The following is a 229,121-nucleotide window of genomic DNA, read 5'->3' as shown; positions in this document are numbered from 1 at the left end:
GCCACCTGCGGACCCGGATGGAGACCGAGCTGAGGGCCTTCGGCGAGCGGTTGCAGCAGGACGAGGCGCTCAGGGGCCGGCTGGAGGAGTGGACGGCCGACACGGTCGTCTCGCTGGTGGCCAGGTACGGCCCTGAGATCACGTCGGTCATCTCCGGCACGATCCGCCGCTGGGACGCGGCCGAGGCCTCGGACAAGATCGAGCTGCACGTGGGACGGGACCTGCAGTTCATCCGGTTGAACGGCACCGTGGTGGGCGCCCTCGTCGGACTGCTGATCCACACGGTCTCGCAGCTGCTCTGACCGGCACCCCGGGGCGCTGTGGAAAACCCGGAGGGCGGTCCGGCGTTTCCGGGCAGGCTCGACCGCATGAGCTTCCACGACCTGCCCCAGGACTGGCCCACCCGATCCCTCGCCGACCCCGACCTGGCGGTCGACGTCCTCGACCTCGTGGTCACCGACCGTGACCGGATGCCCGGAGGCCTGAGCTTCTTGCTGTGCCGCGGCGACGGCCGGCTCAGTCAGCCGGTGTTCGTCGGCAGCATCCCCCACGCGGCGGCCATGCGCGAGACCGTCAGCAGCACCGTGCTGACCGCCGTGACCCTCCCCGGCGTCGGCGGCCTCGTGGTCGGCATCGTCAAACCGTGGGGCGGGGTCGACGACTCCGACCGCGCGCTCCACGAGCACATCCTCCAGATGTGCCGTCAGGCCGACCTCCCGCTCCTGGGGACCTGTGTGGTGACCGGCACCGGCATCTACCACCTGCCGGTCGCGGTCGACCTACCCGCGGCTCCTGGCCGCGGTCAGGACGAGGGCGGACGGACCGGGCGCGACCGGGCCCAGGGGGCGGCGTGACTGCTCCGCCCGGAGGCCCACCTGCTCGGCCATCGAACGCCACGCGTCGGTGCTCCGCACCCAGCGGGCGCTCTCCCACGGTCCGACCACCTGGTGGAGCACGTGCAGCGTGGTCCCCGCAGCCGTCTCCTCGAGCTCCACCTCGAGCATCCCCGTGACGCCGGAGGGGAGGCCCATCCGTCCTCTGACCTCGAGGTAGCCCGAGCCGCACCATCCCGTGACGGTGCCCCAGGGCCGAAGGGTCTCCTCCTCGAGCACCCGGCCGCCGACGAACGGCTCCAGCAGGGCCGACACCGCACCGCGGCGGCTGATCGTCGACCACCACGCGGAGACGTCCTCGGTGAGGGTGCGCCAGACCTGCTGCGGCGAGGCGTGCACCAGGACCTCGTGGCCGGTGCGGAAGGTCGCTGCTGTCATGGTGCCTCCTGGGCCGGGCGGGAGAGCGGGTCATGGTCGACGCTAGGCGGCGCGTGTTGCGCTCCCGTCTCCGTCATGTTTCCGGCGTGAAAATCTCTCGCGACGGGTGCGTCGGCCCGAGAGTGGTCCTCCGTCCGGTCAGGGCCGTCGACGGCGGTCACCCGGTGTGGGTCACCCGGGTCGTAGGGTGACGAGGCGGAACCCGGTTGCTGCCGCTCGTAGAGTGGAGGGCGTGCCCGAACCCACCCCATCGTCGCCCCGGCCTGGTCGCGACGGGACGGACGGGGGCACGGACGCGCCGGGCGGACGTCGGTCGAGAGGTCGGGGGAGGGCGCGCTCCCGTCGTCCCGAGCGCGCCGGACACGATCCGCGCCCCGAGCGCGACGGACGCACCCCTCGCCCCGAGCGCGACGGACGCGCCCCTCGCCCCGAGCAGGACGGACGCAGCCCCCGCCCCGAGCGCGACGGACGCACCCCGCGCCCCGAGCGCGACGGACGCAGGACTCAGCCGGACCGCCGCGGTGCGGAACGGCATACCCGACGGCAGGAGGCGGTGGCCGCCCGCCGGGCCGCGCTGCCCGCACCCGAGGCGCTGCACTATCCGCCGGAACTGCCGGTCAGCGAACGTCGCGACGAGATCCGCGCCCTGATCCGCGACCACCAGGTCGTCATCGTGGCCGGCGAGACCGGGTCCGGCAAGACCACCCAGCTGCCCAAGATCTGCCTCGAGCTCGGCCGCGGCGTCGAGGGGATGATCGGGCACACCCAGCCCCGACGGATCGCCGCCCGTTCGGTCGCCGAGCGGGTCAGCGAGGAGCTGGGCACCGAGCTGGGGACGCTCGTCGGCTACCAGGTGCGCTTCACCGACACCTCGCGGCAGGACACGTTGCTCAAGGTCATGACCGACGGCATCCTGCTCGCCGAGCTGCAGCGCGACCGGATGCTCAGCCGCTACGACACCCTCATCATCGACGAGGCGCACGAGCGCACCCTCAACATCGACTTCATCCTGGGCTACCTGCGCCAGCTGCTGGTCCGGCGTCCCGACCTGAAGGTCGTCATCACCTCCGCGACCATCGACGTCCACCGCTTCGCCGCGCACTTCGCGGACGCCGACGGGCGGCCGGCGCCGGTCATCGAGGTCTCCGGGCGCACCTACCCGGTCGAGGTGCGCTACCGCCCGCTCCTGCGCGAGGGTCCCCCCACCAAGCAGGGTGAGGCGACCTGGGTCGAGGTCGACCAGGTCACCGGCATCTGCGAGGCGGTCGAGGAGCTGTGGACCGAGGGGTCCGGCCGCGACGGTGCGGGGGAGGACATCCTCGTCTTCTGCTCCGGCGAGCGCGAGATCCGCGACGCCACCGACGCGCTGGAGGGTATGCAGCTTCCCGGCACCGAGGTGCTGCCCCTGTACGGGCGGCTCTCGGCGGCCGAGCAGCACCGGGTCTTCGCCCGGCACCAGGGCCGTCGGATCGTGGTCTCCACCAACGTCGCCGAGACGTCGCTGACCGTTCCCGGGATCAGGTACGTCATCGACACCGGGACCGCCCGGATCAGCCGCTACTCCCAGCGACTGAAGGTGCAGCGGTTGCCGATCGAACCGATCAGCCAGGCCAGCGCCAACCAGCGGGCGGGACGCTGCGGGCGGCTCGCGGACGGGATCGCCATCCGGCTCTACAGCCAGGTGGACTTCGAGTCGCGGCCGGAGTTCACCGACCCCGAGATCCTGCGGACGAACCTGGCCAGCGTCATCCTCGCGATGACCAACCTGGGGCTGGGGGAGATCGAGCGGTTCCCCTTCATCGAACCGCCGGACTCGCGTCAGGTCGCCGACGGCGTGCGGCTGCTCACCGAGCTGCAGGCGATCGACCCGGACGCGCCCGCCCACCTTCCGCGCAAGCGGATCACCCCCTACGGCCGGGCCATCGTCGCGCTGCCGGTCGACCCGCGGCTGGCCCGGATGCTCGTCGAGGCGGAGAAGAACGGGGCGCTCAAGGAGGCCCTGGTCATCGTGGCGGCCCTGTCGATCCAGGACGTCCGCGAACGCCCCGTGGACCAGCAGGAACGCGCCGACCAGCTGCACGCCCGGTTCCGCAAGGCCGGCGGCGTGCCGCGCGACGAGGCGAGCAGAGGCTCCGACGCAGCTGCCTCGAGCCACGGCCCCGGGGGTGCCGGGGGTGCCGGGGGTGCCGGGGGTGCCGGTGGCGCCGGTGGTGCCGGGGGGAAGCGCCCCGTGCGGGTCCAGGGAGCCGACGGCCGCGGACCGAAGGGTGGTTCGGGGGGCGGCCGGGGGGCGGATCCCTCCGACCGTGTCGACTCCGACTTCCTCGTGCTCCTCAACCTGTGGCGATACCTCCAGCGCCAGCAGAAGGACCTCTCCGGCAGCGCCTTCCGGCGGCTCTGCAAGGCCGAGTTCCTGCACTACCTGAGGGTGCGCGAGTGGCAGGACCTGCACACCCAGCTGCGCCAGGCCACCAAGAGCCTGGGCCTGCAGCTCAACGACCACCCGGCGGACGCCGACCGGATCCACCAGTCGCTCCTGGCCGGCCTCCTCTCCCACGTCGGCCTCTACGACAAGGAGAAGCGCGACTACCAGGGCGCGCGCAACGCCCGGTTCGTCCTGCAGCCCGGTTCGGTCCTGCACCGCCGCAACCCCGAGTGGGTGATGACCGCAGAGCTCGTGGAGACGACCCGGCTGTGGGCCCGCACCAACGCCGCGATCGACCCGGCCTGGGTCGAGGCGTCCGCCCAGCACCTGGTCAAGCGGAGCTACAGCGAGCCCCGCTGGTCGCGCTCGGCGGCCGCCGCGGTGGCCGACGAACGGGTGACGCTGTACGGCATACCCCTCGTCGCTGACCGTGCCGTCCCCCTGGGGCGCACCGACCCCGAGACCGCGCGCGACCTCTTCATCCGCACCGCGCTGGTCGAGGGCGACTGGGACACCCGGCACGACTTCTTCCACGCCAACCGGCGTCTCGTCGCCGAGCTCGGCCAGCTGGAGGCGCGGGCGCGTCGGCGCGACATCCTCGTCGACGACGAGACCCTCGTGGAGTTCTACGACCAGCGCATCCCCGCCGACGTCGTCTCCGGCGCGCACTTCGACACCTGGTGGAAGCAGGCGCGACGCACCCAGCCGCACCTGCTGACCTTCACCGAGCAGCTCCTCGTCCACGAGGAGCACGCCGACGCCGTCCGGGGGGACGACTTCCCGACGAGCTGGACCCAGGGGGAGCTGACCTTCCCGCTCACCTACCAGTTCGAGCCGGGCGCGGACGCCGACGGCGTGACGGTGCACCTTCCCGTCGAGGTGCTCAACCAGGTGCAGGACGACGGATTCGACTGGCTCGTCCCGGGCATGTACGAGGAGCTGGTCACCGCCCTCGTGAAGGCGCTGCCCAAGGACGTGCGCCGCAACTTCGTGCCCGCCCCGGACCACGCGCGCGCCGCGCTGAGGGGTATGCGGGAGGCGGGCACCGTCGGGACCGTGCCCGTCGACGAGGCGCTGGCGCAGGAGCTCACCCGCCGGGGACTGGTGCGGGTGCGCGCCTCCGACATCGAGTGGGAGCGGGTGCCCGACCACCTGCGGATGACCTTCCGGGTGGAGCGCGCGGTGCGCCCGGACGGCCCGGACCAGCAGAGGCAGAACAGGTCCGGACACGGTGGCTCCGGTGGCGGCAGGGGACGCGGACGGCAGAGGGGACGGGTGGAGGTGCTGGGCGAGGGCAAGGACCTCGCCGCGCTGCAGGAGCAGCTGGCCGGCCAGGTCCGCACGACCATGGCGGCGGCCGCGTCCGGTGTCGAGCGCGCCGGGCTGACGAGCTGGCCGGCCGACCTGGACCCGCTGCCCGAGGCGTTCTCCCGCCAGGTGGGACCCCGTGTGGTGCAGGGTTTCCCGGCCCTCGTCGACACCGGTGCCGCCGTGGACGTGCGGGTGCTGGCGACCCGTTCGGAGGCCGACCGGGAGACCACCCGCGGCATCCGACGGCTCCTCCTGCTCAACACCACCCCGCCGTGGAAGCGGCTGCTCGCGCTGCTGTCCAACGAGCAGAAGCTCGCGCTCGGTCACAACCCGCACGGCTCTGTCCCCGCCCTGCTCGAGGACGCGCTCGCCGCGGCCGTGGACTCCGTGGTCGCCGACCTGGGAGGGGCCTCGGGGGTGCGCACGCCGGCGCAGTTCGAGACGGCGCTCGTGGCGGTGCGGCAGCAGTCGGTGCCGCGGGTGCTGGAGATCGTCGAGGCCCTCGTGCCGATCCTCGACACCGCACGCCAGGTGTCCCTGCGGCTGCAGCGGCTCACCACGCCGGCGGCCGCCGACATGGCGACCGACCTGCGACGTCAGCTGGACCGGCTGGTGCGGGCGGGGTTCGCCGCCGAGGTCGGGTACGCCCGCCTTCCCCGCATGGTCGTCTGGCTGCGCGGGATGGCCGAACGGCTCGACAAGGGCGTGCAGGACCTGCCCCGGGACCGGCAGCGGATGGACGACGTCCATGCCGTGGAGGAGGAGCTGACGGCGTTCCTGGACAAGCTGCCCCCGCACCGCAGGCAGGACCCCGACGTCCTCGACATCGTGTGGTCGGTGCAGGAGCTGCGGGTCTCCCTCTTCGCCCAGCGTCTGGGCACCGCCGGGCCCATCTCGCCCAAGCGGATCTTCGCGGCGATGGACGCTGCCGAGGACGCGACCCTCTGACGGCCCGACGTCCGAGGGACCCCTGTGCCAGGGTGGGCGGCATGACGGAACCGACGCCGCAGACGACCCCGCAGACGACGGCGCACCCCACGGACGCCGAGCTCTCGGCCGACCCCGAGCTGACCCACTGGCGCGTCCTCCTGGGACGGCTGGTCGCCCGGTGGCGGACCAGCAGCTTCGCCCAGGGGGCCGACTTCCTGGCCAGGGTCGCCGCCGTGGCCGACGAGCTCGACCACCACCCCGACGTCGACCTGCGCTACCGCCACGTGACGGTCACCACCGTCAGCCACGACGTCGGCCGGCTCACCCGCCGCGACCGGCGCCTGGCCGTCGCCGTCAGCGCGGTGGCGGAGGAGCTGGGGCTCGTGCCCGAGCCGCACGGGCTCAGCGTGCTGGAGGTCGGCCTCGACGTCATGGTGCCGGCCGACGTCGCACCGTTCTGGCGGGCGGTGCTGGGGTACGAGCCCGAGACGGAGGGCGGTGAGAACGACGCCCTGGTCGACCCCGCCGGCCGGCACGCCGGGCTGTGGTTCCAGCAGATGGAGCAGCCCCGCACCCAGCGCAACCGCTTCCACCTCGACCTCACCGTGCCCCACGACGTCGTCGAGGAGCGTCTGGCCAGGGCCCTCGAGGCCGGGGGACGACTGGTCACCGACGAGTTCGCGCCCGCCTGGTGGGTGCTGGCCGACGCCGAGGGCAACGAGGTCTGCCTGTGCACGTGGCAGGGCCGCGGACAGGACCGATGACCGCCCTCGCCCCCCGTTCCTGGCTGCCGGAGGTCTCCGGAACCCGGATCGCCGAGCTCGCCGCGGCCGCCGCCTCCCGGAGCGCGGACGACCAGCTGGCCGAGCTCGACCGGCTCGTCGCGGAGAACGACCGCATCCACACCCGCGAGTGCCTCAACCTCGACCCGGCCGCCAACGTCATGAACCCCCGCGCAGAGGCGATGATGGCGGCGCACCTGGGGTCGCGCCCCTCGCTCGGCAGCCCCGGCGGGAAGTACGAGACCGGCCTGGAGGCCATCGAGCAGATCGAGGTCCTCGCCACCGAGCTGGTCGCGGAGGTCTTCGGCGCCCGGCACGCCGAGGTCCGCGTCCCCTCGGGTGCGATCGCCAACCTCTACGCGTTCATGGCCACCTGCGAGCCCGGTGACACCATCGTCGCGCCACCTCCCTCGATCGGTGGGCACGTCACCCACCACGCGGGTGGCTCGGCGGGGATGTACCGCCTGCGCACCGTCCCCGCACCCGTCGACCCCCGCCGCTGCTCGGTCGACGTCGATGCCCTCCGCACGCTCGCCCACGAGGTCGGGCCCCGGCTCATCACGCTCGGCGGCAGTCTCAACCTCCTGCCGCACCCGGTCGCGCAGGTCCGCGAGATCGCCGACGAGGTCGGGGCCACCGTCCTCTTCGACGCCGCGCACCTGTGCGGGATGGTCGCCGGTGGCACGTGGGCCAACCCGTTGCACGAGGGCGCCCACCTGATGACGTTCAGCACCTACAAGAGCCTCGGCGGACCACCGGGCGGGGTCGTGGTCACCGACGACGACGAGCTCGCCCGGCGCATCGACGCCATCGCCTTCCCCGGCCTCACCGCCAACTTCGACGCCGGCAAGACGGCCGCCCTCGCCGTCACCATGGTCGACTGGCAGGAGCACGGATCGGGGTATGCCGCGGCGATGGCCGCCACCGCCCGTCGCCTCGCGGAGGAGCTGGCTGCGCTCGGCGCGCCGGTCTTCCAGACCGTCGACGGCCCGACCCGGTCCCACCAGCTGGCGCTGCGGGCGGCGCGGTGGGGCGGTGGTCAGGCCGCCGCGCGCATCCTGCGCCGGGCCAACCTGCTGGCCTGCGGCATCGGCCTGCCCCTCGACCCGGTCGAGGGGGACATGAACGGACTGCGGCTGGGGACCCCCGAGATCGTGCGCATCGGCCTGGTCGAGGACGACATGCCGCGCCTGGCCTCCCTGATCGTCCGTGGTCTCGACGGGGACGAGGGCGTCGCGGCCGAGGTGGCCGCCTGGCGGTCCGGGCTCACCGGGGTGCACTTCGTCCACCGGGGCTGACGATCGCGGGCGGACCGGACCGTCCACGAGGTCTCCCCCCGGTCGCAACCTCGACCTCGGGGCCCTGAGCGGCCGGTCGGCCCGGACCCAGCCGGTCGGGCAGGATGGGGTCCATGCCGGCTCGCCAGCCCCGACGCACCGGGCGCGCGGGCATCGGCCTCCTGATCCTCCTGACCCTGCTGGTGGTGGTGCTCGTGGCCCTGTCGAGCCTGCAGCGCTCGCTCATCTACGTCCCCGACACCTCCCCGGTGCCGGCCGCCGCGCAGGTGTTCGCCCGAGGGCAGGACGTGGTCCTGCACACCGAGGACGGGCTGGAGCTGGCCGCCTGGCTGGTCCCCGCCGACGAGGGAACGGACCGTGACCTAACCGTGCTGTACGCACCGGGCAACGGCGGCAACCGAGCGGCGCGCGCCGGGCTGGCCCAGGAGCTCAGCGCGCGTGGCTTCACGGTGCTCCTGCTCGACTACCGCGGGTACGCAGGAAACCCCGGCACGCCCACCGAGGAAGGCCTGGCTGCTGACACCGTGGCCGCCGCCCGGATGCTCGAGGCCGAGGGACATCCGGCGGAGCGCACGATCTACCTGGGGGAGTCGCTCGGGACCGGCGTGGTGGCGGCGCTGGCCTCCCGCCGTCCGCCGGCGGGCCTGGTGCTGCGCTCGCCGTTCACCGAGCTCGCCGCCGTGGGGGCGCACCACTACCCCTGGGCACCGGTGCGGCTGCTGCTGCGTGACCGCTACCCGGTGGTCGAGCACGTGCGGGACAGCCCGGTGCCGGTGACCGTGATCCGCGCGGCGCGCGACTCCGTGGTGCCGTCCCGGTTGAGCCACGAGGTCGCCCGGGCGGCCGGCACGCTGGTCGAGGAGGTCGTGCTGGAGGAGGTCGACCACAACGACCCCGCCATGTTCGGCCCGCCGGTGGCCGACGCGGTGGCCCGGCTGGCGGACGCACTCGACCGCTGAGGGGCGGGGTCAGCCTCCGCGACCGACCCCCTCGTCCTCCTCGGCGTCGTCCGCCGGACGGCGGTCGTCGGCAGGCACGGCCGAGGACGCCTGCGAACGCCCGTCGACGGCGCGGCGCAGCCTGACCAGGTCGGCGGGAGGGAAGAGCTCCGCGGGCCAGGCGCTGGCGACCGGCGATCCGACCTGCTGCAGGAACACCCAGTCGCCGCTCCTGCGGACGGAGGCGATCCCGTCGAAGGACAGCCTCGTCTCCGCCCACGGCCCGCGGAGCCGGAGCGCGTGCTCCTCGAAGGCGGACTCGAGCACCCTGCCCCCGTGCAGGCGACGACCGAACGCCCGACGGTTGATGAGGAACGCGAGACCCAGACCGAGGGATGCGACGGCCAGCGTGGGGGCCAGCGCGTACACGGTGCCCCACAGCACCCGCGTGCCCGTGCCGTAGCGCGCGTCGAAGGTGAGGCCCAGCAGCAGGGCGAAGGCCAGCTCGACCACGAGCACGAACAGCCACCACCGTGGAGAGCGCAGCGTGAGCCTGAGGAGGGCGCCCGCCGCCTCCCCTGCTGAGCGGCGGGTGGCGACCCACCGACCGGTCCAGGGAGGCGTCGTCACCCGGAGATTGTGCCCGACGACGCGGTCACGGGTCGGTCCCCGCGGGCGCGTCGGGGAGCCGGGGGTCGACCGAGCGCCCCCACGGCGACGTCCACGTGGTCCACGAAGATCCCGTCCACGCCGGCCTCGACGAAGGCCCGGACCTGGCCGGCCAGGTCGCCGTGCGCCGCAGGGTCGTCCCCCGAGCGGAACGGCGGCAGCAGGAAGGCGTTCTCGGCCCGGAAGGTCCACGGATGCACGACCAGGCCGGCCGCGTGCGCACGACCCACCAGCCCGGTGTCGACCAGGCCACCCCCGTCGCCCGGTGCGAGCACCATGGTCAGGTGCGGGCCCAGGCCGTCGATGCCGGCCCGGGCGAGCGTCTCCACCAGGGCCTCGGCCGCCGCACCGGAATCCTCGGTCCCGCCCTCGGGGGAGGGGTGCGGCGCGGAGGTGGGTGTCACGGCATACCCCTGCGGCTCGGTGATCAGGAAGACGGTCCTGGCCCGCAGCCCGAGCCCGGTGCGCATCCGCACGAGGCTGCCCAGCTCGAAGGACTGCACGAAGACCGGGGCGTCGGTGCGGTTGAGCCCGTACCGGGTCAGCAGGTCGACCAGCGGCTCCTCCAGCGGCAGGCCGAGACCGGCGAAGTGGCTGGGGTGCTTGGTCTCCGGATAGACCCCGATGTCGCGGTCGAGCTCCGCGCAGAGCCGCTCTCGCAGCTGCAACACCTCCTCGAGCGTGGGGACCTGCTCCTGCCGGTCGTGAGCGGCGCTGCCCGGGCGCAGGTGGGGCAGCCGCTCCACGGCCCGGAGGGTCCTCAGCTCGGCCAGGGTGAGGTCCTCGACGAACCAACCGGTCCGCTCCACGCCGTCGATCACTTTGCTCGTGCGCCGGTGGGACAGCTCCCGGTGGCGGGCGACGTCGGTGGTGAAGGTGATGTCGCTCTCGTGCCGGGCGACGAGGACACCGTCCCGGGTGACGACCAGGTCGGGCTCGAGGTGGTCCGCGCCCATCCGGGCCGCCAGCTCGTAGGAGCCCAGCGTGTGCTCGGGCCGGTAGCCGCTGGCGCCGCGGTGCCCGATCACCACGGGCCGGTCGGGTCTCACGCGTCCGACGGTAGAGGGTGCGGGTGAACGACAGGTGGCGCCGCTCCGGGGAGATGCCGGGGGGTCGGCGGGCGCCGTGCGGGCCCGGGAAGCGCGCCCGCTCCGAGCCTGTCGTGACTACCCTGCTTCATGCCCTCCGACCAGCCCTCCGACCAGCCCTCCGACCGGCCCGTCGACCAGTCCTTCGACCAGTCCACCGACCAGTCCTCCGGCCGGCCTTCCGACCGGTCCTCCGACCAGTCCTGGGGTCAACCCGCCGACGCCGCTCGGCGCCGACTGCTCGTGGTCCACCACACCCCCTCGCCCGGGATGCAGGCCATGCTCGAAGCGGCCCTGTCCGGCGCCCGGGACGAGGACATCGAGGGCGTCGACGTCGTCGTGCGGCCCGCCCTGACCGCCGGTGTGGTCGACGTGCTGGAGGCCGACGCCTACCTGCTCGGCACGCCCGCCAACATCGGCTACCTGTCGGGGGCGCTCAAGCACTTCTTCGACCAGATCTACTACCCCTGCCTGGAGGCCACGTCGGGGCGACCGTTCGCGGCCTACGTCCACGGCAACGAGGGGCTGGAGGGGGCGGTGCGGGCGCTCGGGGGCATCACGAAGGCGCTCGGGTGGGAGCCGGTCGCGCCGGTCCTGGAGCTCACCGGGCAGCCGGACGCCCAGGCTCTGGAGGGGTGCCGGGAGCTCGGGGCGGTGCTGGCGGCGACGGTGATGCCCGAGGGGTGACCGGCCGCGCGACCGCCCGCGCGACCGCCTCCAGCAGCTCCGGCCGCCCCATGATCCGGAAGTGCCCCCGCACGGGCAGCTCGACGTTCGTGGCCCCCTCGAGATGGGAGCCACGGGGGATGTGGGGGTCGAACTCGGCCCAGATCGAGGTGATCCGGTCGTTCACCCGCGGTTCCTCGCCCAGCAGGCGCAGCACCCGGTTGGAGGGGGAGAAGGCGCGCACGGCCGGCACCAGGAAGAACCGGGCGTAGACCGACCCCCGGAACGGCGTGGAGATCGCCACCATCTGCTCGATCCGGTCCTCGGGGTCCTGGTGCGTCATCACGTACTTGCCGATCAGCCCGCCCTTGCTGTGCGCGACCACGACCACCCCACGCAGGTCGTGCTCCTGCAGGTATGCCGTCACGAGCTCGGCGCTCGCGTCCACCGGGGCGATGTTCCACCGCAGGCGGGTCACGACGTGGACGGGATGGCCCAGGTCGTGGAGCAGCGCGGCGACCGGGCGCATGAACTGCCACCGCTCGTAGACGCCGGGGAGGAGGACGACCGGTGGGCGGGGTGCCGCCTCGTCCCGGTAGGTGGTGGGGTCGACCGGTCGGAGCAGACCGTGCGCCTGCCGCGAGACGACGTAGACGTAGTCGAGGAACCAGGCGTACCCGTGGCCGGCCAGCCGCCGGAGCCGTCCTCCGATCACCCGCCCATGCCTTTCCGCCCGTCCGTCGGCCGGGTCAGCCGTCGACCGGTTCCGGGGTCCGTCCGTCGCTGGCGTCCCTGCCCAGGGCGTGGGTCACGATCTCCTCGGCCACCGCGTCCGGGCTGGTGAACATCACCACGTGCGCCCCGGGGATCTCGACGAGCCGGCCGACCGGTGCCAGCCGGGCCAGCTGGTCGGCCTCGTCGTGCCGGGCGACCGGGTCGCGGTCTCCCCGGATGACGAGCAGGGGTGACTGCAGCTGCAGCACCGCCTCCTCGGTCGGGTAGTCGAGCATGGTCGGCACGGTCTCCAGGAAGCGACGAGGACCGGTGCGGACGTAGTCGCGGAAGACCGCCAGGTTGGCCGCGGGCGTCTCCAGGGCGAAGTCGGCGAGCAGCCGCAGCCCCTGGCGCAGCGGCGACCGGTCGCCGTGATCGACGACCCCGCCGATCGAGACGACCGGGCCGGCGAGGTGGGGGGCCTGCAGGGCGGCCTCGATGACGACCTGGGCGCCCATCGAGTGGCCGACGAGGACGGGCCGGTCCAGACCGGTCTCGCGGACGTAGGCCACGACCACGGCGGCGAGCTCCTCGATGGTCAGCGGCTCGGGGGGTGTGGGCGTCCCGCCGAAGCCGGGCAGCTCCAGCACGTGCACCCCGCCCGACCCCTCGATCCGTGCCGGACCCTCGGGCTCCGTCCCCTCGGTCCGTGCCGGACCCTCGGGCTCCGTCCCCCCGGTCCGTCCCTGTCCTGCGAGCGCCTCGGCCAGCGGGATGAGGTAGTGGTGCCCGACCCCGATGCCGTGCACCAGCACGTACTGCAGGTCGGAGTCGGTCTGCAGGCCGGCGTCGGTTCCGAGGCGTCGGACGTCGGTGAGGGTGTTGTCGTGCTCGAACTGGACCACCGGACGCCACTGCATGATGCACCAGCCTACGGGTGCGGACGCGCGGCCACGACGACGCGATCTTTCGGGAACAACCACGCACGCCACCGGGTTGACCCCACCCCAGCACCACGACCGGGAGGACCCTCGTGCCCGACCTCGCCGACACGACCAGCGCTCCCGCCGTCCCCGCCCTGCCCGGCCTCGCCGAGCAGGCCGAGCGGCTGATCACCCTGGGCGTTCCTGCGCTCGCCGGGCTCCCCGACGGCGAGGTCCGCGCCGGAGCCTCCCGGTTCGAGGAGGCCTCCGGCCCCGACGGACCCGCCTCCTGCGCCGGCCTGCTCGTCGTCTCGCCGCGTCTCGTCCCACCCTCGGCGCTGGCTCCCCTTATGCGGCTTCCGGCGCGCGGCGGGGAGCAGGCCGGGTTCGTCGTCGAGGACATGACCGACGTCGACGACTTCGCCCCGGTCGAGGAGGTGCAGGTGCCGGAGTCTGCCCTGTACGTCGTCACCGGTCCCGACCGCGGCGACGACCTGGGCAACTGGTCGCCCGACGAGGCGCTGCCCGAGCTGACCCGGCGCGGTCGCACGCCCCTCCTGACCGCCGAGGGGATCCAGTGGGCCCTGCAGACGCCCGGCGTCGTGGCCGACGGCCACTGCTTCATGACGATCGGGTCCCGGCTGCGCCGGGCGGACGGCCGGCTCGACAGCCGCACCCCCGCCGTCTGGATCTCCCGAGGGACCGGACGGGACGGCCGGGACCGCCGGGGCGCCCCCAAGGTCGGCTGGTGCTGGGCCGGAAACCGGCACACCTGGCTCGGGTTCGCCTCGACCACCGGGCGTCGGGGCTGAACCACCGCGCTCCGGGGATGAACCACCGGGCGTGGGGGCGGAGCCGCACCGCGCCCACCGGCGGGACCCACCGCATACCCTGACCCCATGCTGTGGGTCGGACTGTCCGGTGGGATCGGGTCGGGCAAGTCGACCGTCTCGGCGCGCCTCGCCGAGCACGGGGCGGTGGTCGTGGACGCGGACCGGGTGGCGCGCGAGGTGGTGGCGCCGGGTATGCCGGCGCTCACCGAGATCGTCGACCGCTTCGGTCCGCAGGTGCTCGGCCCGGGCGGCGCCCTCGACCGGGGGGCTCTGGGCCAGGTGGTCTTCGCCGACGACGGGGCACGGCGCGACCTGGAGGCCATCACCCATCCGCGCATCGCGGCGCGGACGCGCGAGCTGGTCGGCGCCGCCCCCGACGACGCCGTCGTCGTGCACGACATCCCGCTGCTGGTCGAGCTGGACCGGGCGGCGGGGTACGCGCTGACCGTCATCGTCGACGTGCCCGCCGAGGAGCGGCTCAGGCGGCTGGTCCAGCTGCGCGGGATGGACCCCGAGCAGGCCTGGGCCAGGATCGGGGCGCAGGTCACCGACGGGGAGCGCGCAGTGGCGGCAGACGTCCTGCTCGACAACAGCGGCACGATCGAGCAGCTGCACGCCGCCGTCGACCGTTTGTGGGACCGGCGCCTGGTGCCCTTCGAGGAGAACCTGCGGCGCGGGTGGTCCTCCTGGGAGGGGTCGACGGAGGCCGGGGAGCCCGTCGAGCCCGTCGAGAACGGTCGGTGCCGGACCCGGGCCGAACGGTCCCTGCGCCGGATCGCCGAGGCCCTGCAGCCCGAGGACGGGAGCGGCGAGGAAGGCAGCGGCGAGGACGGCAGCGGCGAGGACGTCCCCGGTGAGGTCACCGCGCTGCGGTGCGACGTCTCCGGCGGCGGACGCTGCGAGCTGCGGCTGTCCGTCCCCGGTCCCGCGGTCCTGGAGGACGCCGCGGTCCTGCGACGGCTGGGCCGGGTCGGCTTCGTCGTGGACCACGGCATCGTCCTCGGCGCGGACCCGCAGTGGCAGGTTAGGTGCCGCGTCGTGGAGGACCGTCAGACCCTGGCGCGCAGCTCCTACGGAGAGTAGTCTGCGAATCGCGACCTGACCACGGTGCTGTGGGGACCGTGGCGGCTGCTCCCCTGCTCCTCTGCCCGACCGAGGTGGTCCCGATGCACCAGTTCTCCCGCCGTTCCTTCCTCACCTGCACCGCGCTCGGCACCGTTGCCCTGGTCGTCAGCGACCCGGTCACCGGGGCCCGACGGGTGGTCGCCCAGGAGGAGGTGGCAGGGCTGCTGGATCCGACGACGCTGCCCGCGTTCGTCACTCCGTTGCTCGTCCCGCCCACCATGCCGCGCACCCGGCGCCGAGGGACCAGAGGGGGACCCGTCGACCACTACGACGTCTCCGTGCGCCAGTTCTCCCAGCAGATGCTGCCCGAGGGGCACCCGGCCACGACCGTGTGGGGCTACGGCCCGGCCGAGGGCGGCGTCGGGCGACGGCTGCACCACGCGCCGTCGATGACCATCGAGGCCGAGCACGGTGTGCCCGTGCGGATCCGGTGGATCAACGACCTCGTCGACGACCACGGCCGCTACCTGCCCCACCTGCTGCCCGTCGACCCCACCCTGCACTGGGCCAACCCCGACCTGCGTCCTGGCCCCGGTGGCGAGGCCCGCACGGACGTCCGGCCGGACTTCTCGGGGCTGACCTACGTGCCGCCGGGCGGGGTGTCGGACCCGGACACCCAGTACACGACCTACCAGGGACCGGTCCCGGCCGTCGTCCACCTGCACGGGGCGATGGGCATGGGCGACGAGTCCGACGGCTACCCCGAGGCGTGGTTCCTGCCGGCGGCGTGGGACCTGGGCGAGCACGCCCCGCACGGCACCTGGTACGAGTTCTTCGCGCGGAAGTCGCTGAAGCGCTACGGCGAGGAGTGGCAGCCGGGGGAGCAGGTCGCCCACTACCCCAACGACAACCGGGACTCCACCCTCTGGTTCCACGACCACACCCTGGGCATCACCCGTCTGAACGTGTATGCCGGACCCGCGGGCTTCTACCTGCTGCGCGGAGGCCCGCAGGGCGAGGACCAGGTCAGGGACGCCCGGACGGGTCGTCGGGCCGTGCTGCCGGCGAACGCGCCGGCCAGCTCGCAGGGTCGCGGACAGGTGCCGACCTACGAGCTGCCGCTGGCGATCCAGGACCGCACGTTCACCACCGACGGGCAGCTGTTCTACCCGGACACGCGCGCCTTCTTCGACGGGTACGAGGGGCCCTACGTCCCGGAGAGCCCGATCGCGCCGGTGTGGAACCCGGAGTTCTTCGGGAACACGCTCATCGTCAACGGCCGGACGTGGCCCTTCCACGAGGTCGAGCAGCGGCGCTACCGGCTGCGGCTGCTCAACGGCTGCGGCTCGCGGTTCCTCATCCTCGACCTCGACGGCATCCCCGGGGTCAGGGCCCACCAGATCGGCAACGACGGCGGCTTCCTGCCCGCGCCGCACGACCTGGCGCAGGACGACCTGCGGATCCTGCTCGCCCCGGCCGAGCGGGCGGACGTCATCCTCGACCTCACCGACGTGCCCGTCGGCGAGCACGTCATCACCAACCTGGGACCGGACGAGCCCTACGGCGGCGGGGAGCCAATCGTGGACGGCGTGGGCGACTTCGACCCCGCCGACCCGGCCACCACCGGCCGGGTCATGGCCCTGCGGGTCGTGGCTTCCCGGGACCGCGACCGGACGACCCCGGCGGAGCACCTCGTGCTGCCCGGCCTGCCGGAGGAGAAGGCACCGGCGCGGGTGCGCAAGCTGGCGCTGCTGGAGCACATGCACGACATTCACGACCACGAGGTCGAGGAGGGCGAGGCCCCGGCGGCCGCGCTGCTCGGGGTCATGGATGCATACCCGCAGCTGGGGGACGATGCGCTGAAGGCCCGCCCGTTGACCTGGGCCGACCCGGTGACCGAGAACCCCGACGTCGGCGACACCGAGGAGTGGGAGATCTACAACCTCACCGCCGACGCCCACCCGGTGCACGTCCACGAGACCCCGTTCCAGGTCCTGGAGCGGCGCGAGATCACGGTGGAGGAGGCCGAGTACGTCACCGACGTCGGCGGCCCGCTGCCGGTCCCGCCCGGCGACCGCGGCCGCAAGGACACGGTCATCTCCTACCCGGGCACGGTGACGAGGATCCGGATGACGTTCACCAACGCCGGGCAGTTCGTCTGGCACTGCCACGTGCTCGAGCACGAGGACAACGAGATGATGCGGCCCTACCGGGTCGGCCCGGTGCAGCCGGACCAGCCGGCCGACGGGTCGCACCACCAGCACTGAGCGCGGCCCGGCCGGTCGGCGTCTACTCCTTCGCGTCGCCGGTCGGCGTCTACTCCTTCAAGTCCTTCTTCGACGGAGCCGTCAGGCCCAGCACCTCGGGCAGGGCGGGCGGCTCCTGGCCCAGGACGTGCTCGGCGAGGAAGGCGCCGACCACCTGGTACCAGACCTTGGCGTGCTGGGGGGCCAGGATCCAGTGGTTCTCCTGCGGGAAGTACAGGAACCGGTGGTCGGTCGACCCGTCGGCGGCGGCGGGGCGGCCGGACCGGGAGAGGAGCTCGTACCACAGGCGCAGGCCCTCCCCGATCGGCACGCGGTAGTCCTTGTCGCCGTGGATGACGAGCACCGGGCTGACGATGTCCTGCACGAAGCGGTGCGGGCTGTGCTTCTCGCTCATCTCAGCGGTCATCTCGCGCTGCCAGTAGTAGGAGGCGTCCGTCGTCGGGCCGAAGCCGTCGAGGGCCCACAGCGAGGCGTGCGTGACGATCGCCCGGAACCGGTCGGTGTGCCCGGCGACCCAGTTGGCCATGTAGCCGCCGAACGACCCGCCCATCGCCGCGGTTCGGGAGGCGTCGACGTCCTCCCGTGCCTCGACGGCGTCGGTGATCGCCATGAGGTCGGTGTAGGGGGCGTCGCCCCAGGCCCCCCAGCCGCGCTGGACGAAGTCCTGCCCGTAGCCGGTGGACAGCGCCGGGTCCGGCAGGAGCACGGCATACCCCTGCGCGACCATGAGCCAAGGGTTCCAGCGCCAGGTCCAGGCGTTCCACGAGCTGAGCGGGCCGCCGTGGATCCACAGCAGGAGCGGGTGGCCGCCGGCGACGTCGTCCTGGGGCATCGCGAGCCACCCCCGGACCCGGGTGCCGTCCTCGGTGGTGGTCTCCACCTCCTCGAGCCGCCCCGGGATGCGCGGACGCTCCACCGGTCCCCTCAGTGGGGTGACCTCCCCGGTGGCCAGGTCGAGCCGGACGACCTCCGGCGGGTAGAGGTAGGAGCTGCGCACGCCGTAGGCCACCCTGCCGTCGGGGGCGACGACGAGGTCGGACCAGGCGGCGTCGTCGGTGGTCACCTGGGTGACCTCGCCGGAGGCCACGTCGATCCGGAAGACCGGGCAGCGTCCGTCGCTGTCGGCCAGGACGAGGACGGTGCGGCCGTCGGGCGTCCACGCGACGGGGGTGGCCCAGCGGTCCCAGTCGTGCGCCAGCGGGGTCGTCCCGCCGGTGGTCGTGTCGAGCAGGAACAGCTGCGGGCGCGGTGGGTCGGTGGGGGTGGTGACCCGGTCGACCACGACGACGGCGCGGGTGCCGTCGGGACTGACGGGTCCGGCCTCCACCTCGGTGCCGTCCCGGTCCAGGAGGGTGCGGCGCCGCCCGCTCGAGAGGTCGATGCGCACCAGCGCCGAGCGCAGGTCCGCCCCGGCCTGCGGGACGGGCACCGACAGGAGCGCGAAGGTGCCGTCGGGGGACAGGACGGGGGAGGGCTCGTGCAGGGGCGCCGGCAGGTCGCCCGTCAGCAGCCGCAGCCGCAGCTCGGGGGACCGGTCGACGGTCCCCGGCAGGGGGGCGGGAGCCTCCTCCTGGCTCTCGTGCGGGTGACCACCCTCGACCTCGCCGTCCGCGGCGACCGACCCGGCCGTCGGGCCGCTGCCCTGCTCGACCGCGAAGACGTGCGGCCGGGCCGGGCCCAGGTCGTGGTCCCAGAAGCGCACGGGGTAGCCGCTGTGCAGGATCGCGTCGACCCCGGCCTCCTTGCGGGCCTTGGCCAGGGCGGCGTGCTGCTCCTCGTCCGCGGCCCCGGGGAGCAGGTCGGCCGTGACGACCGTCCGGTCCGCCTCGCGGGCGCAGCGCACCCCGCCGACGCCGCCCGGCCGGCTGAGCACCACGCGGGCCTCCCCGCCGCGGGCCGGGATCAGCCACAGCGCCGGGGTGGGGGTGTCGTCGTCGTCGCCGTCGGGGTCGGGCCGCGCGGAGGTGAAGAACAGGTCGCCGTTGGCCGAGAACGCCGCGCCCGACTCGCCCTTGCTGCTGCGCGTGAGCCGGTGGGGCTCCTGCCGCCCGGTGGGGTCGACCTCCCACAGCGCCGAGGCGTACCCGGTGCCCTTGCGGTTGAGGGTGGCCACCGTGGTGACCAGGCGGGAGCCGTCGGGGGACAGGGCCAGGCCCGAGAGGCGGGGGACCGCCACGTAGTGGTCGAGGTCGTGGAAGACGGACGCGGGGGTCCGGGACTGGGACGCGGGTGCGGTCATGTCCTCTGTGATACCACCCTGCACCGACGATGTCGCACCGTCCGAGGCTGTCGGCGGCACGGCATACCCTCTGGAATGCCCCGACGCACCCGGGACGTTGCACCTGCCAGACGAGAGGAGAGGACTTCCCGTGACGACGAGCTCACCCCTGTTCCGCCTGGAGACCGACGCCGCCCGGCAGCCCCAGCCCGCCCCGCTCATGGTGGTGGCGCTGGAGGGCTTCCTGGACGCCGGACAGGTGCGTTCCACCCTGGCCGAGCACCTCCTGGAGCACCTCGAGCACGAGGTGGTGGCGAGCTTCGCGGCCGACGAGCTGGTCGACTACCGCTCGCGCCGCCCGCTGATGACCTTCGACTCCGACCACTACGCCGACTACGACGACCCCTCCCTCGTGCTCTACCGGGTGCAGGACGCCGCCGGGGAGCCGTTCCTGCTGCTGCACGGCTTCGAGCCGGACTTCCGCTGGGAGGGCTTCATCGACGCCGTGCGTCAGCTGGGTCTGTACTTCGGGGTGCGGCGGGTCGTCAGCGCGCACGGGATCCCGATGGCGGTCCCGCACACCCGTCCCGTGGGAATGACCCGCTTCGCCAGCGACCGGGAGCTGCTGGGCGACCACACGCCGGTCTTCGGTCAGGTCAAGGTGCCCAGCAGCGCCGAGAGCCTGCTGCACCTGCGGCTGGCCGAGGCCGGGCTGACCACGATGGGCGTGGCCGTCCACGTGCCGCACTACCTGGCCGAGGCGCAGTTCGGGGACGCGATCGTGGCCGCCGCCGACGCCGTCATGGACCTGACCGGGCTGGTGCTGCCCACCGCCGAGCTCGTCGCCATGGCCGGGCTGACCCGCGCCCAGATCGAGAGCGAGCTGGACCAGAACCACGAGGCGCGCGAGGTCGTCGAGACGCTCGAGCAGCGCTACGACCACTTCATCGAGGGGCAGAAGCGGCGCAGCCTGCTCGCGGCCGAGGCGGCCAAGCTGCCCAACGCCGACGAGATCGGGGCCGAGCTGGAGAAGTTCCTGCAGGACCCCGGCGTCGCCGGACCGGCCCCGCAGGAGGGCACGGTGGTCGAGGACCGCGCCGTGGAGCCCACCGAGACCGACGAGGACCCCGACCCCCAGGGCTGACCGGGAGGGGTCCCGCAGCCGGGTTCTGCCGACCATGCACGCCCCCTGGTCCGCGCCGCCGCGACAGGCGGGTCCGCCCGCACCGTGGGACGATGTGGGCCGTTCATCCACCACACCTCAGGAGGACATCCGTGGGTCTCTTCGACCGCAAGGACGACAACCAGCCCGAAACCGCCGAGCCGGACGGCCCGCTGGAGTCGATGGCCAACGCCTTCGTCGGGCGCATCGTGGACGCGGGCATCAAGGGGCCGGGGCCGATGGCCTCCGCGCACAAGGTCGCCGCCGAGGCGCTGAAGAAGGCCGACGGCGACGTGCGCAAGGCCGTCGACGAGGTCGTCTCCGACCACGTGAAGCTGGCCAGCGCCGGCGGGTTCGTCACCGGCGTCGGGGGTCTGGTGACCATGCCGGTCTCGCTGCCCGCCAACGTGCTGGGCTTCTACGTGCTGGCCACGCGCATGGTCGCGGCCATCGCCGAGCTGCGCGGGTATGACGTGGACGCTCCGGGCGCGCGCGCGGCCATCAGCCTCTCCCTCGTCGGTGCCGACGCCGAGGACATCCTGCAGAAGACGGGGCTGTCCGTGGCCGCGGGGATGACCGGGTCCGGCCGCCTGGCCCGGATGGCGATGGACCGGATGCCCAAGGCCGCCGGGATGATGGTCAACAAGGCCGTGGGCTTCCGGCTGCTGACCACCGTCGGCGGGCGGGTCCTGGGCAAGCTGATCCGGTTCGTGCCGATCGCCGGCGGTGTCGTGGGTGCCGGTCTGGACGGGGTGCTCATGAAGCGCCTGGCCGACCACGCGCGACGCGAGTTCGTCCAGACCTCGCCGGGCGGGACCGCGATCAGCGAGTAGCGGCATACCCGGGTCCCCGTCCTGACGACGGTCGCGAGGTTATCCACAGATCCCGAGACGGGCCCGGCACGACCGGGCCCGTCTTCGGCACTGTGGGGCCATGGACGAGACGACAGGACCGACGACCCCCACCACCTCCGGCTCCACCCCCACCCCCGGCTCCGCCGGGGCTCTCCCGCCCGTGCGGGGAGCAGCTCACCTGATGACCGCGATCCCGCACCTCATCGGCTACCGGCCCGGCCGCTCGCTGGTGGTCGTCGCCACGGTCGCGCAGGCCGCCGGTCCCCGGCGGCCGACAGGTCGGGGGACGATGCGTGGGCGAATGGTGATGACGGTGCGTGCCGACCTGGCCGCTCCCGGTGACGTGCAGCCGGCCCTGACCCGGCTGGCCCCGCCGGTCGCCCGGCTCCGCGCGCAGCACGGGGAGGATCTGGTGCTGCACTGCTACCTGTGGGACGCGGACGAGGAGCTCGGGCTGCTGGCGGCGCGGACGCTGCTGGAGTTCGCCGAGGATCACCGGGTGCGGGTCAACGACGTGGCGGTCGTGGGCATCGACGCCTACCTGCCGCTCGTCGAGGCCGGTGGCCCGGTCGTCCCCGGGGTGGTCGCGGACGGGAAGGGGACGGCGGGACACGCGCCGCATGCGTGGCTGCCGATGCCGGCCCCGGCTGACGTCCCGCTCGTAGCCGACCTGGTCCTGCAGGGGCGGGCCGTGGCGCCCGGCCGGGACGCGGCCGTGGCGCGGATGCGCCGACGGGACGAGGCGGCCAGCCGGGCGACCGAGCAGGCCCTGCTGGAGCTGGCTCCGGGCCAGCTCGACGGGAGCGCCTCCCTGGCGGCGTTGGGACGGTGGGTGTGCGGCGGCTCGTTCGTCCAGCCACCGACGGCGCAGGACCGTGCTGCCGTGGCGCTCGTCCTGCAGGACCGCACGCTGCGTGATCTCGTGCTGGCCAGGTGGCTCCCGCGGCTGTTCAGCCTCGAGGACCTCCTCGAGCCTGAGGCCGTCGAGAGGATGTGCGAGCTGCTGCCGCCGTGGCCGGTGGACCACGGGACGGCGCTGGACCGGCTGATCACCCTCGCCGGACAGGTCCCGGTCGACCTGTCGGTGCCGTTCGTCACGCTCGCCGGTCTGCTGGCCTGGGGAACGGGCGAGGGCACCCTGGCGAACGAGGCCGCCGACCTGGCGCTGGAGCTGGACCCGGACTACCGGATGGCCCGCCTCCTGCGCCAGGCGCTCGAGCACGGGATGCCGCCGGAGATCCCTCGGAACGCCGAGCGGACGCCGGCGCACGGGGAGGACGCCGCCGCCGGGGAGGACGGGAGCGACGGGGACGACGAGGACGACGATGCCGCCGGGGGTGACGGGAGCGACGGGAACAGGAACGACGCGACCGACGGGAGCAGCACCACGCGGGGGCGCGGCCGGGCGGCCTGACCCGGCGGTGTAGCCTCCGAGCAGGATCCCCCAAGGAGGAAGGTGCCCATGTCGGTCATCGTCGGTTACATCCCCACCCGCGAGGGTCGCGCCGCCCTCCGCGCGGCCAGCGCCGAGGCCATGCTCCGCACGACCAAGCTGGTCGTGGTCAACTCCCACCGCGGTGGACGCGACTTCGACGCCGATGAGGCGCAGCGTTTCGAGGACGAGCTGAACAAGGTGCAGCGCGTGCTGGACGAGGCGGGCATCGAGCACGAGGTCCGTGCCCTGGTGCGCGGCAACGAGCCTGCCGAGGACCTCGTCGAGGTCGCCGACGAGAGCGGGGGCGAGCTCATCGTCATCGGCCTGCGGCGGCGGACCCCGATCGGCAAGCTGATCCTGGGCAGCAACGCCCAGCGGATCCTGCTGGAGGCCTCCTGCCCCGTCCTGGCCGTCAAGGCGGGCGACAGCGACTGACCCGGGCCGACTGAGCCGGGCCGACGGACCCGGGCCGACCGAGTCGGACCGACCGAGTCGGACCGACCGAGTCGGACCCTCGGGCGCCCGTGCGGTGCCCGACGGTCCGTCTGGTTGGCGGCCCGCCTGGCCCCTGGCCGATCAGGTCCGGGTCGACCGAGCGTGGAGGGCCCCTGACCAGCACGGAAGAGGCGGTCGGGGCCTGCGTTCCGACCCCTCGGCATACTTTCGGCGGCCTCGACGTTTTATAATGGCGAGTGTCACCTGCTGCGCACGGCAGATCATGCACTCCGCCGCCCGGATCACGCCGCCGATCCCTCCTGCCCGGCCGCCCGCCCCACGCCCGAAAAGAGTTGGTTCTTCCCGTGACAGCCAAGACCACCCGCCCCGCCGTCCCGACCGACCTGCCGCCCGCCTTCGAGCACGAGGCGCTGCGCACGCTGCTGGCCCAGGGAGCGCAGGACGGGCACGTGGCGATGGCTCAGGTCCGGGAGGCTCTGCAGGTCGCCGAGGTCGGGACCGCCGCCGCCCAGAAGAAGGTGCTGCGCGTCTTCAGCGACGCCGCCATCGAGGTCCGGGACGACGGCACCGCCCAGACGACCACAAAGCGTCCGCGTGCCAAGACGCCCGCCGCGACGGGCCGGACCACGGCGAAGTCGGCCGCGGCGAAGAAGGCTGCCGGCGCGCCCGCCGACCCGGACGCCGACCCGGACGGTGACCCCAGCGCGTCGGACACTCCGGCCGAGGCACCCTCGACCGAGAAGAAGGCCCCCGCCCGGAAGACGGCGGCCAAGACGGCCGCGACGAAGTCCACCGCGGCCAAGACCACCGCAGCGAAGACGACCGCCAAGAAGACCACCGCCAAGAAGGCCGCCGGCACGTCGGCGACGACCGGGGGTGCGGCCGACGCCGCCGTCGGTGAGAGCGCGCCCGCCGGCAGCGCCCGCAAGACCGCTGCCGCGAAGACCGCGGCGACCCGGAAGGCAGTGGCAGCCAGGAAGGCCGCGGCAGCCCCGGTCGAGGACTCCGACTCGGACTCCGCGGCCGTGGAGGCCGACGCCGACCTGGTGGTCGAGGAGGGTGGGGCGTCCAACGAGGACACCACCGTGGCCACCCCGGTGGCCGAGGGGGTCAAGGCGGCCGGTACCAAGAGCGAGGACGACAGCTTCGTCCTCACCAGCGCCGACGACGACGACGCGCCCGCCCAGCAGGTCGTGACCGCCGGTGCAACGGCCGACCCGGTCAAGGACTACCTCAAGCAGATCGGCAAGGTGGCCCTCCTCAACGCCGAGCAGGAGGTCGAGCTCGCCAAGCGGATCGAGGCCGGTCTGTTCGCCGAGGAGAAGCTGAACTCCGGGGAGAAGGTCGACGCCAAGCTCAAGCGCGAGCTGTGGTGGATCTCCCAGGACGGCAAGAACGCCAAGAACCACCTTCTCGAGGCGAACCTGCGTCTCGTCGTCTCCCTGGCCAAGCGCTACACCGGCCGCGGCATGCTCTTCCTGGACCTCATCCAGGAGGGCAACCTCGGTCTGATCCGCGCGGTGGAGAAGTTCGATTACACCAAGGGCTACAAGTTCTCCACCTACGCGACCTGGTGGATCCGCCAGGCGATCACCCGCGCGATGGCCGACCAGGCCCGCACCATCCGCATCCCGGTGCACATGGTCGAGGTCATCAACAAGCTGGCCCGCGTGCAGCGTCAGATGCTCCAGGACCTGGGCCGCGAGCCCACCCCGGAGGAGCTGGCCAAGGAGCTGGACATGACGCCCGAGAAGGTCGTCGAGGTCCAGAAGTACGGCCGCGAGCCGATCTCCCTGCACACGCCCCTGGGTGAGGACGGCGACAGCGAGTTCGGTGACCTCATCGAGGACTCCGAGGCGGTCGTGCCGGCGGACGCGGTGTCCTTCACGCTGCTGCAGGAGCAGCTGCACTCGGTGCTGGACACCCTCTCCGAGCGCGAGGCCGGTGTGGTCTCGATGCGCTTCGGCCTCTCCGACGGTCAGCCCAAGACCTTGGACGAGATCGGAAAGGTCTACGGCGTCACGCGCGAACGGATCCGTCAGATCGAGTCCAAGACCATGTCCAAGCTGCGCCACCCGAGCCGGTCGCAGGTCCTGCGGGACTACCTGGACTGACCGGGCGACCCGGGGTGGGTCGACGTCGACGGGTGCTATGAGAACAGCATCCCGAGGTAGACGGCGAGGAAGACCCCGATCACGAAGGTGGTCACGATCGCCCCGGACAAGCACATGCAGAACGCGAGATCCTGCCAGTCCTGACGTCTCATGGTCGCTCCCGCGGTGGTGAAACGCGTGCGACGGATCAGTCACCGTCGCCAGCCCCAGGTCGAGACGAGGCTGGTCGTGCGCCTCGTGAGGGATCTCAAGGGCTCAAAAAAGATTAGCGCGATGTGCTCCACGTCACAACGTGACGACCGGCCCGCCACGCAGCGCATCCGCCGTCACGTCAAGACCCCGGTCGAACGACGGACAGGGCCGGGAGCGACCGGCTGACGGACAGACCTGGCAGCCCTGATCTGCTGCCTGCGTGCTAGGAGTAGTTCTCATGGAACGGTCCGCTGGTGGCGCATCGGTGCCCGGTCTGCACGTGGCACGGCTGACCCCCGACGACTGGCGCGACTACCGGGAGCTGCGCCTGGGCATGCTGCGAGACGCGCCGGACGCGTTCTGGACCGTGCTCGCCGACGTGGAGCACCTCGCCGAGGCCGAGTGGCGCAAGCGGTCCCACGACCGCACCCTGCATGTGCGCGACGCCGGGGGCACACCGCTCGGGACCACGACCGTGCTGACGCGGGAGACCAACCAGGCCCTGGGTCTGCAGGCCGGCTCCGGGGACGCGCTCGTCCTGGCGGTGTATGTCGTGCCCGCCGGGCGGGGGAGGGGGGTCGTGGACCTGCTCCTGGAGTCCGCCCGGGACCTGGCCCGCGGGCTGGGGTGCACCCGGATGGTGCTGCAGGTGGGAGAGTCCAACACGGCTGCGCGCCGGGCGTACGAGCGGCACGGGTACCGGCTGACGGGTGCCTCCCTGCCCCATCCGCGGCTGGAGGGTCAGCGTGACCTGGAGATGTCCCGGCCGGTCTGAGGCCGGGTGCCGGGATGTCGCAGGTGGTGGGCCACCGCCTCGGCCCGGCCGCGGACCGCGAGCTTGCGGTAGATGTGGCTGGTGTGGTGCATCACCGTCTTGGGGCTGATCCCCAGCAGTCGGGAGATCTCCCGGTTCGTGGCCCCGGACGCCAGAGCCTCCAGCACCTGACGCTCACGGGCGGTGAGCTCGGTGTCGCCGGAGCCGGAGCCGGGACCGGTGTCGTCGGAGGTGCGGAGGTCGTCGGACGTGCGGGTGGATCCCGTCTCCCTCACCGACCGGGTCGGGGACGCCTCCACGCCCGTCGGTGTCGTTCCGCCCCTCTGCCCGACCGCGATCGACGGGAGGGTCGCCGGCCCGACGTCGGTGTGCCCCGCACTGCTGTGCCCCGTATCGGGGCGGCCAGCGGCCGTCCGCCCCGCGTCGGGGCGGCCAGCGGCCGTCAGCCCCGCGTCGGCGTGCCCCGCGGCCGTCGGCCCGGCGGAGGCCGGGCCCACCGACGTCCGCTCCGAGACGGACCGGTCCAGGCCCCGGGCGAGCGCGAGGGCGGCGTCGAGGGCCTCGTCGTGGCTCAGGTGTGCACCCCAGGCGACCTCACGGACACCCTCCGGCCCGGTGGCCGCGTGGTAGGCCTCCTCGGCCTGGTCGAAGACGGCCGCGACTGCGGGTGGCAGGGCCGGGCGCAGCACGTCGAGGTGCCGCGCGACCATGCCGAGCAGTCGTCCGGCGCAGGGCAGGTCCTGCACCTGGAGGGCCACCAGGAACAAGCACATGAGAGGAGGGCCCGCCCGGGGTCGGGCACCACTGGCGCCGGTTCGGCGGAGGGTGGCCATGCTGTGGCGGACGGCGGTCGACAGGTCGCCGGCCCCCAGGGCACCGAACGCGGCCATCGGCTCCAACCAGTCCAGGGTGCGCAGGTCGCCGTGCTGGCGGGCCAGGTCGACCAGCCGGGTACGGTCCGGCAGCTCGATGCCGTCGGGCGGGGGGCCGGGGAGGCTGAGCAGCAGACCGGTGGGCGACAGGGCGAGCCCGGGATCGTCGAGGCGGTGGGCGCGGGAGACGGCCGAGCGGGCCCACTTCGCGGCTTCGACGGGATCTCCTCGCTGGTGCGCCAGCATGCCGAGCCAGGTCTCGATCCGCACCAGCCGCGCCTCGTCAGCCAGCCGGCGGGCCAACGAGTGTCCCTCCCGGGCCCAGGCCTCGGCGGCCTCGCGGTCGACCATGGAGCGCGCGGCCTGCACGGCCACGAAGGTGACGCCGAGCAGCGCCCGGTCACCCCTGAGCCGGGCCTGCTCCCGGATCCGGGTCAGCTCCGGCACGACCGCCGAGACGTCGGCGGCCGAGCTCGCCGTCTCCGCCCGCAGCAGTTGGACCCAGGCGGCCAGCACCAGGCTGCGGGTCTCGGCCGCGACGTCCGACGTGTCCTCCCCGAGGGTGGAGAGGACCGAGGCGACACGGTCGGCGGTGCCCGGGACGGCACCGCGGGCGAACCAGACGGGCAGCAGCGCCAGCGCCAGGTCGGTGGCGGCCGGGGCGTCCCCGTCGGCCAGGGCGGCGTCCAGCGCCCCGGTGAGGTCGGGTTCGACAGCCGCTGCACGACGGCGCGCCTCGGACAGGCTTCCCGACTCGTCGAGCTGGAGGCAGTCGTTGGCCACCCGACGCGCCCAGGACCGGTGGCGCCGGCGCAGCTCGTCCGAGGGCGTGCCCATGGTGCGCAGGTGGTCGCGCACCACGGGCGCGACGGTGAACCGGCTGACGCGTCCCTCGTGGTCGGCCTCCACCAGGTGGACGTCGACGAGGGCGGCGAGGTCGTCGACGACGTCGTCCCGACCAGTGACCTGCTCCACGTCGTCCACCGTCACCGACGACCCGAGGACCAGCAGGTCGAACAACAGCTGGCGGGCGGACTCGTCGAGGAGGGCGACGCTCCAGGCCAGGGCGGTGGCCAGGTCGTGATCGGCGACCCCGTCGGACGGGTGCGACCTTCGGCCCGGTGGGCGGAGGAGCTGGCCCGGAGCCCGACGGAGGAGGTGCAGCAGGGTGCTGGGGGAGTAGGTGGCGGCCCGCGCGGCGACGAGCTCCACGGCCAGCGGCAGCCCGCCCACGTGCCGGCAGATCCGGGCCACGTCGGCCAGGTCCGCGCCGTCGACGTCCACGGGTGCCCCGGCCCGGGCGGCCCGGTCCAGGAAGAGGTGTACGGCGGGCTCTGCGCGCAGTCGTTCCGGCGCGTCGAGCGGGTCCGGCAGCGGGAGCGGAGGCACCCGCACCACCACCTCGCCGGGCAGCCCCACGGGCGTGCGGGCGGTGAGCAGCAGACTCAGGCCAGGCCGTGAGCGCCGCAGGTCCTCCACCACCGCGGGCCCGTCGACGGCGTGGTGGACGTCCTCGACGAGGATCAGTCCGACGTCGGTGGAGGAACACCTTTCCAGGGCGGCCTCCAGGGCGCCGGCGCTGCGGCATACCCTCCCCTCCACGGTGCACGACGTGCAGGGGCGGTCGGACTCGCATCCGGGGGTGTCAGGGTCGCAGGAAGGGGCGGTGAGGCTCAGTGCCGCCCGAGCCACCGTCGAGGTGCCTGAGCCGGGAAGCCCGGTCAGCGTCAGCAGGACACCGGGGGCCTCGAGCTCCTCGAGGATGCGGCGCAGCACGTCGTCCCGCCCGTACGGGGTGCTGGGGTCCATGGTCGATTATGGCGTGGGCCAGGGGGGCCTGTATAGGGCATTCGCCCTATGCGGCAGCAGATCCGGGCAGGTGGTGGGGCATTCGCCCGATGTGCGCTCCTCGACCCGGCTGATATTCATGAGGCGTGGTCCCGTGACGGGGCCGTGCACTCGGGGACACGAAGATCCCGCGGCCGGCGCCCTCCTAGAGCCGTCCGCGACGATCGGTCGCACGACCCCCACGGGCCTACAACGAGGGCCGCGGGGGGCCGGAGGGTGGGTCCGGCGGCCGGGGGGCGGGGGCCCGTACCCCTGCGCCGGTCGTTCCTCAGGAAACCGAGATGCGACGCATCCTCACCGTCGCCGTCATCGCGACGGCACTCACCCTCACGGCCGCCGGGACGGCGACCGCCTACGACCTGGATGCCGGGGTGTACGGCTTCGTCGGGAAGGGCTAGGTGCAGTCGGTCCTCGGCTGGAACAACAACGAGGGGCTCCAGACGAACGCGGGGTCGGTCGGCTTCAACCGTATCGACGGCGCGGTCACCGGGGCAGGCATGGAAGTGCAGCAACGCTAGGAGGCGGTGGAGGTGCCGGCGGTCGAGGTCATGACGAGGGTGGCGGCCAGGACGACGATGGCCACGACGTGGGTACCACCGCTGACGGCCACGACGACGGCGGCGGACACGTGCGCGAGGTGAACAAGTGCCCCGGCGGCACGCCGTGAAGCCTGACCAAGGCAGCGGGTGACCCGGTCCTGCTGCAGAGCACGAGCGGCCTCTACGTCACGGTGGGTGACGACAGGCGGCTGCTCCCGGTCTGGGAGGGTCGGTCTGCGGACGGTCCCTTCTAAGCATTCTCTTCCTGGCGTGCGATCCCGTGTTGCCAGTGCGCTGCTGCACACCGTCGGGCTGCCAGGATCGAACCCGTGCTGGTGGTTTCCGCGGGTCCCCAAACTGAACGGCGCCGATCGTCCCCAGGTTGTTGTCGATCGTTCGCATGCAGATCTCATGGTTGCGAGTAGCCCGCACCGCAAGGTGGCCCGCAGCGTTTACCTGATTGAACGGTGCGCTTAGGCCGATGAACGCGCAAACGGTTTCTATGGCACTGCCACGCCTTCACGTTTTCGTGAAGCGCCGCAGGTTTGATGCCGCCCCCTGTACGGGTCCCGGAGAATGAGCACGTGTCGAAAAAGATCGATCCTGAGCTGCGAGCCTGGGAAGTCAGGTTGGGGTTGGAGCACCGGCAGGACTACCCCTCAGTGACGGAGCGATGACTGCGGTCGCCAAGGAGCTGGGAGTCTCCCGGGAGTCGGTGCGACCGGGCCATGGCCGGCCGGATCTGTCCGGGTGTGGCGGGACAAGGGCGTGCGAACCACTGGGTTCGTCTACGTCGCCTTCATCGTGGAAACCAACGGGTCGTCGCAACGGGACGCAGACCGGGCGGTCCGGCCCAGGTTGCGCTCCCCGGTGCGTCCAGCACCCGCCCGTGCGGTGGAAGGTGCGTTCTGGTTATAGGTCGCCAGCGGCATGACCAACGAGGACGCGGCGGTGATGTTGGCGTGTCAGCACCGGTGGGGGCCTGGTCGTTTCGTCACGGTGGCGGCATGCCGCCTCTGAGTCCGTCCGGAGCCCCGTGAGCAGCCGCGGCCAGATGGCCGGCATGCGGTTTCGCGGAACCAGGTCGAACAGGATCCCGCCGTTCTTCGACATGACGCTTTGCCCGTTTCGTGGGCGGAGCGCTTAAGGGTTTGAACGCGCGTTTACCCCCTTGAACGCTCACGTGTCTATCGTCCGCAGTCCCGCGCACCTACGCTCCTCGTGAGGGCAAGCTCATTCGGGGTACGCCAGGTGGCCAGGAAGGCTCAAACATGACCAGAACAAAGAAGTGGGCAGGGCGGGCATCAACTCTGACGGCCATGACGGCGGCTGGAGCACTTGCCTTTACCGGTCTCGCGTTCGCCGACGATGTCGACATGGGCAACAACTCGATGACTGTTCCCGAGGGCGGCAGCGACACGTTCACGGTGCAGCTGCTCGCGAGCTCCGGCGGCAGTGACGTTGCGGGTTGCAACGCGACGTCCGACCACCCCGTGACCATCACCTTCACCGCTGACGACGCGTGGGCAACGGTCGACAAGACCAGCGTTCAGGTCACCGACTGCACCACGACGCACCAAGTCACCGTGTCGGTGGCCGGAAGCGGCGTCACCGCGACCGCGGGGGCGAAGACGACGCTCACAGGAACCGCAACCGGGGGCCGGAGCGAAACGGTCACTGAGGTCGTGAAGGTGAAGGGCCAGGACACGTTCGTCGACAGAACCGTGTTGCCCGCCTACAAGACCGACTTCATCAACGTCCAGGTGCCGCTGCTGGCCACAGGCCCAGTCGTCACCCCGCCGCCGGCACCGGATGCCGACGGTGACGGGGTGTCGGACTCCTCCGACAACTGTGTGAACGTGGCCAACCCCGAACAGGCCGACGCCGACAACGACGGTCTGGGTGACGCGTGCGACCTCAACTCTCATGCTCCGGTGGCCAGCAGTGTGGCCGCAACTGGCGCCTCTGGTACGGAGGGTGACACCCTCGTGGCCAGTGGCGTGTTCACCGACGCCGACGGCAACGACAGCCTCACTCTCACGGCCGACAACAGCGCCGGCACTTTCACCGACAACGGGGACGGCAGATGGAACTGGAGCTTGGTCACCAATGACGACGTTGCTCCCGGCACCATCACGGTGACAGCGTCCGACGGTGAGCACGTCAACGCCACCCAGCAGTTCACCTACAACGCTCTTAACGCGAACCCTGTGATCACCGGAGTCACCCAGACCCGGCAGGGCGCGTGCGCGGTCACATTGGACCCGACCTTCACCGACGCGGGCAGCGCCGACACGCACACGGAGTCGGTGCTCTGGGACAACGGCAGCACGGACATGTCGCGGACCTTCACCGCTGCGGGCACCTACTCCGCCACGGTCACGGTGACCGATGACGACCTCGGTTCTGACAGTGAGAGCGTCCCCGGGGTCCGGGCCTACAACACCCCGAGCGTCATCCAGGCACCGATCAACACCACCGGCACCCGCAGCACCTTCAAGATCGGCAGCACCGTCCCGGTCAAGATCACGGTGACCGGCTGCGACGGCCTCCCCGTGAGCAACCTCACCCCGGCGGTCAACCTCGTGCAGGGTGACACCATCGTTGACGGCGCGGTCAACGAGCCGGTCATCACCGAGGTCGCGACCAACGGCAAGCTGATGCGCTGGGCCGACACCCAGTACGTCTACAACCTGTCCACCAAGAACAGCCAGCTCAACGGCGGCCTCGCACTGGGCAACGGCACCTACACCGTGACGGTCATGGACCCGAGCTTTGCAGTCCCGGTGAAGGCAGTGTTCGACCTCCGCAAGTAGCACACGGCACGACCAGCAACGACGGGCAGCCCCGCGCACCAACACCAGGTGCGCGGGGCTCCCTGTCCCTCTCGCCTTCCATGGCCGAGCTCAGAGAAGGGCAACAGCGGTGCTCCGACCAATCACCTTCCCCACATGCGGGACGCTATTCAGGCCGGACGTCGTCGTTACCACCCGGTCGTCCTCGAGACCGGACAATCCATTTCTGTAAAGGACCTTCTGCTCCGCATAACCAACAGGGCGGTGGCCGCCCTGTCCGCCGTCCTGCTCGTAGGTGTTGGGGGTGCTGTCGCCCACGCCGACAACGCTGTCGGTGTCCCAGGGGATGAGGTGGTGATCCTCGACAATGTCCCGGAGCTGCGCTGCACGGACGTTGCCCGCGACGAGGAGGGGACCAAGACCGCGTCCGCGACGGTGGAGCGGCTAGGCGGCGCCACAAGTACGCAAGTTCGCACCTGACGGGCCTGACGAACGAGCAGGGCCATCTGGTCGTGAAGCTCGAGGACGGCACCACCAGGAGCATCCCTTTCGAGTTGAAGAGGTGAGGCCTGATGTGCTCTAAGCCCGCAGCGGATGTCGGGACCTTGACACATGCCGGGGTCCCCACGTCCGTCTCGAAACCGACCGACGGACCGTAGGGAGAAGTGTGGGCACCGATACCGTCGAACACTGCCCCCCGTGGTGCGTCACCGCCCACGACCCTGCCCGCGGCGAGGACGACTGGCTGCACCAGGGTGAGCCGGTCGCCCTGGCGGACGGGGTGAGCGCCGTGCTGTGCATGTCCGTCGACCCGACGACGGGGGAGCGGGACGGTCCCTACGTGCTGATCGGCGACACGCAGCACACGCCGCAGGAGGCCGAGCGGCTGGGCATGGTGCTCAGCGCTCTGGCGCAGGCTCTTCCGGATCCTGCCTGAGCAGCTTGAAGGCGCTCTCGCGGTCCTTCACGCGCAGCTTGCGCAGCACCGAGGACACATGCACCCGCACGGTGGTGGGCGCGAGGAACAGCCGCTTGGACACGTCCTCGGTGGTCAGTCCCTGGGCGAGCAGCTCCATGACCTCCCACTCGCGGGAGCTGAGCCGCCCCGCTGCGACCGACTTGCGCACGAACGGCCGGCGTCGCGGCGCGCGGAACTCCTGCATGATCCGCGTGACCAGGCGCCGCGACATCGCCGCCTCCCCGTCGAGCACGCCCCTCAGCGCGTCGGGCAGCGTGGCGGGGTCGTCCCCCTTGAGCAGGTAGCCCGACGCTCCGGCCCGCAGCGAGTCGAAGAGGTCCTCGTCGTCACCGGAGCGGGTCAGCATGACCACGGCCGTCTGCGGCAGTCGGCGGGTGATCTCGGCGGCGGCGGAGATGCCGCTGCCGGGCATGTGGATGTCCAGCAGCACCACGTCGGGAGCGTGTTGCACCGCCAGGTCGACAGCCTCCTGAGCCGTCGCACCCTCACCGCACACCTCGCACCCGCCGTCCTCCAGCGCCCGGCGCACCTGGTCGCGCACCCGTGCATGGTCGTCGGCCAGGACGACGCGCATCGGTCCCTCCTCCCCGGGCCTGTTCCTCGCCCCCGGCTCGGGGGCATCCGCAGACCCGTCCGCCGAGGCATGCGCCCGCCCGCCGTCCGCCGTCACCACCGCACACTCACCTCACTCCCGACACCGACCTCGCTGGCGATGTCCAGTGTGCCCGGCAACGCCCTCGCCCGCTCGCCGATGCTGACCAGCCCGTACCCGGTCCGCTGCTGCACCGCTCCGTCCACGTCGAACCCGACGCCGTCGTCGCACACCCGCAGGAGCCGTGCACCCCCGTCACCGCGGAGCTCGACCCTGACGACCTCCGCCCGTCCGTGGCGAGCGGCGTTGGTCACCGCCTCGCGCACGATCCGCAGCAAGGTGTGCACCTGGTCGGCCTCCACCGCCAGCAAGGGGTCGGCGTCCACGACCACGTCCATCCGGTGCCGTCGTCCCAGCTCGTGGGCGGCGCGGTGCAGCAGCTCGGCGAACGGCTCGCCCTCCACCTGGCCCAGGGCGTGGATCGCGGCCCGTGCCTCGTCCAGGCCACGGTCGGTCGCCCCCAGGATGCGCTCCCGCAGGCCGGGGTCGTCCTGGATCGCGTGGCTCTCGCCCCGGATGTAGCTCAGCTCCTGCACCACGCCGTCGTGCAGCTCACGGGCCAGCCTGCGCCGGTCGGCCAGCACGGCGTCCTCGGTGCGGGCGGTCCAGTACCGCGAGAGCTCACGGGCGGCCCCGACCAGCAGCAGCAGGTAGAACCCGGTCCGCAGCAGGTCACCGGTGTAGAGCCAGTCGGTGTACAGCGACGGCGCCAGCGCGTAGTTCACCCGGGCGAACCCGCCCAGGGCGCTCGCGGGCCCCAACCACCGCAGCAGCGTGTCGCCCGTCCGGATCCCCTGACGGGTGAACGCCACCGAGGCGACCAGGAACGCCACGGCCGAGAGCAGCTGGGCACCGACGAGCACGGGGTGCGCCGTCAGCAGCGCGGGGCGCAGGTCCGCCTCGAGGTATGCCGTGTCCACGGCCACCGGAAGACCCGCGCCGACGAGGGAGGCCAGGACGAAGGCGGCCACGCCGACGAGCGTGGGTCCCCCCACGGTCGGGACCCACGCCGGCGCGCCGGCCCGGGAAGGGCGGCCCCCCGGGGCGACACGTCCTCCGGCGACGCCGGCCCGCCGGAGCCGGACACCCACCACCCGCACCGGTCCGACGAGCGACGCCGCGAGGAGCAACAGCGCGCCCACGGTCCGGAGGCCGAGCAGCATCCAGACGTCGGTGGCGCCGGGGGAGCCGGGGAGCACGCCGGCGAGCATCCCGGAGACGGCTCCGGAGACCGCGAGCACGAGCAGGCTCTGGGCGAGGAGGAGGTCCTGCCACCGCCCGGCGCGCACGAACCGGCCGTGGGCCAGGAAGGCTCCCAGCAGGGCGACGCAGGCGTCCGCCGTGTCGAGGACGAGATGGGCCTCCCGGCCGGGATAGGCGAAGAACAGGAAGGGGCCCCACAGGATCCAGGCCGTGATGCCACCACCGACGAACCAGCCGAGGGCGGTGGCCCACCATGCGCGACCCCTCACCCCCGCCGTCCCGGCCGTCCTCGCCGTCCCAGCATCGACCTGATCCCGTCCATCCCGCTGCGCGGCAGCAGGGCCGCGTTGGCCCGCACGTTCCAGGGCGTGCCCTCGCGCACCTGCTCCACGATCCGGCGCACGTCGTCGCCGAGCGGTTCCACCTGCCCGGCCTGCACGGTCCCGGGCCGGCCGTAGCGGGCCCGCTCGAGCACCGCGCTGAGCCGGTCCAGGGACGCCTCGCCGGACCGGTTCAGCGTGGTGACGCTGCGGTAGTGCCGACCCATCGCGCGGGGGCTGCGCTCCGGGGGGTCGGGCACGGACAGGTCCCGCAGGCTGCGCGTCAGCCAGGTCCAGTGCGCCTCGACCTGCTCCGCGGGCGTGCTCGCCTCGGCGAGCGCCCCCTCCCGGTGACGCCGGCCGGCCAGCGGCACGAGCGCGAGCAGCAGGGCGAGCAGCAGCAGCCCCAGCAGGACCCTCCCGATGAGGGGGAGCAGGTCGGCCAGCCGGTCCTGCCAGGTCTCGTCGGGCTGGGGCGCCGGCGCGGGCGCCTGCTCCTCGGTCGGTGTCGGCGTCTGGGTGACCGTCGTCGTGGTCGGCGCGGTGTCGCCGCCCTCCTGGGCCCGGGCGTAGGCCGGCGGGGCCTCGCTGCGCACGCCGGGGGTGGGCTCGAACCGGGTCCACCCCATCCCCTCGATCCACAGCTCGGGCCAGGTGTGCGCGTCCGAGGCCACGACCGCGCGCGTGCCGTCGGGCTGCGGGTCTCCGGGCAGGAAGCCCACGGCCATCCGTGAGGGGATCCCCTCGCTGCGGGCCATCATCACCATCGCCGTGGCGAACTGCACGCAGTACCCCTGCCGCGTCGCCAGGAACCCGCCGATCGGGTCGCTCGCGTCGTCCTGGGCCTCCGGAGCCAGGGTCAGGGAGTAGGTGTAGGCGCTGGAGCGCAGGTGGTCCTGGATGAGGACGGCCGTCTCCAGCGTGTTGGTCTCCCCGCCCACGACCTCGGCCGTGAGCTGCTCGACCGCCGGCAGGGACACCGGGTCCAGCTCGAGCACCTCCGGGTCGAACTGCGCCGGGTCGGCCGGGGCCGCGCCCACGCCGTCGGGCAGCGAGCCTGTGCCCCCGCCCACCGCGAGGTAGGTGGTCTCGTAGGACTCGACCGGCGTCTGCAGGACGACCGTGCGGTCCTCGGGGTCGAAGCGGTATGCCGCACCCTCGGGCAGGTCGAGCGTCACCAGGGGGGTGGAGGTCGCCAGGTGGGGCGGCTCCAGGGAGTTGCCGGTCACGCTGAGCTGCTGGGGCTGGACCGGGACGTCCTCACCCAGACCCGGCGGCGGCGGGACCGGTTCGCCCACCTGGGTCAGTCCGCCCTGGGTGCGCTGCGGGGCGACCCACCGGCCGTCCTCCCACCGCTCGGTCGCGGTGACGCGCAGCGGCTCCAGCCGGGTGGCCGAGGTGCGGTAGGTCAGCACCGGCGTGCGCGACTGGTTGCGCAGGTCCTGCGCGGGGTCCATCGTCTCGGTGAACGTCACGTCGCCCCCGCCCCCCGCGGTGCGTGCGTCGGGGTTGCGGGCCAGGCCGTCGCCGAAGAAGGTGGGCGGCAGGTGCGGCAGCGCGGCGGCGCCGAGCACCGCGGCGACCAGCGCCAGCGCCCCGAGCGCCTGCCCCAGGCCGCGGTAGGTGGGCACCTTGACGCCGATGTCGTCCCCGCGCGCCTCCCGCCGGTCGGCCGAGGACCATCCGGCCAGCACCCGGTGCCCCTGCTGGGCCAGCATGACCAGCCACAGGACGGCGACCGCGGCGAAGTACCACGGCTCCATCGCCTGGCCGGTGTTGGACACCGACACCAGGAAGCCGGCCGCCAGCGGGATCCCGGCGCTGGCCGGAGCCCGCCCGGTGACACCCATCGAGTCGACGGAGACCGCCGTGAGGGTGAGCACGGCGACGAGGAGGAAGGAGACCCCGTCGGTGACGGGGGCGGGCGCGGCGTACGTCTGCAGGACCGTGCCGGCCTCGCGCAGGAGCACGCCCATCTGGTCCAGGGTCTCCCCGGTCGGCAGCAGGCCGCGCCACAGCGTCTCGCGCAGGTAGGTCAGCATCAGCCCGGCCAGCCCGAGGAGCAGCTGCAGCAGCGCGACGACGCTGGGCGGCACGTCCAGGGTGCGCAGGACCGCCCCGGAGAGGGCCACCACCCCCACCATGAGCACGGCCGGCCACAACCAGCTGTTGTCGCGCAGCAGCTCGGTCAGCGGCCAGGCCACCGCCAGCGTGGCGAGCGCGGCGACGAGGCCCTCGGGCCACATCCCCCGCGCGAACGCCTCCTCGTCCAGCCTCATCGGCGAGCCCCCACGAGCCCGCCCGCCGCGGTGAGGGAGGCCCAGGCCTGCGGGATCTCGGTATGCGGTCCCACCACCACGCTCTGCCACCCCGCGTCGGCGAGCACGGCGGTGGGGGCGAGCTCGCGGTGCTGGGCGGTCTCGGCGCCGACCGCCCCGGCCCCGCCGATCCCGTCGTCGCCGGCGGTCCGCCCCCGCCGTCGGCGGTCGACCTCGCGGGTCGCCTCCCGGTCGGCCCGCCGGGTGCGCTCGCCGCCGCCGAAGCGGGTGGGGTCCAGGACGAAGGCCATCGCGCGCGAGCCCGGCTGGCGGATGGCGGCCAGGGTGCGCAGCGACTCCTCGTCGTCGCCGACGACGGCGGCGATGACGAGGACGCCACCGGTGGTGAAGGGGGCGGCGGCCGCCGCCAGCCGGTCCAGCCGGCCCTCGGGGTCCGGCTGCACCCGCGCCAGGGCGGTCAGCGCGACGTCGAGGTCGACCGGGTGGTCGGTGGTCCCCTCCCGCAGGGTGGTGTCGGTGAGCAGGTGGACGACGAACCCGTCGGCCACCAGGTGTCGGGCGACCGAGGCCAGCGCGGAGACGGCCCACTCGTAGGAGGTGCGCACCCCCGAGCCGGGGTGGGCGCCGTCGCGGGAGTCCAGCAGCAGCAGGGCCCGCCGGCGGGCCGGCCGGTCCTCCTGCCGGACCATGAGCTCGCCGCGGTGTGCGGTCGCGGGCCAGTGCACCCGGCGCAGCTCGTCGCCCTGGCGCCAGTTGCGGATGGAGACGTCGTCCTCGCCGTGCAGGGCGACCATCTGGGGCATCTCGCCCTCGCTGCCGCGGGAGGTGCCACGCACCCGCCCGTCGCCGAGGGGGTGGACGCGGGGCAGCACGAGCACCTCGGCGGTGGAGGACAGCTGCAGCGTGAGGAAGGTCAGGCCGAAGGGGTCCCGCTGGCGCAGCAGGACCGGCCCGAGGTGGTAGGCGCCGCGGTGGCGGCTGCGCACGGCATACCGCAGGCGCTTCTCCTCGCCGGGGACCAGGCGCGGGAGCACGAACCGGGGCCGCTCGCCGAGCTGGGGGTCAAGGCGCTCCTCGGCCAGGTAGACCGGGGTGCGGCGGCGGCCGACGTTGGTGAACCGTGCGGTGACCGTGCCGCGCTCCTCGGGGCTGAGGCGGACCGGCTCGACCTCGCGCAGGACCCTGATACGGGGCGTGCGGCGGGGTACGAGCAGCAGGGCCAGCAGGGGCAGGGCCAGGAGCACCAGACCGATGCGGGTGACGTCCTCGTAACCGAGGAGCACGCCCGCGACCACGACCACCACCCCCAGGACGGTGAACGCCCTGCCCCGGGCGGTGAGCACCTTCCAGGGGGACCTCATCGCTCCCCTCAGCGCCCCGCGGGGACGGCGGTGCGCTCGACGACGTCCCGGACGATGTCGGAGGTGCTGTGCCGCGTCAGCGAGGCCTCGCCGGTGGCCAGCACGCGGTGGGACAGCACCGGGACCGCGATCGCCTGCACGTCCTCGGGCACGACGTGGTCGCGGCCGGCGAGCGCGGCGTGCGCCCGGGCGGCCCGGAGCAGCTGCAGGCCGGCGCGCGGCGAGGCGCCCAGGCGCAGCATCCGGTGGTGGCGGGAGGCGGCCATCAGCTCCACGACGTAGCGGCGCAGCGCGTCGGAGACGTGCAGCTCGCGGATCGCCTCGATCTGGGCCTGCACCTCCTCCGAGGTCGTCACGGGGGTCAGCGCCTCCAGCGGGGAGACGCCGCCGTGGGAGGCGAGCATGGCCATCTCGGAGAGAGCCGAGGGGTAGCCCATCGACAGGCGCGCCATGAAGCGGTCCCGCTGGGCCTCCGGGAGCGGGTAGGTGCCCTCCATCTCGATCGGGTTCTGCGTGGCCATGACAAGGAAGGGCCGGGGGAGGGGGTAGGTGTGCCCGTCGACGGTGACCTGGCGCTCCTCCATCGACTCCAGCAGCGCGGACTGCGTCTTGGGCGAGGCCCGGTTGATCTCGTCGCCGACGACGACGTTGGCGAAGATCGCCCCGCGCCGGAACTCGAACTGGCGGCTGTCCTGGTTGAACACGCTCACGCCGGTGATGTCGCTGGGCAGCAGGTCGGGGGTGAACTGCACGCGGGAGACCTGGCAGTCGATGGCCCGGGCCAGCGACTTGGCCAGCATCGTCTTGCCGACCCCGGGCACGTCCTCCACGAGCAGGTGGCCCTCGGCGAGCAGGACGGTCACGGCGGTGGTGACGACCTCGTCCTTGCCCTCGATCACCGTGGTGATCGCCCGGTGGATCCCCCCGGCGACCCGGCGCACCGTGTCGAGGTCCACGGCACCGGGGTCGGCCGGACCGGGACCGGGACCGGGATCGGCAGAGGCGGGCTCGGTCGGGGGCGATGTCGGAGTGGACATGGGTCGATCTTGCCACCAAGTGGGACGCAAGGTTCGCGCAAGGCGGGAGGCGGACCGTGGTGATCACCGACCGGGAGAGCTTCCCGCCGACATCCGTGACACACCCCCGGCCGGACCTGACGGGAAGCGTGCAGCAGAAGGGGACACTTCGGTGGACATCACACGACGGAACCTGCTGGCGGCCTCGGGCCTGGGCGCGCTGGGGATGATGGGGTACGCAGGCCTGACCCAGCCTCTGGGCAACACCGTGCTGACGAAGTCGGCGAGCGGGCTGGCGGACCGGGACATGCCCCGGCCCTACCGGGCGGCCTTCCGCCCCCTGCCCCGGCTGGCGCCCTACCAGGTGCTGACCGACGCCGACGGTGTGCGCGTGGAGCGCTACAGCGTCACGGCCCGGGCGGGCACGGCCTCGATCCTGCCGAAGTACACCACCCCGGTCATCGGCTACAACGGGATGGTCCCGGGGCCGACGATCTCGGTCGAGCGGGGCACCCAGGTGCGCCTGCGGGTGCGCAACGGCCTGACCGGCGTGCGGCACGCGAGCCACGCCGACCACGAGTCCATCTCACTGTCGACCCACCTGCACGGGCACGCCTCCGCCCCGGAGTTCGACGGCTACGCCGGCGACCTCACCGGGCCGGGCTACTACAAGGAGTACGTGTACGAGAACGACCAGGCGGCCCGGTCGATCTGGTACCACGACCACGCCTCGCACCAGACCACGATGAACGTCTACTCGGGCCTGGCCGCCCAGTACCTCATCCACGACGAGGTCGAGCGGGCGTTGCTGCCCCAGGGCGACTTCGACGTCCCGCTCACCCTGTGCGACATGATGTTCGAGGCCGACGGGAGGGTACGTTTCGACGACGACGAGCACTCCGGCGTCTGGGGTGACGTCGTCCTCGTCAACGGACAGCCGTGGCCGGTCATGCAGGTCCAGCGGCGGGTCTACCGCTTCCGCCTCCTCAACGCCTCCATGTCACGGTCCTACCGGCCCTACCTGAGCACCGGGGAGCCCGTGCACATGGTCGCCACCGACGGTGGCCTGATGCCGGTGAGCCGGCCGGTGACGCGCTGGCGGCACTCCCCGGCCGAGCGCTACGAGTTCCTCGTCGACTTCAGCCGCTACGCCCCCGGGACCACGGTCCGGCTGCGCAACGCCTCCAACCCCAAGAACGTCGACTTCGACCACACGGACGAGATCATGGCGTTCACGGTGACCGACGCCCCGGTGGACACCAGCGACCCGACCTGGAGGGCCATCCCCCAGACGCTGGCCTCCAGCGAGGTTATGAGCCTGGACCCGGCCACGAGCCGTCGCCGGCGTCGCCTGCACCTCAAGCGCAACGACCAGACCAACATCTGGAACATCAACGAGGAGACGTGGAGCGACGTCGTCGCCAGCGGCTACACCCGGGTGCTGGCGAACCCGGGCCTCGGCGACGTCGAGACGTGGGACCTGGAGACGAGCTCGGGCGGGTGGTTCCACCCGCTGCACGTGCACCTGGTCGACTTCAAGATCCTCAGCCGCAACGGGCGGCCGCCGTTCGACTACGAGCGCGGTCCCAAGGACGTGGCCTACGTCGGTCCGGACGAGCTGGTGCGGGTGCTCATGCGCTTCGACCGCCGAGGCAAGTACATGGTCCACTGCCACAACCTGCCCCACGAGGACCACGACATGATGCACCAGTTCGCCGTGGGCCTGACCCCGGGGCAGCCGGACGCGCACGACCCGATCACCACGGCGCCCGCGCTGCTCGACACCTTCCCGCCGGACGCGTGATCGCCGTGGCGACCACCACGACCCTCGGCGCCGCCGCCGCGCTCACCCTGCTGGGCGTGGCGGTGGCCCGAGCCTTCGTCCTCACCCCCTTCGAGGTGGCCTCCGACTCGATGGCTCCCACCCTGGAGCCGGGGTCGACGATCCTCGTCGACCGCCTCTCCCTGCACTGGGACGACGTGGACCACCAGGACCTCGTCCTCTTCGACGGCGCCGACGGTGCCGTCGTCAAGCGGGTCGTCGGTCTGCCGGGGGAGCGCATCGAGATCCTCGACGCCGTGCTGCACGTCGACGGCCAACCGGTCGAGGAGCCCTACGTCGACGACGTCACCCTCGACGGCGTGTTCTTCGGGCCCGTCCAGGTGCCCGACGACCACGTCTTCGTCCTGGGCGACAACCGCTTCGACTCCATCGACTCCCGTCGGCTGGGTCCGGTGCCCCTCGACGCCATCACCGGCCGGGTGATCCATCCGTGAACCGCCCGGGCCCGCGCCCTTCCCGCACCCGCCCCCGCCCCATACCTGTCTCCACCCATCCCCACCACCACCCGAGGAGCTCGACATGACCACCATCCACGACCCGGCCGGGCGACGCCTGCCCGGGTCCCTCCTGAGGCGCCGGACGGTCGCCGTGCTCGCCACGGCGGGCGTGGTCGCCACCGGCGCGACCGTGGCGCTGGCCGAGGTCACGGTGCCCAACCCCACCAGCCTGTCCGCCGTGGGCCCCGTCAGCGGGGAGCACGGGTACCCCACGTGGTACCGGGACAGCGAGGGCCTGCGCCTGGAGCAGTGCCTCGACCTGGAGGACCCCTACTGCGACCCGGCGTTCCTGCGCGGTGAGATGCCCGACCCCGAGTCCCCGATCAGCTTCCCGGACAACTGGCCGCTTGAGTCCTTCTACTTCCTGGCGGGGGCCGAGCTCGACATGCCGACCGGCGGCAAGGGGGTGCTCGTCTACGGGCTGGAGGCCACGATGGCCAACGAGGCCACGGTCGACGGTGACCAGGTGGTCTTCGGCCGCGTGCGCTTCGACCTCGACCTCCCGTCCGGCGGGACCTACGAGGTGGTCCACCCCTACGGCGTGGACACGTTCACCGTCACCGACGCGGAGGCGGACGGCTTCCGCTACGTCGAGGACATCACCCCGGCGCCGGGCAACTTCGGGCTCGCGCTGCGGTCCCGGATCAATCCCTTCCTCGTCGGGGTGGACGGTCTCATCGAGACGCCGGACGGCAACCGCTACGTGGGCGACCCGGCCGTGCCCACCCGCGTCACGGGCAGCCCGCACGGGACCAACGAGTTCCGGGTCGACCAGCTGCTCGACGACGGCACCCGCGCGACGGTGGCGGCGACCGACCAGTTCTCGCTCATGGGCAAGGTGTCGACCAACTCGGGCATCGACCCGCAGGGAGCGTTCTACGCAGAGGGTCCGTCCGGTCGCTGGCTCGACGTGCACGCCGTCACCGACGTGAACGAGTCGGTCTCGGTCGAGGGCGAGGGGGTCGTCAGGACGACCCTGGACGCGGACGGGGGACGCTACTTCGGGCGCCTGCCGCTGCCCCAGACCGTGCCGGGCACCGTGACCTTCACCAACGACAGCGACCGCCCGGTCGCCACCCGCACCCTGCCGGTGACCGACCGGGTCACCGTCACCACGGCGACCTACGACACCGCCACCGACGAGCTCACGGTCACGGCCACCTCCAGCGACGAGGTCGACCCGCCGGTGCTGACCGTCGACGGCCTCACCGACGCCGCCGGGTCGCCCGTCGTGCTGACGGGCGGCACCGTGACCACCACGACGACGGCACCGCCGGCGTCGGTGACGGTGACCTCGGCCGCCGGCGGCAGCGCGACCACGCCCGTCACCGTGACGGGTCCCCAGGCCGCCCAGGCCATGCCGACCGTGGCGATGATCTCGGGGCCGACGGAGGTGCTCGTGGGCCAGCCCGTCACCCTGACCAGCGCCTCCCACAACGCCGACAGCCTGCTGTGGGACCAGGTCGCCGGGCCCGACGTCGGGATCGCGGGGCAGACCGGGCAGGAGGTCACCTTCACCGCCCCGGCCGAGGAGACCTCGCTCGCCTTCACCCTCACCGCGGTGGGCAGCGGCGGGACCCACACCAGCGCCTCCTACGCGGTCGCGGTCGTCACGGAGGCCACCCCGCCCCCGCCGCCCGCCGGCCCGGTCGCCACGGCCACCGCCTCGCCGGCCGAGGCTCCCCTCGGACGTCAGGTCACCGTCTCCGCCGCGGACAGCACCGGTGCCACCGGGTACGCGTGGACGCAGACGGCCGGGACCTCCGTTCCTCTCGCGGACCCCACGGCCGCCAGCTTCACGTTCCCGATGCCGGCGAGCGCAGAGCCGCTCGTGTTCGAGGTGACGGTGACGGGGGCCGACGGGCAGACCGCCTCGTCCACCGTGACGGTCACCCAGGTCGTGGACCAGCTCACCGTGGGGCAGGCGCAGTACCGCGCCGACAAGTCCGAGTGGCGCGTGTCGGGCACCGCCAGCGTCACCTGGAACAACACGGTGAAGGTGTGGGTCCGCAACGCCGACGGCACCAAGGGCGCCCTGGTCGGTGAGGGACTCGTCTCCGCCCCGGTGGCCCCGGCGACCACCGGTGACTGGGGCATTCGTGTCCGCGGCGGGGTCAACCCCGGTGCGAGCACGCAGCTCGTCGTCGAGTCCGTGCGCGGAGGAACCCTCCAGGGGGTGACCTTCCAGCGCCGTTGACGACGGGGTGGGCGGCCGCGCCCGGCGCGCGGCCGCCCACCGCCCGGCCCCACCCCTGGCCGGGCGGGAGGGTCGTCGGTCCGATCGGACCGGCGGCCCTCCGTCGTGCCGGCCGGGGGTGCGCGGCGGACGACGCGGGGCCGGGTCGAGGAGGGCCGGACGGGGGCGCAGGAAGGTGCGGGTCCCAGGTGGGGGGCGGGCGAAGGACCGGGGTCAGGCGCAGGGGCGCGCGAGGTCGGGGCGCACGGGGCGGCCGCCGCGGGCGGCCTCGAGGACCGCGTCGACGACCGTGCCGGGGGAGGCGTCCTTGAGGACGTACCCGACCGCGCCGGCGCCGACCGCCTCGTCGACGAGCACGTGGTCGGCGAAGGCGGTGAGGACGACCACGCGGGCCTGGGGCCACCCCGCCAGGATGGTGCGGGTGGCCTCTACTCCGCCGAATCCCGGCATCGCCAGGTCCATCAGCGTGACGTCGGGACGCTCGTCGAGCACGGCGCGGACACCGCCCGGACCGTCCTGCGCCTCGACGCAGACCTGCAGGCCGGGGGTGGCGTCCAGCACCATCCGCAGGGCCGCCCGCACGAGCGGGTGGTCGTCGACGAGGGCGATCCGCACCCCGTCGGAGAACGGTCGCGGCATCTCGGGAGTGCCGGCAGGGACGTTGTTGTCCACCCCGACAGGTTAGCCGGACCGACCTTGCGTCGACCTTGGGCCGTCGACGGGCCGGGCGTCCGAGCGGCCGCCCACCCTGTGCCAACGCCGGCGGACCGGCCCCGGGTCCATGGTGACGAGGAGCTGGGCCCCGCCCGAGGGGTGGCGCCGCAGGATCAGGCCGCCGCCGTGCTCCTTCGCGGTCTGGCGCAGCAGCGAGAGGCCGACGTGCTCCCCGAGGGTCTGGCCACCCTCCTCACCGTCCCCTTCCTCCCCGCGGGCGGTGCGGGGCACCGCGTCGGTGAGGAACTCCGGGACGTCCACCACGTCGGTGGGCGGGCCCGCCCCGTCGTCGACCACCGACACCCGCACCTGGGCGCGGTCGATCGTCACGGTGACCGTCACCCGCTCGGCCCCGGAGTGGCGTACGGCGTTGCGCAGCCCCTCCCGGACGACCCGGTAGACGAGGGACCGGGCCGGGTCCTGCAGGTCGTCCACGCTCTCGCTCAGCGCCAGGTCCACGGCCAGTCCGTGGGTGCGGCCCCGGGCGGCGAGGGACTCCAGGGCCGCGGACAGGCGTCCCCCTTCCAGGGCCGGCATCCGGGCGTCGGCGATCATGGCGCGCAGGTCGGCCACGTCACGGGTCACCGCGTCGGCCGCCTGGTCCAGGAGGGGTCGCACGGCGGAACCGGGCGGCAGCTGGCCGCGCACGGTGGGGATGAGGTAGCCCAGCCCGGAGAGGTCCTGGACCACGCCGTCGTGCAGGTCCTGCCCGATCCGCCGGCGCTCCAGCTGCTGGACGGCCAGCGCGTGCCGGGACAACCGGGCCCGCTCGGCGTCCACGCGGCGCGCGGTCGAGAGGGTGAGCGGCAGGACGAGCAGCTGGAAGAGCAGGAGCGACCCGACGGTCAGCGGAAGCAACCGCTGCAGGACGTGCGTGCGGGTGCCGGCCAGCTGCGAGGTGGGCCAGTACCACTCCAGCAGGAAGGGTGTCCCGTCAGTGCCGGCCGCCGAGGCGTAGACCTCCAGCACCTGCTCCTCGCCCCCGCTGCTGCCACCCGCGTGGATCGAGGACACGTAGTGGGACACGGCCCCGGTCGTGCCGAGCAGGTCGACCAGGTCGGGGTCGAGCGGTTCGACCGTGCCGACGGCGGAGGGGTCGTCGGCCCACAGCACCCGCCCGTCCCCGCCCCACAGGACGGCGTGCACGATCGACTCGTCGCGCAGCCGCTGGTCCATCGCCGCGGCCAGGGAGCTGTCGACCGGGGCGGCCCCCACGTCGGCGTCGACCAGGGGAGCGGCCACGAAGCGGGCGAACGCCAGGGTGCGCTCCTCGGCCTCCCGCTGCGCCGACGACCGGGCGATCCAGCTCGCGACCGGGACGGACAGCAGCGTGAGCACGAGCAGCCCGGAGAGGCTCAGTGCGGTGAACCGGACCATGGCGGCCCGCACGACGCTGGTCCTGCTCAGGGCACGACCGCCCGCGCGCTCGAGGTCCCGGTCAGCCACGGCCGATCCTCACCAGGCCCTGCCCGACCGCCTCGGCCACCACGTCGGCGGCGCCCCGCACGCCGAGGACGTCGGCGATGCGGTCCACGTGGGCGCGGGCCCGCTGCGGGGACACGTCGAGCTCGCGGGCGAGCCCCTCGGTGTCCATCCCGGCGGCGAGCAGGCGCAGGAGGGCACCGTCCTCCGGGGTGAGACCCAGCGCGGCGAGCCGGTCCTCCACGCTGGGCGCCGGGGCGTCCAGCCCGGGGCCCACCTCGAAGGCCCCCCGACGGGCCGACCGCAGCACCGCGAGCAGCCCCGGGAGGTCGCCGTCCTTGGCGAGCACCGCGCTGGCGCCCGCCCGGGCCGCGCGCTCCACCAGTCCGGCGTCGGCGAACGCGGTGAGGACCACGACGACGGCGGCGGACAGCTCGTCCACCAGCCGACGGGCCAGGGCGACGCCGTCGCCGTCGGCCAGCCGGGCGTCGGTGACGACCAGGTCGGGCCGGTGTAGCGCGGCCAGCTCCAGCGCGGTGCGCGCCTCGTGCGCGGTGGCGACCGTCCGCAGGTCGGGCTCGGCGTCCAGCGAGGCGGCCAGCATCTGGGCGAAGATCCGGTGGTCGTCGACGACCAGCACCGTCCGGACGGCCGCGGGCGTGGTCATCGGACCGCCCTGGCCGTCCCGGTCATCGGACCGGGGCCGGGCCTGGACGTCGCTCACCGGTGAGCGCCGCGGCGGCCGCGAGGGAGAGCTCGGCGTCCAGCTCGGGGGGCCTCGTCCCCGGGGTGCGGTCCAGGGTCTCGCGCAGCAGCCGCAGGGCCAGCTGAATCTGCGTGGTCGGGTCGGCGGCCGCCCGGGGGCCCCCCTCGTCGCGCAGGATGGTGAGGAACAGCTGCTCGGTGGCCGGGCCGGGCTCCTCGCCCAGGTCGTCGAGCATCCGCCGGCGCAGGCAGCTGTAGGCGTGCACCGCCTCGGCCCGCCGCCCGTCCCACCACAGGGCGCGCATCAGCTGGGCGACGGCGGTCTCCGAGACGGGGTCGTGCGTCACGGCCTCCGTGGCGTGCCGGACTCCGCGGTCGGGGTCGCCGACCGCCAGGGCCGCACGGGAGGCGCACACGTGCAGCCGGGTGGCGCACACGGACCACCCGACCCGGGCCTGCTCGGCCCAGGCTGCGTAGGGCTCGTCCTCGAGGAGCCGGCCGCGGTCGGACAGGGCCAGGGCTGCGTCGGCGTCGGCGAGCGCGAGCGCGGCCCGCTCCCGGCAGGCCCGTCCGACGTGCGCCCGGGCCTCGGTCAGGTCGACGCCCACCCGGTCGGCGTCCAGGACGTACCCGGAGGGGGTGGTGGCCAGGGCCGAGGTCCGGCCAGGGCCCAGCTCGGCCTTGCGGCGCAGGACGCACACGTCGCTGTCCAGGGCCTGGCGGTAGGACGGCGGCGGGCGCCCGTCCCACACGAGCTCGGCCAGCCGGTCCTTGGGCACGGGGTGGCCCAGCTCGAGGGCCAGCAGGGCCAGGATGCGCCCGTGCTTGCCGACGAGGTGGACGGCGCGCTCCGGCGACCCGGCACCGACCACGCTCGTCGGCCCGAAAAGACGCACCCGCGTCGTCCGTCCTGCCATCGTGACCCCCTAGGTCCGACAGGTTCGATGAGAACTCTCTCATCGTAGGGCTGCGCCGTCGTTGCCGTACAGAGGTTTTCGACCGAGTTCATCCTTCCGGACGAGCCGCTCGCCACCACCGTCCCCCGCTCCGCCACACCCCCGTCCCCCGCTCCGCCACCCCCGTCCACCGCTCCGCCCCACCTCCGTCCCCCACTCCGCCCCACCCCCGTCCCCCACTTCACCCCACCCGGGGGCACGGAGGGGTCCCCCCGCCGACGGCGACCCCGTCCCACCTGGGACGACGTCCGCCGCCGGTTGCTGCGGGCCCCGCCTGGCCGCGCGCCGGCAGCAGATCTCCCTCCACCCGCCCCCATGTGCCCTGACCTGGGCAGAAACGGCATACTGGGGTGAAAAGGGCGCGGTATCCCCTTGTGGGGGGAGCAAAGTGGAGTATGGTGGGGCGCACTGGAGCAGGTACGGCCCGTCGAGCGAGAAGGGGGTGGTCCGAGTGCTCTTCCTCGGGACCTACACGCCCAAGCTCGACGACAAGGGCCGGCTCATCCTTCCGGCGAAGTTCCGCAAGAAGCTTGAGGACGGGCTGGTCATCACCCGCGGGCAGGACCGCTGCCTCGTCGTCTACGCCCAGGAGGAGTTCGAGCGGATCGCGCTGCAGTGGCAGAGCACCCCGACCTCCTCGCGGGCCGTCCGCGACTACCAGCGCGTCTTCCTCTCCGGCGCCTCCGACGAGGTGCCCGACAAGCAGGGCCGGGTCACCATCCCGCCGATCCTGCGGGAGTACGCCGGCCTGAGCGCCGACTGCACCGTCATCGGCGCCGGCAACCGCGTCGAGGTCTGGGACAGCACCGCCTGGGAGACCTACCTGGCCAGCACCGAGGACGCCTTCGCCCAGCAGTCGGAGGAGGTGGTGCCCGGACTCATGTGACCCGGTGGCTCCCGCCGCCTGGATCCTGGTCTCTCCCCGTCCGCCCGTTCCGACGCCACTTCCCCGGCGCCGGAGCCCCGGGAACCGGACGCCGGCACGACTTCCCCCGTGCCGGACCCGACCGCCGCACCCGACACCCCTTCCCCGGTGCCGGGAGGGCACCCGGGAGGACGGTGGGGGACCAGGACGCAGGAAACGGGGGCCCCGGGCTCCACCTGGACGCCGGGCCGACCCCCATGACGCACACCAACGACGAGGCCCCCGACGCAGCCGCTTCGGGCGCGCGCACCCCCGGGGCGGGCGCCCCCACCGGAGACGCCCCCACCGGAGACGTCCCCGCCGAGGCCGTCCCCACCGAGGACCGGCACGTCCCCGTCATGCTCGACCGCTGCGTCGAGCTGCTGGCCCCCGCGCTCCAGCACGAGGGGGCGCTCTTCGTGGACGGCACCCTGGGCATGGGCGGGCACACCGAGGCGGTCCTGCGGGCCTGCCCGCGCGCGACCGCCGTCGGCATCGACCGCGACCCGCAGGCGCTGGCCCTGGCGAGCACCCGGCTGGCCGCCTTCGGCGACCGCTTCGTCCCCGTCCACGCCGTCAGCGACGACCTCCCGGGCGTGCTCGCCTCGCTGACCCCGCCCCGCGGCCGCGTCGACGCCGTCCTCTTCGACCTAGGCGTCTCCTCTCTGCAGCTGGACGAGGTCGACCGGGGCTTCGCCTACCGCACCGACGCGCCGCTGGACATGCGGATGGACCAGTCGACGGGGCCGACGGCGGCCGACGTGCTCAACACCTACGACGCGCGCGACCTCGCGCACGTGCTGCGGACCTTCGGCGAGGAGAAGTTCGCCCGGCAGATCGCCCGCGCGGTCGTGCGGCGGCGCGAGACCGAGCCGTTCACCACCTCCGGCCCGCTCGTGGAGCTGCTCCACGACGTGGTCCCGGCGGCCTCCCAGCGCTCCGGGGGCCATCCGGCCAAGCGCACCTTCCAGGCGCTGCGGATCGAGGTCAACGCCGAGCTGTCCGTCTGGAGCCAGGCGCTGACCGCGGCGCTGTCCTCGCTGGCGGTCGGCGGCCGGATCGTCGTGCTGTCCTACCACTCGCTCGAGGACCGGATCACCAAGCGCGGCCTGGCGGCGGGGGCCACGAGCACCGCCCCGCCGGGCTTCCCCGTCGAGCTGCCCGAGCACGCGCCCTGGCTCCGGCTCCTCGTCCGCGGCGCCGAGCAGGCCGACGAGGTCGAGACCGCCCGCAACCCCCGCTCCGCCTCGGTGCGCCTGCGCGCCGCCGAGCGGATCCGTCCCACGCCCGACCAGCCCCCGACGACGAGCAGCGACCCCCGCGACAACCCCGAGGTGCAGCGATGACCCAGATGACCGTCGGCGCCCGGCTCGGCCGCGCCGCAGCCCCCGCCTTCCCCGGACGCCTGCCGGGCCTGGACCGGGTGACCGCCCCGCGCGGCCGCTCCGGCGGCGCCACCGCGGCGATCGCCCTGCCCGGCGTGCGCACCTCGCGCACCCGGGTGGTGGACGCCGCCCCCGCGAGCGGGCACACCGCATACCGGCTCCTGTGCCTGTTCGTCATCATGGCCGCGGTGAGCGTGGTCCTGGTCCTCAACACCCACCGGGCGGAGGGCTCCTACGTGCTCGGTCGGCTGGCCGCCGAGCAGACCGCGCTGCACGACCAGAAGGTGACGCTGCAGGCCGAGCTCGACCGGCTCGAGTCGCCCGAGACGCTGGCCGAGAGCGCGCGCCGGCTGGGCATGGTGCCGGCCCCCTCGACCGCGACGCTGCGGCTGTCCGACGGGTCCATCACCGGCGTGGCCTCCATGAGCGACGGCGGTCGCACGATTACGGTTGACCTGCCCGCGACGGGCGTGGCGGACCCGGCCGGGACGGCCGCCTCCGACTGACCGACCGACCTCCCGACCGACTCCCGAGGTGATCCAGTGGCAGCAGCACGCGGCGGGAGCCGGTCCCTCGGGGCCGTGCACCCCGGGGTGGGCCATCCGCGCACCCGCACGCGGATCCTGCTCCTGGCGGTCCTGCTCGTGCTCAGCCTCTTCGCGGCCCAGCTCGTGCGCCTGCAGGGCCTGGACGCCGCGAGCGTCTCGGCCGCGGCGCTGGACGGGCGCCTGAGCGTCACCGCCATCCCCGCCCCGCGCGGATCGATCACCGACGTCGACGGTGCCCAGCTCGCCGTGAGCGTCGAGCGCCGCAAGATCATCGCCGACCCGACCCTGGCCGAGGACTACGTGCTGCGCGACGACGAGGGGGAGGTTCTCGCCGAGGGGTTCGCGGCGGTCGCCCAGGTCGTCGCCGAGGTGACGGGGGAGAAGGAGGCCGACGTGCTGCGCCGGCTAGAGGAGCCGCTGGGCGAGCAGTACGCCGTCGTCGCCCCCGACGAGTCGCCCGCGACCTGGCAGGAGCTGCGCTCGCGCAGCGTCCGCGGGCTGTCGGCCGAGAACGTCATGCGCCGCGACTACCCCCTCGGCGAGGCGGCCGCGCCGCTCGTCGGCTGGATCGGGGCCGGGGAGATGCCCGCCGGCGGCCTGGAGCTCGTCCACGACGAGAAGCTCACCGGCACGCCCGGCGAGGCGGTCTTCGAGGTCGGCCGCGAGGGGGAGCGGATCACCACCGGCCTCTACCGCGAGGAGGAGGCCCGGCCCGGCCAGGACGTGCGGCTGACCCTGGACGCTGACCTGCAGTGGTACGCCTACGACGCCGTGCGCGAGCGGGTCGAGGAGGCCGGGGCCCTGTCGGGGTATGCCGTGATCCTGGACGCGCGCACCTCCCGCGTGCTGGCCCTGGCCAGCTACCCCACCTTCGACCCGGCCGACGACACCCAGGAGTCGGAGGAGATGCGCAACGCCGCGGTCGAGGACGTCTACGAGCCGGGCTCGACCGCCAAGGTCATCACCGCCGCCGCGGCCCTGGAGAAGGGCCTGGTCGAGATGGAGACCCCGATCGAGGTGCCCGTGCGGCTGCAGCGCGGCGGCACCTCGTTCAAGGACGCCGAGGAGCACCCGCTGCGGCACCTGACCTTCGCCGGCGTGCTGGCCCGCTCCTCCAACATGGGCACGATCCTCTACGGCGAGGACCTGGAGGACCAGGAGCTCTACGACTGGATGCGCCGGTTCGGCGTGGGCACCACCCAGGGCCTCGGGCTGCCCGGCGAGTCGGTCGGCCTGCTGCCCGAGCCGGGCACCTGGAGCGCGACCAGCCGCTACACCATGATGTTCGGCCAGGGCGTCTCCTCCACCCTGCTGCAGCAGGTCAACGTCTTCCAGACGATCGCCAACGACGGGGTGCGCGTGCCCCCCTCGATCGTGGCCGGCACGACGGACGCCGAGGGCCGCTACAGCGAGACGACGGTGCCCGAGGGTGAGCGGGTGGTCAGCGAGGAGACCGCCGAGACGCTGACGACGATCATGCAGCAGGTCGCCAGCACCGGGGGGACCGCCCCGGCCGCCGCGATCGAGGGCTACCACGTCGCCGGCAAGACGAGCACCGCCGACCGCTACGACCCGGAGAAGGGTCGGTACGAGGGCGTGACCAGCTCGTTCATGGGCTTCGCCCCGGCCGACGACCCGCGGTTCGTCGTCGCCGTCGCGGTCCAGCGGCCGACCCGGATCCACACCTTCGGCGGCGTCATCGCCGGTCCGGTGTTCAGCAAGATCATGCGCTACGCCCTCGTCAAGGAGGGGGTCGAGCCCGCGACCACGCCCCCGCCCACCGTGCCCCTGGAGTTCTCCCCGGGAGAGCCCGCCCCCGACGGTTCCGGTGCGACACTGGGTCAGATCGCGATCCGAGACGAAGGGACCGACTGAGTGATCCCCCTGACGCTCCACGACGTGGCGCGGGTGACCGGTGGGCGGATCGTCCCCTCCACCGACGAGACGGCGCTGGTGACCATCACCGGCGCCGTCGTCACCGACTCCCGGGAGGCCGGACCGGGAGGCCTGTACGTCGCCCGGCGGGGCGAGAGCGCCGACGGGCACGACTATGTCGAGGCGGCCGCCCGGCAGGGTGCCGCCGCCGCGCTGACCAACCGCCCGGTGGACGCGCTGCCGTGCGTCGTCGTCGAGGAGGACCCCGCCCGGCTGTCCGAGCGGCCCGACCGGCCGCCCTACGACGCCGTGACCCGCGCGTTCGCCGCGCTGGGCCGCGAGGTCGTGGACCGGTGCACCGCCGCGGGCGGCCTGCGCACCGTCGGGATCACCGGCTCCTCGGGCAAGACCTCCACCAAGGACCTCATGGCCCAGGTCCTGCAGCGCCTGGGTCGGACCCTGGCCCCGGAGGCGTCCTACAACTCCGAGGTCGGGGTGCCGCTGACCGTGTGCCGGCTCACCGAGGAGACCGACTTCCTCGTCGCGGAGATGGGAGCCTCCGGCCGGGGGCACATCGCCCACCTCACCGCGGTCGCCCCGCCCCAGGTCGCGGTCGTGCTCAACGTCGGCAGCGCCCACCTCGGCGAGTTCGGCTCCCGCGAGGCGATCGGCGAGGCCAAGTCCGAGCTGGTCCAGGGGCTGTCGCCGGGCGGTCTGGCCGTGCTCAACGCCGACGACACGGTCGTGTCGGAGATGCGCCGGCACGCCGACGCGGCCGGGGCGCGGACGGTGCTCGTCGGGCTGTCCCCGGACGCCGACGTCCGCGCGACCGACGTCGCGCTGGACCGGCAGGGGCGGGCCTCCTTCCGGCTGCACGCCCGCCCGGTCGAGGGCGGTCCTGAGGCCACCGGCCCCGAGGGGCTGCCCGTGAGCCTGCAGGTCGTGGGGGAGCACCAGGTCGGCAACGCCCTCGCCGTCGCGGCCGTCGCGGCCGAGTGGGGTATGCCGTGGGCCGACGTCGCCGACGCGCTCGGGGCGGCGCAGCCCCGGTCGCGCGGCCGCATGGAGGTGACCCGGCGCCCCGACGGGGTCACCGTCGTCAACGACGCCTACAACGCCAACCCGGAGTCGATGCGCGCCGCCCTGCGGACCCTGGCGTCGATGCGCCGCCCGGAGGGCCGGACCGTCGCCGTCGTGGGCGGGATGCTCGAGCTCGGGCCGGACAGCGACGCGGAGCACGCCCGGGTGGGAGCCCTGGCCGCCGAGCTCGGCACCGACCACCTGGTCACGGTGGGCGACCTCGCGCGGCCCGCGGGCGCGGCATACACCTCCGGCGGCGGAGCCGCCACCACCCACGTCGAGGACCGGCACGTCGCGGCGCTGCTGCTCGGGCAGCTGCTGGGACCCGGGGACGTGGTGCTGCTGAAGTCCAGCCGCGACTCGGGGCTGCGCCTGCTCGGGGACGAGCTCGCCGCGGTGGGTGGCCACGCCGCCTCCGCCCGCGAGGAGAACGCCTGATGGTCAACGTGCTGCTGGCCGGGGCGGTCGCGATGTTCCTCGCGCTCTTCGGGACCCCGCTGTTCATCCGCTTCCTCGTGCGGCGCGGCTACGGCCAGTTCATCCGCGACGACGGCCCGACCAGCCACCACACCAAGCGTGGCACGCCGACGATGGGTGGCGCGGTGATCATCGGCGCGACGGTGTTCGGCTACGGGATCTCCCACCTGCTGCTCATCCTGCTCGACCTGTCCGGCGTCGTGGAGGTCACCCACAGCCGGTTCACGATCAGCGCGCTGCTCGTGCTCTTCCTCATCACCGGGCTGGGCTTCATCGGCTTCCTGGACGACTACACCAAGATCGCCAAGCAGCGCAGCCTGGGGCTGACCTCGCTGGAGAAGCTCGCCGGGCAGACGCTCGTGGCGGTGATCTTCGCGATCCTGGCCCTGCAGAAGCCCGGGGACTCCACCCGCAGCCCGGCCTCGACGGCGATCTCGTTCGTGCGCGACACCTCCTTCGACCTGGCCGTGGCCGGTCCGGTCATGGGCACGATCCTGTTCATCGTCTGGGCCAACATCCTCATCGCCGGCGCGTCCAACGGGGTCAACCTCACCGACGGGCTCGACGGCCTGGCGACCGGCGCCTCGGTCATGGTCTTCGGGGCCTACTCGATCATGGGGATCTGGCAGTACAACCAGAACTGCCAGCTGGCCCCCGGCCCCAACTGCTACGACGTCTCCGACGCGCTCGACGTGGCGGTCGTGGCGGCCTCGGTGGCCGGGGCGAGCTTCGGCTTCCTGTGGTGGAACGCCTCCCCGGCCAAGATCTTCATGGGCGACACCGGCTCGCTGGCCCTGGGCGGCGGGCTCGCCGGGCTGGCGATCACCACGCACACCGAGCTGCTGCTGGCCGTCCTCGGCGGGCTGTTCGTCATCATCACCCTCTCGGTCATCATCCAGGTCGCCTCGTTCAAGATGACCGGGAAACGGGTCTTCCGGATGGCGCCGCTGCAGCACCACTTCGAGCTGCTCGGCTGGGCCGAGGTGACGATCGTCATCCGGTTCTGGATCATCGCCGGCATCTGCGTGGCCATCGGGCTGGGGCTGTTCTACGGCGAGTGGGTGGCGAACCTGTGAGCGACCCCCTCTCCGAGCTCACCCACCGCGACGCAGCCTGGGCTGACCTGCGCGTGCTCGTCACCGGCCTCGGCGTCACCGGCTTCGCCGCCGCCGACGCGCTGATCCAGCACGGGGCCCAGGTCACGGTCGTCGACGCCGGGTCGCCGGGGGAGAAGCAGGAGACCCAGGCCGGGATCCTCGGCATCCTCGGTGCGGACGTGCGGCGGGGCCCGGACCAGGTGGCGGGGTGGCCGACCGACCTGCAGGTCGACCTCGTCGTCACCTCGCCCGGCTGGCGCCCCGACCACCCCGTCCTGACCGGTGCCGCCGACCGCGGGGTCCCCGTCTGGTCCGAGGTCGAGCTCGCCTGGCGCCTGCGCCCCCGCGTCGGCGCGGCGCCCTGGCTGGTCGTCACCGGCACCAACGGCAAGACCACGACCGTCCAGCTCCTCGCCTCGATCCTGCAGGCCGCCGGCCTGCGCGCGACGGCCGTCGGCAACGTCGGCACGCCGGTCCTGGACGCCGTGCAGCACCCCGAGCCCTACGACGTGCTCGCCGTCGAGCTGTCCAGCTTCCAGCTGCACTTCACGCACACGATGAGCCCGCTGGCCTCCACGGTGCTCAACCTGGCCCCCGACCACCTCGACTGGCACGGGGGGCTGGAGGCCTACGCCGCCGACAAGGCCCGCATCTACGACCGCACCCAGGTCGCCTGCGTCTACAACGTGCAGGACCCGCGCACCGAGGCCATGGTCGAGCAGGCCGAGGTCGTCGAGGGCTGCCGGGCCGTCGGCTTCACCCTCGGCGTGCCCGGTCTGTCGATGGTCGGCGTCGTCGAGGACGTGCTCGCCGACCGGGCCTTCGTCGAGGAGCGTGCCACCTCCGCCGCCGAGCTGGGCACCCTCGCGGACCTGGCCCAGGCCTCCGGCGGCGACGGGTCCACCCCCGCCCCGCCGCACCTGGTCGCCGACGCCCTGGCCGCCGCCGCGCTGGCCCGCGCCGCCGGCATCGCCCCGGTCGCCGTCCGCGACGGCCTGCGCGCCTTCCGCACCGACGCCCACCGCACCACGATCGTCGCCGACGTCGACGGCATCACCTGGATCGACGACTCCAAGGCGACCAACCCGCACGCCGCCCAGGCCGCCCTGGCCGCGCACGAGCGCATCGTCTGGGTCGCCGGCGGTCAGCTCAAGGGCGCCGACGTCGACGAGCTGGTGCGCCGGGTCGCCGACCGGCTCAGCGGTGCCGTGCTGCTCGGGGCCGACCGTGCCCTCGTCGCGCAGGCGCTCGCCCGACACGCGCCGGATGTCCCCGTCCACGACGCCGGGGTCGCCGACCATGGGGACATGGACGGCCTGCACGCGCTCATGGACCGGGTGGTCGCCCGGTGCGCGGCGCTGGCCTCCCCGGGCGACGTCGTGCTGCTCTCGCCGGCCGCCGCCTCCCTGGACATGTTCCCCAGCTACGGCTCCCGCGGCGACGTCTTCGCCGCCGCCGTGCGCCGGCACCTGGGCCTGGGCGGGCAGGAGGGGGTATGACGACCACGACCCGTCCCCGGTCGGCCGGCGGCCCGTCCGCGTCCTCCTCCGCCCGGGGCGGGGGCACCTCGCCCGGGGGCGCGACGGCATACCCCGGTGGTGCCCGCGAGGGCTGGACGATGCAGTCCGTGGGCGCCTGGCTGCGCTCGCCCGTGGCGCCCTACTACCTCGTGCTCGTCTCCGCGGGGTTGCTGACCGGGCTGGGCCTGGTCATGGTGCTCTCGGCGAGCAGCGTGCGCTCCTACGTCGAGAGCGGCAACAGCTACACCGTCTTCCTCGAGCAGGTCGCCTTCGCCGGGGTCGGGATCGTGCTGGCCGCCGTCGGGGCGCGGATGCCGGTGTCGCTGTGGAAGCGCATGGCCTGGCCGGCGATCATCCTCGCTCTGGGCATGCAGGCAGCGGTGTTCACCAGCATGGGCGTGGAGTTTCAGGGCAACCGCAACTGGATCGAGATCGCCGGGCGCAGCGTGCAGCCCTCGGAGTTCGGCAAGCTCGCCCTCGTCGTCTTCGGCGCCGCCATGCTGGCGGCCAAGCGCAAGGTCGTCCACCGGGTCTTCCAGGCCACGGTGCCGCTCGTTTTCCCCGTCGGGCTCGTGCTCGTCGGGCTGGTGCTGCAGGGCAAGGACCTGGGCACCGGCATGATCATGCTGGCGATCCTCGTCGGTCTGCTGTGGGCCGCCGGGCTGCCGGCGCGGTGGTTCATCGGGGTCGGCGCGGTCGCCGGCGTCGGCGTGGCCTACCTCGCCGCGGGCAGCGCCAACCGCATGCAGCGCATCCAGGTCTGGCTCGGCGACGTCTGCGAGAGCCCGCAGGTCGACGGCTGCTTCCAGAAGGTGCACGCGGAGTACGCCCTCGCCGACGGCGGCTGGTGGGGCCTGGGCCTGGGGGAGTCCCGCGAGAAGTGGGGCCTGCTGCCCGAGCCGCACAACGACTTCATCCTGGCGATCATCGGCGAGGAGCTGGGCCTGCCCGGGTCGATGGGCGTGCTCGTCCTCTTCGCCGTGCTGGCCTACGCCTGCTTCCGGATCGTCTCGCAGGCCGACGACATGTTCACCCGGCTGGCGACCGCGGGCCTGATGATCTGGCTGCTCGGCCAGGCGCTGCTCAACATCGGGTCGGTCATCGGGATGCTGCCGATCATCGGCGTGCCGCTGCCGCTGGTCTCCTCCGGCGGGTCGGCGCTGGTCGCCGCGCTGCTGGGGATCGGCCTGCTGCTCTCGCTCGCCCGCTCCCTGCCGGGGGCGCGCGAGGCGCTGGCCCAGCGCTCCTCGAGCCTGGACCGCACGTATGCCGCCGTCACCAGCGGGCGCGCCGGTGCGGGTTCGCGGGGGGCCGCCGGGGCGGGCCGCACCTCGACGGGAACGCGGTCGACCGGGCGCACCGCGCCGCGGGTCTCCACCCACGGCACGCCGCGGGCGCCCCGGCCGGCGCCGCCGACCACGCGCAGCGCCCCGACGGCCGCCCGGCGCGGCCCGAAGGGTCGTCGATGAGCCCGTTGTCCGTCGTCCTCGCCGGCGGCGGGTCCGCCGGCCACGTCAACCCCCTGCTCGCCACCGCGGACGCGCTGCGCCGCCGGGTGCCCGACGCCACGATCAGCGTGCTCGGCACCGCCGAGGGCCTGGAGGCCCGGCTCGTGCCCGAGCGGGGCTACGAGCTGACCACCGTGCCCAAGGTGCCCTTCCCGCGCCGGCCGGGCATGGCGGCGGTGCGCTTCCCCAGCTCGCTGCAGCGGGCCGTCGGCACGGCGCTGGCGGTGCTGCGCGACAAGGAGGCCGACGTCGTCGTGGGCTTCGGCGGCTACGTGGCCACGCCCGCCTACCTGGCGGCCCGCCGCGCCGGCGTGCCGATCGTCATCCACGAGCAGAACGCCCGCGCGGGCCTGGCCAACCGGCTCGGCGCCCGGTTCACCTCGGCGGTGGCCACCACGTTCGCCATGACCGCCCTGCCGAACGCCCGGCTGGTCGGGCTGCCGCTGCGCGCCGAGATCCGCGACCTGGACCGGGGGTCGGCCCGGGCGGAGGGGCTGGCGCACTTCGGCCTGGACGAGGGGCGTCCGACCCTGCTCGTCTTCGGCGGGTCGCTGGGAGCCCAGCGGATCAACGAGGCGGTCGCGGGGGCCGCGGCCGACCTGCTCGCCGCCGGGGTGCAGGTGCTGCACCTCACGGGCGCGGGCAAGGACGTCGAGGTGCCGGAGGCCGACGCGACGACCGGGGCGCGCTACGTCGCGCTGCCCTACACCGACCGGATGGAGCTGGCCTACGCCGTCGCCGACCTGGCCCTGGGCCGGTCCGGGGCCGGGACGGTCAGCGAGCTGGCCGCGCTGGGGCTGCCGGCGGTCTACGTCCCCCTGCCGATCGGCAACGGCGAGCAGCGGCTCAACGCCGCCGAGGTCGTCGAGGCCGGCGGCGGGATCCTCGTCGACGACGCCGAGCTGGACCCCGACCGGGTCCGCTCGACCGTGCTGCCGCTGGTGACGGATCCCGACCGGCTGGCTGCGATGGGTGCCGCCGCGGCCGGGCACGGCGAGCGGCACGCCGACGACGCCCTCGTCGACCTGGTCCTGGCCACGGCGGGCGTCCGGTGAGCGGGCGCACCACCTTCCGCTTCGACCTGTCCGCGGACGTCCCGCCGGCGGCCGAGCTGGGCCGGGTGCACCTGGTCGCGATCGGCGGGTCCGGCATGTCCGGGGTCGCCCGGATGCTCCTGGCCGCGGGGGTGCCGGTGTCCGGCAGTGACCGCACCGACTCGCCGACGCTGCGGGCGCTGGAGGCCGAGGGCGCACGGGTGTTCGTCGGCCACGACGCCGCCCACCTCGAGGGGGTCAGCACCGTCGTCGTGTCGTCGGCCATCCCCGAGGACAACCCCGAGCTGGCCGCCGCCCGGGAGCTGGGCCTGCGGGTGCTGCACCGCGCCCAGGGCATCGCCGCGCTCCTGCACGGCCGCCCGGCCGTGGCGGTGGCCGGGGCGAACGGCAAGACCACGACGAGCGCGATGACGACGGTGGCCCTGCAGGCGGCCGGCCTGGAGCCGGGGTACGTCATCGGGGCGCCGCTGTCAGTGGCGTCACCGCAGACAGGCGCCGCCTCTGCGGCCGTGACCGTTCCCCCGGACGGCACCCCGGCGGACGCCACCACCATCCCCACCAACGCCGCGCCCGGGGCGCCCGGAGCGCCGGTGGTCGTGGAGGCCGACGAGAGCGACGGCACCTTCGTCGTCTACCGGCCGCAGGTGGCGGTCGTGACCAACGTCCAGGCCGACCACCTCGACTTCTACGGGACCGTCGAGGAGGTCGAGCGCGCCTACGCCGAGTTCGTCGACACGGTGCAGCCCGGCGGCCTCCTCGTCACCAACGCCGACGACCCCGGCGCCGCGCGCCTGGCCGCACACGCACGGCATACCCGTCCGGACCTGCAGGTGCTCACCTGGGGGACCGGCACGGGCGTGACCGGGGGAGACGACGAGGGTGCCGGGGCGGATCCCGACGTGCTGATGCGCGACGTGACCTCGCGGGGGATGACGGCGCGGGCCACGCTGTGGATGCGGTCGACGGTCGGACCGTTCGGCGAGGGGCAGGAGCTCGAGGTCGTCGTGCCGGTGCCGGGGGAGCACAACGCGCACAACGCGACCGCCGCGCTGCTCGCGGCGACCGTCGGCCTGGGCGCCGACCCGGAACGGGTGCTGGCGGGGCTGGCGGCGTTCCCGGGGGCGCACCGACGGTTCGAGCGGGTCGGTGCCGCCGGCGGGGTGGAGGTCGTGGACGACTACGCGCACAACGCTCCGAAGGTCGCCGCCGTGGTGGCCGCGGCGCGGTCGGCGGCGGACGGGCGGCGGGTCGTCGTGGCGTTCCAGCCGCACCTGTTCTCCCGGACTCAGGACTTCGCCGACGGGTTCGCCGCCGGGCTGGCCGGGGCCGACGTGCTCGTGCTCGTGCCGATCTACGGGGCGAGGGAGAAGCAGGAGCAGTACCCGCAGGTCACGGCCCAGCTGCTCGCCGACCGGGTGGAGGCGCTCGGAGGTCCGGAGCGGGTGGTGACGGCCGGGAGCTTGGAGGCGACGCCGGGGGTGCTCGCCGAGATCGTGCGTACCGGTGACCTGGTAGTGACGGTGGGCGCCGGTGACGTGACGACGGTGGGCCCGCTGCTGCTGGAGCTGCTGGGCGACCGGGTCGGGAGCGTAGGTGCCGGGGTTGACGCAGGTGAGGCTGCCGCTGACGGGGGCGGGGTGAGCCGGACGTGAGGTGGGTGCCGGACACCGTCGCCGACCGTCTGCCGGGACGACGGAGGACGCAGGGCGACCGGCTCGAGCGTCCGCCCCGACCGGGAGCGGTGCGCCGGGCGCTGCTGCTGTGGGGCATGCTCGTGGCGCTGTTCGCGGGCGGACTGGTGTTCCTGTTCTTCTACTCGGCGGCGTTCGTCGTCGAGGAGATCAGCGTCGAGGGCGCCGACGGCGAGCTGGCCGACAGCGTCGTCCACCACGCCGACATCCCCGTGGGCCGTCCGCTGGCGCGGGTGTCCGAGCACAACCTCGCCGAGCGGGTGGTCGAGGGGGAGCGGCGGGTGCGGTCGGTGAGCCTGGACCGCGACTACCCCTCCTCGATCACCTACACCGTGGAGCTGCGCGAGCCCGCGCTGGCGCTGCGGCGGGGGAAGACCACGTGGCTGGCCGACGAGGGCGGCGTCGTCTATGAGGAGGTCGAGGAGGCCTCCAACAAGCTGCCCGCCGTGGCGGTGTCGGAGGAGCCGGCCGACCTGGACCAGGAGACCGTGCGCGGACTGGTCGAGCTGTGGCGCACCCGGCCCGACCCCTCCGAGCTCGAGGGGGAGCTGGACACGCCGGAGATGGACCGGAACGGGGCCGTGAGCCTGACGATCGACCAGGTGACGGTCCTGTGGGGCGAGCCAACGGACATCGAGAAGAAGTGGCAGGTCGTGCAGGCCCTCGTCGAGCAGGACAGCATCGACCCCCAGGGCGGGATCGCGCAGACGATCGACGTGCGGGTGCCGGACGCACCGTCCGTGCAGGGCATCCCGGCGGCGCCGCCGCCCGCCCAAGGTTGAACCTGAGGTCGAGGTTCACGGTGTCGCCCCCGGGCGGGGGTGCGCACCTATGATCGCGGGACACGCACAACGCACCCCCAGCACCTGAACGAAGCACCCGAAAGGTCCACTTGTGTCCGCTGCGCAGAACTACCTGGCCGTCATCAAGGTCGTCGGCATCGGAGGTGGTGGCGTCAATGCCATCAACCGGATGATCGAGGTCGGCCTGAAGGGTGTCGAGTTCATCGCCGTCAACACCGACGCCCAGGCGCTGCTGATGAGCGACGCCGACGTCAAGCTCGACATCGGCCGCGAACTGACGCGTGGCCTGGGGGCCGGCGCCGACCCCGAGGTGGGCCGCCGCGCCGCCGAGGACCACACCGAGGAAATCGAGGAAGCCCTGCGCGGAGCCGACATGGTCTTCGTCACCGCGGGAGAGGGTGGTGGCACCGGCACCGGTGGCGCACCGGTCGTCGCCAAGATCGCCAAGTCGCTGGGCGCGCTGACCATCGGTGTCGTCACCCGTCCGTTCACGTTCGAGGGCCGGCGGCGCGCGAACCAGGCCGAGACCGGTATCGCCTCGCTGCGCGAGGAGGTCGACACCCTCATCGTCATCCCCAACGACCGGCTGCTGTCGATCTCTGACCGCACGGTCAGCATGCTCGACGCCTTCCGCTCGGCCGACCAGGTGCTGCTCTCGGGTGTCCAGGGGATCACCGACCTCATCACCACGCCGGGCCTGATCAACCTGGACTTCGCCGACGTGAAGTCAGTCATGCAGGGGGCCGGCTCGGCGCTCATGGGGATCGGATCTGCGCGCGGGGAGGACCGGGCCGTGCAGGCGGCCGAGCTGGCGATCAGCTCACCCCTGCTGGAGGCGAGCATCGAGGGCGCGCACGGCGTCCTGCTGTCGGTGCAGGGTGGTTCGGACCTGGGCCTCTTCGAGATCAACGAGGCCGCCCGCCTCGTGCAGGAGGCCGCCCACCCGGAGGCCAACATCATCTTCGGTGCGGTCATCGACGACTCCCTCGGCGACGAGGTGCGCGTGACCGTCATCGCCGCCGGCTTCGACGGCGGCTCGCCCCAGACCCGCAGCGACGAGCGCGCGCTGGGTCAGGTGCAGCCGGGTCGTCAGCCGCAGCAGCAGCGGTCGGCGCAGCAGCCCGCGGCCCAGCAGGCGCAGCAGCGCCCGGTCGGCGCACCTGGGGTGCAGCAGGGCGGCCACCAGGGGCAGGGTGCCCCTCAGGCCGCCCCGCAGCAGGGTGGGCAGTTCGGGGGGCCGAGCCAGCAGGACCAGTCCGGTGCCGGCGACGGGCAGGGAGGCCGGGGGCAGGAGGGCGGTCAGCCGCAGCAAGCACAACCCGCACAGGCCTCTCAGCAGGACCAGCGACCGGTGCAGCAGCCGCCGCGGCAGGTGACCTTTGAGGACGAGGGCGACGACCTGGACGTGCCTGACTTCTTGAAGTGACTGACAGCACATCGAGCCCCGCCTGAGACCCTCCGGCGGGGCTTGATGCATACGGTGTCAACCTCCCACCTGCGACGTTCAGGGTTCGTCCAGACTGAGTAAAGCCTGCTTAAAGTCATCTGGCTCAGGATTTGGAGGAGGGCGCGTAGCCTTCTGAGCGCTTGAACGTCAAACCGGCCCTTGTCACGGGGGCCCCTATGGTGCATGATCGGTGGTGACCGCGAGGGGTCCCCACCGCGGTTGACCATTTCACCATCAGCAGGACGTCCCCTGGGGGGTAGGCCTGCGTCACCCTAGGAGTCCTCCCATGGCTGCTTTCTTCTACACCCTCGCCACGCTCAAGGCCCGAATCGTCGAGTCCGGCAAGGAGCGCGGTGCGACGGCCGTCGAGTACGGCATCATGGTCGCGGCCATTGCGGCCGTCATCGTGGCCATCGTGTTCAGCATCGGCGGGCGGCTGCAGAATGCCTTCCAGACGGTCCTCACCGCCCTCGGTGGCTGAGAGACCCAGCTCGACGGACCCGGTCAACCGTAGCGGTTGGCCGGGTCCCGGGTCCTCAGGGCCGAAAGCAAGGTGGGTTTAAGGTGGTCAAGGGGAGTTCAAGTGATCGTGGCGCCTCAGCCGTTGAGTTCGCATTGGTCGCAATCCTCCTGGTCACGTTACTCATGGGTATTCTTGAGTTTGGAAGGCTGTGGGCTATCCAAGGCAGCTTGGCTCAGGCATCGCGGGACGCAGCGCGAACGGCAGCGATCACGGACAGTGCCAGTGCAGGGGAGAGCAAGTTCACCGAAGTTTTCTGGGCTTTGGCTCCGTCACTCTCGGACACCTTGTCAGGTTCAACGCCGGTGCGTAATGGCACCGTGGGAGACGAAGCCTGCCGTTGGACCGTGACCGCCACGTACACCACCCGGTCTATGACTGGTTTCTGGCCCGGTGACATACCAATACGCGCTCAGGGGGCCATGAGATGCAACGGTTAACGGCACGCCTGCTTTCGGAGCCAGAGCGGGGAGCTACGGCCATCATCGTTGCGCTCGTGATGTTGGTGCTCATCGGGTTCGCGGGCTTTGGTGTCGATGTCACTTCGGCTTATGCCAAGTCGCAGGAAATACAAAACGGTGCGGACGCGGCCGCACTCGGAACCGCCCAGCACTGCGCACAGTCGGCTGTGCCCTGTTCGGATGGTTCCGAGGCGGCGCGCGCTACGGGCCTGGCGCGGGAAAATGTTCGACTCCAGTCGGACACGGTTCTCGCAAAGGATACGTACCCGGCGGGTTACCCCAACTGGGTCACGGTGGAAGTGACCGGTGAGCATCAGAACTATTTCGCTGGAGCATTAGGGTTCAACTCCTTCACCGTGGTGCGTGAAGCCACCGCCGCCTGGGGCTCGCCGACCCAGATGACGACCCTTCTCCCCTTGACGATCGGCGAGTGTGAATTCAACGCTTTTGTCGCATCGACCGAGGCAGTCACCGTCATCAACCTCACCAAGACCTCGCAGGAAGAGTGCGGAACTCCGACGAGTGGCAACGTGCTGCCAGGAGGTTTTGGGTACATAGGTACGGGGGACTGCCAGGACAATCTGGTCGACCTAAATGCGAACGATGGATGGTACCCGATGGACCCTGGCGGTGAGCCGCCGGGATGCGACCACGGGCAACTGCAGGGGATGGTAGATTCTCGGTCGCCCATTGTTGTGCCAGTATTTGACGAGTGTCGCATGCGACCCAATCCCCAGCCAGACGACAATCGATGCAGCGTGGCGGATATAGGCGCAAGTCCCCTGAACGGGTATCACATCAAAGGCTTTGCCGCCATCGAGCTACACGGCATAAAGTTTGGTGGCGGAGGCCACGGCCTCACTTACCCGCAGAGCGGCCCAGACAACATCAATACTTACTGCCCGGGCAATGATCGATGCATCCGAGGCCGTTTTGTTGACTGGGTCGACCTTTCCGACGCCGTGGAGTGGGGACCGGCTCCGGACTATGGCGTTCAGTCCGTGCGCCTGATTGATCCGGACCACGAGGCTGCTACTCCTTAACTAACAGACCATTCTTCTAATAAGGAAACTCCATATGATTCGTCGTGTCGTCGCTGCCGTGCTCGCTCTGTCCCTCGCGGTGGTCGGCATCCTCCTCGTCATCAGTTACGCCAACCGGGCTGACGAGCGTGCACTAGGCGATCAGGAGACTGTGGACGTCCTGATGGCGACAGAGGCCATCCCCCAGGGGACACCGGCGGACGAGATGGGGGAGACGGTGGAAGTGCGCCAGATCCCTCGTGCCTACGTGGTCGAAGACGCCGTCGCTGCGGTAGAGGATCTTGAGGACCGGGTGGCGCAGAGGGAGATTCGGTTAGATGAGCAGATCAGTAACGGCCTGTTTGTGCCTGCTGACGAGCTACGACGGCAGGGTGTATTCGTCCTCCCGGAGGAGGCAGAGTCCTTGCACCAACTGACCATCAATATCCCCAACCCAAGGGCCCTGGGAGGGAGCATCGCGGCCGGTGATCTGGTCGGGGTCTTCAGCACCTTCGAGGTGGAACCACCCAGTGGTTGGACCGTTGATGAGAGTGGGGCGCTCATCTGGGACGACGATCAGGCGAGCAACCCGAACGATACGAACACTGACGGTGATGAGACGCAGCAGGGATCGACGACGTCCGACGACACCATCACCTACACCGACTTGCTGCTGGACAAGGTGCTCGTCGTGCGTGTCGAAGGCGGCTTCGTCGCGGCGCAAGAAGAGGACCAGGACGCCGGTGCCGCGGACTCCGTGCACGTGACGCTGGCCGTGCAACCACAAGAGGCCGCCAGAATCATCTTCGCCATGGAGACCGGGAGCCTCTGGCTCACTTTCGCGCCGGAGGACGCTGACGGTGCAGAGGTGGACGCCGTGGTCCCGGCGCTACCCACCCAGGTGATTGGAGTCATCGAATGAGCACCATCATCCTCGCCACAGACTCCCGGAGTTTGTCCCGTTCTATTCGCCTTGCCGGGTCCGATGACGAACTTATGGTCATCGCCCGCGACCAAATCCCCGCTGGCGCAGCGCAGCTGCTGGCGCTGGCCAACGCTCCAGAGGAAGTGCGCACAGTCATCCTGGACGGTGGTGGCGATCCAGAGACGGAGGCGCGTGTGCTGCAGCTGTCTTCCCGGATGCAGCAGTCCCACCCTCAGGTGAGCATCGTCTTGGTGACTCCTCGGGGAGAGGAGATCGCCCTCCGGGCCCTCCGCAGCGGTGTGCGTGATGTGCTCCCCACCGAGGCTCCCGTCGAAGACGTCCGCTGGGTTCTCCGTCGAGCCGCGGAGTCAGCCCAGGCCTTTGCCACGGGCCACGCCCTCGGCGACACCTTCACTGGCCGGGTCATCGCCGTGGCTTCGCCCAAGGGCGGTGTGGGCAAGACAACAATCGCCACCCACCTGGCCGCCGTCCTGGCCCAGCACTCGCCGACCGGGACGGTGCTGGTGGATCTCGACGTGCAGTTCGGTGATGTCGCTGCCGCTCTCGACCTCGAGCCGACCTACACCCTGGGAGACGTGCTCTCTGGTCCGGTCTCCACGGACGCCATCGCCCTGAAAAGCCTCTTGACTCAGCACGCGTCCGGTCTCTACGTTCTGCCGGGCGTCCGCAACCCGGCGGAGGCGGACAACATCGGCACCGGCAACATCTCCCGCTTGCTGGGCACGCTCAAGCGCGAGTTCCGCTACGTCGTCCTCGACACGGCCCCTGGACTGCACGAGCAGACGCTCGCAGCGCTCGACCAGGCCACCGACGTCGTCCTCGTCTGCGGTCTGGACGTGCCCAGCCTGCGGGGTATGCGCAAAGAGCTGGAAGTGCTGGAAGAGCTGGATCTTGAACCGCTTAACATCCATGTCGTCGTGAACATGGCCGACAAGACCGGAGGGCTCAGCGTGGCCGACGTTGCTGCGACCCTGGGGCGCAAGGTCGATGTGGTGCTGCCGCGCAGTGGCAAGTTGCTCCGGGCGACGAATGCCGGCGAGCCACTGGTCCTCAGCAACCCGCGTGACCCAGTCTCGAAGGATCTCAGCGCCTTGGCGGGTCGCTTTGCCCCCCTCGGCGTGGGACGTGCCGGCCGGCAGCAGCGAGGACGTCGAAGCCGATGAACCTCAGTGAGCGGCTGCGTCAAGCCCAGGCGACAGGTACAGCGACGAACCATCCGCCGCCGACCAATGCCCCATCACCTCGCCCCGACAGGCCATCCGCACCACCGCAGGGGGCGGCGGTTGAGTCCGAAGCCAAGAGCCCCGTGGGTCCGAAGGAGCCCGAGGCTCTCCCCCGGCAGTCGGACGCCCTGGCAGGGTTGAAGGCAGAAGCCCGGGACCAATTGTTTGCCCGGTTGGGAAACCGACTTACGGACACCTCCATGGACGAGAAGGCCCTACGCGCCCTGGTCATGCGCGAGGTGACGGGTCTGGTCAACAGCAGCAGCGTGCCCTTGAGGATCGAGGAGCGACGTCGCCTGGTCGCGGAGATCGCGGACGATGTCCTCGGCTACGGGCCGCTGCAGAAACTCCTCGACGATGATTCTGTCACCGAGATCATGGTCAATGGTCATGAGAGCGTCTATGTGGAACAGGACGGTCTCCTACAGCAGGTCGACGTGCAATTCTCCTCTGACGAACACCTGCGGCGCGTGATCGAGCGAATCGTTGGTCGGGTCGGGCGCCGGATCGACGAGTCGTCCCCCATGGTGGACGCACGACTGGAGGACGGCTCCCGGGTCAACGCGGTCATCGCGCCGCTCGCTGTCTCCGGGGCGACCCTCACGATCCGCAAGTTCGGGCAGGTTCCGCTGCGGGCTGAGGACCTTGTCGCCAGAGGCAGTATGTCTTCCCAGATGGTCCAACTCCTTCGGGGCTGCGTGGAGGCGAAGCTCAACGTCCTTGTTTCCGGTGGCACTGGCACCGGTAAGACCACCATGCTCAACGTACTGTCGTCTTTCATCCCTACCAGCGAGCGCATCGTAACCATCGAGGACGCGGTCGAGCTCCAACTGCAGCAGGAACACGTGGTCCGACTCGAGAGCAGGCCCTCCAACATCGAGGGCCAGGGTGAGGTCACCATCCGCGACCTTGTCCGCAACTCACTTCGAATGCGCCCCGACCGCATCATCGTCGGTGAGGTGCGCGGCGGCGAGAGCCTTGACATGCTCCAGGCCATGAACACCGGGCACGAGGGGTCCCTGTCCACGTTGCACGCGAACACCCCTCGGGACGCCGTCGCCCGGCTCGAGACGATGGTGCTGATGGCCGGCATGGATCTGCCGCTGCGCGCTATCCGCGAGCAGATCGCCTCGGCTGTCGACGTTATCGTCCACCTTAACCGGCTACGGGACGGCACCAGACGAGTAACCGCTATTACCGAGGTGCAGGGCATGGAGGGTGACATCGTTACTCTCCAAGACGCGTTCACCTTCGACTACGCAGCAGGCGTGGATGCCAACGGTCGCTTCTTGGGCCACGCGATCCCGACCGGTGTGCGTCCCCTCTTTACTGATCGGTTCGCCGAGCAGGGAGTTCAATTGCCACCGGGCATCTTCGAGGACACCTTCATCGCTCGAGGCCGACGGTGAGGAGACAAGGATGGGCCTGACCCCGCTGACGGTCGGGGTGGCGCTCCTGGGTCTGGCCGGCGGTACTACCGCTCTCCTGGTGGCCCTGCCCAACCGGAGGCTGTCGCAGGAACGCCGTCGACACGGGGTGGAAGACACCTCCACGGTGACGCGTGTAACGGTTGCCGCCACTGGGTGGATCGGGAGGCGACTAGACCGCAGCGGAAGGGGCCGCCGATGGGCTGACGCCCTCAATCTGGCCGGCATCCGCATGGACGTCGCCGACTTCGTTCTGGTGGTTGGGGCCGCCCTACTAGTCGCTTTCGCCCTCGGTCTGGCGTTGCAGGGGCTGATCGTGGCTGTACTGCTCGCCGTGGTTACCCTCATCGGCATCCTGTTCTGGGTGTCAATCCGGGCCGATCAGCGCCGGACCCGTTTCGCGGACCAGATCGACGACGTCGTCACGCTTCTCGCTAGCAACATGCGGGCGGGTCACTCACTAGTCCAAGGCCTGCACTATGTTTCCCGGGAAGTCGAGGACCCGGCCGCTGGGGAGCTGGCCCGCATCGTCAACGAGGCCAGGGTCGGGCGAGACCTCAACAACTCACTGGCGGAAACCGCCGAGCGCATGGACAGCGACGACTTTCGCTGGATCGGGCAGGCGATCACGATCCACAGACAGGTGGGTGGCAACCTCGCCGAGGTCCTCGACACCGTGGGTGAGACCGTGAGAGAGCGGGGGCAGATCCGTAGGCAGGTCCGGGCGCTGGCTGCCGAGGGAAAACTTTCTGCGATCATCCTTATGGCGCTGCCCTTCGTCATGACGGGACTGCTTGTCCTGGTCAACCCCACGTATATTGGCGTCCTCACCCAGTCCCCTTTGGGTTGGGCGATGATTCTCGCTGGGATCATCATGCTCACCCTGGGTGGACTTTGGCTGCGCAAGGTCATCGAGGTGAAGTTCTGATGGAGCCGCGCATGATCCTGTTGTTGGGGGCGGGTCTCGTCGGACTGGCGCTGTTGCTTCTGGTCTATGCCTTCTCCACGAGCGAGGATGCGGTCCGCCGACGAGCCCTAGCTAACCTTCTGCGTGACGTCCATGCCGCGCGGGAGGAAGACCCGTACGCGGCACCCTCGGGCCCTCTCTACCGTATGGCGTACGGCCTGACCCCGGCCGGGACCGTGAGGCTGATCGACCGACTGCTGGCAGGTGCCGGTCGTCCTGCTCGTTGGCCCCTTCACCGCGTGATCGTGACCAAGCTTGTGGCGACCTCGGCAACGGTCGGTTTGTTCGCTCTCCTCCTCTCCGGAGAATTCAGCACCCGAATGATCGTTCTCGCCTTACTGACCACCGCCTTCGTCTGGTTCCTGCCGGAAATCTTTCTTTACAACACCGGGTTGAAGAGGCGTCAGGCCGTGCAGGAAGCCTTGCCCGACACGCTCGACCAGTTGACCATCGCCGTCGAGGCCGGTCTGGGATTCGAGTCGGCCATCGCTCACGTCGCCAGAGGGAGCAGTGGCCCGCTCGCTGACGAGTTCGTCCGCACCCTCCAGGAGATCCAGGTTGGTGTCCCACGCCGGGTGGCCTACAAGGGTTTGACCGATCGAGTACTGGTGGAGGACCTCCGCCGGTTCGTACGTGCGATCATGCAGGGTGAGGAGCATGGCATCTCCATTGCCAAAGTGCTGTCCACCCAGGCTTCCGAGATGCGGATTAAGCGTCGGCAGCGCGCCGAGGAGAAGGCCATGCAGATCCCGGTTAAGGTCGTCTTTCCCTTGATCCTGTTTATCCTCCCTGCCCTCTTCATCGTTGTGATGGGACCGGGTGCCATCAACATCATCGAGGCCTTCTCGGGCCTCTGACCGGAAAGAACACCATGCTGCTGAGCCCCGAGGACGTCGTCCGCAAGACCTTCAACACGGTGGTGCTTCGCCGCGGCTATGACGCAGACGAGGTCGACGCCTTTCTGGAAGAAGTCGTCCAGGAGCTGCGTCGACTTCACGGACGGGTTGACGAGCTGGAGGCCGAGGCTATCCGCCGCCATCACACGGACGAGACCGGTCACGAGTCCGAACGTCTCCGCATGGAGAAGCAGCAGCTTGAGCTCGTCCGTCGAGAGCGGGCCGAGCTCGTCGAGGAATTGCGCAGTCTCCAGGCGCAGGTTGAGGCCGGGCCGCAGGGCGCGCCCGGGGGCGAAAGCCTCGAGCCGCAGCGGGACGACCTGCAGCGGCAGGTTGCCGAGCTGCGCGCCGAGCTGGACCGGCTCCATCAGCACCACCACGAATTCAGCGAGCACCTGATCGAGTCCGTGCGCGAGCACCTGCACCTGCTCGAGGCCGGGCACGACCAGCTGCCACCCCACGGGACGGTGCTGAACCCGCCGGTACGCTGACCGCGTGTTCTTCTGGCGCGAGCGGATCGACCCGGCCGGTACCGACTTCGGCGTCGAGTGGGCCCTTACCGACCGCCACGAGGGCTCCAGCCAGGGGCCGTACGGTGAGCTCAACCTGGCGAACCACGTCGGTGACCACGACGACGCCGTCGAGACCAACCGGCACCGGGTGGCCCACGAGCTCGGGCTGAGGGCGTCCGACCTGCGCTTCATGGACCAGCGTCACGGGTGCGACGTGGCGGTCACCCTCGGCACCCGCGACGACGTCGTGCCCGAGGTGGGTAACCCCGACGCCCCGGCTCCAGCGGTCGACGGACTGGTCTCCGGACGCACCGACGAGGCGCTTGTCGTCCTGGTCGCCGACTGCACGCCGGTGCTCCTGTTCGACCGTCACGAGGGTCTGGTCGCTGCGGTCCACGTCGGGCGGCCCGGGATGATGTCCGGTGTCGTCCCCGCCACCATCGCGTGGATGTGCACGCTCGGAGCGAGAAGTATCGAGGCGGTCATCGGGCCGTCGGTCTGCCCCCGCTGCTACGAGGTGCCTGAGCGTATGCGCGACGAGGCTGCCCAGGTGAGCCCCGTTGCGGCTTCGGTGTCCTGGACCGGCACCCCGGCCATCGACGTCGCCGGTGCCGTCGTCGACCAGCTCGTACGCGACGGCGTCAGCGTGCGATGGCTGCCCGGCTGCACCCGCGAGGACCCGGACCTCTACTCGTACCGACGCGACGGCACCACCGGCCGGTTCGCCGGGATCGTCCGGCTGCTGCCCCCGGAGGAGGTCGCTTGATGGCCGACCGCGGAGCCGAGCTGCAGGCCAACCTCGCGGCCGTCCACGAACGCATCGCCACCGCCTGCGGCGACGCCGTCCGTGACCCGGCGGAGATCACCCTGGTCGCGATCACCAAGTTTTTTCCCGCCTCGGACATCGTCCACCTCGTCGACCTCGGCGTGCGCCACGTGGGGGAGAACAAGGACCAGGAGGCCGGCGCCAAGGTCGCCGAGCTCCCGGCTGAGGTCCGGGAGCTGCTCACCGTCCACTTCGTCGGTCAGCTGCAGAGCAACAAGGCCGCCCACGTGGCCCGCTACGCCGACGTCGTCCAGTCCGTGGACCGGACCAAGATCGTCAAGGCCCTTGACCGCGGGACGGGCACCGCCCTGGGCGAGGGCGGGCGGCATACCCCCCTCGAGGTGACGATCCAGGTCGACCTGGGGGAGGGGGCCGACGCCGGACGGGGCGGAGCTGCACCCGCCGACGTCCCCGCCCTCGCGGACGCGGTCGCCGCCACCGAGCACCTGCGGCTCCGAGGGGTCATGGCGGTGGCCCCCCTCGGAGTCGACGAGGACGGCACCGCCGCCGCGTTCCAGCGGTTCGCCGACCTCTCCGCCCGCCTGCGCGCCGACCACCCCGACGCCACGTGGATCTCCGCGGGCATGAGCGGGGACCTGGAAACTGCTGTGACGCACGGTGCGACACACCTGCGTGTCGGGACCGGAATCCTGGGAACTCGGCGGTAGCGTCGGCAGCGACCGATCCACCACGGGTAGCAACGCCCGTACGCACCAAGGAGCTCGCGACATGGCCGGGGCGCTGCGCAAGACGATGGAGTACCTCGGACTCGCCGAGTCCGACGAGCGGTACGACGACTACGACGCCTACCCCGAGGAGGAGCCCCGCCACGAGGGTCCCCGCGGCGGTGCCGTGCGGGCCGTCCGCGACGAGGACGACGAGCGTCCCGAGCAGGACGCCGAGGTCACCACCCTGCCGCGCCGCACGCCGGTCGCCCAGGTCGTCCGGGAGCCGAAGATGAGCGATCTGAACCGCATCACCACGATCCACCCGCGCACCTACAACGAGGCCAAGGACATCGGGGAGTCCTTCCGCAGCGGCATCCCGGTGATCATCAACCTCACCGACATGGACGACGCCGACGCCAAGCGCCTCGTCGACTTCTCCGCCGGCCTGGCCTTCGGCCTGCGCGGGTCGATCGAGCGGGTCACCAGCAAGGTCTTCCTGCTCTCGCCCGAGCACATCGAGGTCGAGGGCGGCACCGCCGAGCGGCAGCGACAGGGCTCCGGGCCGTTCAACCAGAGCTGAGCCAGCAACGTAGTCTGTCCCCATGGTCGGACAGATCCTCTACGCAGTCCTGAGCCTCTACCTGTTCGTCCTCATCGGCCGGCTGGTCTTCGACTGGATCATGGTCTTCTCGCGCGATTTCCGGCCCAAGGGCCCGGTCCTCGTGCTGGCCAACGGGATCTACGCTCTCACGGACCCGCCCCTGAAGGCCCTGCGCAAGGTCATCCCTCCGCTGCGGCTGGGCGGCATCGCCCTGGACCTGGGATTCCTCGTCCTGATCCTCGCGGTGAGCCTGGGCCGCGGGCTGGTCCTGGGCCTGCCGTTCTGAGGCGTCCCTGTGCGTTAGAGTGACCCCTGCACGTGCAGACCGCGCGTCATCGACCATGCCCTGACGACCCGTGCGCCGGGCCTGGCGGTGACTCCCCGACACGAGGTGAAACATGGCGCTGACCCCCGAGGACGTCATCAAGAAGAGCTTCAGTGCGACCCACCTGCGTCGCGGCTACGACGAGACCCAGGTGGACGACTTCCTCGACGAGGTGGTCGTCGAGCTGAGGCGTCTTCTTGCGGAGAACGACTCCCTGCGCACCGACCTCGAGGACTGCCGTGCCAGCCGGGGGATGGGCGGCGACGACACCGAGCGCTTCGCGCCCGCCGCTGCCGTGCCGGGTATGGCGTCGGGCGAGTCCGATGACCGCTCCGCCGAGCTCGTCGCCGAGCTGGAGCAGGCCCGTCGCGAGCTGCAGGAGTGCCAGCAGGCCCGCGCCCAGGCCGAGGAGCGCGCCCAGGCCGCCGAGGGCTCGCGGGTGGAGGGTGCCGAGGGCGCCTCCGCCGAGCTGGAGGACCTGCGTGGCCGGGTGGCCGCCTCCGACCAGCGGGTGCGGGAGCTCGAGGGTCAGCTGTCCGAGGCCCAGGACCGGGCCCGGTCCGCCGAGGAGCAGGCCCAGCAGGCCACGACCGAGGCCGAGCAGGCCCGCCAGGCCCAGCAGGAGGCCGAGCGCGCCGCCGCCGAGGCCGCCGAGCAGGGACAGGCCGCGCCCGTCGCCGCCGCTGCCGCGATGCCGTCCGCGGCGGAGGACCCCTCGAAGATCATCTCGCTGGCCCAGCGCCTGCACGACCAGCACGTGGCCGAGGGCCAGACGACCAAGCAGCAGCTCATCGAGGAGGCCGAGGGCTACCGCGACCGCACCGTCGCCGAGGCCGACCAGCGTCGGGACGAGCTGGTGACCACCGGGCAGCAGACGCATGACCGTCTGGTCAACGAGGGTCAGACCCGGCACGACGAGCTGGTCAGCACCGGACAGGAGACGCACGACCGCCTGGTCCAGGAGGGCAAGACCAAGCACGACGAGCTGGTGACCACCGGTCAGGAGACGCACGACCGTCTCATCACCGAGGGCCAGCAGCAGCGCGAGCAGCTGATCGGCGAGGGCCAGTCCCGCCACGACGAGCTCGTCAGCACCGGTCAGCAGACGCACGACCGGCTCGTGGGCGAGGGCCAGTCCTCGCGCGACCAGATGGTCGGGGAGGCCGAGCAGAAGCGCAGCTCCATCCTGGAGGACCTGAACAGCAGGCAGACCAGCCTGACAGGGCGGATCGGCGAGCTGCAGACCCAGGAGCACGACCTGCGCGACCGGCTGCGGACCTTCCTGTCCGAGCAGCTCTCCAGGGTCGAGGGCAACGAGCAGGGCTGACCCGACCGGTGGGTCGTGCCGACCCGCCACCGCACGCCGACGCAGGGCGCCCCGGAACCTCCGGGGCGCCCTGCGCGCGTGCGTCATACCTCCACCCGTGCGGGTGTTGTGCGGCTGGGACCGGCGTGGCGGTTGGGAACGGCGTTGTCCCAGGGGGCTGCGTGGCATATCCTCTGCCCACCGTTGCCCACGACCGGCCGCCGGCCGACGTGGGTTCTTGCACACAGGAGGGCACCTCGTGGCCAGAACTGCGAAGAAGGGTGGGGACACCGCCCACGAGTCCCTGAGCGTCCGGCACGACGAGGACGCCTGGACCGCCGAGGAGCTGGCCGAGGTGCGCACCGAGCTGGAGTCGGACGCCACCCGGCTCGGCACCGAGGTGCACGAGGCCGAGCAGGACCTGGTCGAGCTGATGCGCAGCTACAGCGACGGGGCGGGGGACGACCAGGCCGACGCGGGCGCGGCGACCTGGGAGCGCGAGCACGAGCTGTCGCTGGCCAACAACGCGCGCGACCTGCTCATGCAGACGCTGCGGGCGCTGGAGCGGATCAACCAGGGCTCCTACGGCGACTGCGAGGCGTGCGGCAACCCCGTCGGCAAGATGCGGCTGCAGGCGTTCCCGCGTGCGACCCTATGCATGACATGCAAGCAGAAGCAGGAACGCCGCTGACCGACGCCCGCGCCCCCCTCGAGGTCCGCCCGCGCCGGCGGACCCTCGTCGTGCTGGGCCTGGCCGCGGGGTGGGTCGTCCTGGACCAGGTCACCAAGGTGTGGGCCGAGCAGACCCTTGTGCAGGGGGAACCCGTCCAGGTGGTGGGCGACCTGCTGCGCTGGCACCTGATCTACAACTCGGGTGCCGCGTTCTCGATGGGGACCTCGATCACGCCGGTGCTGACGGCCCTGGCGACGGCCATCTCGGTGGTCATCGTCTGGCAGGCGTTCAGGGTGCGCAGCCTGCCGTGGGCCTTGGCGCTGGGGCTGCTGCTCGGCGGGGCGGTGGGCAACCTGATCGACCGGTACTTCCGCGACCCGGGGCCCGCTTTCGGTCACGTCGTGGACTTCATCCGGCTGCCCAACTTCGCGATCTTCAACGTCGCCGACGTCGGGGTGACCAGCGCGGCCGTGCTCATCGCCGTGCTCGCGCTGCGTGGCCACCGGCTCGACGGCACCCGCGAGGGGGACGAGAAGTGAGCGGTTCGAGGGCGTTCTCCGTCCCGGAGGGGCTGGAGGGGGAACGGGTCGACGCGGCCCTGGCGAGGCTGCTCGGGCTGTCCCGGTCCAAGGCTGCCGACCTGGCCGCCGCCGGGCACGTGACGATGGACGGCAGGGTGGCCGGCAAGTCGGACCGGGTGATGGCCGGGGCGTGGCTGGACGTGACGCTGCCGCCGGTGGGGCCACCCCCCGGGCTGGAGGTCGTCGCCGAGCCGGTCGAGGGGATGCGGATCGTGCACGACGACACCGAGATGGTCGTCGTCGACAAGCCGGCGTTCGTCGCGGCCCACCCCAGCGTCGGCTGGTCCGGACCGACCGTCGTCGGGGGCCTGGCAGCGGCCGGCTACCGGATCTCCACCTCCGGCGCTCCGGAGCGGCAGGGGATCGTGCAGCGGCTCGACGTGGGCACGTCCGGGCTGATGGTCGTCGCCAAGTCCGAGCGGGCCTACACGGTGCTCAAGCAGGCCTTCCGCGACCGGGTCGTCGACAAGACCTACCACGCGCTCGTCCAGGGCCTGCCCGACCCGCACGAGGGCACCATCGACGCCCCCATCGGGCGGCACCCCGGGCACGACTACCGGTTCGCCGTCCGCCGCGAGGGTCGGCCGAGCATCACCCACTACGAGCTGCTCGAGGCGCACCGGATGGCCAGCCTGCTGGAGGTGCACCTGGAGACCGGTCGCACCCACCAGATCCGGGTGCACTTCTCCGCGATGCACCACCCGTGCGCGGGGGACCTGACCTACGGCGCCGACCCGACGCTGTCCAAGCGCCTCGGTCTGCAGCGGCAGTGGCTGCACGCGGTGAAGCTGGGCTTCGACCACCCCGGCAGCGGCGAGCCGGTGGAGTTCGAGTCGCCCTACCCCGACGACCTGCAGCACGCGCTGGGCGTCATCCGGGGCTGAGAGCGTCAGCGCGACGGGTGCCGGAGCAGGACGTAGCCCTCGTCCTCTCCAACCTCGACCCAGGAGAGCTGTTGCGTCAGAGCGTAGGCAAGGGGGGACTCCTCCTGGAGGAGCGCGTACCGAGCACCCGTTTCGTCGACGTACTCGTCCCAGCCTGGTCCAGCGCCCACCGCGGAGATGTACTCCTCAATGGCTTCGACGGTGTAACCGTCGGTGAATCCGTCGATCACCGTGTCGAGGTCGGGGTGTCGCCAGTGGAGCCAGCCCCCGAGCGCGTAGTCGTTGAGGAGCGCACTACCCTGCGGCAGGGACGCGAGCTCATTGTTCAAGTCGTTGGGCACGCTGCCGGCAACCGCAGACGTACGGGGGACGAGCAGGGCCAGCGTGGCCACCGCGAGCGCGGAAGCGGCCCAGAGAGATTGCGTCTCCTGTGGGACGAGGCGGTGAGGGGGCCGGTCGTAGAGCACCTGCTGGAGGGTCATGGCCAGCAGGGGGATCAGGATGGCGGCGCCAGCAGCGACCGTCCGACCGGACATCAGCACCATGGCGGTCGCGAGCAGCAGGAGCAGAAGGTGGTGCCAGGACAACCTCGTGCCTCGTCGCGCCCAGATCAAGGCCACGAGCGCCACCATCAACATGGAAGCCGCAGGCGTCAGACTGAGGAAGTTGGGTGGTGCCCACTCGGTGACGAATTCCCACTTGTCACCCGTCTGGACGACGGCCAGGAGAAGGGTCGGGCCGGGCGGGGTCACAGCCGCCGCCACGAGACTGAGCGCGGGCACGAGGAAGAGACGGCCGACCCTGCGAATGGCCAGGCGACGGTCCAGGACGATGCCGATCACCGAGAGAATCCCGATCGCCACGCCGAGATACCACATTCCGTGTGAACTGGCCCACACCCAGGTCATCGGAATCAGCCACCATCGCGGCCGTAGGTCCTGAGCACTTTGGAGCCACGCACCGACGAAGACGAGCAGAAGAACGAAACTGACGATCTGGGGACGGGGGGACAGACTGCCTGCCGCGCCGAGAAAGCCAAGGCCTGTCACCAGAGCTGCTGGGAGGGGATCTGCCTGGCGTCGCGCGACCAGGTACGCGGTGACGATGAAGGCCACAAGCCCGACGCCGAAGAGCCAGGCCACCCCGGGCAGTCCGAAGGAGCGTTCCAGGGCGCTGGCCACCAATTGAGGGATCCAGTCCCGAGGGGTCCACGGCTCGGTCGCGAAGGAGGACAATGGCCCGGTGCGTCGTAAGGTGATCTCCCCGCTCCACAACAGCTCGCCCACGCGCAGGTGCCACCAGGAGTCCGGATCGCTAATCGGCTTGGCGGCCATGCGTAGGGTGCCCACGATGAGGGCGACGAGCACCAGCAGCGGGATCCACAGACGGACCAGAGGGGCCAAGGCTCCGTCGCCCCAGGGGGACGCTGATGAAACTGTGGGCTCGGTGTGCAACGTTGACCCCGTCATATGTTTCTGATGATCCTTCGTGGTGGGCCGTCAGGCATTCGGGCCGAGTGTAATCGGACCGGAAGCGACTTCTCGGGTGATCCCGACCGGCCCGTAGGCATCACCGATGCGTAGAGGGCCCAAGACCTGCGCGGCGGTGGCAGGTGCTGTCGTGTTGCTGCCTGCCTGCGCGGTGGAGCAGCCCGTCGAGTCGCAGCGCTCTGCAGCGGGTCGGACGGTCGTCGCCGATCCGTCGGAAGGGGCTACCTCAACGGCGGAGATGCCGGACACACCAGCAACTGTCCGTCCAACGGACCCGGAGCCCCCTGGCGTCGCGCATGCACGCGCCCTGGCCCAGAATCTCAGCCTCGAGGAGAAGGCGGGTCAGGTCATCGTGGCGTCCCACCTGGGACCGACCGCGCCGGTCGGTCTGGTGGTCGACCACCACCTCGGCGGCATCATCGTCATGGACCCGGACCTGTCGACCGACCAGCTGGTCGCCCTCAACGACGCGGTCGCCGACGCTGCCGACGAGGCGGGTCGGGAATGGCCCGTGTTCATCGGCGTCGACCAGGAGGGTGGCCTGGTGGAGCGCGCGAAGGGCGACCTGACCCGGTTCCCCACCTTCATGAGCCTGGGAGCGGCCGACGACCCGGACCTGACCCGGAGGGCCGCCGCCGGCTCGGGAGCCGAGCTCCGCGGGGCTGGGTTCACCGCCGTCTTCGCCCCGACGGCCGACGTCACCATGGGGCCGACGGACCCGACCATCGGGTCGAGGTCGCCGGGCAGCGCCCCGGAGCTGGTGGCCGAGCACGCCACGGCGGCAGGTCTCGGTTACCTCGACGCGGGGATCCTCCCGGTAGTGAAGCACTTCCCGGGGCACGGCTCGGTGCCGGCCGACAGCCACGTCGAGCTGCCCGTCCAGGACCGGACCCTCGACGACCTGGGCGAGAGCGACCTCGTGCCCTTCGTCTCCGCCGTGGAGGCCGGGCTCCCGGCCGTCATGGTGGGCCACCTGCAGCTGACCGCGCTGGACTCCCAGCTGCCCTCCTCGCTCGAGCCAGAGGTGGTCGAGGGGATGCTGCGGGACGACCTCGGCTTCGACGGGCTCGTCGTCACCGACGCGCTCAACATGGCCGCGGTGGCCGACCGCTACGGCCCGGGCCAGGCGTCCGTCGAGGCCCTGCGCGCCGGTGCCGACGTCGTGCTGATGCCCGCCGACCCGCTGGCGGCCCGAAACGCGATCGTCGCCGCGGTCGGTGACGGCACGCTCGACGAGGACCGGCTGAACGAAGCCGTGGCCCGGCAGATCGCCGCCCTGCTCGAGGTCGCGGACGAGGGGTCGGTCGACCCGATGGAGCCCGGTGGCGCGGCGGACGTCGCGCGCGAGGTGTCCGCCGCCGCGGTCACCGTGGTCCAGGGTCCGTGCGACGGTCCCCTCGTCGACGGAGGCGTCGTGCCCATGGGGGACCGCCTCGCCGTGCAGCGGTTCGAGCGGGCCGCGGAGCGGGCCGGTCTGCCCCTGGGCGCCGGCACCACCGTCGAGCTCCTCCGACCGGGCCAGGGCCCCCACGGGGCACAGGTCTCGGTGGCCCTCGAGACGCCATACCTCCTGGCCTCCACCGGCGCGGCCACGAAGGTGGCGCTGTACGGCGATACCCCCGGTGCGATGGACGCGCTCGTCGCCGTCCTCACTGGGGAGGCGGAGGCACCCGGGCGGTTGCCCGTGGAGGTCGAGGGGCTGGAACGGCAGGGCTGCTGAACGCCCGCTGCCGACCGGCGCACCCCTTGTCCGTGACGGTGGGCGGTGCTTGACTGAGGTGGCATGAGAGTCACGGGGCGGGCGACGACGGTGTCCTGGATCCCCACGGAGTCGGTGCGCAACTGGCTGCGGGGCGGGTTCGACCTGAGGGTGGCGCACTACGACGATCCTCCACGGGACGTCGTGTCCGGCACCGAGGAGCTGCGGGCCCTGTGGCTGGACGACCGCTTCCGGTTCGCCAACTTGCTGACCGGCTGGGCGGACTTCGACGGCGACGAGGTGACGGCCGGCTACGGCGAGGACTCCGGCGCCTTCCAGGGCAACACCCGGCTGCGGCTGGGGGCGGGCACGGCCACCTTCCTCGGCTTCTCGATGCCCGACCTGCGCGCCGAGCCGGAGATCGGGCAGGAGCGGGTCGTGCTGCGGCAGACCGTCGGCGGGCGCACGGGCGTGCCCCTGCCCCGTCCGGTGAAGCACCCGCCCTACGTCGTGTGGCACGCACCCATCGTCTGGACGACGCTGCAGCTCACGCTCACCCGTGACGGCGGGCGGCAGGTCGAGCTGGTCGGCGCCTCGGCCTTCCCGAGGCACTGGGTCTACGACAGCGACGGGCACCTGATGGCCAAGTCCGGTGTGACCCGGATCCAGGACTGGATGGACCACAGCTTCGGCGACCGGACCCCCTGGGGGGACCAGGACTCCCCGGCGATGACGGTGGCGGCGGAGTCCGCGGCCGAGCGTGAGCTCTCCTCGGCCATCATGCGGGGCGGGCAGAAGCCTGAGCTGCTACGGCTGCCCGAGGGCACCGAGGTGGTCCGCCAGGGCACGGAGGGGACGGACGTCCACCTCGTCCTCGACGGGGTCCTGGACGTCAGCGTCGACGGCGACCCGGTCGCCGAGCTGGGTCCCGGCGCCGTCGTGGGCGAGCGGGCCGTCCTGGAGGGGGGCCGGCGATCGGCAACGGTCACCGCGCGCACCCCCGTGCGACTGGCCCGGGTGCCGGCGTCCGCGCTGGACCTCGAGGCCCTGCGCAGCGTCGCCGAGGAGCACCGGCGTGAGGAGCGGCCCTCGCCCGAGAACCACGGGTGACCCCGGAGGGTCGGCGTTCGCGTCCGGGTGCGGGAGGCGGCATACGGGTCTAGTTTGCGCGGTATGACGTCTGCTGCCCGCCGTTCGATCGCGACCACCTCGACCCTCGCCCTGCTCCTCGGACTGGGCGCCGCCGCACTTCCCGCCGCCGGAGCGCCCGACCGGGGGCCCGGCCGCCCGGACCTGGACGTGCGGTTCGCCACCTTCAACGCCTCGCTGAACCGCTTCAACGAGGGGGACCTGGCCCGTGACCTGGCGACCGGTGACAACGCGCAGGCGCAGAACGTCGCCGAGACGATCCAGCGCACCCGGCCCGACGTCGTGCTCGTCAACGAGTTCGACTACGCCTCTGGCAACGAGGACCTGTTCCGCGACAACTACCTCGAGGTGTCGCAGAACGGCGCGGACCCGGTCGACTACCCCTACGCCTACATCGCGCCGTCGAACACGGGCGTCCCCAGCGGGTTCGACCTGAACAACGACGGCACCGTGGGTGGTCCGGACGACGCCTACGGCTTCGGCTTCTTCCCCGGGCAGTACGGCATGGTCGTCTACTCGAGGTATCCGATCGACACCGACGAGGTGCGCACCTTCCAGCTCTTCCGGTGGAGCGACATGCCGGGCAACCTGCTGCCGGAGGAGTTCTACTCCGCGGAGGAGCAGGAGGTGCTCCGCCTCTCCAGCAAGTCGCACTGGGACGTACCGGTGGAGGTCGGCAACAAGACCGTGCACGTGCTCGCGGCGCACCCGACACCGCCGATCTTCGACGGGCCCGAGGACCGCAACGGCCGCCGCAACCACGACGAGATCCGGTTCTGGGCCGATTACGTGGGCTCGCCGAAGGAGTCGGCCTACATCTACGACGACGAGGGGGTCTCGGGAGGTCTGAAGCCAGGGGAGCGGTTCGTCATCGTGGGCGACTACAACGCCGACCCCTACGACGGGGACTCCGTCGACGGTGCCATCGACCAGCTGCTGGACCACCGGCGAGTTAACACCTCGATCACGCCCTCGAGCCCGGGAGGCGTGGAGCAGGCGCTGCTCCAGGGTGGGGTCAACGCCGAGCACCGGGGTGACCCGGCGTTCGACACGGCCGACTTCAACGAGCCGCCGGGAAACCTGAGGGTCGACTACGTGCTGCCGAGCCGGTCGCTGAAGATCGAGGACGCCGGTGTCTTCTGGCCGAGCTCGGACGACCCGCTGTTCCGGCTCTTGGGCACCTTCCCGTTCCCGACCAGCGACCACAGGCTGGTGTGGGTGGACGTGCGGCTGCCGCACGACCGCTGACCGTCCAAGCCTCCCACCTGCGGGAGGGGAGCGGCGCGTCATACCTGTCGGTGGGGGGACCTAAGATCGGGGGCGATGTCAGCGCCAGCCAGCTCCGGGAACTTCGTCCACCTGCACAATCACACCGAGTACTCGATGCTCGACGGTGCGGCGCGGATCGACGACCTGATCTCGACGGCGGCCGAGCTGGGCATGCCGGCCGTCGCCACCACCGACCACGGCTTCATCTTCGGGGCCTACGAGTTCTGGAAGACCGCGCAGAAGTACGACATCAAGCCGATCATCGGGCTCGAGGCCTACATCACGCCGGGCACCCACCGCACCGACAAGACCCGGGTGAAGTACGGCGACGGCGGGCGCGACGACGTCTCCGGCGGCGGCGCGTACACGCACATGACGATGCTGGCGCGCAACAACAACGGCATGCACAACCTGTTCCGGATGGCCTCGCTGGCGTCGATGGAGGGCTACTACTTCAAGCCCCGCATGGACAAGGAGCTGCTGGAGACCTACGGCCAGGGGATGATCGTCACCACCGGCTGCCCCTCGGGGGAGATCCAGACCCGGCTGCGGCTGGGGCAGTACCGCGAGGCCGTCCAGCACGCCAGCGACCTGCGCGACATCTTCGGCCACGAGAACGTCTACTGCGAGCTCATGGACCACGGCATCCAGATCGAGCGGGTGGTGCGCCAGGACCTGCTCAAGCTGGCCCGCGAGCTGGACCTGCCGCTGCTGGCCACCAACGACCTGCACTACACCCGGCAGGAGGACGCGCTGGCGCACGCGGCGCTGCTGTGCGTGCAGTCCGGCTCGACGATGCAGGACCCCAACCGCTTCAAGTTCGACGGCGACGGCTACTACCTCAAGACCGCCGAGGAGATGCGGCACGTGTGGCGCGAGCTGCCCGAGGCGTGCGACAACACGCTCGTCGTCGCCGAGCGCTGCGACATCTCCTTCACCGAGGGGGAGGGGCGCTACATGCCCCGCTTCCCCTGCCCCGAGGGGGAGGACGAGACCAGCTGGTTCCTCAAGGAGGTCGAGACCGGGCTGCACCGGCGCTTCCCGGAGGGGGTCCCGGACTACGCGCGCACGCAGGCGGCCTACGAGGCCGAGGTCATCATCGGCAAGGGTTACCCGGGCTACTTCCTCGTCGTCGCCGACTTCATCAACTGGGCCAAGCAGAACCGCATCCGGGTCGGTCCGGGCCGTGGCTCCGGTGCCGGGTCGATGTGCGCCTACGCGATGGGGATCACCGACCTCGACCCGATCCCGCACGGCCTGATCTTCGAGCGCTTCCTCAACCCCGAGCGTCGGTCGATGCCCGACTTCGACGTCGACTTCGACGACCGGCGCCGTGCCGAGGTCATCCGCTACGTGACCGAGAAGTACGGCGACGACCGGGTGGCGATGATCGTCACCTACGGCACGATCAAGGCCAAGCAGGCGCTCAAGGACTCCTCCCGGGTCATGGGCTACCCCTTCGCCATGGGGGAGAAGCTCACCAAGGCCATGCCGCCGTCGGTGATGGGCAAGGACATCACCCTCTCCGGCATCCAGGACCCCGAGCACAAGAGGTACGGCGAGGCTGGCGAGTTCCGCCAGATGCTGGACGAGGACCAGCACGCGGCGGACATCTTCGAGACGGCCAAGGGCATCGAGGGGCTGAAGCGTCAGTGGGGCGTGCACGCCGCCGGCGTCATCATGTCCAGCGAGCCGCTGCTCGACCTCATCCCGATCATGCGCCGCGAGCAGGACGGCCAAATCATCACCCAGTTCGACTACCCGACGTGCGAGACGCTCGGGCTGGTCAAGATGGACTTCCTGGGCCTGCGCAACCTCACCGTCCTGGACGACGCGATCGACAACATCCGCGACAACCGCGGCGAGGAGATCGACCTGGACGTCCTGTCCAAGGACATGACCGACGCCAAGACCTACGAGCTGCTCGGTCGCGGCGACACCCTGGGCGTCTTCCAGCTCGACGGCAACGGCATGCGCCAGCTCCTGCGGCTGATGAAGCCCGACAACTTCGAGGACATCTCGGCGGCGCTCGCTCTCTACCGCCCCGGCCCGATGGGCGTGAACGCGCACACCAACTTCGCCCTGCGCAAGAACGGGCAGCAGGAGGTCGTGCCGCTCGACCCGCAGCTGAAGGGCAAGCTGCAGCCGCAGATGGTGGAGGCGTTGGCGCCGATCCTGGGAAACACCTACGGTCTGTGCGTCGCGGGGGACACGCCGATCATCGACGCGGACACCGGCGAACGTGTCCGAATCGATGAACTTGCCGACCGGGTCACTGACGGGTTCTTCACCTTCGGCGTCGACGATGCTGGCAAGGTCGTCCGGCGTCGGGTCACCCACTGGTGGGAGATGCCGGCCAAGCCGGTGTTGACGGTGACGACGGCCGCCGGTAATCAGATCCGCCTGTCTGCGGACCACAAGGTGCTCACCACCCGGGGCTGGGTCCCGGCGGGCGAGCTCGTGGCGGGGGTGGATGCGATCGCCCGCAGCTCGGACGAGCGCGTCGCGGCCCCCGAGTCTGCGTTGGCGGCCGCCCGGACTGCGGGAGGAACGTGGACCGGGTGTGCGCCTGATGGGCGCGCGACGGCATGCCCGGAGCTGGACTGGGCCCCCGTCGTGGACGTCACGGCGGGTGCACCCGAGCCCGTTTACGACATCACCGTCGACGACGTCCACAACTTCGTCTCCGGCGGCCTGGTGCTCTCGAACTGCATCTACCAGGAGCAGGTGATGGAGATCGCCCAGAAGCTGGCGGGCTACACCCTGGGCAACGCCGACCTGCTCCGCCGGGCGATGGGCAAGAAGAAGAAGGAGGTGCTCGACGCCGAGTACATCCCCTTCTCCGACGGGATGAAGGCCCAGGGCTACAACGAGGAGTCGATCGCCTCGCTGTGGGGCGTCCTCGTGCCGTTCTCCGACTACGCGTTCAACAAGGCGCACACCGCCGCCTACGGGGTCATCTCCTACTGGACCGGCTACCTCAAGGCCAACTACCCGGCCGAGTACATGGCCGCCCTGCTGACCAGCGTCGGGGACGACAAGGACAAGACGGCCCTCTACCTGGCCGAGTGCCGGCGCATGGGCATCGCGGTCCTGCCGCCGGACGTCAACGCCTCGGTGGCCAACTTCGCCGCCGTGGGGGACGACATCCGCTTCGGGCTCTCGGCGGTGCGCAACGTCGGGCACAACGTCGTGGGGGCGGTCGTGCGGGCCCGCGAGGAGAAGGGGGCCTTCACCTCCTTCGAGGACTTCCTGCGCAAGTCGCCGGCCGTGGTCTGCAACAAGCGCACCATCGAGTCGCTGTGCAAGGCCGGCGCCTTCGACAGCCTGGGTCACTCCCGGCAGGGCCTGGTCACCGTGCACGAGCGCTACGTGGACGCGCTCGTCGACGAGAAGAAGCAGGAGGCGATCGGGCAGGACTCCCTCTTCTCCGGGTTCGGCCTCGGCGACGACGAGCAGGAGCAGGAGGGTATGCAGATCGTCACCCTCCCACCGGTGCCGGACATCGAGTGGGACAAGTCGGTCCTGCTCGCCTTCGAGCGGGAGATGCTCGGCCTCTACGTCTCCGACCACCCGCTGAACGGGATCGAGCACATCCTGGCCCAGCACGCCAACGCCTCGATACTGGAGATCGTCGGCGAGGACGGCGCCAAGGACGGCGACTTCGTCACCGTCGCCGGACTGCTGACCAACCTGCAGCTGAAGCGGACCAAGAACGGCGACCCCTACGCCCGCCTCTCGATCGAGGACATGGCCGGGTCCCTGGAGGTGGTCTTCTGGCCGAAGATCTACATGACCATCTCCACGATGCTCGCCGAGGACACCGTGGCCGTGGTCAAGGGGCGGCTGAAGAAGGGTGACGACGGTGCCGAGCTGCTCGCCAACGAGCTCCTCCTGCCGGACATCAAGCAGGGCCCGCGCGGCCCGGTCATCCTCAGCCTCCCGCTGACGCGGGCGACCGACGGCCTGGCCCACAAGCTCAAGACGGTGCTCGCCGACCACCCGGGCAACACCGAGGTCCAGATCCGGCTGACCCAGCCGGGTCGCACCGTGCTGCTGCGCCTGGACGAGACCTTGCGGGTGACCGCCTCGCCCGAGCTGTTCGGCGACCTCAAGGCGCTGCTGGGCCCCTCCTGCATCGCCGGTTGAAAGACCCTCCCGGCTGCGCAGGTGGGTCCCGGGCTGCCGAGTGCACGGGTTCTTGGCACGATGGCACGACGAGTCGCCGAACCCAGGAGGTTGCTGTGCCGCTGACCGCCGAACAGGCAGGGCTGGACACGTCCGTGCTGGAGCTCTACATCAACGACCACCTGGCGGGAGCCTCCGGCGGTCGGGACCGGGCCCACCGGATGGTCGAGGACCACGCCGACCTGCCCATCACCGCCGACCTCGCCGAGTTCGCCCGGGAGCTCGACGAGGAGTGGGAGCGGGTCGACCGGCTCATCAAGGAGCTCGGCCTGGACACCCTGCGCTATCGCCAGCTCGCGGCCTCGCTGGGGGAGAAGCTGGGCCGGCTCAAGCTCAACCGCCGCCTGACCCGGCGCTCGCCTATGACGCCGCTGCTGGAGACCGAGCTCATGCGGGGGGCGGTCAACGCCAAGAGGGGCCTGTGGCAGGTGATGGAGGAGCTCGCCCCCAGGCTCCAGATGGACCCGACGGAGTGGCACGAGCTGGACGCCCAGGCGGCCGCCCAGTCCGAGCGGCTCGACCGGGTGCACGCCGCCCTGCGACCCGACGCGTTCGTCCCCGGGAGCCCGCCGTCCTGATGCCGCTGCGCCCCCTGGTCCACGCCCTGGTCCGCGCCCTGCGTGCCATGGTCGTGCTGCTCCTGGCCGGGGCGACGCTTGTCGCCTGCACTCACGAGGTGACGACCGAGGAGGTGCTGCGCGGGGTCCCGCTGGCCACGGACGACATCGAGGGCTTCGAGGTCGAGACCCACGCGGTGAGCCGACGCGCCGAGCCGGGGCCGGACGGGCAGCTGGTCAGCGCCCGGATCACCCGTCACCTCCGTCCCCTCGAGGGGACGACCGACGAGGGGTTCGACCGGCTCGTCCAGCAGTCGGTGGCTCAGGGCTGGATGCCCCAGGTCGAGGAGGGCGTCCGGCCCTACGTGGCCACCCGCTCGCTGCCCGCCGGGCCCGGCACCCTGACCATCAGCCTGCCCGACGAGGAGCCCGCGGACAGGGTCGTCCTCACCGTCCAAGTGAGTGGGGGGCCGGATAATACCGGTGAAACTGCTGAGCAATCAGGCTCTTCCTGAGAGCAGCATCACCATCCACGTGATGCCCATGGCCACTTGGTAGGTGAGAACTGCAACAAAGAACCATTTGATCCGTCCCAATGTCCGAAAGTCTCGCAGTGCCGCGGTCACACTAACGACAAAAAGCACGGCCATCGACAACTGCCCCCCCCAAACCCAATTTCCGTGAGGCAGGACTGTTCCATCGTCAAGTACCTCCGCCAGGATGGTGAACTCGACGAGTCCGACGATGACACTGGTCCACGCCAGTCCTAACGGCAGACGAAGACTTGAGTTGCGCCAGATCAGGATGCTGGCTATGAACGAAGGCGCCAGTGAGAGGTAGACCGAAATGAGTGGCTGCACCCCCGCTTGAGTCTTCCATTCGCTCCAGACAGCAAAGGGGGCGACCACATTTCCCACACTTTGGCCATTCACCTGGATCCCTTCCCCGCCGTATGTGAGTAGGAACTGACTCACCAGAACGACAGAGGCGGCGGCTCCTGATGGCGCCGCGCGCCACCAAAGACTCTTTGCTGACTGTAAACGCAGCCCTGTCGCCGTGGTGGCCACGTCGACCACGCACACCACGACAAGCGCGGGGATGAGCGTCAACAGGTAGTTCGGTTTGGTCCACCCACTCACGACCACCAGCGCGAGTTGAACGACCTGGGGAGCCCACGTGAAGTCCTTGCGCAATATCACCCAGCACGTTGACGCGAAGAGGAGCAGCGCGAAGGGCGCCGCAAGGATGGTTGTCGAGTTGTGCCAGATCACGGGGGACAGTTTGCCGACGTGCATGTATCCGAGGGGATCTCTGGTGAGTGGTGCGGCAATTGAAGTCGCCAAGGTTCCAACGACGCGTAGGCCGACCCCGAGGCCCGCCAGCGACATGATGAACCAGGTGACTGCCACTCGCAGTCCGTACGAACCGGCCAGCACGACGATCGTGGCTACATGGAGTGCGTCGGCGTCTCCGCGACCGGAGAGCGCCTCGAGAAGTCGGTAGTAGATGGTGTAGTTGAGTTGTGTATCTTCTGTGCGTCCCTTCTGCACTAGAAGAATGTGGAGGGGCAGGTCTGAACCCATGTGGGGGCGTGCAACCTGTCGAAAGATCGCGGCACCCAGACCCGTGCCCACCGTGAAGCAGACCAGTGCGCCCAGCCAGGTCGACCAGCTACGGAGAGGCTGATGAAAGTTCCACCGACTTAGTTGGCAGGCGGGCGGTTGCACTGGAGCAACATAGCGGCTGCTCGTCCTGCAGCGGGAACCCGCCCGGTGACGTCAGTTCGGTCGTGCGGACCAGGTCCGGCGGATGACGACGCGGTGACCTCCCGCGGGTAGCGTGACCCGGGTGACCGCCGAGACCACCCTGCCCACCCCGCCCGTCGCCGAGCAGATCCCGGTCGTCCGCCGCCACCACGGCGAGGACGTGACCGACGCCTACGAGTGGCTGCGAGACAAGAAGGACCACAAGGTCATCGCGCACCTCGAGGCGGAGAACGCCTACACCGAGGCGAGGACCGCCCACCTGGAGGGCCTGCGGTCCACGATCTTCGGCGAGATCAGGAGCCGCACCCAGGAGACCGACCTCTCCGTCCCCGTGCGTCACCGCGACTGGTGGTACTACTCGCGCACCGTCGAGGGCCAGCAGTACGCCGTCCACGGCCGCATCGCCGTCGGCGACTCCCCGCAGCGCCCCGTCCTGGACCCCGGGGAGGTGCCCGCGGGGGAGGAGGTGCTGCTCGACGGCAACGCCGAGGCGCAGGGCCTGGAGTTCTTCTCCCTGGGCACCTTCGACACGAGCCCGGCCGGCGACCTGCTGGCCTACGCGGTCGACAGCACCGGCGATGAGCGCTTCGACCTGCGGATCAAGGACCTGACCACCGGCGAGATCGTCGACGACTCGGTCACCGGCATCGGCTACGGGACCGCCTGGTCCGCGGACGCGGCATACCTCTTCTACGTCCGCGTCGACGACGCGTGGCGCCCCTTCCAGGTCTGGCGGCACGAGGTCGGCACCCCCGCCGAGCAGGACGTGCTCGTGCACCAGGAGGACGACGAGCGCTACTGGATGGGCGTCGGCAGCTCGCGCGACGACGAGCACCTCGTCATCGCGCTCGGCAGCAAGAACACCTCGGAGTACCGCCTGCTGTCCGCGCACGACCCGACCGGTGAGTTCCGGATCGTCGCGCCGCGGCGCGAGGGGGTGGAGTATGACGTGGCGCCCGCGGGCGAGCGCCTCTGGATCGTGCACAACGCCGACCACCGCGACTTCGAGCTGGCGGTGGCGCCGATCGGGTCCACCTCCGCCCACGACTGGCGGGCGGTGCTGCCGGGGCGCAAGGGCATGCGGGTCGCCGGCGTCGAGGCGTTCTCCGGACACCTGGCGGTCTCGCTGCGGCGCGACGGCCTGACCCAGGTGCGGATCCTGCCCCTGGGTTCCGACGGACTCCCGGTCGACGACGGGTACGACGTGCCCGTGCAGGAGGAGGTCTGGTCCATCGACACGGGGGCCAACCCCTCCTACGAGACCGACACCCTGCAGGTGGTCATCGAGTCGCTCGTCACGCCGCCGAGCATCTACGACCTGGCCCTGGACAGCGGCGACCTGACCCTCGTCAAGCGCAAGCCCGTGCTCGGGGGCTACGACCCCGATGACTACGTGCAGCACCGCCTCTGGGCCACGGCCGAGGACGGCACGCGCATCCCGATCTCGCTCGTGGCCCGCAAGGAGCTCTCCCCGGACGGGACCAACCCGGGGCTGCTCTACGGCTATGGGTCCTACGAGATCTCCATCGACCCCTACTTCTCGGTGTCCCGGCTGTCCTACCTGGACCGGGGGGTCGTCTACGCGATCGCGCACGTGCGGGGCGGCGGTGAGATGGGCCGCAGCTGGTACGAGCTGGGACGGATGGAGCACAAGAAGAACACCTTCACCGACTTCCTGGCCTGCGCCGACCACCTCGTCGGCACCGGCTGGGTCTCCCCGGACCGGCTCGCGGCCGAGGGGCGCTCCGCCGGGGGTCTGCTCATGGGTGCGGTGCTGAACCTGGCCCCGGAGCGGTTCCGGGTGGTGCACGCCGGGGTGCCGTTCGTCGACGCGCTGACCACGATCCTGGACCCCTCGCTGCCGCTGACGGTGGGGGAGTGGGAGGAGTGGGGCAACCCGGTGGACTCGGCCGAGATCTACGAGCTCATGCGCACCTACACGCCGTACGAGAACATCCGGCCGGTGCAGTACCCCGCGATCCTGGCAACGACCGGTCTGAACGACACCCGCGTCTTCTTCGTCGAGCCGGCGAAGTGGGTGGCCCGCCTGCGCGAGACCGTCACCAACGACCCGGCCACCCGCCCGATCCTGCTGCGGACCGAGATGGTGGCCGGGCACGGCGGCAAGACCGGTCGCTACGACGCCTGGAAGGAGGCGGCGTTCGAGATCGCGTTCATGCTCGACCAGCTGGGCGCGACAGAGGTCCTCTGACCCGGGCGGGCACCGCGACGGCGGCCACGCCGAGCAGGACCGTCAGGCCCAGGCGGATCCAGTCGTAGGCCGGGTCGATGAGCGCGCCCGTGGTGTTGAACGACGCGTGCAGCAGGCCGATGGTCAGCAGACTCCGGCCGCTCCAGGCGTCCAGCCGGGCGATGAGGAGGCGCAGACCCACGCCGGTGCCGACCAGGATCGCGATGCCCAGGCCGACGTCGGTGGCGCCGGACGCTCCGTCGAAGGCCAGCGGCAGGTGGATCGCGGCGAAGAGCAGACCCGTGGTCAGGCTGCCGGCGACCGTGCCCCACCGCGCCATGGCGCGGCGCTGGAAGAAGCCGGTCCAGGCCATCTCCTCCCAGATGTTGACGATGAGGGCGGCCGAGACGAACAGCACGGTCGCCTCGAGCAGCAGGGTCGAGGTCAGCGGCTGAGCCCCGCCCAGTAGAGCGGCGGTGCCCCAGACGAGCACCGGTAGTCCCAGGACCGCCAGCGGTGCCCACCACAGGGGGCGCGGAGGTCGGACGACGTCCCGGAGGAGGGCGCGCACCCCGGCCCGGCCGTGCTGGCGGTGGGTCAGCACGAGGGCGGGGACGACGAGCCCGAGGAGGAGGGTCCCCAGGACGAAGGGCTCCTGGGGCAGACCCAGGACCTGGTAGAGGGAGAGCAGGAGCCAGCCGAGCGGGACGGCGACCGCCGCGAAGAGCAGGAGGGGCCGCAGCGAGGGGTCGTCCCGCGGCGGCGCCGTGCTGCCGGACGGCCCGGCGGTGTGCGTGCGGGGGTGGTGCTGGGTCGAGGTCATGAGGTCTTCTCCTGTCGTGCGGGTGGACGGTCGGTCCGGGTGGTCCGGGTGGTCGGGGTGGTCGGGGTGGTCGGGGTGGTCGGGGTGGTCCGGGGGTAGCGGTACGCCTCGTGGACGGGCGCCGAGGTGAGTCCTGCGGTGTCGCAGACGAGCGCGACCGTGGACCTGTCCGTGCTCAGGACCAGGCACAGACACCGTCCGTCCTCGGGGAGGACCACGGACTCGAGGAGCGCGACGTCGACCCCTCGCTGCGAGAGCCGCACCGCGGTGGCCGCCAGGTCGGCGGTCATGCGGTGCAGCTGCGTGGGAGGGCCGGTCGTCGACGTCAGCTCGACGACGTAGAGGGAGCGCGGGGCCTGGGTTGTGGTCCTGGGACCCTGGTGGGTGGTCACCCCTCCAGCGTGGGCGGCCACATGCCGTGGAGGCATCCGTAGTTCTGCGGATGTCTGTACGGGTCTGCCCCGTCGGCGGTACCGTCGCACGATGGGGGCAGCACAGCCGCCGTCGCGTCCGGGGTCGGAGCGCAACTCCTTCGTCGGCAGACGCCAGGAGCTGGCCGACATCCGTCAGCGGCTCTGCGACGCGCGGCTGCTGACGCTGGTCGGTCCGGGTGGCGTGGGCAAGACCCGGCTGGCGGTGCGGGCAGCTCACGATGACCTTGCCCGGCAGTTCCCGGACGGGACGTTCACGGTCGACCTCGCGGCGGTGAGCTCCTCCGGCCTGGTGGCGCAGCAGGTCGCCGCGGCCCTGCACGTGCGGGAGCCGTCGGAACCGGTCACGGACCACCTCGCCCAGGTCGTGGGCGACCGGACCGTGCTCCTCGTCCTGGACAACTGCGAGCACGTCCGGGACGGGGTCGCCACGGTCGTCCACCGTCTGCTGGACGCCTGCCCCCAGCTGTCCGTCCTCTGCACCAGCCGGCTGCCGCTGGACGGGGACGGCGAGTCCCTGCTGGTCGTTCCGCCGCTACCGCTGGCACCCCGAGGTGCGGCATCGGAGGACGTCGAGGCCTGCGAGGCCGTCCAGCTGCTCCGGGAGCGTGCCCGGGCGGTCGCGCCGACGCTGGTCCTGTCCCCGGACGCCGGTGCCCACCTGCTCGACATCTGCCGTCGGCTGGACGGGCTGCCGCTCGCGATCGAGCTGGCCGCGGTGCGGTTGCGCACGCTGGGCCCGGTGGAGCTGCTGGCCCGGCTCGACGACCGGTTCCGGCTGCTGCAGCGCTCGGGGACGACCATCCCGGAGCGGCACCGCACGCTGCTCGCCACCATGCAGTGGAGCCACGACCTGCTCGACGAGCACGAGCGCCTGCTGTGGCGGCGCGCGTCCGTCTTCGTCGGCGGTTTCGACGCGACGGCGGCCGAGTCGGTCTGCGCGGACGCGCAGCTGCCGGTCGGCGCGGTGCTCGACGCGCTGACCGCTCTGGTGGACGCCTCGGTCGTCGGGGTGAGCACCGTCGACGGCGTCTCCTCCTTCCGGATGTTGGAGACCGTCCGGGCCTTCGGCCAGACCATGCTCGTGGCGGCGGGGGAGGTCACGGTGCTCCGGCAGCGCCACCGCCGGTGGATCTCCTCGACAGCGGTCGAGGCGAGCGCGCAGTTCCTGGGACCGGAGCAGGTGGCGGCCTTCGACCTGCTGGGCAGACACCACTCCGAGATCAGCGCCGCCCTCGAGCACTGCCTGACCACGCCGGGGGAGGAGTCGGCCGGCCTCGCCATCGCGGCCGACCTGTGGCTCTACTGGGAGGCCCGTGGCCGGTTGGGCGAGGGGCGGCGCCGGGTGCAGGAGCTGCTCGCGCTTTGCCCGCACGACGAGGAGCGGCCGAGGGCCCTCGCGGTCGCGGGCTACCTCGAGCTCGCCGCGACCGAACCGGCCACGGCCCGGCCCCTCCTCGCGGAGGCACGCTCCCTGGCCCGGACGACGGGGGACGCCGCCGTCGCGGCGACGGCCACGCAGTATCTCGGCCAGGCCGCCCTCTTCGACGGCGACCTGGACACCGCGGAGACCCTCCTGCGGGACGCGGCGGCCCAGCACCTGGGCGTCGACCGGCGGATGTCCGCCTTCTGCTGGGCCGACGTCGGGGTCGTCCGGCTTCTTCAGCACCGTCCGCACGAGGCGGCCGAGGCCTTCTCGCTCAGCCTGGAGCTGAACGCGGAGGGAAACCCGTGGAGCCGCGCCCACGCCCTCTGGGGCCTGGGGCTGGTCCACCTGGGGTGGCACGACACCGCGCGTGCCCGCGAGATGGAGCAGGAGTCCCTCACCCTCATGCAGGCCGTCGGGGACACCAGCGGCAGCGCGCTGTGCGTCGGCGCACTGGCGTGCGTCGCCGCCGGGCAGGAGCAGTGGGAGCGGGCTGCCCTGCTCGCCGGGGCCGAGCGGATGCTGTGGGCCTCGATCCCCGCCGCCGTTCCCGCCCCTGTCGTCGCGCTCCACCAGGACTTCAGGGCGGCCACGGCGCAGGCCCTGGGTGCTGGCCGCTGGACCGAGCACCGGGACCGGGGCAGCGCGCTCGGCCGGACCGCCGCGGTCGCTCTGGCGCTCGGTCAGCCTCTCCCGTCCGAGGCCGTCCCTGAGCCCGGCAGCGGTCCGCCCGGCGACCCGGCGGGCGGTAGTCACCTCACCGACCGGCAGCTGGAGGTGGCGACCCTCGTCGCCCAGGGGATGACCGACCGGCAGATCGCCGCCCACCTGGTCATCTCTCCCCGCACGGCCGAGTCGCACGTGCAGAACATCCTCACGCGCCTCGGCCTGCGCAACCGGGCCGAGATCGCGGCGTGGAGCGTCCGGAGAGCTCCCTCGTGAGCGCCTGCGTCCCCGGGTCCGCCGCGTCGGGAGACGGCGCAGGCGTTTCCCCGCCCGTGCCATGATCGCCGGGTGGCCTGCACCTTCTGTCTGATCACCACCGGCGACGCACCCGCCGACGTCGTGCTGTCCACGGAGGAGGTCGTCGGCTTCCTCGACACCCGGCCCGTCTTCAAGGGGCACGTCCTCCTCGTACCCCGGCAGCACGTGCATACCCTCCCCGACCTCCCCGACGACCTCGTCGTCCCGCTGTTCGCGGCCGCCCGCGCCCTGGCCCAGGCGGTCAAGGACGGCCTTGGGGCCCAGGGTTCGTTCGTGGCGATGAACAACCAGGTGAGCCAGTCGGTGGCTCACCTGCACGTGCACGTGGTGCCGCGCACCAAGGGGGACGGGCTCCGGGGCTTCTTCTGGCCCAGGACGAGGTATGCCGCGGGGGAGGCGGAGGAGTACGCCGCGCGCCTGCGGGAGGCGCTGGGCACCTGACCAGCGTCGTAGCGAGGGACCGGGCCGACCTGCCGACCGATGCGGCCGTACCCCCTGCGACGGAGGCGGTGGTCGGCGTAGGCTCGCAGGACGTGGCCGGAAGGCCCAGCACCCGACCTCAAGGAGGACTTCATGGATCTGATGACCCGGGCCGAGTTCGAGGAGCTGGTGGGTGACGGGGACGGGACGAGGCTGTCGCTGTTCGTCCCGACGCACCGGGTGGGGACCACCAAGGAGAGCGACGAGGACCGGCTGCGGTGGAAGAACCTGCTCGGTGCCGTCGAGGACACGCTCCTGGAGGAGGGGCACGAGCGTCGGGACGTCGACGAGCTGCTCGCCCCCGCGTGGGAGCTGCACCACGACGGCATGGCCTGGAGCCACATGGCCGACGGCCTGGCGATGTACCTCACCAAGGGGTGGTCCGCGTCATACCGCGTCCCTCTGGACCTGCCCGAGCTGGCCGCGGTCGGGTCCGGCTACACGCTGGGACCGGTGCTGCCCCTGCTCAGCGACCAGAACTACGTCGTGCTGACCCTCAGCCAGAAGGACGTGCGGGTCCTGCGCGGCAGCCGGGACCGCATCGGTGAGCTCGACCTGCCCTCGGTCCCCGGAGCCTTCGACGACGTCTTCGTGCCCGACGGCCCGCAGTCCGACTCCGTCCCGCGACCCAACGCGTCCGGGCGCTCCGGCCCCGGTGGAGCCGTCTACTACGGTGCCAGCTCCTTGGACAACGCGCACAAGGAGGAGGTCGTCGAGTTCTTCCGCGAGGTCGCCCGCGGGGTGGACGAGCACCTGGCCGGCCGGTCCATCCCGATGATCCTGGCGGGTCTGCCGGAATGGGTGGCGGCCTACCGCGAGCTCAGCTCCTACCCCCACCTCGTGGACGGGGCGATCGAGCGCAACCCCGACGACATGTCCGCCGACGACCTGCGCTCCGCGGCGTGGGAGCTGGTCGAGTCCCGGCTGCAGCGGGAGAACGCCCGGCTCCTGGACCGCTTCAACGAGCAGCAGGGCCACGGTTCCGGCGCGCTCGGGGTGGACAGGACGCTGACGGCCGCGAACGAGGGGCGGGTCGACACGCTGCTGATGACCTCCGAAGGCTGCTACGCCAGCAACGGGTCGCCCCAGGTCGTGCTGCCGCTGCGCAGCCCCGAGGACGTCTGCGGGCTGGCCGACGCCGCCGCCCGGGCGACCCTGCGCAACGGCGGGTCGGTCCGGATGGTGGACGAGCTGCCCAAGCAGGCCCCGGTGGCGGCGATCCTGAGGTACTGAGGCTGGGTGGTTCCGCCCCTGCGCTGCTGTGGCGCGTGTGCCCATCGCCGTCCACAGGTCGAGGGTGACGTCCCGGCACGAAGACGTCCGATCGGTGGATGCTGTCGTCCATGCCGGACCGCACCGACCGCACGTTCCCCTCGATACCTGGGCAGAAGGGCATGGCCACCGTGGCCCAGCTGCTCGAGGCCGGATGGAGCGCCTCCGCCCTCCGTGTGCAGCGAGGAACCTCGTGGCAGGAGCCGCTCCCCCGGGTGGTCGTGCCGCACCGTGGACCGATCGATGCGACCACGCGGTTGGTGGCGCAGGGACTCTGGGCGGGACCGACCTCGGCGGTGCTGACCGGTGCCTCCGCCCTCGTGCGGCTGGGGGTCCGTCCACGACGCACCGACGAGGTCACCTTCGTGGTGGGGGAAGGGTCCCGTGCCCGGTCCCACGGGGCGGTGCGTCTGCACCGCTCCGCCCGGAAGCCGTCGGTCGCCGGCACCGTCGGCGTCGTGCGCGTGGCGGGGCCCTCCCGAGCGCTGGCCGACGCTGCGGTCTACGAGCACCATTCGCCCCAGGACCTGGAACACCTGACCATCAGTGCCCTCCAGCGTGGTCGCGCCACCCCTGAAGCGCTGGAGCGGGAGCTCTACCTGCGCCCCCGTGCCCGTGTCGAGCCGCTCTGGAAGGGACTGGTCGCCTTCACGGGTGGGGCGTGGTCGCGCCCGGAGGCGGTCCTGCGTGACGTGGTCGAGGGGGACGGTGGCTTCCCACCGTTGCTCACGAACTGTCGGCTCCTCGGTATGGACGGTGGGGGGTCTCTCGTGGGGACGCCCGACGGCTACATGGAGGCGGCCGGGGTGGCTATCCAGGTCCACTCCCGGCAGTACCACCAGGGCATCGACGACCGCGGCGGGGACCAGTGGTCGCGCACGGTCGAGCGGGACAACGACATGACCGCAGCAGGAGTGCGGGTGGTGGGCGTCTCGCCCTGGACCCTCTACTCACGGCCCGAACGCTTCCTGCGCCGGCTTCGTGCGGTGGTCGCCGTCGGCCTGGAGGGACCCAGGCCCAAGGTCCGCGTGGTTCCCTCACGGCCGGACCAGGGCGGGCCGTCCGCAGGCTGACATCCGCAGGGGTGCCTGGGGCCACCCTGGGCCCGGCGGTCACCCACCAGGCGCTGGATCCTTCCCCGGGCCCTGCTGCAGACCACCGTGCACGGCAGTCGTGTCACGCCGGTCGTCAGGACGACCGGCGTGACACGACTGCGAGGTACATCGGTCCGGACGCGTCCGTCGGGCCCTCCTGGAAGGTCGCCTGCGAACCCTCAGGGCTACTGCGGTCAGCGAGGGGTCAGATGTCGAAGTACATCTCGAACTCGTGCGGGTGCGGCCGCAGGCGGATCGGGTCGATCTCCCGGGTGCGCTTGTAGTCCACCCACGTCTGCAGCAGGTCCTCGGTGAACACGTCGCCCTCGGTGAGGTAGTCGTGGTCCGCCTCCAGGGCGTCGAGCACCTCGGGCAGGGAGGTCGGCAGCTGCTCGATGTCCTCCAGGTCCTCCGGCGGCAGCTCGTAGAGGTCCTTGTCGACCGGCTCCGGCGGCTCGATCCGGTTTCGGATGCCGTCCAGGCCGGCCATCAGCTGCGCGGCGAACGCCAGGTAGGGGTTGGCCGAGGGGTCCGGCACGCGGTACTCGATGCGCTTGGCCTTGGGCGAGTTCCCGGTGATCGGGATGCGCACGCAGGCCGAGCGGTTGCGCGCCGAGTAGACCAGGTTGATCGGTGCCTCGAAGCCCGGCACCAGCCGGTGGTAGCTGTTCATCGAGGGGTTCGTGAACGCCAGCAGCGACGGCCCGTGCGAGAGCAGCCCGCCGATGTACCACCGCGCCACGTCCGAGAGACCGCCGTAGCCGTTCTCGTCGTAGAACAGCGGCTCGCCGTCCTTCCACAGGCTCTGGTGGGTGTGCATGCCCGAGCCGTTGTCGCCGAAGAGCGGCTTGGGCATGAAGGTCGCGGTCTTGCCGAAGGCCCAGGCGCTGTTCTTGATGACGTACTTGAACTTCATCAGGTCGTCGCCGGAGTGCAGCAGCGTGTTGAACCGGTAGTTGATCTCCTGCTGGCCGGCCGTGCCCACCTCGTGGTGCGAGCGCTCGACGTCGAGGCCGACGGAGGCCAGCTCGATGCACATCCGGTCGCGGATGTCGGCGAAGTGGTCCACCGGCGGCACCGGGAAGTAACCACCCTTGAACCGGGTCTTGTACCCCCGGTTGCCGCCCTCCTCCGCACGCCCCGTGTTCCACGCCGCCTCGATGGAGTCGATGTGGTAGTAGCTGCCCTGCGGCTCGGAGGCGAACCGGATGTCGTCGAAGACGTAGAACTCCGCCTCGGCCCCGAAGTAGGCGGTGTCCGCGATACCGGTGGAGCGCAGGTACTCCTCGGCGCGCCGGGCGATCTGCCGCGGGTCGCGCTCGTAGGGCTCGTCGGTGAAGGGGTCGACGATGGAGAAGTTCATGATGAGCGTCTTCTCGACCCGGAAGGGGTCCAGGTAGGCGGTCTGCGGGTCGGGGATGAGCTTCATGTCCGACTCGTGGATCGACTTGAAGCCACGGATCGAGGAGCCGTCGAACATCTGGCCGGTGTTGAACGCGTCCTCGTCGAAGGACGCTGCCGGCACGTTGAAGTGCTGCATGACACCGGGCAGGTCGCAGAACCTGATGTCGATGAACTTGACGTCCTCGTCCTTGATGAAGGCGAGGACCTCCTCGGCGTTTGTGAACATAGGATGCCTCCTGGGTGGACCAACGGGGTCGGGCACGACATTACGCGGTGGCCGTTTCGGCACCGTCACCCTCCTGTTTCGGGAGTGTTTCGTCCGGCACCGCCGCAGGTATGGCTCGCGCGTGCGTCGCGCGCATGCGCCGCAGACGTGCGCTTGCGGGGAGCCGGCCCCGCGCCTCGTTAGGCTGGGCCGGTGACCGTCCCCGCCTACTCCGGCCAGCGCCTCGGCCTGCCGCCGCAGGGGCCGGGCTCCGTCGCCTCCCTGCTGCGCCGGCTGCTGGCCATCCTTGTCGACTGGACGCTGTGCCAGGTCGTGGCGACCGGCCTGTTCGACCTCACCTGGGGCGAGGTGGCCGGCCTGCAGGCCTTCGCCCCGCTGGGCCTGCTCCTGCTGCTCAACCTCGTGCTCGTCCCCACGATCGGCACCACGCCGGGCCACCGCCTGCTCGGCATCCGCGTGGTCTCCCTCGACGGCGACGGCGACCAGCCCCCGCCGCCGGCCCGGGCCGCGGTGCGCGCGGTCCTGCTGTGCCTGGCGGTCCCGGCGATCATCCTGGACGCCGACAGCCGTGGCCTGCACGACCGGGCCGCCCGCAGCGTCGTCGTGAACGCCCGCTGAGCCGCGCCGGTCACCCGTGCTGCCGCTCGTCGTCGTCGCCCTCGTGGCCAAGTCCGTCCTCGTCGCCGTCGCCGTCCTCGAGCCCGACCGGTATGCCGCCCTCGTCGCCCTGAGCGCGCTGCCCCTCGTGGCCCTGGTCGTCAGCCCCGCGCTGCTCATGCGCGGGCGCCCGCGCACGGCATACCTCGTCGGGGCCGACCTGCTCGTCACCACCCTGCTGCTGGCCGACCTGGTCAACGCCCGCGCGTTCGGCCGGCTGCTCAGCGTGCACATGATGGCCGCGGCGGGCAGCTTCGACGGCCTCGGCTCCTCGGTGCTGGCGATGGTGCGCTGGCACGACGTGCTGCTGTACGTCGACCTGCTCGCCGCGGGCGTCCTGGTGGTCCTGGCCCGCCGACGACGCGGCGGCGCGGCAAGCTCCGACCCGGGGCGGTCGGCGGTCCGGCAGGCGTCTGCCCGGTCTGCGCCGTCGCTGGACCCGGCACCGCACCGCGGCCGTCGTCGCCGCCGTCGCGGCCGTCTCGTTCGGCACCCAGGTCGTGACCCAGACGTCGGACCCCGGGATGCGGGTCGTGACGCTGTCGCCGCTGGGCACCCACCTGCACCAGGTCTACGACGAGCTCGTCGACACCCACCAGGAGCTGACGCCTGCCGAGCGGAGACGGGTCGGGGTCTGGTTCGCCCGCAACGCCGCCTACCAGGGTGTCGCGCCCGAGCACGAGGACCTCGTGGGCCTGCTGGCGGGACGGGACGTCTACCTCGTCCAGGTCGAGTCCCTGGAGCAGGTCGTGCTGGGCGCGGCACCGTTCGGGCAGGAGGTCACGCCGACGCTGAACCGCTGGCGTGCGCAGAGCGTGGTCTTCGACCAGGTGCTCGCCCAGACGCGGGACGGCAGCAGCTCCGACGGCGAGCTGCTCATGCTCGCCGGGGTCTATCCGCTGGAGTCCGGGGCGACCGTGCTGCGGTTCCCGGACAACCAGGGCTACACGACGCTGCCGCGCCTGCTGTCCCAGGACGGCTACCGTGCGGTGGCGCTGCACGGGGACGCCGCCTCGTTCTGGAACCGCGACCGCGTGTTCCCCCACCTGGGGTACGAGCGCTACGTCGCCGAGGACGACTTCGCGGCCGGGACGCCGCTGGGGCTGGGGCTGGCCGACGCCGACCTGTTCGACCAGGCGCTGCGCGAGCTCGACCGGGTGCCGCAGCCGCGGTTCATGCACCTGATCACGACCACCTCGCACACCCCCTGGGAGCTGCCCGCGAACCTGCGGGGGCTGGACCTGCCGGGGGAGGACGCGACCAGCCCCTACCTGCAGACGCTGCACTACACCGACGGGGCGCTGGCCGACTTCGAGCGGGCGCTCGCCGACCGGGGGCTGCTGGAGCGGTCGGCGTTCGTCGTGGTCGGGGACCACGAGGGGCCGCAGAAGTACGCGCCCGTCGACGAGCGGTGGCTGACCGGGAACGACGGCCGGGTGCCGTTCCTCGTGCACGTGCCCGGGATGAGCGGACGGACCGTCTCCACCCCGGGCGGCCAGGTCGACGTGCTGCCCACGCTGGCGCAGCTCCTGGGGATCCCGGCGCAGCGGTGGGCCGGGTCGGTGATGGGCCGCAGCCTGCTCGGGGAGCACACCGGCTCGGCCGTCACTCCTGACGGCGAGGTGCTGCCGGGGGCCGACGGGGCCGCACTGCTGCAGGAGGCCTACGAGGTCGCCGACCTGGCCGTCTCCGGCGACTGGTTCCTGCGGCCCTGATCAGGCCGAGGCCTCGACCGCCGTCTGCCAGTGCCCGACCGAGGAACGGTGCACCACGAGCGCGAGCGTCCCGAGGACGGCGAGGTAGAGCAGCGCGGAGGCGTAGCCCGACCAGCTCGAGACGGCTCCGCCGGCGAACTCGACCACGACCCAGACGGCGACCGCCGGGCCCAACCACCGCGGCCCGAGCCGGCCGCGCCACAGCGCGACCGCCAGCACCAGCATCCCCAGGACCGTGCCCAGCAGGCCTAGCGCCATGAACGGGATGCCGACCCCGCTCTCCACGTCGGCCAGCACCGCCGCGTGGACGTCGACGGCCTCGAGGTCGCGAGACATCGACAGCATGACCAGGTTGACCCCGCCGTGGACGGCGTGGCCGAAGGCCTGCAGCCCGAGGAGCAGGCCCGCGACGACACCCAGCACCGGGGCACGCGAGCGCAGCAGGTGGGCCACGCCGACCAGGCCGGTCCCGACGAGGAGCTGGGCGCCCACCCAGGTGAGCGCCGAGACCGTACCGGCCCGGCCGGCGGCCGCGACCGCCTCCAGCCGGTCGACCTGGTCGCCGGAGAAGTCCGGCATGGTCCAGATGCTGACGACGGTCAGCACGGCACCGACGGCCAGGCAGGCCGCCACGACGAGGCGGACCAGCCCTGCCACGCTGCGTCGGGGCGGGCTGCCCGGGACCTCGGCCCGGGACGGGGTGAGTGCGGGTGCGGCCATGGCGATCGATCTCCTTCGGGCGGGGCCGACCCGTCCGGTCGGCCTGCTCCGACGCTAGGAGCCGCGCGGGTCGTCCGGGATCGGCGGCGGGTCGTCGCCCCCGACGACCCCGGGCCCCCGCCCGAGGTGGACGACCCCGCCCCGGGGCGCGGCGGCATACCCCTCGGGTCGTGCCGGCGGTCGACTCCAGGATGACGACACGGCGCCCGGCCCGGTCCTAGATTGACCTCATGGCTCCGATGACGCGCGCCCGCTGGGTCGTCGACGTCGGCCTGGCCGCCCTCGTCGCCGGGATCGGGCTGCTGGAGATCTGGCTGCCCATGGAGTCGGTCATGGGCGAGGGCTCACCGGTCGTCAGCACCGTCGGGGTGCTCGCCTTCGCCGTGCTGCTGTCGCTGCGGCGGGCGCGTCCGTGGGTGGCGCTGGGGGCCTTCCTCGTCTGGCCTGTGCTGGGTTTCGCCCAGGGGAGCCTGCAGCTGCTCTTCTTCGGCCAGCTGGTGCCGGTGGCCGTGCTCGTCTACTCCCTGGCCCGGCACGCGCCGAACCGGCTGCGCTGGGTCGCGGCGGTCTGCGGCATCGTCTTCGTCTCCGTCGCCGACCTGTTCGTCCCCCTGCTGCAGACCCCCAACGAGCTCATCTTCCACTGGGGCGTCATCACGCTGTCCTACCTGCTCGGCCACGCCCTGCGCGTCTCCAGCGACCGGGTCGCCGCCGAGGCGGTGCGCGCGCACGAGGCGGAGAGCCGCTCGCGCGAGCGCGCCCAGCGCGCGATCTCCGAGGAGCGCGCCCGGATCGCCCGCGAGCTGCACGACATCGTGGCCCACTCGGTCGGCGTCATCGTCGTCCAGGCCGGGGCGGCCGAGCAGGTCGTGGAGGAGGACCCGGAGTTCGCCCGGCGGGCGCTGGGCACGATCCGCTCGACCGGGTCCGGTGCGCTGACCGAGATGCGCCGGCTGGTCGCGATGCTGCGCGACACCGAGGTCGAGCACGACCTGTCGCCGCAGCCGGGGATCGCCGCGCTGCCCGACCTCGTGGAGGCCGCCCGCGGTGCCGGGCTGCAGGTCGACCTGGAGGTGAGCGGCGACCCGCCGAGCCTGCCCGCGGGGCTGGACCTCACCGCATACCGGATCGTTCAGGAGGCCCTCACCAACGTGCGCCGCCACTCCGAGGCCACCCGCGCGCAGGTCGCGATGGACTTCGGGCCGGGCGCGCTGGAGATCCGCGTCAGCGACGCCGGCCCCCGTCGCGACGGCGAGGGTGAGCCGGGGCACGGGCTGCTGGGGATGCGCGAGCGTGCCGCCCTCTTCGGCGGCCAGGTCGAGACCGACGCGGGGGAGCGCGGGTTCACCGTGCGTGCGGTGCTGCCGCTGGAGCGGGTATGACGTCGCCCGCCGGCCCCGGGTCGCCCACCGAGGGGGCCTCCCCGACCACGGTCGTGGTCGTCGACGACCAGGAGCTCGTGCGGATGGGGTTCCGGCTGATCCTGGAACGGGCCGGGTTCGACGTCGTGGGGGAGGCCGGCGACGGGGTCGAGGCGGTCGAGGTCGTGGGGAGGCTGCGGCCCGACGTGGTGCTCATGGACATCCGGATGCCGCGGCTGGACGGGGTGGAGGCCACCCGCCGGATCACCCACCTGGCCCCGCCGGTGCCCCGGGTGCTGGTCCTGACGACGTTCGACCTGGACGAGTACGTCTACGAGGCCGTGCGCGCCGGCGCCGGTGGCTTCGTCCTCAAGGACGTCACGCCGGAGGACCTGGCGCACGCGGTGCGGGTGGTCGCCCGGGGCGAGTCGATGGTGGCGCCGGCGCTCATCACCCGGCTGCTGGAGCGGTTCACCGCCCGCCCGCCCTCCGGCGCCCCGCCGGAGCAGCTGTCCTCGCTGACCGAGCGTGAGCTGGAGGTGGCGCGGCTGGTGGCCAAGGGGCTGTCCAACGCCGAGATCGGCGCCCGGCTGTTCCTCAGCGAGGCGACGGTCAAGACCTACGTGTCGCGGCTGCTGACCAAGCTGCAGCTGCGCGACCGGCTGCAGATCGCCGTGCTGGCGTTCCGGACCGGGCTGGTGCAGGTGGGGGAGGACTGAGGGCCGGGGCCCGGTCAGCGGCCGCGCAGGGCGCGCCGGCTCATCCGGGGGGTGCGGGTGGGGTCGACGCCGCCGGGGATCGGCGGGCGGTTCTTGCCGCCGAGGGCCTTCATCCGCTGCTGGACGACCATGGCCTCGTCGTTGGTCAGCTGCTTGGGCAGCGAGCGCATCTTCTTGACCACGCTGCGCAGGGCGGTGTCGTCCTCGCCCTTGCCCACCATGATCGTGTGGACCGGCACCGTCTCGCCGACCACGCGGGCCACGCGACGGCGCTCGGAGGCGAGCAGGCGCTGGGCGGCGCCGCGGGGACCCTCACCGAGCAGGACGACCCCGGGCCGGCCCACGGCGCGGAAGACCATCGCCGCGTTGTGCAGGTCGCGCATCCCGCGGACGTTGCCGCCGGCCTCGGCGGCCACCGGCTCCTGGTCGTAGAACCAGCCGCGGCGCAGCTGGCCGAGCACGGCCGAGGTGGCGCCGGGCTGCCCCTCGATCTGGGTGAACGCAGCCCGTTCGGCCTTCTTGCCCAGGACCACGATCCCCGCGAGCAGGGCCAGCGGCAGCCCGATGATGATCATGTAGACGACCTGGTCGATCCACAGGCCGACGAGGACCGCGACGAGCATGACGGCCAGGGCCGCCAGCAGCATCCACCAGATCGCCGCCGGGTCCGCCTTGCGGGTCATGGTCATGACCTGGCGGAACTGCGCGATCCGACCGGGCTTGTTCGGGTCCTTGACCTTCTTGGGCCGACGACCGAACCGTCGCTTCTTCGTCGGCTCGCCGCCGGTGGTGCTCGTGGACATGCGGTTCAGGATACGTGGGCGGCGGGCGTGTCCTCGCCACGCAGGCCGTTGGCCACGAGGGAGGCGGCCTCCTGGCGGGCGGGGACGTCGTTGATCGCCTGCTCTGCCAGGTGCGTGAGGTTCTCCGGCACGTCCCGGCCCCAGCGGCGCATCGCCTGCGCGTAGAGCTTGCCGGCGCGGTAGGAGCTGCGCACGAGCGGTCCGGCCATGACGCCCTTGAAGCCGATCTCCTCGGCCAGCTCGGACCAGTGCACGAACTCCTCGGGCTTGACCCACCGGTCGATCGGGTGGTGCAGCGGGGAGGGGCGCAGGTACTGCGTGATCGTGAGGATGTCGCAGCCCGCCTCGTGCAGGTCGCGCATCGCCTGCTCGATCTCGTGGTCCTCCTCGCCCATGCCCAGGATGAGGTTGGACTTGGTGACCAGCTCGTTCTCGCGGGCCATCGACAGCACGCGCAGCGACTTGTCGTAGGTGAACGCCGGGCGGATCTTCTTGAAGATCCGCGGCACGGTCTCCAGGTTGTGCGCGAAGACCTCGGGGCGGGCGTCGAAGACCTGCTGGACCAGCTCGGGCACGGCGCCGAAGTCGGGCGGCAGGATCTCCACGCCGGTCGTGGGGTTGAGCTCGTGGACCTTGCGGATCACGTCGGCGTAGAGCCAGGCGGCCCCGTCGGGCTGGTCGTCGCGGGCCACGCCGGTGATCGTGGCGTAGCGCAGCTCCATCTGCCGGATCGACTCGGCGACCTTGCGCGGCTCCTCCAGGTCGAGGGCGCGCGGCTTGCCGGTGGCGATGTCGCAGAAGTCGCAGCGCCGGGTGCAGATGTCGCCGCCGATGAGGAAGGTGGCCTCGCGGTCCTCCCAGCACTCGAAGATGTTGGGGCAGCCGGCCTCCTGGCAGACCGTGTGCAGACCCCCGCCCTTGACCATCGACTGCAGCTCGCGGTACTCCGGACCCATCTTGGCGGTGGTGCGGATCCACGACGGCTTGCGCTCGATGGGCGTCTCGGCGTTGCGGGCCTCCACCCGCAGCAGGCGGCGTCCCTCCGGTGCGATCGTCACAGGTGCTCCTTGCGTCGAGGTCGGCACGGGCCCGCCGGGCACGTGCGTGCACCGTCCAGCCTAAGCCGCCAAAGGTCGGTATGCCGAACCCGCCCGGCCTCAGCTGATGTCGGCGCGACGGAAGCGCGCCCAGGCGGCGAGGAGGACCACGCCGAGGACGACGCCCAGCACCGTGGCGCCGTGGGCGAAGCTCAGGGTCTGCACGACCTCACGGCATCCCTCGGCCCGGTTGCAGTCCACGAACGTGGACCACGAGGTCCCGTTCTCCACGAACGCCGCGACGTTGCGGACCAGGCCGAGCCGGGCCACCCACGCGAACGACGACCCGAGGATGCCCTCGACGATGAACATCCAGCCGATGACCAGCCCGAGCACGACCCCGGTGTGCCGCACCAGGAAGGCGGCACCGGCCCCGAGCGCGGCAGCGGCCAGGCCCAGGAGGAGGATCCGCAGCGACATCCACACCGGCTCTCCCCACCCGTCCGGCACGGAGCGGTCCAGGCCGAAGACGGCGTAGACGAGCGGGGTCCCGACGAGCAGGAGGACCAGGCCGGTGAGCACCACCGGTGCCGCGGCGAGCGCGGGGGCGACCACCTTGGAGACGAACACGGGGGTGCGCCGCGGCACGAACGTCAGCCAGGTGGCCATCGTCCGGTGGGCGAACTCCGCGGCGACGGCGGTGGAGCCGATCGCCAGCGCGAGGAACATCAGCGGGTAGGACGCCCCCTGCAGCAGGAACTGCAGCTGCTCGGACATCGAGGGCAGCTGGCCGAAGAACTCCTCGATCGTGGGGACCTGGAAGTCGTCGCACCCGAAGTCGACCGAGGCATCGCCGGACCGGCGCCGCTCGTCGGCCTCCGCGAGGCGGCACTCCTCCTGCATCCGCTCGTTGTCGTCGACCATCCGTTGGTACTCGGTGTCCGCGCCGGCCCTGGCCGCCTCCAGCTGCCGGGCCTGGTTGGCCACGCCGACGAGGCTGACGACGGCCACGGCGACCGCGCCCAGCACCGTCAGCAGGACGACCTTGCGGGCCAGCAGGCGCCGCAGCTCGACGACCAGGAGCCTCATCGTGCCCCCTCCCCTTCGTTCGTGGGCGGTCCGTCCCCGCCGGTCCCGGCGGCGGGCTGCGCGGGCAGGCCCTCGTCCTGGGTGAGCTCGAGGAACACCTGCTCCAGCCCCCGACGGCTCGGCACGAGCCGCTCGACCCACAGCCCCTGCTCGCCGAGCAGCCGGGAGATCTCGGCCGGCTCGGCCCCGGTGACGAGGATCGTCCCGGCGTCTGTGGTCGGGTCGTAGTCGCGCAGCTCCTCGGCGGCGTCGTGCCCGTGGCGCCGGGCCACCCACTCGACGCTGAACCCGGCCTCGCGCAGCAGACGGATCGCGTTGCCGGGGGAGGCCACACCCACCTCGACGGTCTGGCCACCCCCGCCGATCAGCCCGGCCACCGACCCCTGGGCCAGCACCCGACCGCGCCCGATGATCGAGACGGTGTCGGCGATCTGCTCGATCTCGGACAGGATGTGGCTGCTCACCAGCACCGTGCGGCCCTCATCGGCCAGCGAGCGCATGGTGCCGCGTACGTCGGAGATCCCGGCGGGGTCGAGCCCGTTCGTCGGCTCGTCGAAGATCAGCAGGTCGGGGGACTTCAGCAGGGTGGCCGCAATGGCGAGTCGCTGCTTCATACCCAGGCTGTAGGCGCGGAAGGGGTCCTTGGCGCGTCCGCCCAGCCCGACCTGCTCCAGGACCTCCCCGACGCGCGTGCGCGGGGTGCCGATCGCGTCGGCTAGCAGGGTCAGGCTCCGCTCCCCGCTGAAGGTGGGGAAGAACGTCGGCGACTCGACGATCGCCCCGACCCGGGAGACCACCGCGGGCAGCTGGTCAGGGACCGGTGTCCCGAAGATATGCATGGTGCCCGAGTCGGCGCGGGCCAGTCCCAGCAGCATCCGGATCGTCGTCGTCTTGCCCGAGCCGTTGGGCCCGAGGAAGCCGTGCACGCCGCCGGCGGGCACGTCCAGGTCCAGCCCCTGGACGGCGACGCGACGACCGCGGACCCCCGGGTAGGTCTTGCGCAGCCCACGCGTGACGACGGCCATGCCGTCGGCGTGCTCCACGGTCGCGGTTCCCATCCGGCTCCCCTCCGGGCCGGACGTCCGACCCCTGCGTCTTCCATCCAACACCGCGTCTGTGTCGGGAGGGGGCAGGGTGTTGCAGCGTGTCCGCTCAGCCGTTCCGGGCGGGCACCGGGTCCAGGACGCGCTCCAGGTGCCGCTCGGCGACCGGAACGACCTCGGCGACGGTCACCGGACGGCCCAGCTCCAGCGTCAGGGAGGTCACGCCCGCGTCCGCGATCCCGCAGGGGATGATCGTGTCGGCCCACCGCAGGTCGCAGTCGCAGTTGAGCGCGAAGCCGTGCATCGTCACGTCCTGGCTGACCCGGATGCCGATCTGGCCGATCTTGCGCTCCGGGCGGGTGCCGTCGGCCGGCAGCCACACCCCCGAGCGGCCCTCGACGCGCCCGACCTCGACCCCCAGCTCGGCGCAGACGGCGATCATGACGTCCTCGAGCCGGCGCACGTGGGCGACGACGTCGACCGGGCCCGGCAGGTGCACGATCGGGTACCCGACGAGCTGCCCCGGCCCGTGCCAGGTGATCTTGCCGCCGCGGTCGACGTCGATGACCGGCGTGCCGTCCAGCGGCCGCTCGTGGGCCTCCGTCCGCTTTCCGGCCGTGTAGACCGCAGCGTGCTCCAGCAGCAGCACCGTGTCGGGCAGCTCGCCGACGACCACGCGGCGGTGGACGTCCCGCTGGTGGTCCCACGCCTGCTGGTAGTCGACGAGGTCCGGAGCGAACCCGAGGTGCTCGAAGCGCATGGTCGCCACTGTAGCCGGGTCGGCCTGTGGACGAACGCGACGGCGGTCCGACAGGTTCTGGCACGGTGGCGGCGTGGGAGAGGACAGCTGGGAGCAGCCCGAGGACGTCGGTGGAGGTCGACCACCGGGGGAGGTGAGCAGCCGGGAGGGTGCCGGCGCGGACCCCGCGCTCCCGCCGACCCTGCCGGGGTATGAGGTGCTCGCGCCCCTGGGCGCCGGGGCCACCTCGTCGGTGTGGCGGGCACGCCGGCGGGTGGACGGTCTCGTCGTGGCGGTGAAGGTGCTGCGTCCTGCCGGAGGTGACGTGACGGCCGGGTTGCACGAGGCGGGGTTGCTGGCGCGGGTACGGCACCGGCACGTGGTGCACCTCTACGACGTCCTGCCGCTGCCGGACCCGCTGACCGGACGCCCGGCCGCCGTGGCCCTGGCGACCCAGCTGGCCGGAGGCGGGTCGCTGGCCCAGGTGCTGGCCCGCCGCAGGATCCTCTCCGCGGGTGAGCTGGTCACCGCCCTGCAGCCGGTGGCGGGGGCGCTGGCCGACCTGCACGGCACCGGGGTGGTCCACGGAGACCTGTCCACGGGCAACGTCCTGTTCCTGCGGGACGGGATGCCCGTCCTGGGCGACCTTGGCGCGGCCCGGATCACGGGCGAGGAGCCGGGCCAGCACCACGGCACCGGGGCGGCCGAGGGCATGGTCGCGCCCGAGGTGGTGGAGGGTTTCGCCCCGACGCCGGAGTCGGACGTCTACCAGCTGGGGGCGCTGGCCTGGCGCTGCCTGGCAGGGGAGCCTCCGGGCCCACCGTACGACCGGGGGAAGCTTCCCGAGCTGGCCCCGGACCTGCCTCCCGGGCTGACCGACCTGGTGCTGCGGTGCATGGCGCCCGACCCGGAGGCGCGGCCCGACGCCGAGGAGGTGGCGCTCGCGCTGCTGGCGTGCACCGCGCCGGAGCCGGTCGAGGTGGCTCCCGACGCCGACCCTGCGCACGGTCTGACCGAGCGGTTGCGCTCCGAGGCCAGGGCGGACCTGGATGCTGCCCCGGCCGACGGTGGACGACGCGGGGGCGGAGGCAGCCACCGTCGTCGCCGCAGCACCGGCCGAGGGGAGGCACCCGCCCCCGGGAGACCGGGACGCAGCAAGGGCTCCCGGGGCCCGGGCCGCTGGGACCCCGACCGGCGGGACCCGGGGAGGGTGCAGCAGGTGGTGGTGCCGGCCGTGCTGGTGCTGGCCTCGCTGCTGCTGATCGTCGCGGCGGTGGCCCTCGTCCGGCCGCAGCTCGTCGAGGCCCGGTCCGGGACGACCAACCCTGCGCCCGCGCCGACGGCCGACCTGGCACCCGCGTCGACCGGCGATCCGGCCTCCCCATCGGCGGCGACGGAGGACGGCCATCGCCCGGCAGGAACGTCAGGCAGTCCCGGTGTCCTGACCCCGGAACTGCCTGACGGGGACGGTGTGGAGCAACGGTCCGCCGAGGCGACCGCCACGACGTTACCGGAGCAAGGTCCTCCGGAGGACGAGCTGTTCGACACCCTCCAGGTGCTTCTCGACGGTCGGGGGGAGGCCTGGGAGCGGGCCGACGACGTGCTGCTGCTCGGCATCGTGGCGCCGGACTCCCCGGCGGAGGCGTCCGAGACCGAGCAGCTCGCCCGGCTGCGGGAGTCGGGCGTGCGCTACCCGGACGTGACCTTCCGGGTCGAGGACGCCACGCTGGTCCCGGACGGCACGCCCGCCAGGGAGGCAGACGTCGACGCCGGCACCGACGCCGTCACCGACCGCATCGCCGTGCGTGCCACCGTCTCCCGCGCGGCCCTGGAGGCGCGCGACGGGCGGGGTGGGCGGCTGGACCCCGTGCCGACGAGCAGCGAGCGGGTCCGCATCGAGCTGGCCCGCATCGACGAGCGGTGGCTGCTGTGGTCCTGGGAACCGGCCCCCACGGGGTGACCAGCTGCCAGGCCCCCGGTGACGACCGCGTGCGGGGCCGCGGGGACGTCCGGTCCCCCTGCACCTGACGTCGACCGCGTGGGGGGCCGCAGCGGCGACCGGTCCCCCTGCACCTGACGTCGACCCGGTGTCGTGGGGGTCCCTGTCGTGGGGTGCCGGGTCCCCTTCAGGGGGTGAGCGGTTCGAGGGGAGTGGGGTCTCCCGGAGGTGTCGAACCGTCGGGCGGCGGCACCGGGTCGCTCGGCGGCTCGAACTGCTTGCCCTCCTGACCCACCCAGGCCATCGCCGTCCTCAGGTCGGGGTGGTCCCAGGCGAACCCGGCACCGGTGAGGACCGTGGGCAGGGCGCGCTGGCTGTAGAGGATCTCTCCTGCGAGCTCGCCCAGCACCAGGTGCATGGCGAACGACGGCACGGGCAGGACGGCCGGGCGGTGCAGCTCGCGACCCAGGGCGCGCACCACGTCGGCCTGGGTGTCCGGGTGGGGCCCGGTGAGGTTCACCGGGCCGGTCACCGTCGGGTGGTCCAGCAGGAAGACCATCGCGCGGACGTGGTCGTGCAGGGTGATCCACGACCAGAACTGGTCGCCCCCGCCGAGCGGTCCGGCGAGCCCCAGCACGGCCAGCGGCATCAGCTTGGCCAGGGCCCCGCTGCGCCGGGTCAGCACGATCCCGGTGCGCAGGTGGGCCACCGGGGCGCCGGCCTTCTCCGCGGGCCAGGTGGCGGTCTCCCAGTCGTGGCACAGGTCGGCCAGGAAACCCTCGCCCAGATCGCTCGTCTCGGTGAGGACGTCGTCCCGCCGCTCGCCGTAGTAGCCGACGCCGGAGGCGGACAGCAGACGGGGTCGCGCACCCTCGGGGCGGGCGGCGACCGCCCGGGCGATCGTGCCCGTGCCGTCGATCCGCGAGTCCCGCAGGAGCTTCTTGCGCGCCGTGGTCCACCGCTTGTCGCCGATCCCGGCCCCGGCCAGGTGCACCACCGCGTCGACGCCGTCGAGCACGTCGGGGGCCAGCTCGGCACCCGGCTGCCACGCCCGCTCGAACACCCCGGAGGGCAGCGCGGGGTGACCGGGCGCGCGCGGGGCGCGGCGGACCAGGTGGACCACCTGGTCGCCGCGCCCCAGCAACGTGCTCGACAGGGCGGAGCCGATGAGCCCGCTGGCGCCGGTGACGGCGACCGTGCGCCCGGAGGGCGCCGGTGCCTGCGTCACCTCATACCTCGAAGCTCGCGTCCTCGAGGCGTTCCTTCATCGTGTTGAGGAAGCGGGCGGCGTCGGCCCCGTCGACCACGCGGTGGTCGTAGCTCAGCGCCAGGTAGACCATGTCGCGGATCGCGATCGTCTCCATCCCGTCCTCGTCGACCGCGACGACCGGGCGCTTGACGACCGCGCCGGTGCCGAGGATGGCGACGTTGGGCTGGTTGATGATCGGGGTGTCGAACAGCGCACCGCGCGACCCGGTGTTGGTCAGCGTGAACGTGCCGCCGGACAGCTCGTCCGGGGTGACCTTGTTGTCGCGGGTCCGCTCGGCCAGGTCGGCGATCTTGCGGGCGAGCCCGGCGATGTTGAGGTCGCCGGCGTCCTTGATGACCGGCACCAGCAGGCCGCGCGGGGTGTCGACCGCGACGCCGAGGTGCTCGGAGGCGTGGTACTGGATCGAGTCCTCCTCCACGCTGGCGTTGACGATCGGGTGCGCCTTGAGCGCCTCGACCGCGGCCAGGGCGAAGAACGGCATGAACGAGAGCTTGGTGCCCTCCCGCTTCAGGAAGTCGTCCTTCGTACGCCGACGCAGACGCGCCACCTTGGTCACGTCGACCTCGACCACCGTGGTGAGCTGGGCGCTGACCTGCAGGGACTCGACCATACGGCTGGCGATGACCTTGCGCAGGCGGGACATCTTCTCGGTCGTGCCGCGCTTGGCGTCCGGATCGCCGCCGGCCGCCTTCGCCGCCGGCTTGTCGGCCGGCTTCTCCGCCGCGGGGGCGGACGCAGGCTCGGGAGCGGCCTCCTCGGCGGGGGCGGCCTGCTCGGCCTCCTTCGCCTTGGCCGCGTCGAGGACGTCCTGCTTGCGGATGCGTCCGCCGACCCCGGTGCCCTCGAGAGCGTTGAGGTCGACGCCGTGCTGGGCCGCGAGCTTGCGGACCAGCGGCGTCACGTAGGCGCTGACGTCCTGCTGCTGCTGGGTCTTCTCCCCGGCCTGGCCACCGTCACCGGGGGCAGGGACGTCGGAGACGTCCTTGTGCGAGGAGGTGCCGCTCTCGGAGGAGGAGACGCCCACACCGACGGCCGGCTCGGGCTCCTCCATCTCGGCGGCGTCGTCGTTGGCCTCGCCCGTCTCGGACTTGGTCTGCGACTCCTGAGCGGCCTCCTCCTGGACCTCGGTCTCCTCGGCCAGGTCGCTGTCGGCGGACTGCGCCGCGTCCTCGCGGTCCTCCGCGTTGTCGCTCGCGTCGGAGGCACCCTCGTCGGAGGCACCCTCGTCGGAGGCACCCTCGTCGGAGGCACCTTCGTCGGAGCTGGACGACGTGTCCTTCTTTGCATCCTCCTGCGCGGAGGCCTGCTCACCGCCCCCGCCGGAGGACCCGCCGGAGGACTCGCCCCCGACGATGCACAGCTCCCCGCCGACCTCGACGGTCTCGTCCTCCTGGGCGATGATCTTGCTCAGCACGCCGGCCACGGGGGAGGGGATCTCGGTGTCGACCTTGTCCGTCGAGACCTCCAGCAGCGGCTCGTCCACCTCGACCTCGTCGCCCTCGGCCTTGAGCCAGCGGGTGACGGTGCCCTCGGTCACGGACTCACCGAGCGCCGGCATGGTCACGGTCTCCCCACCGGAGACCTCACCACCGCCACCACCGGAACCCCCGGAACCGGACTCCGCGGGCGCGGACTCCTCGGCGTCCTCGTCGGAGGCGGGCTCCTCGGCAGTCTCGTCGGCGGGCTCCTCGGCCGGCTCGTCCGCGGGCTCCTCGGCGGGAGCCTCGGCCTCGGGTGCCGCGTCGGCCTCCTCGGCCTCGTCGGCCTGCGCGTCGTCGGAGGAGTCCCCGCTGCCGGCGGACTCACCCTCCTCACCGACGACGGCCAGGTCGGCGCCGACCTCGACGGTGTCGTCCTCCTGGGCGAGGATCTCCAGCAGCACACCGGCCACGGGGGAGGGGATCTCGGTGTCGACCTTGTCGGTCGAGACCTCCAGCAGCGGCTCGTCGACCGCGACGCTGTCGCCGACCTCCTTGAGCCAACGGGTCACTGTCCCCTCGGTGACGGACTCACCGAGGGCCGGCATCGATACGCGTTCCGACATCTGTTGTCTCTCCTCGTGGCGGGGGTTTGCAGTCTACGGTGCGGGCTGGCGTCGGGTCAGGTCAGGCGCACCCGGTGGCGGGGCGGCTAGGCATGGGCGTGCAGGGGCTTGCCGGCGAGGGCCAGGTGGGCCTCGCCGAGGGCCTCGTTCTGGGTGGGGTGGGCGTGGACGAACTGCGCGACGTCCTCGGGCAGGGCCTCCCAGCCGACGATGAGCTGGGCCTCGCCGACCTGCTCACCCATCCGCGCGCCGACCATGTGGACGCCGACGACGGGGCCGTCGGGGCCCGAGCGCACGAGCTTGACGAAACCGGCCGTCCCCAGGATCTGGGACTTGCCGTTGCCGCCGAGGTTGTACTCGTAGGTCGCGACCTCCTCGCCCCACCTCTCCCGGGCCTGGGCCTCGGAGAGCCCCACCGAGGCGATCTCGGGGTCGGAGTAGGTGACCTTGGGGACCAGGTGGTCCTCGACCGGCGCCGGCTCCAGACCGGCGACGTCCTCGGCGACGAAGATGCCGTGCGCGAAGCCGCGGTGGGCCAGCTGGGGGCCGGGGACGAGGTCGCCGACGGCGCGGACACCCTCGACGTTGGTCCGCAGGCGCTCGTCGGTCGGGACGAAACCGCGGTCGAGCTCGACCCCGACCTCCTCGTAGCCCATGCCCTCGGTGCGCGGGCCGCGGCCGACCGCGACAAGGAGCAGGTCGCCCTCCAGGACGTCCCCACCCTCCAGCTCGACCCTGACCCCCTGCTCGTCCTGGGAGGTGCCGGTCACCTTTGCCCCGGTGCGGATCTTCATACCCCGCTTCTTGTAGGCGCGCTCCACCGTCTTGGAGACGGCCGGGTCCTCCATGGCGACCAGCCGGTCCATCGCCTCGACCACGGTCACCTCCGCCCCGAAGCTGCGCAGGGCCGAGGCGAACTCGACGCCGATGACGCCGCCGCCGAGGACGATCGCGTGCTGCGGGACCTCCTCGAGCGTCAGGGCCTGGTCGCTGGTCATGATCCGACCGCCGATCGGCACGTCCGGGAGGGTCTTGGCGTAGGAGCCGGTGGCCAGCACGACGGTGCGCCCGGTGAGCTCGCGGTCACCCACGGTCACGGTGTCCTTGGCGGTCAGGCGCCCGGTGCCGGTGACCAGCTCGACGTTCTCGGCGGCCTTGACCAGCCCCTGCAGCCCCTTGTAGAGCCGCCCGACCACGCCGTCCTTGTAGGTGTGGACCCTGGCCATGTCGACGCCCTCGAGGCTGGCGAGGACACCGTACCGCTCGCTGTCGCGGGCCATGTCGGCGACCTCGGCGGTGTGCAGCAGCGCCTTGGTGGGGATGCAGCCGCGGTGCAGGCAGGTGCCGCCCACCTTGTCCTCCTCGACCAGGGCGACCGTCAGCCCTAGCTGGGCGGCACGCAGGGCGCAGGCGTAACCCCCGCTCCCGGCACCGAGGATCACGATGTCGTACGTCGATGTCGGCATGGGCCACATCCTGCCACCCGGGTCGGGGGAGCGGCGGGTCGGGCCGAACGAGTGCACGCGCGGGCCGCCCGGACCGGGCGCCGGGCCGTCACGACACGTGCACTCGTTCGACCTCCCCTTGCCGGCGCCCGCGATATCCGCGTGACAGCCGTGTCACCGAGGTGGGAGGCTGAGCCCGTCCAGTCCCCGCACAGAAGGAGGTGGCCGATGAGTGATTCCCAGGCCACGGACGACGTCAAGGCCAAGTTCCGTGAGGCTCTCGCCAAGAAGCAGGCCCACGCCGGGACCGACGTCTCGGACCACTCCGAGCGCGGCAAGGTCGGTGGCGCCCGCGACGCGAAGACCTCCGGGACCCAGCAGATGTTCCGCCGCAAGAGCGGCTGAGCGGACCTCGTCCGAGAAGGCCGCGAGGGGCACCGTCCGGACCGGACGGTGCCCCTCGTGCGTGTCATGGCGACGGCGCCACGGTGGCCGGGACGAGACTGTTGCCACGAATGCGCCGCGGCGCCCGCGCTCAGCGCGCGTAGCTCCGCGCCAGCTCCACGAGCGTGCGCACGGCCGCGCCGGTGCCGCCCTTGGGCACGTAGCCCCACGGCGTCTTCTCGTTGAACGCCGGCCCGGCGATGTCCAGGTGCGCCCACGGGATCTGCTCGGCCTCCTCGCCCTCGCCGCGCTTGCCGACGAACTCCTGCAGGAAGGTCGCCGCCACGCTCGCGCCCGCCGACCGCTCGCCGGTGTGCTTGAGGTCGGCCACGACGGTGTCCAGGCTGGGCCGGATCTCCTCGGGCAGCGGCAGCGGCCAGGCGGTGTCCCCGACCTCGTTGCCCAGCTCGACGACCTGCTCGCGCAGCGCGTCGTCGTTGCCCATGACGCCCATCGTCCGGTCGCCCAGCGCGATGATGCAGGCACCGGTCAGCGTGGCCACGTCGACGATCGCGTCGGGACCCTGCTCGGTCGCCAGCGCCAGCCCGTCGGCCATGACCAGGCGCCCCTCGGCGTCGGTGTTGATGATCTCCACCGTGCGCCCGTCGCGCATGGTGACCACGTCGCCCGGGCGCTGCGCCAGCTCGCCCAGCATGTTCTCGGCCAGGCAGAGGTATGCCGTGACCCGCACCGGCAGGCCGAGCTCGGCGATGGCGACCACGGCCGCCGCGCAGGCGGCGGCACCGGCCATGTCCATCTTCATCGTCACCATTGAGGCGCCGGGCTTGATGCACAGGCCGCCGGAGTCGAAGGTGATGCCCTTGCCGACCAGGGCCAGATGCTTGCCGGCACCCTCCGGCTCGTAGCGCAGGGTGACCAGGCGCGGCCCCCGGCCGGAGCCCTGCCCGACGCCGAGGATGCCGCCGCAGCGCTCCTGCTGCAGCCGCTCGGCGTCCCAGACCTCGACCTCGACGGAGGAGCCGGCGGCCCGCTCCGTCACGCTCTCGGCGAAGGACTCGGGGTAGAGCAGGTTCGGCGGGGTGTTGACCAGGTCGCGGGCGTAGCGGACGGCGTCCACGACGGCCCGGGCCTGCGCGGTCGCGGTCTCCACCTCCTCGGCCGGCACGCCGGGGACCACGGCCCGGCCCAGGGCCGGCTTGGCCGACTCGGCCTTGCCGACCCCGTGGTGCTCGGCGAAGGTGTACGCGCCGAGCACGGCACCGCTGCCCACCGCCACCGCCTCCTCGGTCGAGGACTGGCCCAGGGCGAACGCGGCCGACTCCTTCCCGCCCAGGGCCCGGGCGGCGACCCCGGCCGCGCGCCGGAGGCGCTCGGTCCGGGAGGCCGGGCCCGACGGCATACCCACGACGACGACGAGCTCCGCGGAGACGCCGGGGACTGCCGTGAGCCGGGTGGTCTCCTCCGCGCCCCCCTCGGCGCCGAGGGCGGTGAGGGCGGACTGCACGTGCCCGGCCGTCTCCTCCGGGAGGGCGTCGGCGACGAGGTTCACCTGCCCGTCGTCCTTGGTGGCGGCCAGGACCAGGACGTCGGCCTGCACCGCGGCCGGATCCTGGTCGGTGAGCGTGAGCGTGGTGCGGCGGTTCTCGGCCATCGAGCAACGTCCTTCGTCGGTTCGTCCGGTCAGTTCCCCACGAGGGTAAGCCACCCCTCCGACGGTGCTCGGCGCTAGGCTGCCCAGCATGAGCGACTCCACGACGAAGACGTCCCCGCTGCACCGCCGCCACACCGCGCTCGGCGCCAAGATGGCCGACTTCTCCGGGTGGTCGATGCCCATCGAGTACCCCGGCGGGGGGGTCGTCGCGGAGCACACCGCCGTGCGCGAGCGGGTCGGCATCTTCGACGTCTCGCACCTGGGCAACGCGCGGGTCAGCGGGCCGGGGGCCAAGGACTTCCTCAACCGCTGTCTGACCAACGACCTGGAGCGGATCGAGCCGGGCAAGGCGCAGTACACGATGTGCTGCGACGAGGACGGCGGGGTCGTGGACGACCTCATCGCCTACCTGCGCTCGGACGAGGACGTGTTCCTCATCCCCAACGCGGCCAACACCGCCGAGGTGGTGCGCCGGCTGGTCGAGGCCGCGCCCGAGGGCGTCACCGTGGAGAACGTGCACGAGGCCTACGCGATCCTCGCCGTGCAGGGCCCGCGCGTCGACGAGGCGATGGAGGCCGCCGGCCTGCCGGTCCTGCACGACTACATGAGCTTCGTCGACACCACCTGGCGCGACCGGCCGGTCACCGTCTGCCGCACCGGGTACACCGGGGAGAAGGGGTATGAGGTGGTGTGCGGCGTGCAGGACGCCGAGGAGGTCTGGGACGCCCTGGTCGAGGCGATGACCCCGCTCGAGGGGCTGGCCTGCGGCCTCGGGGCGCGGGACACGCTGCGCACCGAGATGGGCTACGCCCTGCACGGCAACGAGCTCTCGCGCGAGATCACGCCCGTGATGGCGCGGACCGGCTGGGCCGTGGGCTGGAAGAAGGACGCGTTCTGGGGCAAGGAGGCGCTGGCCGCGCAGCGGGAGGCCAAGGAGTCCCGGCTCGGCGGCGGTCTGCTCGTCACCGGCCGGGGGATCCCGCGGGCCGGGTGCGCGGTGCTCGACGCCGAGGGCACCACGATCGGTGAGGTCACCTCCGGCACGTTCTCACCGACGCTGAAGCAGGGGATCGCGCTCGCCCTGCTCGACCGCGGGGTCACCGAGGGTGACGAGGTGACGATCGACGTGCGCGGCCGTCAGGTCGCGGCGCAGGTGAAGAAGCCGCCGTTCGTGGAGGGCGGCGCCAGCTCCTGACCGTCCCGGTCAGGCCGGACCGACCCCGGCCCGGCCGGTCGGCCGACCCCGGCCCGGCCGGTCAGCCGACGCCGACCCCGGCGGCCTCCAGATCCCGCAGCCACGCGACCGCCTCGGTGCGGCTCTGCGCCCCGAGCCGGACGTAGGCGTTCTCCAGGTGCTTGCGCACCGTGTTCTCCGACAGGCCGAGCTGTCGTCCGACCTGCCGGTTCGACATCCCGGCCGCGACGAGGTGCATGATCTCGCGCTGCCGTGCGGTCAGCGGGACTCGCTCCTGGCGCACGGGCCGCTGCCCGCCCACCTCCGTGGCGAGGGTGGCCTCCAGGAGCGGTCGCAGGTGTGGCAGGAGCAGCTCCATCAGCACCGTCTCGCGTTCGGTGAAGGGGCGGCCCTCGTCGCGCCCGGCCAGGATGCGCAGCGAACCTCCGGTCCCGCCGAAGGGGTAGGCCAGGAGGATCTCGTCCACGGTGTGGAGGTACTCCTTGTTCGCGGGGTGCTCGGCCCAGGCCCGCTCGCCGTAGCTCGAGCAGCTCGAGGTGACGCTCGCCTGGCCGGTACGGTCCACGAGGCTGCAGTTCAGCTGCCACCAGTACCGGTCGAGCAGCTCGGCGCCCGCGGACCCGTCGTCGAAGGTCGCCAGGTCCGTGCCGGCGAGCCATCCCTGCTCGCCGTGGGAGGTGAACTGCACCCAGCTGCGCCAGAACCGAGGACCCACGTGCATGTCCTGGAAGTTGATCCAGTCGCTGCCGATGAGCTGCTCGACCCGGGTGAGCATCGCGAACACGGTGTCCCGGCCCGGCGGGTGCCGACCTGGCCGGGCCAGGTCGAGGATGTCCTGCAACAGGGCGATGTCGTGTGCGCTGACGCCCCTGCTTCCCATGTCCTCACCTCGCAACGTCGCTGCGCCGTCCGCCGGCGACGGCGTTCCTGCAGCAGGTTCCAGGGTAGGACCGACCGCGCGGCCGACGCCATACGCGCAAGCGCGTAATGCTCCGTTCCTCGTATTTCCCCGGGGTGGCGTGCCGTCGCACGGTGGAGGTGCAGCACCAGCTGCACCCCGACGGTCCGGGCGACGAGCCCCGGGCGGGGGGCGATCAAGGAGATGGCAGAGATGGACGCAGCAGTTCGTCGCCGGATCCTCGCCAGCGTCTCCGCCGGAGCGCTGGCCGGGGTCCTGGGGGCCGGTGGGATGGCCGTCGCGGTCGGTGGTCCGTCCCACCCGGCCGACGTGGTGGAGGGCGCGTGCGGTGCCGGGCCGGTCGAGGCGTCGCCGGACTGGGCGCCGGCGCAGAAGGCGTCCGCCTGGTTCGGCGCGCACGGTCGGGCCGCGGAGTAGCTCCTCCACGCCGACGCCGGAGGGTTGCCCGGCACCAGCGGCGGCCCCGGACCGAGAGGTCCGGGGCCGCCGTGCGTGCCGGTGACGGAGCTGTCGGTCAGCGGCCGACGAGCGCCGCGTCGCTGAGGTCCAGCACGCGGCCGGCCAGGACGGCGTGGACCTGGCCGCTGACGGCGGAGACCCGTTCGTTGGTGTGCTCGAGCAGGTCGACGAACAGGGCGTCACGGTCGTCGGTGGGGCGGGGCGACCACGAGGGTTCGGCGCTGAGCACGATCACGTCGAAGGGCATCGCGCTGGCCGCCACCGTGAGCTCGGCGAGCCGGTCCTCCACCGTCTCGTGGGCGGCGGCCGGGTCGTCCCAGAGCTGCTGGTCGTCGAGGATGCCGCGGAGCCAGCAGGTGAGGTCGTCCACCAGCACCGGGTGGCGGGAGCCGAGGAGCGCGCGGCTGAGGTCCCGGGTGCGCACGACGCGCCACCCGTCGGGCGTGCCAGGACCCTGGTCCGCCCCGTCCTCGTCCGCGGTCACCACGCAGGTCACCTGCGGGTGTCCGGAGAAGAGGGAACGGGCGTGCCGGGCCGTCCCGTTGCGGGGGCCACCGATCACCAGGGTCGTCGTCATGGGCAGCGTCTCCTCGGTCGGTCTCGCTCGCGTGCGCACCGGCGCACCAGACGGCCACGGGGGACGGGACGGGCGGGGGCGCGGTGGGCACAGCATAGCGACCCGCACCCCGCCCCTGGACGCCCCGGGGCGGTCCGTCAGCGGCGGCCGAGGATGCCGCCGAGCACGTCGCCGAGGATCGAACCGCCACCCTGGGACTGCTGCCCCCGACCGGTCGCACCACCGAGCGCGCCGCCGAGGACGTCCTGCAGCACCGAGGTCAGGTCCCCGCCCTGGCCGCCGGGGCGCCGGGCGTCGGCCGTGCCGTCGCGGTCGCCCCGGGGGAGGTCGACGTCGACGGGTGCGTCCCGCTCACCGTCCATCCGTCCGAACGGCCCGTCCGTCGTGCCGGCGCCACCGCCACCGGTGTCCCTGCTACGGCCGCCACCCATGTCGGTCGTCCGTCCGCCGCCACCATCCCCGAGGCCGCCACCCGCCCGGCCGCTGACCTGCTTGGCCAGCCAGGAGAGCACGATCGGCGCGAGGATCGGCAGCAGCCGGCGCACGAGCGCCGAGGTCTGCGGGCCGCCGAGGCCACCGAGCTGCTGGGCGACGTCGTCGGTCCGGCCGCCGAAGACGTGGCTGACGATCTTCTCACCGTCCTGCTCGTCGACGGCGTCCACCCGCGGGTCGTCGGCGAGGTCGTCCTGGTGCTGGCCCAGCGCGTCCAGCAGCGACGCGGCCCCCTGCGGCTGCTGGGCGTTGGCGCCGAGACCGGCGACCAGGGCGGGCAGCGCGGTGCGCACGGCCTCGCGGGTCTCGTCCTCGCTGGCACCGACCCGCTGCGCGAGCTGGTCGGTCGGGATGGCGCGCATGAGGTCCTCGAGCATGGTCGTCCCTTCGTCGTGGCGGGCCCGGGTCGACCCGCCTCGTCGTCAGCCTAGTGAGCGGCACCGACGTCGGCAGGTCGACCACCGGAGGTGGACGCCGCCGACGGGGACGTCCCAAGGCCACCGGACGGTGAGGTCGACCGCCGCCGGATGGTCAGGCTGCACCGATCCGCCTACGGTGGGCCCATGAGCGAGAGCTGGACGTGGAGCTACGAGCAGGCCGACGGCACACCGGTGAGCGACCTGGGCATGGCGTCGGTGACCTTCCCGACCCAGGCGGACGCCGAGGCGTGGTTGTCCCAGGAGTGGGGCACGCTGGCCGACGCCGGGGTGCAGGCGGTGACGCTGAAGCGCGACGAGGACGTCGTCTACGGGCCGATGAGCCTGAGCCCGGCCGCGGAGTGACGCGGAGAGTCGGGACACGCACGGGCGACTCGACCTGACGGGTTCACGTGCACCCCAGGGGTCGATCCGGCCGGGCGTGTCGCCGGTGTGACGAGCAGTCGCGCAGGGATGGCCCAATCGCCGGTCTGACGGCGGGCGCGTGTGACGAGCAGGCGCGCAGGGATGACGCAGGCGCCGGTCTGATTAGCCGGCGCGGGTGACGAGCAGGCGCGCCCGGGTCGTCAGCGCCGGACGAGGTCCGCGCCGCGGTCGACCGCCGGTCGCGGGATGCGCGAGCCGCGCATCTGGAAGGCGCGCAGCACGACGTACCAGGCCGACCCCTTGGCCGGCTCGTGCCCGAACTCGGCGACGAAGTCCTTCTTGGTGCGCTTCCACAGCAGCCAGGAGTCGATGATGCCGAAGAGCATCAGGGCGTAGGCCGACAGGAACATCCCGTTCTGCGCCCAGCCGAAGGGCAGGAGCGACAGCGCCAGGATGAGGATCATCACCGGCAGCAGGATCTCGCCGATGTTCCACCGGCGGTCGACCGCGTCGCGCAGGAACCGACGCTCCGGACCCCGGTCGCGCGGCGGCAGGTACTTCTCCTCGCCGCGCAGCATCCCCTCCCGGACCCGGGCGCGCTGCTCCCGGATCTTCTGCTTCTCCTCCGGCGACCTCCCCTTGGTGCTGCCGGTCACGAGCGGGCGCCGGTTGGCCGCCTCGGCCTCGCGCCGCTTGGGGGTCGGACGCCCCTTGCCGGAGGGGCGCGACGGGTCGCCGACCGGCTCCACCGAGGTCGTGGTGGACGTGGCGGTCTCCGTCGTCTTCTTCCCGAACAGCACCGACCCAGTGTATGCGGCCGCGCCACCCGCCCCTGCCAGGCACCGGGGCGCACCCTAGGGTCGGGTGCATGAGCCACCACACCTCTCCCGAGCGCACCCAGGAGCTGGCCGCCCGCGTGCGCGACCTGTTGCCCGGCGTCCGCTCCGACCTGGAGGCGCTGACCCGCATCCCCTCGGTCTCGCTCGACTCCTTCGACCAGCGGCACGTGGAGGACAGCGCCGAGACCGTCGCCGACCTGCTGCGCGCCGAGGGGATGGAGGTCGAGATCGTCCGCGAGGGCGGCCGTCCCGCCGTCATCGGCCACCGCCCCGGTCCGCAGGGATCGCCGACCGTCCTGCTCTACGCCCACCACGACGTGCAGCCGCCCGGCGACGAGGCCGACTGGGACACCCCGGTCTTCGAGCCGACGCTGGTGGGGGAGCGGCTCTACGGCCGGGGCGTGGCCGACGACAAGGCCGGCGTGATGGCGCACGTGGCCGCGCTCCGGGCCCACGGTGACCGGCCGCCGGTCGGCGTGACCGTCTTCGTCGAGGGGGAGGAGGAGGTCGGCTCCGATAGCTTGCCGCGCATCCTCGAGCGCCACGGCGACCGGCTTGCCTGCGACGCGATCGTCCTGGCGGACTCGCACAACTGGAAGATCGGCGTCCCCGCGCTCACCACGACCCTGCGCGGCCTGGTCCGCGCGGTGGTCGAGGTCCGGGCGCTGGACCACGGGGTCCACTCCGGTCTCTACGGCGGTCCGGTCCCCGACGGCCTCACCGCCCTGTGCCGGCTGGTGGCGACCCTGCACGACGAGCACGGCGACGTCGCCGTCGAGGGGCTGATGAGCAGCGAGGCCGCCGACCTGGACTACTCCGAGGAGGACCTGCGGCGCGACTCCAGCCTCGCCGAGGGCGTCCAGCCGATCGGCACCGGGTCGATCCTGTCGCGCCAGTGGACGAAGCCCTCGATGACGGTCATCGGCATCGACGCCCCGTCGGTGGACAAGGCCGCCAACCTGCTCACCCCCGTGGGCCGGGCCAAGCTGTCGATGCGGATCCACCCCGCGGAGGATCCGCGCACGGCATACCAGGCTCTGGTCCACCACCTCGAGACGAACGCCCCCTGGGGGTGTCAGGTGACGGTGACCCACGACGACGACGGGCGCGGGTTCGCCGCGGACGCACAGGGGCCGGTGTACGACGCGGCGCGTGCCGCCTTCCGCGACGCGTGGGACGGGACCGAGCCGGTCGACATCGGCGTCGGCGGGTCGATCCCGTTCGTCGCGGCCTTCGCCGAGCGCTTCCCGGACGCGGCGATCCTCGTCACCGGCGTCGAGGACCCCGACACCCGGGCGCACGCGGCGAACGAGAGCCTGCACCTGGGCGAGTTCGAGCGGGTGTGCATCGCCGAGGCCCTTCTGCTGGAACGCCTCGGTGCTCTGGGCGAGGATGGCACGCATGAGTGAGGACCAGACGACCGAGCAGGGCGGCACCGGCGCGTACGTGCAGGACAGCTACGAGCGCAAGGCCCGCTACATCGAGACCCGGATCACCAAGGACGGGCGGGACGGGTATGCCGTGGAGCCGGGCCGCTACCGCCTCGCGGTGTCGAGGGCGTGCCCGTGGGCACACCGGACGATCCTGACCCGCAAGCTCATGGGGCTGGAGGACGTGATCTCGATGGCGGTCGCCGGACCGGTGCATGACGAGGACAGCTGGACCTTCGACCTGGACCCCGGCGGCGTCGACCCGGTGCTCGACATCCCCAAGCTCAAGGACGCCTACGACGCGCGGCCGGACGGCTACCCGGAGTCGGGCGTCACGGTGCCGGCGGTCGTGGACACGCGGACGCGGATGGTGGTGACCAACGACTTCGACCAGATCGTCAAGGACTTCGTCACCGAGTGGGACGAGCACCGGCGTCCCGACGCCCCGGACCTGTGGCCCGAGCACCTGCGCGAGGAGATCGAGGAGGTCAACCAGCTCGTCTACCACGACCTCAACAACGGGGTCTACAAGTGCGGTTTCGCCGGGAAGCAGGAGGCCTACGAGAAGGCCTACGACGCGCTGTGGGCGCGGATGGACTGGTTGGAGGAGCGGCTCTCAGGTCAGCGGTACCTCGTGGGGGAGCAGCTGACCCTGGCCGACATCCGGCTGTGGCCGACGCTGGTGCGCTTCGACGCGGCCTACCACGGGCACTTCAAGTGCAACCGGCAGAAGCTGACCGAGATGCCGGCGCTGTGGGCGTACGCGCGTGACCTGTGGCAGACGTGGGACTTCGGCTCGACGGTGAACTTCGACCACATCAAGGCGCACTACTACGCCACGCACCTGGACATCAACCCGACCGGCGTCGTGCCGAAGGGACCGGACACCTCCGTGTGGGACGAGCCGGCGGGCCGGGAGTCGATGCGCTGACTGCTGCGCCCGGCGCCCCGGACGCGAGAAGGCCCCCGAACCGTTGCGGTTCGGGGGCCTTCTCGGTAAGGCGTTGTCAGCCGGTCGGGCCAGCCGTGGTCTCGGCCTGGTCGGTGGTGGATTCCGCCGGAGCCGGCTCGACCGTAGTTGGGGCAGGCTCGACTGCTGTGGCCTCCTCCTGGGCGTCGGCTTCCGTGCTGGAAATCCGCGCCGACTCGGTGGCCTCATCAGTGGACGCGGTCGTGCCTGCGCAGTTGGTGCACTCCTGCACGGGGGCCTTGAATCCCAGCGTCAGGATGTTGTCGGACGCGTCACCGATAAAGAAGTCCACGTTGACGTTGACGTTGCTGTTGGAGGAGTACCAGACGTCCTGCGTCAGGCAAGCGAAGCCTCCAGCCGGAACGAGGAGAGTCTGAGGCGCCTCAAGGCCGAGGTCGACATTGGTGTAGACCCGGGTCACCGTCACTGTGGTGTCCGTGGTGCAGTCGCTGTAGAAGCAGACGTCCATGAAGTAGGCGAACTCATAGCCATCGGCGCTCTGGCCCGGGCAGCGGCAAGCATCGGCGGTGGTGTCCACTGTGAGGCACGGGCACGACAAGGGCGAGCAGGCCGCGTCCTGTGCTCGGGCGGTCTGCCCCATCGCCACGACGGGGACGCTCCATGCAGCCCCCTTGACCAAGGTCCTACGGGTGGGCTTGAGCCCACCGGTCTGCTGAGAAGTCACTGTTGGTTCCCCTTGTCGACACTGGGTGGTAGCACGGGCGCTGGCCTCACTGTAGCGTCCGGTGCCCCCGGGTCAAGCCTCTGCGCACAGCCTGCGCCCAGAGTTCACCTGAGACATCGGCCACAGCGCGGCCGCTGCCAACCTCGGAGGGCCCCCTCCCCGGGGCTGACGTGACGACCATCATAGCGCGTCCCGTCCCGTAGCATCGGTCCCCGTGACCGACGCACCCGTGACCCCCCTGGACGACAGCTCCGAGGCCCTGGCCGACTCCACCTCCGCCGCCTCGCTCGCCCGCAGCGTGGCCCGCAGCGCCGAGATCGAGCGCCAGCTGGAGACCGACCCCGGTCAGTTCCGGATGCTGACCGGCGACCGGCCCACCGGCCACCTGCACCTGGGCCACTACTTCGGGTCCCTGCGCAACCGCGTCGCCCTGCAGGACAAGGGCGTGGACACCTTCGTCCTCATCGCCGACTACCAGGTCATCACCGACCGCGACGGCGTCGACCTCATGCAGGAGCGCGTCTTCAGCCTGCTGGCCGACTATCTCGCCATCGGCCTCGACCCGGCCCGGACGACGATCTTCGCCCACTCCCAGGTCCCGGCGCTCAACCAGCTCATGCTGCCGTTCCTATCCCTGGTCACCGACAGCGAGCTGCGGCGCAACCCCACCGTCAAGGCCGAGCAGGAGGCGACGGGCGGCCGGCCGATGAGCGGGCTCATGCTCACCTACCCGGTCCACCAGGCCGCCGACATCCTCTTCTGCAAGGCCAACGTCGTGCCGGTCGGCAAGGACCAGCTGCCCCACCTGGAGCAGACCCGCGTCGTCGCCCGGCGGTTCGACGAGCGCTACGGCCGCGCCGGCGACAAGAGCGCGCCGGTCTTCCCGGCCCCCGACGCCCTGCTCTCCGAGGTGCCCAACCTGCTCGGCACCGACGGCACCAAGATGAGCAAGTCGCGCGGCAACACCATCGAGCTGCGGATGAGCGCCGACGAGACCGCCAAGGTGCTCAAGAAGGCGGTCACCGACTCCGACCGGCACATCACCTACGACCCGCAGGCGCGCCCCGGCGTGTCGAACCTCCTGCAGATCGCCGGCCTGACCACCGGCCGCGACCCCCGCGCGGTCGCCGAGGAGATCGGCGACGGCGGTTCGGGAACGCTGAAGAAGCTCGTCACCGAGGCGGTCAACGAGTACTTCGCGCCCGTCCGCGCCCGCCGCGCCGAGCTCGACGCCGACCCCGCCGAGCTGCGCCGCCTCCTCGCCGAGGGCAACGCCAGGGCCAACGCGGTCGCCGACGCCACCCTCGACGAGGTGCGCGAGGCGATGCAGATGGTCTACGCCTGACCATGGCACCGGCCGGACCCCGCGTCGTCGTGGTGGCCGAGGGTTTCGGCGACCTCGGCCCGCACGAGGCCGCCGAGCAGGCCGCCGCCGGGTGGTCCGCCACCGCGACGCACGCCACGGTCGAGGCGCACGCCAGCCACGCCGGGGGAGCCGGGTTCGCCGAGGCCGTGGCACGCACGCTGGGCGGGACCGTCCACCCGGTCGTCGTCCCCGGACCCGCCGGGGGAGAGGTGCCCGCCGGGATCGCGCTCGTCGAGCGCGACGGGACGCGCACCGCATACCTCGACACCGCCCAGGCCTGCGGACGGCACCTGATAGACAACGAGTCGCTCCGCGACCCGGAGGGTATGACGAGTGCCGGCGTGGGTGCGCTCCTCACCGCCGCGCGGGGCGCGGGGGCGGACCGGATCGTCGTCGGCGTGGGCCCGCTGGCCTGCCACGACGGCGGCCTCGGCCTGCTCACCGCCCTGGGTGCGGGGGAGGACCTGGCCCGGTTGCCCGCGGTCCGCGCAGAGTGGGGCGGCGTCCACCTCGTCCTCGCCACGACGACGGAGGCGACCCTGCTGGGCTTCGGCGGCGCCAGCGCCCTGCTGACCGAGCACCACGGCGTGGCCCCCGAGGTCTCCCAGCGGCTCGAGGGCGGGCTGGGCCGCCTCAGCGACCGGGTCAACCAGGTCCTGCCGCCCGCCCGGGACCTGCTCACCGGCCTGCCGCGCCGCCCCGAGCGCGAGGCGGGGGCCGGTGCCGGAGGCGGCGTGGGCTACGCGCTGCAGCTGCTCGGTGCGCGCACGGTCCCGGGGGCCAGGCTGCTGCTCGACGAGCTCGGCCTGCGCGGGCGCCTGCCCGGTTCGCTGCTCGTCCTGGTGACGACCGCCTACGACGGGGCGACCGTCCACGACGGCGTCGTCGCCGAGACCGCGCGGGCCGCGCTGGAGACCGCCACCCCGACGGTCGTGCTCGCGGGGGAGGTGGCCGTCGGGCGACGGGAGGGGATGGCCCTGGGGGTCAGCGGCAGCTACGAGCCCCGCGCCGGGGAGGACCTGGGCGCGACCGCTGCCCGGGTCGCCCGGACGTGGACCCCGCCGCCCCGCGCCTGATCCGTCGCGCCGCGGACCCGCCCAGGAAAACGACGAATCGACGAATTGTCGGAGCAGGCTCGGACCTGACGTAGGCTGGCCCCGGAAGGCTCGCCCGGGCCGGGAACACCAGCCGGTACGACGACGTTGCCTCCACAGACCGACCACCTCAGCGAGAGGACCCCGCAGCATGACCGACACCACCCAGAGCACCACGACCCACGGCGTGACCCTGACCGACGTGGCCTCCGAGAAGGTGAAGAGCCTGCTGGCGCAGGAGGGTCGCGACGACCTCCGCCTGCGCATCGGGGTCCAGCCCGGCGGCTGCTCCGGCCTCATCTACCAGCTGTACTTCGACGAGCGCACCCTCGACGGCGACCTGGTCGCCGACTTCGGTGGCGTCGAGGTCGTCGTCGACCGGATGAGCTCCCCCTACCTCGACGGGGCCACGATCGACTTCGCGGACACCATCGAGAAGCAGGGCTTCACCATCGACAACCCCAACGCGGGCAGTTCCTGCGCCTGCGGCGACAGCTTCAGCTGAGCCTGCACGACACGCCCTCGTCCCCGCCGGGACGGGGGCGTTTCGTCGTCCCGGGGGCATGCCGCGGACCGAGGGGGTATGCCGCGAGGGCAGGGGGAGCCTCGAGGGCCAGGGGAGCTGCGGGGGACGGGGAGCGGCGCGCTCGCGCACCGGGTGCCCGGGTTTGCGACCATGTGCCCATGCCCGTCGAGCCGCCACCCACGCAGTGGCACCTCACCGCCGAGGGCGCCACGCCGGGGGACGACCTCGTGGGGATCGGGGCCGACCTGGAGCCGGGGACGGTCCTGCAGGCCTACCGCTCGGGCCTGTTCCCCATGGGCCTGGGCGTGGGTGGACGGCCGCCGCTGGGCTGGTGGTCGCCCGACCCGAGGGGGGTCCTGTTGCCGGGGGACCTGCACGTCTCCCGGTCCCTGCGCCGGTCCCTGCGCGGCTTCGAGCTGCGGGTGGACACCGCCTTCGAGGACGTGGTCGCCGGGTGCGCCGACCCCGCGCGCGGCGGGCGGTGGATCACGCCGGCGTTCGTGACGGCATACACCCGTCTGCACGAGCTCGGCTGGGCGCACTCGGTGGAGGTCTGGCAGGACGGTGCCCTGGTGGGCGGGCTGTACGGGCTGGCGGTGGGGCGGTTGTTCGCCGCCGAGTCCAAGTTCCGGCGCGTCACCGACGCGTCCAAGGCCGCCGTGGTCGGGCTCGTGCAGGTGCTCTCCGAGGACGGCCTGCCGTGGGTGGTGGACGTGCAGTGGTCCACCCCGCACCTGGCCTCGCTGGGGGTGCGGGACGTGCCCCGCACGGCATACCTGAGGATGCTGTCCACCGCGGTCGCCGAGGACCTTCCGGAACGGTGGCGCGGGATGCACGACAAGCCGTCGCACGTCGTGCGAGAATCCCCGAGTGGTGACGGTAAGGTGTGCGAACGTCATGCCCGGTGAAGGTCCGAGAAAGTGTGAGGTGTCCAGTGCAGAGGCGTGAGAACATCAGGCCCGGCGGTCGGTCCGCCCGACGGTTCGGCCTGGTCGCGACCGCCGGCATGGCCGCGGTGCTCCTGTCCGGCTGCGGCGAGGCCTTCACCCGGGGCTACCTCCCCGAGCCCGTGACCGAGGCGGGCGACGACATCGTCTTCTTCTGGAACGCGGTCTGGATCGCGGCGCTGGTCATCGGCCTGCTCGTCTGGGGCCTCATGCTGTGGGCCGTCTTCGCCTACCGCCGCCGGAGCGAGGACGATCTGCCCCCGCAGTTCCGCTACCACGTGCCGCTGGAGATCCTCTACACGGTCGTCCCGATCCTCATGGTCGCGGCGATCTTCGGCAAGACCGTCGAGGTCCAGAACACGATGCTGGAGCGGCAGGACGACCCGGACGTGGTCGTCAACGTCGCCGGCAAGAAGTGGAGCTGGGACTTCAACTACATCAACGAGGACGTCCACGTCTCCGGCATCCAGGCCAACGACCTGAACAAGGGCGAGGAGGGCCTGCCCGAGACCCTGCCCACGATGGTCCTGCCGGTCGACAGCCGGGTGGAGTTCGTGCTCACCTCGCGCGACGTCATCCACTCGTTCTGGGTGCCGCAGTTCCTGCAGAAGCTGGACATGGTGCCCGGGCGCGTCAACATCTTCCAGGTGACGACCACCGAGGAGGGGGTCTTCCAGGGCAAGTGCGCCGAGCTCTGCGGCGCCTACCACTCCGAGATGCTCTTCCAGGTCGAGGTCGTCCCCCAGGGCGAGTACGAGACCTTCATCGAGGGCCTGCGGGACTCCGGCAACACCGGCATCCTGGGCAACGACCTCGACCAGTACGAACTTCAGATCGACCAGCAGGACAAGCTCGTCGAGCCGGCCGGACGCTGACGCGGAGGACTACCAGTGGCGATCATCACCTCACCAGACACGCAGGGGGCACTGACCCCACCCAGGCGGCCGGAGGACAAGGACTCCTTCGTCCGGCTGGCCGTCAAGGTCCTCACGACCACCGACCACAAGGTCATCGGCAACCTCTACTTCGCCACCACGATGGCGTGGTTCGTCGTCGGCGGCCTCATGGCCCTCATCATCCGCGCCGAGCTGTTCACGCCCGGTCTGCAGGTCGTGGACAACCCCGACCAGTTCAACCAGCTGTTCACCATGCACGGCACGATCATGCTGCTGATGTTCGCGACCCCGCTGTTCGCCGGGTTCGCCAACGCGCTCATCCCGCTGCAGATCGGCGCCCCGGACGTGGCGTTCCCGCGGCTGAACATGCTCGCCTACTGGATGTTCTTCTTCGGCAGCCTCATCGCCGTCGGCGGTTTCCTCACCCCCTCGGGCGCCGCGTCCTTCGGCTGGTTCGCCTACCAGCCGCTGGCCGGCCCGACGCACAGCCCCGGCCTCGGCGGTGACCTGTGGGTCCTCGGCCTGGCGGTGACCGGTTTCGCCACGATCTTCGGTGCGGTCAACTTCGTCACCACCATCGTGTGCATGCGCGCCCCCGGCATGACCATGTTCCGGATGCCGGTCTTCACCTGGAACATCCTGGTGACCTCGATCCTGGTCCTCATGGTCTTCCCGGTGCTGGCCGCCGCGTTCTTCGGGATGGCGGTCGACCGCATCTTCGGGTGGCACATCTACGACCCGTCCCACGGTGGCGCCATGCTCTGGCAGCACCTGTTCTGGTTCTTCGGCCACCCCGAGGTCTACATCATCGCGCTGCCGTTCTTCGGCATCATCACCGAGATCATCCCGGTGTTCTCGCGCAAGCCGCTCTTCGGCTACAAGACCCTGATCTTCGCCACGATGGCGATCGGCGCCCTGTCGGTGTCGGTGTGGGCGCACCACATGTACGCCACCGGCGCGGTCCTGCTCGAGTTCTTCGCGATCATGACGATGCTCATCGCGGTCCCGACCGGGGTGAAGTTCTTCAACTGGATCGGCACCATGTGGAAGGGGTCCATCTCGATGGACACCCCGATGCTGTGGGCGGTCGGCTTCCTGGTGACCTTCCTCTTCGGCGGACTGACGGGCGTCATCCTGGCCAGCCCGGCCCTGGACTTCCACGTCACCGACTCCTACTTCGTCGTGGCCCACTTCCACTACGTGGTCTTCGGCACGGTCGTCTTCGCGATGTTCGCCGGCTACTACTTCTGGTGGCCCAAGCTCACCGGCCACATGCTCAACGAGACCCTGGGCAAGGTGCACTTCTGGCTCCTCTTCCTGGGCTTCCACGGCACCTTCCTCATCCAGCACTGGCTGGGTGTCATCGGGATGCCGCGCCGGTACGCCGACTACATGCCCGAGGACGGGTTCACCTGGATGAACCAGCTCTCGACGGTCTCCTCGTTCGTGCTGGCCGTCTCGATGCTGCCGTTCTTCTACAACGTGTGGCACAGCTTCAAGACGCCCAAGGTCACCGTGAACGACCCGTGGGGCTGGGGCGGTTCGCTGGAGTGGGCCACCTCGTGCCCGCCCCCGAGGCACAACTTCGAGTCGATCCCGCGGATCCGCTCCGAGCGGCCGGCGTTCGACCTGCACCACCCGGAGGTCGGGACCATGGAGTCCCCCGAGCCGGACAAGTCCGTCGCCGAGGAGCTGCTGGGCGGCCCCGACACCGACCCGAACGGTCGCGTCGGCACCGAGACCGGTGGCCGCACCGGAGAGGAGCGCTAAGCCGTGAGGTCCGAAGCCAAGGTCTTCGCCTACCTGGTCCCCTTCTTCGTCGTCGTGGGGATCATCTACGCCTACTTCACCGACGGCGGGGAGTGGGTCGGGATCATCGGCCTGCTCCTGACGGCTCTGATGACGGCCTTCGTGGCCTGGTTCTTCTGGCTGTCCGGCCGGACGGTCGACGCCCGCCCCGAGGACAGCCTCGAGGGCGAGATCGCCGACCAGACCGGTGACTACGGCCACTTCGCCCCCTACTCCTGGTGGCCGCTGTGGCTGGGCCTGTCGATCTCCGTCGCCGTCCTCGGCGTCGCGGTCGGCTGGTGGCTCGTCGTGGTCGCCGCGCCGTTCCTCGTCCTGTCGCTGCTGGGCTGGACCTTCGAGTACTTCCGCGGCGAGCGGGCCGTCTGAGCCAGCCCCACCCACGTCGACGCAAGAACCCCCGGCCTTGTGGCCGGGGGTTCTTGCGTGGGTAACGGCACAGCACCGGCCGGGTCTACGGCACCGGCCCGGGTCGACGTGACCGGCCCGGGTCGGACCAGGGCGGCCGGCGTCGGGGTCGGCGGACGGTCAGGTGGTCAGGTCGCGGCTGGCCCGGACCCAGCGCTCGACGAGGCCGGCGGCGGCCCCCTCGTCCAGCGCGCGGGCGGCGCGGTCCATCCCGGCCCGCACGTGGGCGTGCAGCTCGTCCTCGGTGCGCGGGTGGGGGCCGGTCTCCCCGGCCTGCAGCAGCGCCAGGGCGACGCCGGCGTTGAGCAGCACGGCGTCGCGGACCGCGCCGGTCGAGCCGGCGAACAGCTCGCGCGCCACCCGGGCGTTGTGCTCGGCGTCGGCGCCGCGCAGGGCGTCCACCGGGTGCCGGGGGACGCCGAGGCGGGCCGGGTCCAGGCTCCACTCGTGCACGCGGCCCTCGTCCTCGACCCACCACACGCGGCTCGTCGTCGCCGGCGTGATCTCGTCGAGCCCGTCGTCGCCGCGGAAGACGGTCGCCCGGGTGCCCCGGTCGGCGAACACGCCGGCCATCAGGGGTGCCATGCGCGCGTCCGCCGAGCCCACCACGGCATACCGGGGGCGGGCGGGGTTGGTCAGCGGACCGAGGAAGTTGAACGCCGTCGCGATCCCCAGGTCCCGCCGCACCGGGGCGACGTGGCGCATCGAGGGGTGGAAGACGTTGGCGAAGCAGAAGGTGATGCCCACCTGCCCGGCGAGGTCGGCGACCTGGGCGGGGGAGAGGTCCAGCCGCACGCCGAGCACCTCGAGCATGTCGGCGGAGCCGGACCGGCTGGAGGAGGCGCGGTTGCCGTGCTTGACGACGACCGCACCCGCGGCGGCCATGACGATGGCCGACATCGAGGAGATGTTGACGGTCATGGCGCGGTCGCCGCCGGTGCCGACGATGTCGATCGTCGGGCCCTCGACGCTCAGGTGCTCGGCGTGCTCGAGCATGACCGTCGACAGGCCGACCATCTCCTCGACCGTCTCCCCCTTGGCCCGCAGGCCGGTGAGGAAGGCCGCGACCTGGGCCGGGCCCGCCTCGCCGGACATGATCAGGCCCATGGCCCAGGAGGTCTGCTCGCGGGAGAGGTCCCGGCCGGCGACGAGGGCGGTCAGCAGGTCCGGCCAGGTGGTCCCGGCGTCCTCGCCGGTCCGGGGGGTCGCTCCGCCGGTCACCGGCGGGCGAGGAGGGCGACGGTGTCGGCCAGCTTCTCGGGGTCCAGCGGACGGGGCACGGCGGCCTCGGCCAGCGACCAGGTGGCCAGCCACCCGTCCACGGGCCGGCCGGTGAGCACGACGATGGGCGGGCAGTCGTAGACCTCGCTCTTGAGCTGGCGCGCCAGCCCCATCCCGCCGTAGGGCTGGGCCTCGCCGTCGAGGATGAGCACGTCGTAGGTCCCGGTGCCGACGGCGGCCTCGACGGCCGGGGCCGTCGCGCACTCGTGCCACCGCTCCACGACGACGTCGTGGGCGGGGTGGTCCCCCACGCCGAGCCGGACCTGGTCGCGCACCGAGCGGTCGTCGCTGAAGAGCAGGACCGAGATGCTGCGGGCCTGGGTGTCAGGGTGCTGGGACGCGGCGGGGGTGACGGTCATGCGCACGATCGTAGCGGGTGGGCCGCCGCGGACGGACGCCCCCGGCTGTCCAACCCTGCCCGTCCCGACCGCCCGACCGTCCCGTTCGGAGGGCACCGGTGACCTCGGGTTCTTCCCCTCCGGCGCTCCCGCGGGCGGCGCGCGGGGCGGGGTGTGCACATTCATCTACGACGTTGGGCCATAATGTCCGGGTGGCGACGACACCTGCAGCAACGATGACCGACGCGGACCGGTTCCACGCGACGATGCACGGGCCGGCGACCAGGCCGAACATGACGGCCGTCGGCACCATGGTCTGGCTCTCCAGCGAGATCATGTTCTTCGCCGGGCTCTTCGCGATGTACTTCACCATCCGGTCGGTCTCGCCCGACATGTGGGCCGAGCGCACCGAGTTCCTGGACGTGCGCTTCGCCACCATCAACACGATGATCCTCGTGATCTCCTCGGTGTGGTGCCAGTTCGGGGTCTGGAAGGCCGAGCGCGGGGTGCCGCACCGCACCGGCAGCATCTTCAAGATCGGCAACCCGCTGGGGGCCGAGGGCTGGGGGATGCGCGAGTGGTACGTGCTGACGTACCTCTTCGGGGCCACCTTCATCGCCGGCCAGGTCTGGGAGTACGCCACGCTCACCAGCGAGGGGGTCACGCCGACGGCCGACCCCTACGGGTCGGTCTTCTACATCACCACCGGGTTCCACGGGCTGCACGTGACCGGCGGGCTGATCGCCTTCCTGCTCATCATCGGCCGCAGCTTCACCGCCAGGCGGTACACCCACGCGCAGGCCACCGGCGCGGTCGTCACCTCCTACTACTGGCACTTCGTCGACGTCGTGTGGATCGCCCTGTTCGCCGTGATCTACCTGCTGCAGTGACGCCATGACCCCGCCCACGTCAACGGCCGACAGCGGCCCACCCGCCCGCCCCGACCACCCTCGGAAGGAACGACGAGTGAGTTCTCTCGCCGCACGTCGCCGCAGCCCGTTGGCGCTGCTGGTCCTGCTGCTCCTGGGCCTGACCTTCACGGGTACGGCCTACGCAGCGTTCGCCCCCAAGGCCGCACCCGGCACCTCCGCCGCCACCGCCACCCAGGACGACGTCGAGGCCGGGGAGCAGCTCTTCCTGGCCAACTGCGCCACCTGCCACGGAAAGAACGCCCAGGGCGTGGACCCGATCGGGCCGTCCTTGATCGGTGTCGGTGCGGCCTCTGTCGACTTCCAGGTCTCCACCGGGCGTATGCCGCTGCCGGCGCCGGGGGTGCAGGCCGAGCGGAACGCCTCCCAGGTGCAGTTCAGCGAGGAGCAGATCTCCCAGCTCGCCGCCTACGTCGACTCCCTCGGCCCCGGCCCGGACGTGCCGGACGAGGAGTACCTCGACCTGGAGGGCGCCGACATCGCGAACGGTGGTGCCCTCTACCGCACCAACTGCGCGATGTGCCACAACTCCTCGGGCACCGGGGGTGCCCTGACCCGCGGCAAGTACGCGCCGACCCTCATGGGCGTGGAGCCGCAGCACATCTACGAGGCGATGCTCACCGGTCCGCAGTCCATGCCGGTGTTCAACGACGAGAACCTCACCCCGCAGGACAAGGAGAACGTCATCGCCTTCCTCAAGTACATCGAGGACGGCGGCAACTCCCACGGCGGCGCCGGCCTGGGCAGCGTCGGCCCGGCCGGGGACGCGCTGTTCGTGTGGACCATCGGCATCGGCGTGATGATCGCGGCAGCGGTCTGGATCGGACGGAAGGCGGCCTGAGGTGGCGACCCACGAGAACGACCTGCCGGCCCTGAGCGACCCCGCGTCCCAGGACCGTTTCCCCAACCCCGGTCTGCCGCCGCACTCCCCGCGGCGCGCGGACGTCGACGACAAGGCCGCCCGACGGGCCGCGACCCAGGTCGTGGTGCTGTTCACCGTCTCGGCGCTGTCCTCGATCGCCTTCCTCGTCGCCTACTTCGCGATCGACCCCGAGCTCAAGGGGACGATCGTGGGGATCGGCGAGGTCAACCTCTTCCACGTCGCGCTCGGCCTGACGATGGGGCTGTCCCTGCTGGGGATCGGCCTCGGGGCCGTGCACTGGGCCAAGACGCTCATGCCCGACGTGGAGCAGATCGAGGAGCGTCACCCGCAGGCCTCCCCGGACGACGACCGCCAGGCCGTCGCCCGGGTCCTGTCGCACGGGTGGCGCAGCTCCCAGCTGAACCGCCGCACCGCGATCCTCGGCTCGGCCGGCGGCGCGCTCGGCCTGTTCGCCCTGCCGCTCGTCGTGCCCGTCGCCGCGGGGCTCGGACCGCGTCCGCGCGGTGAGCTCTACGACACGGTGTGGGAGGCCGGCATGCGGCTGATGATCGACCCCGCCGGGGTGCCGATCCGGGCCGCGGACGTCACCCGCGGGTCCGTCTTCCACGTCATGCCCGAGGGCTACGTCGGGGAGGAGGCGCACGACCTGCCCGCCGACGAGCTGCTCATCGTCAAGGCCGAGGCCCAGGTCATCGTCGTCGGCCTCGACCCCTCCCTCGTGCAGAGCCAGAAGCAGCTGGACTGGGGCGTCGAGGGGGTGTTCGCCTACTCCAAGGTGTGCACGCACGTCGGCTGCCCGGTGGCGCTCTACGAGCAGCAGACCCACCACCTGCTCTGCCCGTGCCACCAGTCGACCTTCGACATGACCAACGACTGCGAGGTCATCTTCGGTCCGGCACGGCGGCCGCTGCCGCAGCTGCCGATCACCATCGACGACGAGGGCTACCTCGTCGCGGCGGACAGCTTCCGCGAGCCGGTGGGCACCAGCTTCTTCGAGCGTGAACGCCCGGGCCTTCTGATGGGAGACGACGCATGAGCTCCACCCACGTCCCGCAGGGTGCGGGGCACCTGCGCAGGGAGAGCGCCTCGACGACGACGGCGATCGACCCGACCGACCAGGCCTCCGCGGACGCCCGCTTCCCCAAGGTGCTCAGCCCGGTGGACGACCGCACCGGTCTGGCCAAGGCGATGCGCTTCGGCCTCAAGAAGGTCTTCCCCGACCACTGGAGCTTCCTCCTGGGCGAGGTGGCCATGTACTCCATGATCATCGCGCTCATCACCGGCACCTTCCTGACCTTCTGGTTCGTGCCCAGCCTGGGTCACGTGACCTACGACGGCTCCTACGTGCCGCTGAAGGGCATCGGCATGTCCGAGGCCTACAAGTCCACGCTGGACATCAGCTTCGACGTCAAGGGTGGCCTGCTCATGCGGCAGCTGCACCACTGGTCGGCGCTGTTCTTCATCGTCGGCGTCGCGCTGCACGCGGCCCGCGTGTTCTTCACCGGTGCCTTCCGCAAGCCGCGGGAGATCAACTGGGTCATCGGCGTCGTCATGTCGCTGCTTGCGGCCATCGAGGGCTTCGCCGGCTACTCGCTGCCGGACGACCTGCTCTCGGGCACCGGCATCCGGGCGATGAACGGGTTCATGATGTCCGCCCCGGTCATCGGCACCTGGATGACCTTCTTCGTCTTCGGCGGCGAGTTCCCCGGCGAGGCGATCATCCCGCGCCTGTACATCGTCCACGTGCTGCTGATCCCGGCGATCCTCGTGGGCCTCTTCGTGGCCCACCTGGCGCTGGTGGTCATCCACAAGCACACCCAGTACCCCGGTCCGGGGCGGACGAACAACAACGTGGTGGGCTTCCCGGTCATGCCGGTCTACGCGGCCAAGGCCGGCGGGTTCTTCTTCGTCGTCTTCGGGATCACCGCCCTCGTCTCTGCGCTGGTGCAGATCAACCCGGTGTGGGTCTACGGTCCCTACGACCCGACCCAGGTCACCGCCGGGTCCCAGCCCGACTTCTACATGTGGTTCTCCGACGGGGCCCTGCGCCTGCTGCCGGGATGGCTGGAGTTCGAGATCTTCGGCACCGTGTGGAGCATGAACATCTTCCTGGGCTCGCTGCTGCTGCTGCCGCTGGTGTGGCTGATCCTGGGGATCTACCCGTTCGTGGAGGCCTGGGTCACCGGTGACAAGCGCGAGCACCACCTGCTGGACCGCCCGCGCAACGCGCCGACCCGGACCGCCGTGGGCCTGGCCGCCATCTCGATGTACGTCGTCCTGGCGCTGGCCACGATCAACGACATCCTGGCGATCAAGCTGCAGCTGTCGATCAACGACATCACCATGTTCTTCCGGCTGATGTTCTTCGTCCTTCCGGTCATCGTGTTCTTCCTAACCAAGCGGCTCTGCCTCTCGCTGCAGCGGCACGACCGGGAGAAGGTCCTGCACGGGCACGAGACCGGTCGCATCGTGCGCACCCCCGAGGGACGCTTCTTCGAGGTGCACGAGCCGATGGACGAGTACGAGCGCTGGGCCCTGGTCCAGCACGACACCCCGCGCCCGCTCGGGCTCGAGTCCGGTGGCGTCGACGAGCACGGTGTCCGTCGCCCCGGCGGCGGTTCCGGTGCGCGCAACGCGCTGTCGCGGTTCTACTACAAGGACGCGATCGCCCCGGTGACGCCGGCCGAGCTGGCCGCCGCCCACCACCACGGCGAGCACGAGGCGCTGGACACCCCGGACGCGGCCGCCGGGATCGAGCAGCACTCCGAGTCCGTCTCGGACGTCCCCGGGGCCCCCGCCGCCGGGCACGTCGAGGACGACAGCATCGGGGCCGGTCGTCGCTGACGACCACGCCCCCGACGAGCGCCCCGTCCCTCCACCGGAGGACGGGGCGCCGTCGTCGGTGCCCGGGGAGGACCCGGCCTCGCTGTCGATGACCGAGTTCGAGGAGGCGGTCGGTGACGCGCTGGACCTGGTGCCCGTCGAGCTCATGGACCAGCTCGACAACGTGGTCTTCCTCGTCGAGGAGGAACCGCCGCCGGAGGATCCCGAGCTGCTCGGCGTCTACGACGGGGTTCCCCTGACGGAGCGCGACCTGTCCTGGGGCGGGACGCTCCCGGACCGGATCACCATCTTCCGCGGTCCGCTCGTGCGCATGTGCGAGGACCGCGAGCACCTCCTGGAGGAGATCGCGGTGACCGTGGTCCACGAGATCGCCCACCACTTCGGCATCGACGACGAGGCGCTGCACGAGCTGGGTTGGGGCTGAGGGTCCGGGCCGGGCCTCGGGCGCTACAGTGGCCTGGTGATTTCGGCGATCGTGCTCATCAAGGCAGAAGTGGCCCGCATCCCCGAGGCGGCGCGCGAGATCGCGGCCATCGAGGGCATCAGCGAGGTCTACTCGGTGACCGGCGACGTCGACCTCATCGCGGTCGCGCGGGTCTCGCGCCACGAGGACTTCCACGACGTCATCGCCGACCGGCTCAACAAGGTGGCCGGTGTGCTGGAGACCAGCACCCACATCGCCTTCCGCACCTACTCCGACGAGGACCTGGACGCCGGGTTCGACCTGGGTCTCGACGGCTGAGGACGGCCGGGGGGACGGCTGTCGGCACCCGTCAGACCCTGGGCACCGTCCACCGCACCGAGGGCAGCCAGGGCCCGTCAGACCGAGGTGCCGGCCACCGCCCCGACCGGACGGTCCCACGGCCGTGCCGGGGTCGCGTCGAGGTGGTCGGGGTTGCCCCAGGAGGTGGACTGCGGCTCCAGCTCGGCTCGGGAGGCACCCGCCCCGTCCACGGGGCAGGTCCACGTCCCCTCGAGGTCGACGAGCCGCGTGCCCGGCTTCTCCAGCCAGCCCAGCACCAGCTCGCTCTCCTCGGGGAGGGCTCCGGGGCCCTCGACCACCTCGGCGGTCTGGCGCAGGGCCTCGATGTACGGCATCGGGTCCGCCCCCGGCGGCGTGGTCGTGGTGCCGGCCAGACGGCCGTAGCGCACGCACACGACCTCCCAGCCCCCCACCTCGCGGGGGCGGGCGGCGACCAGCTCGGTGGTCGAAATGAGCGGGCGCAGCCGCTGGGCACGGGCCGCGGCCCGCACCAGGGCCATCATCCGGTCCCGCAGGGTCCCGGCCTCCTCGAACCGCTCCTGCGCGGCCAGGGCGTCCAGCCGCGTGCGCAGCGAGGACATGACGTCCCGGCAGCTGCCGGTGAGCGCCTCCGTGGCCCGGCGCACGACCTCGGCATACTCCTCCACGGACTGGGCTCCGACGCACGGGCCGCCGCAGCGACCCATCTCGAAGAGCACGCACGCCGAGCCCTGCGTGGCGCGCGCGGCGATCCGCGCCGTGCACTGGCGCAGCGGCACCACCTCGTGCACGGCGGTCACGGCCGACTCCGCGGTGCGCCTGCTGGTGAACGGCCCGGCGTAGTGGGCGTCGTCGGACCGGACCGTGCGCACGATCGAGAGGCGCGGGAAGGGTTCGGCCGTGAGCTTGACCCACACGGCCTTCTCCGGGTGCCGGGACCGCCGGTTGTAGCGCGGCTTGTGCTCGGCGATGAGGCGCAGCTCGCGCACCTGAGCCTCCAGCCTGGTCGCGCACACGATCGGGGTGATGGACTCGGCCAGGCCGACCATCTCGGCCATCCGACGGCGGGTCTCGGAGGCCGTGAAGTACGTCAGGGTCCGGCGGCGCAGGTCTGAGGCGGTGCCGACGTACAGCGGCTCGCCCCGACCGTCGCGGAAGACGTAGACCCCCGGCGCGGAGGGCATCGCCTCGGCCAGGAACCGCTTGCGCCGCTGCGCGGTGCTGACCCGCGAGGTGTAGGACTGCAGCTCTTCGAGGGTGTGCACGCCGAGGTTGCCGACCCGCTCCATGAGGCCGTGGAGGACGTCGACCGTCGCCCGGGCGTCGTGCAGGGCGCGGTGGTCCGGCGTGGTGGCGGCGCCGAACAGCCGGGCCAGGCTGGACAGCTTGTGGTTGGGGGCCTCGTCCTTGTGCACCAGCTGCCGGGCCAGCCGGACGGTGTCGATGACCGCGAACCCCGGCCAGGCGTGCCCGGTCTCCGCGGCGGCCGCCTTGAGGAAGGACATGTCGAAGCCGGCGTTGTGGGCCACCAGGACCGAGCCGGCCGCGAACTCGAGGAACTGGGGCAGCACGGTGCGGATCGAGGGGGCGTCGGCGACCATGGCGTTGGTGATGCCGGTCAGCACGCTGATGAAGGGCGGGATGGGCGACCCCGGGCGCACGAGCGTCTGGAACTCGCCCAGCACCTGGCCGCCGCGCACCTTGACCGCGCCGACCTCGGTGATCTGGGAGCCGGCGGGCGAGCTGCCGGTCGTCTCCAGGTCGACGACGACGAAGGTCACGTCGGCCAGGGAGACCCCCAGGTCCTCGAACGTCGCCTGCACCATCTGCATGCCACCGAACGTAGACGGGTCCTCCGACAGACCCCTGCTCCCGACACGCGGTCGGGGGTATGTCGGACCTGCGTCCTAGCGTCGAGGACAAGGAGGTGGACCACATGACCACGACCACCATCGACTGCCAGACCTGTCCGGTGCGGGGACGTCACTGCGGTGACTGCTTCGTCCCCGTCCTGGGGGCGGTGTGGCTGCAGACCCCGACGGCCGCGCCGACCCGCCCGCAGGGCGACCGGGAGGTCCCGGACGACCGGGTCTTCCTGGACGACCAGGACGACCGGGGCTTTCTGGACGACCTGGACGACCGGGAGGACGGCGTCGGGACCGGCCCCCCGAGGGTCCGGCTGGACACCGACGAGCTGGCCGCCGTCAGCGCGTTCGTCCGCGCCGGGCTCGTCACGCCGGAGGAGGCGTCCTCGGCCCGGGCGGAGCTCGTCGACTCCCGGCACTGGGCGGCGGGCTGACGCCAGGCCGGCCTGCTGACCGTCGGGGGCCGACCGCCCGAGGGCCGACCGCCGGCCCCCGAGGCCCGGCGAGGCCCGGCCGAGGCCGAGCCTCAGTCCCGGCGGGGTGCCGAGCGCGTGTACAGCTGGTCGATCTCGGCCTGGAGCCGCTCGGTGATCCGCCCCCGCTTGAGCTTCATCGACGGGGTGAGCAGGCCGTTCTCGGCGGTGAAGTCCTCTCCGAGGATGGCGAACGTGCGGATGGACTCGGCCCTGCTGACGCTCTCGTTGGCCGCGTCCACGGCCTTCTGCACCTCGGCGCGGACCGCCTCGTGGGTGCGGGCCTGCTCCGTCGTCAGGCCGTCCAGCCCTTGGGCCGCCGCCCAGGTGGGCAGCATCTCCTCGTCGAGGGTGACCAGCGCGGCGACGAAGGGGCGTCCCTCGCCCACGACCATGCACTGGGACACCAGCGGGAAGGCCCGCAGGCGGTCCTCCAGCGGCCCGGGGGAGACGTTCTTGCCACCGGCCGTGACGAGCAGCTCCTTGGTCCTGCCGGTGATGCGCAGGAACCCGTCCTGGTCCAGCTCACCGAGGTCGCCGGTGCGGAACCAGCCGTCCTGCAGGACCTCGGCCGTCGCCTCGGGGTCGTGGTGGTAGCCCCGCATGACGTTGACGCCCCTGACGTGGATCTCGCCGTCGTCGGCGACCCGGACCGACACGCCCGGGAACGGCCGCCCGACGGTGCCGATGCGGATCATGTCGGGCGTGTTGACCGTGGCGGGGGCGGTGGTCTCGGTGAGGCCGTAGCCTTCCAGCACCAGGACGCCGATGCCCCGGTAGAAGTGTCCCAGCCGCTCGCCGAGGGCGGCGCCGCCGGAGATGGCGTACTCCACCTTCCCGCCCATCGCCGCCCGCAGCCGGGCGTAGACGAGCCGGTCCGCGAGGGCGTGCTGCGCCCTGAGGGCCACGCCGACGCGGCCGCGGTCCTGGGCGCGGCTGTGGTCCTGGGCGACCTGGGCCGCCCACCGGAAGATGCGCCCGCGACCAGCGGCCTCGGCCTTCTGCTCGGCGGAGTTGTAGATCTTCTCGAACACCCGCGGGACGGACAGCAGGAAGCTGGGTCGGAAGCCGGCCAGGTCCTGCAGCACCGTCCTGGGGTCCGGCGTGTGGCCCAGGCGGGCTCCGGCGTGCACGCTGACGACCTGGATGAAGCGGGCGAACACGTGCGCCAGCGGCAGGAAGAGCAGCGTGGAGGCCCCGGGCGCCTTGATGACGACCGCAAGGCGCTCGGCGGCGTTCTCCGAGAGGGCCATGAAGTTGTCGTGGGTCAGCTCGCACCCCTTGGGGCGGCCGGTGGTGCCGGACGTGTAGATGATCGTGGCCAGGTCGGCCCGCACGAGCGCGTCGCGCCGGCGCGCGACCTCCTCGACCGGGACGTCCTGCCCGGCGGTCACCAGCTCGTCCAACGACCCCCCGTCGATGCACCAGACGTCCCGCAGCGTCGGCAGCACCTCCCGGACGGAGGAGACCACGCCGAGCAGGTGCTGGTCCTCCACGATCATCGCGACCGCCCCGGAGTCCTGCACGATCCACTCCACCTGCTCCCGGGAGCTGGTCTCGTAGACCGGCACGGGCACCGCGCCCACGCTCCACAGGGCGAAGTCGACCAGGGTCCACTCGTAGCGGGTGCGGCTCATGACCGCCACGCGGTCTCCGGTCTCGATGCCGGCGGCGACCAGCCCGCGGGCCAGCCCGTCGACGTCGGCGCGGAACTCCGCGGCGGTCACGGCGCTCCACCCCTCGGGACCCTGGCGGCTCATCATCACCCGCGAGGGCTCGCGCTCGGCCCACTCCACGGCATACGTGGAGGTGCTGCCGTCGGTCGTGGAGGGGATGAGCGGGGGGACGGTGACGTCCTGCACGGCAGGGCTCCTCGTCGGACGGGGGCGGGGGAGGTGCGCCGCCCACGATACCCGCGCACCGGCGGCGTCCCGCGCACCGGCGGCGTCCCGCGCACCGGCGGCGTCCCGGGCACCGGCGGCGTCCCGGGCGCCACCCGGCACCACGGCATAGGCTGCCGGGCAGGAGGCGCGAGGTGCGCCGGCGCTCCCCGAGCGCGGCCGGAGCGAGAAGAGGGAGAGGACCGGGAGTGGGCATCTGCGTCGGAGTGGACATCGGCGGGACCAAGATCGCCGCCAGCGCGGTGGACCAGGACGGGCGGGTGCTGCACCGGGCGCGCCGGGAGACCCCGGCGCAGGACCCGGACCTCATCGCGCGGGCGGTCGCCGACGTCACCGAGGAGCTGCAGCGCGCCGTCGCCGCCGACGGGAACCGGGTCTCGGCGCTGGGGGCGGCGTGCGCCGGGTTCATCGACAAGGCGGGGGAGACGGTGGTCTTCGCGCCCAACCTGGCCTGGCGCGACGAGCCGCTGAAGGCCCGCCTGGAGGAGCTGGTCGGACTGCCGGTCGTCATCGAGAACGACGCCAACGCCGCGGCGTGGGGCGAGTTCCGCTTCGGCGCGGCCCGGGACGTGGACGACACGGTCCTGCTCACGCTGGGCACGGGGGTGGGCGGGGGCATCATCGTGGACTCGGTGCTCATGCGGGGGGCGCACGGCATGGGGGCCGAGGTGGGCCACATGCGGGTGGTGCCCGACGGTCACCGCTGCGGGTGCGGCAACAAGGGGTGCTTCGAGGTCTACGCCTCCGGCAGTGCCCTGGTGCGCGAGGCCCGCGCGCTGGTGGCCGGCGGCTCGCCCCACGCGGGCACCCTCTCGGACCGGTGCGGGGGCGACCCGGCGACGCTGACCGGCCAGATGGTGACCGAGGTGGCGCTGGAGGGCGACCCGGCGGCCACCGAGCTGCTCGAGGACATCGGCCGCTGGACCGGTGAGGGCGCCGCCAGCCTCGCCGCCGTCCTCGACCCGGCCCTCATCGTGATCGGCGGCGGCGTCAGCGCTGCCGGCGACCTGGTCCTGGAGCCCGCCCGCAACGCCTTCGCCCGGCACCTCACCGGTCGCGGGCACCGCACGCTCATCCCGATGGCCCTGGCCGAGCTGGGCAACAGCGCGGGCATGATCGGCGCGGCCGACCTGGCCGCCCGGCGGGCGTGACCGGCGGCTCCCTGGCCGTCGGGGTCGACGTCGGCGGCACCCGGATCAAGGCCGGTCTCGTCGACCCGCAGGGGCGGGTGGTCGAGCAGGTCCGGCACGACACCCCCGACCGGACGACCGCCGCCCGGGTGGTCGAGGACGCCGTCGTCGCCGCGGTCGAGGAGCTGATCGCCCTGCCGGTCGCCTCCGACCGCGGCGTGACCGCGGTCGGGGTCGGTGCCGCCGGGTTCGTCTCCGCCGGCGAGGGACGGGTCGTCTTCGCCCCGCACCTGTCCTGGCGCGACGAGCCGCTCCAGGAGCGGCTGCGGTCCCGGCTGGCCCGCCCGGTCGTGGTCGACAACGACGCCAACGCGGCCGCCTGGGCCGAGCACCGTTTCGGGGCCGGGCGGGGCGAGAGCCCGCTGCTGGTGGTCACCCTGGGGACCGGGATCGGCGGGGCCGTCGTCCGGGACGGCCGGCTCGACCGGGGGCGGCACGGCCTGGCGGGGGAGTTCGGCCACATGGTCCTGGTGCCGGGCGGCCGCCCCTGCGAGTGCGGCAACAGGGGGTGCTGGGAGCAGTACGCCTCCGGTTCGGTGCTGCGCCGCGAGGCCGTGGACCTGGTCGCGGCCGGTGCTCCCGACCTCGGCGCGCTGCTGCACCGGAGCGGGGGCGACGTCGACCGGCTCCAGGGCGAGGACGTGACGGCGGCCGCCGCCGCCGGGGACCGGGTCGCCGGCGAGCTGCTCACCGAGGTGGGCCGCTGGCTGGGCATCGGCCTGGCCAACCTCGTCGCCGCGCTGGACCCCGCGGCGGTGGTCGTCGGGGGTGGGGCGAGCGAGGCGGGGGAGCTGCTGCTGGGTCCGGCACGCGAGGCCCTCGCCCGCCACCTGGTCGGCCGCGGCCACCGCCCGGTGCCGCCCGTGCGGGCCGCCGCCCTGGGGGTGGGTGCCGGCCTGGTCGGGGCCGCCGACCTGGCCCGCACCTCGCTCGGGCCCACCGAGCCCGTCTTCTGAGCCGACCCTGAGCCGGCCCCGGGCCGACCCCGGGCCGTGCTCCCCCGAGCCGGGGGACGTCGGGACGTCGCCGGGGTCCGGCTCCGGGGAGGGTGGGCGCGGAGGCGTGCGGCCGCATACCGGAGAATGGGGCGCATGCCCGAGAACACCGAGCGCACCGGCCTGCGCGTGGCCAGCTACAACCTGCGGGGACTCAAGGACGACGCGACCGCGGCGGCCGCCGTCGTCCGGGCCGTCGACCCCGACGTGCTGCTGCTGCAGGAGGTGCCGCGCTACCCCGGGTCGGACTACGCGATCACGGCGCTGGCGCGGCGCACCGGGCTGCTGTGGTCGGGGAGGACCCGGCTGCTCAGCGGGACGAGCCTGATGACCGGTCTGCGGATCCGCTCCACCGACTCCCAGGACCGCCGTCTGCCGGTGGGCCTGCGCGAGAACCCGCGCAGCTACACCGTCGCCCGCGTGGAGGCGGTCGGGCTGGCCCCCGTGACCGTGGTCTCGGTGCACCTCTCGCTCAAGGAGGAGCAGCGGGTCGACCACGTCCGCACCGTGCTCGCCGAGCTCGCGGCCTCCCCGGAGCTGGGCGACGGCCCGCTCGTCGTGGGCGGCGACCTCAACGAGGAGGGCTCCGGCCCGGCCTGGGGGGTGCTGGCCGGCGCGCTGACCGAGGTCAGCGACGACCGGCCGACGTACCCGGCGCAGCGGCCGCACCGCCGCATCGACGCGATCTTCGCCCGGGGGCACCGGGCCGTGACGCCGGGCGACCCGGCGCTGCTGGAGGGTATGGCGCTCGCCGAGGCCACCGACCACCTGCCCGTCTGGGTGGACCTGGAGTTCTGAGCCCGCGTCGGGGTCCGGGCCGGGCCCGGGCAGGGACGTGACAGTCCAGGCCCCGGCCCGACGGGGCCGCGCTCAGACCTGGGCGCCCCAGTCGTCCCGGTGGTGGCGCTGCCGGGGCTGACGCAGCACCAGGAGCACGAACCCGGCGACGGTCAGGGCCGCGCCGAGCCCGGTCCACCCCGGGTCCAGGACCGGCAGGACCGCGGAGAGCAGGACGAGCAGGGGGCCGCCGACGAGGCCCACGAGGATCGCCCAGAAGTGCAGGTCGCCGGCCGGCAGGGGCGGCGTGGGCGGCGGGACGAAGTGGTCCTCCTCCTCGGGCGGGGAGTAGGACCGGAAGTCGGTGGCCATCCCCTCGGGCGGGCCGCCGGCCTCGGCCGGACCGGGGTGCCGGGGACGGCCGGCCGGCGGAGGCCCCTGCGGTCGGTCCTGCGCGGGGCGACCCGCCGGGGGCGGTCCCGCCGGGGGCGGTCCCGGCAGGGGAGGGTTGACCCCGTCGGCGGGTCCGAAGCGGCCGCCCGCGCCCGACGGCCCGGGCCTGCGCGGCCCCTCGGGCCTGCCCGGCCCCGCGGGCAGGTCCGTCCCCAGCCCGGCGACGATCTCGCGGAAGCGGCGGTCGACGTCGTCGGGCCGTTCGGGCTCGGGCGGGTGGCCGCGGTCGGTCACGGGCGCCTCCTGGCGGTCGGCTGCACGCGGCCATCCTCGCACGGTGACCTGACAACGGTAGAGTGCGTCCGCTGACCGTCGGCAGGAGAAGAGCACCGTGTTCTACTGGATCCTCAAGCACATCGTCGTCGGCCCGGCGGTGCGGGTCGTCTTCCGCCCCTGGGTCGAGGGCAGGGAGCACGTCCCCGCCAGCGGGGGAGCGATCCTGGCCAGCAACCACCTCTCCTTCTCCGACTCGATCTTCCTGCCGCTCATGGTCGACCGGCGGGTCACCTTCCCGGCCAAGGAGGAGTACTTCACCGGACCGGGCGTCAAGGGCTGGCTGACCAAGCAGTTCTTCACGGCGGCCGGCCAGATCCCGATCGACCGTTCCGGCGGCCAGGCCTCGATGGTGGCGCTGGAGAAGGGCCTGGAGGTCCTGCGCCAGGGTGGGCTGTTCGGCATCTACCCCGAGGGGACCCGGTCACCGGACGGGCGCCTCTACCGGGGCAAGACCGGCATGGCCCGCCTCGCCGTCGCCGCCGACGTGCCGATCGTCCCCTGCGCGATGATCGACACCGACAAGGCCCAGCCGACCGGTCAGCGCATCCCCAACGTCGTGCAGGTCGGCGTGCGGATCGGCCGCCCGATGCACTACCCCCAGTACGCCGGCCAGGTCGAGAACCACCAGGCGCTGCGCGAGATCACCGACGACGTCATGCGCGAGCTGCAGCGGCTCTCGGGTCAGGACTACGTCGACGAGTACGCGGCCAGCGTCAAGGGACGCCTGGCAGCCCGCGCCCGGGGTGGGATCGAGCAGGCCCGCGAGGGTCTGGAGCAGGCCCGGGAGAACATCGAGCACGCCCGGGAGCGGGCGCGCGCCGGCCTCACCGAGGCGGCGGACAAGGCCCGCGAGGGGCTGGCCACCCGACGCGCGCGGCCGGAGGGTGGCGCGCCCCCGGAGGCGTCCGGGCCCGAGGACCGCGGCCCCGCCGCGCCCCCGCCCGCCTGACGCCACGTCATACCCACCGTCGTTCGTCTCCTACCATGGTGCGGGTGAGCACCGACACGACCGGCGTCGTCCCCGTCCCCGGGACCGCCATCGACTGGCCAGACCTTCCGGCGAAGCAGCAGCCCAGCTGGGACCCCGCCGAGCTCGCGCAGGTCCTCTCGGTGCTCGGGACCTATCCGCCGCTCGTCTTCGCCGGCGAGGCCGACCTGCTGCGGGAGCGGATGGCCGCCGTCGCCGCCGGGAAGGCCTTCACCCTGCAGGGCGGCGACTGCGCCGAGACCCTGGCCGACGTCACCGGTCCCAACATCCGCGACCGGATCAAGACCATCCTGCAGATGGCCGTCGTGCTGACCTACGGCGCCGGGACGCCCATCGTCAAGGTCGGCCGGATGGCCGGGCAGTTCGCCAAGCCGCGCAGCCAGGACACCGAGACCCGCGGCGGGGTGACCCTGCCGGCCTACCGGGGCGACATGGTCAACGGCTTCGAGTTCACCCCCGGGTCGCGCCGGCACGACCCCGACCGGCTGCTGCGGGCCTACCACGCCAGCTCGGCGACGCTGAACCTCGTGCGCGGCTTCACCAGCGGCGGGTTCGCCGACCTGCGCAGCGTGCACGCCTGGAACAAGGGTTTCATCCAGGGCCCGGCGCAGAAGCGCTACGAGCAGATGGCCAACCAGATCGACCGGGCCGTGCGCTTCCTGGAGGCCTCCGGGGTGGCCGACGCCGAGGAGATGCGCCGGGTGGAGTTCTTCTCCGCGCACGAGGCGCTGGTGCTGGACTACGAGCGGCCGATGGTGCGCCGCGACCACCGCACCGGGCTGCTCTACGACACCGCCAGCCACTTCGTCTGGGTCGGCGAGCGCACCCGGGACCTGGACGGCGCGCACATCGACTTCGTCTCCCGGGTGCAGAACCCGGTCGGGATCAAGCTCGGCCCCACGGCCGACCGCGACACCGTGCTGGCCCTCATGGACAAGGTCGACCCCGAGCGCACGCCCGGGCGGCTGACCTTCATCACCCGGATGGGTGCCGGGCGCATCCGCGACGTGCTGCCCGCCCTGCTCACCTCCCTCGGCGAGGAGGCCTCCCGGGTCAGCTGGGTCTGCGACCCGATGCACGGCAACACCTTCACCTCGCCCAGCGGGCACAAGACCCGTCGCTTCGAGGACGTCGTGGAGGAGGTCCGCGGCTTCTTCGCCGCGCACGCCGAGGCCGGCACCCACCCCGGCGGCATCCACGTCGAGCTGACCGGCAACGACGTCACCGAGTGCGTCGGCGGGGTCAACCCGGTCGACCTGGACGACCTGGGCCTGCGCTACGAGACCCTGTGCGACCCGCGGCTGAACCACCAGCAGAGCCTGGAGCTGGCCTTCGTCGTCGCCGAGATGCTCGAGCGGGGCGTCCACTAGATGAGCTCGCGGCCCGGAGCCGTCGTCGCCGACCTGCGCTCGGACACCCTGACCCGGCCGACGCCCGCCATGCGGGCCGCGATGGTCGACGCCGAGGTCGGCGACGACGTCTACGGCGAGGACCCGACCGTCGCCCGGCTGGAGGAGCGGGTCGCCGAGCTCCTCGGCCACGAGGCGGCGCTGTTCATGCCCACCGGCTCGATGGCCAACCAGGTCGGGCTGCGGCTGCACGCCGGCCCCGGCCAGGAGGTGATCACCGACCACCTGGCGCACGTCCTGCGGGCCGAGCTCGGCGCCGCCGCGGCGTTCTCGGGCATCACCACCCGCAGCTGGGTCGCCGACCGCGGGCTGCTCGACGTGGACACCGCGCTCGCGGTCATGGTCCCCGACGGGGGTGCCTACCAGGTGAGCACCGCCTGCGTCGTGGTGGAGAACACGCACAACTTCGGCGGCGGCACCGTCCAGCCGCTGGCGGACATGCGCCGTCTGCGCGAGGCCACGGCCGAGGTCGGCGTCGGGGTCCACCTCGACGGCGCCCGGCTGTGGAACGCCTCCGTGGCCACCGACACCCCGCTGGCCGACTACGGCGCGTGCGCCGACACGGTCTCGGTGTGCCTGAGCAAGGGGCTCGGGGCGCCGGTCGGCTCGGTCCTGGCCGCGGACGCCGCGCGGATCCAGGAGGCGCGGGTATGGCGCAAGCGTCTCGGGGGCGGCATGCGCCAGGTCGGCCTGCTCGCGGCCGCCGGGCTGCACGCCCTGGACCACCACGTCGAGCGGCTGGCCGAGGACCACGCCCGCACCAACCGGGCCGCCGAGGCGCTGGCGCAGGCCGCCGCCGGAACCGTCGACCCGGCCGCGGTCGAGACCAACATCCTCGTCCTGGACGTCGGGGCGGCCAGCTGGGGCGGCCCGGCGTTCGTCGCCGCCGCGGCCGGGGCCGGGGTGCTGGGCTACCCCACCGGTCCGCGCCAGGCCCGCTACGTGTGGCACCTGGACGTGGACGACCCGATGACCGACGCGGCCGTGGACGTCCTCGACGGGCTGCTGCGCCGGGCTCCGGCCTGAGCGGAGCGACGTGACCACGCGGGGGGACCACGGACCGGGGGACGCCCAGGCCCTGCCCCCCGGTCAGCGGGCCACCGGGCGCTGGCAGGCCTCGCACTACGGCAAGGTCCCGCAGGTCGACGGGGAGCGCTGGCGGCTCACCGTCCGGGGAGCCACGGCCGACGGCGGGCAGACGGTCGTGGACCGCGCGATGCTGGACCGGCTGGAGCGGGTCGAGGTCCACGCCCCCCTGCACTGCGTGGACCGGCACAGCGTCCCCGGCCTGCGCTGGGCAGGGGTGCGCCTGGCCGACATCGTCCGGCTCGCCCCGCCCGAGGACGGGGCCGTGCACGTCGTCCTTGCCGCCGCCCGCGGCTACTCCTCCGCGGTCCTCCTGGAGGACCTGCTCGCCCCCGACGCCCTGCTGGCCACGCACGTCGACGGGGAGCCGCTGACCCGCGAGCACGGCTGGCCCGCCCGGGTCGTCCTGCCGCACCTGTACGGGTTCAAGGGCCCCAAGTGGATCGCCGAGATCAGCTACCACCACACCGAGCAGCAGGGCTACTGGGAGGCCCGGGGCTGGCACCCCCGGGGCCGGGTCGACCTCGAGGAGCGCTGGGCCCACCAGGGGTAGGGCTCACACGACGGCGAGCACGACCTCCGTCCCCGGGGCCACCTCCGTGCCCGGGTCGACGGACTGCTCCCGGACCGTGCCGAAGAACCCGCCGCGCACGTCCTCGCGGACCACCGTCAGCCCCAGCTCGGTGAGCTCGGCCTCGGCGGAGGAGAACTGCCGGCCCACGACGTCGGGCACCTCGACCAGCTCGGGTCCCTGCGAGAGCGTCAGCCGCACGGTCGAGCCGCGCTCCACCGCTCCAGGGCCGGGCGACTGGCGGACCACCGCGCCGTCCGGCACCTCGTCGTCGAAGACGCGCTCGTCGGAGACCTCGACCACGAGCCCGGCGCCGGTCAGCGCGTCCCGCGCCTGCTGCTCGGTCCGTCCGGTGACGTCCGGCACGTCGACGGGGGCAGGTCCGTCGGAGACCACGACCGCCACGGCGGTCCCGGGCGGCTGCTGGGTGCCGACGTCCGGGTCGGTCTCCAGGACCGTCCCCGCGGGCGCCGTCTCGTCGAACCGGCCCGTCCGCGCGCCGAGCTGCAGGCTGGCCTCCTCCAGGGCCCGCGTCGCCTCGTCCACGGTCAGCCCCGCCAGGCGCGGCACGGCATACCGCTCCGGGCCCTGGGAGACGACGAGGCGCACGTCGGTGCCGTGCCGCAGCTCGGCGCCCGGGGCGGCGTCGGCGGAGACGACCGTCCCGGCGGGCACGTCCTCGGAGAAGTCGAGCTCGACGACGGGGTCCAGCTGCTCGGCGTCCAGCGCCGTCCGCGCCTGCTCCTCGCTCAGGCCCACCACGGTCGGCATCGCCGAGTGCACGGCCGGACCCTCGGTGAGGTACCAGAAGCCGTACGCCCCGCCCGCCCCCAGCACCACGAGCAGCAGCGCGAGCACCCAGGCCGCGGCTCCTCCGCGGCGGCGCGCCGGGGCGCCCCGGCCAGCAGGGGGTATGCCGTCGCTCCCGCGTCCCGGCGTTCCCGGGCGGGAGGGGCCGGCGGCCCGGTCGGGGCGGGCGAGGCGGTCCTACGGCCCGTGCGGTTGCCGGTGGTGCGGGCGTAGTGGCCCTCGGCGGGCGCCGCGGCGGACCCGCCTCGGCGGTCTCCTCCGGTCGGGATCTGCCGGGTCGTCTCGCGCGGCTGCAGGCCCATGACCTGGGTCTGGTCCGCGTCGTCCGGACCGGCGGGGGTGCGGCCGGAGGCCCGGCCGTGGGCGCCGTGCCGGTCGACGGCCACCGGCACCGTCGCGTCGCCCGCAGGAGGCGGAGGAACCGGCACGGCGTCCAGCTCCTCGTCGGTGAGCGAGCGGCGCAGGGAGCGCAGCTCGGTCAGCAGCCAGGAGGCGTCCGGGGGGCGGTCGCCCGGCTCGGTCGCCGAGGACCGCAGGACCAGCTCCTCGACGCCGGCCGGGACCGTGGGCACCAGGTCGCGCAGGTGGGGGACGCCGACGTGGACGTGCTCGTAGGCCACCCGCAGCGGGTCCTGGCCGGGGAAGGCCTTGCGGCCGGTGAGCAGCTCGAAGAGGAGCAGGCCCACGGCATACACGTCGGTGCGGGGGTCGGCGCGGCCCTGCTCGACCTGCTCGGGGGCCAGGTAGGCGGCGGTGCCCCAGAGCACCTCGGTGGTGTGCGCGTCGGCGACGTCGAGGCGGGCCAGGCCGAAGTCGGCGACCTTGACGGCGCCGCCGTGGGCGCCCCGGCCGAGGAGGACGTTCTCGGGCTTGACGTCCCGGTGCACCAGGCCGGCCGCGTGCGCGGCGGCGAGGGCCTCCACGACCGGCTCGAGCAGGCGCAGCGCGGCACGGGGGGACAGCGGCGCCCGGTCGGCGATGACGTCGCGCAGGGTGGCGCCCTCGACCAGCTCCATCGCCAGGAAGACGAGGCCGTCGTCCTCGCCCTGGTCGTAGACCGGGACGACGTGGGGGTGGGAGAGCCGGGCGGCGGTGCGCGCCTCCTGGACGAACCGCCCGACGAACTGCTCGTCGGCGGCCAGGTCGGCGCGCATGACCTTGAGGGCGACCGGCCGGTCCAGGCGCAGGTCCCGGGCGCGGTAGACCGTGGCCATGCCGCCGTGGGCCAGCACGTCCTCGACCCGGTAGCGGCCGTCGACGACCCGCCCGAGGGCGTGGTCGTTGTCGGTGGACGCGCTCACCCCGCCACTGTACGGAGCGCGGTGCCCCGACCGTGGGAGGCCGGGGCGCCGCGGAGGCTCGCGCCGGGGTTCCCGCGCGGGTGCTGCAGTGCTGCGGTGCGTGCGCCTCAGACGGTGCGCATGAGGGCGGTGATGTTGCGCACGTACTGCTGGGTGTCGGGGAAGAGGCCGTGCTGGCGCACGCTGGCCAGCCCCTGGTAGTAGCCGCCGATCGCGTGCTCGCGGGAGTCCGCCGAGCGCAGCAGGGTGCGCATGATGACGACCCCGGCCTCGACGTTGTCCTCGGGGTCGAGCAGGTTCAGCTCGCGGCCGATCAGGGAGCTGGCCCACTCGCCGGAGCTGGGGATGACCTGCATGGCGCCGATGGCGTTGGCGGGGGAGACGGCCCGCTGGTTCCAGCCCGACTCCTGGTAGGACAGCGCCACCATGAGCGTGGGGTCGACGCCGTGGCGGCGGCTGGTCTCCACGATGAGCGCCTTCATCTGGCTGGCGGAGGGCACGTCGACCCCGGCGAGGTAGTCGCGGTTGGCGGCGGCCGCCCGGGCGATGCCGTCGCTGTAGCGGTAGTGCAGGAAGGTGTCCTCGACCTTCTCGCCCTTCTTGTAGTCGCCCACGGTGGACTCGTCGTAGGCGCGGGTCGGCGTGCTGCCGGCCGGCGCGGAGGGCGCCGGGGCGGGGGTGGCGCTCCGACCGGGAGCCCCGGCGGTGCTGCCCGGCAGGCGCAGCGACTGCCCGGGGTGGATGAAGGCGGAGGTGGAGATGCCGTTGGCACCGGCGAGAGCGGAGGCGGTGGTCCCGTGCCGGTGGGCGATGCCCCAGAGGGTGTCGCCCGCGCGCACGGTGACCGTGCCGCCCGTGGTCGAGGGGGCCTGCGTGCGCGGTGCGGTGGGCGTCGGACGCTGCGCCGGGGCCGACGGGGAGGACTTCGGGGTCGAGGACCCCGGGATGGTCAGCACCTGGCCGGGGTAGATGAGCCGGGAGTTGGTGATGCTGTTCGCCGAGACCAGCGCGCTGACGCTGGTGCCGTGGCGCAGGGCGAGCTGGGAGAGGGTGTCGCCCGAGCGGACCGTCACGGTGCCGGAGGCGGCGCGGGTCGGCGCGGTGCCGGAGGGGGTCGGCGTGCTCCTCGTCGGTGCCGGGGCGGGGACCGCGCTGCTGCTGCTGCCGCTGCCGGGGATGACCAGCGTGGCCCCGGGCAGGATCCACCGCCCGCCCTGGCTGAGCCCGTTGGCCCGCACGACCGCCTCGGGGCTGACCCCGTGCCGGGCCGCGATGCCGTAGACCGTGTCACCGGAGCGCACCGTGTAGGTGGTGGACTTCGCCGTCACCAGCTCGGAGGTGTGCAGGGAGGTGGGGACGTAGGCCATGCTCGGCAGGTCGGCAGGAGGCATGGCGGCGAAGAGCGGGCTCACAGAAGGAACCTCCGGGGCAGGAGAGTACGGACGGGACGACCGGTGCCCCAAGGGGGATCCGGGACTCAGGGGAAGTCCAGGAACTGGTGAGGCACGAGGGACAGTACTAGGGTTTGGACGGCCGCACCACTCTGCCGGTGTGTCGCTCCATGTGATTGACTAGAAGATGTGGTAAATGGCATCGATGTAATTCCGAGCGACGGCTGGCTGAGCGTCCCCGAGATCATGGAGCGGACCGGCGCTCCCCTCCTCACCGTGCGGCGCTGGCTGCAGGACCGTGAGCTGATCGGCCTGCGGCGGGGGCCCAACAACGCGGTCATGGTCCCCGCCGGCTTCCTCGGCGAGGACGGGCCTCTTCCTCCGCTGCGGGGGACGATCACCGTCCTGGCAGACGGGGGGATGAGCGACGAGGAGATCGTCGAGTGGCTGCACCGTCCGGACGACACCCTGCCCGGGGGCAGCCCGGTCGCCTCCCTGCACGCCGGGGCCAAGACCGAGGTCCGGCGGCGGGCCCAGGAGGACGCGCTGTGAGCTGACCGAGGAGGAGGCGCGGCGAGCTCGCGACGGGATCCGACGTCCAGCCGATCGCCGTCGTCGACGCACCCCGACGGTTCTGCGCGCCGACCGGCCGGCCCGGTCTCAGAGGTGGCGGTCGGTGCAGATGGCGACCAGCTCCACCAGGGCCTGCGCAGCCTCCCGGTCGAGGTCCGGCACGGCCTGCAGGGCGCGGGCGGACGCGGTGGCCGCCTCCTCGATCATCGACTCGGTGCGCGCCAGCGCCCCGCTGTCGCGCAGCACCTGGCGGCAGGCCTCCACGGTGGCCTCGTCGAGGTCGGGGTCGCCCAGGCTGGCCGCCAGCAGCTCGGCCCCGGGCTCGTCGGCGAGCTCGAGCGCGTGAGCCACCAGCACGGTGTGCTTGCCCTCGCGCAGGTCGTCGCCCGCGGGCTTGCCGGTGTGCCCGGGGTCGCCGAAGACCCCCAGGACGTCGTCCCGCAGCTGGAAGGCCTCGCCCAGCCGGGCGCCGTAGTCGGCGAGCGCGGCCAGCAGCGCGGGGTCCGCGTCCCCGGCGAGCGCGCCCACGAGGAGCGGCTGCTGCACCGAGTAGCGGGCGCTCTTGTAGCGGATGACGGTGCGGGAGCGCTCGACGCGTTCGGCATACGCCAGGTCGTTCCAGCCGACGACGGCCTCGAGCATGTCGAGGAACTGTCCGCCCATGAGCTGGGTGCGCATCCGGTCGAACTCGGGACGGGCCCGGGCCAGGGCCTCGGCCGGCAGGCCGCTGGTGGCGAACAGCTCGTCGGTCCAGTTCAGGCACAGGTCCCCGGCGAGGATGGCGGCGGCGTGCCCGAACCGCTCGGGGTCGCCGTTCCAGGCCTGGGTCCGGTGCTGCTCGGCGAAGGCGCGGTGGGCCGTGGGGCGTCCCCGCCGCCGGTCGCTGTTGTCCATGACGTCGTCGTGCAGGAGGGCGGCGGCCTGGAAGACCTCCATCGAGCTCGCGGCCCTGACCACCGCGTCGTCGTCCGGCCGGCCGGCGGCGCGCCAGCCCCAGTAGAGGAAGGCCGCCCGCAGGCGCTTGCCGCCCGCGAGCAGGTCGGCCACCGCGTCCACCAGCGGGCCCATCGGCGCACCGAGCTCGGTCAGCACCTCCCGCTGGTGCGCGAGGTGGTCGTCCAGGGCGCGCTGCACGCGGTGCCTCAGGTCGACGCCGTCCAGCGGGTGGGCGTGCGCCACGGGGCATCTCCTCAGCTCGGGGACCGGGGTCCGTCCCGAGGAGCCTAACCCGCGGTGCGGGGCGTGCGGCCCGGGCCATCCCCGCCCGTGGCCCGGACCGGTGCCCATCCTGCCCGCAGCGCCGGTTCCGGTGCGGTTCTCGTCCACAGGGCCGCTCCTGCCCGGCGTCCGAGGTCTCGAGGCACGGCGGTCGGACGAGTTCTGGCCCTCCCACCTGCGGATCCTCCTGCCGGCGGCGGCGGAGGGGTTGAGGTTGTCGGTCGGTGCTCGTACATTTGTCCGTATCGAACACAGGTTCGAACACGGCGGAGGTGTGCAGATGAGCAGGCGGTACCAGGATCTGGTGGAGGTCAGGCTCGGCGACCCGGACGAGCACCGGGTGCGGCTCGAACCGGGGTGGCGCCGGGGTGCGCTGGGCGACCCGGGCCGGGGGGAGGTCCCGACGACGTTCCTGTGGCAGGGACGGGTCCACGTGGTCCGCGGCGTCCTCGCCCAGTGGACGCAGCGGGTGCCGTGGTGGCGCCAGCAGGGGGAGGGGGTGCCGGGCGAGGGGGCGCCGGGCGGGTCGTCCGGCACGGTGCTCGAGCAGCAGGTCTGGCGGGTGGAGGCCTCGGCCGGACGGACCCTCGGCCGGGGCGTCTACGACCTGGTGCAGGACGAGCAGTGGCGGCTGGAGCGCGTCAGCGACTGAGCAGGACAGCCGGACCAGCAGGACAGCGGGACCAGCAGGACAGCGGCGGAGCAGGGCGAGCAGGACCAGCAGGACCAGCGGCACGACGAGACGAGGAGAGTGCGATGACCACCACCACCATCACCACCACCCGGGGGGCCACCCCCGCCCCCGAGGGACCGACCGCTCCGGCGGGCACCGTGCTGGACCTGCTGGACCGGTCCCGCGGCGGGCTGCTGCAGGCATGCCACAGCAGCACCGCGTCCGAGCGCTACACCCAGGCCCACCTCGCCGCGCTGCGGGCCGGAGCGGCCCTGCTGGCGGCCCGCAGCGCCCCCAGCCGCCGCGCCAGGCCGCGCAGCGTGTGGGAGGTGCTGCCCACGGTGGCACCCGAGCTGACCGAGTGGGCGGCCTTCTTCGCCGAGTCCGGCCGTCGTCGGCTGGCCCTGGAGCGGGGGGCCGCGGTGGTCACCGCCCGGGACGCGGACGACCTGGTGCGTTCCGGCGAGCGGTTCCTGGAGCTGGTCCGGGCCAGCCTGCACCTGCCGTGCGGTCTGCCGCTGTCGGCCGAGCTGACCCCCGTCCGGCCGAGCTGAGCCCCGGCCGGCCGAGCTGAGCCCCGACCGGCCGAGCTGAGCCCCGACCGGCCGGCCCCCGGCCGGCGTCCCCCTCTTTCGTTGACAGGACCCCTGATCCCGATGCCCTCGCTCTCACCGTCGCCCGACGACTTCGTCCATCTGCACGTGGCCTCCAGCGCGTCCATGCGCTACGGCGCGTCCCACCCGGACGCGCTGGTGGAGCGGGCGGTCGAGCTGGGCCAGCCGGCGCTCGCCCTGACCGACCGGGACGGGCTCTACGGCGCGGTCCGGTTCGTCCGGGCCTGCTCGGCCGCGGGGCTGACCCCGGTGCTGGGGGTCGACCTGGCCCTCGGGCAGGGAGCCGGAACCGGTGCGGGTGGGGGCGTCCTCGCCCGGCCCGGGGAGGACCGTGGTGCCGGCCCGGCCCGGATCGAGCTGGGGGCGCCGGGCCGTTCCTCCCCGGCCAAGGGCGGCAGCCTCGTGGACGACCAGCAGCCCCGGGTCGTCGTCCTGGCCCGGGGGCAGCGGGCCGGACTGGCGCCGGGCACCGGGTGGGGACGGCTGTGCCGGCTGGTCACCCAGACCCACCTGGCGGGGGAGCGGGGGGTTCCGCGCACCCGGACCGACCTCCTCGCACGGGCTGCCTCGCCCGTCGAGGGCGTCTCCCCGGTCGTCGTGCTCCTGGGTCCCGACTCCGACGTGGGGCGGGCCGTGCTCGCCCGGCGCCGCGACCTGGCCCGGGCACGGCTGCAGGCGTGGCGCCGGCTGCTGCCGCCGGGGTCGTTGCGGGTCGAGCTCGTCGTCCACGGCGGTCCTGAGGGCACCCCCGGCAGCCTCGGGCACGCCGCGCGCACCTGGGCGCTGGCCCTCGAGTGCGGCGTCCCCGCCGTGCTGACGGCGGCGGTGCGGCACGCCGTCCCCGAGCAGGCCAGGGTGGTCGACGTCCTCGACGCGGCCCGGCGGATGGTCGCCCTCGACGAGCGGCACCTGGACCGGGTCAGCACCGCCGGTCACCTCGCCAGCACCGCGACCATGCACGCCCGGGCCCGGTCCCTGGCCGAGGCCGCCGGTGGCGGTGCCGACGCCGGCGCGCTGCTGCGGGAGACCCTGGCCCTGGCGGGCGAGTGCTCCCAGGACGCCCGTTCCGACCTGGGCATCGGCTCGGTCCACCTGCCCGAGCCGCAGGTGCTCGGCGTGAGCGGCGTCGGCCAGGCCCACGAGGTCCTGACCCGTCGGTGCGCCGACGCCGTGCCCGGGCGCTACCCCGGTGCGGGCACGGCATACCTGGACCGGGTCCGCCGCCGGCTGGACGAGGAGCTGGGCGTGATCGCCGGACTGGGCTACCCCACCTACTTCCTCACCGTCGCCGCCGTGTGCGACCTCATCCGCGACAACGGGGTCAGGGTCGCGGCGCGCGGCTCGGGCGCCGGCAGCCTGGTGACCTACCTGCTGGGGATCAGCGGGGTCGACCCGATGGAGCACGGCCTGCTGATGGAGCGGTTCTGCTCCCCGCTGCGTGCGCAGCTGCCGGACATCGACGTCGACGTGGAGTCCGCCCGGCGCACCGAGATGTACGAACGCATCCTGGAGCGGTTCGGCTCCGAGCGGGTGACCTGCGTCTCGATGGCCGAGACCTACCGGGTGCGGCACGCCGTCCGCGACGTGGCCGCGACCCTGGGGATGCCCCCGGGGGAGGTCGACGTGCTGGCCAAGGCCTTCCCCCACGTGCGTGCCCGCGACGCCCGGGCCGCGGTCCGCGACCTGCCCGAGCTGCGCGCCGCCGGGCTGGACGCCCCCCGGATGCAGCTGCTGCTGGAGCTGGTGGAGTCCCTCGACGGTCTGCCCCGGCACATCGCGATGCATCCCTGCGGGGTGATCCTGTCCGACACCGGCCTGCTGGACCGCACCCCGGTGGAGGCCAGCTGGCTGGGCTTCCCGATGAGCCAGTTCGACAAGGACGACGTCGAGGAGATGGGGCTGCTCAAGCTCGACGTCCTCGGGATCCGGATGCAGTCGGCGATGGCCCACGCCGTCCAGGAGGTCGCCCGGGTCGACGAGGTCCGGGTCGACCTGAACGACCGGTCCCAGGTGCCGCTGGACGACGAGGAGACCTACGCCCTGATCCAGTCGACCCGTACCCTGGGCTGCTTCCAGATCGAGTCGCCCGGACAGCGCGAGCTGGTCGGCAAGTTCGCCCCGGAGACGTTCTCGGACATCATCATCGACATCTCCCTGTTCCGGCCGGGCCCGGTCAAGTCGGACATGATCCGGCCCTTCCTCAACGCCCGGCAGGGGTGGGGCGAGCCGGAGTACCTGCACCCCAGCCTCGTGCCCTACCTGGAGCAGACCTGCGGGGTGGTGGTCTTCCACGAGCAGGTGCTGCAGATCGTGGCCGAGACCACCGGGGTGAGCCTGGCCCAGGCCGACGAGGTGCGCCGGGCGATGGGCACCCCCCAGGGACAGGCCGAGGTCGAGCTGTGGTGGCGGGCCGCGGCGGCCGACCGGGGCTACCGGCCGGCGGACGTCGACCGGATCTGGGAGGTGCTGGCGGCGTTCGCCTCGTTCGGCTTCTGCAAGGCGCACGCGGCGGCGTTCGCGCTGCCGACCTACCAGTCGGCCTGGTTGAAGACCCACCACACGGCCGCGTTCCTGGCCGGGGTGCTCACGCACGACCCGGGCATGTACCCCAAGCGGCTCATCCTCGACGAGGCCCGCAGCATGGGGGTCCACGTCCTGGGGCTGGACGTCAACGCCTCCACCGACGTCTACCGGGTGGAGCGGGTCGGTCCCGGCGAGGGGGAGGAGGACGGCGGGGACGGGTACGGACGCCCGGACCAGGGCGACGGGCCGGGCGGGGCGGCCGACGGGTCGGGCGGCGGTGACGGGGACGGCGGTCAGGACCTGACCCGGCGCGCCGTCCTGGGCCGGCGCCCCGACCGGGTCGACCGGGTGATGTCCGCGGTGGAGCACCGGGCGCACGGCTACGGCGTCCGGCTGTCCCTGACCGACGTCAAGGGCATCAGCGAGGACGAGGTGCGCCGGATCGTCGCCGGGCAGCCCTACTCCTCGTTGTCGGACCTGTGGCAGCGGGCGCGGCCCAGCCGCCCCACCGCCGAGCGGCTGGTGATGGCCGGCGGGTTCGACGCCCTGCACCGGGTCGGCCGCCGCGCCGCGGGACGGGGTGGGCTGACCCGTCGCGACCTGCTGCTGCACGTGCGCGAGCTGGACCGGTGGAGCCGGCACGCCGACACCGCCTCGGGACGCACCCGCGCGGGCCGGCGCCGTCCGGCCCCCGTGGTCGAGGGGGAGGTGGCCGCCCGGACCCGCGCCCAGGCGGTGGGGCGTCGCGGCTGGCACGAGCAGCCCGGGCCGTCCACCCAGCTGGCCCTGGACCTGGGCGACGAACCGGAGGTGGTGGGCAGCGGGCTGCCGGAGATGACCCCGGCCGAGCAGCTGCACGCCGAGCTGGAGGTGCTCGGCCTGGACGTCAGCCAGCACGTGGTCGCCACCTACCGGCCCATGCTCGAGGCGCTGGGGGCCACCCGCTCCCGGGACCTGCTCTCCCGGCGCAACGCCGCCGAGGTGCTCCTGGCCGGGGCCAAGGTGGCCACCCAGACCCCGCCGGTGCGCTCCGGCCGCCGGGTGGTCTTCCTCACCCTGGACGACGGCACCGGCCCGGCCGACGCGACCTTCTTCGAGGACGTGCAGGGTCCGTACGCGACGACGATCTTCCACTCCTGGCTGCTGCTCGTGCGCGGGGTGGTCCGCCGCACCGGGCCGCGCGGCGTCTCGGTCCGGGCGACGGGGGCGTGGGAGCTCGGGATGCTGTCCGGCGCGTGGGAGCGCGGCGGGCTCGAGGGCGTGCGGGCGGCGATGGCGGCCGTCGAGGAACAGGCCCGGGCACTGACACCGGTGCCCACCGGCGACGGCACCCGGCGGGTCCTCGTGCACGCCTCGGGGTTCCGGCAGTCGCCCTACGCCGACATCCGTCCGGCGGGCGGCCACGCCCGCAGCACCCCGGCCGCCAAGCTGTGGCACTCCAGCCCGGGGAGCTCGGGATGGTGAGGCCCGCTGCGGTGGAGGTCCTGCACGTGGACATGGACGCCTTCTACGCGGCGGTGTCCCTGCTCGACCGGCCCGAGCTGCGGGGGCGGCCCGTGGTCGTCGGAGGAGGATGGCGCAGCGTGGTGCTGTCGGCCACCTACGAGGCGCGGGCGTTCGGGGTGCGCTCGGGGATGCCGATGGCCACCGCACGCCGCCTGTGCCCAGCGGCGGCCGTGGTGCGCCCCGACCACGACCGCTACGCCCGGGTGTCGGAGGCGGTGATGGCGATCTTCGCCGAGGTCACCCCTCGGGTGGAGCCGGTGTCGATGGAGGAGGCCTTCCTCGACGTCTCCAGCACCGGCCGGCAGTGGGGCACCCCGGAGCAGATCGGCCAGTGGATCCGCGACACCGTCGCCGACGAGCAGGAGCTGACCTGCTCCGTGGGCGGCGCCCCGACCAAGACCGTGGCCAAGATGGCCTCCCGGGCGGCCAAGCCCGACGGGATGCGCCTGGTCACCCGCGGCGAGGTGGTGCCCTTCCTGCACCCCCTGCCCGTCGGGGCCCTCTGGGGGGTGGGGGAGGCGACCGAGACGGAGCTGCACCGGCTGGGGCTGCACACCGTGGGCGAGCTGGCCCACGTGCCGGTCGCCACCCTGCGCCGGGCGTTCGGGGAGCAGACCGCCCACCGGCTGCTCGACCTGGCCTGGGGGAGGGACGACGACCCCGTCACCCCCGCCCGGCGGGAGCGCAGCGTGGGGTCCTCGGAGACCTTCGCCCACGACGTCGACGACCCGGCGGTGGTCCGCCGCCAGCTGCTCCACCTGTCCGAGCGCACGGCCAGCCGGATGCGGCACGCCGCCGTCCTGGGCCGGACCGTGGTGCTCACCGTCCGGTTCTCCGACTTCACCACGATCACCCGCTCGCGCACCGTCGCCGTGCCCACCGACGTGACCAGGGACGTCCACGCCACCGCCTGCGCGCTCTACGACTCCCTGGGCCTGCAGCGGGCCCGCATCCGGATGCTGGGGGTGCGGGTCGAGGGCGTCACCGACGCCGGGACCACGCTGGTCCAGGGCCGCCTGGACGAGCCGGAGAAGGGATGGCGGGAGGCCGAGCGTGCCGTGGACCGGGCCGCAGCCCGGTTCGGACGGCACGCGGTCCGGCCCGCCAGCCTGCTCCCGGACCGGTCCCGGCAGCACCAGGAGCACCGTGCGACGACTCCCCCCGGGCGGGCGGGAACTCCCGCTAGTGATTCGCGCGTTGGCGTCATATCCTGATCCTCAACGACATGGGTGTCGGCAGCACCACCGCCGGAACCCGCCTCACCACCCACCGGAGGTCCCCGTGCCCCTCTCCGAACACGAGCAGCGCGTCCTGCAGCAGATGGAGAAGGCCCTCTACGCCGAGGATCCCCGCCTGGCCACCACGCTGAAGAGCACCGCGTCCGGACCCGGCCACGGGCTGGACCGCCGCCGCCTCGCGCTGGGCGTCCTCGTCGCCGTCGGTGGTCTCGCGCTCGTCCTGGTCGGGGTCATGTCGCAGATGATCTGGGTCGGGGCCATCGGCTTCCTGGCCATGGTGCTCGGCGGAGCCTGGGCGGCCACGCCGGGTCACCACGGACCCACCCTCACCTCCGTCGGTCCCGACGGCAGGCCGCGGGGCGGTGGTCCTCGACGCGGCGGACGTGGAGGCGACGGTGGCGGTGGTGGCGGCGGCGGTCGTGGACCCAAGGCACCTCGCGGACCCAAGGGCGGCTCGTTCATGGACCGCATGGAGCAGCAGTGGGACCGCCGCAAGGAGCAGGGCCCCTTCTGAGTCCCTCGACCACCGAGGCGACCGAGCTGGCCGCCCTGCTGCTGCGCGTCGCCGACCAGGACCAGGACGCCTTCGCCGACCTCTACGACGCCGTGGCGCCGCGGATCCACGGACTGGCCCTGCGGGTGCTGCGCAACCCCGCCATGGCCGAGGACGTCACCCAGGAGGTCCTCCTGCAGGTCTGGCGCGAGGCCGCAGCCTTCGATCCCGGTCGCGGTTCGGCGCTCGCCTGGCTGATGACGATCGCCCACCGCCGGGCCGTGGACCGGGTCCGTTCCGAGGAGGCCCAATCCGCACGGCTGCACCGCTACGAATCCCTGCACGAGACCGTGCCCTTCGACTCCACGGCCGAGGCGGGTGAGCTGCGCGTGGAGGCCACGCGCGTGCGCCGTGCCATCGACACGGTGGGGGAGCCGCACCGCACGGCCTTGATGCTCGCCTACTTCGAGGGGCTGACGCACCGCGAGGTGGCCGAGCGCACCCAGGTCCCCCTGGGGACGGCCAAGACGAGGATCCGCGACGGGCTGCGCACGTTGCGCCGGACGATGTCAGGAGGTGAGCAGGGATGAACGAGGACGGGACGGACCAGGTCCACGACCTGGCCGCGGCGTACGCCGTCGACGCCGTCGACGAGACCGAACGCGCTCGCTTCGAGGCGCACCTGGAGGGCTGCTCCGACTGCACCGCCGTGGTGCAGGAGCTGCGCGAGGCGGCCGTCGACCTGTCCGCCGGCCTCGAGGTCGCCCCTCCGGCCGCGCTCCGCCGCCGGGTGCTGGACACGGTCGCTGCCGAGACCGGCGCGAGGAAGACCGGCGCGACCGAGACCGGCCCGACCGAGACCGGCCCGACCGAGACCGGCCCGACCGAGACCGGCGAGGCCGGCGCGACCGTCGCCGAGGTCGTCCCCCTGCGGTCCGCCCGAGGATCGGCCCACCGCGACACCGACGGGTCGGTGCACGACACCACCGGCCGGTCGGCGGGCCCGGTCCGCTGGCTGGTCGCCGCCGCGGCGGCCGCGGTCCTGGTCACCGGGACGTGGGGGGTCACCCGGGTCCTGGGGGCCGACCCCGCCGAGCGGGTCGTCGCCGCCTCGGACGCGCGCGAGTACTCCGCCAGCACCGACGTCGGCCTCGTGGAGGTCGTCAGCTCGGCCGACCGCGACGCCGCCGTCCTGCGGCTGCCCTCGGACGTCGACCCGCCCCCGGAGGGCAGCGTCTACCAGGCGTGGTTCGTGGGGTCCGACGGCTCTGCCCGCTCGGCCGGGGTCCTGACGGCCGAGGTGCTGCAGGACGGGGAGGTCCTCCTGGAGGGGACGCCCCAGGGCGCCGCGGCCGTCGGCCTGTCGGTGGAGCCCACCGGCGGGTCGGACCAGCCGACCACCGAACCGTTCGTCGTCGTCCCCCTCAGCTGAACGTCGTCGTCCTCTCGGCTGAACGGGGAACGAGGAACGAGGTGGCAGGTGCTCCGCGGAGCACCTGCCACCTCGTCGTCGTCGGTCCTTCCTCGTGGGGCCGTCCAGCGGGTGGCGACCACGAGGCGGTCAGCCGCTGATCGAGACCTGGCGTGCGAAGACCACCGTGTTGTCCACGTGATGGCCGCTGGCCTCGTCGAACTCTCCTCCGCAGGTGATGACCCGCAGCTCGGGGCCGGGCGTGGTGCCGTAGACGTCCACCGTCGGGAAGGCGTCCTTGGCGAAGCGGTCGACGCGGTAGACCTCGTAGACCACCGTCCGCCCGTCCTCGCGGTCCAGCTCGACGAGGTCGCCCACGGCGGACGCGCCGAGCTCGAAGAAGACCGACGGCCGGCCATCGGGCCCGGTGACGTGCCCCTCGACGACGGTGGGGCCCACCTCGCCGGGGGTGGGGGAGCCGGAGTACCAGGCCGCCTCGTCCACGCGGTCCCCCGTGGGCACCTCGAGGGTGCCGTCGGCGGCCAGGCCCAGCGGGTGCAGGGGACTGGTGACCCCGAGGGCGGGCAGGCGCACCTCGACCGGGGGCGAGGGGTCCACCGCGGGGTATGCCGTCGCCACCGGGGCGGAGGAGGAGGCCGGGGACGTCTCGGCGGCCGTGCCCGGCGGGGTCGAGGGGTCGGGTGTCGGCGAGGAGGCGGGCGTGGGCGTCGGCGCGGGGCCGGGCGTCGGCGCGGGGCCGGTCTCCGACGAAGGGCCGGCCGCACCGGCCCGGGGTGCCGACGTCTGCGTCACGGCCGACGACGGGGCGGGCGGGTCGGGCACCTGCCCGGAGACCCCGCAGGCCACCAGGCCGAGGCCCAGCGCGGTCACCACCCCGGCCAGCGCGCCCGGGAGCGCGGGGCGACGGTCACCCCTGCGCTCCCGGTGCGGCTGCGGCATACCTCGTCAGTCCTGCGCGCGACGACGGGCCACCAGGGATCCCGCACCCACGGCCGCCAGGAGGGCGCCGGCCGCGAGGAGGCCGCCCTGCTCGGTCCCCTGGGTGCTGCCGCCACCGGTCTGCACACCGCCGGCGGGGGCCTCCATCGGGGCGACGTCCAGGGGGCCGCACAGCGCGGGGTCGGTCGCCTCGGACGGCAGGCTCGGGTCCAGGTCGGACTCCTGGTCCCCGTCGTAGGCGCCGCTTCCGTCGTGGTCGGTCCCGTGCACCACGACGACGCCGTCACCGGCGGCGATCTGGGCGGCGACCTCGTCGCTCACCTCGAACGTCCGCTCGTAGGTGTAGGTCCCCGTGGCCGGGAAGTTGGCGACGTCGAGCCCGTGGTCCGGGCCGGTCATGCCGCCCTCGGTGGTCAACGAGACGGCCACGCCGCCGTAGGAGTCGACCGCGTCCGTGGTGCGGATCGCGCCGCCGGCGCCGGTGCCCTCCATCATCGGGTCGGGGCAGCTGTTGGTGCCGCCGATGTGGATGTGCTGGGCGTGGGGGGCGCCGTCGAGCAGACCGGCGACCTCCATCGAGAGCCACACCTCGTTGCCGGTGACCTTGGCCCAGACGGTGCCGCTGCCGCCGGAGTCGTTGAGCTCGGTGAGGGTGGACATCAGCTCGGTGTGCTCGGCGGCCGCCGAGGACAGGGCCAGCGGGCCGGCGAGGAGGGCGGGCACGGCCAGGGCGGCCAGGGTGGTCGAGAGCTTCTTCATGACGGACTCCTTGGACGAGGGCCGGCGGACGGGGTTGTCCGCCGGGCGTCGCAAGGGGTTCGCCACGAGCGGCACCGCGGATTGCTGGAGGTGACCTACGTCACACCACGGTGCTCAGCGGACGACGAGGACGGTGACCGCCCAGACGGCGATGATGAGGAAGGCCGTGGCCAGCTCGATGAGGATGTTGGTCCCCACCGCCCGCAGCGCGTGCCGGGTCGCCCGCCAGGCCTCGACCCGGTCGCGCGTGCGCACCAGCGAGATGAGGAAGATGCCCACCGGGAACCCCACGAACAGTCCCACGACCGGGATGAGGAACGCGCCGACGATCGCGGCGACCACGCCGGCCACCAGGGTGCTGGTGCCCACGCCGGCACGGCGCATCCGCTGCCCGGGGACGAGCCACTGCAGGGCCGTCCCCAGCAGGAACAGCGTCAGGGTGATGCCCAGGACGACCCAGCCGCTCGTGCTGGGGGACTCCAGCGCCCAGATCAGCACGGCGACGACCACGAGCAGCAGCCCCGGGAGGACCGGCACGACGATGCCCACCACGCCGACGGCCATGAGCAGGGCGAGCACGATCTCCAGGGCGGTCATGGTCGGCCAGTCTGCCAGCCCCGGGAGGCCGTGGACGCGACGCAGAACCGCCCGCGCACGCTCGGGGCGTGCGCGGGCGGTTCCGCTGCGGTCGGTCGACCGCGGCCGTCGTCAGAGGGCCGGGCTCCGGCTCTCCTCGGCGTGGAGACGGTGGGTCTCGTCGAGGATGTCGACGTCCTGCAGGTGGCGCAGCTTGTCGAGGTGCTCCCGGCCGTGGTGGGCGCAGAAGTGCAGCTCGAGGCCGTCTCCCAGCCGGGCGCGGACGTAGGCCTGCGCACCACAACGGTCGCAGCGGTCGTAAGCGGTCAGCTCGGGGGTCAGCGTGGCGTTCACGTCGGTCTCCTCTCCTGGCCCCAGGGTGGTCGGTCCCCTCCTGGTGCCATCCAGTCAAGCACGACAACGTCACGGCACCGGGACTTTGTGCCGCGGGCGGGGGGTGTTTCGCTGAGCGCGTAGCCGGGAATGCCGTGCGGGACCTCAGACCAGGAGCTCGGCCAGCACCCGCGGAACCTGGAGGGACAGCTCGCGGGCCAGGTACCCGGTGGGGCCCAGGGCCGAGGCCAGCCGGTCGCCCGCACTGCCGTGCAGGTGCGAGCCCCACACCGCCGCCTGGCAGGGGTCGGCACCCCGGGCGCACAGCCCGGTCACCACGCCGGCCTTGACGTCGCCGGACCCCGCCGTCCCCAGGCCGGGCCCGCCGACCGACCCGCGCCAGGAACGTCCGTCGGGGTGCGCCGTCCAGGTCACCGCGCCGCCGGAGGAGACGCAGGCACCGGTCCGGGACGCCAGCCGGAGGGCGGCCTCGCGCGGGTCGTCGGCGACCTTGCCCGGGTCCCACCCCAGCGTGGTCGCCAGCTCGCCGACGTTGGGGGTCAGGACCGACCGGCCGGCCAGGTGCTCCAGGCACCGGTGGTCCTCGGTGACCGCCGCCAGCGCCAGGGCGTCCACGAGGCAGACCGTGTCCAGCTCCGGGAGCACGCGGGCGGCGAGGTCGCGGGCTCCGGGGAGCGACCCCATACCCGGACCCAGCAGCACCGCCTGGCACTCCGCCGCGAGCTCCAGGACGACGTCGGCGGCCTGCGGCGTGAGCTCCCCGTCCTCGTCCTCGGGCACGCCGCGCACCCAGGTCTCCGGCAGGGCGACCGCCAGCTGCCTCGACACCGAGGCGACCGTGACCACCTGCACCTTCCCGGCGCCGGCCCGCAGGGCGGCCTCGGCCGCGAGGGCCGCGCCGCCCGGGTTGGCCCGGCTGCCGCCGACGACCAGCACCCGGCCGCGGGACTCCTTGTCGTCCTGCAGGTCCGGCAGCGGCCACTCGCGCAGCAGGTGGGGGGTGACGACCTCCGGCGCCGGCCGGCTCATCCCTCCTCGTCCTCGTCCTCGGTGCCGTGGGAGGGCTCGTGGGTGACGTCGCCGCCGGCCCGGTCGACCGCCGTGGTGTCGCCGTAGAACACCAGCTCCAGGCCCTGGGGACCCGGTCGGTAGGAGGTCAGCGAGCAGTTGGCCAGGGGGCTGCGCTTGGCGGCCGTGAGCACCTCGGCCTCGTCCAGGCCCTCGATCGCCACCCGGAAGGACATGATCGTGGCCTGGTGGGAGAAGAGCCACAGCCGCTCGCCGGCGTAGCGCTCCTGCATCTCCAGAAGCACCTGCCGCACCCGCAGCACGACGTCGCACCAGCTCTCCCCGCCCGGTGGCCGGTAGTAGTACTTGCCCACCCGCTGGCGCCGCCGCGACTCCCGGGGGAACTCCTTCTCGATGCCGATCCAGGTCAGCCCGTCGAAGGCGCCCAGGTCGCGCTCGCGGACCCGTTCGTCGACGACGAGCGGCACGTCCAGCCCCGCCACCGCGATCTCCGCGGTGCCGCGGGCGCGGCGGTAGGGGGAGGTGACCACCGCGGTCGGGCGCTCCTCCGGCGGCAGGGAGCGCAGGTGCTCGTGGACCGCCCGGGCCTGCTCGCGCCCGGTGGCGGACAGCTCCACGTCCGCGTCGCGCACGTCCAGCGACAGCGTCTCGCGGCCGGCCTCCAGCGCCTCGCGGTCGGCGACGTTCCCCTCGGACTCGCCGTGCCGCACCAGGACCAGCTCGGCCACCCCCCGGTCCGGGGAGGCGCTCTCCATGCTCCGTGTCTGCGGGCTCATGGCGCGAGCGTAGACATCCCCGCCCGGTCGCGCCTGCCCAGGCTCGTCGGACCCCGCGGCTAGGCTGCGCACGACCCGTCCGGCGGAAAGGAGACCCCACCCGTGGCGCAGGACTACTCGGCCCGGCACCTGCAGGTCCTCGAGGGGTTGGAGGCCGTCCGCAAGCGGCCGGGCATGTACATCGGCTCCACCGACTCCCGGGGCCTGATGCACTGCCTGTGGGAGATCATCGACAACTCCGTCGACGAGGCGCTCGGCGGCCACGGCGACCGGATCGAGGTCGTCCTGCACGCCGACGGCTCGGTCGAGGTGCGCGACGACGCCCGCGGGATCCCGGTCGACATCGAACCACGGACCGGACTCTCGGGCGTGGAGGTCGTCTTCACCAAGCTGCACGCCGGCGGCAAGTTCGGCGGGGGCTCCTACGCCGCCTCCGGCGGCCTGCACGGCGTGGGCGCCTCGGTCGTCAACGCCCTGTCCTCCCGGCTGGACGTGGAGGTCGACCGCAAGGGCAAGACCTACGTGATGAGCTTCCGGCGCGGGGAGCCGGGGGTCTTCGACGACCACGGCGGGCAGAAGTCCCCGGACGCGCCCTTCACCCCGTTCGAGCGCAGCAGCGAGCTCACGGTCGCCGGCAAGGTCAGGGCCGGTCGCAGCGGCACCAGGGTGCGCTACTGGGCCGACCCGCAGATCTTCGTCAAGGACGCCGCCTTCAGCTACGACGAGCTCGTCTCGCGGGCCCGGCAGACGGCCTTCCTCGTCCCCGGGCTGACCATGGTCGTCCGCGACGAGCGCGGCCTGCCGGGCACGGCGGGGGAGGAGGGCCCCTACGAGGAGGTCTTCGCCTACTCGGGGGGGATCACCGAGTATGCCGAGTACCTCGCCCCCGACTCCGCCGTCACCGACGTGTGGCGGCTGCAGGGCTCGGGCAGCTTCACCGAGACCGTCCCGGTCCTGGACGACCGGGGCCACATGGTCTCCACGGCCGTGGACCGCGAGTGCGAGGTGGACGTGGCGGTGCGCTGGGGGACCGGGTATGAGACCACGACCCGCAGCTTCGTCAACATCATCGCCACGCCCAAGGGCGGGACCCACGTCGCCGGCTTCGACCAGGCCCTGATGAAGGTCTTCCGCAAGCAGCTGGAGGTCAACGCCCGGCGGCTGAAGGTGGGCAACGACAAGGTCGACAAGGACGACATCACCGCCGGGCTCACCGCGGTCGTCACCGTCCGCCTGGCCGAGCCCCAGTTCGAGGGGCAGACCAAGGAGGTCCTGGGCACCAGCGCGGTCCGGGCGATCGTCGCCCGGGTCGTGGAGCAGGGGCTGAGCGAGCGGCTCACCTCCACCCACCGGGGGGACAAGGCCCAGGCCAGCCTCCTGCTGGACAAGGTCGTGGCCGAGATGAAGTCGCGGATCTCGGCGCGGCTGCACAAGGAGACCCAGCGGCGCAAGAACGCGCTGGAGTCCTCCTCGCTGCCGGCCAAGCTGGCCGACTGCCGGACCAACGAGACCGAGCGCAGCGAGCTGTTCATCGTCGAGGGGGACAGCGCGCTGGGAACGGCCAAGCTGGCCCGCTCCAGCGACCACCAGGCGCTGCTGCCGATCCGCGGCAAGATCCTCAACGTCCAGAAGGCCTCGGTCTCGGACATGCTCTCCAACGCCGAGTGCGCCGCGATCATCCAGGTGATCGGGGCCGGCTCGGGCCGGTCGTTCGACCTGGAGATGGCCCGCTACGGCAAGGTCATCATCATGACCGACGCCGACGTCGACGGCGCCCACATCCGCACCCTGCTGCTGACGCTCTTCTTCCGCTACATGCGGCCGCTCGTCGAGGCCGGCCGCGTCTACGCGGCCATGCCGCCGCTGCACCGCATCGAGGTCGCGGGCGGGCGCGGCCGGGCGGGCAAGGAGTACATCTACACCTACACCGAGCCGGAGATGCGCCGCACCGTCGCCGCGCTGCAGAAGAAGGGCCGCACCGTCAAGCAGCCGATGCAGCGCTACAAGGGGCTGGGCGAGATGGACGCCGATCAGCTGGCCGAGACCACGATGGACCCGCGGTACCGGACGCTGCGCCGGATCACCCTGGCCGACGCGGCCCGCGCCGACGGGGTCTTCGACCTGCTCATGGGCAGCAACGTCGCGCCGCGCAAGGACTTCATCATCGGCTCCGCGGACCAGCTCGACCGGGAGCGGATCGACGCCTGAGAGGGAGCGGACGGCCCCCTGGACGGGGTGCTGCGTCACGCCCCGGTCGGGACGGGGGTCGCCGGTCCGCTAGACTGGTGCGTCCGCCGACTCCTGACGAGTGCGGCAGTTCAGACCCTGAGGGCGATCCGACCCCGGGGGACGCAGGGCGCCACGTGGGCGCCTGGAGGTTGGTCCGGTCGCGCCAGAAGGGCGTCGAGGCGAGCACCTTCCTCGACGATCCGACGAAAGCAGTGAGCCCTCATGGCCAAACCCGTCCGTACCGGTGCCTCCGGAGGCAAGAAGCCCCGACACACCGCCGCCCAGAAGCAGGCGGCCCGCGTCGCCCGCGAGAAGCAGGCCCGCGCCCAGCTCAAGGGCCGGCGTGACCGCCCCGCCGGCGACCGCCCCGACCGTGGTGGCGAGGCCGGGCAGCGCTCCGGCGGCTACCCCCGCCGCGACGCGTCCGAGCGCCGCGACGACCGCGGCGGCTACCCCCGCCGCGACGACCACAAGGGCGGCTACCCCCGCCGGGAGGACCGCGAGGGTGGCGGCTACCGGGGGCGTGACGACCGACCGGGTGGTCAGTCCGGCGGCTACCGGGGTCGGGACGACCGCCAGGGTGGTCAGTCCGGCGGCTACCGTGGTCGGGACGACCGACCGGGTGGCTACCAGTCGCGTGAGGGTGGGGCCCGCGAGGGCGGCTACCGGGGCCGGGACGACCGTCAGGGTGGTCAGTCCGGCGGCTACCGTGGTCGGGACGACCGACCGGGTGGCTACCAGTCGCCTGAGGGTGGGGCCCGCGACGGCGGCTACCCCCGCCGGGACGACCGCCAGGGTGGCGGCTACCGCGGTCGGGACGACCGTCAGGGCGGCTCCCCGTCCCGTGGCGCTGCCCCGGACGGCGGCTTCCGGTCCCGGCCCCGCTGGGCCGACGAGGAGCGCACCGACCGCCGGGACGAGCGTCGTGAGCGGGACGCCCGCGAGGAGCGTCGCAGCCCGCGCGAGCACACCTGGCGCGCCCACCGGGAGGAGCGCGAGGGCCGCAGCGCCGAGCGCGGCCGGCACGAGGGTCGCGGCTGGGACGAGAACCGTCGGCGGGACGACCGGGGCTGGCAGGACCGTCGCCGCGACGCCGCCCCCGTCGAGGAGCACCACGGCGAGGACGACCGCGAGGCCGCCGAGGCGGCATACCAGGAGCACCTGGCCGCCAGCGCCGGCAAGCAGGTCGAGGCCGAGGTGACCGAGGACAACGGCTTCGCCGGCCTCGGGCTGGACGAGAAGCTCGTCACCGCGCTGGCGCGCACCGGCATCACCACCCCCTTCCCGATCCAGACCGCGACCATCCCGGACGCGCTGGCCGGCAAGGACCTGCTCGGCCGCGGCCAGACCGGCTCGGGCAAGACGATGGCCTTCGGCCTGCCGATGCTGCACCGCCTGATCGAGCGTCCCCGGGCCGTCCCGCACCGCCCCCGCGCGGTCATCATGACCCCGACCCGCGAGCTGGCGATGCAGATCGTCGACGCGCTCGCCCCGCTCATGCGGGCGGTCGACAAGCGCTTCCTGCTCGTCGCCGGCGGCATGTCCTACACCCCCCAGCTCGCGGCCCTGGACCGTGGGGTCGACGTCCTCGTCGCCACCCCCGGCCGGCTCATCGACCTCATCGAGCGGTCCGCGGCCGACCTGTCGGAGGTCGAGCTGATCGTTCTCGACGAGGCCGACCACATGGCCGAGATGGGCTTCGTCGAGGCCATCCGCCAGATCCTGGACCTCACGCCGTCCGACGGTCAGCGGCTGCTGTTCTCCGCGACCCTGGACCACGGCGTGGACCAGGTGGCCAAGACCTACCTGAAGGACCCGGTGACCCACTCCACCAACGACGTCGCGGCGAGCGTGACGACGATGGAGCACCACCTCTTCCTGGTGCACCCGCACCACAAGCGGCCGATCACCGCGGCCATCGCCAACCGCCCCGGGCGCACGATCGTCTTCTGCCGCACCAAGCTCGGCGCCGACCGGGTCGCGCTGCAGCTGCGCGAGTCGGGCGTCTTCGCCGCGGCGCTGCACGGCGGGCTCAACCAGGCCCAGCGCACCCGGGTGCTCGACGCCTTCAAGGGCGGCACCCTGCCGGTCCTCGTCGCGACCGACGTCGCCGCGCGCGGCATCCACGTCGACGACGTCTCGCTGGTGCTCCAGGTGGACCCGCCGGCCGACCACAAGGACTACCTGCACCGCTCCGGCCGCACCGCCCGCGCCGGTGACGAGGGTGTCGTGGTCACCCTGGCGCTGCCCCACCAGAAGCGCCAGGTCGGCCGGCTGCTGGACGCCGCCGGCGTGCAGACCGACCCGCTGACGGTCGCCCCGGAGGACACCGCGGTCATCGAGACCGCCGGCGGCCGGGTCGCCGAGGGCGAGCCGATCCCCCAGTCGGCCCTCGACGCGGTCCTGCGGCCCCGCCGTCCCGCCGGCCGGGGCGGTCGCCCCGCCGGGCGCGGAGGGTATGGCGCACGCGGCGGCGGCCAGGGCGCTCGCGGCGGCGGCTACAAGAGCGGAGGTCGCGGCCGCGACGGTGGCGACCGCGCCGGAGGCCGTCCCCGTCGGGACCCCGACGCGCCGAAGAGCGACGGGCGTCGGGACTGGTCCCCGCGCTGACCCGCGGGACCTGCCGAGGCACCGCCCGAGGCAACCCCTCGGCCCGGCCGCGCACCCCTGGCGGGGACACGCGCGGCCGGGCCGAGGGCATACCTATGCATTCCCAGGCATAAGATGACGCGCGGTCGCCGCGCACGGGTCCCCTGCCCGGGCGGTGGCCGTCCGACCGACCGAACCGGAGGCTCCATGTCCGACTCCATCGACCCCGCCCTGCAGCACGCCTACCGCGAGGTGCTGCGCCGCAACCCCGGGGAGCACGAGTTCCACCAGGCCGTCGAGGAGGTCCTCGGCTCGCTCGGGCCGGTGGTCAAGCGCCACCCCCACTACCTGGCCGAGCGGGTCATCGAGCGGCTGTGCGAGCCGGAGCGGCAGATCATCTTCCGGGTGCCGTGGACCGACGACGTGGGCCAGGTCCAGATCAACCGCGGCTTCCGCGTGGAGTACTCCTCGGTGCTGGGCCCCTACAAGGGCGGCCTGCGCTTCCACCCCAGCGTGCTGCTGGGCACGGTGAAGTTCCTCGGGTTCGAGCAGATCTTCAAGAACGCGCTCACCGGGCTGCCGATCGGCGGCGGCAAGGGAGGCTCCGACTTCGACCCCAAGGGCAAGTCGGACACCGAGATCATGCGCTTCTGCCAGTCGTTCATGACCGAGCTGTACCGCCACCTGGGGGAGTACACCGACGTCCCCGCCGGCGACATCGGCGTGGGCACCCGTGAGATCGGCTACCTCTTCGGCCAGTACAAGCGGATCACCAACCGCTACGAGGGCGGCGTGCTCACCGGCAAGGGGCTGGCCTGGGGCGGGTCGCAGGCGCGCACCGAGGCCACCGGCTACGGCACGGTCTACTTCGCCCAGGAGATGGCCCGGCACGCGGGGCTGGGCTTCGAGGGCAACGACGTCGTCGTCTCCGGGTCCGGGAACGTGGCGATCTACGCGATCGAGAAGACCCACGAGCTGGGCGGCCGGGTGCTGGCCTGCTCCGACTCCTCCGGCTACGTCGTCGACGAGCAGGGGATCGACCTGGAGCTGCTCAAGGACGTCAAGGAGTCGCGCCGGGACCGGATCTCGGTCTACGCCGACGAGCGCTCCAGCGCCCGCTTCGTCGAGGGCGGGCGGGTCTGGGACGTCCCCTGCCACGTCGCGCTGCCCTGCGCCACCCAGAACGAGCTCGACGAGGACGCCGCCCGGGTGCTCGCGCAGAACGGCACCGAGATCGTCGCCGAGGGCGCCAACATGCCGTGCACCCCCGGTGCCGTCCGGGTGCTCGCCGAGGCCGGTGTCCTCTTCGGGCCGGGCAAGGCCGTCAACGCCGGCGGCGTGGCGACCTCTGCGCTGGAGATGCAGCAGAACGCCTCGCGCGACTCCTGGACCTTCGAGCACACCGAGCAGCGGCTGGCCGAGATCATGCGGCGCATCCACGAGCGGGTCGTCACCACCGCCGAGGACTACGACCGACCGGGCGACTACGTCTTCGGGGCCAACGCCGCCGGGTTCACCCAGGTGGCGAACGCCATGCTCGCCATGGGCGTCATCTGAGGTGACGGTGAGCACCAGCCACGACGTCGTCGTCGTCGGCGGGGGCCACAACGGCCTCACCGCCGCCGCCTACCTGGCCCGGGCGGGCCGGTCCGTGCTGCTCCTGGAACGGCAGGAGGCCCTGGGCGGGGCCACCGTCTCGGCCGAGGCGTTCGAGGGCGTCGGGGCGCGGCTCTCGCGCTACAGCTACCTCGTCAGCCTGATGCCGCGGCAGATCGTCGACGACCTCGGCCTGTCGCTGCGGCTGTCCCGCCGGCGCTACTCCTCCTACACCCCGGTGCCCGGCGGCGACACGGGGCTGCTCGTCGACAACGGTGACCCGGCCGCGACGGCGGCCTCCTTCGCGGCGGTCGGGGCGGCGGAGGACGCCGCCCGCTGGGACGCCTTCTACGAGCGGGTCGGGCGGCTGGCGCGGGCGGTCTGGCCCACGATGACCGGGCCGCTCCCGCGGGCGGCCGAGCTGGCCGGGCTGGTGGGCGACCCCGGCCTGGTCCGCGACTTCCTGCAGCGGCCGCTCGGCGAGGTCGTGGAGTCCAGCTTCACCGACGACCTCGTCCGCGGCGTGGTGCTCACCGACGGGCTCATCTCCACCTACGCCTCGGCCCACGAGACCGACCTGCGGCACAACGTGTGCTTCCTCTACCACGTGGTCGGCGGCGGGACGGGGGACTGGGACGTGCCGGTGGGCGGCATGGGCCAGGTCTCCGGCGAGCTGGAGCGGGCGGCCCGCCGGGCGGGGGCCGAGCTGCGCACGGGCGCCACCGTGACCGGGGTCGACGACGGCGCTGTCAGCTGGGTCGACGCCGAGGGGCACGAGCACCGGGCGACCGCCGGTCGCATCCTGTGGGCCGCGGCCCCGGCCGTCCTGGCGGACCTGCTCGGCACCCCGCACGAGCGGGTCGAGGGGGCGCAGGTCAAGGTCAACCTGCTCCTGTCCCGGCTGCCGCGCCTGCGCGACACCTCGGTGGACCCGGTCGCCGCCTTCGGCGGGACCTTCCACATCAACGAGACCTACCCGCAGCTGGAGGAGGCGTATGCCGCGGCGCTGGCCGGGCGGGTGCCGGACCCGGTGCCCGCGGAGATCTACTGCCACTCCCTGACGGACCCCTCGATCCTCTCCCCGGAGCTGCGGGCCTCCGGGGCGCACACCCTCACGGTGTTCACCCTGCAGACGCCCGACCGGCTGCTGGACGACGGGCAGGTGACCCGCGACCAGCTGGAGCGGGCCACCCTGGAGTCCCTGTCCTCGGTGCTGGCCGAGCCGATCGAGGACGTCGTCCTGCGCGACCGGGACGGGCGGCCCTGCGTGGAGACGAAGACCACCCGCGACCTGCAGGACACCCTGGCCATGCCCGGCGGCAACATCTTCCACGCGCCGCTGACCTGGCCGTGGGTCGAGGACGACGCCCCCCTGGACACGCCCGCGCGCCGGTGGGGCGTGGAAACGCCATACCCCGGGGTGCTGCTCGCCGGGGCCGGCTCGCGCCGCGGCGGCGGTGTGAGCGGGCTCGGCGGCTATCACGCGGCCCGGGCCGTCCTGGAGGACTGACCGTCCTGGAGGACCGACCCGGGCCGGCGCGGCTGGGCTCAGGTGTCGCGGAAGGGGTGCGGTTCGTGCTCGCGCCGCTCGTCGTCGATCACCAGGTCGGGGTCCTCGTGCAGCCCGTCGGTCACCTCGGGACGGCTGCGCAGGAACAGGATGCTCGCCGTCAGCCCTCCCCAGACCACGGCCATGGCCACGAGCATCATGACGATCGCGGACGTGGTCATCGCTTCTCCTCCTCCAGCTCGGGCCAGGCACGGAAGTCCGGATCGTCCCGGCCCTTCCAGGGTAGGGCCGTCAGCACCACGGAGGCCAGGATGACGAGGGCGAGCATGCCCCAGCCGAAGAGGCCGACGTACCAGCCGGGCAGGCCCTCGTAGCCCTCGGTGACCAGGGTGACCAGCTTCTGCACCAGCATCACGACCAGGAAGGCGGGCACGAGGAGGCCGAGCAGGAAGATCCAGATGCGTCCCACCTTGAAGGTGGACACGGCGTTGAGGTGCCGGCGCAGCACCTCTCCGCGGCGGAACACCCAGACCACGACCACCGTCATGACGATGGCCGACAGGACGATGCCCACGTTGTTGGCGAACTGGTCGACGGTGTCCAGGGCCAGCAGGCCCGAGGTGGTCGAGAACAGGCCGATCGAGATGATCGCCGAGACGACGGCGACCGCGAGCGCGGCAGTGCGCCGGCCCAGCCCGAACTTCTCCTGCACCGAGGCGGCCACGCCGAGCAGGATGGAGATCAGCGAGGTGAACCCGGCCAGCACCAGGGCGGCGAAGAAGACGACGCCGAAGACGTTGCCTCCGGGCATCTCGGAGATGACCGCCGGGAAGGTGACGAAGGACAGGATCGGCCCGGTGAGCCCCTCGAGGTCGCCGACCGCCACCTGCTGCTGGTGGGCGAAGAAGCCCAGGGTGGCGAAGACGCCGATGCCGGCGAGGATCTCGAAGGAGGAGTTGGCGAAGGCCACCACCAGGCCCGAGCTGGTCATGTTCGCCTTGCGCCGCTGGAAGGAGGCGTAGGTGACCATGATGCCGAAGGCGATGGAGAGCGAGAAGAAGATCTGCGCGTAGGCGGCGATCCACACGTTGAGGTCGAGCAGGGCCGACCAGTTCGGGGTGAACAGCGCGTTGAGGCCGTCGACGGCACCGGGGAGGGTCAGGGCCCGGATCACCAGGCCGAGGAAGGCGACCACGAGCAGCGGGATGAAGATGACGTTGACCCGCTGCACGCCGCGGCTGACGCCCAGGGCCAGCACGACGAGGATCGCCGCCCAGACGAGCACGAGGGGGATCGCCACGGAGGAGACGATCGTCGTGGAGATCTCCGGGTCGCCCACCTGCAGGTACTCGCCCGTGAAGAAGCCCAGCGTGTCGTCGCCCCAGCTCAGGTCGAAGGCGTAGACGAAGTAGCTCAACGACCACGCCACGACGGCGGCGTAGTAGACGGCGATGACGAAGGACAGGCTGATCTGGAACCAGCCCAGCGTCTCGGCCGGTCGCGCCATCCGCCGGTAGGACAGCGGGGCCGCCGCGCGGTAGCGGTGGCCGATCGCGTAGTCCAGGAAGAGGATGGGGATGCCGGCCGTCAGCAGCGCCAGCAGGTAGGGGATGAGGAAGGCCCCACCCCCGCTCTCGTAGGCGACCCCGGGGAATCGCCAGATGTTGCCCAGTCCGACGGCCGATCCGATGGCCGCGAGGATGAACCCGGTGTTGTGGGTCCAGGTGTCGCGGTCCTCGGCGACCGGGGCGGTGTTGGTGCCGGCCACGGGCGGACCTCCTTCTGCGGGATGGAGCGGTATGGGGCGTGCGCGGCTGCCGCGGCGGTGCGCGGCGTCCGGGGGCGGCCCGGATGGTTCGCAACCTAGTGCAGAACGGGGCGGTTGGGTAGCGTCCACGCGCACGCGCCCCGTGTGCCACGCTGGTCCCATGACCCGCCGGATCCTCGTGCTGAACGGCCCCAACCTCAACCTGCTCGGCACCCGCGAGCCGGAGATCTACGGCTCGACCACGCTGGCGGACGTGGAGCGCCTCTGCGCGCAGGAGGCCCGGCGGCACGGCCTGGAGGTCACCTGCGTCCAGTCCAACCACGAGGGCGGCCTCGTGGACGCCCTGCACGAGGCGGGCGCCGCCGGCGACGTCGTCGGGGTGGTGCTCAACGCCGCGGCCTACACGCACACCTCGGTCGCCGTGCTCGACGCCGTCAAGGCCGTCCGGCTGCCCGTCGTCGAGGTGCACCTGAGCAACCCGCACGCGCGTGAGCCGTTCCGGCACCACTCCTTCCTCTCCCCGGTCGCCGAGGCGGTCGTGGCGGGGGCCGGCGCCGACGGCTACCGGTGGGCGGTCGAGCTGCTCGCCACCCGGCACGGCGGCTGACGGCTCCTCCTCGTCGCAGACCCGCCCCGGACGCCCGCCGAGAGGGCTGTCGTGCCCGCCACCTATCGTGTCCCCATGGGTCTGACGGAGTGGTGGAACAGGCTGACCGGCAAGGGTGCGAAGAAGCCCGGGGTCGAGGGACGGGGGTCCCGGGGTGCGGGCGGGGGGTCGCGCCCTCGCCGCACGACCGCGCCGGAGGCGGCGCGGGGGAGGAGGGCCACGGGCGGCACGATGCCCCACGGACGCCCCGGGAAGCGGCCGTCCGCCCCCGACCCCGCCCGGCCCGTGCTCGGGCTGGACGTCGCCCGCGGCGGGTGGGTCGGAGCCCTGCTGGAGGCCTCCGGCCACGGGACCCCGATGCTGCTCACCGGCGCCACCGCCGCCGAGGTGGTGCAGAAGGCGGGGGAGGTGGCCGTCGTGGCCGTCGACATCCCCGTCGGACTGCCCGACGACGCCCGTCGCGAGGCCGACGTCCAGACGAGGGCCTTCCTGCCGGGCAAGGCGTCCTCGGTCTTCACCACGCCCGTGCGCGAGGCCGTCTACGCCGAGTCCTACGGGCAGGCCAACGCCGTCAACCGCGAGCGCGTGGGCTCGGGGGTCTCGCAGCAGGCCTTCGAGCTGCGCCGCCGGATCAAGGAGGTCGACGCCTGGGTGCGCGAGGACCTGCCGTTCCTCGTCGCCGAGTGCCACCCGGAGGCGTCCTTCGCGATGATGGCGGGCACCCCGCTGACCTCGAAGAAGAGGTCGGCCGAGGGGGCGGCCGAACGCCGCGACACACTGGCGAGGCAGGGCATCTACGTGCCGACGACCGCGCCCACCGGGGTGGGCACCGACGACATGCTGGACGCCTGCGCCGCGGCCTGGACCGCCCACCGGGTCAAGACCGGCCAGGCCCGCACCTTCCCGGAGGCGCCCCAGACCTTCTCCGACGGCATCCCGGCCGCCATCCACGTCTGACCCGCCACCCCGCAGGAGCCCCTCATGACCAGCACCACCAGCACCACCAGCACCGCCAACACCTCGAGCACGACCGGCCCGGACCAGCCCTACCCCACGATGGACGACACGACCCCCCGCGAGTACGGCATGCTGATCGGCGGGGAGTGGGTGGCGGCCGCGGCGGGCGAGACGATCGACGTCATCACGCCGATCGACCGCACGAAGGTGGTGGCCCGCGTGCCCCGCGGACGGGCCGAGGACGCGGACCGGGCGGTGCGCGCCGCGCGCACGGCATACCCGGGGTGGGCGGAGCTGCCGTTCGTGGAGCGCCAGCGGGCGCTGCTGCGCATCGCCGACGACCTGGAGGAGCTCGTCGAGAACCTCGCCCGGCTGACGGCGCTGGACACCGGCAACGCGATCCGGACCCAGGCCCGGCCCGAGGCGGCGCTGCTCGTCACCGCCTTCCGCTACTTCGCCGGGCTGGCGGGCGAGGTCAAGGGCGTCACGCTGCCGACGGGTCCCGGGACGCTGTCCTACAGCAGGCGGCTCCCGCTGGGCGTCGTCGCCGCGATCCTGCCGTGGAACTCCCCGCTGATGATCGCCGCGTTCAAGCTGCCTGCGGCCCTGGTCACCGGCAACACCGTCGTGCTCAAGGCCGCCGAGGACGCCCCCACGACGATCCTGGAGCTGGCCGCGGTCTGCCAGCGGCACCTGCCGCCGGGCGTGGTCAACGTCGTCACCGGCTACGGCCCGGAGGTCGGCGAGGCCCTGGTCGCGCACGAGGGGGTGGACAAGGTGTCCTTCACGGGGTCGACGGTCACCGGCTCCGGCGTCGCGGCCCGGGCGGGGCAGCGGCTGGCGCACGTCTCCCTCGAGCTCGGCGGGAAGTCGCCGTGCATCGTCTTCCCCGACTCCGACACCGACGAGGTCGTCGAGCAGGTGCTGCTGGCCACCCGCTTCGCCCGGCAGGGCCAGAGCTGCACGTCCGGCTCCCGGCTCTTCCTGCACGAGGACGTGCACGACAGCTTCCTGGAGAAGCTCGTCGACCGGGTCTCCCGGCTGACGGTCGGCGACCCCCGCGAGGAGTCCACCGACATCGGGTGCATCATCAACCAGCGGCAGTGGGACCGGGTCCAGGGCTACGTCGAGGACGGGCTGAGCACCGAGGGCGTCGAGGTCGCCTTCGACGGCCGCCCGGACCTCACGGTGGGGGAGCCGGGGTTCTACCACGCGCCGATGATCCTGTCCCAGGTGTCCAACGACTGGCGGATCGCCCGCGAGGAGATCTTCGGCCCGGTGCTCTCGGTCCTGCGCTGGCGCGACGAGGACGAGGTCGTGCAGATGGCCAACGACTCCCACTACGGCCTGGCGGCCTTCGTCTTCGCCCGGGACGTCTCCGCGGCCCTGCGGACCGCGCACCGGATCGAGTCCGGGTGGGTGCAGGTCAACCAGGGCGGCGGCCAGCAGGTCGGCCAGTCCTACGGCGGGATGAAGTCCAGCGGTCACGGGCGCGAGTTCTCCCTGGAGGGGCTGCTGGAGGGCTTCACCCAGATCCAGCAGGTCAACGTCCGGCTCTGACGTCCGTTGACGCGTCCCGCATCTGGGATACTCGCAGGTATGACGTCCGACACCACCCTGTCCCTGCTGAAGATCACCGCCGTCCTGACCGCCCTCCTGGGGGTGCTGCAGGCCGTCCTTGGGTTCCTGATCGTCGGGGGCACCTGGATCGGGGCCCACGGCATGATCGGCAACGCCACGGTCGTCGTCGCCCTCGTCACCGCCGTGGTGGCCTTCCTGTGGATGCGGGCCTCGGACAACAAGGGCCTGTTTCTGCACGCGGTCGGCGTCCTGGTGCTCGCCGTCGCCCAGGTCGCCCTCGGGGAGATGGGCCTGCGCACGGCGCACATCGTCGTCGGCGTCCTCTTCTTCCTCGCCGCCGTGCCGCTGGCCACCCTCGCGCTGCGCAAGCCGGGCATGCGGCTGGAGCCGGTCGACCCGGCCCGGCTGCAGGGCCACTGAGCCGGGCGGGAAGACCCGCGGGAGCCGACCCGCTCAGACCTCGATCCCGGCCAGGTGGTCCCACGCCTCCACCATGGCCGGGCCGTACCAGGTGAGCAGCCGCCCGCTGACCAGCCGGGTGGGGGTCCGCGCGAACGCCTCCGGCCCGTCGTCGGCGGTGAAGACGTAGGGCTCGTCGGGCAGCAGGACCAGGTCCGCCCCGGCGCCGTCGACCTCCTCCACCGTCATCGAGGGGTAGCGCTCGGGATGGTCGGCGAAGACGTTCACCAGGCCGGCCCGGCCCAGCAGGTCGCCGGTGAACGTCGCCGAGCCGACGACCATCCAGGGGTCGCGCCAGATGGGCACGGCCACCCGCGCCCGCGGTGACGGTGCCTGGCTCGCGCCCCACCGCCGACGGGCCTCCTGCAGCCACGCCGGGTCGCCCCACCCCAGGATGTCGCGGAACAGCCGGGTCAGGACGTCCAGGGCCTGGTCGACCGACTCCACCACCCCGACCCAGACCGGCACCCCGGCCGCCCGCAGGCGGCGCACGTCGAGCTCGCGGTTCTCCTCCTGGACGGCCAGGACGAGCTCGGGGGCGAGCGCCGCCACGGCCCCCCGGTCGGGGTTCTTCGTCCCGCGCACCCGATCCACGGCGAGGTCGGCCGGACGGGTGCACCAGTCGGTGGCCCCCACCAGGGTGTCCCGCCGGGTGGCCGCGACCGCCTCGGTCAGCGACGGCACGAGCGAGACGACCCTAGTCACCGGACCCTCCGGCAGCACCACCTCGCCGCCCAGGTCGTCGACGACCGTCCTCACGGCGCCTCCTCCGGCCCCGTACCACCCGGCCCCGTACCACCCGGCCCCGTACCGCCCGGCCCTGGACCAGCCGACCCCTCCAGCACCGTGCCGTCCGGCACCCGCCGCGCCCCACCCCGGTCGTCCAGCCGGACGCGTCCGCGCACGACGACCTGCGCGCCGAACGTCCAGTCGCCCCGGACCTGCAGCGACACCGCCTCCCGCAGCGAGGGGGCACCGTCGGGGAACCGGGCGTCCAGGTCGTGCACGAAGCGGTAGTGCTCCGGGTCCAGGCTCACGACCGGGAGCGGGTCCACACCCGCCAGCAGCCGGTAGCCCGTGCCCGCCCCCACCTCGTACACGTCCGACCGGAGCAGGAGCAGCTCGTCGGTGCCCTTGACGGGCACGAACCGGTCGCGGCCCACCCCGACCGCGACCGCGTCGTCGAACAGCGCGACCGCTCCGCCCATGGCGCTCTCCACCTGCACGACCGGCGTGGACGTCGGATCCGTGGGGTCGACGGTCTTGGTGTTGCGGATGAGCGGGAGCGGCAGCGCCCCGTCGTGGGTCAGGAGCAGCTCGCGCAGCCGCGGCAGGTCCAGCCACAGGCTGTTCGTGTGCACCCACGGGTGCCGCTCGCCGTCGGTGGCGTGACCCATGTCCTCGCTCGCCGTCTGCGCGGTGTCGCGCAGGAGCAGCCGGCCGTCGGCCCGCCGGCGCACGAGGTGCCCGCCCTTGCGGTCCATCGCGGTGCGGGGGCACACCTCGGCGGCGTACCCCGCCCCGCTCGCCGCGAACCAGGCCGCCAGGCGGGGGTCGGGCACCGCACCCAGGTTGTCCACGTTGGAGACGAACAGGTGCCGGTAGCCGCGCTCCAGCAGCGCGTCCAGCACGCCCGAGGCCATCAGGGTGGGGTAGAGGTCCCCGTGCCCCGGCGGGCACCACTCCAGCCGCGGGTCGGCCGGGTGGTCGACGGGGGCGAGGTCCTCGACGCGCAGCTTGGGCTCGCGGCTCTGCAGGACGTCGGGGGGCAGGTCGTCCACGACCAGGTCGGGGTATGCCGCGAGCCGCTCCAGGGAGGCGTCGCGGGTGGCGAAGCTGTCCATGAGCAGCAGCGGCAGCCGCGCCCCTGAGGCCTCCCGCAGGGCGAGCACCTGGCGGACGGTGAGGTCCAGGAAGGTCAGCCCGTCGTGCACGGGCAGCAGCGACTTGGGACCGGACAGCCCCATCGAGGTCCCCAGCCCCCCGTTGAGCACGACGACGGCCGTCGCGTCCAGCGCCGCGCGCGCGGAGCCGGGCTCCTCGGGCAGGTCGTCCAGGTGCACCTGCGGCGCGACGGGCTCCACGTCGGCCTCGCGGATCAGCCCCGACGCCCCGCCGGCCAGGGCCGCGTGCTGCCGCTCGAAGGCCCGGACCGCCGGCTCGGCGACCCCCACGGCCCTCATCCGGGCCACCGCGGCCTCGCGCCCCGGACGGAAGGGGTCCTGCTGCTCCTGCGTCGTCACTGCCACGGGCCCCAGCCTGCCACGCGGGCCCGTGCGACAGGATGGGGCGCATGAACGCACAGGTGCAGTTTCCCGACGGCTTCCTCTGGGGCGCGGCGACGGCCGCCTACCAGATCGAGGGCGCAGCCACCGAGGACGGCCGGGCCGACTCGATCTGGGACGTCTACGCGCGCCAGCCCGGTGCCGTGCTGCAGGGCCAGGACGGCTCGGTGGCCTGCGACCACTACCACCGCTACGAGGAGGACGTGGACCTCCTGCGGGACCTGTCGCTGGGCACCTACCGCTTCTCCACCTCCTGGGCACGGGTGGTGCCGGACGGGACCACGGTCAACCGCGCCGGGCTGGACTTCTACTCACGCCTGGTCGACACCCTGCTGGACCGGGGGATCACCCCGTGGCTGACGCTCTACCACTGGGACCTGCCGCAGGCCCTGGAGGAGCGGGGCGGCTGGCCCGCGCGCGAGACGGCCGACCGCTTCGTCGACTACGCCCTCGCCGTGCACGACGCCCTGGGCGACCGGGTCCGCAGCTGGGCCACCCTCAACGAGCCGTGGTGCTCGGCCTTCCACGGCTATGCCGCCGCCCACCACGCGCCGGGGTATGCCGACCCCGTCGCCTCCCTGCGGGCGGCGCACCACCTGCTGCTCGCCCACGGCCGGGCGGTGCAGGCGCTGCGCGAGCGCGACCCCGACGCCAGCCTGGGCCTGACGCTGAACTTCACCGACACCGTGCCCCTCGACCCGGACCGGGAGGGGGACCGGGACGCGGCCCGCCGCGTCGACGGGACGGCCAACCGCTTCTTCGTCGAGGCGGTGACCCGCGGGGCCTACCCCGCGGACGTCCTGGCGGACCTGGGCGAGCTATGGCCTCAGGACCTCGTGCGGGAGGGCGACCTGGAGATCATCTCCTCCCCGATCGACGTGCTCGGCGTCAACTACTACGCCACCCAGGCGGTGACCGGATGCGAGCCCGAGCGGGCCGCCGAGGCGGCCCGCCAGGCCCGGGCCTTCGACGACCCCTCGCCCGACGTGGGGTCCGAGCACGTGCGCGCGGTGCGCCGCGGCATACCCGTCTCGGACATGGGGTGGGAGATCTCCGCGGACGCGCTGCGCGACCTGCTGCTGCGCCTGCAGCGCGACTACACCGGTCCGCGGGGGATCCCGATGGTCATCACCGAGAACGGGATGGCCTGCGACGACCTGCCCGATGCCGACGGGTTCGTCGACGACCAGGAGCGGATCGCCTACCTGGACGCGCACGTGCGCGCGGCCCACGAGGCGATCGAGCAGGGGGCCGACCTGCGCGGCTACCTGGTGTGGTCGCTGATGGACAACTTCGAGTGGGCCTTCGGCTACGCCAAGCGGTTCGGCATCGTGCGGGTCGACTACGACACCCAGCGGCGCACGCCGAAGGCGAGCGCGCGCTGGTGGGCGCGGCTCGCCTCGACGGGCGTGGTGCCGGAGGACGGGGCCCGGCCTACCCCTTGACGCCGCCCGCGAGCAGGCCGCGCACGAAGTAGCGCTGCAGCAGCAGGAAGACCGTCACCGGGACGACCATCGCCACGAAGGCGCCGGAGGAGAGCAGGTGCCAGGCGGTCCCGCGCGTGCCGGTCAGGTCGGCCAGGCGCACCGTCAGCGGGGAGATGTCCGGGCCGGAGCCGAACACCAGGCCGACGAGCAGGTCGTTCCAGACCCAGAGGAACTGGAAGATGCCGAAGGCCGCGATCGCCGGGACGAGCAGGGGCAGGAGCACCATGAAGAAGATCTTCACGTGCCCGGCACCGTCGACCCGGGCCGCCTCGATGAGCGTGCGCGGGATGTCCATCATGAAGTTGTGCAGCAGGAAGATCGCCAGGGGCAGCGCGAAGATCGTGTGCGACATCCACACCGGCCAGAACGACCCCACCAGGCCCCAGTTGTTGTACTGCGTCAGCAGCGGGATGAGGGTGACCTGGATGGGCACGATCTGCAGGGCGAACACGGCCACGAACAGGGTGTTGCGCCCCTTGAACTCCATCCACGCGAACGCGTAGGCCGCCAGCAGGGCCAGGGTGATCGGGATGACGACCGAGGGCAGGGTGATGACGACGGTGTTGATGAACGCCGAGGCGAAGTCGGTGCTCCCGCCGGTGAACACCTCCACGTAGTTCTCCGTGGTCACCTCCGGGTCCCCGAAAAAGGTCCACCACCCGCTGGTGCGGATGTCCGCCGGGGGACGCCACGAGGTGACGAAGAGCCCGAACGTGGGCACCGTCCACAGCAGCGCGATGACGATCGCCACGACCGAGGCCCAGGGGGAGGAGAGGCGGTTCTTGGCGTCGATCGCCCGCTTCTCCGCCCGGGTGAGCTTGCGGGGACGGACCGGCTCGGACCGGCCGTCCTCGTCCAGGTCCTTGACGGGGGCCACGGGGGCGTTGCTGGTCATCGCTGCTCCTCGGAAAGCTTCATCTGGCGCACGTTGTAGACCACCAGCGGAATCACCATGACGAACAGCAGCACGGCGAGGGTGGCGCCGACGCCGCGCTGGGCGGTCCGGAAGGTCTGGATGTAGAACTCGTTGGCCACGATCGAGGTGCCGAAGTTGCCGCCGGTCATCGAGTAGACGATGTCGAAGACCTTCAGGGTCGCCATGGCCACGGTCGTGAGGACCACCACCACCGCCGGCCGGATCGAGGGCACCGTGACCGACCGGAACATCCGGAAGCTGCTGGCGCCGTCGAGCTTGGCCGCCTCGATGATGTCGTCGGGGATGGCCTTGATGGCCGCCGAGAGCACGGTCATCGCGAAGCCCGCCTGGATCCAGACCATGACGGCGATGAGGAAGAAGGTGTTCCACGGCCAGTTCAGCAGGAACTGCTGGGTGTCCAGGCCCAGCCAGACGAGGAACTGGTTGGCCAGCCCCGTCTGGGGGCGGCTGGCCGGCTTGAAGTCGTAGACGAACTTCCAGATGATGCTCGCCCCGACCATCGAGATGGCCATCGGCAGGAAGACGAGGGTCTTGGCGATCTTCTCGAACCGGGTGCGGTCCACGAGCACCGCGTAGATCAGCCCGATCGCGGTGGAGAGCGTGGGCACCAGCAGGACCCAGAGGAGGGTGTTGAGCAGGACCCGTCTCATCGAGGGGTTGGTGAAGACCTCGAGGTAGTTGTCGAGACCGACCCACTCCTGCAGGTTGGGGCTCTTGAACGAGCTGAGCACCGTGTTGATGGCCGGGTAGACCAGGCCGAAGGCCAGCAGCAGCACGGCCGGACCGACGAACACGAGCGTGGTGGCCCAGCGGGGCATCTTGGGCAGCTCGGCGACGAACAGCACGAGCGCCATCACGCCGACGAAGAGCAGAATGGCCACGACCATCACGACGAGCTTCTGGGTGGAGGTGTCGGCTCCGAGGAGGTAGTCCATGGGGTTCCTTCCGTGGGGCACCCGCTGACGGGTGACGGGTGGGGGATCACCCCCACCCGTCACCCGGTCACGGCCGCCGGTTCATCACTCGGCGGGCCAGGAGCTCTCGATGGCCGTGAGCGCCTCCTGCGTGTCCTTGCCGCTGGCGATCCAGGCGGTCATCTCCGACCAGAAGGTGCCTGCACCGACCGCGGCCGGCATGAGGTCGGAGGCGTCGAAGCGGAAGACCGCCTCCTCGTCGGTGAGCAGCTCGTAGGCGAGCTGGTCGATCGCCGACTCCAGGTTGGCCGGGTCGAGCTCGGAGTTGGCCGACACCCAGCCGGGGCCGGTGACCCTGGCCTTCTCGTTCGACCACTCGGGGCTGGTCAGGTAGGCCTGCAGCGCCGCGACCTCGGGCCGGTCGGCCAGCGCGACGGTGAACTCGCCCGCGCCCAGGACGGGGCGGTCCTCGGCGCTCTGCCCGGGCAGGAAGAAGGCGAACACGTCGCCGTCCTCGGCCACGGTGGTGCCCTCGGGCCAGTTGGCCTGGTAGAAGGACGCCTGGCGGTGCAGGAAGCAGGAGCCGTCGAGGATGGGCAGCCCCGCCTCGCCGAACGGCGTGGTCGCGATCGACTGGACCTCGCCCAGACCGCCGTTGACGTAGTCCGGGTTGCGCAGGATCTCACCGACGGCGTCCACGGCCTCCACGACCTGCGGGTCGTCGAAGGGGATCTCGTGGTTCACCCACTGGTCGTAGACGTCGGGGCCCGCCGTGCGCAGCATGACGTCCTCGACCCAGTCGGTGGCCGGCCAGCCGGTCGCGCCACCGGACTCGATCCCGGCGCACCACGGCTTGGAGTCCGGGTGGTCGCTGGCGATCTGGTCGCTCAGGGCCAGAAGGTCGTCCCAGGTCTCGGGGATCTCGTAGCCGTTCTCCTCGAACGCCGCCGGGGAGTACCAGACGAAGGACTTGGCGTTCGCGCCCAGCGGCGCGCCGTAGAGGGTGTCGTCGACGCTGCCGTAGCCGCGCCAGGCCTCGTTGTAGTAGTTGTCGACGTTCTCCTGCGCCAGCTCCCCGACCTCGGTGATCTGGTCCGGGAAGTCCGCCGCCATGCGCTCGATCAGGCCGGGCTGGGGGACGTAGGCGATGTCGGGGGCGTTGCCGGACTCCAGCCGGACGAGCAGCTGGGCCTCGAACTCGCGGGAGCCCTCGTACTCCACGGTCGCTCCGGTGCACTCCTCGAACGGGATGTAGGAGTCGATGTGCGGCTGGTCCTCGGGGGAGATGATCGAGGTGTAGACGGAGACGGACAGACCCTCCAGGTCGCCGTACTGCTCGAAGGCGGAGCAGTCGGTGTCGCCGCCGGCGGCCGTCGAGCCGTCGTCGCCCGCGTCGCCGCCGTCGTCACCTCCGCAGGCGGCCAGGGTCACGGTGGCCAGGCTCGCCGCCAGGGCGAGGCTCATCCGGCGGTGCATACGGGTGGTGCGCATCGTTGCAGCTCTCTTTCTCTCGGGCGTCCGAACCGGACTCCCTGGCCACTATGGCACCGTGCTCGCCGCCCCGGGGAGGGACCCCGGGTCACATCCTCGTAACGATCGCCGCTGCTCAGCGGGTCACGGAGGCCTGTCCTGGAGCCGGACCGGTTGACCCGAACGTCAACCTCGGTGCCGGCGTCCCCTACCATCGGCAGGGGAGACCCGCACTCGACGAGGAGAAGGCCGTGAGCACCGACACCGACGTCCGGACGAGCGACGCGCAGGCGAAGGATCAGCAGGAGGCCACCCCGCAGCAGGGTGCCGCCCCGGCGGCCCCGGAGCGGCACGTGCCGACCAACCCGGTCCGCATCGTCACGGCCGCCAGCCTGTTCGACGGCCACGACGCCTCGATCAACATCATGCGGCGGATCATGCAGACCCAGGGGGCCGAGGTGGTCCACCTGGGCCACAACCGGTCCGTCCAGGAGGTCGTCGACGCGGTCCTGGACGAGGACGCCAACGGGGTGGCGGTCTCCTCCTACCAGGGCGGCCACGTGGAGTACTTCGAGTACCTCGTCGAGAGCCTGCGCGAGGCCGGGGCCGGGCACGTGCGCGTCGTCGGAGGCGGCGGCGGGGTCATCGTCCACGAGGAGATCGAGAGGCTGCGGGGTTCGGGGGTGACCATCTTCTCCCCGGAGGACGGTCAGCGCCTCGGCCTGCCGGGGATGATCAACCAGGTCGTCGCCGACTGCGACTACGACCTGTGGGACGTCGGCGCCGCCGACGTGGACGCGGTGCTGGCCGGGGAGCGGACCGCCGTGGCGCGGGCGATCACCGGCGCCGAGACCGGACGGTTGCCGGAGGCGGACCGGAGCAGGTATGCCGAGGCCGCCGCGGCCAGGACCGTGCCGGTCCTGGGGATCACCGGCACGGGCGGCTCGGGCAAGTCCTCGCTCACCGACGAGCTGGTCCGCCGGATCCGGGTCGACCAGGGCGACCGGCTGAGGGTGGCGGTGCTGGCGATCGACCCCACCCGGCGCAAGGGCGGCGGGGCGCTGCTGGGCGACCGGATCCGGATGAACTCCTTGGACGGGGACATGGTCATGTTCAGGTCGATGGCCACCCGCGGGGACCGCGAGGTGCCGGACGCCGTCCCGGCGGCGATCGACATCCTCAAGGCCGCCGGGTTCGACCTGGTGGTCGTGGAGACCCCCGGCATCGGGCAGGGCGACGCGGGGATCGTGCCGTTCGTGGACACCTCGCTCTACGTCATGACGCCGGAGTTCGGCGCCGCCTCCCAGCTGGAGAAGATCGACATGCTCGACTTCGCCGACGTGGTCGCGATCAACAAGTTCGAGCGGCGCGGCGCGATGGACGCGATGCGGGACGTGGGCCGCCAGCTGGTCCGCAACCGGGAGGCGTTCGGCGAGCGGCCCGAGGACATGCCGGTCTTCGGCACCTCGGCGGCCACCTTCAACGATGACGGCGTCACCGCCCTCTACCAGCACCTGCTCGAGCTCCTCGGCGGGCACGGGCTCCAGGTGTCCGAGGGCACGCTGCCGCGGGTCGACGTGCGGCACTCCAGCACGATCCGGCAGGTGGTCCCGCCGACCCGGGTGCGCTACCTGTCCGAGATCACCGAGACCGTGCGCGGCTACCACGCGGACACCGAGCGCTGGGCCGACGCGGCCTCCCGGGTCCAGCGCCTGGAGGCGGTCGACGACGAGCTGGCCGCGCTGGGCCGGACCGACCACGGCGTGGACGAGCTGCTCGAGCAGGCCCGCCAGGACCTGCCCGAGGAGGTGCACCAGCTGCAGCAGGCCTGGCCGGGGATCGTGACGGCATACTCCGGGGACGAGCACACGGTGCGCGTGCGCGACCGGGACATCACCACCAAGCTTACCCGGGAGTCCCTCTCCGGCACCAGGGTGCCGCGGGTGGCCCTGCCGGCCTTCCGCGACGCCGGCGACATGCTGCGCTTCTGGCGGCGGGAGAACCTGCCCGGTGCCTTCCCCTACACCGCCGGGGTCTTCTCCTTCAAGCGGGACAACGAGGACCCGGCCCGGATGTTCGCCGGCGAGGGCGACCCGTTCCGCACCAACCGGCGCTTCAAGCTGCTCTCCGAGGGGCTGCCGGCGACCCGGCTGTCCACCGCGTTCGACTCGGTCACCCTCTACGGGCGCGACCCGGGCGAGCGGCCCGACATCTACGGCAAGGTCGGCACGTCCGGGGTCTCGATCGCCACGCTGGACGACATGAAGGTCCTGTACGACGGCTTCGACCTGCTCTCGCCGACGACCTCGGTGTCGATGACGATCAACGGCCCGGCACCCACCGTGCTGGCCTTCTTCCTCAACACCGCGATCGACCAGCAGCTGGACGCCTTCCGCGAGCGGGAGGGCCGCGAGCCCTCCGGCGCCGAGGCCGAGGAGCTGCGGGCGCACGCCCTGGCCACCGTGCGCGGCACCGTGCAGGCGGACATCCTCAAGGAGGACCAGGGGCAGAACACCTGCCTGTTCACCACCGAGTTCTCGCTGCGGATGATGGCCGACATTCAGGAGTGGTTCATCGAGAACGGGGTGCGCAACTTCTACTCGGTGTCGATCTCCGGCTACCACATCGCCGAGGCCGGGGCGAACCCCATCAGCCAGCTGGCGTTCACCCTCGCCAACGGGTTCACCTACGTGGAGTCCTACCTGGCCCGCGGGATGGACGTCAACGACTTCGCGCCCAACCTGTCCTTCTTCTTCTCCAACGGGATGGACCCGGAGTACTCGGTCATCGGCCGCGTCGCCCGCAGGATCTGGGCGGTGGCGATGCGGGAGAAGTACGGCGCCAACGAGCGCAGCCAGAAGCTGAAGTACCACGTGCAGACCTCCGGGCGCTCGCTGCACGCCCAGGAGATGGACTTCAACGACATCCGCACCACGCTGCAGGCGCTCATCGCCATCTACGACAACGCCAACAGCCTGCACACCAACGCCTACGACGAGGCGATCACCACACCGTCGACCGAGTCGGTGCGCCGGGCCCTGGCGATCCAGCTGATCATCAACAAGGAGTGGGGCCTGGCGATGAACGAGAACCCCCAGCAGGGGTCGTTCATCATCGACCAGCTGACCGACCTGGTGGAGGAGGCCGTGCTGGCCGAGTTCGACCGGATCTCCGAGCGCGGCGGCGTGCTCGGGGCGATGGAGACCGGCTACCAGCGCGGCAGGATCCAGGACGAGTCGATGCTCTACGAGCACCGCAAGCACGACGGGTCGCTGCCCATCGTGGGGGTCAACACCTTCCGCCGGCCGGAGTCGGAGCGGGAGGAGGTCGAGGTCGAGCTGGCCCGGGCCACCGAGCAGGAGAAGCAGTCCCAGCTGCGGCGGGTCACCGAGTTCCAGCAGGCTCACGCCGACGAGGCGCAGGAGGCGCTGGGCCGGCTCAAGGAGGCGGCGCTGGCCGGGGACAACGTCTTCGCCGTGCTCATGGACGCCGCCCGCGTCTGCACGCTGCAGCAGGTCACCGAGGCGTTCTTCGAGGTGGGCGGGCAGTACCGCCGCAACGTCTGAGCGGGGCGGCCACGGGCCTGTGGACGCGCGGCCGGGACTGTCGGCGCGAGCGCCTACGGTGACGGGGTGGCCACCGACCTGACCTCCGCGCGCTGGGTGCTCGAGCTGAGCAGGGAGACCCTCGTGCGCGACGTCGGGGTGGTCACCCTCTCGCGCGCCGAGGGGTATGCCGCCAGCGACCAGGTGCGCACCCTCGCCGCCGGGCGGCGCGGCCAGCTGGTCGCCACCGTCAACGGGTCGGGCCGCGGTCTCTACCAGACGGTCGTGGAGCCGGACCGGGGGACCGCCGACACCGGGTGGTTCGGCCGCTGCTCCTGCCCCGTGGCGGTCGACTGCAAGCACGCCGTGGCCGTGATGCTCGTCGCGGCCCGCCGGCTGCGGGAGCTGGGGGCCGACACCTCGCGGCAGGACTGGGAGCACGCGCTGGCGGCCGTCGTCCGGGCGCCCTCGCCGGGCGCGGGCGGTCCCCACGGCGACGGGGAGCAGGAACCCACCCACCGGCTCGGGCTGGAGCTGGGCCTGCCCGACGGCCCGGACGCCTGGGACCAGCGGGCGCGGGTCGTGGTCCGCCCGGTCCGGCGCAGCCTGCGCGGCGGCGGTCGCTGGGCCCGCAGCGGCGTCACCTGGCGGGACCTGTCCAGCCCGTGGGCCAGCCCCGGGGTCGACCCGGTCCACCGCGCGGCGGTCAGCCAGCTGCACACGGCCGCGCAGAGCCTGTCCTACCGGCACTTCTCGGCCACCGAGCTCTCCCTGGGCGACATGGGGGCCCTGGCCTGGCCGGTGCTGCAGCGGTGCCGCGACGTCGGGGTCGAGCTCGTGGCCGGGACCGGCCTGACCGCCGTCGAGCTGGGCAGGGGCACGGTCGACGTGGTGCTCGACCTCGCCCGCGCCGAGGACGGGCACCTGTCGCTGGCTCCCCGGCTGGTGCACGACGACGGGCCCGTCGACGACGAGGGCCGGGACGGACGCGACGGGCACGACGGTGCGGGGCGGCTGCTCGTCCTGGGCCGGCCCGCGCACGGCGTGGTCCGCGTCGACCGGGAGGGCCGGCTGCAGCTGTGGCCGGTGCGCACGAGCATCCCCGAGCCGCTCGTGCCGCTGGTGGAGCGGGACACCCCGGTGCAGGTGCCGGTCGAGGACGTCGAGCGTTTCCGCACGCTCTACTACCCGCACCTGGCCCGGGCGGTCCCGGTCCGCTCCGGCGACGGCTCCGCGGAGGACCTCGAGCCGGCCCGGCCGGTCCTGCTGCTCGACCTCACGCCAGGGCCCGAGCACGCGCTGGATCTGGCCTGGAGCTTCCTCTACCGCGGGCGGGACACCAGCACCTCCGGGGGCCCTGAGGATCCCGAGGCGGGGACCGGCGGGGGCGTGGTCGTCCCCCTCCGGCGCTCGCACGAGGATGGCCCCCGCGACATCAGGACCGAGGACCGCCTCCTCGCCGAGGTCGGGGAGCTGCTGGCGGCGATGCCTGCCCTCGTCGACCCGTGGGTCGTCCCCCCTCGGCCCGAGCCGCGCACGCTCTCCGGTCGCGACACCGCGCTCTTCGTCAGCGTGGTCCTGCCGGCGCTGCAGGACCACGACGAGGTGCTCGTGCGGCTGCACGGGGAGCTGCCGGGATACGCCGAGGCCCAGGACGCCCCGGTGGTCACCTTCGGCACCAGCGAGGTCGGCAGCGACGACGACGGACCCCAGGACTGGTTCGACCTGCACGTGACGGTGACGGTCGACGGTGAACCCGTGCCGTTCGAGGAGCTGTTCGCAGCCCTCGTCCGGGGAGACGCCGTCATGATGCTGCCCTCGGGCACGTGGTTCGCCCTGGACACCCCGGAGCTGCAGCGTCTGCGCCGCCTCATCGAGGAGGCCCGCGCGCTGACCGACGTCGAGCGTCCGGACGCGGTCCGGCTGACGCGCTACCAGGCGGGGCTGTGGGAGGAGCTGGTCGAGCTGGGCGTCGTGGGGGAGCAGGCGCAGCGGTGGAGCGACTCTGTGGACGCCCTGCGCCGGCTCGGCGACGCCGACCGCGGCACCGCTCAGGTGCCGCAGGCGCTGGACGCGACGCTGCGGGACTACCAGCTGCAGGGCTTCCGGTGGCTGAGCATCCTGTGGGACGCGCGCCTCGGCGGGATCCTGGCCGACGACATGGGGCTGGGCAAGACCGTGCAGGTCCTCGCGACGGTCCTGCGGGGGGAGGAGCGCGGTGACCTCGCGGAGGGGCCGGTCCTCGTCGTGGCCCCCACCAGCGTGGTGGCCACCTGGGAGTCCGAGGCCCGCCGGTTCGCCCCCGGCCTGCGCACCGCCGCGGTCACCGCGACCCGCAGACGGCGGGGGGCCGCGCTGGCGGAGGCCGTGGGGTCGGCCGACCTTGTCATCACCTCCTACACCCTGCTGCGGCTGGAGGCGGCCGAGTACCGCGCGCTGCCGTGGAGCGGCGTGGTCCTCGACGAGGCGCAGTTCGTCAAGAACCACCGGTCGGTGACCTACCGCGCGGTGCGCGAGCTGGGCAGCCCCCGCACGTTCGTCCTGACGGGGACACCCCTTGAGAACACGGTCATGGACCTCTGGTCGATGACCTCCCTGGCCGCGCCGGGGCTCTTCGGCGGGCCCGAGTCGTTCACCGAGCACTTCCGCCGGCCCATCGAGCAGGAGCGGTCGGCCTCGGCGCTGGACCGGCTCCGGCGCCGGGTGCGTCCGTTCCTGCTGCGCCGCACCAAGGGTGAGGTGGCCACCGAGCTGCCCGAGCGCGTCGAGCAGGTGCTGCCCGTCCCGCTGCACCCGAGCCACCAGAAGGTCTACGACCGCCACCTGCAGCGCGAGCGTCAACGGGTGCTGGGACTGCTCCAGGACCTCGACCGCAACCGGATGGCCGTCTTCCGCGCGCTGACGATGCTGCGCCAGCTCGCCCTGGACCCCGGGCTCGTCGACGAGGAGCACGTCGGGCTGGCGACCTCGGCGAAGATCTCGGTGCTCGTGGACCAGGTGCGCGAGCTGGCGGCCGAGGGGCACCGGGCGCTGGTGTTCTCCAGTTTCACCGGCTACCTGGGGCTGGTCCGGGAAGCGTTGACATCGGCCGGCATCAGCTGCTCCTACCTGGACGGCCGCACCCGTGACCGGCCCGCCCGGATCGCGGCGTTCCGCGAGGGCCAGGACCCGGTGTTCCTCATCAGCCTGAAGGCGGGGGGCTTCGGCCTCACCCTGACCGAGGCGGACTACGTCTTCGTGCTGGACCCGTGGTGGAACCCGGCCGCCGAGGCGCAAGCGGTGGACCGGGCGCACCGGATCGGCCAGACCCGCCCGGTCAACGTCTACCGGCTCGTCTCCACCGGCACGATCGAGGAGAAGGTCGTGGCTCTGCAGGAGCGCAAGCGCGACCTGTTCCGCACCGTCGTCGACGCCGGGGAGTTCCGCTCCGGGACGATCACGGCCGAGGACATCCGGGGCCTGCTGGACGGATAGGAGCACAGGTGGTGGCGGCACGGCGGCGCATGGTTGAGGATGTCCCTCATGCCCGCCGCCCTCGACCACCTCGTCCTGGCCGTCCCCCACCTGGAGGACGCGGTGCTGGACCTGGCGCGCCGGACGGGGGTGCAGCCGGTCGCGGGCGGTGCCCATCCCGGGCGGGGGACCCGCAACGCCCTGGTGGGGATGACCTGGCAGGGGCGACGCCGGTGCTACCTGGAGCTGCTGGCACCCGACCCGGACCAGCCCCCGGTGGCACCGGAGGAGACGATGCTCGGGCTGGGGACCCTGGGGGCGGACTTCGTCCCCCGGCTGCACGCCTGGGCGGTGCAGCCGCAGGACCTGGACGCCGCGCTCGCCGCGGCGGAGGCGGCGGGGGTGGACGCCGGGCACCCCGTCGCCGCGAGCAGGGAGCTGCCCGACGGCACCCGCCTGGCCTGGCGGCTGGCGGTGCCCCGTCCGCTGGGCCACGGCGGCGTGCAGCCGTTCCTCATCGCCTGGGACGGGCCCCACCCCACCGACGCCTCGATGCCGACCCTGGAGCTCGTCGAGCTCGCGGTCGACCACCCCGACCCGGAGGCCGTGGCCCGGGACCTGGCCGCCCTGGGCGTCCGCGTCGAGGTGCACCGCGGTCCCGAGCCCCGCCTGCACGCCGTGCTGGACAGCCCCGAGGGGCGGATCGAGCTGGGGGAGTGCTGCCGTGGGCGATGACGGCGACCCAGGCGGTGACGGCGACCACCACGGCCGCGACGGGGACGACCACGGCCGCGACGGGGACGACCACGGCCGCGACGGCGACGACCACGGCGGTGCCGGGGGCGACCACGGCGGTGCCGGGGGCGACCACGGCGGTGCCGCGTGCGGCGCACCCGACGGGACGGCATACCACCTCAGGCCGCGGAGCGGCTGGCTCAACGACCCCAACGGGATGGTCTTCACCGGAGGGCGCTGGCACGTCTTCTACCAGCACAACCCCGAGGCCGCGCGGCACGACCGGATCGCGTGGGGGCACGCCAGCAGCACGGACCTGCTCCGGTGGGAGCACCACCCGGTCGCCTTCGGACCCACCGAGGGCGGGCCGGACGCGTTCGGCTGCTGGAGCGGGGTGGTCGTGCCCACGGCGGACGGGGCCGTGGCCCTCTACACCGGGGTGGTCGACGAGACCCAGGTGAGCACCGTCTGCCTGCGGCATGGGGACGAGGACCTCGTGCTCTGGTCGGCCCCCCAGGTGGTCGCGGCCCAGCCGGGCGCTCCGGTCCGGGTTATGCGCGACCCGTTCGTCCTCCAGCACGGGGGTCGGCGCTGGGCGCTGCTCGGCGCCGGACTGGAGGACGGGACCCCTGCGGTCCTGCTCTACGACTGCACGGACCTGGACGACTGGCTCTACGCCGGGATCTGGCTGCGTGGCGAGGGTGTCGAGCTCGCCGGGGCGCTCCCCGCGGACGTGTGGGAGTGCCCGCAGCTGGTCCTGCTGGGCGACGGCGATGCGGCGCTGATCCTGTCCCTGCACGACCGGGGCCGGTTGACCCGGGTCGTGTCGGTGGGGGGCAGGATCCTCGACGAGGGGGGCGTGCCCCGCTTCGCCCCCTCGGGGGTGGAGGTGCTGGACGCCGGGCAGGCCTTCTACGCGCCGCAGGTCGCCGCGGACCCGGGGCCGGGCGCCTGGCTCATGGGGTGGGTGCGCGAGGAGGACCGGCCCGCCGGTGGGCCTGACCATGCCGGCTGCCTGACCCTTCCCCGGCGGGTCGTGCGCGATCCCGACGGTGGTCACGAGGGCGCGGTCCGCCTGGTGCTCGACCCGCTGGTGGCGGCCGGGCTGCCCCTCGGTGCTGTCGGGACCCCCGCCTCCGGGGCGGACGAGGTGCTCGACCGCGCCGCACAGGTCGAGGCGCTCGCCGACGGTGCCCGGCTGGTGCACCCCGAGCTGGGAGCGGTGGACCTGAGAGCGGGCACGCGGGTCCTCGTCGACGCGGACGTGGTGGAGGTCTACCCCGTCGCCGGTCCGACGATCACCCACCGTCACCCCCGGCCGTGGTCCCTCGTCGTCCCGGCCGAGGCCGCTGCTCCCGTCGTCGAGGTGCGCCCGGTCGAGGTCAGCCGGTTGCGTCCCCGCTCCACACCAGCCGACCGTCCGGACCCCGTCGAGCCCCGTCGCTGAGGGTGTGCGCGGTGACCCGGCCGTCGTGCATGAGGTGTCCGACGGGCGTCGCCTGCTCGCCGAGAACCACGTCCGCCACGATCCGGCGGTGGCAGCGCCACCAGACCGCCTCCGAGCACATCACCGCCGTGCGCCCGCGCAGATCCCCGGACAGCCCGGCCACCAGGTCGGCCAGTCCGTCGCGGAACGGCGGCTCGCGGGTCCAGGCGGCGTAGGCCCGGAACTGCTCGACGCGCCACCAGGTGTCCGGGTTGTCGGCGCGCTCCGCGGCGTCGAGCCGTCGGCGGCCGCCCAACCGCTCGTCCCACCGGTACCCGACCCCGACGTCGGCGAGCAGGTCCTCCAGGGCGGGGCGTCCCGCGGCCGGGTTGGTGCGGCTGCCCGGATAACGGCGGACGTCGACGACCAGGGCGATGCCGGCCGAGCGGACGAGGTCGCCCAGGCCCTCGGCGTCGAGCGTCCCGTGGCCGAACGTGAGCAGGGCGGGGTCCGTCCCGACCACGGCGTCCCTCAGGCGTCCCCGCCGGCCGGGCTCGTGGTTCCCGACGTGGCACGGCGGCTGGCCGTTCGGCGGGTGGGCGTGCGCCGCACGGGCGGCTTCTGCTCGGTGGCGGTGTCGGGGGCCTGGGTGGCGGGGGAGTCCGGCACGGGCGCGTCCGCACCGGTGCTGTTCTCCACGTCGTCCTTCTCGGCCGCGCCCTTCTCGGCCGCGCCCTGGGCCGCGGCGGCCCGGGACGACCCGGCCCGCGTCCTCCTGGCCGGTGCCTTCTCGACGGTCGCTTCGGCCGCCTTCTCCACCTTCTCGGGTGCTTTCTCCGCCGACTTCTCCATCGACTTCGCGGGTGCCTTCGCGGGTGTCTTCGTCGTCGCGGACGCCTTCGTCGACCGTCCGCCCCTCTTCTGCCGCAGGCGCACCATGAGGTGGGCGCCCTCGGTCATCGTCTCCAGGTAGGGCTGGTCCTGCACCAGCTGGGACAGCTTGGCGTAGCCGAACTCGCGCGGGTCGAAGTCGGCGTGCGCCCGGTTCAGGTGCTGGCCGACGACGCTCAACCGGCTCCAGCCGTCGTCGCCCGAGGTGGCGTTGACCCCCTTGGTCAGGGCGCTCTGCAGGTTGATGGACGGGGTGGTGCTCCCGCGGTCGTCCTCACCGGCCGTGTCCGGCCCGGCGTCCTCGGGCCCGTCGTCCTCGAGCTGCCGGTGGTCCTGGTCCTGCTCCTGGAGCACCTCCAGGAAGATGAACTGGTCCACCGCGCGGCGCAGCGACTCGGGGGTCTTCCGCCGCCCGAGGCCGAAGACCCGCTTTCCGGACTCGCGGAGCCGGGTGGCCAGCCGGGTGAAGTCGGAGTCGGAGGAGACCAGGGCGAAGGCCTCGACGTTGCCCTGCCACAGCAGGTCCATCGCATCGATGATGAGCGCGGAGTCTGAGGAGTTCTTGCCCACGGTGTAGGCGAACTGCTGCACCGGCTGGATGGCGTGACGGTGCAGCTCGGACTTCCACCCCACCAGATGCTGGGTCGTCCAGTCGCCGTAGGCCCGCTTGACCGTCGGGGTGCCGTACTTGGCCAGCTCCTCCAGGACGGACTCGGCGTGCTTGGCGGAGACGTTGTCGCAGTCGATGAGCACGGCGATCCGGGTCGAGCTGCTGGCGTCGGTATCCACGCCTCGAACCCTACGCCAGCGTCTTCAGCGCCAAGACCTCGACGACTGATAATCCGCAAGAATCAATCCGCAGTGATTTGAGTCTTTTTCTGTACCTTGCAACGCCCTAGCGTGAATGGGGACCCCGTCCGACGACCGCAGAGGTATTCCCATGACGATGACGAGCGAGGCGACCACGCCCAGCACCCCGGTGGCCGACGCCGGGGACTCCTTCGACCCCGCGGGTCCACGCCGGTGGTGGCTGGTGGCCCTGGGTCCGGTGGTCGCCCTCGTCCTCGCGCTCCTGCTCCCGTCGTCGCTCCCGGTCGAGGGCAGGGTGGTGGCCGGCACGGCCGCGTGGATGGCGCTGTGGTGGATGACCGAGGCGGCACCCATCCCGGTCACCTCGCTCCTGCCGCTGGCCGTCTTCCCCCTGCTCGACTCGGCCTCGATGTCGGACGTCGCGGCCCCCTATGCCAATCCCGTCGTCTTCCTCGTCATGGGCGGCGTGATCCTGGGGCTGGCCACCGAGAGGTCCAACCTGCACACCCGGATCGCGCTGCTGACCATCCGGGCGGTCGGGACCCGCTCCTCCCAGATGGTGCTGGGCCTGATGCTGGCCTCGGCCCTCATCTCCGCGTGGGTGTCCAACACCGCGACCGCGGTCATCATGGTGCCGATCGCCGTCTCGGTCCTCCACCTCGTCCGCGAGGTGGACCCGGCGTCCGCAGGCCCGAAGTTTGCCGCCTCGCTGCTGCTGGGCGTCGCCTACGGAGTGACCATCGGTTCCACGGCCACGGTGATCGGCCAGCCGCCCATGGCTCTGATGAAGGCCTATCTGGCCGACGCGCACGAGATCGACGTCGCGTTCGGCCGCTGGATGCTCGTCGGTGTCCCGTGGGCTGCGATCATGCTGGTCATCGCCTGGCTCGTGCTCACGAAGCTGGTCTTCCGTCCCGAGGTCGACCGGATTCCCGGCGGCAAGGAGATGATCCACGACCAGCTCCGCGGGTTGGGGTCCATGTCGACGGCCGAGCGACGGGTGGCCGCGATCTTCGCGGTCGCGATCTTCTTCTGGGTCGCCGTGCCGTTCATCGTGGACATCCCCGCGGTGGGGGCCGCACTGCCGTTCCTGGCCTCCATCTCCGACCCGCAGGTGGCCATGGTGGCGGCCATCGCGTGCTTCCTGGTGCCCGCGGAACGTCGGTCGGTCGACCCGGACGGCATCCCGTTGCTGAGGTGGAGCGCCGCCCGTGACATCCCCTGGGGACTGCTGCTCCTGTTCGGCGGGGGTCTGTCCCTCTCGGCCATGTTCTCCGCCACCGGTCTCAGCGCCTGGATCGGGGAGCAGGTCGGCGGACTGGAGGGCATGTCCCCGCTGCTGATCCTGGTCGTGGTCGCCGTCGTCGGTCTGGGTCTGACGGAGCTGACCTCCAACACCGCGACGGCCGCGGCCTTCTTCCCCATCTTCGGCGCCGTCGCCGTGGGCATCGGCATGGATCCCCTGCTGATGACGATCACGGTGACCCTGGCGGTCTGCTCGGCCTACATGCTCCCTGTGGCCACTCCCTCCAACGCTGTGGCCTTCGGCTCCGGCGAGGTGAGCATCAAGCAGATGGTCCGGGCAGGGGTGTGGCTGAACATCATCTCGCTGCTCGTCGCGGTCCTGATGCTGTACACCCTGGTCCCCCTCGTCTTCGGCGTCGGTCTCTGACGACGGGGCAGTTGCCCCGTCGTCGAACCGCCCCCGGTGGTGAAGAGGGAGGGAACGAGCCCCGGGCCTTCAGACCGCCACGCGCTCCAGCTCCTCCTCGACGAGCGGGACCAGGGCGTCCAGCTCGGCCTGCGGCTCGGCCCCCTCCCGCACCACCCTGCCCATCATCTCGGCCCAGGCAGCCTGCGCCCGAGGGGTCCACAGCAGCGGCGTCTGCACGTGGCCGTGCTCGACGACGTAGGCGGCCACGTCCTTGGCCGGACCGTCGGCCAGGACGTCGGCCTGGGGGACGAGGCTCAGCCGGGCCGGGATGTGCACGCCGTAGGAGGTCGCGAAGTCCAGCTGGTGCTCGGTCTTCTCCACCCACAGCCACCGGGCGAAGTCCCGGGCCGCCTCGACGTCGGTCGCACGGGCCGAGACGCAGGACCCGTAGGCCCCGACGGGCACCGAGGGGGACCCGCCGGGCATGGACGGCCAGGGGATGGCCCCGACGTCGTCGCCGAGCTCGGCCCGGATCTGCGGAAAGGTCCACAGGCCGGTCCACTGCATGGCGGCCCGGCCGGACGTCAGCGGGGCCGGGTCGTCCCAGTCCTGCGGCGAGTCCAGCAGCAGCACCTCGTCGGTCCAGAACGTGCGCAGCACCGTCAGGGCCTCGGCCGCGCCGGCCGAGTCGAAGGCGACCTCGTCGTCCTCCAGGTAGTCCAGGCCCGCCGACCACAGCATCGGGCCGCCCATCCGCTGGGCACCGCCGTCGTTGCCGAGGAAGAGGCCCTTGACCTGGTCGGTGGTCAGCTCGCGGGCCGCGACCTGCAGGTCCTCCATCGTGCGCGGCGGCTCGAGGCCCATCTGCTCGAGCAGGCTGGGCCGGTAGACGAGCACCTGGGTGTCGATGACCTGGGGGATCGCCCAGATCTTCCCGTCGTAGGTCATCCGCTCGATCATCGACGGGGTGAAGTCGGCCAGGGCGTCCCCGAAGACGTCCGTCAGGTCGACCACGAGGCCGTCCCGGATCATGTCGACCGAGGGTCCGTTGGGGTACTCGAACACGTCGGGACCCTCGCCGCCCACCAGGGCGGTCACGGTCGTGCGGTCGTAGGCCCCGGGCTGCCAGCTCACGGTGACGTCGGCGGCCTCGTACTCGGCGGCGTAGCGCTCGACCGCCTCCCGCACCCCCTCCTCGCCGTACTGGTGGTACCACTGCTGCAACCGCGGGGCAGGTCCGCCGGCGGTCCCCGTCGCGGTCGTCCCGTCCCCGGTCATCGGCACGGGCCGGGTCCCGACGTCGCAGGCCGCGAGCACCGCGCCGAGGGCCGCGCTCCCGCCCAGCGCGAGCACGGAGCGGCGGGACAGGGGCGGCGACGGTGCCATGCAGGTCCTCCCGGAGGGGTCGGCCGACGTGTGGGAACACTGTATGACGTGGGCGTGCGCCCCACCCGTCGGTGGTCACGATTCGGCAACGACCGCGTGTCGCCCGGGGGCCACCGGTCCGGTCCGTGCGTCCAATGGCGGACGCGTCGACGCCGCACACGGGGAGGACCGGGCATGAGGTTGCAGCGATACGAGGGGGTGCCGCAGGCCCTCACCCGGCTGCCGATGCACCGGCGGGACCTGCTCCGGGGCGGTCTGGGTCTTGTCACCGGCGCGGTGCTGGGCGGGCTCGCCGACACGTACGACCGGGTCGTCGCCGCGCCGCCGCCACCCCCGCCGGAGCCTGAGCCTGAGCCCGAGCCCGAGCCGGAGCCCGAGCCCGAACCGGAGCCCGAGCCGCCCCCGCCGCCCCAGCCCGCGGCATACCAGCGTGGTGACGCCGGCGACGGGGTGCTGGCGCTGCAGCAGCAGCTGGGGTCGACCGGCTACTGGTGCGGCACCCCCGACGCCGTGTTCGGCCACCTGACCCAGCAGGCGGTCTGGGCCGTGCAGAAGGCCCACGGCCTCGTGCGCGACGGCATCGCCGGGCCAGCGACCCAGGCGGCCGTGGAGACCGGCTACCGGCCGGCCCCCGTGGCCGGCGGGGACCACGTGGAGGTCCACCTCGGGCCGCAGCTCCTCCTCGTCGTCCGCGGAGGAGCGACGACGATGGTGTTCAACACCTCCACCGGCAACGGTGAGCCCTACGAGTTCAGGGGGAACGAGTACACCGCCCAGACCCCCTCCGGCGACTTCGTCGTGGGCTTCATGGACTCCGTGGGCACGCTCGGCGACGGTTGGCGCGAGGGCGAGCTCGGCGAGCTGTACCGCCCGATGTTCTACGACGGCAACTATGCGGTGCACGGCTCCGGGTCGATCCCGCCCTGGCCCGCGTCGCACGGCTGCGCCCGGATCTCCACCGCCGCGATGGACATGTTCTGGGCCGACGGGATGCTCGGGATGGGCGGCCGCGTCCTCGTCGTCTGAGCGGCGGTGGCCCTGAGGGGTCGGCCTACCTGAACGCCTGGTGGCCCGTCAGCGCCTGTCCCACGACCAGGGTGTGCATCTCCTCGGTGCCCTCGTAGGTGAGCACCGACTCCAGGTTGTTGGCGTGCCGCATGACCGGGTAGTCCCCGGAGACGCCGTTGGCGCCGAGCACCGTGCGGGCGCTGCGGCACACCTCGATCGCGGCGGTGACGTTGTGGAGCTTGCCGACGCTGACCTGCTCGGGACGGAGCAGCTCGCGGTCCTTGAGCCGGCCCAGGTGCAGGGCCAGTAGCTGCCCCGTGGCCAGCGTCTGGTGCATCCGGGCCAGCTTGGCCTGGGTGAGCTGGAAGGCCGCGATGGGCCGGCCGAACTGCTCGCGCTCCACCGCGTAGTCGCGGGCCGTCACGAACGCCGTCCGCGCCGCCCCCATCGATCCCCACACGATCCCGTACCGCGCCTCGTCGAGGCAGGCGAGCGGGGAGCGCAGGCCCCCGGACTCCGGCAGGACGGCGTCGGCGGGCAGCCGGACCCCCTGGAGGACCAGCTCGGAGGTCACCGAGGCCCGCAGCGACATCTTCCCGGTGATCTCGGGGGCGGAGAATCCTGGGGTGTCGGTGGGGACGACGAACCCCCGGACGGTGTCCCGCCCCTCCGGGTCGCCCTCGGTGCGCGCCCACACGACGGCGACGTCGGCCACCGACCCGTTGGTGATCCACGTCTTGGTCCCCTCCAGCACCCACTCGTCCCCGTCGCGGCGCGCCCGGGTGCGCATGGACCCGGGGTCGGAGCCGTGGTCGGGCTCGGTGAGGCCGAAGCAGCCGATCGCCTCGCCCGCGGCCATCGCGGGCAGCCACCGCTGCTTGTGCTCCTGGCTGCCGAACCGCCAGATCGCGAACATCGCCAGGGAGCCCTGCACCGACACCAGCGAGCGCACCCCGGAGTCGGCGGCCTCCAGCTCCAGGCACGCCAGGCCGTAGTCGACGGCGCTCATCCCCGCGCAGCCGTAGCCCTGCAGGTGCATCCCCATGAGGCCGTGGGCGCCGAAGACCCGCGCCAGCTCGCGCACCGGCGCCCGCCCCTGCTCGTACCACTCCGCGACGAAGGGCAGGACGTGCTCGGCGCACACCGCGCGCACACTGTCGCGCACCGCACGCTCCTCCTCGGTGAGGACGGCGTCGAGGTCGATCAGGTCGACGGGCAGGTCGGTGCTGCTCAGGCGGGCCACGGTGCGCTCCTGCGGGTATGGGGTGGGTGCGGCTCAGCCTACGGGTGCCCCTTGCGTCGACGGCCCGGTGGTGTCACACTGACAGACATTGGACAAAGGTTGTCCAAAGATGAACCAAGGAGATGCAGACATGACCGAGCTCACCAGCCCCGCCAGCACCACCGTCAGCCCGGGCGGCCCCGGGACCGCCCCGGCCGCCGACGGGTCCGGCGCCGTCTCGTGGACGGACCTCGCCAAGGAGATGTGGAGCTACCTGACCGGCCAAGGGGCCGCGATCAACTACAGCTTCGTCGACATGGCCGTCGAGGTCCCCCGGGACACCGGCCCCGACGCCCCCCGCGCCACCTGGAAGCTGGACGGGACGCTGCGCATCACCACCGAGGAGCACGCCTCCGACACCGGCCGGGGCCACGACGCCACCGCCTCCGACAGGGCGTGACCGTCGTGTCCGCGCCCACCGCGGCCCCGGCGGCCCCGCGCCTGCACGTGGAGGCCGACCTCACCCTGACGGTGGACACCGGTCCTGCCGCCGACGACCCCGGCCGCCGGCTCACCGGTCGCGTCACCGGGTCGGGGTCGACGCTGACGGTGCACCTGGACGGGCTGGACGTCCTGCCGATGGGCGCGGACCTGCGCACGACCGTGGACCCGGTCCGCGACCTCGCACGGCTGCTGGCCGACGACGGGCTGACCGTGGTCGTCGAGGGCGACCATGGCCGGATCCTGTCGCTCGGCAGGGTCCGCGCCTCGATCCTCGACCGTGCCCTGACCGGGTCGGCCCACATCGCGCTGCACGACCGGCGGGCCGCCCTGCGGCTGGCGCGGTCGAAGGGGGACGCGGGCGCCCCGTCGCTGCGGGGGCTGGTGCCCCCGTCCACGCCGTGGCCACCCGCCCCCACCGTCGCCCCGCCCCGCCGGCGGCACGTGACCACCACGCACGATCCTCTCGGGGGCGGGCGTCCGCGCCTCGTCTACTACACCGCCCCGCCGGAGCAGGGTGGCGCCCGGACGGAGCTGGACCTGCGCCGGGGCACCACGACGATCGGGTCGGGCCCGGAGGACGACCTCGTCCTCGAGGGGCTGGCGCCGGGCCAGCTGCAGGTGCGGCGCAACCCAGCCACCGACGAGTACGAGGTGGTGCCGGTCGCCGGTGAGTCCGTCCGCGTGCACGGGGCCGAGGTCGATCGACCCGTGCCGCTGCGGACCGGTGCGGTCGTGTCCGTGGGCCGCTGGTCGCTGACCTACCGGCGGGAGGAGTACGCCGACCACGGCCGGCCCTACGGCGGTCGGGCGGGCGGGGAGTTCGCCCGCCAGCGGCCGCAGCCCCCCCGGCCCCGCTACCAGGGATAGGTCCCCGCTCGGCTGTGGCAGGGTGAGGGGCCCCGGGACCTCCGGTCCCGGGGCCCACCCGAGCACCCTGGAAGGATCCTCCCGTGCCGTCCCAGCCCCACCGCATACCCGCGTCCCTGCCGACCGAGGAGGAGCTGCGCGCCCGGGCCGAGGCCGCGGCGCGCGCCTGCGGGGTGGACCTGGACGCCCGGCGGGGGGCGCACGAGGGCCGCTCCCCGGTGACGGGCGGCGTGGTGTCCTCGCTGGAGTGGGACGGGCCCGACGAGGTGGGCGAGGCGGTCCGGCGCGCGCGGGAGGCGTTCGAGGGATGGCGCACCGTGCCGGCCCCGGTGCGCGGGGCCCTGGTCAAGCGGTGGGCCGAGCTGCTGACTGAGCACAAGGAGGACCTGGCCGCGCTGGTGACCGTCGAGGCCGGGAAGGTGACCTCGGAGGCGCTCGGCGAGGTGCAGGAGATGATCGACGTCTGCGACCTCGCCGTCGGGCTGTCGCGGCAGCTCTACGGGCGGACGATGCCCTCGGAGAGGCCCGGGCACCGGCTCAGCGAGACGTGGCACCCGCTGGGCGTCGTCGGGGTGGTCTCGGCGTTCAACTTCCCGGTCGCCGTGTGGTCGTGGAACACCGCGGTCGCCCTGGTCTGCGGCGACCCGGTGGTGTGGAAGCCCTCCGAGCGGACGCCGCTGTGCGCGCTCGCCGCCGACGCGCTGCTGGGGCGGGCGATCCGTGAGGCGGGGCATCCCGAGGCGCTCTCCCAGGTGCTGCTGGGCGGTCCCGAGGTCGGGGAGGCGCTGGCCGCCGACCGTGGGGTGGCCCTGCTCAGCGCCACCGGCTCGACCCGCATGGGGCGCTCGGTCGGGCCGGTCGTCGCCGGACGGCTCGGGCGCAGCCTGCTCGAGCTCGGGGGCAACAACGCCGCCGTCGTCGCACCCAGCGCAGACCTCGACCTGGCGGTCCGGGGGATCGTCTTCTCCGCCGCCGGCACCGCGGGGCAGCGGTGCACGACCATGCGCCGGGTGATCGCCCACGTGGACGTGGCGGAGGAGCTCACCCGGCGGCTCGCGTCCGCCTACCGCAGCCTGAAGGTGGGGGACCCGTCGGGTGCGGGGACGCTGGTGGGGCCGCTGCTCGACGGACGGTCCTTCGAGACCTTCAGCAGCGCGGTGGACCGGGCCGTCCAGGACGGGGGCGAGCTGCTCGCCGGAGGTGATCGGGTGCTCGCCGAGGAGGCGCCGGAGGCGTTCTACGTCCGGCCGGCCGTCGTCCGGATGCCGCGGCAGACCGAGGTGGTGCACACCGAGACGTTCGCCCCGCTGCTCTACGTGATGACCTACGAGGAGCTCCCGGAGGCGGTGGCGATGAACAACGCCGTGCCACAGGGCCTGTCGTCGAGCATCTTCACCCGCGACCAGGCCGAGGCCGAGCTGTTCTGCTCGGCGGAGGGGTCGGACTGCGGGATCGTCAACGTCAACATCGGGACCTCGGGGGCCGAGATCGGCGGCGCGTTCGGCGGGGAGAAGGACACCGGCGGCGGTCGGGAGTCCGGGTCGGACGCGTGGAAGGCCTACATGCGGCGCGTCACCACGACGGTGAACTACTCCGGCGAGCTGCCCCTCGCCCAGGGAGTGACGTTCGAGGTCTGAGGGGCGACACTGGAGGAGGCGGCGACGACGCCGCCGGCACCGCGACCCCAGGAGCATCCGATGAACCGCAGCACCGACCGGTCACAGGACCCCTCGCCCTTCGCCTGGATCTTCGGCGGGGCGCTGGCGATGGTCGCCGCCATAAGCATCGTCCGGGCCGTCACCGGCCGTCGAGGACGGGCGGCCAGCAGCAGCCCGGTGGCGTCGGTCGTCCCCTCCTCGGGCAGCACCGCCGATGATGAGCTCTCCGGCCACCCCAGCTGACCGGTCAACGGGGGGCGAGGCAGACGCGGGCCACGCGGGCTACGTCGGGGTCGTCGGGCCGGGGGACGGTGCCACGGCCGAGCAGGTCGGGCTGGCCAGGGACGTCGGCCAGGCCCTGGGGCGGCGGGGGTCCGTGGTCGTCACCGGTGGACTGGGCGGCGTGATGGCCGCGGCGGCGCAGGGGTGCCGCGCGGCGGGCGGCCTGAGCGTGGGGCTGCTGCTCCCGGGCCGGGAACGGGGCGCGGCCGGGGAGCACCACACGGTCGTCCTGCCCACCGGGCTGGGCGAGCTGCGCAACGGCCTGCTGGTGCGCGTCAGCGACGTGGTCGTGGCCGTCGGGTCGAGCTGGGGAACCCTCAGCGAGGTGGCGCTCGCGTGCCGGACGGGGGTGCCGGTCGTCCTGCTGGGGTGGGACGCCGACCTGCTGGGCGGCACCGACGGACCCGGGCGTCCGCCGGTGCGGGCCGGGTCGGTCGAGGAGACGATCGCCCTGGTGGCCCACCTGCTGCATCAGGGCGAGAGGGCGGCGTCCTCCTCGGCCCACACGCAGCCCGGTCCCTGCCCCGGGTAGAAGCCACCGCAGTCGGCGCCCAGCTGCTCCTCGGCCGATCCGGAGGGGGCCGCGAACCACAGGTCGTCGCAGGCCTGAATGTCGCCCGCCTGGCAGGCCCCCACGAGGGTCTGCAGCTCCGGCCCCGGTCACCCGGGCGCCCGTGACCAGGAGCGGGACGGCATACCCCAGCAGGTGGCCGGAGGTGACCCGGAGGACCTCGTTGACGCTGGCGTCGAGGCCGTCGATGAGGGCGGGCGTGGCCACCGAGACGATGGTGGTGCCGGCCAGGACCATGAAACCCGATGACCAGCGCCCACAGCGCCGGCCGCGGTTCGCGGGGGCTTTGGCGGTCCGGTGCGACGGTGCGGGTGGACACAGGGGAGCCGCAGGGGGTGCCTCCGACGGTCGGGCCCCGTCGGCGTGGGTAGGGTCGGGACATGCGTGCAGTCATCGTGGAGCAGCCCGGAGGGCCGGAGGCCCTCACCGTCGTCGAGCGGGAGACGCCGGAGCCCGGCCCCGGCGAGGTCCGCGTCGACCTGGCGGCCGGGGGGATCAACTTCATCGACGTCTACCAGCGCAGCGGCAGGTACCCGTTGCCGCTGCCGTTCGTCGGTGGGAACGAGGGGTCGGGAACGGTCTCCGCCCTCGGTGAGGGCGTGGAGGACGTGCAGGTGGGCGACCGCGTCGCGTGGGCGATGGCCCCCGGGAGCGGGTATGCCGAGCAGGTCCTGGTCCCGGCCGCGCGGGTGGTCCCGGTGCCGGAGGGGATGGAGCTCGAGCTGGGGGCCGCGGTGATGCTGCAGGGCATGACGGCCCACTACCTGGTGAACTCGACCTTCGAGGCCGCCGAGGGGCAGACCGCGGTGGTGACGGCTGCCGCCGGTGGGGTCGGCCTGCTGCTGTGCCAGCTGCTGCGCGCCAAGGGCGTGCGGGTGATCGGGACCGTGGGAAGCCAGGAGAAGGTCGAGCTGGCCAAGGAGGCGGGCGCGGACGAGGTCGTGCTCTATCGCGACGTCGACCTCGCGGAGGAGGTGCAGCGTCTGACCGACGGGGACGGCGTGCACGTCGTCTACGACGGGGTCGGCAAGGACACGTTCGACGCCGGGATCGCGGTGCTGCGCCCCCGCGGGATGATGGTGCTCTTCGGCGCGGCCAGCGGGCCGGTGCCCCCGGTCGACCCGATGGCGCTCAACCACGGCGGGTCGCTCTACCTGACCCGGCCGTCGCTGGCGCACTACGCGGCCGAGCGTGAGGAGCTGCTGTGGCGGGCCGGCGACGTGCTCGGCGGGGTGGCCGACGGGTCGCTGAAGGTGCGGATCGGCGGACGATATCCCCTGGCAGAGGCCCGGCGGGCGCATGAGGACCTTGAGGCGGGTGGCACCACGGGGAAGCTGCTGCTCGTGCCCTGACTCGCCTACCTGACCTGGTCTGCCCTACCTGACCTTTGACCTGATCTGAACCGGGTGTTCGCGCGGCCCTCACGTTCCTGACGTGGGGGCCGCTCGCGTCGGTCTGGCCGCCCGAGGCCCCCGCGAGCCAGCCCTGCGGGGTTCTCGCGCGGTGGGGGACACGCGAGCTGGGGATACCTCTTGCCATGTTCGAACACATGTCCTAATATGGGTCTCAGGCAGGGGGATGTCTGGGGAGGAGGGGTTCGATGGGTGGCAGTCGCAGTGCCGGTCGTGGTGGTGGGGCGTCGTGGGTGTCGGGTGGGTCGGGTCCTGGTGTCGCTGTGGTGGAGCCGCCGTGGGAGGACATCGAGCCCTACGACGCCGAGGCCTGCGCCCTCGGAGAGTCACTGGTGTGGCAGGAGCTGACCGGTCCCGGAGCCTGGGCGGAGCCTGCGGCCGAGCACGACCCGGGGTTGACGTTGCGGGATCCGATCGGCGCCGTGGGTCGCGTCCTGTCCGATCTGGGACTGGAGGCCGCGACGGTGGAGGCGATGGCTGGTGCGGCGGTGGTGGCGGCCGAGCACGAGGGAGTTCTCACTGCCCCGGCCATGGACCTGGAGGCCGTCCACGGGGTGGGGGCGTTGGCGTTGTTGCGGTGCCGGATGGAGGCGGTGCAGCTGGTCGCGGTGGCGGATCTGGCGGTGCGCACGGGGCGGCGGCTGCTGCAGGAGAAGGGGGTCGAGGATCCGGCGGGGTTGTCGGCCACGGCCTGGGGGAAGTGGCGGGCGCGGGTGAAGTCGTTGGTGGCTGCCGAGCTGGAGGTGGCCCTGGGTCTGGGCCGCGGAGAGGCCCGGGACATGGTCGCGGTGGCGTGCGCGCCGGAGGGGATCGTCGGAGCGGTGCTGGGTGCGTTGCGCCGCGGTGAGGTGCCCTGGCACCTGGTGCGCCGGTTCTGGACCAAGGCAGGGTCGCTGCCGACCGAGGACGTGACCATGATCGGCGCGGCGCTCTTCGGCAGCGACGTTGCGTGCGCGGCGCCGGAGCGGCTGGACCCGGACGGGCAGCTGCACGGACGGGCGTGGGCGGTCAAGGAGTTCTACGCCGCGCTCGAGCGTGAGGTGGTCCGGGCCAGGGGCAGGGACGAGCGGTCCGCGCGGGCCGCCCGCGACGAGGCGGTCGCGGGGCGGGACGCGTGGTTGCGGGTGCACGACGACGGGACCGCCACGGTGGGTGTGCGCACCCCGTTGATCTCGGGCGTGGGCGTGTTCGCCCGCATCGACCGGATGGCCAGGACGTTGAGGGGTGCGGGGGAGGAACGCTCGCTGGCGCAGCTGCGCTCGGACCTGTGCGCCGGTCTCCTGCTGCACGGCACGGTCGCGATTCCGCAGGTCGTCGATGAGCTGCTCACACCGCAGGACCTGGACGCCCTGGCCGCGGTGACGACGGCGACCCCACCGGTGAACCTGCAGGTCGTGGTCCCCTGGGACTCCCTGACCGGGACGGTGGCCTGTCCGAGGTGCGCCCACACCCACCCCGGCCCCGGTCGCGGGCGTGCCCACGGACCGGGCGGCGAAGGTGGGGGTAGCGTCCAAGGCCGGGGTGGCGGTAGCCATGGCGGAGCAGGCAGCAGTGGCGGAGGCGGTAGCGAGGGAAACCGGGGTGGAGATGGTCCGGCCGACGTCGGGTCGTTGACCCTGGCCGGCCCTGGCTGGCCTCCGCTGCCGGACTGGCTCGCCCGACGATGCGGGGACCAGTCTGCCCTGCCGTCCTCAGCAGGGCCACCGACCCCGCCAGGAGCGTCACCGCCCTCGCCCGACGCGCCGCCCTCTCCGGGCGCGCCGCCCTCTCCGGGCGCGCCGCCCTCTCCGGGCGCGCCGCCCTCGCCGGGCGCGCCAGCACCGATGGCCGTGCCACCGGGCTGGCCGGTGGTGGGGCAGGTCCCGTTGCCGGGGGTCGCGTGGTCGGGCACGGTGGCCGAGCTGGTGGGGCTGCACCCGGCGTTCCTGACCCCGGGTGGGGCCCGGGAGCTGGCGCTGGCACCGGGCACGACGATGCACCGGATCCTGGTCGACCCGGCCGACGGGCGGTGCATCGAGCGCACGATCGCCGCCTACCGGCCCGACGCGGACATGCGCCGCCAAATCGCCGCGGCCGACGTGTACGGGCGCGGCCCGGGGGAGCGGACCCCGCCGCAGCGCTGGCAGCTCGACCACGAGCACGAGCACCAGGACGGCGGTCCCACGGCCGAGACCAACCTCAACGGCAAGGGCGTCTTCTTCCACGCGCTCAAGACCGCCCGGCTGTGGTCCTCGGCGATGAACCAACGCCGCGACCTGACCTGGACCACCCTGCTGCGACAGGTCGTGACCACCCGCGGGCACGACTACCGCCAGTACCTGACCCGCCTCGATGCCCTGGCCCCCGCCTCGGACCTCGACGACCCCGACGGTACGCAACGGTGGGCCGACCGGGCCGACCTGGCCAACCGCCTCCTGTACGCCGCGATCGTGCACCGCCACGCCGGCGCCCCGGCCCGCGCCACCGACGACCTCGTCGACGCCGAGGCCTACGACCTGCGCCTGGCCGGCTGGGCCAGCATCGACCCCCGCCTGGCCCTGGCCCGCGACGGCCGCCACGCCGACCTCAAAGGCCCCACCCCCGAACAGCTCCTCGACATCAAGGACACCCCCGGCGCGAAGACACCCGACACCCCCCGCACCCAGGACCCCTGGGCGTCAAGGACCGCCAGCCAGGGCCACACCGACGGCTGGGCCACCCGCCCCGCCCCCGACGACCCCCCACCCTTCTGAGCTCTCCAGCGCCCCGACCTCGACCCGGGGAACAGCGGGCACTCGGTCAGAAGCCCTCGGAAGCCTCGTCAAGCCGGCGCACGTCCTCGTCGCTCAGTGTCGTGGTCGCAGCGGCCAGCAGCGGCGCGAGCTGCTCGGGTCGGGACACGGACGCGATCGGTGCGGTCGCCCCCTTGGCCAGCAGCCACGCGAGCGCCACCGTCGCGGGCTCGACCCCGTGCCGACCGGCGACGTCGACGAGCACGTCCACCACCCTGAGCCCACCCGCCTCGAAGTAGCGCCGGGCCGCTCCACCCCGGGGCGCTCCTTCGAAGTCCGACTCGGACCGGTACTTCCCGGTGAGGAACCCCGAGGCCAGCGCCGGATACGGGAACACCAACACCTGCTCGTCCACCACGATGGGTGCGTAGTCCCGCTCGTAGGTCTCGCGGGACACCAGAGACCAGCGCGGCTGCACCGCGACCGGCACCGCGGCACCCTCCTGACGGGCCGTCTCGAACCACTCGCGCATGCGTGCCGGCGAGAAGTTCGACAGGCCCACAGCCCGGGCCTTGCCCGCCCGGACCACCTCGTCGAACGCCCCGACCTGCTCGGCCACCGGCACGTCCTCGTCGTCGAAGTGCGCGTAGTACAGGTCGACGTGGTCGGTCTGGAGCCGCTCGAGCGACTCGTCGACCGCCGCCAGCACGTTTGCCCGCGACAGTCCCTCACGCCCGGGCTTTCGGGCCACCTTGGTCGGCACGAGCACGTCGTCCCGCCGCCCCCGCGCCGCCAGCCACGAGCCGATGATCGTCTCCGACTGGCCACCACGATCGTCCACCCAGGCGGCGTAGGAGTCGGCGGTGTCCACGAAGGTGCCGCCCGCCTCCACGAACGCGTCGAGCACCGCGTGCGACGTCTTCTCGTCCGCCGTCCAGCCGAAGGCGTTGCCGCCGAGGTTCAGGGGGAAGATCTCCAGGGGGCTGCCCGGCAGCTGCGGCATGCGTGGTCCTCTCGGGTATGGAGTACGAGTGCGCTGGCAGCACTGTAGGCCCCGCCCCACGGCCAGCCGTGCCTCACCCGGTCACCCCTGCACGTCGCTCGGGCCCCGCTCCCCGGGCAGACGCGACGAGGCGGTCACCCCGAGCACGTCGGCCAGCCGCATCGCGTCGTGCGGCGCGTGCACCTTGACGTCGTTGTCGAAGTAGACGAACACCTCGGCCTGCTCGGCCCAGCCCCGGATGCGCTGCGCCCACACGCCCAGGGCCTCCTCGCCATACCCGCTGGTGTAGAGCTCGGTGTCCCCGTGCAGGCGCACGTACACGACGGGCGCGGTCACCACGTCGTAGTAGGGCCAGAGCCCGGCGGCGTCGGCGACGACGATCCCGACGCCGTGCCGCCGCAGCAGGTCGAGCAGCTCGGCGTTGTCGGCGAAGGTGGGGTGGCGCACCTCGAGCACGTGCCGCAGCGGACGCTCCGGGTCGGGTCCGGGGGAGGTCCAGGCGGGTTCGCGCAGACGGTCGTCGTGCTGGGCGGCCAGCTCTGCGGCCTGGTATGCCGTGCGCGGCAGGCGGGCGAGGAAGGCGTCCAGGCGGTCGTGGTCGTAGCGGAAGCGCGGGGCCAGCTGCCACAGGAACGGCCCGAGCCGGTGCTCCAGGGCGAGCGGGCCGGAGGCGAAGAAGTTGGCCAGCGCCGTGTCGACGTCGCGCAGCTTCTTCATGTGCGTGATGAACCGGCTCCCCTTGACCGACAGGACCGTGTCGGGCGGTGTCTGCTCGGCCCAGGCCCGGTAGCTGCTGGGACGCTGAAGGGAGTAGAACGACCCGTTGATCTCGACGGTGTCCAGGCAGCGGGAGGCGTACTCCAGCTCGCGACGCTGCAGCAGCCCGGGCGGGTAGAAGACGCCGCGCCAGGGGGCGTACCTCCAGCCGGAGATGCCGATGCGGATCCGGTGGGTGGTGCTCACCCCACCGACCGTAGGCCAGCACCTGGTGGACCGTCGGTCGGAGCGGCAGGCCGGACGCCGGCACCTTCGGTGGCGGTGGCGGTGGCGGTGGCGGTGGCGGTGGCCGACGACGACGGCGGTGGCCCACGACGACGGCGGGGGCCCACGACGACGGCGGGGGCCGACCCTGAGGTCGACCCCCGCCGTCAAGATGCGTGGTGCGGTGCGTGACGCCGTGCGCTGCGTGGTGCCCTGCGTGACGCCGTGCGCTGTGTGACGCCGTGCGGTGCAGCCTGCCGCGGCTCAGCGACCTCCGCGGCTCCCGCTGCTGGAGGAGGAGAAGGCCACGACCGAACCGCCGCCGGAGCCGCTCCGCGAGCGTCCGCCGGAGCGACCACCGCCGGCGCCGCCGCCTCCGCCGGTACGGGCGGGGCGTCCCTGGCCCGAGCCCGCGGCGCTGCCGCGACCGCGGCCTCCGCCACCGGCTGCGCTACGGCCGCCACCGGCTGCGCGGCCTCCGCCGCCGTTGCCGCTGCCACGGCCGCCACCGTTGCCTCGACCGCCACCGTTGCCGCGGCCACGCCCCTGGCCACCGCTCTGCTCCGGGACGGCCAGCTGCAGGCCACCGGGGACGAGCGTGCGCTCACCGGGAGCGAGCTCGACGAGCACGGGGTGCTCGGGGTGGGCCTTGGTGATCGTCGGCCTGATGCCGGCGGCGCGGGTCAGCGAACGTACGTCGCGGACCTGGTCGTCGGTCATGATCGTGATGACGGTGCCCGATGCGCCGGCGCGGGCGGTGCGGCCCGAGCGGTGCAGGTAGGCCTTGTGCTCGACCGGCGGGTCGGCGTGCACGACGAGCGCCACGTCGTCGACGTGGATGCCGCGGGCGGCGATGTCGGTGGCCACCAGGGTGGTCGCCGTGCCGGACTGGAAGGCGTCCAGGTTGCGCACCCGGGCGTTCTGGGCGAGGTTGCCGTGCAGCTCCACCGTGGGCACGCCCGCGCCGTTGAGCTGCTTGGCCAGCTTCTTCGCGCCGTGCTTGGTCCGGGTGAACATGACGACCCGACCGGGCGCGGACGCCAGGTCGGTGAGCACCGGGAGCCGGTGGCCGGCGTCGATGTGCAGCACGTGGTGCGCCATGGTCGAGATCGGCGACTGGGCCGAGTCCGCGTGGTGGGTGACCGGGCGGTCGAGGTAGCGCTTGACGATGACGTCGATCCCGGCGTCCAGCGTCGCGGAGAACAGCATGCGCTGGCCCTCCCGCGGGGTGCGGTCGAGCAGCCGCTTGACCGCGGGCAGGAAGCCCAGGTCGGACATGTGGTCGGCCTCGTCCAGGACGGTGATCTGCACCGATCCGAGGTCCGCGTGGCGCTGGCTGATGAGGTCCTCGAGCCGGCCGGGCGTGGCCACGAGCACGTCGACGCCCGCTTGCAGCGCCCGCACCTGCGGGTTCTGGCCGACGCCGCCGAAGATGGTCAGGGTGGACAGCCCGGCGGCCTTGGCCAGCGGGGCCAGCGCCTCGTCGAGCTGGCGCACCAGTTCACGGGTCGGCGCCAGGATGAGGGCCCGGGGGGCACGCCCACGGGTCGCGGACCGGCGGGCGTCGGCACCGGTGCTGAGCCGGGTGACGAGCGGCAGGAGGAAGGCGTAGGACTTGCCCGACCCGGTGCGGCCGCGGCCCAGGACGTCCCGGCCGGCCATCGAGTCGGGCAGCGTGGCGGCCTGGATGGGCGTGGGCACGGTGATGCCGCGCTCGGCCAGGAGGGAGGACAGGTGGGCGGGCACGCCGAGGTCGGCGAAGCTGGAGGTCACTAAGAAAGTCTTTCGAGACGTATGCGGTGTCTCACCCGGCGCGCAGGCCCCCGGCGGGAGCGGCGCGACCTTGGGGGCTGCCCGGAGCACCTGGGAAGGTGGGGGAGGGCGGCGCACAGATCGGGCACCCCGAGGCGAGACGGTGCGGGGCGCTGGAACCAGTGTAGCGGTCGTGGACGCCCGTCCCGGACACCGACGCCCCGGACCGGTGTGGACCTACGCTGGAGGCCCCAGCCGACCGAGGACCGACGAAGGAGCAGACCTGACCGCCGACGCCGACGTCACGAGGGCCGACCACCGTCGACCGGTCCTCGTCCTGGCCAGACCCCCCGGGGACGACGACGAGCACTCCCGGGTCGAGCGCGTGCGCCGCCTCCTCGCGACGGCCGCAGCGCCGGCACAGGTCGAGGTCAGGACCCCCGGGTCCGACGAGGAGTATGCCGCCGCCGCCTCCTCCCTCGCCGGTCCCGTCCGGCGCGACGTGGTCGTCCTCGGCGGTGACGGCTCCGTCCACCGGCTGCTGCAGGAGCTGCACGACCAGCGCCTGCTGCCGGCCACGGTCGGGCTGGTGCCCACCGGGACCGGGAACGACCTGGCCCGCTCCGCCGGCATCCCGCTCGACCCGGAGGCCGCAGCACCGCTCGCGGCCACGGGCCGTCCCGACCCACGCGGGATGCTGGTGGACGACACCGGCGGTGTGGTCGTCAACGCGGTCCACGCCGGCGTCGCCGCGGAGGCCACCGCCCACGCGGGCGAGGTCAAGGGGGTGTTCGGCAAGGCGGCGTACGCGGTCGGCGCCCTCCGGGCCGGACTGACGTCCCGCGGCTGGCACCTGAGGATCGTCGTCGACGGAGCGACCGTGGTCGACGGCTCGGCCCCCGTCCTCATGGTCACCCTCGCCCTGGGCTCCTCGGTCGGGGGCGGGACCCTCGTGGCGCCGGCCGCCCGGCCCGACGACGGCCTCGCCGAGGTCGTGGTCGCCCTGGGCACCTCTCCCGCGGCGCGCACGAGCTTCGCCCGCGACCTGCGCAAGGGACGGCACACCCGGCGTTCCGACGTCACCGTGACCCGGGGCCGGGAGGTGCTCGTCGAGGCGGTGGGGCCGCGGGACGCGTTCCACGTCAGCGCCGACGGGGAGGTCCCGCCGGGGCGGCTCCGGCGACGGACCTGGCGGGTCGAGCCCGACGCCTGGCGGTTGCGGGTGCCCGGGAGCCCACCGGCCGCGTCCCTGCCGCGGCCATGACCGACGATGGACGCATGACGGACGACACGCGCGACCTCGACATCACCCTCTACGGCGCCACCGGTTTCGTGGGTCGGCTCGTCGCCGAGCATCTGGTGGCCACCGCCCCCGAGGGTGTGCGGATCGGCCTGGGCGGCCGTTCCCGCGACCGGCTGGCGGCCGTCCGGTCCACGCTCGGCCCGCGCGCGGCCGACTGGCCCCTCGTCGTGGCCGACGCCGCCGACGAACCGGCCCTGTGGGCGATGGCCGCCCGGTCCGCGGTGGTGGTGAGCACCGTCGGGCCCTACCAGCGCTACGGCATGCCGCTGGTGGTGGCCTGCGCCGAGGAGGGGACCGACTACGCCGACCTCACCGGGGAGGTGCTCTTCGTGCGGGAGGCGATCGAGCGGGCGCACGGGACGGCCCGGGGGACGGGGGCGCGGATCGTCGTCTCGTGCGGGTTCGACTCGGTGCCCTCCGACCTGGGCGTCCACCTGCTGCACCGGGCGGCCGAGGCGGACGGAGCGGGCGGCCTGACCGACACCACGCTGTGGGTGCGACGGATACGGGGAGGCATCAGCGGCGGCACGATCGACTCCCTGCGCGCCCAGCTGGAGCGGATGCGCCAGGACCCCTCGCTGCGCCGGGTCGTCCTCGACCCCGAGGCGCTCAGCGGCGGGGCGACCGGCACGCCGGGTCAGCGGGACGTGTGGCGGCCGTTCGTGGAGGAGCGCAGCGGCCGCTGGGCCGCCCCATTCTTCATGGGGCCCTACAACACCCGCGTCGTCCGGCGCTCCCACGCGCTCACCGAGGGTGGCTACGGGCCCCGGTTCCGCTACCGCGAGCTCGTGCCCACCGGGCGCGGGGCCAGGGGCGCGCTGCGGGCGAAGGCGATGGTCGCCGGGCTCGGCACGTTCATGGGCGCGCTCGCCCTGCCGGTCGTGGGTCCGCTCGTGGAGCGCCGGCTGCCGGCACCGGGGGAGGGTCCGGACCGGGCGAGGCGCGAGGCGGGCTCGTTCCGCACCGAGACGGAGACGACCACCGAGAACGGGACCCGGTATGCCGCCACCGTCGCCGCGCAGGGCGACCCCGGGTATGCCGCCACCTCGGTCATGCTCGGACAGGCGGCGCTGACGCTGGTCGCCACGCGCGGCTCGGGCGACGGCGGGGTGCTGACCCCCGCCGTGGCGATCGGCGACGCGCTGGCCGAGGCGCTCCGCGCGCAGGGGTTCTCCCTGGACGTGCGCCGCCTCGACGCCTGAGCCCAGCCTCGCCGGGCGGGTCAGCCCTCCGGGTCCCCGGCCCGACCGCCGCGCCGTTCGAAGGCCGCCGAGATCTCCTGCGGGATCCGACCGCGGTCGGAGACGGCATACCCCTCCTGCCGCGCCCACGCCCGCACCTGGGCGGCGGTGGGCGGACGCGCGGACGGCAGGGGGCTCGCCTCGCCGCCGACGTGGGCCTCCTCGGCGGCGTGGGTGAGTGCCGCCGCCAGGAAGCGGTAGGTCCACTCCTGGGCCAGGGAACGGTTCTCACAGAACACGATCGGCACGGCAGGGAAACGCGCCTGGCACTCGCCGAGGGAGTCGGCGACGACGGCCGGACGGACCCGGTCGAGCTTGAAGACGGAGGAGTAGCGCTCCTCGACGACGACCGCGGCAGCGGGGAGAGCGGAGAGGTCGGCCAGGACGTAGCGCATCCGGCCGCTCGTCAGCGTGGAGACCAGGTCCGGCAACGACTTCCGCTCGACGGAGGCGACCAGACGACCCTGGACCTCGACACCGTAGTCGCCGGCCACCAGGGCCTGGCGCCGGGTGAGGACCTGCTGGTGGTCGAAGGTCCAGGCGTAGCGCTCGTGGCTGTCGACGAGCACCTCCAGGCCGGCGACGCCGGAGGCGCGGGCCGTGGGGAGGGCGACCGCGGGCCGTGCCTGCCTGGCCGTCCGCGCGGTCTGCCAGAAGATGGCCTCGCGACCCCCGCGGACGCGGGTGAGCACGAACTGCGAGCGGTTCTCCCGGCCGCGGGCCAGGACCAGGTCGATGCTCGCCCCCCGACGCACGCACGAGCGGGTCGGCACGGCCTCGACGATGTCCGGGTCCCGGGGCCAGCCGGCGGCGCGGTGGCAGTAGATCTTGCCGGTGCGCGGCCAGGTGTCGCGCGCCTTGAGCACCACGCCCTCCGGCCCCAGCGGGATGCGCAGCAGGTAGGGCAGCGAGGTGCCCTCCTCGGGGTTGCGGGCGATGAGGAAGTCGTCCACGACGTCAGGGTATGCCGAGCTCCCTCACCAGGGCGGTGACCGCCGCGCGCCCGGCCCGGTTCGCCCCGATCGTGGAGGACGAGGGCCCGTAGCCGACGAGGTGCACACGGGGCTCGTCGGCCACCTGCGTCCCCTCCATCCGGATGCCGCCGCCGTGGCCCCGCAGACCGAGCGGAGCCAGGTGGTCGAGCGCCGCACGGAACCCGGTCGCCCAGAGGAGGACGTCCACCTCCAGCACCCGTCCGTCGACCAGGCGGACGCCCTCGGGGACGATCTCGGTGAACATCGGCCGCCGGTCCAGGGCGCCCCGCTCCTCCGCCGCCCGCAGCGAGGCCGTGCGCAGCAGGCCGGTCACCGAGACCACGCTCTGCGGGGGCAGCCCCTGGCGGACCCGTTCCTCGACCATCGCCACGGCCCGCCGGCCCGCGTCCGCGTCGAAGTCGTCCTCGCGCCAGACCGGCTCCGTGCGGGTGAACCAGCTGGTGGCCGTCACCCGGGAGATCTCGTCGAGCAGCTGCACGGCCGAGATCCCGCCGCCGACGACGGCGACGTGCTGGCCGCGGAACTCCTCGGCAGCGACGTAGTCGGCCACGTGCAGCTGACGTCCGGCGAACGTCTCCTGCCCGGCGTAGATCGGCCAGAACGGCTTGCGCCAGGTGCCGGTGGCGTTGACGACCGCCCGGACCGAGAACGCCCCGGCCGAGGTCTCCACCCGCAGGCGGCCGCGGGGGTCGTCGTCCTCGCGGACCACCCGCCGGACCTTCACGGGCCGCTCCACCGCCAGCTCCAGCTCCTCCTCGTAGCGCCCGAAGTAGTGCACGAGGAACTCCGAGCTCGGCGCGCACGGGTCCGCCTCCGGCACCGGCATCCCCGGCAGCTGGGCGATCCCGTTGACCGTCGCCATCCGCAGGGAGCGCCACCGGTGCCGCCACGCGCCGCCCGGCCCCTCCTCGCCGTCGAGGACGAGGTAGGTGGCGGGGCCCTGCGCGGCGAACCCGCGCCGTCGCAGGTGGTACGCCGTCGACAGGCCGGCCTGCCCGGCGCCGAGGACGAGGACGTCGACGCGCCGCACGGTCAGCCGAACGCCGCCGTCAGGCCCCTGGCCACGTCCTCGCGCAGGTCGTCCAGGTCCTCCAGCCCCACCGAGAGACGGACGGTGCCCTCCTGGATCCCGGCCGCGACGCGGGCCTCCTCGGGCAGCCGCCGGTGGGTGGTCGTGGCCGGGTGGGTGGTCAGCGACTTCGCGTCGCCCAGGTTGTTGGAGATGTCCACGACCTGCAGGGCGTTCATGAACCGGAAGGCCTCCGCGCGTCCGCCGTCGAGGGTGAAGGTCACGACGGTGCCCCCGCCGCTCATCTGCCGTCGCGCGAGCCCGTGCTGGGGGTGCGAGGGGAGCCAGGGGTGGAAGACCCGCCGCACCCGGGGGTCGGCCTCCAGCTCCGTCGCCAGGGTCAGCGCGCTCGCGGCCATCCGTTCCACCCGCAGGGTGAGCGTCTCCATACCCTTGAGGGTCACCCACGCGTTGAAGGGGGACAGGGAGGGGCCCGTGTGCCGCACGAGGGTGCGGATCGGTCCGCCGACCAGCTCCGCCGGACCGAGGATGGCCCCGCCCATGACGCGTCCCTGACCGTCGATGTGCTTGGTCGTGGAGTAGACGACCACGTCGGCGCCGTGGTCCAGGGGTCGGGAGAAGACCGGCGTGCCGAAGACGTTGTCCACGACGACGACCGCCCCGGCCGCGTGCGCCAGCTCGCTCACCGCCGCGATGTCGACGAGCTCCTGGGTGGGGTTGGAGGGGGTCTCGAAGAACACCGCGGTCGCCGGGGTGGACAGCGCCCGGGCCCACTGGTCCAGGTCGGTGCCGTCGACGAAGGTGGACTCCACGCCCCAGCGCCGCAGGACCTCGTCGACGACCACGAAGCAGGAGCCGAAGAGCGCCCGGGCCGCGACGATCCGGTCGCCCTGCGCGCACAGGCCGCCGAGCGTGGTGAACACCGCCGACATGCCCGAGGCGGTCGCCTGGCAGGCCTCGGCGCCGTGCAGCAGCCGCAGCCGCTCCTCGAGCATGGCCACCGTGGGGTTGCCGTAGCGGGAGTAGACGAAGCGCTCGATCTCCTCGCCGAACGCCGCGTCGGCCTCCTCGGCGCTGGAGTAGACGTAGCCGGAGGTCGGGTAGAGCGCCTCGGCGGTCTCGTCGAAGCCGCTGCGCATCAGCCCGCCGCGGACGGCCAGGGTGTCTGATCTCCAGGCGGCGGGGGGCTGCTCCATGGGGAGCCAATCTAGGGCGGGCGGGGGGAGGACGAAGAATCCTCGGTATGCCGTCGCGCGCCCGGTGCGCTCGTGATCTTCGCAGGTCGGTGGGCCGGGGGAGGCAGAGCGCGGGTGGCTGGGTCGAGGGCCGCACCATGGTCGGGAGGAGGGGTGGCAGGACGAATTTTCGGTCGGGGCGGATGCCTTTCGATCTCCCTGTGAGCGAACTCACCCTGCGACGGCCCCGCTCACCCTGACGAGGAGGTGGCGGCGGGAGGACGCTGGAAGCAGGAAGGAGAAGGGCCATGAGGACGTCGCTGTGGACCGGTCCGGGAGCGGTGGCCGTGGTGGCCCTGCTGGCGCTGGGAGGATGCGGGGCGCAGAACGGGGACGGTCCGGAGGGGCAGGACGCCACCGGCGCGACCGCCGACCGCACCGTGGACCCGGCGGCCGGAAGGGCGCAGGCCGTGGTCGACCGGGCGACGGAGATGGCCGTGGAGGAGTTCGTCCCACCCGGACCCCCCGTGGCGGGAGTGGACGATCTCGAGGGTGGAACGGTCCACTACGTGCCTGCGTCGTCGAAGGTGGGCACCTTTCTGGCCGTCCGGGACGGCATGGCGCAGGCGCTGGGCCACGCCGGGGTGACGGTGGAGACCTGCGACGGCACGGGCGACCCGGTGGTGATGGCCGCCTGCGTCACCGCGGCCGTCGAGGCCGACGTCGACGTCATCGTCACCGGTGCCGTGCCCGAGGACCGGATCGCGACGGCGCTGGTCCACGCCTCCCGTGCAGAGATCCCCGTGCTGTTCACCCAGACCGCGCCGACGGGCCGCGGGTATCCGGCCGAGGTCGGCTACCTCAGTCCCGACCATGCCGAGCAGCAGGGCTGGCTCGCCGAGTGGGTCGTGGCCGACTCCGGCGGGACGGGGTCCGTGCTCGTGGTCCAGCTCATCGACACCCCCGCGATGCAGGCGTGGGTCCAGGACGGGGCGCTCCCCGTCTACGCGGCGTGCCCCGGATGCACGACGAGCCTGCTGGAGGTCACGACCGGCCGGCTCGGCGAGCTGCCCGCACTGGTCGAGGAGGCGCTGGCCCGCTCGCCGGCAACCCGTTACGTCCACGTCACCATGGACGTCGCTGTGGACGCCGCCGTGCAGGGGATCGAGGCGACCGGGCGCACGGACGTCCTCGTCGTCAGCCAGGACGGCACGCCGGAGGTGCTGGAGCAGGTGACGCCCGACGGGCCGGTCGGTGCCGTGGCCGGTTTCGACCACACCGCCATGGGCTGGTACGCCGCCGACCAGGTGCTGCGCCTGATGACCGGAGGCGAGTCCGTGAGGGAGGTCGACTTTCCCTACTCGCGGCTGATCACCGCCGAGAACGCGTCGGAGGGCTACGGCGACATGTCCTACGAGGAGGGCTTCCTGCAGCTGTGGGGACTGGACGAAGACTGACCGACCGCGCGTCATCCCACGGTCGGACGGGTGGCCCCTGCACGGCTGGTCCGTGGGAACCTGTCCTCATGACCGGGAGGCACGAAGACACGGGTGACCGCAGGACGGACGGACGGCGATGAACGGACCGGTGCTGCGGGGACACTGGCTGACGCCGGACGGCGGACGGCCGCTGCTGGTCGTCGGGCCGTCGCTGGGCACCGGGGTGGTCGCCCTGTGGCAGGAGTGCGCCCGGCACCTGGCGACCCTGGCCGAGGTGGACGTCCTCGGGTGGGACCTGCCGGGGCACGGGGACGGGGATCCCTGCCCCGACGCGTTCACCGTGGAGGACCTCGGCCGCGCGGTGGTCGCCCTGGTGGACGAGGTCCGGCCCCGGGAGACCTTCGCCCACGCCGGCGTGAGCGTCGGCGGGGTCGTCGGGCTGGCGCTGGCGACGGGCCGGTCGGGTGCGGCCGCGCGGGTGCTCGGGAGCGCGGTGCTGTGCTCCGGGGCGAAGGTCGGTACCGCCGAGGGATGGCACGAGCGGGCCTCGACGGTCCGTCGCGACGGGACGGCCAGCATGGTCGAGGGTTCGACCCAGCGGTGGTTCGCGCCCGGGTTCCTCGAGCGGGAGGCCGGCACCGCGGCGGCGCTGCTCGCAGGCCTGGAGCGGGCGGACGACGAGTCCTACGCCCGGGTGTGCGAGGCGCTCGCGCAGGCCGACCTGCGGCCCTTCCTGGCGGACGTGAGGATGCCGGTGCTGGTCCTCGGCGGACGCCACGACCAGGTGGTGCCGCCCGCGACGCAGGAACAGCTGGCCGCGGCCCTCCCGGGGGCGTCCGTCGTCATCGCGGAGGGGTCGGCCCACCTGGCCCCCGCCGAGCAGCCGCTCGAGGTCGCCGAGGTGCTGGCCGGGTGGCTCGACCAGGTCGTGCGGCCGGACTCCCCGGCCGAGGAGGGAAGGTTCTGATGGCACCACCGCTGACCCGCTCGCTCGCGTGGGCGGACGAGGGCACCGCGATCTTCGGACGGGCGCTGGCCGGGCTGTCCGGCGAGGAGCTCGACGGACCCTCGTCGCTCCAGGGATGGACCAGGCGCCACGTCGTCGCCCACGTGGCGGCCAACGCCGAGGCCCTGCGCAACCTCGTCACCTGGGCCCGCACCGGCGTGGAGACGCCGATGTACGCCTCCATGGACCAGCGCAACGCCGACATCGACGAGGGAGCGCTGAAACCGCCGGTCGAGCTGAGGGAGTGGTTCGCCTCCACCGCGCGGGACCTGCGCGCCGACCTCGACGCGCTGACCGACGAGCAGTGGGAGAGCCCGGTGCGCACGGCTCAGGGGCGCACCATCGAGGCGACCGAGGTGCCCTGGATGAGGGCCCGGGAGGTGATGATCCATGCCGCCGACCTGGGGGCCGGGGTGTCCTTCGCCGACCTGCCCGAGGGCTTCCTGCACGACCTGGTGGACGACGTCGTCGCCCAGCGCACGGCTGCCGTCGGCTCGGCCGACCACCCCGCCCTCTGGCTCCACGACGAGGTCGGGGAGCGCACGTGGCGCATCGGCGAGCCGACCGAGAGCCCTGCTGCGCCCGAGGTGCGGGGGACGGCGGCCCAGCTGGCGGCATACCTCACGGGTCGGGACGCGGACGGGGCGCCGGGGACGGTCGGCGGCGGTCCCGCCCCGGCCCTGCCGCGCTGGTTGTAGCCGGACGCGTCAGGACCCGCTGCTGACCGCCTCCGGGTCGGCGTAGCCGAACAGCTCGCCGTCCTGCAGGGCGTTGCGGTCGTTGCCGTAGGACGGCAGCCCGCCGGAGCGGCGCAGCAGGTCGGCGGTGTGCATGAGGTTCCAGGACATGATCGTGGCGTTCTTCCTGGTGAAGTCGCTGTCGAAGCCGACCGGCACGTCGCCCTCGCGCGGGTCTGCGTAGGAGGGTCCGGGTCCGATCTCGCCGATCCAGCCGACGTCGGCCTGCGGCGGGATGACCAGGCCCAGGTGCTGCAGGGCGAAGAGCAGGGACATCGAGGTGTGCTTGACGCCGTCCTCGTTGCCGGTGATGACCGCGCCGCCGACCTTGCCGTAGTAGATCGACTGGCCGGCGTCGTTGAGCTGCCCGGACATGGCGTAGAGCCGCTCGACGACCCGGCGGCAGACCGAGGACTCCT

At 72.8% G+C, this 229,121-nt stretch carries 198 protein-coding genes and 2 pseudogenes (2 of these 200 only partly in view); 128 read left to right on the top strand and 72 right to left on the bottom strand.

The window, feature by feature from the left end; translation table 11 throughout:
- Together ACWHYA_RS16855 and ACWHYA_RS16850 are read left to right on the top strand one after the other, a co-directional pair.
- A protein-coding gene (locus ACWHYA_RS16855; RefSeq protein ID WP_448095624.1) for a DUF445 domain-containing protein crosses the window boundary here: on the top strand, positions 1 to 302 show its end. The gene continues 889 nt to the left of window position 1, outside the view; only the last 302 of its 1,191 coding nucleotides appear in the window; its start codon lies beyond the left edge, outside the window; its stop codon occupies positions 300 to 302.
- A 66-nt stretch (positions 303 to 368) separates the two neighbouring features.
- Positions 369 to 854, top strand: coding sequence for a hypothetical protein (locus ACWHYA_RS16850; protein ID WP_425940328.1), 486 nt, complete (start codon positions 369 to 371; stop codon positions 852 to 854).
- Here the strand turns inward: ACWHYA_RS16850 and ACWHYA_RS16845 are convergent.
- Positions 780 to 1,271 (bottom strand): SRPBCC family protein, encoded by a 492-nt coding sequence (locus ACWHYA_RS16845; protein ID WP_425940330.1) that lies wholly within the window; start codon positions 1,269 to 1,271, stop codon positions 780 to 782. The two genes, ACWHYA_RS16850 and ACWHYA_RS16845, sit on opposite strands and share 75 nt — an antisense overlap.
- Before the next feature lie 553 nt (positions 1,272 to 1,824).
- On the opposite strand from ACWHYA_RS16845, the gene hrpA reads away from it, so the two are divergent.
- From hrpA to ACWHYA_RS16825, 4 genes are all read left to right on the top strand, one after another.
- Complete coding sequence (gene hrpA / locus ACWHYA_RS16840; protein ID WP_425940332.1) at positions 1,825 to 5,955, top strand: ATP-dependent RNA helicase HrpA; 4,131 nt, start codon at positions 1,825 to 1,827, stop codon at positions 5,953 to 5,955.
- Positions 5,956 to 5,996: 41 nt separating this feature from the next.
- Positions 5,997 to 6,701, top strand: coding sequence for a VOC family protein (locus ACWHYA_RS16835; RefSeq protein ID WP_425940333.1), 705 nt, complete (start codon positions 5,997 to 5,999; stop codon positions 6,699 to 6,701).
- A complete protein-coding gene (locus ACWHYA_RS16830; protein WP_425940334.1) occupies positions 6,698 to 8,017 on the top strand; it encodes a serine hydroxymethyltransferase in 1,320 nt (439 codons plus the stop codon). The genes ACWHYA_RS16835 and ACWHYA_RS16830 overlap by 4 nt, the downstream gene beginning before the upstream one ends.
- 113 nt (positions 8,018 to 8,130) lie before the next feature.
- Positions 8,131 to 8,976 carry an alpha/beta hydrolase gene (locus ACWHYA_RS16825; RefSeq protein ID WP_425940336.1) on the top strand — a complete coding sequence of 282 codons (846 nt, stop codon included), beginning with the start codon at positions 8,131 to 8,133 and terminating at the stop codon, positions 8,974 to 8,976.
- 9 nt (positions 8,977 to 8,985) lie between these two features.
- Here ACWHYA_RS16825 and ACWHYA_RS16820 read toward each other — a convergent pair whose 3' ends face one another.
- Together ACWHYA_RS16820 and ACWHYA_RS16815 are read right to left on the bottom strand one after the other, a co-directional pair.
- On the bottom strand, positions 8,986 to 9,585 hold the full coding sequence (locus tag ACWHYA_RS16820) for a hypothetical protein (protein ID WP_425940338.1): 600 nt from the start codon (positions 9,583 to 9,585) through the stop codon (positions 8,986 to 8,988).
- Entirely contained in the window at positions 9,582 to 10,673 is a 1,092-nt protein-coding gene (locus ACWHYA_RS16815) for a glycerophosphodiester phosphodiesterase family protein (protein WP_425940340.1), read from the bottom strand. Before ACWHYA_RS16815 ends, ACWHYA_RS16820 begins: the two co-directional genes overlap by 4 nt.
- A 129-nt stretch (positions 10,674 to 10,802) precedes the next feature.
- On the opposite strand from ACWHYA_RS16815, the gene ACWHYA_RS16810 reads away from it, so the two are divergent.
- On the top strand, positions 10,803 to 11,399 hold the full coding sequence (locus ACWHYA_RS16810; RefSeq protein ID WP_425940342.1) for a flavodoxin: 597 nt from the start codon (positions 10,803 to 10,805) through the stop codon (positions 11,397 to 11,399).
- Here ACWHYA_RS16810 and ACWHYA_RS16805 read toward each other — a convergent pair.
- Positions 11,314 to 12,093, bottom strand: a complete 780-nt coding sequence (locus ACWHYA_RS16805) for an esterase/lipase family protein (protein ID WP_425940344.1) — start codon at positions 12,091 to 12,093, stop codon at positions 11,314 to 11,316. The genes ACWHYA_RS16810 and ACWHYA_RS16805 overlap by 86 nt on opposite strands.
- Positions 12,094 to 12,127: 34 nt before the next feature.
- Positions 12,128 to 13,012 (bottom strand): alpha/beta fold hydrolase, encoded by an 885-nt coding sequence (locus tag ACWHYA_RS16800; protein ID WP_425940346.1) that lies wholly within the window; start codon positions 13,010 to 13,012, stop codon positions 12,128 to 12,130.
- Between the two features lie 113 nt (positions 13,013 to 13,125).
- Between ACWHYA_RS16800 and ACWHYA_RS16795 the strand changes: the two genes are divergently transcribed.
- The 3 genes from ACWHYA_RS16795 (at position 13,126) to ACWHYA_RS16785 (ending at position 17,180) form a co-directional block, all read left to right on the top strand.
- Complete coding sequence (locus tag ACWHYA_RS16795; RefSeq protein ID WP_425940348.1) at positions 13,126 to 13,827, top strand: DUF5701 family protein; 702 nt, start codon at positions 13,126 to 13,128, stop codon at positions 13,825 to 13,827.
- 87 nt (positions 13,828 to 13,914) lie between these two features.
- Positions 13,915 to 14,931 carry a dephospho-CoA kinase gene (gene coaE / locus ACWHYA_RS16790; protein ID WP_425940350.1) on the top strand — a complete coding sequence of 339 codons (1,017 nt, stop codon included), beginning with the start codon at positions 13,915 to 13,917 and terminating at the stop codon, positions 14,929 to 14,931.
- Positions 14,932 to 14,969: 38 nt separating this feature from the next.
- A complete protein-coding gene (locus ACWHYA_RS16785; protein WP_425940352.1) occupies positions 14,970 to 17,180 on the top strand; it encodes a multicopper oxidase family protein in 2,211 nt (736 codons plus the stop codon).
- Between the two features lie 49 nt (positions 17,181 to 17,229).
- Here ACWHYA_RS16785 and ACWHYA_RS16780 read toward each other — a convergent pair whose 3' ends face one another.
- Positions 17,230 to 19,419, bottom strand: coding sequence for a S9 family peptidase (locus ACWHYA_RS16780; RefSeq protein ID WP_425940354.1), 2,190 nt, complete (start codon positions 19,417 to 19,419; stop codon positions 17,230 to 17,232).
- 130 nt (positions 19,420 to 19,549) lie between these two features.
- On the opposite strand from ACWHYA_RS16780, the gene ACWHYA_RS16775 reads away from it, so the two are divergent.
- The 6 genes from ACWHYA_RS16775 (at position 19,550) to ACWHYA_RS16750 (ending at position 26,386) form a co-directional block, all read left to right on the top strand.
- Positions 19,550 to 20,542: a PAC2 family protein gene (locus ACWHYA_RS16775; RefSeq protein ID WP_425940356.1), complete on the top strand. Its 993-nt coding sequence runs from the start codon at positions 19,550 to 19,552 to the stop codon at positions 20,540 to 20,542.
- A gap of 131 nt (positions 20,543 to 20,673) precedes the next feature.
- Complete coding sequence (locus ACWHYA_RS16770) at positions 20,674 to 21,393, top strand: EcsC family protein (RefSeq protein ID WP_425940358.1); 720 nt, start codon at positions 20,674 to 20,676, stop codon at positions 21,391 to 21,393.
- Between the two features lie 100 nt (positions 21,394 to 21,493).
- Positions 21,494 to 22,828, top strand: coding sequence for a DUF4192 domain-containing protein (locus ACWHYA_RS16765; RefSeq protein WP_425940360.1), 1,335 nt, complete (start codon positions 21,494 to 21,496; stop codon positions 22,826 to 22,828).
- Positions 22,829 to 22,876: 48 nt separating this feature from the next.
- Entirely contained in the window at positions 22,877 to 23,284 is a 408-nt protein-coding gene (locus tag ACWHYA_RS16760; protein ID WP_425940362.1) for a universal stress protein, read from the top strand.
- Between the two features lie 365 nt (positions 23,285 to 23,649).
- Positions 23,650 to 25,419 (top strand): RNA polymerase sigma factor, encoded by a 1,770-nt coding sequence (locus ACWHYA_RS16755; RefSeq protein ID WP_425940364.1) that lies wholly within the window; start codon positions 23,650 to 23,652, stop codon positions 25,417 to 25,419.
- 430 nt (positions 25,420 to 25,849) lie between these two features.
- A complete protein-coding gene (locus tag ACWHYA_RS16750) occupies positions 25,850 to 26,386 on the top strand; it encodes a GNAT family N-acetyltransferase (RefSeq protein WP_425940365.1) in 537 nt (178 codons plus the stop codon).
- On the opposite strand, the gene ACWHYA_RS16745 is transcribed toward ACWHYA_RS16750, so the two are convergent.
- Complete coding sequence (locus tag ACWHYA_RS16745) at positions 26,353 to 29,067, bottom strand: helix-turn-helix transcriptional regulator (protein WP_425940367.1); 2,715 nt, start codon at positions 29,065 to 29,067, stop codon at positions 26,353 to 26,355. The two genes, ACWHYA_RS16750 and ACWHYA_RS16745, sit on opposite strands and share 34 nt — an antisense overlap.
- Positions 29,068 to 30,964: 1,897 nt before the next feature.
- Between ACWHYA_RS16745 and ACWHYA_RS16740 the strand changes: the two genes are divergently transcribed.
- On the top strand, positions 30,965 to 32,461 hold the full coding sequence (locus tag ACWHYA_RS16740) for a PxKF domain-containing protein (RefSeq protein WP_425940369.1): 1,497 nt from the start codon (positions 30,965 to 30,967) through the stop codon (positions 32,459 to 32,461).
- 90 nt (positions 32,462 to 32,551) lie between these two features.
- Here the strand turns inward: ACWHYA_RS16740 and ACWHYA_RS16735 are convergent, their stop codons facing one another.
- Entirely contained in the window at positions 32,552 to 32,758 is a 207-nt protein-coding gene (locus ACWHYA_RS16735) for a hypothetical protein (RefSeq protein WP_425940371.1), read from the bottom strand.
- 349 nt (positions 32,759 to 33,107) lie between these two features.
- On the opposite strand from ACWHYA_RS16735, the gene ACWHYA_RS16730 reads away from it, so the two are divergent.
- Positions 33,108 to 33,377, top strand: a complete 270-nt coding sequence (locus tag ACWHYA_RS16730; protein WP_425940373.1) for a DUF6907 domain-containing protein — start codon at positions 33,108 to 33,110, stop codon at positions 33,375 to 33,377.
- Here the strand turns inward: ACWHYA_RS16730 and ACWHYA_RS16725 are convergent.
- The 5 genes from ACWHYA_RS16725 to ACWHYA_RS16705 all read right to left on the bottom strand — a co-directional run bounded on the left by ACWHYA_RS16725 (position 33,340) and on the right by ACWHYA_RS16705 (position 40,271).
- A complete protein-coding gene (locus ACWHYA_RS16725) occupies positions 33,340 to 33,993 on the bottom strand; it encodes a response regulator (protein ID WP_425940375.1) in 654 nt (217 codons plus the stop codon). The genes ACWHYA_RS16730 and ACWHYA_RS16725 overlap by 38 nt on opposite strands.
- Before the next feature lie 92 nt (positions 33,994 to 34,085).
- Positions 34,086 to 35,543 carry a sensor histidine kinase gene (locus tag ACWHYA_RS16720; RefSeq protein WP_425940377.1) on the bottom strand — a complete coding sequence of 486 codons (1,458 nt, stop codon included), beginning with the start codon at positions 35,541 to 35,543 and terminating at the stop codon, positions 34,086 to 34,088.
- On the bottom strand, positions 35,540 to 37,873 hold the full coding sequence (locus ACWHYA_RS16715) for a transglutaminase family protein (protein WP_425940379.1): 2,334 nt from the start codon (positions 37,871 to 37,873) through the stop codon (positions 35,540 to 35,542). The genes ACWHYA_RS16720 and ACWHYA_RS16715 overlap by 4 nt, the downstream gene beginning before the upstream one ends.
- On the bottom strand, positions 37,870 to 39,234 hold the full coding sequence (locus ACWHYA_RS16710) for a DUF58 domain-containing protein (protein ID WP_425940381.1): 1,365 nt from the start codon (positions 39,232 to 39,234) through the stop codon (positions 37,870 to 37,872). The genes ACWHYA_RS16715 and ACWHYA_RS16710 overlap by 4 nt, the downstream gene beginning before the upstream one ends.
- A gap of 8 nt (positions 39,235 to 39,242) precedes the next feature.
- Positions 39,243 to 40,271, bottom strand: coding sequence for an AAA family ATPase (locus tag ACWHYA_RS16705; RefSeq protein ID WP_425940383.1), 1,029 nt, complete (start codon positions 40,269 to 40,271; stop codon positions 39,243 to 39,245).
- A gap of 151 nt (positions 40,272 to 40,422) precedes the next feature.
- On the opposite strand from ACWHYA_RS16705, the gene ACWHYA_RS16700 reads away from it, so the two are divergent.
- From ACWHYA_RS16700 to ACWHYA_RS16690, 3 genes are all read left to right on the top strand, one after another.
- Positions 40,423 to 42,054 carry a multicopper oxidase family protein gene (locus ACWHYA_RS16700; RefSeq protein WP_425940385.1) on the top strand — a complete coding sequence of 544 codons (1,632 nt, stop codon included), beginning with the start codon at positions 40,423 to 40,425 and terminating at the stop codon, positions 42,052 to 42,054.
- A gap of 5 nt (positions 42,055 to 42,059) precedes the next feature.
- Entirely contained in the window at positions 42,060 to 42,527 is a 468-nt protein-coding gene (gene lepB, locus ACWHYA_RS16695) for a signal peptidase I (RefSeq protein ID WP_425940386.1), read from the top strand.
- An 85-nt stretch (positions 42,528 to 42,612) separates the two neighbouring features.
- A complete protein-coding gene (locus ACWHYA_RS16690) occupies positions 42,613 to 44,787 on the top strand; it encodes a PKD domain-containing protein (protein ID WP_425940388.1) in 2,175 nt (724 codons plus the stop codon).
- Positions 44,788 to 45,000: 213 nt separating this feature from the next.
- Here ACWHYA_RS16690 and ACWHYA_RS16685 read toward each other — a convergent pair whose 3' ends face one another.
- From ACWHYA_RS16685 to ACWHYA_RS16670, 4 genes are read right to left on the bottom strand one after another with little or no spacing between them, the layout of a single operon-like run.
- A complete protein-coding gene (locus ACWHYA_RS16685; protein ID WP_425940390.1) occupies positions 45,001 to 45,459 on the bottom strand; it encodes a response regulator in 459 nt (152 codons plus the stop codon).
- Positions 45,460 to 45,468: 9 nt separating this feature from the next.
- Entirely contained in the window at positions 45,469 to 46,947 is a 1,479-nt protein-coding gene (locus tag ACWHYA_RS16680; RefSeq protein ID WP_425940391.1) for a sensor histidine kinase, read from the bottom strand.
- Positions 46,940 to 47,590, bottom strand: a complete 651-nt coding sequence (locus ACWHYA_RS16675) for a response regulator (RefSeq protein WP_425940393.1) — start codon at positions 47,588 to 47,590, stop codon at positions 46,940 to 46,942. The genes ACWHYA_RS16680 and ACWHYA_RS16675 overlap by 8 nt, the downstream gene beginning before the upstream one ends.
- A 22-nt stretch (positions 47,591 to 47,612) precedes the next feature.
- The gene (locus ACWHYA_RS16670; protein WP_425940395.1) at positions 47,613 to 48,545 is read right to left on the bottom strand and encodes an AfsR/SARP family transcriptional regulator; all 933 of its coding nucleotides are present in this window, start codon (positions 48,543 to 48,545) and stop codon (positions 47,613 to 47,615) included.
- Between the two features lie 490 nt (positions 48,546 to 49,035).
- Here ACWHYA_RS16670 and mraZ point away from each other — a divergent pair, with 490 nt between their 5' ends.
- The 29 genes from mraZ (at position 49,036) to ACWHYA_RS16525 (ending at position 77,812) form a co-directional block, all read left to right on the top strand.
- The gene (mraZ, locus tag ACWHYA_RS16665; RefSeq protein WP_425941015.1) at positions 49,036 to 49,470 is read left to right on the top strand and encodes a division/cell wall cluster transcriptional repressor MraZ; all 435 of its coding nucleotides are present in this window, start codon (positions 49,036 to 49,038) and stop codon (positions 49,468 to 49,470) included.
- A gap of 236 nt (positions 49,471 to 49,706) precedes the next feature.
- A complete protein-coding gene (rsmH, locus tag ACWHYA_RS16660) occupies positions 49,707 to 50,834 on the top strand; it encodes a 16S rRNA (cytosine(1402)-N(4))-methyltransferase RsmH (protein WP_425940397.1) in 1,128 nt (375 codons plus the stop codon).
- Positions 50,831 to 51,379 (top strand): hypothetical protein, encoded by a 549-nt coding sequence (locus ACWHYA_RS16655; RefSeq protein ID WP_425940399.1) that lies wholly within the window; start codon positions 50,831 to 50,833, stop codon positions 51,377 to 51,379. Before rsmH ends, ACWHYA_RS16655 begins: the two co-directional genes overlap by 4 nt.
- Before the next feature lie 36 nt (positions 51,380 to 51,415).
- Positions 51,416 to 53,296 (top strand): peptidoglycan D,D-transpeptidase FtsI family protein, encoded by a 1,881-nt coding sequence (locus ACWHYA_RS16650; RefSeq protein WP_425940401.1) that lies wholly within the window; start codon positions 51,416 to 51,418, stop codon positions 53,294 to 53,296.
- On the top strand, positions 53,297 to 54,814 hold the full coding sequence (locus ACWHYA_RS16645; RefSeq protein WP_425940403.1) for a UDP-N-acetylmuramoyl-tripeptide--D-alanyl-D-alanine ligase: 1,518 nt from the start codon (positions 53,297 to 53,299) through the stop codon (positions 54,812 to 54,814).
- Positions 54,814 to 55,929 (top strand): phospho-N-acetylmuramoyl-pentapeptide-transferase, encoded by a 1,116-nt coding sequence (mraY, locus tag ACWHYA_RS16640; RefSeq protein WP_425940405.1) that lies wholly within the window; start codon positions 54,814 to 54,816, stop codon positions 55,927 to 55,929. The genes ACWHYA_RS16645 and mraY overlap by 1 nt, the downstream gene beginning before the upstream one ends.
- On the top strand, positions 55,926 to 57,449 hold the full coding sequence (gene murD / locus ACWHYA_RS16635) for a UDP-N-acetylmuramoyl-L-alanine--D-glutamate ligase (protein ID WP_425940407.1): 1,524 nt from the start codon (positions 55,926 to 55,928) through the stop codon (positions 57,447 to 57,449). Before mraY ends, murD begins: the two co-directional genes overlap by 4 nt.
- Complete coding sequence (gene ftsW / locus ACWHYA_RS16630) at positions 57,446 to 58,939, top strand: putative lipid II flippase FtsW (protein WP_425940409.1); 1,494 nt, start codon at positions 57,446 to 57,448, stop codon at positions 58,937 to 58,939. The genes murD and ftsW overlap by 4 nt, the downstream gene beginning before the upstream one ends.
- On the top strand, positions 58,936 to 60,033 hold the full coding sequence (gene murG / locus ACWHYA_RS16625; protein WP_425940411.1) for an undecaprenyldiphospho-muramoylpentapeptide beta-N-acetylglucosaminyltransferase: 1,098 nt from the start codon (positions 58,936 to 58,938) through the stop codon (positions 60,031 to 60,033). The genes ftsW and murG overlap by 4 nt, the downstream gene beginning before the upstream one ends.
- Positions 60,030 to 61,685: a UDP-N-acetylmuramate--L-alanine ligase gene (locus tag ACWHYA_RS16620; protein WP_425940413.1), complete on the top strand. Its 1,656-nt coding sequence runs from the start codon at positions 60,030 to 60,032 to the stop codon at positions 61,683 to 61,685. The genes murG and ACWHYA_RS16620 overlap by 4 nt, the downstream gene beginning before the upstream one ends.
- Positions 61,682 to 62,506 (top strand): cell division protein FtsQ/DivIB, encoded by an 825-nt coding sequence (locus tag ACWHYA_RS16615; protein ID WP_448095616.1) that lies wholly within the window; start codon positions 61,682 to 61,684, stop codon positions 62,504 to 62,506. The genes ACWHYA_RS16620 and ACWHYA_RS16615 overlap by 4 nt, the downstream gene beginning before the upstream one ends.
- Before the next feature lie 112 nt (positions 62,507 to 62,618).
- Complete coding sequence (gene ftsZ, locus ACWHYA_RS16610) at positions 62,619 to 63,953, top strand: cell division protein FtsZ (protein ID WP_425940417.1); 1,335 nt, start codon at positions 62,619 to 62,621, stop codon at positions 63,951 to 63,953.
- Positions 63,954 to 64,260: 307 nt separating this feature from the next.
- Positions 64,261 to 64,455 carry a Flp family type IVb pilin gene (locus tag ACWHYA_RS16605; protein ID WP_425940418.1) on the top strand — a complete coding sequence of 65 codons (195 nt, stop codon included), beginning with the start codon at positions 64,261 to 64,263 and terminating at the stop codon, positions 64,453 to 64,455.
- Positions 64,456 to 64,538: 83 nt separating this feature from the next.
- A complete protein-coding gene (locus tag ACWHYA_RS16600; protein ID WP_425940420.1) occupies positions 64,539 to 64,934 on the top strand; it encodes a TadE/TadG family type IV pilus assembly protein in 396 nt (131 codons plus the stop codon).
- The gene (locus ACWHYA_RS16595) at positions 64,922 to 65,998 is read left to right on the top strand and encodes a TadE/TadG family type IV pilus assembly protein (RefSeq protein WP_425940422.1); all 1,077 of its coding nucleotides are present in this window, start codon (positions 64,922 to 64,924) and stop codon (positions 65,996 to 65,998) included. The genes ACWHYA_RS16600 and ACWHYA_RS16595 overlap by 13 nt, the downstream gene beginning before the upstream one ends.
- 58 nt (positions 65,999 to 66,056) lie before the next feature.
- Complete coding sequence (cpaB, locus tag ACWHYA_RS16590; RefSeq protein ID WP_448095615.1) at positions 66,057 to 66,899, top strand: Flp pilus assembly protein CpaB; 843 nt, start codon at positions 66,057 to 66,059, stop codon at positions 66,897 to 66,899.
- A complete protein-coding gene (locus tag ACWHYA_RS16585) occupies positions 66,896 to 68,086 on the top strand; it encodes an AAA family ATPase (protein ID WP_425940425.1) in 1,191 nt (396 codons plus the stop codon). The genes cpaB and ACWHYA_RS16585 overlap by 4 nt, the downstream gene beginning before the upstream one ends.
- Entirely contained in the window at positions 68,083 to 69,555 is a 1,473-nt protein-coding gene (locus ACWHYA_RS16580) for a CpaF family protein (protein ID WP_425940427.1), read from the top strand. Before ACWHYA_RS16585 ends, ACWHYA_RS16580 begins: the two co-directional genes overlap by 4 nt.
- Positions 69,556 to 69,565: 10 nt before the next feature.
- Entirely contained in the window at positions 69,566 to 70,501 is a 936-nt protein-coding gene (locus ACWHYA_RS16575; RefSeq protein WP_425940429.1) for a type II secretion system F family protein, read from the top strand.
- Between the two features lie 11 nt (positions 70,502 to 70,512).
- Positions 70,513 to 71,397 (top strand): type II secretion system F family protein, encoded by an 885-nt coding sequence (locus tag ACWHYA_RS16570; protein ID WP_448095614.1) that lies wholly within the window; start codon positions 70,513 to 70,515, stop codon positions 71,395 to 71,397.
- A gap of 14 nt (positions 71,398 to 71,411) precedes the next feature.
- The gene (locus ACWHYA_RS16565; RefSeq protein ID WP_425940433.1) at positions 71,412 to 71,927 is read left to right on the top strand and encodes a DivIVA domain-containing protein; all 516 of its coding nucleotides are present in this window, start codon (positions 71,412 to 71,414) and stop codon (positions 71,925 to 71,927) included.
- 4 nt (positions 71,928 to 71,931) lie between these two features.
- The gene (locus ACWHYA_RS16560) at positions 71,932 to 72,714 is read left to right on the top strand and encodes a polyphenol oxidase family protein (protein WP_425940435.1); all 783 of its coding nucleotides are present in this window, start codon (positions 71,932 to 71,934) and stop codon (positions 72,712 to 72,714) included.
- On the top strand, positions 72,714 to 73,442 hold the full coding sequence (locus tag ACWHYA_RS16555; protein ID WP_425940437.1) for a YggS family pyridoxal phosphate-dependent enzyme: 729 nt from the start codon (positions 72,714 to 72,716) through the stop codon (positions 73,440 to 73,442). Before ACWHYA_RS16560 ends, ACWHYA_RS16555 begins: the two co-directional genes overlap by 1 nt.
- A 61-nt stretch (positions 73,443 to 73,503) precedes the next feature.
- Complete coding sequence (locus tag ACWHYA_RS16550; RefSeq protein ID WP_425940439.1) at positions 73,504 to 74,022, top strand: cell division protein SepF; 519 nt, start codon at positions 73,504 to 73,506, stop codon at positions 74,020 to 74,022.
- A 22-nt stretch (positions 74,023 to 74,044) separates the two neighbouring features.
- Complete coding sequence (locus tag ACWHYA_RS16545; RefSeq protein WP_425940440.1) at positions 74,045 to 74,329, top strand: YggT family protein; 285 nt, start codon at positions 74,045 to 74,047, stop codon at positions 74,327 to 74,329.
- A gap of 112 nt (positions 74,330 to 74,441) precedes the next feature.
- A complete protein-coding gene (locus ACWHYA_RS16540) occupies positions 74,442 to 75,695 on the top strand; it encodes a DivIVA domain-containing protein (protein ID WP_425940441.1) in 1,254 nt (417 codons plus the stop codon).
- Positions 75,696 to 75,933: 238 nt separating this feature from the next.
- Positions 75,934 to 76,365, top strand: coding sequence for a TraR/DksA family transcriptional regulator (locus tag ACWHYA_RS16535; RefSeq protein ID WP_425940443.1), 432 nt, complete (start codon positions 75,934 to 75,936; stop codon positions 76,363 to 76,365).
- Entirely contained in the window at positions 76,338 to 76,886 is a 549-nt protein-coding gene (gene lspA, locus ACWHYA_RS16530) for a signal peptidase II (RefSeq protein ID WP_425940444.1), read from the top strand. The genes ACWHYA_RS16535 and lspA overlap by 28 nt, the downstream gene beginning before the upstream one ends.
- Complete coding sequence (locus ACWHYA_RS16525) at positions 76,883 to 77,812, top strand: RluA family pseudouridine synthase (RefSeq protein WP_425940446.1); 930 nt, start codon at positions 76,883 to 76,885, stop codon at positions 77,810 to 77,812. The genes lspA and ACWHYA_RS16525 overlap by 4 nt, the downstream gene beginning before the upstream one ends.
- Positions 77,813 to 77,817: 5 nt before the next feature.
- Here the strand turns inward: ACWHYA_RS16525 and ACWHYA_RS16520 are convergent, their stop codons facing one another.
- Positions 77,818 to 79,215 carry a hypothetical protein gene (locus ACWHYA_RS16520; RefSeq protein ID WP_448095613.1) on the bottom strand — a complete coding sequence of 466 codons (1,398 nt, stop codon included), beginning with the start codon at positions 79,213 to 79,215 and terminating at the stop codon, positions 77,818 to 77,820.
- Positions 79,216 to 79,387: 172 nt separating this feature from the next.
- Here ACWHYA_RS16520 and ACWHYA_RS16515 point away from each other — a divergent pair, with 172 nt between their 5' ends.
- The 6 genes from ACWHYA_RS16515 (at position 79,388) to ACWHYA_RS16490 (ending at position 88,679) form a co-directional block, all read left to right on the top strand.
- Entirely contained in the window at positions 79,388 to 81,022 is a 1,635-nt protein-coding gene (locus ACWHYA_RS16515) for a glycoside hydrolase family 3 protein (protein WP_448095612.1), read from the top strand.
- Positions 81,023 to 81,085: 63 nt separating this feature from the next.
- Positions 81,086 to 82,111: a cyclic nucleotide-binding domain-containing protein gene (locus ACWHYA_RS16510; RefSeq protein ID WP_425940451.1), complete on the top strand. Its 1,026-nt coding sequence runs from the start codon at positions 81,086 to 81,088 to the stop codon at positions 82,109 to 82,111.
- A 63-nt stretch (positions 82,112 to 82,174) separates the two neighbouring features.
- Positions 82,175 to 83,398, top strand: coding sequence for an endonuclease/exonuclease/phosphatase family protein (locus ACWHYA_RS16505; protein WP_425940453.1), 1,224 nt, complete (start codon positions 82,175 to 82,177; stop codon positions 83,396 to 83,398).
- 75 nt (positions 83,399 to 83,473) lie between these two features.
- Positions 83,474 to 87,568 (top strand): DNA polymerase III subunit alpha, encoded by a 4,095-nt coding sequence (dnaE, locus tag ACWHYA_RS16500; RefSeq protein WP_425940454.1) that lies wholly within the window; start codon positions 83,474 to 83,476, stop codon positions 87,566 to 87,568.
- A 95-nt stretch (positions 87,569 to 87,663) separates the two neighbouring features.
- The gene (locus ACWHYA_RS16495) at positions 87,664 to 88,185 is read left to right on the top strand and encodes a hypothetical protein (protein ID WP_425940456.1); all 522 of its coding nucleotides are present in this window, start codon (positions 87,664 to 87,666) and stop codon (positions 88,183 to 88,185) included.
- Entirely contained in the window at positions 88,185 to 88,679 is a 495-nt protein-coding gene (locus ACWHYA_RS16490) for a hypothetical protein (RefSeq protein ID WP_425940458.1), read from the top strand. The genes ACWHYA_RS16495 and ACWHYA_RS16490 overlap by 1 nt, the downstream gene beginning before the upstream one ends.
- Here ACWHYA_RS16490 and ACWHYA_RS16485 read toward each other — a convergent pair.
- On the bottom strand, positions 88,665 to 89,714 hold the full coding sequence (locus ACWHYA_RS16485) for a hypothetical protein (RefSeq protein WP_425940459.1): 1,050 nt from the start codon (positions 89,712 to 89,714) through the stop codon (positions 88,665 to 88,667). The genes ACWHYA_RS16490 and ACWHYA_RS16485 overlap by 15 nt on opposite strands.
- A 298-nt stretch (positions 89,715 to 90,012) precedes the next feature.
- On the opposite strand from ACWHYA_RS16485, the gene ACWHYA_RS16480 reads away from it, so the two are divergent.
- On the top strand, positions 90,013 to 92,142 hold the full coding sequence (locus tag ACWHYA_RS16480) for a S9 family peptidase (RefSeq protein ID WP_425940461.1): 2,130 nt from the start codon (positions 90,013 to 90,015) through the stop codon (positions 92,140 to 92,142).
- Here ACWHYA_RS16480 and ACWHYA_RS16475 read toward each other — a convergent pair.
- Together ACWHYA_RS16475 and ACWHYA_RS16470 are read right to left on the bottom strand one after the other, a co-directional pair.
- Positions 92,105 to 92,944: a CPBP family intramembrane glutamic endopeptidase gene (locus tag ACWHYA_RS16475; RefSeq protein WP_425940463.1), complete on the bottom strand. Its 840-nt coding sequence runs from the start codon at positions 92,942 to 92,944 to the stop codon at positions 92,105 to 92,107. The genes ACWHYA_RS16480 and ACWHYA_RS16475 overlap by 38 nt on opposite strands.
- A complete protein-coding gene (locus ACWHYA_RS16470; RefSeq protein WP_425940465.1) occupies positions 92,941 to 93,336 on the bottom strand; it encodes a hypothetical protein in 396 nt (131 codons plus the stop codon). Before ACWHYA_RS16470 ends, ACWHYA_RS16475 begins: the two co-directional genes overlap by 4 nt.
- 91 nt (positions 93,337 to 93,427) lie before the next feature.
- Between ACWHYA_RS16470 and ACWHYA_RS16465 the strand changes: the two genes are divergently transcribed.
- From ACWHYA_RS16465 to ACWHYA_RS16450, 4 genes are all read left to right on the top strand, one after another.
- A complete protein-coding gene (locus ACWHYA_RS16465; RefSeq protein ID WP_425940467.1) occupies positions 93,428 to 95,743 on the top strand; it encodes an ATP-binding protein in 2,316 nt (771 codons plus the stop codon).
- Positions 95,744 to 95,815: 72 nt separating this feature from the next.
- Complete coding sequence (locus tag ACWHYA_RS16460; RefSeq protein WP_425940469.1) at positions 95,816 to 96,226, top strand: HIT family protein; 411 nt, start codon at positions 95,816 to 95,818, stop codon at positions 96,224 to 96,226.
- Positions 96,227 to 96,358: 132 nt separating this feature from the next.
- Positions 96,359 to 97,498: a baeRF3 domain-containing protein gene (locus ACWHYA_RS16455; protein WP_425940471.1), complete on the top strand. Its 1,140-nt coding sequence runs from the start codon at positions 96,359 to 96,361 to the stop codon at positions 97,496 to 97,498.
- Positions 97,499 to 97,608: 110 nt separating this feature from the next.
- Positions 97,609 to 98,610 carry a hypothetical protein gene (locus ACWHYA_RS16450; protein WP_425940473.1) on the top strand — a complete coding sequence of 334 codons (1,002 nt, stop codon included), beginning with the start codon at positions 97,609 to 97,611 and terminating at the stop codon, positions 98,608 to 98,610.
- Between the two features lie 226 nt (positions 98,611 to 98,836).
- Here the strand turns inward: ACWHYA_RS16450 and glnA are convergent, their stop codons facing one another.
- Positions 98,837 to 100,261 carry a type I glutamate--ammonia ligase gene (glnA, locus tag ACWHYA_RS16445; protein ID WP_425940475.1) on the bottom strand — a complete coding sequence of 475 codons (1,425 nt, stop codon included), beginning with the start codon at positions 100,259 to 100,261 and terminating at the stop codon, positions 98,837 to 98,839.
- A gap of 192 nt (positions 100,262 to 100,453) precedes the next feature.
- On the opposite strand from glnA, the gene ACWHYA_RS16440 reads away from it, so the two are divergent.
- The gene (locus ACWHYA_RS16440) at positions 100,454 to 100,879 is read left to right on the top strand and encodes an RDD family protein (protein WP_425940477.1); all 426 of its coding nucleotides are present in this window, start codon (positions 100,454 to 100,456) and stop codon (positions 100,877 to 100,879) included.
- A gap of 10 nt (positions 100,880 to 100,889) precedes the next feature.
- Here ACWHYA_RS16440 and ACWHYA_RS16435 read toward each other — a convergent pair whose 3' ends face one another.
- Positions 100,890 to 101,150, bottom strand: coding sequence for a hypothetical protein (locus tag ACWHYA_RS16435; RefSeq protein ID WP_425940479.1), 261 nt, complete (start codon positions 101,148 to 101,150; stop codon positions 100,890 to 100,892).
- Positions 101,151 to 101,451: 301 nt separating this feature from the next.
- Between ACWHYA_RS16435 and ACWHYA_RS16430 the strand changes: the two genes are divergently transcribed.
- Positions 101,452 to 102,633 carry an LTA synthase family protein gene (locus ACWHYA_RS16430; RefSeq protein ID WP_425940481.1) on the top strand — a complete coding sequence of 394 codons (1,182 nt, stop codon included), beginning with the start codon at positions 101,452 to 101,454 and terminating at the stop codon, positions 102,631 to 102,633.
- On the opposite strand, the gene ACWHYA_RS16425 is transcribed toward ACWHYA_RS16430, so the two are convergent.
- Positions 102,634 to 103,353: a hypothetical protein gene (locus tag ACWHYA_RS16425; RefSeq protein WP_425940483.1), complete on the bottom strand. Its 720-nt coding sequence runs from the start codon at positions 103,351 to 103,353 to the stop codon at positions 102,634 to 102,636.
- Between the two features lie 230 nt (positions 103,354 to 103,583).
- Here ACWHYA_RS16425 and ACWHYA_RS16420 point away from each other — a divergent pair, with 230 nt between their 5' ends.
- Positions 103,584 to 104,735, top strand: coding sequence for a sensor histidine kinase (locus ACWHYA_RS16420; RefSeq protein WP_425940485.1), 1,152 nt, complete (start codon positions 103,584 to 103,586; stop codon positions 104,733 to 104,735).
- Complete coding sequence (locus ACWHYA_RS16415) at positions 104,732 to 105,433, top strand: response regulator transcription factor (RefSeq protein ID WP_425940487.1); 702 nt, start codon at positions 104,732 to 104,734, stop codon at positions 105,431 to 105,433. The genes ACWHYA_RS16420 and ACWHYA_RS16415 overlap by 4 nt, the downstream gene beginning before the upstream one ends.
- A 14-nt stretch (positions 105,434 to 105,447) precedes the next feature.
- Here ACWHYA_RS16415 and ACWHYA_RS16410 read toward each other — a convergent pair whose 3' ends face one another.
- The 5 genes from ACWHYA_RS16410 to lipB all read right to left on the bottom strand — a co-directional run bounded on the left by ACWHYA_RS16410 (position 105,448) and on the right by lipB (position 110,165).
- A complete protein-coding gene (locus tag ACWHYA_RS16410; protein ID WP_425940489.1) occupies positions 105,448 to 106,236 on the bottom strand; it encodes a DUF4191 domain-containing protein in 789 nt (262 codons plus the stop codon).
- Positions 106,237 to 106,241: 5 nt separating this feature from the next.
- Positions 106,242 to 107,294: a lipoyl synthase gene (lipA, locus tag ACWHYA_RS16405; protein ID WP_425940491.1), complete on the bottom strand. Its 1,053-nt coding sequence runs from the start codon at positions 107,292 to 107,294 to the stop codon at positions 106,242 to 106,244.
- A 99-nt stretch (positions 107,295 to 107,393) separates the two neighbouring features.
- A complete protein-coding gene (locus ACWHYA_RS16400) occupies positions 107,394 to 108,362 on the bottom strand; it encodes an ABC transporter permease subunit (protein WP_425940493.1) in 969 nt (322 codons plus the stop codon).
- Positions 108,359 to 109,420, bottom strand: a complete 1,062-nt coding sequence (locus tag ACWHYA_RS16395) for an ABC transporter ATP-binding protein (protein ID WP_425940495.1) — start codon at positions 109,418 to 109,420, stop codon at positions 108,359 to 108,361. Before ACWHYA_RS16395 ends, ACWHYA_RS16400 begins: the two co-directional genes overlap by 4 nt.
- Positions 109,421 to 109,514: 94 nt before the next feature.
- Positions 109,515 to 110,165: a lipoyl(octanoyl) transferase LipB gene (gene lipB / locus ACWHYA_RS16390; RefSeq protein ID WP_425940497.1), complete on the bottom strand. Its 651-nt coding sequence runs from the start codon at positions 110,163 to 110,165 to the stop codon at positions 109,515 to 109,517.
- A gap of 73 nt (positions 110,166 to 110,238) precedes the next feature.
- Between lipB and ACWHYA_RS16385 the strand changes: the two genes are divergently transcribed.
- A complete protein-coding gene (locus ACWHYA_RS16385; protein WP_425940499.1) occupies positions 110,239 to 112,104 on the top strand; it encodes a serine/threonine-protein kinase in 1,866 nt (621 codons plus the stop codon).
- Between the two features lie 166 nt (positions 112,105 to 112,270).
- Here ACWHYA_RS16385 and ACWHYA_RS16380 read toward each other — a convergent pair whose 3' ends face one another.
- The 3 genes from ACWHYA_RS16380 to lpdA form a co-directional block, all read right to left on the bottom strand.
- Positions 112,271 to 113,311, bottom strand: a complete 1,041-nt coding sequence (locus ACWHYA_RS16380; protein WP_425940501.1) for a TIGR01777 family oxidoreductase — start codon at positions 113,309 to 113,311, stop codon at positions 112,271 to 112,273.
- Between the two features lies 1 nt (position 113,312).
- Entirely contained in the window at positions 113,313 to 115,397 is a 2,085-nt protein-coding gene (gene sucB / locus ACWHYA_RS16375) for a 2-oxoglutarate dehydrogenase, E2 component, dihydrolipoamide succinyltransferase (RefSeq protein WP_425940503.1), read from the bottom strand.
- Positions 115,398 to 115,483: 86 nt separating this feature from the next.
- Positions 115,484 to 116,863 (bottom strand): dihydrolipoyl dehydrogenase, encoded by a 1,380-nt coding sequence (gene lpdA / locus ACWHYA_RS16370; RefSeq protein ID WP_425940505.1) that lies wholly within the window; start codon positions 116,861 to 116,863, stop codon positions 115,484 to 115,486.
- A 207-nt stretch (positions 116,864 to 117,070) separates the two neighbouring features.
- Between lpdA and ACWHYA_RS16365 the strand changes: the two genes are divergently transcribed.
- Positions 117,071 to 117,247, top strand: coding sequence for a DUF5302 domain-containing protein (locus tag ACWHYA_RS16365; RefSeq protein ID WP_425940507.1), 177 nt, complete (start codon positions 117,071 to 117,073; stop codon positions 117,245 to 117,247).
- A 130-nt stretch (positions 117,248 to 117,377) separates the two neighbouring features.
- Here ACWHYA_RS16365 and ACWHYA_RS16360 read toward each other — a convergent pair whose 3' ends face one another.
- Positions 117,378 to 118,898 (bottom strand): leucyl aminopeptidase, encoded by a 1,521-nt coding sequence (locus ACWHYA_RS16360; protein WP_425940509.1) that lies wholly within the window; start codon positions 118,896 to 118,898, stop codon positions 117,378 to 117,380.
- Between the two features lie 88 nt (positions 118,899 to 118,986).
- Between ACWHYA_RS16360 and gcvT the strand changes: the two genes are divergently transcribed.
- Complete coding sequence (gene gcvT / locus ACWHYA_RS16355) at positions 118,987 to 120,093, top strand: glycine cleavage system aminomethyltransferase GcvT (protein WP_425940511.1); 1,107 nt, start codon at positions 118,987 to 118,989, stop codon at positions 120,091 to 120,093.
- Between the two features lie 61 nt (positions 120,094 to 120,154).
- On the opposite strand, the gene ACWHYA_RS16350 is transcribed toward gcvT, so the two are convergent.
- Positions 120,155 to 120,973, bottom strand: coding sequence for a helix-turn-helix transcriptional regulator (locus tag ACWHYA_RS16350; RefSeq protein WP_425940513.1), 819 nt, complete (start codon positions 120,971 to 120,973; stop codon positions 120,155 to 120,157).
- A 222-nt stretch (positions 120,974 to 121,195) separates the two neighbouring features.
- Between ACWHYA_RS16350 and ACWHYA_RS16345 the strand changes: the two genes are divergently transcribed.
- Complete coding sequence (locus tag ACWHYA_RS16345) at positions 121,196 to 121,429, top strand: hypothetical protein (protein WP_431473687.1); 234 nt, start codon at positions 121,196 to 121,198, stop codon at positions 121,427 to 121,429.
- A 97-nt stretch (positions 121,430 to 121,526) separates the two neighbouring features.
- Here ACWHYA_RS16345 and ACWHYA_RS16340 read toward each other — a convergent pair whose 3' ends face one another.
- Both ACWHYA_RS16340 and ACWHYA_RS16335 read right to left on the bottom strand, forming a co-directional pair.
- A complete protein-coding gene (locus ACWHYA_RS16340) occupies positions 121,527 to 122,048 on the bottom strand; it encodes a bifunctional adenosylcobinamide kinase/adenosylcobinamide-phosphate guanylyltransferase (RefSeq protein WP_425940517.1) in 522 nt (173 codons plus the stop codon).
- 137 nt (positions 122,049 to 122,185) lie between these two features.
- Complete coding sequence (locus ACWHYA_RS16335) at positions 122,186 to 122,917, bottom strand: DUF937 domain-containing protein (protein WP_425940518.1); 732 nt, start codon at positions 122,915 to 122,917, stop codon at positions 122,186 to 122,188.
- A gap of 186 nt (positions 122,918 to 123,103) precedes the next feature.
- Between ACWHYA_RS16335 and ACWHYA_RS16330 the strand changes: the two genes are divergently transcribed.
- Entirely contained in the window at positions 123,104 to 123,322 is a 219-nt protein-coding gene (locus ACWHYA_RS16330; protein ID WP_425940520.1) for a hypothetical protein, read from the top strand.
- A gap of 221 nt (positions 123,323 to 123,543) precedes the next feature.
- Here ACWHYA_RS16330 and ACWHYA_RS16325 read toward each other — a convergent pair whose 3' ends face one another.
- On the bottom strand, positions 123,544 to 124,143 hold the full coding sequence (locus tag ACWHYA_RS16325) for a DUF3043 domain-containing protein (RefSeq protein ID WP_425940521.1): 600 nt from the start codon (positions 124,141 to 124,143) through the stop codon (positions 123,544 to 123,546).
- A gap of 68 nt (positions 124,144 to 124,211) precedes the next feature.
- Here ACWHYA_RS16325 and ACWHYA_RS16320 point away from each other — a divergent pair, with 68 nt between their 5' ends.
- Together ACWHYA_RS16320 and ACWHYA_RS16315 are read left to right on the top strand one after the other, a co-directional pair.
- Positions 124,212 to 125,591, top strand: coding sequence for a dipeptidase (locus ACWHYA_RS16320; protein ID WP_425940523.1), 1,380 nt, complete (start codon positions 124,212 to 124,214; stop codon positions 125,589 to 125,591).
- Complete coding sequence (locus tag ACWHYA_RS16315) at positions 125,584 to 126,543, top strand: glutathione S-transferase family protein (RefSeq protein WP_425940525.1); 960 nt, start codon at positions 125,584 to 125,586, stop codon at positions 126,541 to 126,543. The genes ACWHYA_RS16320 and ACWHYA_RS16315 overlap by 8 nt, the downstream gene beginning before the upstream one ends.
- A gap of 76 nt (positions 126,544 to 126,619) precedes the next feature.
- On the opposite strand, the gene ACWHYA_RS16310 is transcribed toward ACWHYA_RS16315, so the two are convergent.
- Positions 126,620 to 127,120 carry a hypothetical protein gene (locus ACWHYA_RS16310; RefSeq protein WP_425940527.1) on the bottom strand — a complete coding sequence of 167 codons (501 nt, stop codon included), beginning with the start codon at positions 127,118 to 127,120 and terminating at the stop codon, positions 126,620 to 126,622.
- Between the two features lie 361 nt (positions 127,121 to 127,481).
- Here ACWHYA_RS16310 and trpS point away from each other — a divergent pair, with 361 nt between their 5' ends.
- The 7 genes from trpS (at position 127,482) to ACWHYA_RS16275 (ending at position 134,271) form a co-directional block, all read left to right on the top strand.
- Positions 127,482 to 128,612, top strand: coding sequence for a tryptophan--tRNA ligase (gene trpS / locus ACWHYA_RS16305; RefSeq protein ID WP_425940529.1), 1,131 nt, complete (start codon positions 127,482 to 127,484; stop codon positions 128,610 to 128,612).
- Positions 128,613 to 128,614: 2 nt separating this feature from the next.
- Entirely contained in the window at positions 128,615 to 129,709 is a 1,095-nt protein-coding gene (locus tag ACWHYA_RS16300; RefSeq protein WP_425940531.1) for a glycerate kinase, read from the top strand.
- 169 nt (positions 129,710 to 129,878) lie between these two features.
- A complete protein-coding gene (locus ACWHYA_RS16295; RefSeq protein WP_425940533.1) occupies positions 129,879 to 130,232 on the top strand; it encodes a HesB/IscA family protein in 354 nt (117 codons plus the stop codon).
- A gap of 179 nt (positions 130,233 to 130,411) precedes the next feature.
- Positions 130,412 to 131,161 (top strand): leucyl/phenylalanyl-tRNA--protein transferase, encoded by a 750-nt coding sequence (gene aat / locus ACWHYA_RS16290; protein WP_425940534.1) that lies wholly within the window; start codon positions 130,412 to 130,414, stop codon positions 131,159 to 131,161.
- 26 nt (positions 131,162 to 131,187) lie between these two features.
- Positions 131,188 to 132,075, top strand: coding sequence for an aa3-type cytochrome oxidase subunit II (gene ctaC / locus ACWHYA_RS16285; protein ID WP_425940536.1), 888 nt, complete (start codon positions 131,188 to 131,190; stop codon positions 132,073 to 132,075).
- Between the two features lie 15 nt (positions 132,076 to 132,090).
- Positions 132,091 to 133,866 (top strand): aa3-type cytochrome oxidase subunit I, encoded by a 1,776-nt coding sequence (ctaD, locus tag ACWHYA_RS16280; protein ID WP_425940538.1) that lies wholly within the window; start codon positions 132,091 to 132,093, stop codon positions 133,864 to 133,866.
- 3 nt (positions 133,867 to 133,869) lie between these two features.
- A complete protein-coding gene (locus ACWHYA_RS16275) occupies positions 133,870 to 134,271 on the top strand; it encodes a cytochrome c oxidase subunit 4 (RefSeq protein ID WP_425940540.1) in 402 nt (133 codons plus the stop codon).
- Positions 134,272 to 134,430: 159 nt separating this feature from the next.
- On the opposite strand, the gene trpD is transcribed toward ACWHYA_RS16275, so the two are convergent.
- Positions 134,431 to 135,531: an anthranilate phosphoribosyltransferase gene (trpD, locus tag ACWHYA_RS16270; protein ID WP_425940541.1), complete on the bottom strand. Its 1,101-nt coding sequence runs from the start codon at positions 135,529 to 135,531 to the stop codon at positions 134,431 to 134,433.
- On the bottom strand, positions 135,528 to 135,950 hold the full coding sequence (locus tag ACWHYA_RS16265) for a hypothetical protein (RefSeq protein ID WP_425940543.1): 423 nt from the start codon (positions 135,948 to 135,950) through the stop codon (positions 135,528 to 135,530). The genes trpD and ACWHYA_RS16265 overlap by 4 nt, the downstream gene beginning before the upstream one ends.
- Positions 135,951 to 136,165: 215 nt before the next feature.
- Here ACWHYA_RS16265 and ctaE point away from each other — a divergent pair, with 215 nt between their 5' ends.
- The 6 genes from ctaE to ACWHYA_RS16235 all read left to right on the top strand — a co-directional run bounded on the left by ctaE (position 136,166) and on the right by ACWHYA_RS16235 (position 141,327).
- Positions 136,166 to 136,819, top strand: a complete 654-nt coding sequence (ctaE, locus tag ACWHYA_RS16260) for an aa3-type cytochrome oxidase subunit III (RefSeq protein ID WP_431473801.1) — start codon at positions 136,166 to 136,168, stop codon at positions 136,817 to 136,819.
- A 76-nt stretch (positions 136,820 to 136,895) separates the two neighbouring features.
- A complete protein-coding gene (gene qcrC / locus ACWHYA_RS16255) occupies positions 136,896 to 137,699 on the top strand; it encodes a cytochrome bc1 complex diheme cytochrome c subunit (RefSeq protein ID WP_425940545.1) in 804 nt (267 codons plus the stop codon).
- 1 nt (position 137,700) lies between these two features.
- Positions 137,701 to 138,777, top strand: a complete 1,077-nt coding sequence (gene qcrA, locus ACWHYA_RS16250) for a cytochrome bc1 complex Rieske iron-sulfur subunit (RefSeq protein WP_425940546.1) — start codon at positions 137,701 to 137,703, stop codon at positions 138,775 to 138,777.
- Positions 138,774 to 140,585, top strand: coding sequence for a cytochrome bc1 complex cytochrome b subunit (qcrB, locus tag ACWHYA_RS16245; protein WP_425940548.1), 1,812 nt, complete (start codon positions 138,774 to 138,776; stop codon positions 140,583 to 140,585). Before qcrA ends, qcrB begins: the two co-directional genes overlap by 4 nt.
- 88 nt (positions 140,586 to 140,673) lie before the next feature.
- Positions 140,674 to 141,009 (top strand): metallopeptidase family protein, encoded by a 336-nt coding sequence (locus tag ACWHYA_RS16240; RefSeq protein ID WP_425941019.1) that lies wholly within the window; start codon positions 140,674 to 140,676, stop codon positions 141,007 to 141,009.
- Positions 141,010 to 141,045: 36 nt separating this feature from the next.
- Positions 141,046 to 141,327 (top strand): Lrp/AsnC family transcriptional regulator, encoded by a 282-nt coding sequence (locus tag ACWHYA_RS16235; RefSeq protein ID WP_075958909.1) that lies wholly within the window; start codon positions 141,046 to 141,048, stop codon positions 141,325 to 141,327.
- A gap of 77 nt (positions 141,328 to 141,404) precedes the next feature.
- Here the strand turns inward: ACWHYA_RS16235 and ACWHYA_RS16230 are convergent, their stop codons facing one another.
- Positions 141,405 to 143,159, bottom strand: coding sequence for a DEDD exonuclease domain-containing protein (locus ACWHYA_RS16230; protein WP_425940550.1), 1,755 nt, complete (start codon positions 143,157 to 143,159; stop codon positions 141,405 to 141,407).
- 104 nt (positions 143,160 to 143,263) lie between these two features.
- Between ACWHYA_RS16230 and ACWHYA_RS16225 the strand changes: the two genes are divergently transcribed.
- A complete protein-coding gene (locus ACWHYA_RS16225) occupies positions 143,264 to 143,626 on the top strand; it encodes a hypothetical protein (protein WP_425940551.1) in 363 nt (120 codons plus the stop codon).
- 92 nt (positions 143,627 to 143,718) lie between these two features.
- Here the strand turns inward: ACWHYA_RS16225 and ACWHYA_RS16220 are convergent, their stop codons facing one another.
- Positions 143,719 to 145,527, bottom strand: a complete 1,809-nt coding sequence (locus tag ACWHYA_RS16220) for an AMP-dependent synthetase/ligase (protein WP_425940552.1) — start codon at positions 145,525 to 145,527, stop codon at positions 143,719 to 143,721.
- A 227-nt stretch (positions 145,528 to 145,754) separates the two neighbouring features.
- Between ACWHYA_RS16220 and ACWHYA_RS16215 the strand changes: the two genes are divergently transcribed.
- From ACWHYA_RS16215 to ACWHYA_RS16205, 3 genes are all read left to right on the top strand, one after another.
- The gene (locus ACWHYA_RS16215; protein ID WP_425940554.1) at positions 145,755 to 146,717 is read left to right on the top strand and encodes an ROK family glucokinase; all 963 of its coding nucleotides are present in this window, start codon (positions 145,755 to 145,757) and stop codon (positions 146,715 to 146,717) included.
- A complete protein-coding gene (locus ACWHYA_RS16210) occupies positions 146,714 to 147,712 on the top strand; it encodes an ROK family glucokinase (RefSeq protein WP_425940558.1) in 999 nt (332 codons plus the stop codon). Before ACWHYA_RS16215 ends, ACWHYA_RS16210 begins: the two co-directional genes overlap by 4 nt.
- A 135-nt stretch (positions 147,713 to 147,847) precedes the next feature.
- Positions 147,848 to 148,549, top strand: a complete 702-nt coding sequence (locus ACWHYA_RS16205) for an endonuclease/exonuclease/phosphatase family protein (protein ID WP_425940560.1) — start codon at positions 147,848 to 147,850, stop codon at positions 148,547 to 148,549.
- A gap of 72 nt (positions 148,550 to 148,621) precedes the next feature.
- Here ACWHYA_RS16205 and ACWHYA_RS16200 read toward each other — a convergent pair whose 3' ends face one another.
- The gene (locus tag ACWHYA_RS16200) at positions 148,622 to 149,215 is read right to left on the bottom strand and encodes a hypothetical protein (protein ID WP_425940562.1); all 594 of its coding nucleotides are present in this window, start codon (positions 149,213 to 149,215) and stop codon (positions 148,622 to 148,624) included.
- A gap of 97 nt (positions 149,216 to 149,312) precedes the next feature.
- On the opposite strand from ACWHYA_RS16200, the gene ACWHYA_RS16195 reads away from it, so the two are divergent.
- Genes ACWHYA_RS16195 through ACWHYA_RS16180 form a run of 4 tightly spaced genes read left to right on the top strand, consistent with a single transcriptional unit; the run spans position 149,313 to position 153,293 of the window.
- Complete coding sequence (locus tag ACWHYA_RS16195; protein WP_425940563.1) at positions 149,313 to 150,206, top strand: 1-acyl-sn-glycerol-3-phosphate acyltransferase; 894 nt, start codon at positions 149,313 to 149,315, stop codon at positions 150,204 to 150,206.
- A gap of 35 nt (positions 150,207 to 150,241) precedes the next feature.
- Positions 150,242 to 151,615 carry a class II 3-deoxy-7-phosphoheptulonate synthase gene (locus tag ACWHYA_RS16190; RefSeq protein ID WP_425940565.1) on the top strand — a complete coding sequence of 458 codons (1,374 nt, stop codon included), beginning with the start codon at positions 150,242 to 150,244 and terminating at the stop codon, positions 151,613 to 151,615.
- The gene (locus tag ACWHYA_RS16185) at positions 151,616 to 152,680 is read left to right on the top strand and encodes a threonine aldolase family protein (RefSeq protein WP_425940567.1); all 1,065 of its coding nucleotides are present in this window, start codon (positions 151,616 to 151,618) and stop codon (positions 152,678 to 152,680) included.
- A gap of 10 nt (positions 152,681 to 152,690) precedes the next feature.
- Positions 152,691 to 153,293: a molybdopterin-dependent oxidoreductase gene (locus ACWHYA_RS16180; RefSeq protein ID WP_425940569.1), complete on the top strand. Its 603-nt coding sequence runs from the start codon at positions 152,691 to 152,693 to the stop codon at positions 153,291 to 153,293.
- A 3-nt stretch (positions 153,294 to 153,296) separates the two neighbouring features.
- Here the strand turns inward: ACWHYA_RS16180 and ACWHYA_RS16175 are convergent, their stop codons facing one another.
- From ACWHYA_RS16175 to ACWHYA_RS16165, 3 genes are all read right to left on the bottom strand, one after another.
- Positions 153,297 to 154,169, bottom strand: a complete 873-nt coding sequence (locus ACWHYA_RS16175; protein WP_448095611.1) for a PASTA domain-containing protein — start codon at positions 154,167 to 154,169, stop codon at positions 153,297 to 153,299.
- On the bottom strand, positions 154,061 to 155,422 hold the full coding sequence (locus ACWHYA_RS16170) for a protein kinase domain-containing protein (RefSeq protein WP_448095610.1): 1,362 nt from the start codon (positions 155,420 to 155,422) through the stop codon (positions 154,061 to 154,063). The genes ACWHYA_RS16175 and ACWHYA_RS16170 overlap by 109 nt, the downstream gene beginning before the upstream one ends.
- Before the next feature lie 107 nt (positions 155,423 to 155,529).
- A complete protein-coding gene (locus ACWHYA_RS16165) occupies positions 155,530 to 156,834 on the bottom strand; it encodes a lytic transglycosylase domain-containing protein (protein ID WP_425940573.1) in 1,305 nt (434 codons plus the stop codon).
- Between the two features lie 168 nt (positions 156,835 to 157,002).
- Between ACWHYA_RS16165 and ACWHYA_RS16160 the strand changes: the two genes are divergently transcribed.
- Positions 157,003 to 157,365, top strand: a complete 363-nt coding sequence (locus ACWHYA_RS16160) for an Rv2175c family DNA-binding protein (RefSeq protein ID WP_425940575.1) — start codon at positions 157,003 to 157,005, stop codon at positions 157,363 to 157,365.
- A 108-nt stretch (positions 157,366 to 157,473) separates the two neighbouring features.
- Here the strand turns inward: ACWHYA_RS16160 and ACWHYA_RS16155 are convergent, their stop codons facing one another.
- Positions 157,474 to 158,565: a polyprenyl synthetase family protein gene (locus ACWHYA_RS16155; RefSeq protein WP_425940577.1), complete on the bottom strand. Its 1,092-nt coding sequence runs from the start codon at positions 158,563 to 158,565 to the stop codon at positions 157,474 to 157,476.
- Between the two features lie 319 nt (positions 158,566 to 158,884).
- Between ACWHYA_RS16155 and ACWHYA_RS16150 the strand changes: the two genes are divergently transcribed.
- From ACWHYA_RS16150 to ACWHYA_RS16120, 7 genes are all read left to right on the top strand, one after another.
- Positions 158,885 to 159,256: a DUF6504 family protein gene (locus tag ACWHYA_RS16150; protein WP_425940579.1), complete on the top strand. Its 372-nt coding sequence runs from the start codon at positions 158,885 to 158,887 to the stop codon at positions 159,254 to 159,256.
- Positions 159,257 to 159,360: 104 nt separating this feature from the next.
- On the top strand, positions 159,361 to 159,831 hold the full coding sequence (locus ACWHYA_RS16145; protein ID WP_425940581.1) for an SAV_6107 family HEPN domain-containing protein: 471 nt from the start codon (positions 159,361 to 159,363) through the stop codon (positions 159,829 to 159,831).
- 102 nt (positions 159,832 to 159,933) lie between these two features.
- Positions 159,934 to 163,878 (top strand): DNA polymerase III subunit alpha, encoded by a 3,945-nt coding sequence (locus ACWHYA_RS16140; RefSeq protein ID WP_425940583.1) that lies wholly within the window; start codon positions 159,934 to 159,936, stop codon positions 163,876 to 163,878.
- Positions 163,872 to 165,134 (top strand): DNA polymerase IV, encoded by a 1,263-nt coding sequence (gene dinB, locus ACWHYA_RS16135; RefSeq protein ID WP_425940585.1) that lies wholly within the window; start codon positions 163,872 to 163,874, stop codon positions 165,132 to 165,134. Before ACWHYA_RS16140 ends, dinB begins: the two co-directional genes overlap by 7 nt.
- Before the next feature lie 67 nt (positions 165,135 to 165,201).
- Positions 165,202 to 165,672, top strand: coding sequence for a DUF3040 domain-containing protein (locus ACWHYA_RS16130; RefSeq protein WP_425940587.1), 471 nt, complete (start codon positions 165,202 to 165,204; stop codon positions 165,670 to 165,672).
- A complete protein-coding gene (gene sigK / locus ACWHYA_RS16125) occupies positions 165,639 to 166,241 on the top strand; it encodes an ECF RNA polymerase sigma factor SigK (protein WP_425940589.1) in 603 nt (200 codons plus the stop codon). Before ACWHYA_RS16130 ends, sigK begins: the two co-directional genes overlap by 34 nt.
- A complete protein-coding gene (locus ACWHYA_RS16120) occupies positions 166,238 to 167,083 on the top strand; it encodes an anti-sigma factor (RefSeq protein WP_425940591.1) in 846 nt (281 codons plus the stop codon). The genes sigK and ACWHYA_RS16120 overlap by 4 nt, the downstream gene beginning before the upstream one ends.
- A gap of 129 nt (positions 167,084 to 167,212) precedes the next feature.
- Here ACWHYA_RS16120 and ACWHYA_RS16115 read toward each other — a convergent pair whose 3' ends face one another.
- The 6 genes from ACWHYA_RS16115 to ACWHYA_RS16090 form a co-directional block, all read right to left on the bottom strand.
- Positions 167,213 to 168,022: a class F sortase gene (locus tag ACWHYA_RS16115; protein WP_425940592.1), complete on the bottom strand. Its 810-nt coding sequence runs from the start codon at positions 168,020 to 168,022 to the stop codon at positions 167,213 to 167,215.
- A 6-nt stretch (positions 168,023 to 168,028) separates the two neighbouring features.
- Positions 168,029 to 168,781 (bottom strand): CHRD domain-containing protein, encoded by a 753-nt coding sequence (locus tag ACWHYA_RS16110; RefSeq protein WP_425940594.1) that lies wholly within the window; start codon positions 168,779 to 168,781, stop codon positions 168,029 to 168,031.
- 114 nt (positions 168,782 to 168,895) lie between these two features.
- Complete coding sequence (locus tag ACWHYA_RS16105; RefSeq protein ID WP_425940595.1) at positions 168,896 to 169,378, bottom strand: DUF456 domain-containing protein; 483 nt, start codon at positions 169,376 to 169,378, stop codon at positions 168,896 to 168,898.
- Positions 169,379 to 169,489: 111 nt separating this feature from the next.
- A complete protein-coding gene (locus ACWHYA_RS16100; RefSeq protein WP_425940597.1) occupies positions 169,490 to 169,711 on the bottom strand; it encodes a DUF7455 domain-containing protein in 222 nt (73 codons plus the stop codon).
- Positions 169,712 to 169,855: 144 nt separating this feature from the next.
- Complete coding sequence (locus tag ACWHYA_RS16095) at positions 169,856 to 170,740, bottom strand: NAD(P)H-hydrate dehydratase (protein WP_425940599.1); 885 nt, start codon at positions 170,738 to 170,740, stop codon at positions 169,856 to 169,858.
- Complete coding sequence (locus tag ACWHYA_RS16090) at positions 170,737 to 171,516, bottom strand: histidine phosphatase family protein (RefSeq protein ID WP_425940601.1); 780 nt, start codon at positions 171,514 to 171,516, stop codon at positions 170,737 to 170,739. The genes ACWHYA_RS16095 and ACWHYA_RS16090 overlap by 4 nt, the downstream gene beginning before the upstream one ends.
- Before the next feature lie 102 nt (positions 171,517 to 171,618).
- Between ACWHYA_RS16090 and ACWHYA_RS16085 the strand changes: the two genes are divergently transcribed.
- The 4 genes from ACWHYA_RS16085 (at position 171,619) to ACWHYA_RS16070 (ending at position 179,440) form a co-directional block, all read left to right on the top strand.
- Complete coding sequence (locus ACWHYA_RS16085; protein WP_425940602.1) at positions 171,619 to 173,724, top strand: DNA gyrase/topoisomerase IV subunit B; 2,106 nt, start codon at positions 171,619 to 171,621, stop codon at positions 173,722 to 173,724.
- Positions 173,725 to 173,967: 243 nt separating this feature from the next.
- A complete protein-coding gene (locus ACWHYA_RS16080; protein ID WP_425940604.1) occupies positions 173,968 to 176,355 on the top strand; it encodes a DEAD/DEAH box helicase in 2,388 nt (795 codons plus the stop codon).
- A 186-nt stretch (positions 176,356 to 176,541) separates the two neighbouring features.
- On the top strand, positions 176,542 to 177,891 hold the full coding sequence (gene gdhA / locus ACWHYA_RS16075; RefSeq protein ID WP_425940606.1) for an NADP-specific glutamate dehydrogenase: 1,350 nt from the start codon (positions 176,542 to 176,544) through the stop codon (positions 177,889 to 177,891).
- 7 nt (positions 177,892 to 177,898) lie between these two features.
- Positions 177,899 to 179,440, top strand: coding sequence for a phytoene desaturase family protein (locus ACWHYA_RS16070; RefSeq protein ID WP_425940608.1), 1,542 nt, complete (start codon positions 177,899 to 177,901; stop codon positions 179,438 to 179,440).
- Between the two features lie 38 nt (positions 179,441 to 179,478).
- On the opposite strand, the gene ACWHYA_RS16065 is transcribed toward ACWHYA_RS16070, so the two are convergent.
- Positions 179,479 to 179,661 (bottom strand): methionine/alanine import family NSS transporter small subunit, encoded by a 183-nt coding sequence (locus tag ACWHYA_RS16065; RefSeq protein WP_425940610.1) that lies wholly within the window; start codon positions 179,659 to 179,661, stop codon positions 179,479 to 179,481.
- Positions 179,658 to 181,208, bottom strand: a complete 1,551-nt coding sequence (locus ACWHYA_RS16060; RefSeq protein WP_425940612.1) for a sodium-dependent transporter — start codon at positions 181,206 to 181,208, stop codon at positions 179,658 to 179,660. The genes ACWHYA_RS16065 and ACWHYA_RS16060 overlap by 4 nt, the downstream gene beginning before the upstream one ends.
- Positions 181,209 to 181,368: 160 nt before the next feature.
- Between ACWHYA_RS16060 and aroQ the strand changes: the two genes are divergently transcribed.
- From aroQ to ACWHYA_RS16040, 4 genes are all read left to right on the top strand, one after another.
- Positions 181,369 to 181,815 (top strand): type II 3-dehydroquinate dehydratase, encoded by a 447-nt coding sequence (aroQ, locus tag ACWHYA_RS16055; protein WP_425940614.1) that lies wholly within the window; start codon positions 181,369 to 181,371, stop codon positions 181,813 to 181,815.
- A 75-nt stretch (positions 181,816 to 181,890) separates the two neighbouring features.
- Positions 181,891 to 182,772 carry a DUF429 domain-containing protein gene (locus ACWHYA_RS16050; RefSeq protein WP_425940616.1) on the top strand — a complete coding sequence of 294 codons (882 nt, stop codon included), beginning with the start codon at positions 181,891 to 181,893 and terminating at the stop codon, positions 182,770 to 182,772.
- A gap of 99 nt (positions 182,773 to 182,871) precedes the next feature.
- Positions 182,872 to 184,332, top strand: a complete 1,461-nt coding sequence (locus ACWHYA_RS16045; RefSeq protein ID WP_425941021.1) for an aldehyde dehydrogenase family protein — start codon at positions 182,872 to 182,874, stop codon at positions 184,330 to 184,332.
- A 39-nt stretch (positions 184,333 to 184,371) separates the two neighbouring features.
- Positions 184,372 to 184,773 carry a hypothetical protein gene (locus ACWHYA_RS16040; RefSeq protein WP_425940618.1) on the top strand — a complete coding sequence of 134 codons (402 nt, stop codon included), beginning with the start codon at positions 184,372 to 184,374 and terminating at the stop codon, positions 184,771 to 184,773.
- Between the two features lie 33 nt (positions 184,774 to 184,806).
- On the opposite strand, the gene ACWHYA_RS16035 is transcribed toward ACWHYA_RS16040, so the two are convergent.
- Complete coding sequence (locus tag ACWHYA_RS16035; RefSeq protein ID WP_425940620.1) at positions 184,807 to 185,571, bottom strand: helical backbone metal receptor; 765 nt, start codon at positions 185,569 to 185,571, stop codon at positions 184,807 to 184,809.
- Positions 185,568 to 187,061: a UTP--glucose-1-phosphate uridylyltransferase gene (locus tag ACWHYA_RS16030; RefSeq protein WP_425940622.1), complete on the bottom strand. Its 1,494-nt coding sequence runs from the start codon at positions 187,059 to 187,061 to the stop codon at positions 185,568 to 185,570. Before ACWHYA_RS16030 ends, ACWHYA_RS16035 begins: the two co-directional genes overlap by 4 nt.
- Before the next feature lie 44 nt (positions 187,062 to 187,105).
- Here ACWHYA_RS16030 and ACWHYA_RS16025 point away from each other — a divergent pair, with 44 nt between their 5' ends.
- The gene (locus ACWHYA_RS16025; protein WP_425940624.1) at positions 187,106 to 188,542 is read left to right on the top strand and encodes a GH1 family beta-glucosidase; all 1,437 of its coding nucleotides are present in this window, start codon (positions 187,106 to 187,108) and stop codon (positions 188,540 to 188,542) included.
- Here the strand turns inward: ACWHYA_RS16025 and ACWHYA_RS16020 are convergent.
- The 3 genes from ACWHYA_RS16020 to ACWHYA_RS16010 form a co-directional block, all read right to left on the bottom strand.
- Positions 188,532 to 189,479: a carbohydrate ABC transporter permease gene (locus ACWHYA_RS16020; protein WP_425940625.1), complete on the bottom strand. Its 948-nt coding sequence runs from the start codon at positions 189,477 to 189,479 to the stop codon at positions 188,532 to 188,534. The genes ACWHYA_RS16025 and ACWHYA_RS16020 overlap by 11 nt on opposite strands.
- Entirely contained in the window at positions 189,476 to 190,456 is a 981-nt protein-coding gene (locus ACWHYA_RS16015; protein ID WP_425940627.1) for a carbohydrate ABC transporter permease, read from the bottom strand. Before ACWHYA_RS16015 ends, ACWHYA_RS16020 begins: the two co-directional genes overlap by 4 nt.
- An 84-nt stretch (positions 190,457 to 190,540) precedes the next feature.
- Positions 190,541 to 191,926, bottom strand: a complete 1,386-nt coding sequence (locus tag ACWHYA_RS16010; protein ID WP_448095609.1) for an ABC transporter substrate-binding protein — start codon at positions 191,924 to 191,926, stop codon at positions 190,541 to 190,543.
- A gap of 332 nt (positions 191,927 to 192,258) precedes the next feature.
- Between ACWHYA_RS16010 and icmF the strand changes: the two genes are divergently transcribed.
- The 4 genes from icmF to ACWHYA_RS15990 all read left to right on the top strand — a co-directional run bounded on the left by icmF (position 192,259) and on the right by ACWHYA_RS15990 (position 201,085).
- On the top strand, positions 192,259 to 195,471 hold the full coding sequence (gene icmF / locus ACWHYA_RS16005) for a fused isobutyryl-CoA mutase/GTPase IcmF (RefSeq protein WP_425941023.1): 3,213 nt from the start codon (positions 192,259 to 192,261) through the stop codon (positions 195,469 to 195,471).
- A gap of 66 nt (positions 195,472 to 195,537) precedes the next feature.
- Positions 195,538 to 198,924, top strand: a complete 3,387-nt coding sequence (locus tag ACWHYA_RS16000) for a DEAD/DEAH box helicase (protein ID WP_425940630.1) — start codon at positions 195,538 to 195,540, stop codon at positions 198,922 to 198,924.
- A gap of 48 nt (positions 198,925 to 198,972) precedes the next feature.
- Positions 198,973 to 199,638: a VOC family protein gene (locus tag ACWHYA_RS15995; protein WP_425940632.1), complete on the top strand. Its 666-nt coding sequence runs from the start codon at positions 198,973 to 198,975 to the stop codon at positions 199,636 to 199,638.
- A complete protein-coding gene (locus ACWHYA_RS15990) occupies positions 199,628 to 201,085 on the top strand; it encodes a glycoside hydrolase family 32 protein (RefSeq protein WP_425940634.1) in 1,458 nt (485 codons plus the stop codon). Before ACWHYA_RS15995 ends, ACWHYA_RS15990 begins: the two co-directional genes overlap by 11 nt.
- Here the strand turns inward: ACWHYA_RS15990 and ACWHYA_RS15985 are convergent.
- Complete coding sequence (locus tag ACWHYA_RS15985) at positions 201,021 to 201,587, bottom strand: DUF488 domain-containing protein (protein ID WP_425940636.1); 567 nt, start codon at positions 201,585 to 201,587, stop codon at positions 201,021 to 201,023. The two genes, ACWHYA_RS15990 and ACWHYA_RS15985, sit on opposite strands and share 65 nt — an antisense overlap.
- Positions 201,588 to 201,961: 374 nt before the next feature.
- A pseudogene (locus ACWHYA_RS15980) lies at positions 201,962 to 202,744 on the bottom strand (NYN domain-containing protein); the annotation flags it as partial.
- Between the two features lie 151 nt (positions 202,745 to 202,895).
- Here ACWHYA_RS15980 and ACWHYA_RS15975 point away from each other — a divergent pair.
- Entirely contained in the window at positions 202,896 to 204,437 is a 1,542-nt protein-coding gene (locus tag ACWHYA_RS15975; protein ID WP_425940638.1) for an SLC13 family permease, read from the top strand.
- Between the two features lie 69 nt (positions 204,438 to 204,506).
- Here ACWHYA_RS15975 and ACWHYA_RS15970 read toward each other — a convergent pair whose 3' ends face one another.
- On the bottom strand, positions 204,507 to 205,805 hold the full coding sequence (locus ACWHYA_RS15970) for an ABC transporter substrate-binding protein (protein WP_425940639.1): 1,299 nt from the start codon (positions 205,803 to 205,805) through the stop codon (positions 204,507 to 204,509).
- A gap of 174 nt (positions 205,806 to 205,979) precedes the next feature.
- Here ACWHYA_RS15970 and ACWHYA_RS15965 point away from each other — a divergent pair, with 174 nt between their 5' ends.
- Positions 205,980 to 206,831: a L,D-transpeptidase family protein gene (locus tag ACWHYA_RS15965; protein WP_425940641.1), complete on the top strand. Its 852-nt coding sequence runs from the start codon at positions 205,980 to 205,982 to the stop codon at positions 206,829 to 206,831.
- A 25-nt stretch (positions 206,832 to 206,856) separates the two neighbouring features.
- Here the strand turns inward: ACWHYA_RS15965 and ACWHYA_RS15960 are convergent, their stop codons facing one another.
- Entirely contained in the window at positions 206,857 to 208,056 is a 1,200-nt protein-coding gene (locus ACWHYA_RS15960; RefSeq protein WP_425940643.1) for an acyl-CoA dehydrogenase family protein, read from the bottom strand.
- A 130-nt stretch (positions 208,057 to 208,186) separates the two neighbouring features.
- Here ACWHYA_RS15960 and ACWHYA_RS15955 point away from each other — a divergent pair, with 130 nt between their 5' ends.
- The 5 genes from ACWHYA_RS15955 to ACWHYA_RS15935 all read left to right on the top strand — a co-directional run bounded on the left by ACWHYA_RS15955 (position 208,187) and on the right by ACWHYA_RS15935 (position 211,878).
- On the top strand, positions 208,187 to 208,495 hold the full coding sequence (locus ACWHYA_RS15955; protein ID WP_425940645.1) for a hypothetical protein: 309 nt from the start codon (positions 208,187 to 208,189) through the stop codon (positions 208,493 to 208,495).
- A gap of 5 nt (positions 208,496 to 208,500) precedes the next feature.
- Entirely contained in the window at positions 208,501 to 209,406 is a 906-nt protein-coding gene (locus tag ACWHYA_RS15950; RefSeq protein ID WP_425940647.1) for an FHA domain-containing protein, read from the top strand.
- Between the two features lie 83 nt (positions 209,407 to 209,489).
- The gene (gene amaB, locus ACWHYA_RS15945; RefSeq protein WP_425940649.1) at positions 209,490 to 211,043 is read left to right on the top strand and encodes an L-piperidine-6-carboxylate dehydrogenase; all 1,554 of its coding nucleotides are present in this window, start codon (positions 209,490 to 209,492) and stop codon (positions 211,041 to 211,043) included.
- Positions 211,044 to 211,103: 60 nt separating this feature from the next.
- Positions 211,104 to 211,307 carry a hypothetical protein gene (locus tag ACWHYA_RS15940; RefSeq protein WP_425940651.1) on the top strand — a complete coding sequence of 68 codons (204 nt, stop codon included), beginning with the start codon at positions 211,104 to 211,106 and terminating at the stop codon, positions 211,305 to 211,307.
- Positions 211,279 to 211,878 (top strand): SLOG cluster 4 domain-containing protein, encoded by a 600-nt coding sequence (locus tag ACWHYA_RS15935; RefSeq protein ID WP_425940653.1) that lies wholly within the window; start codon positions 211,279 to 211,281, stop codon positions 211,876 to 211,878. The genes ACWHYA_RS15940 and ACWHYA_RS15935 overlap by 29 nt, the downstream gene beginning before the upstream one ends.
- Positions 211,879 to 212,016: 138 nt before the next feature.
- Here ACWHYA_RS15935 and ACWHYA_RS15930 read toward each other — a convergent pair.
- Positions 212,017 to 212,236 (bottom strand): annotated as a pseudogene (locus ACWHYA_RS15930) (MFS transporter); the annotation flags it as partial.
- A gap of 61 nt (positions 212,237 to 212,297) precedes the next feature.
- On the opposite strand from ACWHYA_RS15930, the gene ACWHYA_RS15925 reads away from it, so the two are divergent.
- Entirely contained in the window at positions 212,298 to 213,269 is a 972-nt protein-coding gene (locus tag ACWHYA_RS15925; RefSeq protein WP_425940654.1) for a quinone oxidoreductase family protein, read from the top strand.
- 323 nt (positions 213,270 to 213,592) lie between these two features.
- On the top strand, positions 213,593 to 216,061 hold the full coding sequence (locus ACWHYA_RS15920) for a hypothetical protein (RefSeq protein WP_431473707.1): 2,469 nt from the start codon (positions 213,593 to 213,595) through the stop codon (positions 216,059 to 216,061).
- Between the two features lie 46 nt (positions 216,062 to 216,107).
- Here the strand turns inward: ACWHYA_RS15920 and ACWHYA_RS15915 are convergent, their stop codons facing one another.
- From ACWHYA_RS15915 to ACWHYA_RS15905, 3 genes are all read right to left on the bottom strand, one after another.
- The gene (locus tag ACWHYA_RS15915) at positions 216,108 to 217,043 is read right to left on the bottom strand and encodes an aldo/keto reductase (RefSeq protein WP_425940657.1); all 936 of its coding nucleotides are present in this window, start codon (positions 217,041 to 217,043) and stop codon (positions 216,108 to 216,110) included.
- Positions 217,044 to 217,124: 81 nt separating this feature from the next.
- Positions 217,125 to 218,006, bottom strand: a complete 882-nt coding sequence (locus ACWHYA_RS15910; protein ID WP_425940658.1) for a DUF72 domain-containing protein — start codon at positions 218,004 to 218,006, stop codon at positions 217,125 to 217,127.
- Positions 218,007 to 218,288: 282 nt separating this feature from the next.
- Positions 218,289 to 219,797 carry a DEAD/DEAH box helicase gene (locus tag ACWHYA_RS15905; protein WP_425940660.1) on the bottom strand — a complete coding sequence of 503 codons (1,509 nt, stop codon included), beginning with the start codon at positions 219,795 to 219,797 and terminating at the stop codon, positions 218,289 to 218,291.
- 172 nt (positions 219,798 to 219,969) lie between these two features.
- Here ACWHYA_RS15905 and ACWHYA_RS15900 point away from each other — a divergent pair, with 172 nt between their 5' ends.
- Positions 219,970 to 221,040, top strand: a complete 1,071-nt coding sequence (locus ACWHYA_RS15900) for a diacylglycerol/lipid kinase family protein (protein ID WP_425940662.1) — start codon at positions 219,970 to 219,972, stop codon at positions 221,038 to 221,040.
- 14 nt (positions 221,041 to 221,054) lie between these two features.
- Positions 221,055 to 222,281 (top strand): saccharopine dehydrogenase family protein, encoded by a 1,227-nt coding sequence (locus ACWHYA_RS15895; protein ID WP_425940663.1) that lies wholly within the window; start codon positions 221,055 to 221,057, stop codon positions 222,279 to 222,281.
- A 20-nt stretch (positions 222,282 to 222,301) separates the two neighbouring features.
- Here ACWHYA_RS15895 and ACWHYA_RS15890 read toward each other — a convergent pair whose 3' ends face one another.
- The 3 genes from ACWHYA_RS15890 to ACWHYA_RS15880 are packed head-to-tail and all read right to left on the bottom strand — an operon-like array spanning position 222,302 to position 225,541.
- Positions 222,302 to 223,273: an ERCC4 domain-containing protein gene (locus ACWHYA_RS15890; protein ID WP_425940665.1), complete on the bottom strand. Its 972-nt coding sequence runs from the start codon at positions 223,271 to 223,273 to the stop codon at positions 222,302 to 222,304.
- Positions 223,274 to 223,277: 4 nt separating this feature from the next.
- Complete coding sequence (locus ACWHYA_RS15885; protein WP_425941025.1) at positions 223,278 to 224,351, bottom strand: NAD(P)-binding domain-containing protein; 1,074 nt, start codon at positions 224,349 to 224,351, stop codon at positions 223,278 to 223,280.
- A complete protein-coding gene (locus ACWHYA_RS15880; protein ID WP_425940667.1) occupies positions 224,348 to 225,541 on the bottom strand; it encodes an O-succinylhomoserine sulfhydrylase in 1,194 nt (397 codons plus the stop codon). Before ACWHYA_RS15880 ends, ACWHYA_RS15885 begins: the two co-directional genes overlap by 4 nt.
- Positions 225,542 to 225,828: 287 nt before the next feature.
- Between ACWHYA_RS15880 and ACWHYA_RS15875 the strand changes: the two genes are divergently transcribed.
- The 3 genes from ACWHYA_RS15875 to ACWHYA_RS15865 all read left to right on the top strand — a co-directional run bounded on the left by ACWHYA_RS15875 (position 225,829) and on the right by ACWHYA_RS15865 (position 228,663).
- On the top strand, positions 225,829 to 226,977 hold the full coding sequence (locus tag ACWHYA_RS15875; protein WP_425940669.1) for a sugar ABC transporter substrate-binding protein: 1,149 nt from the start codon (positions 225,829 to 225,831) through the stop codon (positions 226,975 to 226,977).
- Between the two features lie 118 nt (positions 226,978 to 227,095).
- Positions 227,096 to 227,926, top strand: a complete 831-nt coding sequence (locus ACWHYA_RS15870; protein WP_425940671.1) for an alpha/beta fold hydrolase — start codon at positions 227,096 to 227,098, stop codon at positions 227,924 to 227,926.
- Positions 227,926 to 228,663, top strand: coding sequence for a maleylpyruvate isomerase family mycothiol-dependent enzyme (locus ACWHYA_RS15865; RefSeq protein WP_425940673.1), 738 nt, complete (start codon positions 227,926 to 227,928; stop codon positions 228,661 to 228,663). The genes ACWHYA_RS15870 and ACWHYA_RS15865 overlap by 1 nt, the downstream gene beginning before the upstream one ends.
- 9 nt (positions 228,664 to 228,672) lie before the next feature.
- Here the strand turns inward: ACWHYA_RS15865 and ACWHYA_RS15860 are convergent, their stop codons facing one another.
- Positions 228,673 to 229,121, bottom strand: the 3' portion of a protein-coding gene (locus ACWHYA_RS15860) for a flavodoxin family protein (protein WP_425940674.1). It continues 286 nt past the right edge of the window; only the last 449 of its 735 coding nucleotides appear in the window; its start codon lies beyond the right edge, outside the window; the stop codon is at positions 228,673 to 228,675.

The sequence above is a fragment of the Ornithinimicrobium carbonis genome, from assembly GCF_977012275.1.
Note: the sequence above shows the minus strand (reverse complement) of the source record. Positions and strands in the feature narration are given on the sequence as shown.

What these genes read in the sequence shown, in the direction of transcription:
- ACWHYA_RS16345 (WP_431473687.1), top strand. Translation starts at nt 121,196, where the DNA reads ATGGCAGAGATGGACGCAGCAGTTCGTCGCCGGATCCTCGCCAGCGTC.
- ACWHYA_RS16230 (WP_425940550.1), bottom strand. Translation starts at nt 143,159, where the DNA reads ATGCAGATGGTGCAGGCGACGTTCGAGGACCTGGGGGTCTCCCTGGCC.
- ACWHYA_RS16020 (WP_425940625.1), bottom strand. Translation starts at nt 189,479, where the DNA reads ATGACCAGCAACGCCCCCGTGGCCCCCGTCAAGGACCTGGACGAGGAC.
- ACWHYA_RS16095 (WP_425940599.1), bottom strand. Translation starts at nt 170,740, where the DNA reads ATGAGCCGGCCGGCGCCGGAGGTCGTCACCCCCCACCTGCTGCGCGAG.
- ACWHYA_RS16455 (WP_425940471.1), top strand. Translation starts at nt 96,359, where the DNA reads ATGGATCTGATGACCCGGGCCGAGTTCGAGGAGCTGGTGGGTGACGGG.
- ACWHYA_RS16015 (WP_425940627.1), bottom strand. Translation starts at nt 190,456, where the DNA reads ATGGACTACCTCCTCGGAGCCGACACCTCCACCCAGAAGCTCGTCGTG.
- ACWHYA_RS15870 (WP_425940671.1), top strand. Translation starts at nt 227,096, where the DNA reads ATGAACGGACCGGTGCTGCGGGGACACTGGCTGACGCCGGACGGCGGA.
- ACWHYA_RS16740 (WP_425940369.1), top strand. Translation starts at nt 30,965, where the DNA reads ATGACGGCGGCTGGAGCACTTGCCTTTACCGGTCTCGCGTTCGCCGAC.
- ACWHYA_RS16705 (WP_425940383.1), bottom strand. Translation starts at nt 40,271, where the DNA reads ATGTCCACTCCGACATCGCCCCCGACCGAGCCCGCCTCTGCCGATCCC.
- ACWHYA_RS16830 (WP_425940334.1), top strand. Translation starts at nt 6,698, where the DNA reads ATGACCGCCCTCGCCCCCCGTTCCTGGCTGCCGGAGGTCTCCGGAACC.
- gdhA (WP_425940606.1), top strand. Translation starts at nt 176,542, where the DNA reads ATGTCCGACTCCATCGACCCCGCCCTGCAGCACGCCTACCGCGAGGTG.
- ACWHYA_RS16400 (WP_425940493.1), bottom strand. Translation starts at nt 108,362, where the DNA reads ATGAGGCTCCTGGTCGTCGAGCTGCGGCGCCTGCTGGCCCGCAAGGTC.
- ACWHYA_RS16800 (WP_425940346.1), bottom strand. Translation starts at nt 13,012, where the DNA reads ATGCAGTGGCGTCCGGTGGTCCAGTTCGAGCACGACAACACCCTCACC.
- ACWHYA_RS16360 (WP_425940509.1), bottom strand. Translation starts at nt 118,898, where the DNA reads ATGGCCGAGAACCGCCGCACCACGCTCACGCTCACCGACCAGGATCCG.
- ACWHYA_RS16780 (WP_425940354.1), bottom strand. Translation starts at nt 19,419, where the DNA reads ATGACCGCACCCGCGTCCCAGTCCCGGACCCCCGCGTCCGTCTTCCAC.
- ACWHYA_RS15935 (WP_425940653.1), top strand. Translation starts at nt 211,279, where the DNA reads ATGATGAGCTCTCCGGCCACCCCAGCTGACCGGTCAACGGGGGGCGAG.
- ACWHYA_RS16145 (WP_425940581.1), top strand. Translation starts at nt 159,361, where the DNA reads ATGACCACCACCACCATCACCACCACCCGGGGGGCCACCCCCGCCCCC.
- ACWHYA_RS16835 (WP_425940333.1), top strand. Translation starts at nt 5,997, where the DNA reads ATGACGGAACCGACGCCGCAGACGACCCCGCAGACGACGGCGCACCCC.
- ACWHYA_RS16410 (WP_425940489.1), bottom strand. Translation starts at nt 106,236, where the DNA reads ATGTCCACGAGCACCACCGGCGGCGAGCCGACGAAGAAGCGACGGTTC.
- ACWHYA_RS16725 (WP_425940375.1), bottom strand. Translation starts at nt 33,993, where the DNA reads ATGCGCGTCGTCCTGGCCGACGACCATGCACGGGTGCGCGACCAGGTG.
- ACWHYA_RS16605 (WP_425940418.1), top strand. Translation starts at nt 64,261, where the DNA reads ATGGCTGCTTTCTTCTACACCCTCGCCACGCTCAAGGCCCGAATCGTC.
- ACWHYA_RS15895 (WP_425940663.1), top strand. Translation starts at nt 221,055, where the DNA reads ATGACGGACGACACGCGCGACCTCGACATCACCCTCTACGGCGCCACC.
- ACWHYA_RS16545 (WP_425940440.1), top strand. Translation starts at nt 74,045, where the DNA reads ATGGTCGGACAGATCCTCTACGCAGTCCTGAGCCTCTACCTGTTCGTC.
- murG (WP_425940411.1), top strand. Translation starts at nt 58,936, where the DNA reads ATGAGCCCGTTGTCCGTCGTCCTCGCCGGCGGCGGGTCCGCCGGCCAC.
- ACWHYA_RS16765 (WP_425940360.1), top strand. Translation starts at nt 21,494, where the DNA reads ATGGACGAGACGACAGGACCGACGACCCCCACCACCTCCGGCTCCACC.
- ACWHYA_RS15965 (WP_425940641.1), top strand. Translation starts at nt 205,980, where the DNA reads ATGAGGTTGCAGCGATACGAGGGGGTGCCGCAGGCCCTCACCCGGCTG.
- ACWHYA_RS16670 (WP_425940395.1), bottom strand. Translation starts at nt 48,545, where the DNA reads ATGGCAGGACGGACGACGCGGGTGCGTCTTTTCGGGCCGACGAGCGTG.
- ACWHYA_RS16115 (WP_425940592.1), bottom strand. Translation starts at nt 168,022, where the DNA reads ATGCCGCAGCCGCACCGGGAGCGCAGGGGTGACCGTCGCCCCGCGCTC.
- ACWHYA_RS16425 (WP_425940483.1), bottom strand. Translation starts at nt 103,353, where the DNA reads ATGGCCGCACCCGCACTCACCCCGTCCCGGGCCGAGGTCCCGGGCAGC.
- ACWHYA_RS16585 (WP_425940425.1), top strand. Translation starts at nt 66,896, where the DNA reads ATGAGCACCATCATCCTCGCCACAGACTCCCGGAGTTTGTCCCGTTCT.
- ACWHYA_RS16490 (WP_425940458.1), top strand. Translation starts at nt 88,185, where the DNA reads ATGCCGCTGCGCCCCCTGGTCCACGCCCTGGTCCGCGCCCTGCGTGCC.
- lipB (WP_425940497.1), bottom strand. Translation starts at nt 110,165, where the DNA reads ATGCGCTTCGAGCACCTCGGGTTCGCTCCGGACCTCGTCGACTACCAG.
- ACWHYA_RS16010 (WP_448095609.1), bottom strand. Translation starts at nt 191,926, where the DNA reads ATGCGCACCACCCGTATGCACCGCCGGATGAGCCTCGCCCTGGCGGCG.
- ACWHYA_RS16395 (WP_425940495.1), bottom strand. Translation starts at nt 109,420, where the DNA reads ATGGGAACCGCGACCGTGGAGCACGCCGACGGCATGGCCGTCGTCACG.
- ACWHYA_RS16335 (WP_425940518.1), bottom strand. Translation starts at nt 122,917, where the DNA reads ATGCTCGAGGACCTCATGCGCGCCATCCCGACCGACCAGCTCGCGCAG.
- lspA (WP_425940444.1), top strand. Translation starts at nt 76,338, where the DNA reads ATGCAAGCAGAAGCAGGAACGCCGCTGACCGACGCCCGCGCCCCCCTC.
- ACWHYA_RS15915 (WP_425940657.1), bottom strand. Translation starts at nt 217,043, where the DNA reads ATGCCGCAGCTGCCGGGCAGCCCCCTGGAGATCTTCCCCCTGAACCTC.
- ACWHYA_RS16315 (WP_425940525.1), top strand. Translation starts at nt 125,584, where the DNA reads ATGAGTGAGGACCAGACGACCGAGCAGGGCGGCACCGGCGCGTACGTG.
- ACWHYA_RS16120 (WP_425940591.1), top strand. Translation starts at nt 166,238, where the DNA reads ATGAACGAGGACGGGACGGACCAGGTCCACGACCTGGCCGCGGCGTAC.
- ACWHYA_RS16295 (WP_425940533.1), top strand. Translation starts at nt 129,879, where the DNA reads ATGACCGACACCACCCAGAGCACCACGACCCACGGCGTGACCCTGACC.
- ACWHYA_RS15955 (WP_425940645.1), top strand. Translation starts at nt 208,187, where the DNA reads ATGACCGAGCTCACCAGCCCCGCCAGCACCACCGTCAGCCCGGGCGGC.
- ACWHYA_RS15880 (WP_425940667.1), bottom strand. Translation starts at nt 225,541, where the DNA reads ATGGAGCAGCCCCCCGCCGCCTGGAGATCAGACACCCTGGCCGTCCGC.
- ACWHYA_RS16675 (WP_425940393.1), bottom strand. Translation starts at nt 47,590, where the DNA reads ATGACCACGCCCGCGGCCGTCCGGACGGTGCTGGTCGTCGACGACCAC.
- aat (WP_425940534.1), top strand. Translation starts at nt 130,412, where the DNA reads ATGCCCGTCGAGCCGCCACCCACGCAGTGGCACCTCACCGCCGAGGGC.
- ACWHYA_RS16350 (WP_425940513.1), bottom strand. Translation starts at nt 120,973, where the DNA reads ATGGGAAGCAGGGGCGTCAGCGCACACGACATCGCCCTGTTGCAGGAC.
- ACWHYA_RS16655 (WP_425940399.1), top strand. Translation starts at nt 50,831, where the DNA reads ATGACCCAGATGACCGTCGGCGCCCGGCTCGGCCGCGCCGCAGCCCCC.
- ACWHYA_RS16240 (WP_425941019.1), top strand. Translation starts at nt 140,674, where the DNA reads ATGACCGAGTTCGAGGAGGCGGTCGGTGACGCGCTGGACCTGGTGCCC.
- ACWHYA_RS16065 (WP_425940610.1), bottom strand. Translation starts at nt 179,661, where the DNA reads ATGACCACGTCCGCGATCGTCATGATGCTCGTGGCCATGGCCGTGGTC.
- ACWHYA_RS16265 (WP_425940543.1), bottom strand. Translation starts at nt 135,950, where the DNA reads ATGACCGTCACCCCCGCCGCGTCCCAGCACCCTGACACCCAGGCCCGC.
- mraY (WP_425940405.1), top strand. Translation starts at nt 54,814, where the DNA reads ATGGTCAACGTGCTGCTGGCCGGGGCGGTCGCGATGTTCCTCGCGCTC.
- ACWHYA_RS16105 (WP_425940595.1), bottom strand. Translation starts at nt 169,378, where the DNA reads ATGACCGCCCTGGAGATCGTGCTCGCCCTGCTCATGGCCGTCGGCGTG.
- ACWHYA_RS16845 (WP_425940330.1), bottom strand. Translation starts at nt 1,271, where the DNA reads ATGACAGCAGCGACCTTCCGCACCGGCCACGAGGTCCTGGTGCACGCC.
- dnaE (WP_425940454.1), top strand. Translation starts at nt 83,474, where the DNA reads ATGTCAGCGCCAGCCAGCTCCGGGAACTTCGTCCACCTGCACAATCAC.
- ACWHYA_RS15940 (WP_425940651.1), top strand. Translation starts at nt 211,104, where the DNA reads ATGAACCGCAGCACCGACCGGTCACAGGACCCCTCGCCCTTCGCCTGG.
- ACWHYA_RS15925 (WP_425940654.1), top strand. Translation starts at nt 212,298, where the DNA reads ATGCGTGCAGTCATCGTGGAGCAGCCCGGAGGGCCGGAGGCCCTCACC.
- ACWHYA_RS16540 (WP_425940441.1), top strand. Translation starts at nt 74,442, where the DNA reads ATGGCGCTGACCCCCGAGGACGTCATCAAGAAGAGCTTCAGTGCGACC.
- aroQ (WP_425940614.1), top strand. Translation starts at nt 181,369, where the DNA reads ATGACCCGCCGGATCCTCGTGCTGAACGGCCCCAACCTCAACCTGCTC.
- ACWHYA_RS16565 (WP_425940433.1), top strand. Translation starts at nt 71,412, where the DNA reads ATGCTGCTGAGCCCCGAGGACGTCGTCCGCAAGACCTTCAACACGGTG.
- ACWHYA_RS16110 (WP_425940594.1), bottom strand. Translation starts at nt 168,781, where the DNA reads ATGAAGAAGCTCTCGACCACCCTGGCCGCCCTGGCCGTGCCCGCCCTC.
- ACWHYA_RS16710 (WP_425940381.1), bottom strand. Translation starts at nt 39,234, where the DNA reads ATGAGGTCCCCCTGGAAGGTGCTCACCGCCCGGGGCAGGGCGTTCACC.
- glnA (WP_425940475.1), bottom strand. Translation starts at nt 100,261, where the DNA reads ATGTTCACAAACGCCGAGGAGGTCCTCGCCTTCATCAAGGACGAGGAC.
- qcrB (WP_425940548.1), top strand. Translation starts at nt 138,774, where the DNA reads ATGAGCTCCACCCACGTCCCGCAGGGTGCGGGGCACCTGCGCAGGGAG.
- ftsW (WP_425940409.1), top strand. Translation starts at nt 57,446, where the DNA reads ATGACGACCACGACCCGTCCCCGGTCGGCCGGCGGCCCGTCCGCGTCC.
- ACWHYA_RS16825 (WP_425940336.1), top strand. Translation starts at nt 8,131, where the DNA reads ATGCCGGCTCGCCAGCCCCGACGCACCGGGCGCGCGGGCATCGGCCTC.
- ACWHYA_RS16760 (WP_425940362.1), top strand. Translation starts at nt 22,877, where the DNA reads ATGTCGGTCATCGTCGGTTACATCCCCACCCGCGAGGGTCGCGCCGCC.
- ACWHYA_RS16510 (WP_425940451.1), top strand. Translation starts at nt 81,086, where the DNA reads ATGAGAGTCACGGGGCGGGCGACGACGGTGTCCTGGATCCCCACGGAG.
- ACWHYA_RS16090 (WP_425940601.1), bottom strand. Translation starts at nt 171,516, where the DNA reads ATGAGCCCGCAGACACGGAGCATGGAGAGCGCCTCCCCGGACCGGGGG.
- coaE (WP_425940350.1), top strand. Translation starts at nt 13,915, where the DNA reads ATGCTGTGGGTCGGACTGTCCGGTGGGATCGGGTCGGGCAAGTCGACC.
- ACWHYA_RS16050 (WP_425940616.1), top strand. Translation starts at nt 181,891, where the DNA reads ATGGGTCTGACGGAGTGGTGGAACAGGCTGACCGGCAAGGGTGCGAAG.
- ACWHYA_RS16465 (WP_425940467.1), top strand. Translation starts at nt 93,428, where the DNA reads ATGGGGGCAGCACAGCCGCCGTCGCGTCCGGGGTCGGAGCGCAACTCC.
- ACWHYA_RS16300 (WP_425940531.1), top strand. Translation starts at nt 128,615, where the DNA reads ATGGCACCGGCCGGACCCCGCGTCGTCGTGGTGGCCGAGGGTTTCGGC.
- ctaE (WP_431473801.1), top strand. Translation starts at nt 136,166, where the DNA reads ATGACCGACGCGGACCGGTTCCACGCGACGATGCACGGGCCGGCGACC.
- ACWHYA_RS15875 (WP_425940669.1), top strand. Translation starts at nt 225,829, where the DNA reads ATGAGGACGTCGCTGTGGACCGGTCCGGGAGCGGTGGCCGTGGTGGCC.
- dinB (WP_425940585.1), top strand. Translation starts at nt 163,872, where the DNA reads ATGGTGAGGCCCGCTGCGGTGGAGGTCCTGCACGTGGACATGGACGCC.
- ACWHYA_RS16810 (WP_425940342.1), top strand. Translation starts at nt 10,803, where the DNA reads ATGCCCTCCGACCAGCCCTCCGACCAGCCCTCCGACCGGCCCGTCGAC.
- ACWHYA_RS16550 (WP_425940439.1), top strand. Translation starts at nt 73,504, where the DNA reads ATGGCCGGGGCGCTGCGCAAGACGATGGAGTACCTCGGACTCGCCGAG.
- ACWHYA_RS15995 (WP_425940632.1), top strand. Translation starts at nt 198,973, where the DNA reads ATGCCCGCCGCCCTCGACCACCTCGTCCTGGCCGTCCCCCACCTGGAG.
- ACWHYA_RS16205 (WP_425940560.1), top strand. Translation starts at nt 147,848, where the DNA reads ATGCCCGAGAACACCGAGCGCACCGGCCTGCGCGTGGCCAGCTACAAC.
- ACWHYA_RS16555 (WP_425940437.1), top strand. Translation starts at nt 72,714, where the DNA reads ATGGCCGACCGCGGAGCCGAGCTGCAGGCCAACCTCGCGGCCGTCCAC.
- ACWHYA_RS16690 (WP_425940388.1), top strand. Translation starts at nt 42,613, where the DNA reads ATGACCACCATCCACGACCCGGCCGGGCGACGCCTGCCCGGGTCCCTC.
- ACWHYA_RS16150 (WP_425940579.1), top strand. Translation starts at nt 158,885, where the DNA reads ATGAGCAGGCGGTACCAGGATCTGGTGGAGGTCAGGCTCGGCGACCCG.
- ACWHYA_RS16190 (WP_425940565.1), top strand. Translation starts at nt 150,242, where the DNA reads ATGGTGCGGGTGAGCACCGACACGACCGGCGTCGTCCCCGTCCCCGGG.
- ACWHYA_RS16750 (WP_425940365.1), top strand. Translation starts at nt 25,850, where the DNA reads ATGGAACGGTCCGCTGGTGGCGCATCGGTGCCCGGTCTGCACGTGGCA.
- ACWHYA_RS15970 (WP_425940639.1), bottom strand. Translation starts at nt 205,805, where the DNA reads ATGGCACCGTCGCCGCCCCTGTCCCGCCGCTCCGTGCTCGCGCTGGGC.
- ACWHYA_RS16330 (WP_425940520.1), top strand. Translation starts at nt 123,104, where the DNA reads ATGAGCGAGAGCTGGACGTGGAGCTACGAGCAGGCCGACGGCACACCG.
- ACWHYA_RS16365 (WP_425940507.1), top strand. Translation starts at nt 117,071, where the DNA reads ATGAGTGATTCCCAGGCCACGGACGACGTCAAGGCCAAGTTCCGTGAG.
- ACWHYA_RS16575 (WP_425940429.1), top strand. Translation starts at nt 69,566, where the DNA reads ATGGGCCTGACCCCGCTGACGGTCGGGGTGGCGCTCCTGGGTCTGGCC.
- ACWHYA_RS16715 (WP_425940379.1), bottom strand. Translation starts at nt 37,873, where the DNA reads ATGAGGCTGGACGAGGAGGCGTTCGCGCGGGGGATGTGGCCCGAGGGC.
- ACWHYA_RS16320 (WP_425940523.1), top strand. Translation starts at nt 124,212, where the DNA reads ATGAGCCACCACACCTCTCCCGAGCGCACCCAGGAGCTGGCCGCCCGC.
- ACWHYA_RS16025 (WP_425940624.1), top strand. Translation starts at nt 187,106, where the DNA reads ATGAACGCACAGGTGCAGTTTCCCGACGGCTTCCTCTGGGGCGCGGCG.
- ACWHYA_RS16420 (WP_425940485.1), top strand. Translation starts at nt 103,584, where the DNA reads ATGGCTCCGATGACGCGCGCCCGCTGGGTCGTCGACGTCGGCCTGGCC.
- ACWHYA_RS16045 (WP_425941021.1), top strand. Translation starts at nt 182,872, where the DNA reads ATGGACGACACGACCCCCCGCGAGTACGGCATGCTGATCGGCGGGGAG.
- ACWHYA_RS15975 (WP_425940638.1), top strand. Translation starts at nt 202,896, where the DNA reads ATGACGATGACGAGCGAGGCGACCACGCCCAGCACCCCGGTGGCCGAC.
- lpdA (WP_425940505.1), bottom strand. Translation starts at nt 116,863, where the DNA reads ATGCCGACATCGACGTACGACATCGTGATCCTCGGTGCCGGGAGCGGG.
- ACWHYA_RS16595 (WP_425940422.1), top strand. Translation starts at nt 64,922, where the DNA reads ATGCAACGGTTAACGGCACGCCTGCTTTCGGAGCCAGAGCGGGGAGCT.
- ACWHYA_RS15865 (WP_425940673.1), top strand. Translation starts at nt 227,926, where the DNA reads ATGGCACCACCGCTGACCCGCTCGCTCGCGTGGGCGGACGAGGGCACC.
- ACWHYA_RS16225 (WP_425940551.1), top strand. Translation starts at nt 143,264, where the DNA reads ATGACCACGACCACCATCGACTGCCAGACCTGTCCGGTGCGGGGACGT.
- ACWHYA_RS16185 (WP_425940567.1), top strand. Translation starts at nt 151,616, where the DNA reads ATGAGCTCGCGGCCCGGAGCCGTCGTCGCCGACCTGCGCTCGGACACC.
- ACWHYA_RS16415 (WP_425940487.1), top strand. Translation starts at nt 104,732, where the DNA reads ATGACGTCGCCCGCCGGCCCCGGGTCGCCCACCGAGGGGGCCTCCCCG.
- ACWHYA_RS16580 (WP_425940427.1), top strand. Translation starts at nt 68,083, where the DNA reads ATGAACCTCAGTGAGCGGCTGCGTCAAGCCCAGGCGACAGGTACAGCG.
- ACWHYA_RS16080 (WP_425940604.1), top strand. Translation starts at nt 173,968, where the DNA reads ATGGCCAAACCCGTCCGTACCGGTGCCTCCGGAGGCAAGAAGCCCCGA.
- ACWHYA_RS16505 (WP_425940453.1), top strand. Translation starts at nt 82,175, where the DNA reads ATGACGTCTGCTGCCCGCCGTTCGATCGCGACCACCTCGACCCTCGCC.
- ACWHYA_RS16850 (WP_425940328.1), top strand. Translation starts at nt 369, where the DNA reads ATGAGCTTCCACGACCTGCCCCAGGACTGGCCCACCCGATCCCTCGCC.
- ACWHYA_RS16515 (WP_448095612.1), top strand. Translation starts at nt 79,388, where the DNA reads ATGCGTAGAGGGCCCAAGACCTGCGCGGCGGTGGCAGGTGCTGTCGTG.
- ACWHYA_RS16570 (WP_448095614.1), top strand. Translation starts at nt 70,513, where the DNA reads ATGATCCTGTTGTTGGGGGCGGGTCTCGTCGGACTGGCGCTGTTGCTT.
- ACWHYA_RS16040 (WP_425940618.1), top strand. Translation starts at nt 184,372, where the DNA reads ATGACGTCCGACACCACCCTGTCCCTGCTGAAGATCACCGCCGTCCTG.
- sucB (WP_425940503.1), bottom strand. Translation starts at nt 115,397, where the DNA reads ATGTCGGAACGCGTATCGATGCCGGCCCTCGGTGAGTCCGTCACCGAG.
- ACWHYA_RS16340 (WP_425940517.1), bottom strand. Translation starts at nt 122,048, where the DNA reads ATGACGACGACCCTGGTGATCGGTGGCCCCCGCAACGGGACGGCCCGG.
- ACWHYA_RS16745 (WP_425940367.1), bottom strand. Translation starts at nt 29,067, where the DNA reads ATGGACCCCAGCACCCCGTACGGGCGGGACGACGTGCTGCGCCGCATC.
- gcvT (WP_425940511.1), top strand. Translation starts at nt 118,987, where the DNA reads ATGAGCGACTCCACGACGAAGACGTCCCCGCTGCACCGCCGCCACACC.
- rsmH (WP_425940397.1), top strand. Translation starts at nt 49,707, where the DNA reads ATGACGCACACCAACGACGAGGCCCCCGACGCAGCCGCTTCGGGCGCG.
- ACWHYA_RS16140 (WP_425940583.1), top strand. Translation starts at nt 159,934, where the DNA reads ATGCCCTCGCTCTCACCGTCGCCCGACGACTTCGTCCATCTGCACGTG.
- ACWHYA_RS16450 (WP_425940473.1), top strand. Translation starts at nt 97,609, where the DNA reads ATGCCGGACCGCACCGACCGCACGTTCCCCTCGATACCTGGGCAGAAG.
- ACWHYA_RS16475 (WP_425940463.1), bottom strand. Translation starts at nt 92,944, where the DNA reads ATGACCTCGACCCAGCACCACCCCCGCACGCACACCGCCGGGCCGTCC.